Consider the following 167,440-nt stretch of genomic DNA (forward strand, 5'->3'; position numbering starts at 1 on the left):
ATGGTCTTGTTGGTCAAACCCTAGATCCCTCCACCCGCATAGCGGGTGGTTTTTTGTTTCGCACGCTTCGCGAGCTCAACTGGCTAAAGCCGTAACAAAAAAGGCAACGGAGACTCATGTTCCGTTGCCTTTTATTATTATCATAAAATAATGACAATGCATTCCGTGTTACTTCGTACCTGTATGACCAAACCCGCCGGCCCCGCGGAGCGTCTCCGAGAGCTCGTCAACCTGAAGCAGATTCACTTCTGGAACAATCTGGAACACCATCTGGGCAATCCGTTCATTGCGCTTGATCGCGAACGGCTCCTGGCCCAGGTTGATCAGCAGCACCTTGATTTCACCCCGGTAATCGGCATCGATCGTCCCCGGCGTGTTCAAGCAAGTGATGCCATGTTTGAATGCAAGGCCACTGCGAGGGCGAATCTGCGCTTCCAGCCCGCCCGGCATAGCGATGGCGATGCCGGTAGGCACCAAATTGCGCTGTCCGGGCTCCAGCACCAGATCCTCGGTTACAGCAGCATACAAATCGAACCCGGAGGCCAGCTCCGACATTTTGCGGGGAAGCTCGATATCTTCATTTCCCGCCATTCTTTTGATCTGTACATCAAATGACAAGTTCATCTCTCCTTATTCCCGACAGCACACGATCCGAAGCACCGACCATGGCGAGTGCATACGGCTCGCTGAACATTTTTTTCAGCACATCGTTCACATCGTTCATCGTAACGGCTTCAATGCGTTCTATCATTTCATCGAGCGTATAATGCCGTCCGATCATCAGCTCATTTTTGCCTAGACGGTTCATCCGGCTGCCCGTGCTTTCCAAGCTCAGGATCAAGCTGCCTTTTAGTTGCTCCTTGCCTTTGCGCAATTCGCTATCCGTAATGCCCTTTTCGGACACCTCATGCAGTAAATCCTTCGTCAAGTCGAGCACGTCTTTGGTCTGTTTAGGTGCCGTACCGGCGTAGACGGTGAACAGACCGCTATCCGCATGAGAGCTGTGGTAGGAATATACGGAATACGCCAGCCCCCTCTTTTCGCGGATCTCCTGAAACAGCCTTGAACTCATTCCGCCGCCTAGAGCATTGTTCAGCAGCACCATTGCATACTGTTTCGGATCCCCTGCCGGTAATCCCGGAAAAGAGATACAAATATGGTTTTGCTCCGTTTTCTTACGGTAAAACTTAAGGTCGCCGAGAAAATCCGGAGCAGACAAGGTATCCGCCGTCCCATGGTTTCCAAAGTCCCCAAAGTATTTTTCAAGCAGTTCGATAATAGAATCATCGATATTCCCCGCAACGGCAATGACTGTATTTTCGATCGTATATTTCTCTTTCATATATGATCGAAGATCCGCCGGCCCCATTGCCCGAAGCTTTTCTTCCGTCCCGAGAATAGGCAGCGCAAGCGCGTGGGTCCCATAGGCGGCTTCCGCCAGCAGGTCGTGGACCATATCATCGGGCGTATCCTCGTACATCGAAATTTCTTCCACGATCACGTTCTTCTCTTTACGCAACTCTTCCTCGTCAAATAAGGAACGGAAAAACATATCGGACAACACATCTACCGCAATCGGCAAATGCTCGTCTAATACTTTCGCGTAATAACACGTATATTCCTTGGAAGTGAATGCATTCACGTTACCGCCGATAGCATCGAATTGCTCTGCAATATCTTTGGCGCTGAAGCGTTCCGTGCCCTTGAACAGCATATGTTCAATAAAATGCGAAATCCCGCCCATTTCAGGCGTTTCGTTACGGGAACCCGTCTTCACCCATATGCCGAACGACACCGAGCGGCAGGTCGGTATTTTCTCCATAACCACCCGAAGGCCGTTCTTTAACTGCGTTTTGTTCACGACTGGCCCTCCTAAAAGTTTTACGAAGCATTACCAGCAAAGGAATACTTCGCAGTAAAACTTGCTTCGAAAGCATACGCTATGTTTTACGAACTAAACAAATGCATCATTATCCTACCAAAAAAACACCAATTCCTCAACTCCCCGGCACGGATACCCGATTTGGCGACAGCGTCTCTTCCACCGTGCCGAGATTCAGGCCCTTTTTACGGATGACCTGAATCATCCCCTTGAGCGCATCTCGCGACGAAGCGGTGGGATGCATCAGGATCAGCGATCCCGGTTCCACCTTGCTCGCGATCCTATTAACAATGGTATCGGCGGGCGGTTTTCTCCAATCGATCGTATCTAGCGTCCAAAGCACCGTCTTCAATCCTTGCTCAGCGGCGAGGCGCACCGTTCTGTCATCAAAATCTCCCGATGGCGGAGCAAACCAGCGATTGTCTGCGCCCAGTTTTTCCTTAAGCACATCCTTTGTTTTGGAAATCTCAAGTCTGGCCCGACTATCGTCCAGCTCGCTCATATTAGGGTGGGAGTAAGCATGGTTTTCCAACTGATGTCCCCGTTTCTGTATTTCCAACCCGAGATCGACGTTCTTTTTTAACCAGCTTCCATCAAAAAAGAACGTTGCCTTCACTTTTGACTCGTCCAGCGTATCCAGCATCGGCATGATATATTCGTTGCCCCAGGCGACATTGATCATCAAAGCAACCATCGGCTTGTTTGGGTTTCCGCGGTAAATGGGGTGCGCCCCGAGGTCGTCGAGATGCACCTTGGGTTTGATTTCTTTATACATATATTCAATTTCCAAACCTTCGGGCTGCAATCTCGCTTTTTGATACGTACTTTCGACGTCTACCTCCAGACCGTTATACCCTGGTATTGCTTGCCAGACCCGGTCCACAACGGCGTCAACAGGCTCAACCCTTCGCTTGGTTGCCTCTTCCTTAATCTTCACCAGCAATTTTGCCTCTCCGCGGCTGTCCGCAAAACGCCCGAAGGCATCCTGCCCGCGCTCGCGATTGTCTCGTCCTTCCACAAAGACACGGATTCCGGCAAACTGTCCAAGCACGAAGACCAAGAGCATGCAAAGAAACACAAGCGCGAACTTTTTCCGATTCATGACAGACTCATCCCTTCAGCGGGTTTTGTCCTCATCTTATGAATACCGGGTAGGAATTATGCGGACAGGCGAAATAAGGCTTTCCAAAAAAATAAAAAAGAGCCAGAATTAATTCATTCTGTCTCTTTTCCGCGCTAGAAGAGCAGCATACTCAGGATGGCGATTTTTCCGTTTCAGCGGTCAATACCGCTTTGCGGGAAAGATTAACCCGACCCTGCTGATCGATTTCCGTTACTTTTACAGTGACGGTATCACCGATGGCTAACACATCTTCCACTTTAGCCACGCGTTCCGTTGATATCTGGGAAATGTGTACGAGACCGTCTTTACCCGGCAAAATCTCCACGAAAGCGCCGAATTTCTCGATTCGTTTTACCGTACCCACATAGATTTCTCCAATAACAACTTCCTTCACGATGCCTTCGATAATCGTACGGGCTTTGTTGTTCATTTCTTCATTAGTAGAAGCGATGAATACGCGGCCGTCTTGCTCGATATCGATCTTCACGCCGGTTTCTTCAATAATTTTATTGATGATTTTACCGCCGGCACCGATAACGTCGCGGATTTTGTCCGGGTTGATGTTCATGATCATGATCTTAGGCGCATAAGGAGACAAATGTTCCTTCGGCTTTTGGATGCGATCGACCATCTTCGAGAGAATAAACATACGACCTTCCCGTGCCTGTGACAGCGCATCATTCAAAATCTGGCGGTCGATGCCATCGATTTTGATATCCATTTGAATCGCGGTAACGCCTTCCGACGTACCGGCCACTTTAAAGTCCATGTCTCCAAGGTGGTCTTCCATCCCTTGAATGTCCGTAAGGATCGACACATGCTCGCCGTCCTTGATCAAGCCCATCGCCACACCGGCTACCGGCGCTTTGATCGGAACACCCGCGTCCATCATTGCCAGCGTACTGGCGCAGATGCTCGCTTGCGAAGTCGAGCCGTTAGATTCCAACACTTCGGATACGAGGCGAATCGTATACGGGAACTCGGATTCAGGAGGGATGACCTTGGACAGCGCTCTTTCGCCGAGTGCTCCATGTCCGATTTCACGACGTCCCGGTGCACGCAGCGGACGAGCTTCGCCTACGCTGAACGGCGGGAAATTATAATGATGCATGAACCGTTTCGATTCTTCCGGATCGATGCCGTCCAAAATTTGCACATCGCCCAAAGCCCCTAACGTACATACGCTGAGCGCTTGGGTTTGACCGCGGGTAAACAGGCCGGAACCATGCGTACGCGGCAGCAGATTAATGTCGCATTCGATCGGGCGGATTTCATCCAGCTTCCGTCCGTCTGGACGAACCTTGTCATGCGTAATCAGGCGGCGCACTTCTTCTTTAACGATATCGTGCAGTACTTCCTTCACATCGCCGAGAAGCTCAGGAGACTCTATGTACTTCTCCACGAAATGGGCTACCGTTTCATCATTAATGTTGTCGATGGCATCCTGACGTGCATGCTTTTCGACGATTTTAACGGCTTCCACAAGACGCGCCTCGGCAAAATCACGAACCTCGCGATTGACGTCTGCGTTGACCGCATGCAGTTTCACTTCCATCTTTTCTTTACCTGCCACAGCAACCAGCTCTTCGATAGCAGCAACGATATTCTTGATTTCGTCATGGCCGAACATGATCGCTTCCAGCATGACTTCCTCAGGAACTTCGTTTGCTTCCGCTTCCACCATCATGATGGCGTCTTTGGTACCTGCCACGACGACATAGATGTCACTGGCTTCCTGCTGGGCAATATCCGGGTTAATGACGAATTTACCGTCCACGCGGCCAACAGCCACCCCACCGATCGGACCGTTAAACGGCACATCGGAAATACTCAGCGCGGCAGAAGTACCGATCATTGCAGCGATTTCAGGCTCGCAATCTTGATCCACACTCATCACGAGATTGACGATTTGCACGTCATTACGGAATCCTTCCGGAAACAAAGGACGGATCGGACGGTCGGTAAGACGGCTGGCGAGAATCGCCTTTTCGCTGGGACGTCCTTCCCGTTTAATGAACCCGCCGGGAATTTTCCCTACAGCATACAGCTTTTCTTCATAGTTGACCGTAAGCGGGAAAAAATCAAGATCCTTCGGTTCGGAAGATGCCGTAACCGTACACAAAACAGCCGTTTCTCCGTACCGTACCATGACAGCAGCATTCGCCTGCTTGGCCAAACGTCCGGTTTCCAGTATAAGAGGTCTTCCCCCCAACTGCATTTTTACATGTTTTTCCATGAAATCCCTCCTTGTCACAAATAACAGTTCGGTACAAGTCTCATTATTTCCTGCTTTTATTACATTCATAAACATAGAATACAACAATCGCAGAATATTATAGCGCTTGTCCTATTCACAACAAAAGCTCCTGACGGAGCTTGGACTAAGTGATATATAGTTTGACACAAAAACGTATACATTTCCAACTTTTTAAAAAGCAACCCGGAAGCACACCGTCCGCTTGATCAGCGAATCCGGCGGCAACCAGGCTGCTTCGGTAAAACAAAGGCAAATTAACGACGCAATCCGAGCTTTTCAATCAAAGCCGAGTAACGTCTAACGTCTTTGTTCTTCAAGTAAGCCAACAGCTTGCGGCGTTGACCAACCATCTTCAGAAGACCGCGACGGGAATGATGGTCCTTCTTGTGCGTACGCAAGTGGTCCGTCAAATTCACGATGTTCTCCGTAAGGATAGCAACTTGCACCTCTGGTGATCCTGTATCGGATTCATGAGTTTTGTGCTCTTCAATCAGTTGTTGTTTGCGTTCTTGAGTTAATGCCATCCTGTTCACCTCCTTTTATCTAATCGCCGTTAGCCTAGTAGCCGGACGGTGAGACCGGTAACCAAGCCAAGGTTATCGTATCCATGCGAAAATAATCCGCATAAACAACGTAAGTTAGTATAGCATAGATGACGTATAAAAGTAAATGCCGCCTACTCCCGGCCTAATCTTCGGAACTCAGCAATTGCTTTGCAGTCTCGGCATCCTTTGCAATTTGCGCCACCAATTCATCAATCCCGCTGAATTTACGTTCCTCGCGGATAAAATCGACTACCTCTACCAGCAAGGACTCCCCGTAAAGCTGACCGTTAAAATCAAATAAATGAACTTCAAATGATGGCCGTGTTTCGTTCTCATGAAAAGTTGGCTTGACACCGACGTTCATAACGCCCGAGAGCACGGTTCCCCCATAGCTAACTCGTACGGCGTAGACGCCTTTGGCTGGCAGAACGTAGGCTTCCTCCAACTGCAGGTTAGCGGTTGGAAATCCGAGCTTGCGACCACGTTTCTCCCCATGCATAACGGTTCCTTTGATCGCGTAAGGCCGGCCGAGCCAGCGGTCCACCTGCCGGATATTGCCTTCTTGCAATGCCTTGCGGATATCAGAGCTGCTGACCTTTTCGCCTTCGATCAGAAACGGCGGCACAATATTCACGTCCATCGAATCTTCGCTAAGTTGCCTTAGCATCCCGGCGTATCCTTCCCCGCGATATCCGAACCTGAAATCGAAACCAACCACAGCGGTATGAATTTGCAGCGGTACAAGCATGCCGCTCACGAAATTATGCGGACTGACACGTGAAAATGCGTCGTTAAACTCTACAATGTATAAGTAATCCACGCCCATGCCCCGGAGAATTCTTTCTTTCTCAGCCGGCGGAGTAAGATAGCCTTCATAGTCGCCTTTCTTCATGACCTCTTTAGGGTGCGGATGAAAAGTCATGACCGCCGAGGGCAATCCCTCTTCGCCTGCAAGCCGGACCGCGGATTCGATGACGCTAGCGTGACCGAGATGAAGGCCGTCAAACTGGCCGATCGCCAAAATTTGACGCTTTGCCAGAGCGGCTATGATGTCATCTGTTAATGGATAAGTTAAATGTATCGTTTCCAAAATCGTCTCACCTGCTATTTCACTCGGATTTGCTAGATTCATATTACTCCGGAAGGAAAACCTTAACCGGTGCAACGGCACCTGATTCCTCCACAAGAAAAATGCCTAAAAACTGTTGTTCCGGGCTATACAGCCTGATAGTCTCACCTTGAGCCGCAGGCGGCTGAACCACTGAACGCGACAATCGCTGGCCTTGCAGTGCGGGTTTGACCTTTTCCTCATTCACGATATGCGCTGGCAGGTGGCTAACGGCCTGATCGACGGGTATCAAACGTGACGGCAAGGTGCCGTTACGTACTTCCTCAGCCAACTGCTCCAAAGTCAGACATTGCTCTTCCCGGAACCCTGCAGACATCGTCCGTTTCAACCGTTCCATCACGGCCGGGACGCCAAGCGCCCGTCCAATATCGACACATAACGTTCGGATATAGGTCCCCTTGGAACACAGCGTCCGGAACGTAATTTTCGGATGGATAGGATCGGGGTTCATGGCCAGCAGTTCCAACTCGTGAATATTCACCTCACGCGGCTGACGCTCCACGACTTTCCCTTCACGCGCCAGTTCATACAGCCGTTTACCGTTCTGTTTCAACGCGGAATACATCGGAGGTACCTGAGAGATGGTTCCTATGAACCGTTCCAGCACTTCCTGAACCTCGGCTTCGGTCACAGAGACTCGCTCCAATCGTTCCAAGACGTTCCCTGTCATGTCTTCCGTATCCGTAGCGAGGCCCAGAACCAATGTAGCTTCATATTCTTTCGGGAGCTCCTGTAAATACTCGACCATACGGGTCGCTCGCCCCAAACACAAAGGAAGAACGCCCGTTACCGCAGGGTCCAGCGTCCCGGTATGTCCGATCCGCTTCATCTTCAGAATGCCTCGACTTTTCGCCACGACATCATGCGAGGTGAATCCGACAGGTTTCAAAATCGGCAGGATGCCTTCATAGGAATTCATAACCGCTGCTTCACCTGCTCGATCACGCTAGAAACGATCGTTTCCAAGCTTCCTTCGATCCGTGCTCCGGCAGCCCGGACATGCCCACCGCCGCCAAAGGTTTGTGCTACGCTCGCCACGTCGACTTTTCCGGCAGAACGCATACTGACCTTCACCGCATTTTCATTAATTACTTTAAACAACAGACCGACTTCGACCCCTTGAATATTACGGGGATAATTCACGATCCCCTCGAGATCCTCATGAATCGCTCCGGTGATCTTCATATCATCATCATTCACGGACACCCAGCTAATTTTGCCGTCCTCACTGATCTGAAGCCCGTTAAGGGCTCGGGTCAACAGCTTCAACTGCGGCAGTGTCACCTGCTCCAGTAGCAGCTCCGACAAGCCTGGACCATCAACGCCGTATTCGAGCAATTTTGATGCGATAGCCATCACTTTGGGTGAAGTGCTGGAATAGCGGAATCCGCCGGTATCCGTCAGAAGGCCCGTATAAATCGCGGTCGCCACATTTTGATTCATTTCCAGATTCATGAACCGGATCAAATCAAATAATATTTCTACCGTAGCCGCCGCATCGGGGACGATGAGATTATATGAACCATATCCGTCATTCGTCGGGTGGTGATCAATATTCAAAATTTCCGCATCCTCCGAAAAAAGAAGGCTGCTCTTGCCCGTCCGCTTGAAATCGGCGCAATCCACACAAATCACATGTTTATAGGACTCCGCATGCAGCGTTTTCGAAAGGTCGACGATCTTGTCAGATTTCCATAAATACTCCATCCGTTTCGGAATTGGCCCTTCGTTGACCATAACGTAATTTTTACCCAGACATGAGAGAAGCCAGCCCACCGCAAGGGTGGAACTGACTGCATCTCCGTCCGGCTGTACATGCGACACGACTAGGAAATGATCACGCTCCGTCAAAAACTGCTGCGCTTGCCGGAACTCCCGTTCATTGGTCTGCATTGCCGTCTCCTTTAAATTCTAATTTTCATCTTCGTGCGAAATATCTCCAAGCAGCTTCTCGATCCGGCTGCCATAAGCGATCGATTCGTCGATCTTGAAAATTAATTCCGGGGTGTGTCTGAGGCGTATCCGCTTGCCGAGCTCGGTACGCAAGAAGCCGCCGGCCTTTTCCAGGCCTTTCAACGAAGCTTGCTTGCTCTCCTCATCTCCAAACACGCTCAGATACACTTTTGCTTGCGATAAATCGCTTGTCACATCAACGCCGGTCACGGTGACAAATCCGATGCGGGGATCCTTAAGCCCGCTCTGGATTATCACACTAAGTTCTTTTTTGATCTGTTCGCCTACGCGGCCGGTACGATTTTTGGCCATGTGTGACACCTCACCTTATTTCGGTTCGACGGTTTCCATGATGAACGCTTCGATCACGTCGCCTTCTTTGAGGTCGTTGTAATTATCAAGGGTAATTCCGCATTCGTAACCTTGCGCAACATCCTTGGCGTCATCTTTATACCGTTTAAGCGAGTCGATTTTGCCTTCGAAAACGACGATGCCGTCGCGGATCAGGCGGGCTTCCGCAGCACGCGAAATTTTGCCCGAAGTAACCATACAACCCGCAATGGTTCCCACTTTACTGATCTTGAACGTATTGCGGACTTCGGCGTGTCCGATAACCGTTTCTTTGTAAACCGGATCCAACATCCCTTTCATCGCCTGTTCGATTTCCTCGATCGCGTTGTAAATGACGCGATGCAGACGGATATCGACTTTTTCTTGCTCCGCTGTCGCCTTCGTTTGGCTGTCCGGACGGACGTTAAAGCCGATAACGATGGCATTGGAGGCTGCGGCAAGGATAATATCGGATTCCGTAATGGCTCCGGCACCGCTGTGAATAATTTTCACGCGAACGCCTTCCACTTCGATTTTTTCCAAGGAGCCTTTAAGCGCTTCGACCGAACCTTGAACGTCTGCTTTAATAATCACGTTCAAATCCTTGATCTCGCCTTCTTTAATGTGGCGGAACAAATCGTCAAGCGTAACGCGGGTATTGGCACCGAGATCGGACTGACGCTGAGTAACCGCCCGCTTGTCGGCGATGGAGCGTGCTTTGCGCTCATCTTCAAATACCATGAACGGATCGCCGGCTTGCGGCACTTCCGTCAGACCGGTGACTTCCACCGGTGTAGAAGGTCCCGCTTCTTTCAGGCGGCGTCCCTTATCATTTACCATTGCCCGGACGCGGCCAAAACTATTCCCCGCCACGAACGCATCGCCGACTTTCAACGTACCGTGCTGCACCAGGATGCGGGCAACCGGTCCCCGGCTCTTATCGAGCTCGGCTTCGATAACGGCACCGCGGGCGCGTTTGTCCGGGTTCGCTTTATATTCATTGACTTCCGCAACGAGCAGAATCATTTCAAGCAGGTCTTCGAGGCCCATTTTTTGTTTGGCCGAAACATTGGCGAAGATCGTTTCTCCGCCCCATTCCTCCGGAACGAGACCGTATTCGGTTAATTCCTGCTTCACTTTATCCGGATTTGCGCCTGGTTTGTCGATTTTGTTCACAGCTACGATAATCGGAAGTCCGGCAGCCTTAGCATGGTTGACGGCTTCAACCGTTTGCGGCATAACGCCGTCATCGGCCGCAACGACGATAATCGTAATATCGGTTAATTGGGCACCGCGGGCCCGCATGGCCGTAAACGCTTCGTGGCCCGGCGTATCCAGGAACGTGATTTTCTTGCCGTTAATTTCGACTTGATAAGCCCCGATATGTTGGGTAATCCCGCCTGCTTCTCCGCCGGTCACGTTCGTCGAACGGATAGCATCGAGCAATGTCGTTTTACCATGGTCGACGTGACCCATGATCGTTACAACCGGTGGGCGTTCCATCAGATTCGCAGCCTCATCAACTTCCTCGATCGTTTCGAAGCGGTCATCCTCAACAGGAATCTTCACTTCCACTTCCACGCCGAAATCGCCGGCAAGAAGCAGAATCGAGTCGATATCAAGCTCTTGGTTGATCGTAGCCATGACGCCGAGCGAGATCAGCTTCTTAATAACCTCGGAAGCATCCTTATGGAGCAGTTTTGCGGTTTCGCCCACGGTCATTGTGCCGCGCACGATAATTTTCTTCGGCGTATTGTCGATCTTCTCGCGCGGAGGCTGCTGGTTATATCCGCCTCTTCCGCCACGACCGCCTTTTCCACCGCGATTGTTCTTATACCCGCCTTGACGATTATCGTCAAAGCCCTTGCTCGATTTATTATTGTTGAAATTGTTGTTATTTCCTTTTTTGAAGCCCTGATTTTGTCCACCTTGGCTACCTTGTCCGCCTTGGCCACGGTTGCCGCCAAAGTTCCCGCCGCCGCTGTTATTCCCCGGCGATGTGCTCCGGTTTGGCTGCGAACTGCGATTTCCGGCATTCCCAGGACGCGAAGCCTGCTGTCCGCCGCCTTGATTTTGAGCGCGGTTTGGTTGCGCATTGCGGTTACCCGCAGAACCTGAACCTTGACCTTGCTGAGGACGCGCCCCTTGCGATTGGCCCGATCCCTGGTGCGGACGAGTGCCTTGAGATTGATGATTCCCGCCGGATGGACGGTTGCTTCTTTCCTGAGTGGCTTGTGTGCTGCCTGAGGCAGACGTTGAGTTGTTTTGATTTGGTCTATTATTCATGCTTACCTGCTTTTCTTGTTGATTTTTTGGATTACCATGATTTTGACTGCCCTGTCCCTGATTTCCCTGGACATTTCTACTTTGTTCTCCACGCTGGCCGGTTCTTTCCCCGGCTGATGGTTTCGGTGTCTGGCTTCCTCCTGCGGAAGCCGGAGCCGTCGATTTAGCTGGTGCCTCAGCGCGTCCCGTGCCTTCTCTCTTGGCAGCGGCATTGCTCTTAATATCCTTGAAAAATTGTTCCACACGAGATACGGAGTCATTTTCCATGACACTCATATGGTTATTGACAGGAATATTAAGACGTTTAAGAATCGTAATAATTTCTTTACTGCTCATATTGAGCGATTTGGCGTACTCATACACCCTGAGTTTATCTTTGTTTTCTTGTTTACTCAATATACTCCACCTCCGACGTTTTCACGATTTCTTTGGTTATCATATCGGCAAACCCTTGATCCGTCAGTGCGAGCACGACCCGTTCCGGCTTACCTATGCTTGAACCGAGCCGCTCTCTGTCAAAACCGATAGCCAAGGGGACTTCGTACGTTGCGCACTTGTCACGGAATTTCTTCTGAGTATTCAATGATGCATCTCCTGCAACGATGACCAGTTTTGCTTCCGCAGAACGGATCATTTTCAGAACCAATTCGTCACCGGTCACCAGTTTGCCCGCTCTTGTAGCCAGACCGAGTTGGTTCAGCGCTTTACTCATCGCCGTCCTCCTCATCCCGATCCCGGCTGGAGATGAATTCTTCCTCCACCGCCAGAAAATCACGAGCCAATTGCTCATAAACCTCAGGCCCAACCGGCGCCTTTAGGGCACGATCCAGGGCCCGATTCTTGTGGGCAAGTTTGAAGCAGGCCACTTGTCCGCAGAGATAAGCTCCCCGCCCCGATTTCTTGCCGGTGAGATCGATTGAGACCTCACCTTCCGGCGAACGAACGACGCGGATCAGCGACTTCTTGGGCATCATCTGCTGGCAAGCTACACATTTGCGAAGCGGTATTTTTCTAGGTTTCATCTATAAGACCCCCGTTTCTTGCTCCCGAATCATCTAGAGATTAGTCGACGGAAACGGAATCTTGAGGCAGTTCATCATGATCGGTTTTTTCTCTTCCGAATTCCTCTTCCGCCTGGGTTTCGCTCTTGATATCGATTTTCCAACCGGTCAACTTGGCGGCCAGGCGGGCGTTTTGACCTTTGATGCCGATCGCAAGCGAAAGTTGATAGTCAGGCACGATAACACGGGCCATCTTCTCTGCTTCAAACACCAGAACTTCGAGCACCTTGGATGGGCTGAGCGCGTTTGCCACATATTCCTCGACGCTATCCGAATAACGGACGATATCGATCTTTTCGCCGCGCAACTCATTCACAATCGTTTGCACCCGCATACCTTTAGGGCCAACACAAGAACCTACCGGGTCCACTTCGTTGTTGCGGGAATAAACTGCAATTTTCGAACGGAATCCCGCTTCGCGGGCAACGGAACGAATCTCCACCACCCCGTCAAAAATCTCCGGAACTTCCAGTTCAAACAGGCGTTTGAGCAGGCCAGGATGAGTACGGGACAACAAAATTTGCGGACCCTTCGTCGTGTTCTCGACTTTGGTGATATAAGCCTTGATCCGGTCGCCATGCTTAAACTTTTCGTTCGGCATCAGCTCATTCAGCGGAAGATGGGCTTCCACTTTACCCAGATCGACGAAAATGTTACGCAAATCCTGGCGTTGCACAATCCCGGTGACAATATCTTCTTCCTTCTCTACAAATGCGTTGTAAATCAGGCCGCGCTCCGCCTCGCGAATGCGCTGCGTAACAACTTGCTTCGCGGTTTGGGCTGCAATGCGCCCGAAGTCGCGCGGAGTCACTTCAATTTCTGCGATATCTTCCAGCTGAAAGCTCGGATTAATCTCACGGGCAGCCGGTACCGAAATTTCCGTGCGCGGATCCAGGACTTCCTCCACTACGAGCTTACGCGCGAATACTTTGATCGCACCGGTATGGCGGTTCATATCTACCCGGACATTTTGCGCCGTATTAAAGTTACGCTTGTAACTGGAGATCAGAGCAGCTTCAATCGCTTCGAACAAAATATCTTTGCTGATCCCTTTTTCCCTTTCCAATTCATTCAAGGCTTCGATAAAATCCATACTCATTTGCCTCGAGTTCCCCCTTTCATAGTCCCTTGCATTCACTGCACCTTTTGTTAGAAAATAATGGCCAACCTAGCGCTGGCAACTTTGCTGTATGGGATGGTATGGCTCTTTTTGCCGATTTCAATGACAAGCTCCTCGCTTTCAAAAGAAAGAAGCCGGCCTTCGAATTCTTTCAAGCCGTCCAACGGTTCATATGTAGTTACAAATACATCTTTACCGACGGCCTTCAATACATCTTCCGCTTTTTTCAACGGACGTTCCGCCCCGGGGGAGGACACTTCAAGAAAATACGCGGTTGGAATCGGATCGTTCTCATCCAGCTTTTCGCTCAGAAATTCGCTGATTCGACCGCAATCATCGATATCGATGCCTCCGTCTTTGTCCACGAATACGCGAAGGAACCAATTGCTCCCTTCCTTGACGTACTCGATGTCAACCAATTCAAAGCCGTTCTCATCCAGATAAGGTTTGACCATCTCTTCCACGGCCGCTTTGATCTTCGGTGTGCTCAAGCGTACATTACCTCCATATAATTCTTTCCTATATACCAAAGAGTAAAGAGTGGGTTTCCCCACTCTTTAAGCAACGGTTCTATCTTCATGATTACCAAAAAAATTATAACATAGTCCGGTAATAGTGACAAGTAAAACGCCTTTACGCCGGGCTAAAACAGCGATAGCTGATTGCTTTCCGGCAGCCCGCGGAAACAGCCCATCGTGCCGAGCAGTTCGACGATCGTCTTGCTCGCCTTCGACTTTTGCTGAAAATCCTCGATCGAGAGGAATTCCCCTTGTTCCTTAGCAGCTGCAATGTTTCGGGCAGCGTTGTCGCCGATGCCCGCCAGCGCGGAAAACGGCGGAATAAGCGCATCGCCGTCGACGATGAATTTCGTCGCGTCGGAGCGGTACAAGTCGATTCCCTTAAAGCGGAATCCGCGGGACGTCATTTCCAGCGCCATTTCCAGAATCGGCAGCATGTTTTTCTCCTTCGGCAGCGCTTGGAAGCCCTTTTGCTCAATCTCTTCGATTTTGCGATAAATGGCTTCATAGCCCTGGCAGAACAACTCGATATCGAAATCCTCGCCCCGTACAGTGAAATAAGTTGCGTAATATTCAATCGGATGATACAGCTTGAAATACGCGGTACGCACTGCCGAAATAACATAGGCCGCGGCATGCGCTTTCGGGAACATGTACTGGATCTTCAAGCAGGAGTCGATATACCATTGCGGCACTTTGCATTTCTTCATCTCATCGATCCATTCCTGCGACAGCCCTTTCCCCTTACGGACGCTCTCCGTAATTTTGAAGGCCAGGCCGGCGTCCATACCCGCCTTATAGATCAAGAACAGCATAATATCGTCACGACAGCCGATTACGGTCTTGATGTTGCAGGTTCCGTTCTTGATCAAATCCTGAGCATTCCCCAGCCATACACCGGTGCCGTGGGACAGTCCGGAAATCTGTAGCAAATCCGCAAAGGAGGACGGTTGCGATTCCACGAGCATCTGGCGGACGAACTTCGTTCCCATTTCGGGAACGCCGTAGGTGGCTACCGGGGTCCGAATTTGCTGCGGTGAAACTCCAAGCGATTCCGTGGAATTGAACATGCTCATCACTTTCGGATCGTTCATCGGGATACTCGTCGGATCGATGCCCGTCAAATCCTGCAGCATCCGCATCATGGTCGGATCGTCATGACCCAGAATATCAAGCTTGAGCAAGTTTGCGTCAAAAGCATGATAATCAAAATGCGTCGTCATCCATTCCGCGCTTGTATCGTCGGCAGGATACTGCACCGGCGTGATATCTTCAACCTCGATATAGTCCGGAACGACCACGATCCCCCCAGGGTGCTGGCCCGTGCTCCGCTTCACGCCGGTGCAACCTGCAGCCAAACGGTTGAGCTCGGCGCCGCGCCAGCTTTTGTGATGTTCTTCTTCATATTTTTTCGTGAATCCGAACGCGGTCTTCTCCGCCACCGTACCGATCGTTCCGGCACGGAACACGCTTTTTTCTCCAAACAGTACTTTAGTGTAATTGTGCGCCTGAGGCTGATATTCGCCGGAAAAGTTAAGATCGATATCGGGTACCTTGTCGCCCTTAAAACCAAGGAACGTTTCGAACGGAATATCCTGGCCTTCTCCCTTAAGTTTGTTCCCGCATTTCGGGCAGTCCTTATCCGGAAGGTCGAAACCGCTTGGCACGCTGCCGTCGAGGAACCATTCGCTGTATTTGCAGTCAGGATTCAAGCACATATAATGCGCAGGCAACGGATTTACTTCGGAGATCCCAAGGAAGGTCGCCACGACGGACGAGCCTACAGATCCCCGCGAACCAACGAGATAACCGTCCTGGTTCGACTTTTTCACCAGTCGTTCCGAAATCAAGTAGTTCGCCGAGAACCCGTATTTGATGATCGGCTCCAACTCTTTCTCCAGTCGCTTGACGACTACGTCGGGAAGCTCTTCGCCATAAATGGATTTCGCCGTTGCATAACACGTATTACGGATTTCTTCATCCGCCCCATCGATAATCGGCGTATACAGCTTGTCCGAAAACAATTCGAGTTCCTCAAAGGAATCCGCCAGATCGGAGGTGTTTTTAACGACGACCTCAAAGGCTTTATCCTTCCCCAGAAACCCAAACTCCTCCAGCATTTCGTCCGTCGTACGCAGGTGCGCATCCGGTTTGCGGATGTCCTTAAGCGGGCTGAACCCGGTAATCCCGTGAATGGTGATATCGCGGTATAACTTGTCGCGCGGATCCAAGTAATGAACGTTCCCGGTGGCGACAACCGGCTTTCCGAGCCGCTCGCCGATCTCCACTACTTTCCGGATCGCCGTTTTCAGTTCCTCAGCGCTGCCTACGAGCCCCTTGTCCACCAAGTGCATATACATCGTAAGCGGCTGAATCTCCAGCACATCGTAAAACCCGGCAATTCCTTCGGCTTCTTCCACCGATTTGTTCAGGACCGCCTCGAAAAACTCGCCCTTTTCGCATCCCGAAATGATGAGCAGACCTTCCCGCATTTCCGCAAGCTTGGACTTCGGTATACAGGCGACACGCTTAAAATACTGGGTATGGGACATAGAGATGAGCTTGAATAAATTTTTCTTGCCGGTCATATTTAAAGCGTAAATGCCGCAATGAAACGGACGAGCATTGGACAAATCCTTACCTACCTTGTCGTTCAGACGCTCCAATGAGGTAATGCCCTCGATTTTACCCGCATCCTCAATGAGGCCGTTCAAAATTTGTCCCAACGCCAACGTATCGTCGATCGCGCGGTGATGATTTTCCAGCGAAACTTTATATTTGGCCGCCAGCGTATTCAAGCGGTGATTTTTCATGGAAGGGAACAACATTCTGGCCATCTCGAGCGTATCGAGTACCGGATTCTTCATGACAGGCAGACCGAGTTCCTTCAGCTTCGCATTCACGAAGTCCACGTCGAACCGGGCATTGTGCGCTACCAGAATCGCATCTTTGGCAAACTCGATAAATTGCTTGAGTACCGGTTCCACTTCCGGAGCATCCTGAACCATCTCATCATTGATATTGGTCAGTTGCTGGATATGATACGGGATTCGCTCATGCGGATTAACGAAGGTGGCATACCGGTCGATCTCTTTACCCTCACTCATTTTGACGGCGGCGATTTCAATGATCTTGTTCTGCGTAACCGACAGGCCCGTGGTCTCGATATCGAATACGATGAAAGTCGTCGTCTTCAAATCATCGGCACGGGGATTAAGTACGACCGCCACATTGTCGTTGACAACATTGGCTTCCACCCCGTAAATCATTTTGATTCCGTTTTTCTTCGCCGCTTTGGCCGCGTCCGGATAACATTGAATACCGCCGTGATCCGTAACGGCAATCGCTTTATGGCCCCACTTGGCCGCCATTTTGACGTAATCTCCGATCGGGGTAACCGCGTCCATCGTGCTCATCGTCGTATGCAGGTGGAATTCCACCCGCTTTTCTTCGGCGTTATCCTTCCGGGTCGGCGGCGCAGAAATTTCGCATAAATCGGAAGGGATCATCACAAGTTCAGGGATTTGCATGAACCGGTCCATCTCCACTTTACCGCGAGCCTTCACCCATTTCCCGTTAGCCAGTTGCCCCATAACTTTCAAGTCTTCCTTGTTCTTGGCAAACATCTTCATTTGCAAGGAATCGGTAAAGTCGGTCAGATAAAATGTAAACAGTGTATTTCCGTTTCGGAGTTCCTTACGATCCAATCCGAAGATCGTACCTTGAATCGTAATTTTCTTCTCTTCGTCCTGAATGTTCTGGAGCGGCACAGGCTGTTCTTTAATATCATAGCCAATCTGCAGCTTGATGGCTTCCCCATCCACTTCTTCAGGCGGAGCTTCCACGGTCATGCTCTCCATCAATTGCTGAATCACTTCACGTTCTTCTTCCACGATCCGCTGTTGAAACTCTTCAAAGGCATCGCTGCTGTTTTCGCCCGATAGCAGCTTCGCCCGGAGGCTTAAGCCGAAATAGGTTTCAAAGAAAGACGTAATGGCCCGGTCGATGCCTTTTTTACGAGCCAATTCCAGGGTCATGGCATCGGTGAAGGTCACTGACACGAGATCGCCTTCAACTTCATGGGCTGCCCGAGCCATCCAGCCATTGACCGACGGCACCTCCCGCTGCACCCATTCCAGGAACAGTTTCCAATATTCCTGTACGATTTCGCTTGCACCGATTTCTTGCTCATAACGGTATAAAAAAGAGATGCGTGCGATATGCTCCATCCGTTCCTGTACTCGCAGGCAAAACGTACGATAGACCTGCGCTGGAACGAGCGTAGTTTTGCAAAGTGTAATCTTCCATTCCTTGTTGGTTCTGCTTACTTCCACCCGATCGATATAACCATCGAGAAAATACGGATCGACAACGGTTGACGGCATCTCCGCCTGCTTCATCAGCAGTTCGAGACGCGTTCTTTTTCCCTGAGTGTCGGACATGATTTCCCCTCCCATACGACACGCTTGCTGATAAGTCCAAAGTGACGCTTCAATATTTCATTGATTCTCAAACAGCAAGGCTTCCGGCGCTGGAGGCCGACAGGTGTATGACCTGTCGGCAGTTTCCTGCCGGAAGCCTTCCAATAGATAGTATGTGACTAGTAGGCTCTGGCAAAAACAACCGTATGTTGTGCTTGTTCCCCGCACACCAGACAAGTGGTTTTTGTAACTTCGGGCTTAAATGGAATGTTCCGGCTTGTCGCTCCAGTTTCTTCCTTGACATGACGTTCGCAAGCTTCGGAACCGCACCAGCCCGCGAGAGTGAAGCCGCGCTTTTCTTCAATACTGGCTTTCATTTCATCCAGGGTGTCCACGGTATAGAAGTGTTCTTCCCGGAACGCTTTGGCGCGGTCGAACATCTCCTGGTGCACTTGATCCAACATGGCTTTGACTTCTTCCACCAGATTATCCTGGGATACCACTTTCTTCTCTCCGCTGATCCGGGAGACAAGCACGCAAACCCCGTTTTCCATATCGCGAGGACCGATTTCCAGACGAACCGGCACACCGCGCATCTCATATTCATTAAACTTCCAGCCCGGACGGACGTCCGAACGGTCGTCAATACCAACGCGAACGCCGGCTTTTTTCAATTCGGCAAACAGCTCGTCCGCCCGGCCCACAACATCATCCCGAGTTTTTGGCGGACCGATCGGAATAATCATGACTTGCTTAGGTGCCACTTTAGGCGGCAAAGCGAGACCTCGGTCATCGCCGTGAACCATGATGAGCGATCCAATCAACCGCGTGCTGACGCCCCATGATGTCGTATGCACGAACTCGCGGACATTGTCCCGGTTCAAATATTGAATATCGAAAGCCGTTGCAAAATTGGTTCCGAGATAGTGCGACGTCCCGGCCTGAACGGCACGTCCATCTTTCATCATCGCTTCGATGGAATACGTATCGACCGCACCGGCAAATTTCTCGGAAGGGGTTTTCTGGCCTACGATTACGGGAATGGCTAAATAATTTTCGACGAAATCGCGGTAAATCTCCAGCATCCGCATTGTTTCTTCACGAGCTTCCTGTTCGTTCTCATGCGCGGTGTGGCCTTCCTGCCACAGGAATTCGCTTGTACGAAGGAACGGCAAAGTCCGTTTCTCCCAACGAACTACATTGGCCCACTGATTGATCAGTACCGGCAGATCGCGATAGGATTGAATCCATTTTTCGTACATATGCCCGAACATCGTTTCGGAAGTCGGGCGGATCGCCAGACGTTCCTCTAACTTTTCGCCTGCTGCTTCGGTTACCCAAGGAAGCTCGGGATTGAAGCCCTCAACGTGCTCCTTTTCCTTTTGTAAAAAGCTTTCGGGAATAAACAGCGGGAAGTAAGCATTACGGTGTCCCGTTTCTTTAAAACGCCGGTCCAACTCGGCCTGGATATGCTCCCAAATTTCATAACCATCCGGTTTGAAAACAATGCAGCCGCGCACGGGCGAATAATCCATCAAATCTGCTTTTTTGATTACATCGATGTACCAGCGGGAAAAGTCTTCTCCCTGCGGGGTAATTTCCGTTACAAATTGTTTCTCCTCATTAGCCATTAAAACCTAATCCTCCCGTTATTAGCCTATCAATCGCAATATATCATTATAGGTGACTGCAATCATCAGCAGGAACAGCATCGCAAACCCGATGAAATGCACCAGCCCTTCCCGGTTCGGATCCACCGGTCTGCCACGCAGCACCTCCACTCCCAAGAATACGAGCCTGCTTCCGTCCAATGCCGGGATCGGCAGCAGATTGAAAATCCCCAGGTACAGGCTAAGAATAGCAGCCCAGTAGGTCAATTGGACGACGCCTTGCTTGGCGATTTTCCCCGTTACTTCAAATGTACGAACCGGTCCGCCCAGGTCGTCCATCGAAAACTTGTTGATCAGTTGCTGAAACCCGAGAAAAATCGCTTTAGTCGTGTAGACCATGTCTTTACCCGCCACGGTAAACGTCTCTCCAAATGAAGCGCTCCGCGTAGGGAAGTAAGTAATGATCGTGCTACCTACTTTACCGCCTTCCTCATTGTCCACGGACCGCGGAGTAAGGGCAATCGTCAGGTTTTGATCTCCCCGTTTAACGCTCCATTCCATCGGCTTGTCTTTGGACGCCTTGATCATATCGATCAATCCGTTAGCGTCGGTTCCGACCGGCTTGCCGTTTATGGAGACGATAATATCTCCCTCCATGACGCCGGCTTCAGCCGCGGGCATGCCTTTCATCACTTCGCCGATTTGCAGATGGCTGGGATCCGCAAGCGGAATTCCGGCCATTTGCGTATGGAGTGCAAAGAGCACGAAAGCAAGGATAAAGTTCATCAGAGGTCCGGCAAAAATAGACAGGGCACGCTGCCCTACTGTTTTGCTCCCATATTGACGATCTTTAGGAGCGATTTGCGTTTCTTTGCCTTTCGCCACCAGCATCGCTTGCGGGTGAACGCGATAGGTCAGTACCTCTCCATCTACATCGAGTTTGACCTGCAAACGCTCTTCCAGATCCACCTCATTCACTTCGCCGCGGATTACATTTTTGCGGCTGTCAAGCCGATCGAGATATATTTTCCGGACTTCATCCCCATCCAGTCTCAAGGCTACGGTTTGCCCGTTCGTGATCTGAACCAGTTCCGGATCTTCGCCGGCCATCCGGGCATAGCCGCCGAAAGGCAGCAGTCTTAGCGTAAACTGCGTCTCGTCTTTCTTATAGGAAAACAGCTTAGGACCGAAACCGATGGCGAACTCGCGAACGAGTATCCCCGCCCGTTTAGCGAAGAAATAATGTCCCCATTCATGCACCGTGACAATCACAAAGAACATGAAAACAGTCAAAAATATGATCTTAATCAATTCCAAGCGTAAGCATCCTCCTTTTGGCCACGGATCGTCCAACGTTCTTTTAGATTATCATTATTCTCCGATCAGGTACAAGAGAATACCGGGATGGAACTTTTCCGCTCTCAAAAGAAAATTTATGCTCCGGCGGTCTTACAAAGATCGCGCGGTGTCACGGGCCCACCGGTCGGCTTCTTTGATGGCTTCCAAATCCGGTTCGGCTTGAACCCGGTGTTTGGAAAGAACACTTTCGATAAGATATTCAATTTGTAGAAACGGAATCTCCCTGTTCAGAAAACGGGCGACGGCGACCTCATTGGCTGCGTTGTACACGCTCGTTGCCGTCCCACCTATTTTACCACATTCGAAGGCCAGTCTTAAACATGGGTAACGAACCATATCCATTTCCCGGAAATGAAGCTTGCCGACCTCGGCCAGAGACAGCCGTTTCGTGTCGGAAGTCCATCGCTCCGGATAAGTTAGGGCATATTGAATCGGTACCCGCATATCCGGCGTTCCCAATTGGGCGATCACACTGCCGTCACGGTACTCAACGAAAGAGTGGACAATACTCTCCGGGTGCATCAAAACGCCGATTTGTTCGAAGCTCATCCCGAACAGCCAGCGGGCCTCGATCACTTCCAATCCTTTGTTGACCATCGTGGCCGAATCAATCGTCACCTTGGCGCCCATCGACCAGTTAGGATGCTTAAGGGCATCTTCAACCGTCACGTGCCTAAGTTGCTCTCGATTTAGATCGCGGAAAGAACCTCCGGATGCAGTAAGCGTAATCCGCTCCGCATCCCCCATCCGCTCTCCGTTCAAACATTGAAAAATTGCGGAATGCTCGCTGTCCACGGGCAGGAGGGATACTCCCTTTTCTTTTGCCAATCCGGTCACCAGATGACCTGCAGTCACAAGCGTTTCCTTATTTGCCAACGCGATATGCTTGCCTTCGGAAATGGCCGCCAGCGTTGCCGGCAATCCGGCGCTTCCTACGATCGCCGTGACCACCGTCTCGGCTTCTGTTCCGGCCGCAACCTCGACGAGCCCTTCCTCCCCATAGAATAACTTCACATTGCTTGGAATCAGGTGACGGATTTGATCCGCGATCTCTTTATTCGCAACGGAAGCTTTTTTCGGTTTAAAGTCATTTACCTGCTTCACGAAGAGTTTGGCATTGGTGCCGGCCGCAAGGCCTTCAACGGCAAAATGACCGGCATGTTGCGTTACGACATCAAGGGTTTGGGTACCGATCGAACCGGTCGAACCGATGACGGCTATTTTTTTCATCATGCACACCTCGCACCTTAAAAATATCTAGAACACTGGCAACAACGACAAGATATGTACAAAAGGAAAGACTGCGATCCAACTGTCACAGCGGTCCAAAATCCCTCCGTGACCGGGCAGCAAAGTCCCGGAATCCTTAATGCCGTACACTCGTTTATAAGCAGACTGAACAAGGTCTCCCAATTGACCGACGGCAGCGGCGGATCCCCCTAACAGAAGAGCCCTCCCGATTGTAAGCAGTCCGCCGGAAGTCAAGGCAAATATAACGGCAGCGATGACCGCCAAAATAATGCCGCCAACAGCGCCTTCCACCGTTTTGTTCGGACTGATCGCCGGCCACAACTTGGTCTTGCCAAACCTGCGTCCACTAAAGTAGGCCCCTGCATCACTGCTCCAGATCGAAGCCAGCATGAGAAAGGTCCAGAACAGGCCATGACCGTCCGGAGTACTCCGGGTGTCAGCCAGATAAGCGAAGCCCAGTCCAATGTATACCATGCCAAGGAACAGCATTGCAACCTGGTTTATTGGAACCTCGTTTTTGGTCACGACGGTAACGACAAGAAACAGCAGCATCAGCAACCAGAATACCGCCACGACGCTTAAGGGCATGTCCAGTCCAAGCAATTTCCAAGGAAAAACGGCATACGAAACACCGATATACCCAATCAGGGCAGTGCCGCCAAAAGCCGGAAGCTTGGTCATGCGCACGAATTCATAAAATCCGATCAGCGCCATGACCAGCACAAGCACATGATACCATACCCCTCCAACGAGACAGAGTCCTAGAAATGCACCGCCGGCGATAATTCCTGTAATCAACCGTTGTTTCAACTTTCTACACCTTCCATCCCGCTAGGATAAACCGCCATAACGCCGGGTTCGATTTTGGTACTCGGCCACCGCCGCAAACAATTGCTCACGGCCGAATTCAGGCCAATACAGGTCCGTAAACCAGAGTTCGCTATAGGCTGTCTGCCATAACATAAAATTACTAAGTCTCAGCTCTCCCCCGGTGCGAATGAGCAAATCGGGATCCGGCAGGCCCCCGGACAGCAGTCTCGACCCGATCATTTGCTGCGTAATCTCCTCCGGCTTTATCTTGCCTTCCATGACCTCGCGGGCAATCTCTTTGACACTTTCGGTAATTTCTCGCTGGCTGCCGTAATTGAGCGCAAAATTTAAGATGAGTCCCGTATTATGTTTTGTCCGCTCAATCGCTTCTTCCATGGCGGCAATCGTATGCTCCGGAAGTTCTTCGGTATGCCCCATCATCCGGACTTGAACATTTTTCTCGATCAATTCCTCGAGTTCCATGGCCAAAAACTCTGTCGGAAGCGACATCAAAAAATCGACCTCTTCCTTCGGCCGCTTCCAGTTCTCTGTCGAAAACGCATAAAGCGTCAAAACGGAGATTCCCAGTTCATCCGCTGCGATCGTTACCCGCTTAACGGCTTTCATCCCGCTACGGTGTCCGACTATGCGCGGCATTCCGAGCTTGCGGGCCCAACGGCCGTTGCCATCCATAATAATAGCGACGTGTTTAGGGATATTTTCGCCGTCCGGATGCACAGACTCAGGGCTATTCCTTTTTTTGCGCCAGGACCCAAAAACTCTATTCATTGCTTTTCCTCCAGCCGGTGATGAAAAAGAGACAAAACCCCACCGTAAAAGGAGGGGCCGCTTTTTGTCTCTTAAACTTCCATAATCTCTTTTTCTTTCGCAGCAAGCACTTTATCCACTTCAGCGATGAATTTATCGGTTGTCTTTTGGATATCTTCCTGGTGTCTGCGCGATTCGTCTTCAGAGATATCGGTTTTCTCCAACTTCTTAATATCGTCGTTCGCGTCGCGGCGAATATTGCGGATGGCCACCTTCGCCTCTTCCCCGAACTTCTTGGTCATTTTCACAAGTTCTACGCGGCGTTCCTCTGTCAAAGCCGGAATCGAAAGCCGGATGAACATTCCGTCGTTGGCCGGGGTCAAGCCCAGGTCCGATTTTTGGATCGCGCGTTCAATTTCTGCAAGAGACGATTTGTCCCAAGGCTGAATCATGAGCGTGCGGGAATCCGGTGTATTGATGTTGGCCAGCTGATTAACCGGGGTTGGCGATCCGTAGTAATCAACATGGATCCGATCGAGCAGTGAAGGCGTGGCTCTGCCTGCCCGAAGCGTCGCAAGATCTCGTTTAAGTGCCTGAATCGCCTTATCCATGCGCTCTTCCGCATGTTTTTTGATAGTTTGCGGCATTTAATCTACACTCCCTTTGACAATCGTCCCGATTTGTTCACCGAGAACGACACGCTTGATATTCCCTTGTTCCGTGATGGCAAACACGATGAGCGGGATGTTATTGTCCATGCACAACGACGATGCCGTCGAATCCATAACGCCCAGATTTTTATTGAGTACTTCCAGATAAGTAAGCACTTCATATTTTTCGGCGGTCGGATCCACGAACGGATCTGCCGAGTAAACTCCGTCGACTTTATTCTTCGCCATTAGAATAACTTCGGCTTCAATTTCTGCGGCGCGAAGTGCGGCTGTGGTATCCGTTGAAAAGAACGGATTTCCCGTACCAGCGGCAAAGATCACAACTCTGCCTTTTTCCAGATGGCGGATGGCCCGGCGGCGAATGTACGGCTCGGCGATTTGCTGCATTGCGATGGAGGTTTGCACCCGTGTAGGCACCTCGATTTGTTCAAGCGCATCCTGCAAAGCCAACGAATTCATCACCGTGGCAAGCATCCCCATATAGTCTGCCGTAGCACGGTCTATCCCTTTGGCGCTGCCTGCAATCCCCCGCCAAATATTTCCGCCTCCGCATACGATGGCAACTTGAACTCCGAGTTCAACCACTTCCTTCACCTGCTGCGCGATCGACGAAATCGTCTCGGCATCAATACCGTACCCATTTTGTCCAGCTAACGACTCGCCGCTAACCTTCAAGACAACACGTTTAAAAACTGGCTGTTCCAAATGTATACCTCCACTTTAGACCCCGCTTGAAGAGACGTTCAAAAAGTACATTCCAAAACATCAAGCGCTAAAACTACATTTTTGAACGGCTGCGACAAGGGTGTCAGGTTAAAAAAGAAGGAACACGGCGTGTTCCAACTATTAGGACGTTCAATTATTGATAACGTTATATATATTATTGTCTAACTTGGGACATAACTTCCTCAACGAAGTTGTCCACTTTTTTCTCCATACCCTCGCCCAGTTCGTAACGGGCAAAACGGCGGATCGAGATGTTTTCCCCGATGGCGCTGATTTTTTCGTTAACCAATGCGGAGATTGTTTTATCCGGATCTTTTACGAAAGTTTGCTCAAGCAAGCAGAACTCTTCGTAGTATTTGCTGATGCGGCCTTCAACCATTTTTTCAACGATTTTCTCAGGTTTGCCTTCATTGAGGGCTTGTGCCTTCAAAATTTCCTTTTCTTTTTCCACTTCTTCTTGCGGTACTTCTTCACGGCGAACATAACGTGGGCTCATTGCCGCGATATGCATTGCGATGTCTCGTGCGAAATCCTTGAATTGATCCGTTTTCGCTACGAAGTCGGTTTCACAGTTGATTTCGACCAATACGCCGATCCGGCCGCCGGCATGAATATAAGATTCTACAACGCCTTCTGTTGCGACGCGGCCAGCTTTGTTTGCAGCAGCAGCCAGACCTTTCTCGCGGAGTAGTTCAGTCGCTTTTGTCAAATCCCCATTCGCTTCTTCAAGTGCCTTTTTGCAGTCCAACATCCCTGCACCGGTTTTTTCACGCAATTCTTTTACGGATTTTGCATCAACAGCCATGTTTATATTACCTCCACATTAAAATTGGATAGTTTTCATTTAGAATCGCTTCTTAAAAAAAGGGTAGTGAGAGGTTTGACACCTACCAACCACCCTTTTTAATTTAATTCATCTCATGCTCATTTATGTTCTTAGCGATATTAGGCAGTAGTTTGCTCGCCTTGATTCGCTTCGATTACGGCATCAGCCATTTTGCTGGTAAGCAATTTAACCGCGCGGATCGCGTCGTCGTTACCAGGAATTACGTAGTCGATTTCGTCCGGATCGCAGTTGGTATCAACGATACCTACGATTGGGATACCCAATTTGCGGGCTTCAGCAACCGCAATACGTTCTTTACGAGGATCGATAATGAACAGCGCGCTTGGCAAGCCCTTCATATTCTTGATCCCGCCGAGGAATTTCTCGAGACGATCTTTTTCTTTGCGAAGAATAATTACTTCTTTCTTAGGCAAGACAGCGAAAGTACCGTCTTCTTCCCAAGTTTCCAGTTGTTTCAAACGGTCGATCCGTTTTTGAATCGTTTGGAAGTTGGTCAGCGTACCGCCGAGCCAGCGTTGGTTAATATAGAATTGACCAGCACGTTCTGCTTCTTCCTTCACGGAGTCTTGGGCTTGTTTCTTCGTGCCGACGAACAGAATTTTACCATTCTCTTCAGCTACGCTTTTAACGAAGTTGTAAGCTTCTTCAACTTTCTTGACCGTTTTTTGCAGGTCGATAATGTAAATCCCGTTTCTTTCAGTGAAGATATAACGATCCATTTTCGGGTTCCAACGACGAGTCTGGTGTCCGAAGTGAACGCCTGCTTCAAGCAGTTGTTTCATGGAGATTACTGCCATCTTCACGCACCTCCTAAAGTTTGGTTTTTTTGATGCTTCCTCCGCAAGTTTCATCTTCCGCCAAAACTCCCGGTCGGGAGCACCATTCGCGGAATCAACTTGCGTGCGTTATAACACCGTCATTTAATATACCACAAGTAAAAACGCGATGCAACCGAAGTTTATAAGCCTGATCGGCAAAATATACGGAAATCCGCAAAAAAGAAAAGATACAAAAAAAGCTCCCTCACAGGAGCTTGCAAAAAGCAAGATATCCATCCTTATTTCCCGGAGCCAGGTGAAATCTTGGAAATAATGGAGTTGTATTCTTCTCCGACTTCAAACGTAAACGTGCCGGTGCGTACTTTTTTGTTGATGTGCTTTGCCTTAGCTTGTTTCAAGAAGGCTTCCTTATCACTGATGACGCCTGCCTGAAGTAAACCTTCCGCCACCCCCGTCAGGGTGCTGCCGTAGGCGATCTTGTATTTTACCGACCCTTTGTCGGGTTCTTTCGGTGATTCCGGAGTGGTTGTCTCAGGGACTGCAAGGGATCCGCTTGGGTCTGACTTCTCGGGATCGGCAGGAGCCGTCGGTGTATTCGGAGCTTCTGGATCCGCCGGAACCTTGGTCTCGTTCAAACCGCCTTCAGTCTCCCCTTCACCGGGTAGCGCCTCTTCGGACCTCGCTCTCCACTCTTCCTCAGTCAGCAGTTCCTGGTTCCTTTCCACTACTTTCAAATTTAAAGAAGCTGCAGCTTGTTCAACTTGTTCTTTTGTCTTTAATTTGCCAGCCTGTCCCTGGCCGATCAACATCACTTGCAGAAGCAGCGCCCCCACGATGAGTCCGATCCCCAGGCCGGTCATAAATTGACGGTTTCGGATCACAGGGATTCCTCCCTTTTCGCCAGTTGAAGAATGAGTTGGACTTCACCTCTCTGAATGCCGATCGTTTTGGCGATCGTATCCATGGACTTTCCTTTGGCGTGTAGTTCGAACAATTCCGGGTACCGATCGCGTACCGAGTCGGCGACCTCCGGTTCGGCAGGAATATCCTCAGTCAATTCTCTTGAATCGCTCTCCGGCTGAATATCCTCAACAACGGTTAGCGGAGCCGTGGCGGTTACTTCTGGCTGCGGACCGTCTTCAACCGCGGCTGTCTGGCTTGAAATCGTTACAGAAGCCTGTTCCAGCGGCTCAAGGCGGGATGCATTCTGCCTTGCTGTGTATTCCACATCGACCATACGCTGACGAAGTTCAACAATCTGTTCCTGGTGAGCCAACTGTTTGGATGTCAATTCCTGCTTCATCTGCGCCACGAGACCGATCAATTCCTCATTCTCTCTCTCAATCTCCGACATAAACTGCTCCAACGTCGCCTCGAGGTCGCCTGTCCCTGCCTGCTTTATCTCCGTGGCGGATTTACGTCCCGGAAGCAGGAGTGCATAAACAAGCGCGGCGGCTCCCAGCAGTACAATATAAAACAATGGTTCTCCAAATGACAATGTAATCCTCACCTCTTGCTGATAATAAAATACCGCCGCCCCACGCAAAACGATAGGATAAACTGAAGCTAAAAAGATAAATCAACGTGTCGCCCTTTATAAGGATGCTCAGCAGGATGTACCTTTTCCTGTTCTTCCTGCTTTTCTCCGGGGGAAGCCTGTCCCTGGCGTTGATTACCCGGGGAGTCACCCTCCCGTTTCACGGTCGTATTGTGCGCGCTTTCGTCAACTCCTGAACTCCGCTGCCGTTCAAGTTCGTGTTCCTTAACGTTTTCCATCGAAAGTAAACTTTGATCGATCATAGGTCTCTGCTGTCCTTCATGCTGAATACGCCCCAACTCATTGGTTCGAGGAATGGCGATTTGCATTTCCACGGCTTTCAAATCCATAAGATCACCCCATGATTTCATCGGCATACTAGCCGGATATCAAAGCTGAGAAACGAAAAGGCTTCGCTATCGTGATGAACTTTCTATACGTAAACCGACATGGAAATGTCGCCCTCGCTAAAATAAAACGACATGCGCGAGACCGGCTCTTTTATATACTTGGTATATCGGCCAATAACGATTTTGGAACCGCCATAAATCATTTTCAGGACATCCACCCGCGCTTTGCCGGTGTCCTCCAGCGCTTTTTCAATATTAAGCATCCGTTCCTTCAGGTCATTCATTTCCTGGACATGGGACTTTTTGGTCAGTCCCAGCTTGGAGCGCATTTCTACCTTATCCGGAGTCAATTTACCCAAAGAAGCGAGCTGATCTAACAGGGTAAGCGCTTTTTCCGATTTGTCCAAGTTTGCCATGATATCTTTGACTTGCTGACGTAAATCCATTAGTTCATTGCGGAGTTCCGGTAAAACGCCGACCTCGATCGAAGTTGTCGTTGACATCGGATTGCCGATAATTCGTGCCGTAACCCTCTCTCCGGCCTGAATGCTTCCTCCAACGATCAATCCTTTGGTGCCGCTGCAAATAACATCTCTTCCCGCACGGATATTGGAATGCATGATACTCTGTGTAACAACCACATCCTCACCGGCCAATACGTTGCCATCTTGAATGAACGAGCTTTTGACCGTATGTCCGGCTTTGATCACACCTTTGTTGTAACCGATAATTCCTCCGGTTATTTCAATAGAGCCTTCCGCATACAGTTCGGCTCCTTCCACGCCGCCAACAACACGAATATCCCCGGCTGCCGTGACTTTAAAACCAGTCAGAACATTGCCGCGGATGACGACCGTACCTACAAAGTCAATATTTCCGGTGCTGTAATCGATATCACCGTTAATTTCATAAACCGGGAAAACATTCAGCTTCCCCTTATCAGTCTGGGTGACCAGGCCGTCAATGGCCGCATACATTGCATTTTGTTCAGGATTAAGCACCACGTTTTTACCAATTTTAAATCTGGCTTCTTTACCGGCTTTATTAGGAATGGCTTCCCCCGTAACCGCCGTTCCGGGGCGTCCGGGGAGGGGAGGAACCAACTCAGCGATCAGTTGCCCTTTTCGGACATTATTCAGATGAGTAACTTCTTTGAAGTCCACTTTACCATCATCGGTTTCCAGAGGTTTGTACCTCACATCGTCATCCATTGGAACGGCATAACGGATTTTGCCGTCTTCCCCCTGCTGAGGCTCAACGCCAATTGCAATCGGGGTTTTGCTGAAAAAGTATTCCCTCGGATTGACAGCAAACCGTTTCACGATATCTTCCTGAATTCCGTATTTTATGCCTTGGACATGCAGAAATTGATGCAGGGCATCCATAGTACAGGAGAAATCTTCATCCTTCTTAATAAACTGCAAGTATGCAACTGTCTTGTCATCATTTATCGTAATACTAAGGATTTGCCCTAAATCACCCGTAAACTCCATGAGTCGTTCCTCCTTCCATCTACTTTTCAGAGACAATTCTCTGCTAATCCTCCCGCATGAGCAGATCGCGCTGCTTTTCCAGGCTGCCTCGAAGCCGAAAAATCGCCTTGGAATGCAATTGCGAGATCCGGGAAGGCGACAGAGACATTACTTCGGCGATTTCGCTTAAAGACAAATCTTCATAATAAAGCAGCGAAACGACCGTGCGTTCCTTCTCGGTCAATTTTTCTATCCCTTTAGCAAGCGATTCTCGCAAATAGAACTCCTGGACTTTATAATCCGGATTTTTTGCTTTATCGTCAATCAGCAAGGACAGGCGGGTCTCCGACTCCTCTTCGCGGATCGGGTCTTCCAATGAGCATAGCGTCATAACTGCAACTTCCTGGAGCATACCCTGGAACTCTCTTTCGCTGATGCTTAAATGCTCGCTCATTTCCGCGTCCGTGACGGACCGAAGATACTGCTGTTCCAACTGCTGATAGCCTTCTTCAATTTTTTTGGCTTTTTCTCTAACGGAACGGGGAACCCAGTCCCCCTGGCGAAGCCCATCCAAGATCGCTCCTCTAACCCTCCACGAAGCGTATGTCTCGAATTGAAGACCGCGTTTGTAGTCGAATTTTTCAACCGCGTCAATCAACCCCATAACTCCGTTACTGGCTAAATCATCTTTGGAAACATTCTTCGGCAGACCGATAGCCAGACGTCCCGAAACGTAGTCGACAATATGCAAATATTTCTCGATAAGTTGTTTCTTGGCCTCCAAATCGCCGTGTTCTTTCCAACGTTCCCAAACGTCAGCGTAATTCAGAGGGGATGTCTTCCGCTCGTTCAATTGCCTTCACCTTCCTTATTTTTCTGTCAGGTGACGAACGACCTTAGCCAGCTCTTCAGGATCTTTGTCGTCAATGGTTTTAACTAGTTTTGGCGGTTCGAGTGGCGTAAACTCCGCCTGCAACTGGTCTTCTGGAGTCTGTTTCAGTAGATCGTTCAATTCCTCGCTTTGATCCGGCGTGGTCAAGTCGAGGTTGCTTCCTTTATCCTGCTCCTGCAATGCTGCAGAAAGTTCACTAACATCCGGCAGGGACTCTTGCTCCTTCAGGAAATTAATAACCCAATTTCCCACAAAGCTAAGAAGAAACCATACCACAAATCCTATTAACCCGCGCATCAAGCTCGTCGTAAACAAGTTGTTACCGGCCGATACCGCATAGGTAATCAAAAAACCGATAAAACCAATCAAAAAATAATAGCGAATTTTTCCTGTCATGGCTACAATTCCTTTATACCCATTTGTACACTGCGTATGAATAATATACCCGTTTCACAGTCGAGTTCGATCGTTCGTCCGTAATTTCCCCCCGTATCTTCGGCAAGGAGCGGAATACCAAGTTCCGATAGCATCGCTTTGCAGGATTCCGCATTTCTAGGTCCGATTCGCATGGAGTCACCGGTTCCGGCAAAAGTAAACATCTGCGAGCCACCGGCCATTTTGGCGACCAAGCGGCCCCGAGAAGCGCCGAGTGCCGAAAGTCTGCGAACCAGCTCAGGTAACGCGGTATCCGCATACTTGGCAATGTTCAGCGCCCCTTCTCTGGCGATTTCCGATGAAGGAAGCATGACGTGAGCGAGCCCCGCCATTTTTAAAAGTGGATCAAATAATGTTACACCGACACACGATCCAAGCCCTGTGGTGCGGATCAACCCCTGCCCGCGAATCACATTCAGGTCTGCCATGCCTACTTTAACGATATACTGCTCATCAATCATGATCCAGTGGCACTCCCAGAGCGGTGAAAATTTTTGCAAAGGACTCGGGGTCTGGAATCAGGAAAAATTGTCCTTCTACCTCGTGCTGGCCTTCAATGAAAGTTGTATCGATCAGCATGGCGGAATCGCCCATTTCTCCGAATTGCAGCAGCCCATAGCTTAGTATTGCGCCCGCCATATCCAGCGCAAGCGCCGGAACGGTCGGCGTCATCGACAGGGAAGTAAAATCGGCCAGGGAAGAGATATACGATCCTGCCAAAATGTTACCGATCTCCGACAATGCAGACCATTCCATTTCCGAAAAGCTGTCTTCGCTCTCGACTTTTAAACCGGCTAGACGGTGCAGCAGCTTTTTGGCCGCTTCCGGGCTAAGTATGAAAAATAAATTGCCCGGCGTATCGCCTTCAACCCGAAAAAATACGGCAAGAACGATCTTCTCGGCACCGCCTACCCGTTCCGCGACCGCTTCGAACGGTAGCATCTGGACTTTAGGAACCGCCATGTCGATCGGCTTATCCAGCAGTCGAGAGAGCGCGGTCGCCGCGTTTCCGGCACCGATATTGCCGACCTCCTTAAGTACGTCCATCTTGAATTCCTCTAAGTCCTTAAACAGATCCACCGTTTATCCCTCTAAACTTTCCAATTGAATAATTTCGCTGCGGTTCAAAACTTCCGACAAATTCAACATGACAAGAAGACGTTCCTCGGACAAGCGCGCCACGCCATGCAGATACTTCGCTTTGACGCCGCCCACTACATCCGGAGGAGAATCGATGTTATCCGAATTCAGGTCAATGACGTCATTCGCCGAGTCAACGATAAAGCCTACTTCCAGCTCATTGGCGGCCACAATAATAATCCGAGTTTGATCGGTGTGTTCCGCTTCAGGCAAACCAAACCGACCGCGCAAATTAATGACCGGAATGACAACGCCCCGCAAATTAATGACCCCTTTGACAAATGAGAATGTCTTGGGTACGCGGGTAATCGGCATCATACGTTCGATCGTTTGTACCTTGTCCACTTCGATCCCATATTCTTCTTGACCCAATTTGAAAACGATGACTTTAATTTCTTCTCCCATGGAGATCCCTCCTTATTGTCCCGGCTTAAGCAGGCTTCCGGGTTGAATAGCTGTCTTATTTAATGAAAGCATTAGGATCTATAATTAAAGCGACTTGCCCATCCCCTAAAATAGTAGCTCCGGCTACGCCCTGAATTGCAGGCAAATATTTGCCTAAATTTTTGATTACAATTTCGTTTTGTCCGATAAAGTCTTCTACGGTCAGTGCCGCAAGCCGGTCTCCCTTACGGACGACGACGATTTCCGTTTCTTCCTCGGCCTTCTCATCAAAGTCTTTAACGTCAAACAGCTCGCCCAAGGACATCAACGGAATATGGGAATCCCGGTAAGAAATCATCGTATAACCGTGTACCTTGCGAATTTGTTCTCGTCGGATAAGTCCTGTTTCCACGATGGAGGACAATGGGATCGCATACTTTTCCGAACCGACTTTGATCAACATCGCCGAAATGATCGACAGTGTTAATGGAAGCTGAACGGAGAACTTCGTTCCCTTCCCAAGCTTGGATTCCACCGATACGACTCCGCTCAGGGATTCGATTTTGGATCTCACGACGTCAAGACCAACGCCGCGGCCGGAGATGTCGGAGATGACTTCCGCCGTACTGAAACCCGGTGCAAACAGAAGCATATATACTTGCTCATCTGTCAGCGTAGCAGCTTCACTTTCGCTCACTACCCCATTCTTCAGCGCTTTACTGAGCACTTTATCCCGATCAATGCCGAATCCGTCATCTTCAATCTCGATAAACACGTGGTTGCCGCTGTGAAACGCACGCAGTTGAACCGTACCGGTCTCAGGTTTGCCGGCGGCAATGCGCTGTGCACCTGATTCCACGCCGTGATCCACCGCATTCCGCAGCAAGTGAACCAACGGATCGCCGATTTCGTCGATGACCGTCCGATCCAGCTCGGTTTCGGCCCCTACGATAACCAGATCGATTTTTTTATCCAGCGATTTTGCAAGGTCCCGAACCATTCGCGGAAACCGGTTAAAGACGGAATCGATTTGAACCATCCGCAGCTTCAATACAATATTTTGCAAGTCACTGCTGACCCGGCTCATATGCTCCACCGTTTCGGTCAAGTCGGAGCGTTTCACTTCGTACGCCAACTGTTCCAACCGGGAACGGTCAATCAGCAGCTCGCTGAATAGATTCATAAGCACGTCAAGGCGATCGATATCGACCCTGATGGTTCTGGAAGGAGCGGCACCGCCAGTCGGACGGGCGTTTGCTTTGCCTTCTTCCGCTTTGACCAGCTTGCCTGTAGCCGATTTTCCGGTATCCTTGGCAGTTGGCTCTGCAACCGCCGAAGCCGCTGCGGTTTCTTTTAACCCTGAGTTCAACTGGCCCAACGTCTCATCATCCAGAAGCGCTACATGAGCGGAGTCGATTTCCGACAGATTCATGATCATACCTTGAAGCTCGGCAGCCTCTTTTTGTGTTATGTAATAGAGGGAGAAGCTGCGATCGAATTTTTCCTGTTCAATTTCTTGAACAGAAGGGTAGGATTTGACAACTTCCCCGTAGCGCTCCAGAAGATCGAACACTAGATAGGCCCGGGCAGCTTTTAATTGGCAATCTTCGCGGATTGCCACCTCAATGTACATTACCTTGTGCCCTTCGGCAATCGACTGTTCCAGTACGGAGTACTGATATTCATCCAACTGAATTGCCGCTCCGCCTTCCGAAGCCGCATTCTCAGCCGGTTTACCGTTATTGTTTTGTCCGGATGGTGCCATGTCGCCGCGGACGATCGCTTGCAAAGAAGATACAATTGCACTTACGTCCTCTTTCCCGTCACCGCCTTGGGTAATATCCTGGACCATCGACTGCAGGGCGTCAAGACTTTGAAACAAGGTGTCAAAAATAAAGTCCTGCATCTTCAACTTTTCGTCTCGCACCAGATCCAGCACATTTTCCATTTGATGTGTCAGTGAAGACAAATCTTCATATCCCATCGTGGCTGCCATGCCTTTCAACGTATGGGCGGACCGGAAAATCACCTGCACAATCCCGAGATCGTCAGGACGGTTCTCTAATTCCAGCATCTTTTCGTTTAATGATTGTAAGTGATCGTTCGACTCATCGATAAACATGGATAAATATTGGTTCATGTCCATGGTGAGGCACCTCCTTCAAGAGATTCCGTTTATTTCACAACTTGTGCAAGCCTGTAACCAATTTCGTGCAGCGGTAATGATTGACTCACGCAGCCCAATTCGATCGCTGACCGGGGCATTCCGTATACCACGCAGGTTTCTTCGCTTTCCGCAATCGTCGACGTCACTCCGGCTTCGTACAACCGTTTCATACTTTTGGCACCATCGCTACCCATACCGGTTAAAAGAACGACGTGCCTGTTCAGCGTTACCAAAGGCAGAAGCGAATCATACAAAACATCCACGGACGGCCTGTGTCCATTTCGCGGCTCACCGTCCGACAATGACAGTTTAAAACCGCCGTCCGGATCACAAATGACGTTTAAATGGTAACCTCCATGAGCTACGTAAGCCGTGCCTGCCTGTAGCCTCATGCCTTCCTCGGCCTCCACTACGGTTAATTCGCTCAAACTGCTTAACCGTTGGGCAAGCGATTTCGTAAAATTCGGCGGCATGTGCTGAACAATAACGATCGGGGCCGGAAAATCGGCAGGCAGTTTCTCCAAGACGGCCTTTAGCGCTTTGGGACCACCGGTTGAGGTACCAATGGCGACCAGATCTGTAAAATTCGCCCGGCCCGCCCTTGAAGGACGTCTTTCCCGTTCCCGGGCAGCATGTTCCAGCTCCGCAGTCTGCCGGGCCGGCGGCTCGTCCACCTGCTTACCCTGTCTTGCCACCGACGTTGCGCCATTCACGCTGCGCGCCTTTGAAGGCGCAATCCGATCCGCTGCTTCTTTATCGCGCCTCCTCGATTCCTCCGGCTTTGCCTCCGCCACGGCAGGCTTGCCTTTTGCAGGCAGTTCGATAGTCTTACGCTGGTCTGGAATCTCCTTGTCCAGCGGATTGCGCTTTGTACGACCAGCCATGGAACCCCGATCCAAGGAAGATTCCAATATCTTGCGGGACTTTCCTTCAGTCGGCGGCTTACCTGGATTTCCTGAACTTAAAGGCGAAGGTTTCCGGGGAGCAGGCGGAAGCCGCTCCGGCGCCTTGGACTGCAGCGCCGCGTTCCTTGCTGCCCTTCGCTCTTTAGCCAGCATCGCAACCCGGATCTGCTCCCGGAGTTCCCGTCCGACCTGCTCGATATCATGCGAACTGGTTGATGCCGAAGGCTTGCGGATAAAATCAAAAGCTCCAAGTTCGAGCGCCATGATCGTTTCGCGCATCCCCTGCTCATTGATGCCGGAAAGCATGATCACTGGCAAAGGATGTCGCTCCATAATGTGTTTTAATGCCTCAAGTCCGTTCATTTCCGGCATTTCTACATCCATCGTCACCAGGTCCGGCGCGAACGACTCAATCATTTCGATTGCTTCTCGCCCGTTCTTTGCCGTTCCATTCACCCGAAATTCCGGATCCTGTTCGATAAGATCGGATACGATTTTCCGCATGAACGCCGAATCGTCAACCACCATCACCCGATAAGGCATATTTCGTTCCACTCCTGTTCCTTTATACAGAATCATTTTGCGCGTTTAAGCCATTTATGCATAAATCCTTTGATTCCTGACAAAGTATCATTTGACCTAACATGTGGAACATCCATATACTTCATAGCCAAACGCTGTACGTCCCGTGCCGCTGCACATCCGGGGAAAGCAGCCGAAAACGGTATCTGTCTTTTAACCGCTTGCATGACATGTGCATCATCGCTCAAATGCCCCAGCGTAGGAATATTAATATCCAAAAATTGTTTCGCGACCAGGCAGATTTTATCCGCCACCTGCTTGGCTTCGGTTTCGCCGGAAACCCGGTTTATTACGAGCCGAAACGATACGTCCCTTTCCAGCCCGTGCACCACTTTGATCAGCGCATATGCATCCGTAATCGAAGTCGGTTCCGGCGTCGTAACGACCAGACATTCATCGGCAGCGGTAATGAATTTCAGCGTTTCTTTCGAGAGGCCCGCCCCGGTATCAAAAATGATGAAGTCCATCTCTTCCGAAATCCGTTCAATTTGAGAAGTAAAATAGTCCAGATCACTCTCCGACAAACTGAACAAATCCGCCATGCCCGAGCCCCCTGCTATGAAAGGAAGCCCGCCTGTACCGAGCTCGATAATCTCGAGAATGTCGCGTTCGCCTTTTAGCAAATGATACAAGCTGTATTTCGGACGAACTCCCATCAAAACGTCGATGTTGGCCATACCGATATCCGCGTCGAAAATAAGTACTTTTCGGCCGAGTGATTTTAATGCAAGAGCGAAATTCAGAGTGAAATTAGATTTCCCGACCCCGCCCTTGCCGCTACTCACAGTGATAATCCGGGCTGCACGTTTTTTGCCTGATGGTTGTTCGTCGGAATCCCTTGCCGATACCAGCTGTCTAAGTGCATGTGCCTGGTCATTCATGAGCCCTTAGCTCCCAAAATTAAGTCGAGCAGTAATTCGCGGTCTGCCGAAAGCAGATCATCAGGTACGTTTTGTCCATTGGCAATATAAGAAACCCTCAATGGATATTCGTTAATCAAATTGTACATTGGACCAACACTTTCTGTCTCATCCAGTTTCGTAAAAATCACTTTGTCCAACCCGTACCTGCTGAAATGTTCCGTAATCTTCTTCATGTCTTGACTTTTGGAAGTGAGACTGAGCACCAGATAAGTTTCGCTTTGCTCAGAAGTAGCTAGCATGCTATGCAACTCTGCAACATGTATTTCGTTCAAATAATTCCGGCCCGCCGTATCCATTAAGATCAGATCACAGTGGGAAAGCCGCTGCATCGCTCTTTGGACATCTCCCGGCGACTGCACGACTTCAAGCGGCACATTCAAAATCGAAGAGTAAGTTCGAAGCTGTTCGATCGCCGAAATTCGGTACGTATCCGCAGTTATAAACCCTACCTTTTTGTGCCCCCGGAAAATTTGGTCAGCCGCCAATTTCGCGATGGTCGTCGTTTTGCCCACTCCCGTTGGTCCTGCAATGTACACGATTCTGGTGTCATCACGAATTCCTTCACCGACGCGTTCTTGCAGGAAAGAAGTGGCTTCCGATCTGATGAACAGATCCAGTTCTTCCTCCGCCAACGATTTTCCGGAATCAATCCAGTGCCTGTATGCGCTGTCTAACCATTGCTCAATCAGGTCGGGTGATAACTCCTGGATTTCCAGCCTACTTTTGATCGCCGGCAGTGGGTCAGGCAGTTCCCGGTTTTCATTCTGATGTCTTGCCAATTGTCCGATCCAGGATTTCATCTCCCGGAGTTCCTCCAGAAGCCGTTCTTCCTTCAGTTTCATATAATCGGCTTCTTTTGGAACCGTTGATGCTACGGAGGGACTTTTCTGATTCAAATCAGCCTGGCGCAGCGCTTCGTCCCATCTGCTAGCAGCCGTCTCTTCTCTAGCTAGATCAGGTTGTCCTTTTGCAGAAGCGGTGTAGTTAAGTTCCGAAGTCGGCACCCGACTCGGCATCTGCGCCAACGGAGCCTCCCTCTCTTGCTTCACAACCGGGTGTTCCTGTAGTGCCGACTCCTGTAATGGACCGCGAGACGCTTGAGCAGTTGCCGTTACAGCTGGCTGTACGCCTGCTTGGCCGGGCTCAGTTCCTGATGATGAGGAGGCGGAGGCTACCATTTGCGAAGATTTCCGGTAAGCATCCGGAACCGCCGCTCTGGCAATCGGTGTTGCCGCGGTTCGAACCGGTTGAGGCTTCGGCTTGGCAGCAGAAATATCGCTGCTTTCCGAAGCCGCAATAACTTCGATTTTCTTTTTGCCGAACAAACCCATAAATCCGCCAACCTTCAGCTCCTTGGTGCTTAAAATAACGGCATCCGCTCCGAGTTCGCTGCGTATTTTGGACATGGCATCCGGCATCGTGTCGACGATATAACGCTTTACTCTCATATGTTCACCACTCCGACACTCTGAATTTCCACATTAGGTTCGAGCTCACTATAAGACAATACCGGAATATCCTGCATACTTCTTTCAATTACCTGACGCAAATACATCCGGATCGTCGGCGAAGTTAGAACAATCGGCTGCTGACCCGACTGTAAAAGACGGTTAATCTGCTCCGAAAGCTTCTGGAAAAGACTCTGGGTAGACACCGGATCCAGCGCCAAATAACTGCCTTGGTCACTCTGTTGGACGCTTTCCGCAATTTTCTTCTCCAGTGTTGGTCCCACCGTAATGACGCGCATCGTTTCACCTTGCTGAGTGTATTGCTGCGTGATTTGCCGGGAAAGCGACTGTCTGACATATTCCGTCAAAACATCCGGGTCCTTCGTGTAGGACGCATAATCCGCCAATGTTTCAAAAATCGTCACCATGTCGCGGATCGAAATTTTTTCACGAAGCAGCTTTGCCAACACTTTCTGAACTTCCCCAACCGAGAGCAGCGAAGGGATCAACTCGTCCACCAGCACGGCGTAATTCTCTTTGAGATTGTCGATCAGCGACTTCGTCTCTTGACGGCCCAACAGCTCATGGGCATGTTTCTTGATCAATTCCGTAAGATGCGTAGCAACGACGGACGGCGGGTCGACCACCGTATAACCGGACAACTCCGCCCGATCTTTGGTAGATTCATCAATCCAAAGCGCCGGAAGTCCGAAAGCCGGTTCCTGGGTCTCAATACCTGAAATTGATTCGTCATCCATCCCAGGACTCATCGCCAAATAGTGATTAAGTAATAATTCACCACCACCTACGACATTTCCTTTAATTTTGATGACATATTCATTCGGTTTTAGTTGAATATTGTCGCGAATCCGGATTACAGGAACGACGAGCCCCATTTCCAAAGCGCACTGACGCCGGATCATGATGATCCGGTCAAGCAGGTCGCCGCCCTGTCCCGTATCTGCAAGCGGGATAAGCCCATACCCGAACTCGAACTCGATCGGATCGACTTGCAGCAAATTGATAACGCTCTCGGGGCTCCGAACCTCTTCGATCTGTTGTTCCTCTTCCTGGATCTCCTGCTGGATTTGACGGAGATTTATATTTTTTTGCATTCTTCTTCCGGCAAAAATGAGCAGCCCGGCAAAAGGAAGGGTCGTCCACGGACCGATTGGAGTGAACAGTCCGAGCATGCCGATCGTTCCGGCAACGATATAAATCAATTTAGGGTAGGAGAATAGCTGTCCCGTAATATCGTCAGCCAGGTTTCCTTCGGAAGATGCCCGGGTAACGATTAGGCCTGACGCCGTTGAAATAAGCAGCGCCGGAATTTGGCTAACCAGACCGTCCCCGATCGTCAGGATCGAGTAAGTCGAAAGCGCCTCTCCGAACGGCATTCCGTGAATGGACATCCCGATAATAAAGCCGCCGATCAGGTTAATCAGAAGGAGAATAATACTGGCGATAGCATCGCCTTTAACGAATTTACTCGCCCCGTCCATTGCCCCGTAGAAATCAGCTTCTTTCTCGATTTTGGTCCGGCGTTCCCGGGCCTGTTGTTCATTAATCAGACCTGCGTTGAGATCTGCGTCAATACTCATCTGTTTCCCCGGCATCGCGTCGAGGGTAAAACGGGCTGCCACTTCAGCTACGCGTTCCGAACCTTTGGTGATAACGATAAACTGCACGACCACCAGAATCAGGAAGACGACAAAACCGACAACGGGCTCCCCTTGGGATACCCATGAACCAAAAGTGGCGACAACGTCGCCGGCTTCGGCCTGTCCCAGAATCAGCTTGGTAGTTGATACGTTTAGCGCCAATCGGAATAACGTTGTAATGAGCAGCATGGCTGGAAAGATGTTGAATTGCAATGCTTCCCTTGTGTTCATCGCTACCAGCAAAATCATTAACGCTATCGATATATTAATAATAAGAAGAAAATCCAGCAGCAAAGTCGGGATCGGGACAATCATTAATAGAACAATACCGATAACGCCGACTAGGACTAATATATCTTTGAACTTCTTCACCGGTTCTTCCTCCGATCCCGAACTTTATTTCACCTTTCCTTGCAACCTGTATACATAAGCCAAAACTTCGGCAACAGCCTGGAACAGATCACCGGGGATCATATCCCCGATCTCCGCTCTCTGGAACAATGCCCTTGCCAGCGGCTTGTTTTCGATGGTGACAACGCCGTGCTCCTTAGCGATCTCCTTGATGCGGAGAGCGAGAAAGTCCTGGCCTTTGGCCACGACCTGAGGAGCATCCATCTGCGATCCGTCATACTTCAGGGCTACGGCAAAATGCGTCGGGTTAGTGATGATCACATCCGCCTTCGGCACCTCCTGCATCATCCGCTGCAACGCCATACGCCGCTGTCTTTCCCGGATTTTGCCTTTAATGATCGGGTCGCCTTCCATTTTTTTGTACTCGTCTTTGATATCCTGCTTCGACATCTTCAGACTTTTTTCATGCTCGTATTTCTGATAGATGTAATCAAGAACCGCTAATACCAACAGTGCGGCCGCGATCTTTATTCCCAAATTCATCGTGACTTCTGAAGTAAAGTGGAACGCCTCTTCCACCGGGATTTGGCCAAGCTTGGCGATGTGGCTTCTTGCATCCCATATGGTCGTATAAACGAGATAACCAATAATGGTGAGCTTTAGTAGGGATTTTAAAAACTCGACGAGTGCATGCATCGAGAATATTTTTTTAAACCCTTTGATCGGATCCAGCTTGCTGAACTTCATTTTGAGCGGATCGCCGGTCAGCAAAAAACCGACTTGAGCGTAATTGGCAATCACCGCCATCACGACGATGACCAGAAATATCGGGGCAAGCAGCAGTAGAATCTCTACCGCATAATCCCCTAGCATTAACATTACGTTTTCTTGAGTCACATTCATCGTCAGCCTGTGGTAAAAAACGTCGCTAAACAGAGAGACCAGACGCTCCTTAATATAGCCGCCGAAGGCAATCAGGCACAAAAAGGCAGACAGTAAAATGACCGATCCCGATATGTCCTGGCTTTTGGCAACCTGGCCTTTCTTTCTTGCATCCTGACGTTTCTTGGGCGTCGCTTTCTCCGTCTTTTCTCCGGAAAACAGCTGTAAATCCAGTTCAAACCGAAACGTCATCAGCGATCACCCCTTCCCTACGTCGGCCGGTTCCCAAGCGTACCGAATAAATTGTGCAGCGCTTGAAACATGACTTCAAAGAGATGTTCGAACGCAAAGATGAAGCCCGGAACCAGAAGGAGCAGCACTACCAGCCCCACAATGATCTTCAATGGAATTCCAATGACGAAAACATTAAACTGGGGTGCCGTTCGGGCCAGAAAGCCAAGCGCAACGTCTGTCAAAAACAAGGCTACGACCAGCGGTGCGGCCATTTGGAAGGCTAGCGTAAATGACTGGCTGAATGTACTGACCAGAAACCCCGAAACGCTTCCCTGATAAATTCTTTGAAAAACATCATTCGATAAAGGCATCCAGTTGTAGCTGCGAATCACCGCATCCAGCAAATAATGATGTCCGTTAATGCTTAAAAAGACCAGTGTAGCGATAATATACTTAAAGTTACCGAGTACTGGAGCAGAAGCACCGGTCATCGGGTCGAGTACGTTTGCCATACCGAATCCGATTTGAATGTCGATGAAAGATCCGGCAGTCAAGATGGCGGAAAAGATTAGATAAGCCACATAGCCCATCAAAAGCCCGATCAAAACCTCCCGTATAATCAGCAAAACGTAGCCGAGATCTTGTGGCAATGCCTGGTTGGTTCCTTGAATCATCAGAATCAATAACGCGATCATGGCGGACATCCCGATTTTGAAACTAGTAGGAACAGTGCGAGATGAAAAAACGGGTGCCACAACAAAAAACGCCGTCATTCGACAAAAAATTAACAGAAAGACTGAAATTCCGTGCAGTATGATCTCCATAATTACTTCGGCCTAACCGATATAACTAGATAGATTGTTTAAAATACCGTAGGTGAAATCAACTAGAGTCGATAAAATCCACGGCCCGAACAACAATAAAGCCAGAAGCACGGCAACGATTTTTGGAACAAAGGCCAGCGTCTGTTCCTGAATCTGGGTAGTGGCTTGAAAAATACTCACGATCAAACCTACAACCAGACCAATTACCAGCATCGGGGCACTAACCTTTAAAACGGTATAAACGGCTTGTCCGGCCAAACCGATGATGAATTCCGAACTCATAACCGTCTTCCCCCTCTTTACACAAAATAGAATGTATCACTTCCAGTTCTTCCGTTCCGATGCTCTTGTCATGTACTAAAGCTGGCCAACAACGATTTGACGATCAAATACCATCCGTCTACCAGAACAAAGAGCAGAATCTTAAACGGTAGTGAAATCATGACCGGAGGTAGCATCATCATCCCCATGGCCATTAGAACACTGGAAACGACGATGTCGATGATCAAAAACGGAATAAAAATCATAAAGCCCATTTGAAACGCCGTCTTTAGTTCACTTATAGCAAACGCCGGAACCAACACCGTAATCGGAATCTCTTCATAACTATTCGGTTTTTCCGTTTTGGTATAGCTCATAAATAATTGCAAATCTTTCGGACGCGTATGCGAATACATAAACTTCTTCATCGGTACAGCCGCTTTGTTCAACGCTTCCGTTTGGGTAATCTCCCCTTTGATATACGGCTGCAGGGCTACCTCATTTATTGTCGAGAGCGTCGGGCTCATGACAAACAGCGTCAGAAAAAGAGCCAAACCGATAAGCACCTGATTGGGGGGCGACGTCGCAGTCCCGAGTGAGCTGCGAACGAAACCGAGTACAATAACGATACGGGTAAAACTGGTCATGAGCACGAGAATAGCCGGCGCTATGCTTAATACCGTAATAAGCAGAATTAAGGAAAGCGAGCTTGTGCCCCCTCCCGTGCCCGTATCTCCCCCGATCTGAATCCCGATATTCGGAATCGGATCCACAGGTTCAGCGTAAGCCATGGAAACCGCCAATGCGCTCCATAAAGTAAACAGTAATGTTATGATCAGTACTTTTTTCTTCATGAATCCCTCAACCGATCTGTAGATTGTTCTTCCTGATCCTTAAGCAGTTCCTCCATCTGGCGCTTGCGGCTGGGCATTCTGTTCAACTGCGAATGAAATACCTCGTGAAAGGACTTTCCTTCCAGTTCCTCCGCTTCTCCCGGAGTTTCTTTGCGAAAACGGGAGACGAGTCCAGATAGTGCCGAAGCAAACCCGGCAAACTCCGTCCCCTCTTGTTCAAAAGTTTGCTGCAAAAGAACCACTTCTTCCGGATCGGAAATCTTATCGACCAAGGTGATATTTTCACCCACTCCGACAAGGTAGATGCTGTTACCAATTTCGATCACCTGGAGCGACTTGTTCGGCCCGAGACCGACTGCTCCCATCGTCCGGATCGAGCGGCTTTGGGATAGAACTCTATTCTTTTTCCCTAAGAAACGAATTAATAGAATAATCAGAACAATGATTATAGCCAATACGAAGATGACCGTAATCAGGTTACCCCAAAGATTGACATCCCCGTTATATAACTCGTCGGGCGTGTCCTCAAGTGATAAAGTCATGAGTTTGGCCTACAATCCAAGCGTTTTGTTGATTGCTTCGATAACCCGGTCGGACTGGAACGGTTTTACGATAAAGTCCTTCGCGCCGGCTTGAATAGCATCGATAACCATCGCTTGTTGTCCCATCGCGGAACACATAATGACTTTGGCGTTCGCATCCATCTTCTTGATTTCTTTCAAAGCCGCAATTCCGTCCATTTCAGGCATCGTGATGTCCATAGTGATGAGATCCGGATGCAATTCTTTGAATTTCTCGATCGCTTGCGATCCGTCTTGCGCTTCACCGACAACCTCGAACCCATTTTTCGTTAAAATATCGCGGATCATCATTCTCATAAAAGCTGCATCGTCTACGATTAGAATTCGGTTTGCCATTGATTAAAAATCCTCCCTAAACTTCTACTATTGTAATTTTTGAATGCGGTCCCACTGGCTAACAATATCCGTGACGCGAACACCAAAGTTTTCATCGATGACAACGACTTCGCCTTTTGCGATCAATTTGTTGTTCACCAATATATCCACCGGTTCACCGGCAAGCTTGTCCAACTCGATGATCGAACCTTGTGACAATTCGAGGATATCCTTAATCTGTTTCTGGGTCCTTCCTAATTCTACGGTGACTTTAAGGGGAATGTCCATCAATAAGTTTAAATTATTTGCGTCAGCTTGCCCGAAAGCAGGGTTCCCCAAATTCGCGAATTGTACCGGCTGAACATTTACCCCCCGACCAGGCATGCTGCCGTAATGCTGCGGCTCGCTGTAAGGCCGTTCTTGGGGCGGATAATAGTACCCCGGAGGCTGTTGCATTGGCGCTCCCATAGGCGGCTGCATGGCCGGCGGGACTTGATGTGCGGCCATTGGAGGCTGCTGATAAGCTGGCGCGGGCGCTTCGTACGCCGGTGCAGGAGGCTCATAGTATGCTGCCGGAGCTGCTGCGGCCGCCGCTTCTTCCCGGGCCGACGGCTCGGAAGACGAACCGTTGATCAGACTGTCGACCATTTCTTTGGCGAATTTGACAGTCAACAATTGCATAATCGTCGAATCGATCAAATCCCCAATCGTCAGCCGGAACGAAATTTTAATCAAAATTTCGTCAGGAGGCAGGCTTGTTACTCCGCTTCCGTTCGTCATATTCAAAATATCGATACCCGGCGGGGAAATGTTCACGAACCGGTTAAAGATCGTCGACATCGACGTCGCCGAAGAACCCATCATTTGATTCATCGCCTCCTGAACGGCGCTGATATGAATCTCATTTAATTCTTCGTCGGCAGGGTTTCCTTCGCCGCCCAGCATCAGATCGGCAATGACCTGAGCATCCCTGGTCTTGATTACAAGTGAATTGACGCCTTCAAAACCGTCGACATACTGTACGTGAATGGCGACATGAGGCTTAGGGAATTCGGATTCAAACTGGGAACGCGTGATAATGGATACTCTAGGTGTAGTAATATCCACCTTTTTACTAAGCAGGGTCGACAATGCTGTAGCCGCGCTTCCAAAAGTGATGTTCCCGATTTCACCGAGAGCGTCCTGTTCCAGCGGTGACAAATAATCGGAAACCGTGGGTTCGGGAGCCGAGTCCGTGCTCGTTTGTTTCAGCAGGGCATCTATTTCTTCCTGGGACAAATAATCTTTACTCGTCAAGTTCCTCAACTCCTTCGGTGACAATTTCATCAATTTGAACGGCAACACGATCTTTCAGCGTACCTGGACTTCCGATATACTTCAACCGGTCGCCAACCCGGATGGACAAGCCATCCTGTACCGGTTTGTTCAGGGAAATTACATCGCCCGCGGAAAGCTCCAAGAACTCCTGTACAGTTATCTGTGACTCTCCAAGTTCGGCAATGATCGGCAGCTTGGCTTTATTCACGCGGTGCCGGAGAGCATCAACTTCTTCGGGTACGCGGGATTTTTTCTGGGATACGAACCAATGATGAACCGACAGTTTCGGCATGATTGGCTCAATTACGACATGCGGGATACAAAGGTTGATCATTCCCGACGTGTCCCCGATTTTCGTGCTCAACGAGATGAGCGCAATCGTTTCGTTTGGCGAAACGATCTGCATGAATTGGGGATTGGTTTCCAACGCTTCCATCCGCGGATTAATGTCGATTATGGTTTTCCAAGCTTCCTGAAGGCTTTCGAAGGCTCTACTGAATATGCGTTCCATAATAATCGTCTCGATTTCAGTCAAAGAACCGATTTTGGAAGGCGCTGTCCCGATTCCTCCAAGCAACCTGTCCAGCATGGCAAAGGCCACATTGGGATGCACTTCAAGCACCATTCTGCCTTCGAGCGGCTCCGCCTCGAAGATGTTGAGAATCGTCATCTTCGGAATGGACCGGATGAATTCATCGTAAGGAAGCTGTTCGACCTGAACCACATTAATTTGTACGAAGGTCCGAAGCTGCGCCGAAAAGTAAGTCGTAAGAAACCGGGCGAAATTTTCATGGATCCGGGTCAAACTACGGATATGGTCTTTTGAAAATCTTACCGCTCTCTTAAAATCGTAAGCACGGATCTTTTTCTGAGTCTCTTCCTTTTTTAGTTCCTCGGCATCCATTTCTCCGGAAGAGAGTGCGGCCAGCAAGGCGTCTATCTCATTTTGCGATAATACATCTACCAAACAATTCACCCCCTTGAAAGAAAGTCTAGATCGATATGTTCTAAATAGTTGTCATAACAAAGTATGTGATATCGATTTGAATCAATTTTCCTTCCGGAAGGGTCTTGTTGATCAGGTTGGTTAATTTGGAACTCAAATTATCTTTACCCTTGGCTCCCGTTAAATCTTCCGGCTTCGTATCGGCCAGCGTCTTGATAATAATCGGCTTCACTTTGAAGTCCTTGATTTTATCAAAAGCTTCCTTCGAAGTCTCCTTATCAAGCTGGAAAGCAAAGTTCATCACCACTACATAGTTCGGGTCGGACAAGTTCGTCTTGATATCATCAATCGTCGAAGTAACTTTAACTATTTCATCCGCTGTCAAATGTTTCAGCACCGCTTCACTATTATCGGCAGCTTGTACCTCGCCGCCTCCAGAAGGGGCCGACATTTGGTTAATCAGCAGGAAGGCGGCCAATACGATCAGCGTAATGGAAAGCATAATAGTAATCAGCCATGGCGCCATCTTTTTCATGACAATTCCTCCGTTTGTTGCACTTTAATAGTTGCTGCATGGATACCGATCTCGCTGTAGTAATCCTTAATCATCACGATCACTTCGGCCGCCTTCTCCAGCACGATTATACGCTTTCCGGTAATCAAGGTTACGTATGTATCGGGCGTTTCTTCCACGGTTTCAATCATTAATGCATTAAGACACACTTGAGTACCGTTCAGTCGTGTTACTGAAATCATGTTTCCCCTCCCAAATAGAACGGGGAAGAAGGTTATCCTCCCCCGCTATCCTTCATCCTAACGCTTCAGGTTAACAACTTCCTGCAACACTTCATCCGAGGTAGTAATTATACGGGAGTTTGCCTGAAATCCGCGCTGGGCAACGATCATCTCGGTGAATTCTCCAGTCATATCGACATTGGACATTTCCAGCTGACCGGAAACGATCGCTCCGGTTCCGACTTCGGCATTGTTTGCCGTCGTCGCAACAAGTTCACCCTCTTCGTTTGCATTCAAGGTCATCCGGTACAGATTGCCGCCGATTTTCTCCAGACCTTCCGGGTTCGTTACCTTGGTTACGCCAATTTGTCCTCCAGGCTCAGTGTCGCCGGTGTTCATTTTCTGAACAATTGTTCCGTCCGCTGAAATGGAGAATGCTGTAACATCATCCCCAATAGGTTCAAGCGGATCCCCGCCGGCGTCGCAAACGAGCAAGCCGTCGGAAGTAACGAGTTGGCGGGCGGCATCCAAGTGGAAGTCACCGGCACGAGTCAGGAAGGCAACTTCTTGATCGGCCGACAGTTTAACCAGGAAGAAACCGTCGCCGTCAATCCGCAAGTCAAGCGGATTGTTGGTCGTCATGGCGCTACCGCCCGTATGCAAGGTATCGATTGAGCCGATGGATACGCCGAGGCCGATCTGTCTTGCATTGATCCCTCCGCTTTCGTCTTCTACCGGAGCAGTAACCCCGGAAACCGTCTGGCTCATGATATCCTTGAACATCACGCGGCCGGATTTGAAACCCACTGTGTTTACGTTAGCAATATTGTTACCGATGACATCGAGTTTCGTTTGAAACCCGCGCATGCCTGAAACGCCCGAATACATGGATCTTAACATTTTTTGCATTCCTCCCTGGAATAATATCAATTTAGCCGCATCAGTCGATCAGCGGCGCTCGAGGGCTTTCCGAATCCGGGCCAGCCTTCTAACATCTAAGGAATAATTACAGCGCTATCGATTTGCGTGAATACATTGTCTTTCATACTGCTTCCGTCCATTGCCGTCACAACCGTACGGTTGTTCACATTGACGATCAAAGCCATATCCTTCATCAAGATGAGCGAATCTTTGGCCCCTTTGGCAGCTGCACTGTCAATCGCCGATTCAATCTGGTTTAGTTGCTCCGCCTTTAGTTCAATCCCGCGTTGCTCCAGCCGCTTCACAGCATGATTACTAAAATGCAAGAGTCTGTTTTCAAGCAAATCTTTAAATGAATTGCCTTGCGCATCCGCAGTTTTTATATTCTTGCTTTGCGATAAAGCGTTAGGCTGAATGCGTCCGGGGTATAAGCTTCCGATACGGATAGGATCGTTCACTGTACATCAGCTCCCAATCCTGAATCTGACGAGTTGTCGTCTTCAGTTGGTTGTTCCGGTTCCGGTTCTGGCTCAGGAGCGTTCTCCACCTGCTCAATCTTGGATATATCGACCTCTTTATCGCCGACCTTCACATAATGAAGACCGCTGCGTACGATAATGGAATCAACCAAGCCACTCTCCACGGTTTTAATTACTTCAGGCTTTTTAGTTTTGATGTCGTAATTGCCGGTCTTCGTCTCAGCAACCCAACTGACCAATTTACCGATCAGCCCCGAGCTGTTCCCCAGGGATTGGCTCATAGCTTTAAGTTGATCTGATATATTAACCAACTGTTCGACAGAAGTAAATTGTGCCATTTGGGCAACCATATCTTTATTGTCCATGGGAGACAACGGATCCTGATATTGCATCTGGGCCATCATCAGCTTCAAAAAATCGTCTTTGCCGAGCTTATTGTCCTTTTTGCTGGCCTTGGCTACGTTCTCCGCAGAATAGTTCGGCCACGTCGCTCCGGTTGATACAATCTCTGCCACTGTTCATCCTCCCTTCTCTTAAGCTCTAGCGACAAAGGAACTGCCAAGCGAAGACTCGCGTTCTCTGACTCCGGAAATCCATTCGTTCCATTCGTCGTTCAAATCATTAATTGCAAGAAGCTCTTCCTCGCGAACCACTTCACGGCGCTTCCCGTTTTGCTGCTGATTCGTGCCGTTCCCTTGCTGACGTCCATCCTGATACATATGGGAGGACAGCGCTGTATTCTGCGTTACTTCAAGTTTGCCAACCTGAAGTCCTTGGGATTGCAAGGCTGATCTAAGCTGCGCCAACTGGGCTTCAAGCGATTCCTTGGCAAAAGTATGCTCGGTCATAAACTGCGCAACCATGTGACCGTTTTGCATCGTAATCTTCACGTCAACTTGACCCAAATGCTCAGGATAAAGGGAAATTCTCGCTTCGGACACGCCACCGGCTTTCACGATATCTAATTTGCTAACCAAAAAGCGGCTCATTTCCTGACCGAAATCCTCTACCGGAACTTGCGGTGTTGCGGATTTCAATGCCGTAGCTGCACTGTCACGAAGGACAAGTTGTCCAGCTGTCACGATATTCCCCGCTTGCAGCGGATGATCACTATCGGAAGATTCGCTTCCGGTATTACCGGAATCTTCTCCAGTCAAAATGACCGGCGAGACCGTAACAGGCGAAACTTTAACGGCGGAAATGTCAGTTTTCGCGATCACCGAAACTTGGAACTGTCCTTCTTCCGATTTGGCTGCAACAGCTTGTCCGGCTTGGTTTAACGATAAAGGATTATCATTCGGCTTACTAGCTTGCAAGTTCGTTGCCTGACCGACTTGTTTGCCCGTTAACGGTTTGGCATCGCCATTCAAGCCAGCTGCAGACATCAAGCTCTGAAGCGACCCCATCAATGCTTTCGCTTGAAGAGTTTCCGTGCCGGAGACAACTGAAGCATTGGATTTGGAAGAAGCTGCAAGTTGAAGTAATGCGTCCTGAACAGCAAAGCGCACCGTCTGTGGATGCTCTGCAAGCGCCGGAAGCAAGCTTTCGGTTGCACCACTGTCAATCGACTGTCCTGTTGCATTATTCTGCAAGAACATGTGCACATTTAGCAACCAAGTCTGCAACACGGCGAGCAGTTCGGGATTTTCGGTAAGAGCTTCATCCAGTTGGTCCAACTGCTGCAGCAAGCCTTGAAGCATAGCATCGAGACCGCTGACATTTCCCTCCGGATTTACACCTTCGCCATTTTCCGTTAATCCTGCCAAAAGCGCCATTTGCGCGGCAAGTTGTCCTTCCTGTGGCTTAACGCCCCCGGTAAGCATGGATATAAGCGTTTGATCGAATGATACTCCACTTCCTTCACCGGATACGTTCTTACCGCCTGAACCGTACCACAATCCGCCTACAGCAGATCCGGTCGACACATTGGAAAGTGTTTGACTCATTTTCTTTTTCACCTCCTTTCACAATAAGTTACTCTTCAATCCTTTGGAAACGGATTAGAGATTACCTTATTTGCTTACAAGCTGATTCACGATTTTCACCGATAGTTGCTCATCTTCCTTGGTCATGGCATCCAAAATTTTGGAGCGGGTTGTATCATTCACGGCTTTCAAAATTTTCAAACCCTTTTCCGGGCTAATCTTGTAAGTTTGAATGATTAGCTTGGATGCAGCTTCCGCAGACATTGATCCAAAGGTTTGAGCCAGCTGAGTTTCGTCCAAAGCTGTCCCGGACGCCTGGGCAGGCTTCTCTTCCGTGGCTTCTTTCTTGAGCCGGGATTGCAATGCGGCAATCGCCAAATCCTCCGCCGGTTTCGTGTCCTTAAGCAGGATCGAGATATCGGCTGCTTTTTGCGGGTCCATTTTCTCCAAAATAGCTACCTTACTCTCATTACTCATCACGCTAAACATCTGCAGCGTTTCGTCGGTCGTCAGCTTATCAAAGATCGCAGCCGCTTTACTTGGACTCATTCCCGAATAAATTTGCGCCAGCTTCTTGACTTCTTTCTGATACGCCGCTTGTTCCTCAGCCTCTTTTTCATCGGTTGCTTTCTGCTGGGCAGCCTCGAGTTGGGATTCCAGATCTTTTACTTTGCCGTCTTTCTCTGCAACCTGATTGTTCACTTGCTGCAACTCCGCTTCCTGCTTGGCCACTTGCTCTTTCAACTGATCCAAGGTAGCTTTTGTGCTCTCTTCTTGTTTTTTCTCCGCTGCCTCTTTGTTCTCCGTCTTTTTCTTCTGCGCTTCCGTCAATTCCGGATCCGGAATAATCTTGTCAATAAACGGGATTTTGTTCCCGATATCTAACAGTGTGTTCTTGAAACTTGGACTGAACAACGTCAGAAGCACAGCCAGCAAAACGACAGTAAACAAAATCGGGGTCATAAAGAATAGAAACCTTGAGAAGCCTCCTCCCCTCGGCTCCTCCAATTCTTCGTCCAGTTCTGTCCGTGCCATTTTCATCCCTCCTTCGCAAACCCATTCTAGCGCCCTGACTCCTTTAACGGGCTCTCATGGCGAACCGGACTGTAGCCATCTCATCCAGTTCGTTTTGTTCCCGAAGAAGCATCACATGCTGATATTTTTCCATCGCCTTCTCTTTAGCTTTCAGCCATACCTTTTCGTCAAGCATCTTGCCGTTCAATGCCACTTTCTTGTTGTCAACATTCACTTCTGCCCGATGCACATCTCCCATTTTCCGGTCGATGCTTTGCTCGAGATAATCCATATACCGCTGCAACTCTTGCAGTTTGATCATCGAAGCCTTGTTCTCCATCTCGGTCTGAAGCGCAAAATATGTTCGGGACCGCTCCTCCAGCAACTGTTCCAGAGAATGCTGCTCTGCCTGGAGTATGCCAACCGCCTCCGAAAGCATCCATTCGGCCTGGGTCTTTTCATTGGTCTTCAAGTCCACGACTTTCTGATAGACGTAACGGAATCTCATCCTTTACCTGTCATCTCCTCGCAAATTCGGAAATTAATTGTTCCTGTGCTTCGGGCAGCGTTACTTTTTCATTCACTTTCTGTCTGGAAAAACCCCAAATGCTCTGAATGTAACTCATCGCCTCATCGATTTCGGCATTGGATCCCTGCTGATAAGCACCGATATTAATGAGATCTTCGGAGTCTTTATAAACCGCGAGCAGACGCTTTAAATTTTCGGCGGCATCATTCTGTTCATCGGTGACGATGTCCTTCATTACGCGGCTGATGCTGGCTAGAATATCGATCGCGGGAAAATGCCCCTTATTCGCGATATTCCGGTTCAGCACAATGTGTCCGTCAAGTATCCCCCGGACTGCGTCAGCAATCGGTTCATTCATATCGTCGCCGTCAACCAGCACAGTGTAAAAAGCAGTGATCGAACCGGTCGGTCCGGTTCCTGCCCGTTCCATCAGCTTCGGCAGAGCGGCAAACACGGACGGGGTATATCCGCGCATTGCGGGAGGCTCACCGACCGCGAGTCCTACTTCCCGCAGCGCCATTGCATACCGGGTAACCGAATCCATCATGAGCATGACATTAAGTCCTCTGTCCCGGAAGTACTCCGCGATCGTGGTAGCGATAAGCGCTCCTTTCATCCGGATCAGTGCAGGCTGGTCGGAAGTCGCCACAATGACAACTGAACGTTCCAACCCTTCAGGACCGAGGTCGCGTTCGATAAAGTCAAGCACCTCGCGTCCACGTTCCCCCACCAGGGCAATTACGTTGACGTCCGCAGCCGTATTGCGTGCGATCATGCCCATCAGCGTACTCTTCCCGACCCCGGAACCGGCAAAAATACCAACCCGCTGTCCTTTGCCGATCGTAAGCAGTCCATCGATCGCCCTGACGCCGATGCTGATCGGCTCGACCACGCGAGGTCTGTTTAACGGATTCATCGGCTTGTTAGTCGTGGAATAGTGTCCCATACGCGACGGAAGCACCGAGCCGTCCAGCGGCTGGCCCAAACCGTCCAGAACTTTGCCCAGCAACTCGGAGCCGACCTGCACGGTCAAAGGCTTCCCGGTCCCTACGACGTCGCAACCCGGGCCGATCGACGTCAATTCCCCGAGCGGCATCAACAGCACTTTGTTATCGCGGAAGCCAACGACCTCCGCCAGCAGCGGCTGGGATGATTTGCTCGGATAAATGTAGCAGACATCGCCGACGCTGGCGTCCGGTCCTTCGGACTCCACCATCAGGCCAATGACCTGAGTCACCTTGCCATTAATCCGAACCGGATCCAAATGCTGAAGATGATCGATATAACGGCTTGAATCAATGCTCGCCATCCGACACTCCCCGTTCTTCGGTCTGCCGTGAAATTCGCAGCAGTTCCTTTTTGATCTCCGCCAATTGGGTATCAATTCTGGCATCCACGCTTCCGAAGGAAGAACGGATCACGCAGCCGCGATCCTGTACCGACGGATCAGGAAGGATTTGCAGTTCGGCCTGAGAGTCGATTACCAGGCTGAGTTCTTCCCTCGCCGCTTGTACAAAAGCAAACTGGGACGGTGCCACGCACAGGGCCAAAATCCCCTGCTCTCTCTTCCGAGACAAGCTCTGCTTGATCAGCTCAACCGTATAATCCGGTTCGAGATCCAGCTGTTTGTCGATCACTTTCTCAGCTATGGCACAACTCAGATCCACCAGAAACGGCTCTGCTTCTTGAATAATCCGTTCTTTTTCCAGATAAGCTTGTTCGAGAACGGAACTCGCTTCTGCCATCATTTCCTCTATTTTTGCCTGAAGCGCCTGTTCAACCTGTAGCTTTCCTTCCTCATAGCCCTCATTGAACGCTTCGGATTTGACGGCTTCCACGAGATGCTCATCCTGCTCTCTGCGTTCATTCCACCAGGCTTCGATTTGCTCCCTGGCCTCTGCAAGAAGCTGTTCGGCCTGTTCCGAAGCGGCTCTTACCTGGCTCTCAGCAAATTCCTTGGCATCATACAGCATTTGTTGCCTGGCTTCTTCGGCAGCTACGTCTTGGAGAGATCGGGAATCATCCCGAACCTCCTCCGGAAATTCATCATCTGATCGCGGTTCCTCATAAGTCTCATACGTTTTGGCCAAATTGAGCTGTTTTAGAATGTCTACCGGCACGTACTGGGATACTTTGATCAAATTAGACAATAATGTCATCTCCTCCGCCGCGGGCGATTATAATCTCTCCGGCATCTTCCAATCTGCGGATGGTAGCTACGATACGGGTCTGAGCTTCTTCCACGTCACGCAGCCGCACAGGACCCATAAATTCCATTTCTTCCTTGAAGGTATCGGACATCCGCTTCGACATATTGCGGAAGACCGCTTCGCGGACTTCTTCGCTTGCCACTTTGAGGGCAAGCTGTAAATCCGCATTTTCGATATCGCGAATGATCCGTTGTATGGAACGGTTGTCGATGTTGACGATATCTTCGAACACAAACATCCGTTTCTTGATCTCTTCTGCCAGTTCCGGGTCCTGAATTTCCAACGAATCCAGGATGGTTCTTTCCGTCCCCCGGTCGACGCCGTTCAGAATTTGAACGATCGCCTCGATACCGCCGGCGCTCGTATAATCCTGAGTTACAGTAGCGGACAACTTTTGTTCCAATACCCGCTCCACCTGGGAGATGACTTCAGGCGACGTGCTGTCCATTACAGCGATTCTTCTCGCCACTTCCGCCTGTTTTTCCTGCGGAAGGGATGAAAGAATCACCGCCGCCTGCTCAAATTGAAGGTAGGACAAAACGAGCGCGATCGTTTGGGCGTTCTCGTTTTGAATAAAGTTTAGAATCTGATTCGGTTCCGCTTTGCGGGCAAAATCGAATGGCCTTACCTGCAAAGTCGCTGTCAAGCGATTAATAATATCGATCGCTTTGGATTGGCCCAGCGCCTTCTCCAAAATCTCCTTGGCGTAGGTAATACCGCCTTGCGTGATGTACTCCTGGGCAAGACAGATCTGGTGAAACTCCGCCATGATCATATCTTTTTCCGCGCTTTCCACTTTACGCACGTTGGCGATCTCAAGCGTAAGCTGCTCGATTTCCTCTTCACGCAAATGCTTGAATATTTGGGCGGAAACTTCCGGCCCCAGCGTAATCAACAAAATTGCCGCCTTTTGTCTTCCGCTTAATCCCTGGGAATTTGTTTTTGACAATGCGTTCACCTCTATTCGTCAGCCAGCCAGGTGCGAAGCAAGTTGACGAATTCGTCCGGCTTCTTCTTGGCCAGCGTCTCCAGCTGTTTGCGCACTTGGTTCTCGTTTGTGACAGATTCCAGGTTGATAGAAGGAAACTCCGGCGTAAGCGGCATCGGGATTTCTTCTTCCACCTCTTCTTGCTTGCCTTTGCGGCGAATCAGCAGGAAAATAATGCCTGCAACAGCCAGCAATGCAACGGCTCCGACTCCCCATACCAACGGGCTGGAAAGGCTCAAACCGGAAGATTTTGTCTCCGTACTATAAAAAGCTTGAGAGAAGACAGAAACTTTTTTCTCTAAATCTGCGTCTGTATAAGTAGTACCTGAATCGGCCAAATACGATCCGACAATATTGGTCAGGATATTCTCGATCGCCTTCTGAGTCGCCTGATCTAAAGTTTGTTGACCGTCAGGTGGTTCAACTGCCACATTAATGGTTAAATCCTTTATGACATAGGGACTGGCCACAATGTCCTTGGTAATTCGGTTGACATCATAATTGATAGTGGATGACGATTCCTCCGACGACGAACCGCCGCTTCCCGTGTTACTTCCCGGATAGTTGGATACGTCGGTTTCGCCGGTACCCGCTACGCCGCTGTCAGGAGTCCCTTCACCGGTATAGCTTTTCTGAATTTTTTGGGCGCTGATTTCGATACCCTTCATATTTTCGGTATCCACAGGCGTTACCAAGTTTTCTTTCTGGCTTATCTGGTCAAAATTAAGCTTGGAAGTAACCAGTACTTCAACTTTGTCCTGACCCATCAATCTCGCCAGGAACTGTCTAACGCTTTGCTTTACGTCGCTCTCGAATTTTTTCTGAAGAGCCATATTTTCCTGTACTGCAGTTGTCAGCGATCCGATTTGACCTCCCTGACCTGTAGGCAGCATCACAGTGTCATCGCTGGAAGACAACGAGATGTTTTCCACCGGCAAATTCGGTACAGAAGTCTTCACGAGATTGAAATATCCATCAATTGCTTCCTGATTCGGACGATATCCCGGTTTAAACGTCACCACGACGGAAGCGGAAGCTTTCTCCTGTTCGTCTGGACTCGCAAATACATTTTCCGCCGGAAGATTGATTAGCACCTTCGCATCATTAACCCCTTGCATTTTCTTCAGGAGCTGTTCAATCTCACCGTTTAAGGCGCTTTTGTATTTAACGTTAAATTCATTGTCGGTCATGCCGATCAGAGATGAACTTTCATTAAATGAACTCCATCCGATGGAACCGTTTTGAACGATTCCTTGGGAGCCGACATCGACTTTGACGCGGGATGCCTCTTTGCTAGGGACGGAAATGCTTGTCCCGTCCGGGCCAAGCTTGTATGGAATTTTGCTCGATTCCAGGTGATTGATAATTCCGGCAGCATCCGTAGAATCCAGATTCGTGAAGGCGACCTCATATTCGGTTTTTGAGAATTGAATCGTAAGCAGGATCACGGCCACCAAAATGATGGCTATCGTAGAAATCAGTAATGTTTTTTGTTTCTTGCTGAAATGGTTCCAGTACCCGGTCAATTTGTCCCGATACTGGGCAACTCTCTCATTCACAACGTCACCTCATCCGAAGCATGCTATTTTATTAAATTTGCGTACGCATTATCTCTTGGTAAGCTTCAATCACTTTGTTTCTTACTTGCGTAGTCAACTGCAAACTTAACATGGCTTGCTCCGAGGCGATCATCACCTGGTCCGCGCTTACTTCACCAAGCAGAAATTTTTCATTCATCGTTCCAACATTTTTTTCCTGAGCAGCCACTCCGTTTATTGCGTCCGTTAAAAAGGAACTGAATTCCTTGATAGACTCAGCAGGGGTGGGAGAAACCGGGCTTTTGGGTGTTACCGCCGAGTCTATCGACTTTAATGTGTTAAAGTTCATTGCCTGAATCAAAGATCAACACTCCTAACTCCTAATGAAATTCTATTTTCCGATTTGCAGCGCCTTCATCATCATAGCCTTTGAGGCATTCAATGCGGTTACGTTAGCTTCATAAGAACGCGAAGCCGACATGACATCCACCATCTCTTTCAACATGTCCACATTCGGCATATAAACATATCCTTCGCTATCCGCATCAGGATGAGTGGGATTGTATACCGGCTTGAACGGAGCAGTATCTTCCTTAATTTGCGTAACTTTAACTCCTTGGCTGGCCGAACTGTTGTCGAGCGCTGAATTCAGGGCTTGACCAAATTCGGTTTTCATCGGTGCCATCACAACCATTTTGCGGCGGTAAGGGACCGCTTTTCCATCTACAACCTGCGCTCTTGTCGTTTCTGCATTGGCGATGTTCGAAGAGATAACATCCATCCGGAGACGTTGAGCAGTCAATGCGGAAGCACTGATATTGAAACTGTTACTGATCTTCAAAATTATTTATCTCCCTTCCACAGCGGTGCGCTTCATTTTAATCTGATAATTGATTTGTTCTATGTAGGCATTGTAGCGAAGCTGGTTTTCAGCCAATTGCGTCATCTCGCTGTCAATATCCACATTGTTCAGGTTGTTGTTTATCACGGTGGATTGGTCCGTCAGAACCGAAGGAGTTGGGATTTGGGACGTAAGGCCTATGTGAAAATGCCTTTCATTTGTCCGTCGTCCTTCTAAAGTCAATGTGGAACCGTTCATCTCATTTTGTAAAAGGCTTTCAAAAGCTACACTCGATCGTTTGAAATAAGGGGTGTCATTATTTGCTATATTATTGACAAGAAACCCCTGCCTGAGATTGGCTGCCTGTACTGCCGATTCCAGCCGCTGGAATCCGATACCATTCAATAATTGCATTTCGCTTCCCCCCTAAAAAACGGATAAAAATTCTAATTCTACGTATTCAACAACTTCAGAAACAATTCCTCTTTTTTCGACAAAAATCTCGTTTTTCATGTCTTTCAAACGTCCTAATGTAGAATAAAAGTATAGAATGTCATATATCCTAAGTTTCGTGGAGATTGCAATTTATTACAATAAGAAAAAAGCACTATCTTTGACGAAATTAGCGATATTTTTTGCACTTTTTGCAAATTTTTCAATTTTTTCGAGTGATCTCGACAAAATTTTAATTTCTACAATTTCAGGTATATTAGTAGGAATAACGACAAAAGACCGTAAAACCCGACGATCCATGGGTCTTACGGCCTCGAAAATACATAAAGTGAAAGATTGAACAGGTCCCGATTACAAAATATACTGGCTTAAGTCTCGATCCTTGGCGATATCCCCTAGCTTTTCACGTACATATTCCGGGGTTATCGTCATTTTATCAAGAGTCAGCTCAGGGGCTTCAAAAGACAAATCTTCCAATAGCTTCTCCAAAATCGTATGAAGTCGTCTCGCGCCGATATTCTCGGTATTGGCATTCACGCTGGCCGCGATGGCTGCGATTTCCCTAATAGCTTCAGGTGAGAATTCGATTTCAATATTTTCAGTTCGCAGCAGCTCCGTGTATTGTTTGGTTAGCGCGTTTTGAGGTTCCGTCAAAATCGAGACGAAATCCTCCAATGACAAACTGCCCAGTTCCACCCGAATCGGGAATCGGCCCTGAAGTTCCGGAATAAGATCCGAAGGCTTGGCGACATGAAAAGCGCCGGCGGCAATAAAGAGAATATAGTCTGTTTTGACAGGCCCGTATTTGGTCATTACGGTAGAGCCTTCCACAATCGGCAGAATGTCGCGTTGAACGCCCTCGCGGGAAACATCCGGGCCGGAGCCTTGACTTTTGCTGGCCACCTTATCGATTTCATCGATAAAAATAATGCCGGTCTGTTCGGCACGTTCAACCGCTTCTTGAGTAAGATCGTCCTGGTCGATCAACTTGGAAGCTTCCTCTTGGGTCAGCACTTTCCTGGCTTCCTTGACGGACAGCTTTCTTCTTTTTGTCCGGCGCGGGAGCAGGCTTCCGAACATTTCCTGCATATTCATGCCCATTTGGTCGTTGCCTTGCCCGGCAAACATATCCATCATCGTCGGCGAGTTATCCTCAACATCGACCTCAACGGTCTCGGTTTCCAGTTGTCCCGCCAACAATTTAAAACGCACCTGACGCCGACGCTCGATCAAATTGACATCCTCGTCGGTAGATTCCTGCGAAGCATTGCTCTCGTTTGAATTCTGATTTCCAAACAGCATTTCGAACGGATTGCGGGAGCTTTTGGATTTGCTTTCGGAGGGAACGAGGATTTGTACCAGCCGTTCATTCGCCAGTTCCTCCGCCTTGTCCTTCACTTTCTCTGTACGTTCCAGCTTCACGGTGCGGATGGCGATCTCGACGAGATCCCTTACCATCGACTCCACGTCTCGTCCCACATAGCCAACTTCCGTAAACTTGGTTGCCTCTACTTTGATAAAAGGAGCGCCTACCAATTTGGCCAGACGGCGCGCAATTTCCGTTTTGCCTACACCTGTGGGACCGATCATCAAAATGTTTTTCGGTACGATTTCATCCTGGACCTCTTCGCTGAGCAAACTGCGGCGATAGCGGTTGCGGAGTGCCACGGCGACAGATTTCTTTGCCTGCTTCTGGCCTACGATGTACTTATCCAACTCGGCTACAATTTGTCTCGGCGTTAAATTCCCGTTTGACATGACTTCGTCCCCTCCGATCACAATTCTTCAACAATAATGTTGCTGTTGGTATAAACACAGATTTCAGAGGCAACCTGGAGCGCTTCGCGTGCAATGTCTTTGGCTTCCAGTTGTACCGCATGACGTTTGAGGGCTCTGGCGGCAGACAGCGCGAAATTCCCGCCAGAACCGATGGCCAGTACGTCGTCATCCGGCTCAATAATTTCTCCACCGCCTGATATCAGAAGCATACCGGAATGATCCATGACGATCATTAGTGCCTCCAGTTTGCGGAGTACACGGTCCGACCGCCATTCTTTAGCGAGTTCTACCGCAGCTCTCTGAAGATTGCCATGATGTTCCTCCAGCTTGCCTTCAAACTTTTCAAACAAGGTGATGGCATCCGCCACCGAACCCGCAAAACCGGCCAACACCTGGCCTCTGTATAATCTGCGGACCTTTTTCGCTGTCTGCTTCATGACGACGCTCTCGCCGAACGTAACCTGTCCATCTCCCGCGATCGCTCCCTTGCCGTTATGACGGACGGCACAAATGGTAGTGGCATGAAAACTAGGAACCATGGATACCGCTTCCTTCCTTCTGTTTCTCCTCTGAAAGAGATGATTTTTAGACTATCTTTAGTATCTTATGTCTTCGCCCCGAACTATAGCCCCTTGCTGTCTATAAAAGAACGTAAACTATCCAGCGCCCGACGGGCAAGCGCTTCATTCTTCTCGGCTTTTTTACGGTACCGCGTATCCAGCTTAGGAAACAATCCGAAGTTGGCGTTCATCGGCTGAAAATGCTCAAAATCTGCTGTGGTAATATAACGCGCCATACTGCCGAGCGTCGTGTCTTCCGGGAAAACGATACCTTCTTGGTCCGCAAAGGTGAGGGAAGCGTTGATGCCTGCGATCAATCCGGAGGCGGCCGATTCTACATAGCCTTCCACTCCCGTCATCTGCCCGGCGAAAAAGAGCGTAGGACGCTTCTTCAATTGATAGGTCGGCTGCATCAATTTCGGTGAATTAATAAAAGTATTGCGGTGCATAACGCCGTAGCGTACAAATTCCGCTTGCTCAAGCCCGGGAATCATGGAGAAGACCCGTTTCTGTTCGCCCCACTTCAAATGGGTCTGAAAACCCACCAGATTGTACAGCGTTCCCGCTGCATTATCCTGGCGCAATTGTACAACCGCATGCGGCAACGTACCCGTATGGGGATTGACCAGACCGACAGGCTTCATCGGACCGAATAGCGCCGTTTGCTTGCCCCGGCGCATCATAATTTCGATCGGCATGCAGCCCTCGAAATAAACTTCTTTTTCAAACTCTTTCAGTTGGGCAACCTCGGCCGTGATCAACGCTTCGTAGAAAGCGTCGAATTCCTGCTCCGTCATCGGACAATTGAGATAAGCAGCTTCCCCCTTGTCATAGCGAGAAGCCAGATAGACCTTGTCCATGTCGATCGAATCCCTCTCCACAATCGGAGCGGCCGCATCGTAGAAATAAAAATAATCTTCTCCGGTCAAACTGCGAATTTGCTCCGACAATGCCGGAGAAGTCAAAGGTCCGGTAGCGATGATGACGATACCTTCCTGCGGAATTTCGGTAATCTCTTCATTTACTACCTCTACAAGCGGGTGTTCATGTAGGCTCTTCGTAATCTCGCCGGAAAAGCCGTCCCTGTCGACGGCAAGTGCTCCCCCGGCTGGCACGGCGTTACGGTCGGCTGCCCCAAGAATTAGCGAATTCAGCATCCGCATTTCTTCCTTGAGCACCCCGACCGCATTAGTAAGGCCATTCGCCCGCAGCGAGTTGCTGCAAACGAGTTCGGCGAATTTGTCGGTATGATGGGCCGGTGTCTTCACCACCGGGCGCATTTCGTATAAAGTCACGGGAATCCCCCGGCTCGCGAGCTGCCAGGCAGCTTCACTGCCGGCCAGCCCCGCGCCGATGACGGTTACCCTGTTCATCTCTGTCACGCTAAATCCCCCCAGATCGTGCTGTTCATTAATACACTATTCAACTGCCGAATCGTCATCCTGTTCCTCGATCTGCTCTACAAAATCGCAGGAAGTACACTGCAGTTTGCCGCCTTGCTTATTCCGTTTCTCCACGACGAGCGATCCGCATTTCGGACACGGTTTCGGCGAAGGCTTATCCCAGGAAACGAAATCGCAATCCGGGTAACGGTCGCAACCGTAAAATATTCTGCCCTTCTTGCTACGGCGTTCCACCACATGGCCTTCCTTGCATTTAGGGCATGTAACGCCGATATCCTTGATGATCGGCTTGGTGTTACGACAGTCGGGAAATCCCGAACAAGCCAAGAATTTTCCGAATCGACCGAGTTTATACACCAACGGCTTGCCGCACTTCTCGCAAATTTCATCGGAAACCTCATCAGCGATTTCAATTTCCTTCATCTCTTCTTCAGCGACTTCCAGCCGCTTTTCGAATGTTTCATAGAAATCGCCCAATACTCGAACCCAATCCTCGGATCCTTCCTCCACATGGTCGAGGTCACCTTCCATATGAGCGGTAAACTCCACATCGAGAATTTCCGGGAAAAACTGTTCCATTTGCTCAATGATCAGCTCCCCAAGCTCGGTAGGCATGAATTTCTTCTCTTCGATCGCCACATAACCGCGCTTCTGGATCGTTTCCAGAGTCGGGGCATAGGTGCTTGGGCGTCCGATGCCAAGCTCCTCCAGCGTCTTCACCAGACGGGCCTCGGTATACCTTGGCGGAGGTTGGGTAAAATGCTGCTTCGGTTCGATTTCTTCCATTTTGAGCTGATCCCCCGTATGCAGAGGAGGCAGAAATTTATTGTCATCGGTAGTTCCGTCGTCATTGCCTTCTACATACACCTTCATAAATCCGGGAAACCGGATTTTAGAACCAACCGCACGGAAAATAGCATCCCCCGCGGCAATATCAACCGACATCGTGTCCAACACTGCCGATGCCATCTGACTGGCCATGAAACGCTCCCAAACCAGCTTGTATAAGCGATACTGATCCCGGCTCGTGAACGCCTTGACCGATTCGGGATCACGCAAAGCCGAGGTAGGACGAATCGCTTCGTGCGCATCCTGGGCTCCCGCCGCTTTTTTCGAATATTGGCGCGGTGCTTCAGGCACAAAATCCTCACCGAACTTCTCGGTGATATACTCTTTGGCTTCATCCTGAGCCGAGGAAGCAATGCGGGTGGAGTCCGTACGCATATAAGTGATTAATCCGACCGTGCCTTCTTTTCCAAGATCGACGCCCTCATAAAGCTGTTGGGCGACAGACATCGTTTTGGCTGCACGGAAATTCAGCTTACGTGCCGCTTCCTGCTGCAAAGAGCTTGTCGTAAACGGAGCGGCGGGGTGGCGAAGCCGTTCCTTCTCTTTCACGTCGGCGACTTTATAATCGGCGTTCTCAATCGCCTTTAATATTTCTTTGACCTGAGTCTCATTGCCCAGCTCGAGTTTCTCGCCTTTGAACTTATGGAACTTGGCCTCAAAAAGATTATCCCCGGTCAATAGTTTTGCCGTAATGCTCCAGTATTCCTCAGGAACGAACGCCGAAATCTCGTTTTCCCGATCCAATATGATCTTCACCGCGACCGATTGAACCCGGCCGGCGGATAAACCCTTCTTTACCTTTTTCCACAGCAGCGGACTGATTTTATAACCTACCAAACGATCCAGAATTCGTCTAGCCTGCTGGGCGTTCACCAGATCCATATTGATCTTGCGTGGGGTTTTAAAGGCGTCTTTCACAGCCTGCTTCGTAATTTCATTAAAAACCACGCGGCATGTTTCCGTCTGGTCCACGTCCAGGACGTGAGCCAAATGCCAAGCTATCGCTTCTCCTTCGCGATCGGGGTCAGCCGCCAGATATATTTTTTTAACCTTTTTACTGGCATCTTTAAGTTCTTTTAATACTGAACCTTTCCCACGGATCGTAATATACTTCGGACTGAAGTCGTTCTCTACTTCAACCCCAATTTGACTCTTGGGCAAATCGCGAACATGACCCATTGAGGCCTTCACGATGTATTTGCTCCCTAGGTATTTGCCAATCGTTTTCGCCTTGGCAGGCGACTCCACGATGACGAGTGAATCCGCCACAGGTTCATCCTCCTCTCAAACAATCCAGAACTTATTATTCATCATTAAAATCAGGGCTTCCCCTGGGTAAATAATATATAGTCTTTGTTTCATGCCACTCTCGGTTAGGAATGGACTATATAATCTTATAAACAGAACCAGGTAATTGAACTACCTCTTTTTTCATGATTAAAGATAACAGAACTGAATGTAAAAGTCCAAAATCCCATCCGGACTCATTCATTAACCCTTCAAAAGTGGAGTTCCCCTGCTCCAACATATGGTATATGCGCCGCTCCTCTATTGTCAACTCGATTCTGGATGGCTCCGGTTCATATGTAGGTGAAACACTAGGAAGGAAGTGCTCGTATTCTTCCAAGATATCACCCGGCTCCGTTACGATTTTTGCGCCTTGCTTAAGCAGTCCCAGCGTCCCCCGGCTCTTAGGCGAAGTAATCGGACCCGGAACGGCGAACACATCCCGACCTTCCTCCAACGCCTGGTCCGCCGTAATCAGCGAGCCGCTGCGGACATCCGCTTCCACCACTACCGTCCCCCGGGTCATTCCGGCAATGATGCGATTCCGTTGAGGGAACATGCCCGGGTGCCCTTTCGTGCCTATCGGATACTCGGATACGATCAGCCCGGATTCTGCAATTTTCCGGTAAAGGGTAACATGCTCTCGAGGGTAAACCTCATCAATGGCCGTACCCAGCACCGCGACTGTGGACCCGCCTGCATTTAACGCCGCTTCGTGACAAATACCGTCTATGCCCCGCGCCAGCCCGCTAACGATTGTTATTCCGCGGGAGCATAGCGCTTCGGTCAGCCATATTCCGATTTTGCGACCGTAGGCGGTTGGCACCCTAGTTCCGACCATCGCCACCGAGAGACCGACAAGCAGACTTCTGTTGCCAAGAGTGTACAATACCCAGGGAGGTTTTGCCGTTTCCTTCATTAATATAGGATACGATTCATCTAGACAGGTCACGGGAAAAATTCCCTTCCGGTGCATGAGGTCCATCCGTCCCTCAATCCAGCTTGACGTAAAGCGCTCGGACATCCGCAAAGCCAGCTCCGCTTCCAGTCCGCATTCCATCCAATCTATAGCAGAGAATTCCAGCGCATGCCCCCATTCCTTGTTCGCGGAAACAATATCCGATATTTTCTTCCAACCCAGCCCCGGACTCTCCTGAAGCCCGATTAGAATACAACGTTTGTCCATCGTCTTCCCCCATTCCCTGTTCGGCCCGCAAGCCGGAAAATCCATAAAAAAAAGCAACCTTCTCCCCACATGGGACCAGAAGGTTGCTTACCTTTATCCAAGTATATCAGAAATTGCTTAATGTGTCGTGCAGCTGTTTAAAATTCCGCGTTCCTCCAGCACACTAACGAGTGTGGAGCCCATTTCGGAAGGAGTTGGCGCCACCCGGATGCCGCATTCCTCCAGTTTCGATATTTTCTCTTTGGCGGTACCTTTCCCGCCGGAAATAATCGCACCCGCATGGCCCATCCGTTTACCCGGGGGCGCCGTTACGCCGCCTATAAAGCCTACAACCGGCTTCTTCATATGGTCGCGGATCCATTCTGCCGCTTCCTCTTCCGCCGTGCCACCGATCTCTCCGATCATGATAACCGCCTGCGTGTTGTCGTCTTCGTTAAACATCTCCAAAATATCGATAAATTCCGACCCTTTTACCGGGTCGCCGCCAATGCCAATGGCGGAAGATTGACCGATTCCGCGGGTCGTCAGTTGATGAACCGCTTCATAAGTGAGCGTTCCGCTCCGCGAAACGACGCCAACATGGCCCGGCAGATGGATATAACCCGGCATAATTCCGATCTTGCACTCTCCCGGCGTAATGACACCCGGACAGTTTGGACCGATCAGGACGGTCTTTTTCCCCTCCATATAACGCTTTACCTTCACCATATCCAGCACCGGAATGCCTTCCGTGATACAAATAACGAGTTCCATTTCCGCTTCAACCGCTTCAAGGATAGAATCGGCTGCAAACGCAGGCGGTACATAAATGACACTGGCAGTAGCTCCTGTAGCCGCTTTTGCTTCTCTCACCGTATTAAAAACCGGAAGGCTGACGGTCTCCCCATTCTCAAGCTCAATTTCGACCGAGGTCCCGCCTTTTCCGGGAGAAGTACCTCCGACCATTTGAGTTCCGTAATCCAGCGCCCCTTTGGCATGGAACAGGGCGGTTTTCCCTGTAATCCCCTGGGTAATGACTTTTGTATTTTTATCTACCAAAATACTCATACTTCGAGCCTCCCATCATGGATAAGATGTTTAGTTACGATACGAGTGCAACGATTTGCTGGGCGCCATCGGCCATGGAATCCGCTGATACGATAGCCAGTCCCGATTCGGCAAGAATCTGCTTGCCCAATTCTACATTCGTTCCTTCCAGGCGCACGACCAACGGACGGTCCAAGCCGACCTGCTTTGCCGCTTCTACAACACCGGAGGCGATAACATCGCATTTCATGATGCCCCCAAAGATATTGATGAAGATCCCCTTCACCTTCGCATCGGACAAAATGATCTTAAACGCTTCCGTAACTTTCTCGGCCGTCGCACCGCCACCCACATCCAGGAAATTGGCCGGGTCCCCGCCGTAATATTTAATAATGTCCATCGTCGCCATAGCCAGCCCGGCCCCGTTGACCATACAGCCGATGTTGCCGTCCAGGGCAATATAGCTTAGATCAAACTTGGAAGCTTCAATTTCCTTGGCGTCTTCCTCTTCCAAATCGCGGAGGGCTAAAATATCTTTGTGGCGGAACAGCGCGTTGGAATCAAAATTCAGTTTCGCATCCAGCGCCATCACATCCCCGTCTCCGGTAACAACGAGCGGGTTGATTTCCGCGATGGAACAATCCTTATCTACGAACGCTGCATACAGGGCCAACATAAACCCGGCCGCTTTGTTCACGAGCTCTTTCGGAATATGGATGGCAAACGCCAACCTGCGCGCCTGATACGGCTGTAGTCCAAGTGCCGGATCAATGACTTCCTTGAATATTTTTTCAGGCGCATTCGCCGCTACTTCCTCGATTTCCGTTCCGCCTTCTTCCGAGGCCATCATAACTACGCTTCCCGTGCCCCGGTCTACTACAACGCCGACATAATATTCCTTCTTGATGTCGCAGCCTTGCTCAATGAGCAGGCGTTTTACCTCTTTGCCCTCCGGTCCCGTCTGGTGCGTTACCAATACTTTACCAAGGATCTCCTGAGCATAGCTCCGTACTTCGTCCAAATTTTTAGCCACTTTCACGCCACCGGCTTTGCCCCGGCCCCCCGCGTGAATTTGCGCCTTTACGACCACCACCGGGCTGCCCAGCGCTACCGCAGCTTCCACGGCTTCGTCAACCGTAAATGCCACTTTTCCGGCGGGAACAGAGACACCATACTGCTTCAAAACTTCTTTTCCTTGATATTCATGGATATTCATGCTTGGAATCCTCCTATCAACAGGCGGTATTAGAAGTAGTGCTAGTTAGATTAAACCTAAATAATTGTATCATGTTTTTAAAACGCTTTCCTTAAAAAGTTCATGATTTATACACAACTTTTTTGTATCGTTTTCATCTCAATCCGAGATGGATTCAGCTATTTTTGAAACCGGATCCCTTAATATTGCCTAAGCAACTCGTTCATGAAATTTCGTGTCACACAGTAAAAAATTTGTCTTTATCTGTAATTCACATGGTGACCCTCTAGTCAACAAATAATATCAATTTGCGATAATTTTCTGCAACGCTATCCTCTCTTAACCATGTGCTTTCATTTAAATCAATGTGAACAAAACGCTTGCATTTCGCATTATGTATATGTTTCCGCTCAAAACTATTGACTTTTCCTGGGTAACCTTCTAATATACGGACCAAGAGCATGACGGAAAATTCGGAAGCACCTTTTTTCCACTTGAACGGCTGGGACATTTTCCCGCCGAAACCATCGGAAGAGAGGTGTTTTCTTATGTACGGAAAATTGTACAGCGCTTGTTTATACGGGATTGATGGCGTATTGATTGAGGTAGAGGTGGATTTATCTAGCGGCATTCCCCAAACCCATTTGGTCGGTCTTCCGGATTCCGCGGTTCGGGAGGCCGTGGACCGGGTCAGAGCTGCGCTTAAAAATTGCGGCTATACCTTTCCGCTTCAGCGGGTCACGATCAATCTCGCACCGGCCGATCTTAGAAAAGAGGGTACAGCGTTTGATTTAGCGATTGCATTAGGCCTATTAACCTCCAGCGGCCAGGTCGTTCTGCCGGAAGAAGAAAAGATTCTAATCATCGGGGAATTGTCACTCGAAGGAGCCCTGCGACCTGTGCCGGGTGTGCTGCCTATGGTAGATTTAGCCCGTCGTCAGGAATTCAATGCAGTGCTCGTACCGGAAGACAATGTTCCTGAAGCTCTGCTGCTGGATGGAATTAGAGTGTACGGACTCAGCCATTTAAGCGAGCTATCTCCGGATCGGAAATCAGCACCGGGCAAGAATGAAACGGTCGTACTAAAAGCTCTGAACCATTTGCAGCGAAAAAAAACTGCAGCCAGCGACCTCGCCTCCCCCGGTCATACCATAGCTCCACCGGAAAACTACAGCGATGTACTTGGACACCGCCATATTAAACGGGCGCTTACGATCGCAGCGGCAGGAATGCATAATATCATGCTGATCGGACCTCCCGGAACCGGAAAAACGATGCTGATCCGCAGGTTGCCGACTATTCTTCCTCCCCTGACCGCAAGCGAATCTTTGGAGGTCACCAATATCTACAGCGCAGCAGGTAAATTAAAGCAGTTCGAAAGCGGCTTGATCACGAAGCGCCCTTTTCGTTCCCCGCATCATACGATTTCAGGCGGCGGCCTGATCGGAGGGGGAAGCATTCCGAAACCGGGCGAGGTCAGCCTCGCTCATCGCGGTGTGCTGTTTCTGGACGAGCTGCCGGAATTTTCGCGCCAAGTGCTTGAAATGCTGCGTCAGCCGCTGGAAGAGCGGATCGTAACGATCAGCCGCTCGCGGGCTTCCTTCACCTTTCCGGCCCATTTTTTGCTGGCAAGCAGTCTAAACCCTTGTCCTTGCGGATTTCTGGGTTCCGAACCCCCTCAGCCAACCTGTACCTGCACCCCTTTTCGAATTGCTCAATATCGCGAAAAAATCTCCGGTCCACTGCTGGACCGGATCGACATGCATGTGGAAGTTCCGCGGCCGGAAAACTGGATGAACGACCTTCAACCCTTATCCTCAGAACGGATGAGAGCCGAGGTTGAAAAGGCTGAGCAAATCCAGCATTACCGGTTCCGCGGCCAAAGGATATCCCGTAACAGCGAGCTGTCAGGCAGCACGTTGCGACGACTCGCCAAGCTTCATCCGGATGCCGGGAAATTGTTAAAATCATCCTTCGACACCCTTGGCTTAAGCATGCGGGCTTATGATCGAATCTTAAAACTGTCGCGGACCATCGCCGATCTGGAAGCATCCACCGATATTCTCCCCGGCCATGTCGCCGAAGCGATCCAATACCGCCATCTCGACAAGCGGGGGCATAGCTTTTCACTCTAACTGCCCAAAATACATAGAAAACCCGCGAAGGCCTTACTTGCCCAGCGGGTTTATTTATGTATTGATGGAGTCCGAGTCCGATGTCCTTCCACCGTGGATAAATCATCGAATTGTCTTTTAAAAGGTGGACACTTTTCTGAAAAAGAGATAACATGTTCCCAAATGAACAAGCACAAAATACAGAGCATTCGCACTTGCATAAACCTATATATAGATTTATGAACAATTTATCCATCTACACATCTTTGTCCACTTTTAGGTGGACATTTTAAGGATTTTGTCTATCTGAAGCGCACAGTAATGAAGTAACTACGTAAATTTTACGGTTCCGGTTCTTCCGGGTTTAAACAATCTGCAACATGCCGGTTTTTTAAAATGCAGCGACTATATGTTCAAGCGACTCTGAAAAGAATTCGGAATCCCCATGAGATCGCATGACGATCCCGATCATATCGAATCGTATTTTGGCATCGAGTTTGGAAGTAAGGTGCAAATAAACTGCAGCCGTATCCCTTACTTGTTTGATCTTGCGGGGAGTGATCGATTCGGCTGGCGTGCCGAATGCAGCACTATGAGCGCTGCGGCTGCGCACCTCCACAATAACTATAATATCGCCTTGCATGGCTATAAGATCCAGTTCGCCGGTACGGCATCGCCAATTGCGCTCCACAATTTTATAGCCCTGACTCTTCAAATAATCCTCCGCGACTTGTTCCGCCCACCGTCCACGGGCTTTCCTTCCGTCCTTGGGACGCTTGTTGGACGATGCAGGGGGGTTGGCGCATGCGGGATCCTTGACGGATTCGTTAAACCGAGCGGAAGCAGCGGATTTACGCAAATCATGATCAGTCAAGCTCCATCCCTCTTTCCGCCAGTTTATCGGAACGATAAATAAAGCTTAAAATTTCCGCTACCAGGGTATACAATTCCGTCGGGATCTGGCGGTCCAGATCGAGTTTTGATAACACTTCAACCAGTGCAGCGTCTTCCTGAACCGGAATGGCATGCTCACGGGCCAGGTCCAATATTCTCTCGGCGAGATGGCCGCTGCCTTTAGCGGTCACCACCGGAGCCTCATTTTGCTTCGGATCATACTTCAAAGCGACTGCTTTTTTGTATGGGACGGGGTTCTGACTTTCTTTTTCGCTCATACCCTGTAATCCACCCCTTTATATGGACTTGGCGCATAGGATAGCGATTGCCCTAGCTCATGGCCTGCAGTCTCTTCCGATCCGGCCGTAATTAGCGGCTCCGCCTTCAAAGACAGTAGCCTGTATCCCGCGGTTTCTAAAGCAAGCTCAATTTCGGACTGCCTGGATTCCAAAAACGCCCCGGCAATTTCCTGCTCACTGAATATTTTGAGCAGCACTTTTTTATCTGCTACCTGTACGTCAACCATGATCTGACCCAGCGCTTTCATCTGCAAGTCAAACCAGAGTCTACAATTGGCTGCGTCGAGTTCGCCTTTCCGGCCGCGTCGGGATTCGATATGGACTGAAGCGGTCTGTTCGCCGTCCGGACCGATAAAGGGCAGAAACATCGTTACCTGCGCAAAAGGCGTGGTCCGGTCCGTAGTCAAAAGCAACTGTTGACCGGTCAGTTGATGAATGATTTGTCTAGCCGCCTCCTGAAGCGGGGCGGGCAGATCGTCCGCCGCTGCGATTTGTAGCAGCAGGCCTTTTAACGTTTCGCGGGCGGCATTCCCGGCCGCGACGCCGGTCTCTGGCGCGACGTTCTCCGCCAGCGCTGCTGCGGACAAGGCCGCCTGTGGCGCTGCCTTGTCCTGGTGGGCGGCATCGGCGGTGCTTAGGCCCGCCGGTCCGCCTTGAGCGGGCGCGGCTGCACCCGCTGCGTCGCCGCGAGGCGGCGGTGTCTGCAGGGCGGCCTCCAGCACGCTGCCGGGCAATGCTCCGCCGCCGGGCACCGGCGCTGGCGTGAGTGCAGGCGCCGCTGCCTGCGCGCCCCCGCCGCCTCCGGCGGGCGGCGCGGTTGGCGCGGGCTCGCCGGAGCCGCCCGCGCGCAACACCTGCTGCTCGTGCTCCGCACCGAGCAGCTTCAGCACACGCCCCACCCACGACTCCGTCATGGGGACGGGGCGTACCTGCGGCGAAGGCCCTGCGGAGCCTTCGCCCGGCAATGTCTTCGCCGCCAGCTCAGCCGCAGCCCCGGCGGCGGTTCCCTTCGCTAGCGCCTGCTCGCTGGCGGCTGGCGTCCCCGTCGTCCCGCTTGCTGCCGGGGACGACTCGGCGGTTGCCGTGCCTTCCGGCAGCACGGCCCCCTTCAGTTCGGCGATCACCTGTTGCAGCTTAATTAACAACTGATCATTCACTTTGTTGCCGGACTGGGTCAATAACTGCATAACAGACTGTCCGGCTCCCGCCGAAGAATTTCCCCCTGTAGCGGCTGCGCCGGCAGCTTTATCAGCCGTAGTCATTCCGGAAGCTTCCGCGGCCGCCTTCTCCGCAGCTCCCATGTTCCCGGCACCTCCTGAAGAGGCTGCCATACCGCTGGAAGCCGCCGTCCCATTTGAACCTGCTGAGACCGTACCGGCTTGTTCCTTGCCACCCGGTGCGGGACTTCCCGCCGCACCTTCGCGCTGAACCCACGCACCTAGCTGTTCCTCTAATGAGGACAAAAGCGTGTGCAGCGGAGGACCAAAAACCGCCTGATGCAAGCCTGTTACGGTTTCACCCGTCAAAGGCAGTCCCCGGTTCATCGCAATGCTAACCGCGTGAATCCACTCCGGCATCGGTACTGACGACGGTTTCTGTGCATTTAAGTTCAGCAGCTGCGCCACATTTTCTTTGGTCAGCGGTATGCCGTTTGTTTGCATCAATTGAAGCATTTCACGGTTTCCCGGCGTATTATCCAGCCCTAATGTTTCCAACATATTTGCTAAAGTGGCAGCCGATAAGTTTCCTGACGGAAGCGATTGAACCGGCTTGAGCTTTATCAGGCCGTCTTCACTCTGCGGCTGCACCTGGAGCAAAGTCGTTTGCCCTTCCTGAAGCGGTGTTTCCAGGGCCGCATGCAGCTTAACGCCCTGAACCTGAATTACCGCCTCCTGTCCGTCTTCCGATACGCTCAATACCGTGCCCCGGACTACCTGCCCCGCCTTTAACTCGAGCTTTTGGGGCGTCCCGGGTCGGGCATCCCCCACCACACTTCGAAGTAATGGTCCGATATTCATGATTCTCTCCCCTCCGCCCATCTATTGATATGGAAAACCCGCCTTCTTCAGGCGGGTTATTTTAAAACAACGTCTGTTCCTCTATAAACAGGTTGCGCATAAAACTTTTCCGGTGCATCGATGTCGGCCCCAGCGCCAGAATCTGCTCGCGGTGAAGCTTCGTGGCATATCCTTTATGTATCCCGATTCCATACTCCGGATAAAGCGCATCCCATTCCCCCTGGCAAAGCCGGTCCCGCGTAACTTTGGCTACGATGGAGGCAGCTGCTATAGATTGGCTTGTAGCGTCTCCCTTGATCACCGAAAGCTGGGGAATGTTCATATCTACCTTCTCTGCGTCTATCAGCAAAAATTCCGGTATAACGGCAAGCTGCTCTACAGCCTGCTTCATTGCCAGGCGAGTTGCCTGTTTAATGTTAATTCGATCTATGGTAGCCGCATCTGAAAACCCGATGCCAACTGCAACAGCCTGTTCCAGGATGATGTCATACAGCATTTCACGTTTCTTCGGACTTAATTTTTTGGAGTCATTTACATCCTCCAGCACCAAACCTTGCGGCAAAATTACAGCTGCCGCCACCACGTCGCCAAACAGACATCCCCGTCCCACTTCATCGATTCCAGCGATATTTCGGTAAGTCTGCCAGTACTCTTTTTCATGCATTAACAGATCACTCATAATGCCTCCTTCAATACCATTACCTTCTTTACAAGCTTACTTTTCTTGGTCGTTTTTATCAAGTACACCCGGATTATCCAGCCGATAATTCCTGGAATGGAAAGGACACCATGGATTCTGTTCATCGAACTACTATTATTATCGGCATTTGGGCTCCGTTTTGAAAGTATGCCGCCATAAAAAATAGCAAGCCCCACGAAAACAAAAAAGAGCATGAAATCCGTCAGGATTCCTTGCCCTTTTGGTTAACCAGAACCTTATCTTCCTGGCTTGACTGCTTGTCGAGCTCTCTGAGCACCGCTTTTAATCAATAAGGAGCCTCCAAAGTGTATCTGCCCAGTTTTCCTGCGCGAAGCTCGCGAAGGAGAATCCCTGAAGCCTTTTCAAGATCGACTCGTCCTCCGCTGACGATACACCCTCGCTTCCTGCCGATTGCTTCCATAACGGCTACAATCTCATCCGGATTTTCAAAATCCGTGGGCTGATCTTTTAGATCAAACCGCTCCCTAAAGGGCTCCCAATAATACTTCACCAAATATTTCACGCCAAAAAAGGCGATATCTTCAACGTTCAAAATTTCCTCGCGGATCGCTCCCGTCAATGCCAAACGGTACCCGACATTCTGGTCTTCAAACTTCGGCCACAATATCCCTGGGGTATCGAGCAATTCCATCTCCGTGCCGACCTTAATCCATTGCTGAGCTTTGGTCACACCAGGACGGTCGCCGGTTGCGGCGATATTTCTTCCCGCCAAGCGATTGATCAGTGTGGATTTGCCGACGTTTGGAATACCCACGATCAACGCCCGTACAGCACGTGGATTAATCCCTTTTGCCAGCTGTCTTTCGATCTTTTCTTTCATTAACTCTTTGGCCAATAAAGGAATTTCCTTAATGCCCTGGCCGGTGTACGCATCCACTTGGATTGCCAGATGGCCTTCTTGTTTAAAGAAATCAATCCACTGCCGCGTTACCGCCGGATCGGCAAGATCCGATTTGTTCAGAACAATCAGACGCGGTTTTCCTTGCAGGATCTCATCGATCATCGGATTTCGGCTAGATAAAGGCAGACGCGCATCCACCAGTTCGATTACCACGTCAATCAGCTTCAGTTTCTCCTGAATCTGGCGCCGTGCCTTCGTCATATGTCCGGGAAACCATTGAATTGTCATACTATATCCCCTCTAGCTCCCGATTAGGCATCCCAACCGGATGTCTTTTTAATGTTTAATGAATTCGATATCTTTCAACGGCCAAAATACGAGATCGGCGCGGCCAATGATATCCCCGTAAGGCACATAGCCGATTCTGCGGCTGTCCGTACTGTTCGAGCGGTTGTCACCGAGCACGAATACATAGCCTTCCGGGACCGTATCGTCCGTCACTTGCTCATTCGGAAAATTTGCTTCCGTATTATATAGTTCATTATTATTGTGCTTCTCATTCAACACGTCTTGAATGTATTTTTCTTCAATCCCTTGACCGTTCACCGTAACCGTATCGCCCTCAACTTTAACCGTATCCCCAGGAACACCAATAACACGCTTAATAAAATCGCGCCCCTCGGAAGGTACATGGAATACGACGACCTCCCCATGCTTTGGACCGCGAATATCATAGATGATCTTGTTTACGATGATTCTTTCTCCGGTATGAAAATTCGGCTGCATCGAAGGACCGTCCACAATAAACGGAGCGAAGAAAAGCCAGCGAATCAGGAGAACCAATACAACAGCGATAACGATGGCTTTTAGCCATTCAAGTGTCTCGCTTTTTTGTTTCTTGGGCGGGTCCTGCGGGGAGTCCGACTGGACCGATTGCTCGGATAGAACTTGATGCTCCATGGATCCTGACCTCTCTTTGTCAAGTAATATGTAACGAATCGCTGTTTTTAAAAATAGTAAAGGGGCTTGATCAACCAAGCCCCCCTGATCGTTAATGAATTAACGACGCACTTCTTTAATTCTCGCTGCTTTACCGCGAAGTTCACGAAGATAGTACAGCTTCGCACGACGCACTTTACCACGGCGAGCCACTTCGATTTTATCGATTTTCGGAGAATGAAGCGGGAAAGTTCTTTCCACGCCTACACCGTTCGAAATTTTACGAACTGTAAAAGTTTCGCTGATTCCTCCGCCACGACGCTTAATAACAACACCTTCGAACAACTGGATACGTTCACGAGTTCCCTCGATAACCTTTACGAACACTTTTAAAGTGTCACCAGGACGAAAGCTCGGAATATCTTTGCGAAGCTGTTCTTGCGTAATCGCTTGAACGATATTCATCTAGGACTCCCTCCTTCCACTCAGGTGTTCATGCCTCTTCCGGAAAACCTCATGTTCTCCCTCATCATCCGCAGCGGACCACCGAATTCACAACAAAAAGAATTTTATCACATTTCCCAAGGCATAGCAAGGTAATTATGCGCTTTGAAGCAGGGGGATACTTCATTTCGCGCTATGATTATGGATTGCTTTCTAACTATAATATAACCTACTTCATCAATTTATTAAGCATCCATACACAATAGACTACTGCGGTCTTCGATCACTTTCTCGTTGATCATACATTAATTTAATTTTTCTGGGCATTATACCGTCGTAATTAACTCAAAAAGGAGCGATAAAATGGGTGTTTTAAGCGGTAATCCGAAAAATGAACCTATGCACTATGGCGAAATTTTTGGTGTATGGGCATTCTCCCTAGGAGCCATTGGCGCCGTATCTTGCTACCAGACATATCTTAACCACGCTGGTGATAATGACCTAAAAAAAATACTCCATGATTTAATTGATCAAACTAAGCTAGAGATGAATGAGTGCAATGAATTGCTCTCTGACAACGGGATACCCTCTGCTCCGATTTTGCCCGATAAGCCTCCCGTAAAAATTGAAGACATTCCAGCTGGCGCAAAGTTTACCGACCCTGAAATTGCGGCTAAAATTGCGGCAGATACTTCCGCTGGGTTAGTTGCGTGCAGTCAAGCTATGGGACAATCAATTAGGGAAGATATCGGCGCCTTGTTTGCTAAATATCATCTCACAAAAGCAGCTTTAGGTCTCAAAATACTGAGGCTGAATAAGGAAAAGGGATGGCTTATCCCTCCTCCTCTTCAAGTAAAGAGACCTGAATCAGAATAAGAAGTCGATTTAAATCCTGCTCATTCGAGCAGGATTTTTTTATGGATTAGGCTTTGTTAAACAACCTTAATGTTGGTGTATGTTTGGGTTCGTTTTATTGACGGAAAACAAAAACGTATCAAAGGCGTGTACCCTATCCAAAACGTAAACAACTATCACCGCCGCTTGAAGAAATGGATGAACCGCTTTAATGGTGTTGCAACCAAATATTTGTAACAGCAAGGAATATGAGAATACCTTATCGAATAAAAATAATAGTTGGTTAAATCGTGCCTGTTTACTGTCACAGACACGAACACAAAGCTTCGGCTTTCTGCTTATTCTTGTTAAGCTAACTGGCAGTTTAATTGCATGTAGGAATATGTAAAATGACTATTTCAATTTTTATGGGGGTATAGGAATGTCAAAAAAGCCAGTAGGAGCAGCGGCTGTTATTACGGATTCAAATGGACGAGTTCTTCTAGTGAAGCATAACTACGGAAAATACAATTGGGAACTTCCTGGTGGGTTATCAGAATTAAATGAGTCGGCAGAAAATACTGCAAAGAGAGAAGTTCTTGAGGAAACAGGTCTTGAAGTTGCTGTCGAGCGATTGACCGGCGTCTATTATGAACCTACTTATGATATGCACCACTTTGTTTTTACTTGTAAGTTGGCCGAGAATCAACCACCACAGCCCGATGAGGTGGAAGTAACAGAATGTAAGTATTGGTCTTTAACTGATTTACCTAGACCTATTAGTGACTTTACAATAGCACGTATACAGGATGCACTGAACACTGACGTTAATCGACTATTCCATGTCATCGGACCTAGACAGTGGTTTGAATAATATAATATCTTCCAATAACCATTGACTGGGAACGATAGCTCTATTAACCGCCTTTTCACAAAGGCGGTTTTCTTATGGTCACAAATCAACATTAGAATTTAACATAGCCATTGATTGAATTGGCGGAGACCGTCTCTTAAGTGTTTAGTTCCATTTCTCTTCCGGTCGGGAATGTCTAAAAGTTCCCCAGCAAGCATAGGAAGAGGGTCCCCACATCTGTTTTCCCGTTGATATTTAGCGGATTGTTGCACATTTTCAAGGGAAACATGTAAAGCACGCTTTACATTCGAATGAGCGATTGTTATCCCAAATACGGAAAGTAAACTTTCCATGAAAGGAGAGGTAATTTAAAAAATCATCTGGAAGAATTGAGAAAAAGCAGAGGGATCAAGCAGGAGGATTTAGCCGCAGCATTAGAAGTATCAAGGCAGACCTTAGGTTCCTTAGAAAATGGCAGATACAGTCCATCTATTCTTTTGGCTTTTAAGATAGCACGATATTTTGAAATGAGTATTGAGGAAATTTTTATATATGAGGAGGATCATGATGGAGAAAAAAACTCTTGATCGCTTTGCTGTGATTATGGGTATATTGCTGCTAGGTGTTGGACTGTCTCTATTGAAATTGATTGTCGATCCACAGGGCATATTGCTTGTATTGCCGTATGTTTGCATAGGTTTGGGATGCGGTATGTTCGGACATGGGCTTGGAAATGTAATGAGCCGCAGAGTAGCAAAAAACAACCCGGAACTCCAAAAGCAAATGAAGATAGATAAAAATGATGAACGCAATGTCGCTATTTCAAATAAAGCGAAAGCTAAAGCATATGATATCATGCTTTACGTTTTTGGCGCTTTGATGGTTTCTTTCGCACTAATGGGCGTGGATATGATTGCTGTTCTCCTGCTGGTCTTTGCATATTTGTTTGTTGTTGGTTTCTTCATTTATTAGGACAGTGTCCTAAAGGAAGCATAAACTCATGGCGGGCGGCGGCGTTATTGAAACGGCACTCGGCCCAATATTCAGTTTTTACGCCCCTAAACCCATCAGGGAGTGGCGGTCAACCGCGCCCACGTTGTTGTAGATGATTTCTACTTTTTGGCGGCGGTCGCCCCGCGCCTGTTCCGGCTCATGGACGATAATACGGTCTATAAATTCATGGACGATTGCCGGGGTTAATTCTTCGATTACGGTGTATCTCCGCACCACGGACAAAAACCTGTCCACGTTGACCGCTTGGCTTTCCTCGGCGGCTATCTCTGTTTCCAGAGAAGCGACGGCTTGCGTCAATTCGGCCTGTTCCGCTTCAAACTTCCCGGACATTTTCTCGTACCGCTCGTCCGTGATTTTCCCCGAAACATTGTCCACATACAGCCGTTCAATCAGCGTATCCAGTTCAGCAATACGGCGGCGGTGCTTCTCGGCGGTTCGTTTCTTCGCCGCCGTATCCCGCTTTTGCTCCTGCGCGCTCCTGTCCATCACAAGCTTTGCAAACTGCTTTTCATGCTTGGGAATGTACCGCAGGAGTTGCCGCAGTTCTTCCAGAACAAGCTGTTCCAACTGGCTTTCCCGGATAAAGTGGCAGGTGCATTTCCGGTTTCCCTGATACTGAACGTCCTTGCGCTACTCGGAACAACTGTAAGAACCCTCATAGCGCGTTCCCCATTTGTTCTTTATTGACCGGGTATAGAAGTACAGCTTTGCGCCGCAATCGGAACAATAGGCCACGCCGGAGAAAAGGCCGGGATTTCCATAGCGCGGGGCGCGGCGCTTATGCTGTCGCATACTGCGGACAATATCCCATGTTTCCGGGTCGATAATGGCAGGGTGGCTGTCCTCAAACACAAGCTGTTTTTCCGGGGGATTTAAGCGGGGGCGGTTGTCCTTGTAGGATTTCGACCATGTTTTGAAATTGATGGTCAGCCCCAAGTATTCCGGCGCGTCCAGTATTTTATGTACCGTTGTGGTGTTCCAGAAATACGGGTCTTTGCAGGACCGGGCTTTCTTCACAATCCCATGCTCGTATTTGTAGCCGCTCGGATTGAGAATGTGTTCCCCGTTGAGCAATCGGGCAATCTGCGCGGGGCCGTAGCCCTCCACGGACAAGCGGAATATCCGGCGCACATTGGCGGCGCTTTCCTCGTCAATGACAAGCTGTTTCGGGTTGTCCGGGTCTTTGCGGTAGCCATAGGGCGGGATAACGGCAAGGCGTTCGCCGCTCTTGCCTTTGGACTGCCACACGGCACGGATTTTCTTACTGGTGTTTTTGACAAACCATTCATTGAACAGGTTCATCATGGGGGTAAAGCCGTTTTCCCCGCGCGCCGTGTCCACGTTGTCATTAACGGCAATCAGACGAACGTCCTTTTCTGAAAATAGGATTTCCGTGTATAATCCTACTTTCAGATAGTCGCGCCCGAAACGGCTCATGTCCTTTACAATGACGGTTGCAACTTTCCCGGCTTCCACATCCTCAATCATTTGAGAAAAGGCGGGGCGTTCAAAATCGGCCCCGGAATACCCATCGTCATAGATAAACTCGTAAGGGGTAAAGCCGTTTTCCTCGGCGTATTTGGTGAGGATTTTGCGCTGATTGATAATGGAATTGCTGTCCCCGGCAAGCTCGTCCTCATGGCTCAATCGTCCATACATTTTTCATTTGGCTGTCTAAGCATTTGTAACCTCTCTTTCCGACAGCCAACAGACGGTAATGTATACTCTAATTATACCGTTTTTACCGCCTGTTGTCATGGTTGTCGCGGTGATAAGTTGCCTGCTTCAAGCCCTGTCCGGCCTGTCGGCATCATATTGAACCAGACGGGCAAAGGTGGAAACAATATCGCCCTCCTTGCCCTCCTTGCCCTCCTTGCCCTCCTTGCCCTCCTTGCCCTCCTTGCCCTCCTTGCCCTCCTTGAAGCGGGAGGACACAAGGAAAGTGGTATTGCCGATTTTTCTTGTAGTTGTGCGTTCCGGCTTGATATTGGAAGTGGTATTGATATTTTCATTCTTGATGGTTTCCTGCATAGTAAACTCCTTTCCGGGACTTCGGGCCAACTTGGCCCGAAGTGGAATTGTACGGCTGACGCCGTTTCCGTATCGGCGAGTTTTCATGGAATGTCTATACACAATGCAATGCCGGGGCCGGAGCGGTCATATACTTCCTTGAAGTATATGACCCACTCTGACACTTTCCGCTTCGCGGCAAAGTGTCCCGTGGGCTCTCCGAGGGGGAACGCCGCCTATGGGCGGGTTCCGGCCTGCCGCAAACGGTCTTGCTCCCGCAATCCCATTTCCAACAGGCCGAGAAAAAGCGGGGCGTGGCTTGTGGCCACACTCCGCTTTTTCGTAGTGCACCGCTGATTCGCTATGAGCGAAAGCGGCAGCACAAAAGCAAGGGGGTATTCCTTAAACTGCTTTACCTCTTTCTGCTTTCCCAAATGCTTGAGCGCGGATTTAATCGAACCGCTTATACTTCCATCGGTCACTCCTTCCAGTCTTGCAATCTGGCTATACCGCATACCTTCAAAATAATACAGCTTCAATCGGCGTTGCTGTGCTTCAGTCAGAGTATTAAGGGCAGCAGTCAGCATTTCTTCCGCTTCCTTTTTGATATAGGCTTCCTCTGGCGTTTCCGGCTTGATAACGCACTCGTTTGCAATGCCGTCCTCCATATCTAACGTGTAATGCGCTTTATAGCGGTAAGTACGCCGCTTGTATGCGGATTCCTGACGGTCAGCGGCTTTCATGGCTTCCAGCATTTCTTCCGTGATTTCCACGAATATATCTTCCTTGCACCAGTAGTAAAGGTCTTTCAAATTTACAGTTATCATGATAATCCTCCATTCGATTTTTAGGTTTACGGGCTTTCAGAATCGAATGGAGCAGGGAGGTGAACGACAACCGGGGTAGTAAGGCACTTCGGGCCAAGTTGGCCCGAAGTTGCATGGGGACTTGTCCCAAAGGTCAGCAAATAAAAAGACACCTATCCGAGAAAAAACTCGAACGGTGTCGTATGGGAAATGGGCGCAGTTGCCACCCGTTTTTTGATGTGTATTATTGAAATTATATTGCCTTAGAACATCAGCTATGCCAAGCCGTCACGACAAGGTGGCGGCCCCTCCAATGCATGAAAAAGCGACTTTGGATACATGAAGCACCTCCAGTCCAAAGCCGCCTAGTCGAGGATGGGCGCACTTATTACGCCCCCTGTTTATGCTTTTTCAAAAGTAAAACAGCGGCCTTGATTTCGATTTCAAAGCCGCCGTTTAGGCATAACTATTTACTTGCTAAATGACGGCTTTTTTTATATGTCATTTATCAAGCTTAATTCTACATATCCTTCTACTTAATAACAATTTGGCTAACAACACCACGCAAAATAATATTGGTCACAGTAGATTGTATTTGTTCTCCTTGGTCGCGCAGATACATCCAACTATGATAGATAGCCTGAAAGGCATGGGATACTGTCTGAATATCACAGGAAAACCGCACACCATGATTAAGTAATGCTTGAGCGGCATCAAAATTTTGTTCACGAAAAGCAGATAACCGTTCTTTTGAAACCTTACGGGCAATGAGTTCTATAGTAGCCGTATCCATATGAATTAAAACAGGATATTGAAGTATCATTTTGCTCATAGCCTCAAATACCTGCAAAACACGCTCTTCGCTTGATGAATCTGAATTGGAATCCAAAAGAGTATTTAGTTCTGCAAAGATTGTCTGCTGTATGTTTTGAACGATGTCTAAATACAGATATTCTTTGCTTTCATAAAACGTATAAAAGGACGCTTTTGCAATTCCAGCGGCTTTTACCAAATCATCAATTGTGACTTTTTTAATTCCATGTGTTAAAAAAAGTCTTTCTCCCTCCGTGAGGAGTTTTTCATTTATCCTCTTCTTTTCGTTTTCACTAAAACGCGGCATATTCACCACCTCCTTGTATTTACTTACTGCTTAAACTGAATGTGTAGAATTTGGCTTCTGTTTTTGGTTGCAGGCAAAATATTCAGTAAGCGAAGGATCATAGGCTGACGCTCTTTTAAAAGATTTCCCGCACTCCATGACTGGATTAATTCAACAGCTGGATGTAGTTTCTCAATCTCTTTGGCGTTGTTGATCCCCCACAAAAAAGTGCTGCTTATTTTTTTATTGATAAAATAGCTGTGAACAACATCAAAAAACATATGCGCTCGCGGAAATTCACGCGCTAAAAGCGTTAGTATTTTGGACACATCATTTTCTGAAAAATACATAAGCAGACCCTCGGCTATAATAACAACCTTGCTATTTTTGTCAAAATGAATTTGTTCTGTCCATGTTGTATCCAAAACAGATTTAGGTATCGTTTGAATTCGCTCATTTTCAGAAAAAAACTGACTCCTAAATTTAATTACATCTGGAAAATCAAGATCATACCATTTTAAAAGACCGTTATCCACTCGGGTGATCCGTGTGTCTAATCCCGCACCTAGATTGACAATCGTTGCATTTTTATCTTGAGAAAGAATACGTTTCACCTCATCATCAATAACCTTTGTGCGCGATAGAATGCCTAATGTTGATATCATACCCCCATCTGTTATTTTATCGTCCAGATTTATTGTTTTAAGGATTTCCACCGATTTTTCATCTGAAATGATAGGGTTATCCCTTGCCGTTTCTGTAGCACGCGCTACCAAAGGTATAAATAATGTTTCGGATATTGGCAATAAATTATTGCTGTTTTTTGTTTCCACCATCTTCACTCCAATTCTTAAAATTTGTACCACAGACAATGCAATTTTTCTGCCCGGGTTTCACTTGATTATTTCCGCAAGTCTGACACTCGAATAAGCCGTTTTTTAGCGACAGGCGAGAGTGGGAGTTAGCTCTATAGTATTCGTCCATTTTTTTGTCTTGATAAAGCTCAATCTTCAGTAAAACAAAAAGGAATAGGAGAATTATAACGCCCATTATCAGAGAGATCTTTGTTGTTAACTGAAACTGTATTTGATTAGTCATTTTCCAAAGGAAATGACTAATAGACGGTACAATAATTAAGCAAATTATCGCACTGCGGAGTATCTTGTGACCGTAATTGATAGAGTTTATTTTTTTCATTATCAAACCTCATATATACTAAATAAATAATTTAGTATATATAGTATACTTCTTGAATTGATAGTTGTCAAGGCATTAACGCTGTGAATTATACATCTCTCCGTCTGTTGGCTGTCTATCTCGTTATTTTGGTGTTCGGTAGTTGCTTCCTTATGGACACTGCCCATTACGTCAGTAAATATAATAAGGAAATGTAAGTTATGATGCACGGTTTTCTATTGCAGGGGTGTGCGCCTATCCGGTATAATATGGATATCGCCATCAACGAGCGTCGGAACTACGCTAGGTAAAACATTGAAAAGTGCGGTTAAATGCATACGTTGATCGGGGTATGGCGCAGTTAGGTAGCGCCCACCCTTGGGGTGGGTGAGGCCGTGGGTTCGAATCCCGCTACTCCGACCATTTAACTGATATTAAGAGGTTGCCGGATCGGGCGGCCTCTTTTTTTATTTTAACGATAAGAACGAGTAATTAGATGCTTTAGTCAGCCCATTAATGATTCTATGAGATAGTAATAAAGCATCAAACATAAAAAAGATGATTCCTGAACGAATCAGAAATCATCTTATTTTTCATCATCATATACCACTGATTTTCCCAAAACTAAACTTACTCGTTCGGTAAAATCTCACTTAATAACTCCTGTTCCAATTCAAGCGGATCAATCAAATATCCGATCATGATGTTAACCTCCTTGATGAGAGTGGAGTTAATGCCGTCCGGCATAAAATTTTAAAATATCATCGACAGTCAATATAAGTTCATCATCCCGCTGCATGTCATCCTGCCGGGGCTCCAGTTGTTGTTCCGATGGTTCTAATTGTTGTTCCATTACCTTTCTTGCCTCCTACGCCAATCAAACGGATTGTTGACCTTGCTATCTTTTTATTACCCAAATTCTTATTAACTGCACCTTTTTTCAGAATAAAAATGAAGTAAAACTAGCAATATCGGGTATGTTGTAGGTTTCCCCAAACCTCAAGATATTCATTCACCGCGCCGATCCAGCGAAATTGATTCGTCCTTTTAACAAGACGGTTTCTTCTCAGATTGCTCGTTACATTTCCGAATTCGTCGAATGCCAGATGAGATATTCCATAGAAACCTCAAAAAATATCATCCTTGGTCGCTAAACTGAAAACAAGATTTCTTGCAGCCGCAAAGTCATCGATCCATATGAAATCATGCACCCGGTCCGTTTATTGAAGTGCCACTGCCTTGGTTTGATCCGAAGAACCCGTATCGACAATAATGATTTCATCCATATTATCTGCTACCGAATCCAAACACCGCTTCAATTAGGCATGATCCGTCACCTCTAACCAATTTTTATAAATGAAAAGCCATGTTAATTCCAACATATTCCCCGGATCTAAATACGTGTAATATTCGCGCTGTCTGGCCCCCCCGTCACGGCCCCGCTGAATCGGAGCCACATGGTAGGTTAGCTGCCCGGCAATCCCGACACTGGGGTCCCTTTTGAAACATACCATTAGGCCGCCAAACCTTGATTAACCCCGGCGTTTTGTCAACTCCGGCTGGTTTTTAGTCAGAATTACGATGGAAGCAAACGCCATTTTTGCTTACTCCTTTCAACAAATCATAGTGCTGTTCCTATTGGCCTGAAGTATCCAAAATATAAGTCAGTATTCCCCTCAGAGGTTCCGAAGAAGGAATAATGACGCCTAACCCGTTATTCGAAGACAGTTCGTAATAACTGAGAGGTTGTTGTGCTTCCTGCAAAAAATCCTCGATCGCCGTTAATACCCCATTACGCGGGCCATGCTCCCGAACGGCATTGTGAACCATATTATTTAGACCGCCTTGTTCCAATAAACCCTCAAAGCCCGGTTCCAGTCCTTTTTTCTCGCAAGGCTGCCGGTAAGCTTCCGGAATGGTTTCGGGAGCGTAGTACATATCCCTTCTTGCATAGGGCCAACCCGTATCATGAAGAACCGTTACCGGAAAAGGTTTGCCTTTCTCCCTCGCCATTCGCTCTACAAGTTTTAGTTCATGATAAACCGTGTACCAATTGTGATCGCCATCGATGAGTATCATGTCATAAGCGCCAATCTGAGGTAGGGCTTCAATACTTAACAACCTCCTTAGACTTAAGGTTTCTCCGTAATAGCTTTTCATCAGCTCGGTATCGTATAACGGAGCAGGATCGATAACGACACATTTTGCTCCGGTATAACGGCAATAATCCAGCAGTTTAAAGGTATTTAAACCTGTAAAAGAACCAACTTCCACTATGACTCTAGGCTGAAGCGCTAATACCAAAGGCTTGATCACCTTTTCCCAAAATCGATGCATCCGCCACCTCCATCTGCATATCTTAAACGCCACTGATCCGCCCGTGAAAAACAGGAAATATCATTATCGTATGTGACGTTAACTACGTCCTATTCCCCAAAAACGCAAAAAGAACCGCAGCCATACGCCGCGATTCTTCCAATGATCCAACTGACTAATTCAATTGTTTCGCTCTGTTTCAAACTCTTTCAACCATTTGGCATCCTGGGAAGTTAACTCCAAAGAATTCAGCAAGTCGGGCCGACGAAGCCAGGTGCGGCGTAATGCCTCCTTGCGACGCCAATCCGCCACGTTAGCATGATGGCCGCTCAATAATATGTCCGGCACTTTCCACCCGCGGAATTCCACGGGCCGGGTATAATGCGGATATTCCAGCAGTCCCGTGCTGAAGGAATCGGTTACCGCACTCATCTCATTGCCTAGCACGCCGGGCAGAAGCCGGGTAACGCTATCGATCATGACCATCGCGGGGAGTTCTCCCCCGGTCAGTACGTAATCGCCGATCGACAATTCGTCGGTCACCAGATGTTCCCGGATTCGCTCATCGTAACCTTCATAGTGGCCGCAGATGAATATAAGATGCTCTTCGCCTGCAAGTTCTTCTGCTTTGCGTTGAGAAAAGGGTTCCCCTTGGGGGCACATAAGTATGATGCGAGGTGCACGCTGGGTCGGCTCAATCACCGATTCGCCGCTACCGGACGAAACCGTGGGGAGCTCTTCTGAACTTTCTTCCGTTTTGCCAAGCAAGTCCTCGACTGCCCTGAAAATCGGTTCCGCCTTCAACACCATACCGCCTCCTCCGCCATAAGGCGTATCATCGACGGTACTATGCTTGTTCCCCGCGTAATCCCGGAAATTAACGGCGTTTAATGAAACAATGCCTTTCTCTTGGGCTTTTCCGAGAATGCTGCTATGGAATACGCCGTCAAACATTTCCGGAAACAGGGTTAATACATCTACGCGCATGTTACAACAGCCCTTCCATCAAATGAACCTTGACGAGCTTGGCTTTTACATCCACATCCAGCACGACGTCATCGATGACAGGCAGCAGCAGTTCTTTGCGCGTCGGGAGTTTAACTACCCACACATCATTAGCACCGGGACGTAGAATTTCTTCGATAACCCCGATTTCGTCGCCTTCTTCATTCACTACGCGACAACCGATAATTTCGTGAAAATAATACTCATTTTCCGGCAACTCAACACTGTTTTCCTTGGATACCTTTAATTCGAAACCTTTAAACTTTTCAACTTCATTTATATTTTCATACTCATCAAATTTAACAATGTACATCTGCTTATATGGACGTGCAGTAGTAACAGTTACCGCGATCTGATCGCCTCGTTCCGGATGTATCATCATCAGCTTTGCCTTCGGCGCAAAACGCACCTCCGGAAAGTCGGTTTGAAGCAACACTTTCAATTCACCACGAATTCCGTGTGTATTCACGATTTTTCCCACAGACAATAATGACTCCGACATAACAACCTCCCGACACTTGTTAGGCTTCCTCTACGAAACGTCGTTACCTGTCTCCGCATCAAAGCCGTATTTATATTTCATCCGATTATACAATTCAAGCTGGTCATTACGCAGCACGATTTTTTGAACGGCTTCCTTCCATTCCTGTTGAAGGTGGGAAGGTTTACTTTTAGAAAGCTCATCTGCCTTGAATTGCTGATGTAATTCGGCAAGATCCACTCTCATGATCTCCAGGCTCCTGATGATCTCGTTGCGCCCCTGATTTTCATCCAGGATCCGATTTAGTACCTGGTCGGCAATATCCTTTTGGATAAAGTTATAATAATCCGCCATTACATTGTACATTAAATAAGTCGATGCACCCTGTTTTTTAAAAAGGAGATCCAAGGATCGGAAGGTCGTTTCCGAGGACTTCAGCGCCCCTGATAAACTGCCCAACTGATGCATGATTAATGCATCCGAAGAACGGTCTCTCACACTCTCGATCACAAGATCCGTTTCCGTCAACGATGCTTCCATCCAGTAATTGAAAGACTGATCCAGCATCGCCGAATAACTTTGTTGTTGTACTTCTTTGTACGGCAACCATTTGAAATTATAATAAAGACTGGCCAGCAAGCAAACAAGCAAAATGAGACAGGTCATCTGCCATGTTCCAAATTTTCGCTTCATCCCGCTTCCTCCTGCTTCAGCATGTACGAAAAAGGGTTAGGACAAACATCCTAACCCTCTTTCGTATATCATTAAGACATGATGTCCACGGTAACCCGCTTATCCATCTTGACGGCTGCCGATGCTACAACCGTGCGGAGCGCCTTGGCGATTCTTCCCTGCTTGCCGATCACTTTACCTACATCATCGGGATGTACGGAAAGTTCATACACAATCAGATGTTCCTTCTCCACAACCTCCACACGGACATCGTCCGGATGATCAACAAGAGCCTTCGCAATAACGCCGACTAATTGTTCCATAAAAGACCCTCCGAATCAGCAATTATTTCTGCTGCTTAAGCTCATGAAATTTCTTCATTACGCCGGCTTTGCTGAGCAGGTTGCGAACGGTATCAGATGCTTGCGCACCGTCCTGCAGCCATTTCAATGCTTTCTCTTCGTCGATGTTCACTACTGCCGGTTCAGCAACCGGGTTGTAGAAACCAATCTCCTCGATAAAACGGCCGTCACGCGGGGAACGGGAATTCGACACCACGATACGATAGAAAGGAGCTTTATGAGCACCCATGCGTTTCAAACGAATACGAACTGCCACGAAATTCACCTCCTTTAAAAAATCAACAATATAAATCTATTTCATCCGGCGAGGTAAGTTCCTTTTACCGGAATGGAAATCTCATGCCTTTACCACCTTTGCCGAGCTGCTTCATCATTTTCGAACCTTTGCCTTTAGGGCCCATCATGTCCGAGAACTGCTTCATCATTCTGCGCATCTCGTCAAATTGCTTGATCAGACGGTTCACATCCGTAAGCGTAGTTCCGCTTCCCGCAGCGATCCGCTTGCGCCGGCTGTGATTGATCATATCCGGGTTTTGCTTCTCCTGCTTGGTCATGGAATGAACGATCGCTTCCACCCGGCCCATCTGCTTCTCATCGACCTTGACGTCCTTCATCTGTTTCATCTTACCCATGCCGGGAATCATATCCATGATCTGATCCAGCGGACCCAGCTTTTTGACCTGATCCATCTGCTCCAGGAAATCGTCGAACGTAAATTCCGCATTGCGCATTTTCCGTTCCATTTCCTTCGCTTTATCCGCATCAATGTTGGACTGTGCCTTCTCAATCAGTGAGAGCATATCCCCCATGCCTAAAATCCGCGAAGCCATCCGTTCCGGATGAAAAGGCTCCAGCGCATCGATCTTCTCGCCGAGCGCCGCAAACTTGATCGGGCAACCCGTGACTGCTTTAACCGACAAGGCTGCGCCGCCGCGGGTATCCCCGTCCAGCTTCGTGAGTACAACCCCGGTCAGTGTCAGCTGCTGATTGAAGCTCTCGGCCACATTGACCGCATCCTGACCTGTCATAGCGTCTACGACAAGGAGCACTTCATCCGGCTTGGTCACTTCGTGAATTTGACGAAGCTCCTCCATCAATTCTTCATCGACATGAAGCCGACCCGCGGTATCGATCAGCAAATAGTCATTGCCGTTGTCCTTTGCATGCTGCAAAGCCTGACGTGCAATTTCAACCGGGTTGTTGCCTTCCGGAAGCGTGAACACCGGTACCTTGATCTGTTCGCCGAGCACCTGCAGCTGCTTGATCGCGGCCGGGCGGTAAATATCCCCGGCTACGAGAAGTGGGCGATGGTTGCCCTTCAGGAGCAGCTTGGCCAACTTCGCCGAAGTCGTTGTCTTACCGGCACCTTGCAGACCCGCCATCATGACTACGGTCGGCGGACGGTTGCTCTTCGCCAGCTTCGCCTGGCTGCCGCCCATCAAATCGGTCAATTCCTTGTTGACGATATCGATGATGACCATGCCCGGCGTAAAGCTATCCATGACCTCACTGCCGACGGCCTTCTCTTTCACTTTGGCGATAAAATCCTTGACCACTTTAAAGTTGACATCCGCTTCCAGCAAAGCCAGACGAACTTCGCGCATCGCTTCGTTCACGTCGTCTTCCGATACTTTCCCTTTGCCGCGAAGCTTGCTGAATACGCTCTGCAATCGATTTGTCAATCCTTCAAAAGCCATTCTTCGGTCACCTCCGTTCCATTTTCCAAGCTCCAGCCGCCGATGTTACAACTGTTCAGCCAAGCGCATCAGCTGTTTTGCCGTCTCTTTATGTAACGCAGACATTTCACTGTCTTCTAGCACTGACTCAAGTTTTGAAAGCAATTCGCTGCGTTCTTCGTCCTTACGGAGCAGTCCAAGCTTTGATTCATATACCTCTAACATCTCTTCCGCCCGCTTGATATGTTCATACACCGCCTGGCGGCTAATTTCAAATTCCGTGGCGATTTCACCCAAGGAAAAATCATCGAGAAAATAATATTTGAGAAATCTTTGCTGCTTTTCCGTCAGCAAGGCTTCGTAAAAATCAAACAACAGGTTGATCCGGTTTGTCTTCTCAAGCCTATTCTCTTGACTCATATGGGCACTCCCTCCGTCAAGGAAAAACACTTTACAGCGTATCAACGATCCTTATCATACCGAATGAAGAACCTATTGTCAAGTAATTCCCCTTAACATCGACAAGCATCTGCTAGGGTGAGTAGAAGGGTCTCATTGGAAATCATCCAATGGTGTACCGGAACTCGAGCCCTACAATAGCAAAAACCACCGGAGCAATGCCCCAGTGGTTTTCTACTCCTCGGCTCACCGGCTCTTCTTTCGGTCTGTCGCACAGCTTAACGCCTCACCAATTAGGCAGCAAATACAGCAGGATCGCAAAGAAATGCGTAACGCTGCCGGCAAGAACGAACAAGTGCCAGATAGCGTGATGATAAGGAAAGCCCCGCCATACGTAAAATATGGTGCCAAGCGAATACAGAATGCCTCCGGTGACCAGCAACACCATGCCCGTATTAGGGACAGCGGCTACCAACGGACCCCAGGCGATAACGATCAACCATCCCATAATGAGATAAAAGATCGTTGACATGAACAAAAATCGTTTGACGAAAAACGCCTTAAACACTACGCCTAGCAGCGCGATCCCCCAGACGACCCCGAACAGACTCCAGCCGAGCGGTCCGCGGATGGCCACTAGCATAAACGGAGTATAGGTCCCGGCTATAAAAATATAGATGGAGGAATGGTCAAAAAATTCAAACAGATCTTTTACCTTTCCCTCTTTGAAGCTGTGTACCAATGTCGAGCACGAATACAGGAGCAACATGCTCACTCCATACACCGTGAAGCTGACGACATGCCATGCCGTTCCCTTCAAACTGGAGTAGACGATCAACAATACCAGTCCCGCCAGGCTGAGCAGCGCGCCGATCCCGTGGGTAATCGCATTGGCGATCTCCTCCCGGCGCGGATAAGTATGCGTATTGGCCATGACTTCAGCCTCCTATTTTTCAACTTAAGATTTATTAACCATATGGCCGCTTGCCCAAAACGGTTACTCCCGACCGGTTTCCGGCTCCTCTTCCTCGCGAATCAAACCGGCGAAGAGGCCGTGTACAAATTGCTCGGAATCGAACTTTTGCAAGTCATCCATCTTCTCCCCAAGCCCGACAAGCTTCACCGGCAGGCTCAGCTCTTGACGGATCGCAATCACGATCCCGCCCTTGGCCGTCCCATCCAGTTTGGTCAGCACCAGACCGGTTACACCGCTCTTCTCGCCGAACAGCTTCGCCTGGCTAAGCGCGTTTTGGCCGGTGGTCGCATCGAGCACCATCAACACTTCATGAGGTGCTCCCGGGATTTCGCGCTGTATTACGCGGAATATTTTATTCAGTTCTTCCATGAGATTGGATTTGTTCTGAAGTCGGCCAGCCGTATCGCAAAGCAAAATATCCGCGCCCCGCTGTTTTGCAGCCTGCACCGCATCGAACATGACCGCGGCCGGATCGGATCCGGCCTGCTGTTTGATCACATCAACGCCGACCCGCTTGCCCCATACTTCCAACTGCTCGATTGCACCGGCACGGAACGTATCTCCCGCTGCCATAATCACTTTTTTCCCTTGTTGCTTATAGTGGTGAGCAAGCTTCCCGATTGTCGTTGTCTTGCCGACGCCATTGACGCCGACGAACAAGATGACCGTAATTCCGTCCGGATTCAACTTCAACTCATTGTCTTCATCGCCGCGCAGCAATTCAATCAGCTTCTCGGACAAAATCGGCTGGAGCTCGGCGGCCTCCTCGATCTTGCGCTTTTTCACCTCGGAGCGCAATTCCTCGATCAGATTCATTACCGTATTTACGCCGACATCGGCACCAATCAGAATTTCTTCAAGCTCCTCAAAAAAATCCTCGTCTATTTTTTTGCGCCGGGTTATCAGCTCCGTTACTTTCTCCACGAAACCTTTGCGGCTTTTTTCCAACCCGTCCTTGAACTGTTTCGTCACCGACTCGGTCTTGGAGGCGATGCTCTCTTTCAGTTTTTTAAAGAAACTCATAGGTTCCCTCCTAGTTTATTCACGTCAGGCAATTTCCATCGTTTCCTCGTCCTCCAGCTTGACCGATACCAGCTTGGAAACGCCGCCTTCTTCCATCGTGACCCCGTACAGCACATCCGCTTCTTCCATAGTTCCTTTGCGGTGAGTCACGACGATAAATTGGGTCTGCTCGGAGAACTCGCGCAAGTACTGGGCAAATCGAACCACGTTTGCCTCGTCAAGAGCGGCTTCCACTTCATCCAGTACGCAGAACGGGACCGGCTTCACCTGCAGGATCGCGAACAGCAATGCCATAGCGGTCAAAGCACGTTCCCCGCCTGAAAGCAGCTGCAGGTTTTGAAGTTTCTTGCCCGGCGGCTGAGCAACGACGTCGATTCCGGTTTCCAGCATGTTTTCCGGATCGATCAAAATCAGATCGGCACGTCCGCCGCCGAACAATTTCGAGAAGACGATAACAAACTCGCGGCGGATTGCATCAAACGTATGTTTGAACCGTTTAGACATTTCCTCGTCCATTTCTTTTATGACCTGATACAGCGTCGTTTTCGCCTCCACCAGATCATCTTTTTGCTCGCTGAGGAACTGGTAGCGCTCGTATACACGCTGGTATTCCTCAATGGCCCCTAAGTTCACCTCGCCCAGCAGCGTAATCTGCCGTTTCAGTTCTTTTACGTCTGCCTGGGTTTGCGGCACATCTTCAGGTACCGAGTAACGCAGCTTGGCTCGTTCATAACTCAGCTCGTAATCATCGGCCAGCTTGCGTAGAATATTGTCCAGCTCCACGTCGAGACGGTTAGCCTGGATTTCCGTCTGCCTTAGCTGCTCTTCCACCGTTTTCAGGCCTAGTCGCTGCTCTTTCGTTTCGCTTTCGCCTTCCTCCAGTTTTCTTACCAACACGGCGCGGGAGGCACGTTCCAGCTCCAACTGTTCACTTGCGCGTTCCTTCTTCAGCTTGTAATCATTTAAGTCCTCGCGCTGGCTAACGCTTTGCAGCTCATTTTGCTTCAAATCGGCTTCGATGGACTGCAGGATACTGCGGTTCTGATCCAGTTCCCGCTTCAAGATGCTGCAGTCTTCTTCGGCACGCCGCAATTGTTCCCGAAGCGAGTAACCTTCCTGATCCAACTTGCCTTCACGGACTTTCAGTCCGGTAAGCAGATCCTGCAGTTCCTCTTTGGCCGATTCGTTCGCTTTACGGGCAAACTCGGCCGCCTGAATGGACTGTTGGACGGATTGCTCCTCCTTCTCCAGTTCCACCAGCTTCGCCTCAGCCTCCGCCTTGCTTTTATCGAGATCTTCCAATTCCTTGATGTAATGGCCTTTCTCCTGACCATACAATTGGAATTGTTCCGAGACATGTTTCCATTCGTGATCAACCTGCTTCAGATCGCCCGCAACAGATTGCTCTTCCGAACGCTTACGGTCGCCGGCTTCACGCAGTTTCTCCAATTCCTGTTCCGCCGATTCCATCTGTTCGCGGAGATCCTTAAGACCTTTACGGAGTTTATCCAGCATATTTTCACTTTCAGTAATGTCCGTGGCCAATTGGTCAAGCTGACGTTTCCGGCCCAGCAGATTGCTGTTCTTTCGGTGTTGGCTCCCCCCGGTCATCGAACCGCCGGCATTGACCACATCGCCATCCAGCGTAACGATCCGGAACCGGTACTGACAGCGGGCCGCCATTTTGTTTGCTCTTTCCAGATCGCTGGCAAACACCACATTGCCCAGCAGGCTGCCGACGATGTCCGCATACCGTGGCTCAAAACCGACCAGCTCCGCACCAATGCCTACAAAGCCCTCGGCTTCCTCCATTTGCCGCTTGTCTGCGGCAGATATTTGCCGTGGCCGGATGACGTCGAGCGGCAAAAATGTCGCCCGACCCAACTGGCGCTGCTTCAGGAAGGCAATCGCCTGCCGGGACACGGCCTCATTTTCCATGACAATGTGCTGCATCGCAGCGCCGAGCGCCGTCTCTACGGCGATTTCCAGCTTCTCCGGTACGCGGATCAGCTCGGCAACGGCACCATGAACACCGGTGAGCGCCGACTTCCGGGATGCTTTCAGCACTTCCTTGACGCCAAGCGCAAAACCATCGAAGTCCTCTTCCATCTCCTTCATCGTATCGCGGCGGGACACCAGCCCTTCCCGCTTTTGTTCCCATTTCCGGATCCCGTTTTGGCTCTCCTCCGCCAGCTTCTGCAACGACTGAACCCGTTCGCTTTCCGAAATGTACTTGCCCCGCAGATCAGCGATTTCTTTCCCGAGCTGCTGCAGCGTACGCTCAATCTCACTTTTTTTGCCCTTCAGCCGTTCCAGTTCGTCCCGCCATTTGGCGCCTTCCTCTTCCGAACGGGCCATTCGGCGCTGCACGCCTTCTTTTTGCTGATCCGCCGAACGGATTTCGCCTCTCGCTTGAGCCATCAGGTTCATGATCTCAAGCAGTTGCCCTTTGAGACCCTCCTCCTGCGCCTGACTGATCCCGCCGGTAACGCCGACAAGCTTCGCTTCCTCGGCCGACAGTTCCGTCCGCAGCTCGCTGAGTTGCTTCTCCGCAGCCGCGAAATTGGACGCCAATTTCTCCATTTCCGCAGCCCGCTGAGCATATCGCTCCTCGCTGACAGAAAGCGATTGCCGAAGCTGCTCCCGGTTTTGCGTAAGGTTCTTGGATCGTTCCTTAAGCACCTCGCCGAAGCCCTCGCTCTTCTCGAAGCTCTCGCTGTATTCCAGCAACTGCCCCTGAAGTACTTCAATCTGATCTTCAACCTGACGGAGTGCAAGCCGGTCGCTTTCCAGCTTCGCATCGTGGGCCGATACGACCGTTGACAGAGCCGTTTGCTCATCCTGCAGCTTGGTCAGCCTGGCGTTGGCCTCGCTCCACGTTTCATGGATTTGCTCAATTTGATGCACATACAACGAAATTTCTTTATTTTTCAACTGCTCGCGCAGTTCCTTGAATTTTTGCGCCTTATCCGACTGCTCTTTGAGCGGGCCGACTTGATCCTCCAGTTCACTGACCAGATCGTGAATACGCAGCAGATTTTGTTCCGTGTCGTCGAGCTTGCGCCGGGCATCGCGCTTCCTGCTCTTATATTTGACAATGCCTGAAGCTTCCTCGAAAATACCCCTGCGATCTTCCGAACGGGTACTCAAAATCTCCTCGATCCGCCCCTGCCCGATAATCGAATAGGCTTCCTTTCCGATCCCCGTATCCATAAACAGCTCTGTAATATCTTTTAACCGGCAAGACTGTTTATTGATCAAATACTCGCTGTCCCCACTGCGGTGAACACGGCGGGTCACCGTCACCTCGCTGAAATCCAGCGGCAGGGCATGATCCGTATTGTCCAGGGTTAAAGAAACCTCCGCGTAATTCACTGCTTTCCGCGCATCGCTACCGGCAAAAATAATGTCTTCCATTTTCCCGCCGCGAAGCGATTTGGCGCTCTGCTCACCTAAGACCCAGCGGATTCCGTCGGAAATGTTGCTCTTACCGCTACCGTTCGGTCCCACTACAGCAGTGATTCCCCGGACGAATTCCATTTCCGTCTTGTCGGCAAAAGATTTAAAACCTGCTAACTCGATCCGTTTCAAAAACATACGTTCAAGATCACCTCTGACGACTATTGTACCATACCGGCAGCTCCATAGGACAGGCGTATAAAACAGAAACAGAGGTGCCGTTATGGACCGAACATTCCAAGTCGGATCCATCAAAATGCTATAGATCATACGATATTGTACTGAAAACGAAAAAAAGCCTTAGCCGGTCAAAGCCCGACTAAGGCTGCATATCCATCCGCTTGCACCTGCCTGAGTTCCATGGAAACCGAACCGGTTATGAGGGATTCTGTTCCGTTTGCTTGAGCCGCTCCAAGGCAACGGCCGCCGCTTGCTGCTCGGCTTCTTTCTTCGATCTGCCGTTCCCCCGACCCAGGCCGCGTCCGTCCATGAACACTTCGGACACGAATTCCCGTTCATGCGCCGGTCCTCGTTCCTCAACGATCCGGTACTCCAGTACGCCCATATTGTGATGCTGGGTCAGCTCCTGCAGTTCCGTTTTATAATCGGTCGTCTGCAGCTTGCCATCCAGCGTGATCTGGGTGAACACGTAACGGTGAAGAAAGGTCGTCACCGCCTCCAGTCCCTGATCCAGGTAGAGTGCACCGACAAAAGATTCAAACACGTCTGCGAGCAAGGCAGGACGGGTTCTTCCGCCTGTCAGTTCCTCTCCTTTACCCAGGAGGACGTATTGTCCGAACTCCAGACTTTCCGCAAATTTCACCAGTGAGGGCTCGCAGACAATCGCCGCGCGCAGCTTGGTCAATTCGCCTTCAGGCCGGTCCGGAAAAATCCGGTATAAATGTTCCGATACCGTCAATTCAAGAACCGCATCTCCAAGAAACTCCAGCCGTTCATTGTCCTCATGCTGGCTGAACCGGTGTTCATTCACATAGGACGCATGCGTAAAAGCCTGTTTCAAGAGCTGTTTATTTTGGAATGCCAGTTGAAGTTTTTGTTGTAACTGCTTCAGATCTCCACTCAACAGACTGTCCCCTTATGCTTCGAATTTCTTCAGAATAATCGTGGCATTATGCCCGCCAAATCCAAAGGAGTTTGACATGGCAATCCGTACATCCGCTTCTCGGGCAACGTTCGGGACATAATCCAGATCGCATTCCGGATCCGGGTGATCCAGATTGATGGTCGGTGCGATGATGCCGGTTTGCAGTGTCATACCGCAAATGACGGCTTCCACGCCTCCGGCTGCGCCAAGCAGATGGCCTGTCATCGATTTGGTGGAACTGATCGCCACTTTAGACGCATGATCGCCTAAAGCTCGCTTGATCGCGATCGTCTCCGACTTGTCGCCGACCGGCGTGGACGTCCCGTGCGCGTTGATGTAATCCACCTCGCTAGGGTCGATGCCCGCGTCGCGAATCGCCATTTTCATGCAACGTTCCGGTCCGTTCGGATCCGGTTCCGTCATATGATGGGCGTCCCCGCTAAGACCGTAGCCGATGACCTCGGCATAGATTTTGGCGCCGCGTTTCTGCGCATGCTCCAACGATTCCAGAATGAGAATGCCTGAGCCTTCGCCCATCACGAATCCGTCGCGTTCCGAATCAAAAGGCCGGCTGGCCTTTTCCGGCTCGTCGTTGCGGGTCGACATCGCCCGCATCGCACAGAAGCCCGCCAGACCGGTAGGACGGATCGTTGCTTCCGCGCCGCCGCAAATCATCACATCGGCATCGCCGCGCTGAATCAGCTTGTACGAATCGCCGATGGAATGAGTTCCGGTCGCGCACGCAGTCACCGCCGTGCTGTTTGGCCCTTTAGCCCCGAACAGAATCGATACATGCCCGGAGGCCATGTTTGCAATCATCATGGGAATGAAGAACGGGCTAACCCGTTTTGGACCTTTTTGCAGCAAAATATTGTGCTGATCCTCCCACGTACCCAAACCACCGATTCCCGAGCCGATCATAACGCCTACCCGCTCCGGGTCGGTCTGCTCGGCTATATTCAGTCCGCTGTGCTTCAATGCGCTGGTTGCAGCAGCAACCGCAAATTGAACGAACCGGTCCATTTTTCTTGCTTCCTTGCGATCAACGTAATCTTCAGGATTAAAATCCTTCACCGAAGCGGCAATTTGAGTCGGATATTCGCTGACGTCAAACGACTCGATCACGGATACGCCGGATTTCCCCTGCTTCAGGTTGTTCCAGAATGTATCCAGGTCATAACCGAGTGCCGTCACGGCTCCCATGCCGGTTACTACTACTCTATGTTTCAAACACATTCACCTCGTATAGACTTCATGTGTAAAATTGATTTCGTGATTAAAAAGTGAAGATTGGACAACCTCTCAAGATGAGGAGAAGTCCCGCCTGCTTGATAAGGAGGTACGGGACTTTTTAAGATGACTTTAGGTATGAGATTGTATGTAGTTTACAACTTCACCTACGGTCGTAATCTTCTCTGCATCTTCGTCTGAAATTTCCAGGTCGAATTCATCTTCGAGTTCCATTACTAATTCTACAACATCGAGCGAATCAGCACCCAAATCATCTTTGAAAGACGCTTCAAGCGTCACTTCGGCTTCATCTGCGCCGAGGCGATCCACAACAATGCGTTTTACGCGATCCAATACATCGGACATCCGGTTCACCTCCTCCTTGGTATTATACGAGAATTAAAAGTAAAATGCCATAGAAGCGAGATTGTAAATCACATATACATCCCGCCATCGACATGCAGCGTCTGACCCGTCATATAGGATGCGCTATTCGAGGCCAGAAAAACAACAACCTGCGCAATTTCTTCAGGCTGCCCGAGCCGGGCAAGCGGGATATTGCCCAGCATGCCTTGCCGCAGTTCATCCGAAAGCTGGTCGGTCATATCCGTCTCGATAAAGCCGGGAGCGATACAGTTCACCGTAATCCCACGAGAACCCAGCTCGCGCGCGGACGATTTCGTCAGCCCGATGACTCCGGCTTTGGCGGCCACATAATTGGCCTGACCCACATTGCCGAGAACACCGAGCACCGAGGAAATATTGATGATCCGTCCCGAGCGCTGCTTCAACATGGGACGGGTTACGGCCTTAATTCCGTTAAATACGCCCTTCAGATTCGTTTCAATGACATCATCGAACTCTTCTTCTTTCATCCGCATGATCAGATTATCTCTAGTAATCCCGGCATTATTTACCAGAATATCGAGACGCCCCCATGCATCAAGCGCGCCTTTGACCATCTCGTCAAATTGTCCGCTATTCCCGACATGTGCCTTTACCGCATAGGCTTTGACACCCAGGGCCTCGATTTCGGACACAACCTGAGCCGCCGCGGCTTCATTACCGGCATAGTTCACGGCGACATTCGCTCCGGCCTCGGCAAGCGCCAGGGCGATGCTACGACCGATGCCTCTTGATGCACCTGTAACCAGGGCATTTTGACCTACAAGAATTTTTGACATACATTCTTCATCTCCTTCCCGAGAAAAGCTAAAAATTATAGCAGGGCATTCAAACTATAAAATACCAGAAAAGGTTGGTTTTGTCAGTCTTTATACGGTTTGATTCAAAGCTCCCACAGTTTGCTCCAGACTTTCAAGTCCGCTCACATTGAAGGTACGAACACTTTTGTCGATTTTCTTGATCAACCCGGTCAGTACGCTGCCTGGTCCAAATTCGACGAACGTATCAACCCCTTGAGCGATCAGCCAAGCTACGCTGTCTTCCCATAATACAGGGCTATACACCTGCCGGACGAGCAGTCCGGAAATATCCTCTGCGTTTTCGACGGGCCGCGCCGTCACATTCGCAACGACTGGAATATCGGCATTCTTGAACGGAACGTGCGACAGCTTCCCCTTTAATCGTTCGGCAGCGGAAGTCATCAAGGACGAATGGAACGGTCCGCTGACCTCAAGCGGGATCCCCCGTTTTGCGCCAATCTCCTTGACGCGCTCAACCACTTTGGCTACGCCCTCTTTGCTGCCGGATACGACAATTTGTCCGGGACAATTGATGTTTGCGAGTTCTACCACGTCGCCGGCTTGCGTAATCTCGGCGCACAAACCTGCCAGCGCTTGACGTTCGCCTCCAAGCACGGCCGCCATTGCTCCCTGCCCGCCGGGTACGGCTTGCTCCATGAATTCACCACGGGCGCGCACGGTTGCAACGGCGTCCTCAAACGAAAGCGCTCCCGCAACCGTCAAGGCGCTATATTCGCCCAGGCTGTGACCTGCAACAAAATCGGGCTTAATCCCTTTACCCGCAAAAGCTTCGCAAAGCGCTACGCTTGTCGTCAAAAGTGCCGGCTGCGTATTGGCCGTTTGTCTCAATTCCGCTTCCGGACCTTCAAAAATCAGCTTCGTGAGCGTGAAACCAAGCACGTCATCGGCTTTATCGAACATTCGCCGAGTTTCAGGCAGGTTGTCATACATATCCTTGCCCATTCCTACGCTCTGGGAACCCTGTCCCGGGAAAACAAAAGCGATTTTACCCATACTGTAAAGCACCCCTTATTGTAACGCTGAAGTAAATACTGTTATCTATTACCAGACCAGCACGGAGGCGCCCCACGTGAGACCGCCACCGAAGCCCACGAGCAGGATCGTGTCGCCTTCCTTCATCCGCCCCTCTTCTGCCGCTTCAACAAGCGCTAGCGGAATCGAAGCCGCGGACGTATTTGCATATTTATCTACGTTGATTACGCATTTTTCCTCCGGCAGATCAAGCCGCTGCATCGCGGACTGGATAATACGGATATTGGCCTGATGAGGTACGAAAAGATCGATGTCTTCTTTACTCTTGCCGGCTTTGCGCAATACTTCCTCCGTTGCCGTGCCCATGACCCGCACGGCAAACTTAAATACTTCCCGGCCGTTCATGTAAATGAAGTGCTTTCCGCCCTGAACGGTATCTTGCGAAGCGGGCAGTCGGGAGCCTCCGCCTTCCAGTTTCAAAAGCGCCCCTCCGGCGCCTTCCGCGCCGAGATCGAAGGAAAGGAAGCCGCGACCTTGCGGTACTTCGCCCAGTACTACCGCACCGGCTCCATCCCCAAACAGGACGCATGTATTCCGGTCGCTATAATCCGTAATACGGGAAAGGGTGTCCGCACCGATAATCAGGGCATTATTATACATACCTGTCTGAAGAAAACCGTTCGCCGTAGCCATGCTGTACACAAAGCCCGAACAGGCGGCGGACAAGTCGAAGGCTGCCGCTTTTTTGGCTCCAAGTTTGTCCTGCAAAATGCAGGCTGTCGAAGGAAACGTCGTATCCGGCGTTACCGTCGCGACGATAATCAACTCCAGATCTTCCGCTGCCAAACCGGCGGATTTCAGCGCCCGCACGGCCGCTTCATATGCCAGGTCGGAGGTTGCCTGTTCCGGTGCAGCGATATGACGCTCGCGGATTCCCGTCCGCGAAACGATCCACTCGTCATTCGTCTCCACCATTTTTTCCAAATCTGCGTTGGTCAACACTTTTTCAGGAACATATTTACCGAACCCGACAATACCTATTGAACGAAAACTCATCATTCTGCCACCCGCTTCCCGCTGATTTCCTCAGATAAGCTCTCCGTCAGACGGCTTTGAACCGCTACGCGCGCTTGACGAACCGCATTTTTAATCGCTTCCCCGTCTGAGGAGCCATGTCCCTTGACGACGAGTCCGCTAAGACCAAGCAACGGCGCGCCGCCGTGCTCCTTGTAGTCCAGCGTCTGCTTAAGCCCCCGCATCGAAGGCATCAGGACTGCCGCGGCCAGCTTGTTCTTTAACGACTTCGTGAATTCCTGCTTCAACAGTGAGAACATCGCACCGGCTGTTCCTTCCAGCGTTTTGAGCAGGATATTGCCGGCAAAACCGTCGCACACCAGAACGTCGCAGGCCCCGGTCAAAACATCGCGGGCCTCCACATTGCCTACGAACTCGATTGGCATTTCTTCCAGCAGCGGATAAGCCGCCTTGGTCAGCTCATTGCCCTTTTTCGCCTCAGTCCCGACATTGAGCAACCCTACGCGGGGCTTGGCAATGCCGTGCACTTTTTGGCGGTAAATGCTGCCCATCAAGCCATATTGGGCCAGATGCTCGGGCTTGGCATCCATGTTCGCGCCCAAATCCAGCGCCAGTACGCCGCGGCCATCCAGGGTTGGAATCATCGGCGCCAGAGCGGGCCGTTCGATTCCTTCCATCCGGCCGACCACGAGCAATCCCGTCGTCATCAGGGCGCCCGTATTGCCCGCCGAAATCATCGCATCGGCCTCGCCCTCCCGCACCATACGGCCGGCAACGACCATCGAAGCATCCTTCTTACGGCGAACCGCCTTTACCGGCTCATCCTCCGCATCGATGACCTCTTCCGCATGGTGGATGCTCAGGTTGGACGGGGCATTGATCATCAGCGGCTCCAGGTCTTGCTTGCGGCCGACCAAAATGATATTTGCGTCGCTCCATTCCCTTGCCGCTGCTAAAGCGCCCTCCACGGAACTTTTCGGCGCATGGTCTCCCCCCATCGCATCAATCGCGATTCGCATGCCTACCTTCTCCCTTCCTCATTGGGATTGTCATCGCCGGTCGAACGATAGATGACAAAGTTCCCTTGAAACACCATTTCTTCACCTACATAAGTGAAAACTTCAACCTTAGCTTTGCCCTTGTTGCCGGATACCGGGCGAACATAGGCCTTGGCGATGCATTTCTCCCCTAGATGAACCGACCTGATGAACCGGATATCCGCGGAAAAGGTTAATGCAATCTCGTCATTGATCACGGCGACAGCCAGAGAATTCGCCTGGGCAAACACGTGATGTCCCCGCGCTATGCCTGTCCGCGAAAAAACGTGCTCCTCGCGAATTTCAAAAATGGAGATCCCGCTTTTATCCAGCTGCAGATCGACGATATCCCCGATCACCTCGTGCAGCGGCAGGGAGCGTACCTGATCATAGGAACGCTCGGCCATCAGCTTCATCCGTTCGCGGAGCTCAGGAATGCCGAGCTCCAGCCGGTCCAGCCGAATAGTCTGAATGCTGACCTTCAGTTGCCGGGTCAATTCCTGATCCGTTACGAACGGATTGTCTTCAATCAATTTCATAAGCTGCTGCTGCCTCGCTCTTTTAGGCAAACGATCGATGGATATCCCCCCCTTTGAAAAACAGATTTATATATTTCATATCATTATCTTCTAATTTTAGAACCAGGTACTAAATTTAAGTATAAAACATCTCCTTGAAAAAAGAAAGGGGCAAAGCATTCGTTCAATTTTCTCAGGAGCGGCCGAAAAAAAATAGCATCTCACCGAAATGAGATACTATTTGAGTCCTTGAGGAAATTCAAACCAAGATTATTGGTTGATAATTTCTCTCGATTTGTATGTTCCGCATACTTTGCATACGTGGTGAGCAAGCTTCAATTCTCCGCATTGTTCACATTTTACCATGCCCGGCACAGCCAATTTAAAATGCGTGCGGCGTTTGTCGCGGCGCGTTTTGGACGTTCTCCGTTGAGGTACTGCCATGGTTCCCACCTCCTTATTCAAGTCAACCCGGGTTCCGGTTTGTTTACAATCCCATTTACTTTTTGAAAAAATCGCTGAGCGAGGCCAGACGAGGATCAATCCGCTCCGTATTGCAGCCGCAATCCCGCTCGTTCCGATCGGTTCCGCAGTTCGGGCAAAGCCCCTTGCAGTCTTCCTTGCACAAGGCCGCAAACGGCAGATTCAGAAGAAAAGATTCTTCGATATACGGCGTCAGATCCACTTTATCCTCGGCCACAACCTGAATTTCTTCATCTTCATCCTGCGATTCTGCCTCGGGATGATCGCTTTGCTTGAAGCTTTCTTCAAATTTGATATCGACTTTGTGACTCAAGGGTTTCAGACAACGGGAACAGGTCATGTCCAGTTCGCCCGTAAGCGTACCTGTCACCTTTACCACGCCGCCTCCTGCGGGCTCAGCACGCAAGTCGGCTTGCAGAGGTCCTGCACCGGTGATATCTTTACGTCCCTTGATTACCCGGCTTACATCCAGCCCTTGATGCAACTCAAGCGGCTGTTCGGAAGAAGCCAACTGACGAAAATGTAAAATCATGAATATCACTCCAAACAAACAAAAATTATTATACCGATTTTAAGTAAGTTTTGTCAACAGTCCAGCCGCATTTCCCTGTACATGCTCCATGTCGTTCGGTCAAAACGGCTTGTTGTGATATATTCATATAAAATATACCCAAAGGTGAGAGAACAGTGAACATAGTCGGACTGATCGTCGAATATAACCCGCTCCATAACGGACATGCCTACCACTTTGCGGAGGCGAAGTCGCTGGCCGAAGCCGATGCCGTCGTCGCCGTGATGAGCGGCGACTTCCTGCAACGCGGCGAGCCCGCTATTGTGAGCAAGTGGGCCAGAACCGAGATGGCGCTGCATTTGGGCGTCGATCTCGTCCTGGAGCTGCCGGTGGCGTATGCGGTGCAGCCGGCCGAATGGTTCGCTCACGGGGCCGTCGCCACGCTAGAGGCGACCGGCGTCGTGAGCCATCTTTGCTTCGGCAGCGAGGCCGGGGCGCTCGAAGACCTGCAGCCGCTCGCAGCGCGGCTCGCGGACGAGAGCGCCGCGCTCAAGGCGGCGGTGGCCGAGGAGCTCGCCACAGGGGCGAGCTACCCCGCCGCTTACGCCGCGGCCGCCGCGCGCGCCTGCGCCGGCCCGGGCGGCGATGCCGCCGCAGCGCGAGCGCTGCTGATGCAGCCCAACAACAGTTTGGGGCTGCACTACCTGATCGCGCTGCGGCGGCTGCATAGCGGCATCGCGCCGCTCACGGTGCGGCGGCGGGCCGCGGGTTACCACGACGCGGCGCCGCAGGACGCCGCGATCGCCAGCGCCACCGCCGTGCGGGCGCTGTTGGCCGGGGCCGGCGGGCTGGAAGCCGCCGCGCCTTACCTGCCGCCGTCCACGACGGCTATCCTGGCCCGCGAATTCGCCGCGGGCCGCGGGCCCGTCACGTGGGACAGCTTTGCGCAGCAGCTGTTTCACCGGCTTCTGCTCTGTTCGCCCGCGGAGCTCGCGACGCACCACGAAATGAACGAGGGTCTGGAATACCGGATCAAAAAACTGCTGCCTCAGCTGGAAGAAGCCACGGTTACGCAATTGCTAAAACAGCTAAAAACAAAACGCTACACACATACCAAGCTTCAGCGTACCTTGCTCCACGTACTATTGCAACATGCCCGTTCCGCCCTATCTCCGGCCGTTTTAGCCGGAGGTCCTGGATATTTGCGGGTGCTGGGGTTCAACAAAACCGGACGGGAGCTGTTGAAGCAGATGAAGAAAACCGCTACCCTTCCCATCGTGACTCGGACAGCCGGACTAAACAATCGTCATCTGGAACTCGACTTGCAAGCTTCAGCCGTTTATGCGAACGCCATGCCGGGACACGACACCAACGATCTATTCCGGGATTACCGGCAACCGCCAATCACGATATGATAATCAGGATTTAGGGGCCAGCTCCTCCAGATAATCCAGGGCATCGTCCATTTGCTCGACAGGAATCAGCTTCATGTCGCTGTCGATCTCGTCCGCTTTAGCCTTGGCTTCTTTATAATTGTCTTCCGGTACAAAAAATATATCCGCATCCTCCCGCTCCGAGGCCACGATTTTAAATTGCACGCCGCCAATCGGTCCGACGGTGCCGTCTTCGGACATTGTCCCGGTTCCGGCAATACGGTAGCCCTTGCTAAGGTCTCCAGGCGTCAATTGGTTAAAAATTTCAAGCGTAAACATCAAGCCTGCTGACGGCCCGCCGATCCGGGTATCTTCAAAATGAACCTCTTTGTCGGCCTGTTTCGGTTGTACTTTACTTACTTCGCCCACGCTCACGCCGAGGCCGGCCTTGAGCGTTCCATTCTCATCGCCAATTTCCACCAGCTCGACCTGCTGCTCGACGGCTTTACCTCCGCGTTCCAATTCTACGGCGACCTTATCCCCGGCGGATTTCCCTTTCAGGGTAGCCGCTAACATCTCAAATTTGCCAATCGGCTCGCCGTTCACTTTTTTTATAATATCCCCGGGATGAAAATCCCCTTTGGGTGTAACGGTTTTGGAAAACCCGACCACAAACACGTATTCCGGGACGACCGCATATTCGACCTTAGCATGGGCGTACGCGGCCATGATCGCATTGGACTGCGAACTGTTCATGTAATAACGCTGCTGGGTCTCATACTCTTCATCATTACGGTCAGGCTCCTTGCGGATGATTTCCGCATGCTTCTTGAACTGTGTCGTAATAAGCATCGCTATATTGGCATAGCTAACGGATACCGTCGTCAGCATGAACGTTCCCTTTTCCTCCTTATCCCCCGCAGCCACGCTAACCATAGGCTTGATCTCTTCGGCCGACCCCGGTGCGTGAATCATATAGGGCGTAGGCATATATACAACTACATAAACTAGGATAGCCAGCGAGATCACATACAACCCCGCTTTGATGCCAACCGATTTTGATCTGGGCATCACTTCATTCCCCCTTATAAGAGCAAGCAGCCCGCACATCCGTACCCAAAAAAGGCATGTACTCCGCATCCATTGCATATCTTGTACTATTCGTTCATTACCTATCGAAGAGGGTGAAGCTTTTGCAAAGCGAACGCCGCGCCGGCGGCAGTCTGCCGTCGACCCTTCTGTTCGGCCTTTCCGCCGTTCTGCTCGTGGTTTGCATCTTCTACGCACCAGGCGAAGCTTTTCAAGCTTCTGGACAAGGACTCGCCATCTGGTGGAGAATTGTGTTTCCGGCGTTGCTGCCCTTCCTTGTACTGTCAGAAATTTTATTGGCCAGCGGTTTTGCCCAAGGAATTGGCGTACTGCTGGAGCCATTGACGCGAAAAGTGCTTGGTTTGCCCGGCTCCTTCGGGTGGGTGTTCCCGCTCGGAATTACAGCCGGGTTTCCTGCCTCCGCCACTGCGGCGGCCAATTTGTACAAGCAAGGCAAAATATCTTCCCTAGAGGCGGAGAAGATGGCCAGCGTCGCGCACTTCAGTAGTCCGATGCTCCTCGTCATCGTCATCGGAACCGGATATATGGGCCTTCAAGAATTGGGATTCTTGCTGCTTGCCGTCCACTGGATTTCAGGGCTCGCCGCTGGGATGACGCTCCACCTGCTAACCTCGGGAATCCGTTCACGGCACAAACTCGAAACACAACAAAGAAATCCACTGCCTGCACGCTCCCTCTCCCGTCTTCGCCTGGCGGCTAACCAGATGGAAGAGGCCCGTGCAGCCGACGGCCGCGGGTTCGGAAAATTACTCGGCGATGCCGTCGGCTCAAGCGTACAAACCCTAATGACGGTCGGCGGATATATGCTCATTTTTGCGGTAGTGATCCATGTTCTGATTTCCGCGCTACCCGGGTTTATCCCATCCTTCTCCATAGCCGGGCTGCTGGAAGTGCATCTGGGAACTTATGCGGTAGCCCAACTGAGTATGCCTCCCGCCATCGTTAGCGCCCTTCTTGGAGCCGTTCTTGGCTGGAGCGGATTTTGCGCGTTTCTGCAAGTTCGGTCCATTCTGAAACCAGCCGGAATCGGGAGTCGCTTTTTTGTCGTCAACCGTCTGATTCATGGAGCTTATGCCTATGTAATTACGCTCTTGTTGTGGCGCCCTCTCTCACGCTGGCTGCCTGAAGCACTTCCCGTTTCCGCAAATTCTGACATCACCGTCACTGCCATCGACGCTACAACCCGTGGCTTCACTTTCCTTCCGCTTCCGGATTGGAAACAGATCGCAAATCAGTTCCAATTCCAAATGGTGCTTCTCTTACTGCTTATAGCCGGACTATTCGTCCTGACTAGATTCAGAAAAAAAGGCTCGCGATAGCACTCCGGACTCCATACAACCTCACACTTCAAACTTTGCCTTCATCGCCTTTTCCACCTGGACCGGAACCAAATCCCCGACATCCCCGTGAAAACTGGCTATTTCCTTTACTACGCTGGAGCTAAGGTAAGAATACTTCGGGTTTGTCATCATGAAAATGGTTTCTACTTCACTGTTTAATTTATGATTGGTCGAAGCCAGTTGAAGTTCATATTCAAAATCCGTGACGGACCGGATGCCTCTCACGATAACGTGGGCTTGCTTGTAATCCATATAATTCACCAATAAGTCTCGGAAGCTGTCCACTTCTACATTCGGCAAATGACTTGTGACCGATCTAAGCAAATCTTTGCGCTCTTCCACAGTAAACAACGGATTTTTGCTTAAGTTGTTCAGCACCGCCACAATCAGTTTGTCAAACTGGCGGGAGGCCCGCTGAATGATGTCCATATGTCCTTTAGTCACCGGATCAAAGCTGCCCGGATATACCGCGATTCGCGGCGTTTTTAGCTGGTGTTCCATGTTACTCCTCCTTGCCCGGTTCCTTTGCCGGACTTGTCTCGTGAAGATCATAGCTGTAAATAGAGAGGGTAGTTTCGCCATACTGCGCTTTGCGTATCTCTGTAAATCGGTCAAAACTGGCGGGATACGCAAAAGTAGATTCATACTCCAGTACTAGCGCTGCCCCCGGGTTCAATAAATGCAGTTGATCCATCGCTTGCATCAGCTTGTCTCCGTGTTTTAACCTGTATGGCGGATCGAGAAAAACCAGGTCAAACACACTTTCGCGTTTAGCCAATGCTTTTAAGGCCCTTTCCGCATCATTCTTATATACCTCGGCCTTATTCTCTAGTCCGGTCGTTTTTAAATTGGATCGAACAACTTCTATACTCTTATATTCCAGATCTACGAAAACCGCCCTGTCCATTCCGCGGCTAAGCGCCTCGATGCCCAAACCGCCGGTGCCCGCAAACAAATCAAGCACGGTTCCCCCGTCAAAATAGGGCCCGATCATACTAAACAGCGCTTCCTTCACCTTGTCCGTAGTCGGTCTGGTCCCCATGCCGGGGACCGCCTTCAGCGTTCTCCCCCGGGCGTTACCCGAAATAACTCTCATGCCAGTCCCATCCTTTATGCTAAAATGCCTGTCGATATCGTACCATAATCGCGCTAAGATTGAAAAATCGAATTCGCACAAGATTTTGGGCTGCGGATGTATAAACCTGAAAGGAACGGACAACACTTGAACTATCGACATCACAAATGTCGTAGACAACCGCGGAGAAGACTTACGTTTCCCCATAAGCTCTTCGTCCGGTTTCTCCTCTCCCATGATGGGCGTCCCGCGAGGGGCACCCGGACAAAAGCTCTTGTAGCGCATTATTCTACGAGAGTTTTTGTCCTTTTTTTGTTTGGTTCCTTGTACCGTATTCTATTTCATTTCTGTCCTGATTTGCTGTACCTCAGTAAGGAGAAAATAAAGTTCTAGACTGAAAAATAAAGTATTTAGACTGACGATGCTTCATTAAGCTCCCTCGAAATGATTCAGTATCCTCACGCTAGCTCATGAATTCGCAGGATTTCAACTTTTGTTAAGTGAGCCCTTTTGCGTAATGTCTCCCGATACTCCATGCTTCTTGTCTGTCCTGCGAATACATCAACTGGTGAAATAACGCGCTTAAGCTGCCTGTAGAAACAATTTAGCTGAGCTGTAATCCTCGCTGCTTTTGGCAAGACTGACGAGCATACGGGCCACTTTACCACATAATTTCATAATGGATTTCATTTTCTTTAACTTTTTTACGTCAACATTGTGGTGGTGTAAGGCCCTAATATCCGGATTGGTCATAACCATGCACATGATAAGGAGATAAAGGAAACGCCGGAGACGAGGGTGGCCTCGCTTACTGAGAACCATCTTTCCACGCCATTTCCCGGAGCTGGCCTCAGCCAAATTTAGATCCGCATGGCGACGCAAAGCATTTCCGTGTGCATAACCGCTTAGATCACCGGTTTCCCTAATACACTAGCCAAGCTTGTCGTATTTACTCCTCGAATGGAAAGCATCTTCTTGGCATAAGGAATGCGCTCCAATACGAGATGTACTTCATGTTCATTCTGCTCAAGCTGGCGCTGTGCCAAGTCGTATTCTTCGAGCAGTTGACCCAAGTGCAACTTGTAGGCATGACGTTTTACGTATTTCTTCCAGCCGGCAATGACTTGCTCTGTCGTTAGTAGGCTAATCTCTTTCGGTAGAGGAAACAGCCATAAGGTGGCAATGCTACTCGTACAGGTGAGGATTTTAAAGACATGCCGAAGTTCTGGGAACGCAATATTACCCAGCGATGAATCTGGTTAACGGCACTGTTAAGGCGTTTGGAGACCGTGTCCCGATTGGCCATGAGAATCCGCAGTTCCTCGTAAGCTTCCGGGGTGAATCGTACGGGGGAATAATAGCCATTTTTAACCATATCCGCGATAACAAGCGCATCTTTGCGGTCGCTCAATTCCTTGGTCTAGAAGCCAACGAGCCAGGCTCAGCCAGTAATGTCCTGTGGGTTCCATACCCACAATGATTTTGTTCAGCTTGAAAGACTTGAGCAGATCTTGAATCCAGCGTTTGAACAGACGAAAGCCCTCGTCATGGTTGCCGAACTCAAGTGGTGATCCCAAGCAATTCCCCGGTAGCTCACTAGGTAATCGTTGTCGAACATCAACACCATTTTGTACGCCCTTGGCAGTCACCCATGTCCAGCGTTTCGAAGTATTCAGGGTAACTTCCCAGAAGTCCGCCACTCTCATCGGCAAGTCCGGCGCTCTTAAGATCCCGGACGTTGTCGCCCATTTCAAGCAAAACGATGAAGCCGTTCTCGCTAAAGTTGAATTGATTTTCAGCTTCGTCTTCCAGTTCAGTTCTAAGTTGGTTGAAGTAGTCCTCAACATGGATGAGGAACGCCGAAGGGGGCACTTCAGCGCGAAGCAAATTGACAATGTCTTTCTTCGTTTCGATGATTCTCAATCTACATACCTCCTGAAAATGAAAATAACCCCTCAAAAAGGGATGTGGTACTGGGTCACGAATATGATATATGTCTGAAAGTTTGCTTGAAGCGGTTAACGGGCAGAAATGCTCAATAAGATTACGCACTTTAAGGAGGAATGGGAACGGAATGAAGTTCGACCTTCGAGAATTAGCGGTGTTTGCAGAAGAGGCTGTAACAAAAGCGGGTGACAGAATTTCCGAATTGCGCAGTCGGGAAAAAATTGAAGTGAATTACAAGGATTCGGGTGAACTTGTGACATCCGCTGATTTGTTATCGGAAAGAATCATTCAAGAAGCCATAATGGGTAAATTTCAAGGTCATCGAATTCTTTCGGAGGAACATGGAGTACATAACTGGGATAATTTCAAGTTTGACGGTCCAGTGTGGGTGATTGATCCCTTAGATGGAACAGTTAATTTTTCTCGGAACCTGCCGCATTACGGCGTTTCATTGGCTTTTGCCCTTGATGGCGTAGTGCTGGTAGGAGCAGTATATGCGCCAGATTTGAACTGTACTTATGTTGGGATTAAAGGGGAAGGCTCCTATTGCAATGGTGAGCGTTTACGAATTCGTAAATGTACTTCGCTACAGGATGCTGTCATTGGCACAGGTTTTCCGCATGATTCAGCAAAAGTGCAACCAGCAATCGAAAGAGTGAATCGACTCAGAAGAAACTGTCGTGACATTAGGCGTTTTGCCGCACCAACAGTAGACATTTGTTATGTGGCGTCCGGAAAATTAGATGCGCATACGGAAAGTCTTGCACCGTGGGATGTAGCCGCCGCAGGCTTGATTGCACGGGAGGCGGGATCATTGAGTTGCCATGTGCAAGTGGTGCCTGATGGCATCCCTAATGAACTCTATGGTGAAGAGGTCGTATTCACAACACCTGGAATTTTCGATGATCTCTTGACATTATTGCGGATGGAATCAGAATAAAAGGTGCAGTCTCTTTTCAACATTGTTGTACGTGCGAAAACGTTAGCTTAGTAAGGCATGTTCTTCAGAAAAGGCCATCCTTTGTTGGGATGGCCTTAGAACTTGTCGTTACAGACGGCGCGGTGAGCAGTACCATAAGTAGTAGCAAGTTTTCAATGAAAAGCTTACAGAGATTTCAAAAGCTTATTCGGAAGATAAAATATGCGCTGCCTAGAGGAATAAGGAGACTGAAACATGAGGATTCAGGTGTCTGAGATTCAACATGTGTTCCTTAACGATTTGGCTAATTTAATTGATATGGTACAGACGAAATAGTGGTACCTTCATGATGAGAATCCGAAAAAGTAGGACCAAAACGTTTGAATTGTCATTGAATGATAACGTTGATATTATCCAAAGGCGAGTTAAGGAAAAAAATATCCTCTCTTTTCCGCAAGTAGAATCAAGCAATGAAATTTCCATTACTTTACAATGACTATAGAGTGGTTGAAACGAGGTGAACAGTCGAATGTACGAGTGGCACAAGCAAATCCAAATAATCGTTAATGAAATTGACGAGTGTATTAAGAATCGTAACAGTGAAGCAATAACGCTACGATTTCTTTCTCGCAAGTTAGGTTATTCCGAATTTCATACTACGAGAAAATTTAAGGAAATATCGGGTATGCAATTTAGGGATTATCTGCGGCATAGAAAATTAGCCTTTGCACTAAAAGAGGTTCGGGATAGTGAAAGATGCATTTTGGATATTGCTTTTGATTATGGTTTTTCATCACATGAAGCTTTTACCAGGGCTTTCAAGGGAACATATGGTGTAACTCCAAGTGAATACCGAAAAAAGCCTATGCCTGTCGCCCTTCGTACAAAAATAAACTCTTTCGACCGCTACTTTTTCGGATTTGGAGAAATGGGTATGATCAAATCTGCAGATGATGTTAACATTTATTTTGTAACCATTCCCGCACACAAATTTTTGCACATTAAAAATTATGAGAGTAATGGGTATTGGGATTTTTGGCAAAAGCAAAGTCTTATTCCCGGACAGGACTGCGAAACAATTTGCGGCTTACTCGATAGTATCAAGGGCAAATTGGATGACGATGGCGGGAGTGAGTCTAACGGCGGCAGCGGTCAGATTATGGCTTACATTAATGACCGGGATGGCAGACTCTGCGATTGGGGTATTCCACGTACAGAGTGTTTTGGTGTACGTCTTCCTTTTGATTATAAAGGTGAAGTACCACCACAAATGCTTATGATTGATGTTCCCGAAGTTGAGTATATTGTTTTTGAACATGGGCCATTCAATTATGAGCAGGAAAATCGTAGAGTAGAGGAAAAGATGGAAAGGGCAATGGCAACTTTTGATTTTGCAGACACTGGTTACTGCTTTGATACTTCCTCTGGGAGAATCATTTACGTTTATCACGATCCAGAGCGGTTTTTGAAGTATATCAGGCCAGTACGGAAGTTATAATCAATAAAAACCACCTGCCCCATGCTTTAGGTGCTTTACTACATCTGATAACATCCTGACACCGCTCCTTCACAGATAATGACCTCCAAGCCAGTCAAAACAGATTAAGCAGGTAAGCAAAAGGTTGGTGCTATGTGCTGATGAAGAAAATAAGCAAACTGTAGTGTTATCTCCGCAACCATATAGCCGCATGATTAGTTGGATTATCTGCTTTAGAAAGCAATATATTTAAAGGGCACCTATTGGAGGTGCCCTTTAAACTAGCCGTTATAGTCAGCGCGGTGAAGCGTATCACAAGTAGGGTGAGATTTATTTTTTGGGGCACTCCGAAACGTGGAGTTGTATATACCAGTCTGTAGCAATTGTAATTTTTGGGGCAACTGCCCAAGCGCCCTTTCCGCTTATTAACATTAACATAATGCTCTCTAATTTATTGATTAATACAGTTGCTACGGTAACGTTAATCATTTTTCCTTACTCTTTCCTAATTTAAAATACGGGAGACAAGCTAACTAGCTCGTCTCCCAACATTTGAGAACTATTCTAAAACACTTGGCAACCCGGTTAATTTACCAACTACTTGGAAACAATATAATAACCGCCCCAAGTGCTATAATTAGCATAAGAATAAGTTCCGGTCACACGTCTGTGGATCAGAGATAAAATTGCCAGATGCATCTCGATAGTCAATACCAGTTAATCCGGGTTTATGTGACCAACCGCCATCAGAATCCTGTCTATACCAGTGATAATCAGTGCCTAGCGCTATAACAAGTGCATTCATTTGAACCTGGCGTTTCGCTATAACTTGAACTCACCCTGGTTGAAACATATAACCAGCTAACGGATCACTTGTGTCATTTGCAATTCTGTTCAAAATATACCCATAACAGTTTGCTCTAAAGACATTAGCTGAATCATTCCAATAGGTAGGGTTATAAGGATATTCACCACCGCCTGTAGGCATCGAAGCAAGCAGAGATTTATACTTAGTAGTTTTAGTGTCTGCCGCAGGAGCTTGACCAACAGCCTGATCAGCAGTTTTATCTAAGCCTATGCTTTTACGGGCTTGATAATTATCCGGTGCTACATTTCTTCTAATATCAAATTCTTTGCCGTCAATGTTGTGAATAAATCACTCTTTGCGGTAGCCTCAGGTTCTACCACTGCAGCTCCATCTGAAGTTATACTTCTGCTGTAGCTAAAATTATCCGGAGCTACATCATCATATTGCATTTCAAGTTGTATCATCGAGGCGTAACAATCCACATTCTTACCTATGACGATTCCTTATTAGTATTCAGCATCCCCTCCTTTAGATAATCCTGCATCTTTAAACAAAATGCATCATTCTGTGGAGACGCCGCTCTCATATTCCAAAATACCAAAATCACTACAGTATTTTGGATACTTTGAGGGTTCCTCCTATTTACGGGTTTCAAAGAAATTCTGTAAATAAATTACAAAACAGAGTATACATTCAATTAAATCAAATAAAAATAGCAGGCTCAAGTTCTTGATGAGCCTGCTAACAGATAGTTTTTGATAATTCATAATTGTACGTGAATCATAAATTATTTACTTTGAAATAAACTCCTCTACATTATTTTCTCTGATGTCTATATACTTTTCTGAATTATCGGCTTTTACCAATCTAATATATGCAGGCTTTTTCCTTGGATTGTTTCCTCCAATAAGAAGGTAATAGCTTTCATCTATCTCATACCGCAAGATATAGAGTCCACTGCCTATTTCCGTACTATCATAACTTTTAAAATCATTCCATGAAAGTTCTTGTCCTTTATGAGATAATTCTAGCACTTTTTCTAGAGTTAATTTTTCTTTACGAAATAATCTCCATTCATTATCGATCATAACAACGATTCCCCTCTCATGAGAAGCATATTGGGCCCCAACATGCCCAAAATTACTTTGATTATTTTTTACTGGAATTTCAGAATCAGATACTTCTGATGTGATTGTGCCAATTAAAGAGGTATCATCTATATCAATGGACAAATGCTCACCGGTATCAAGATAAAGGTAATTTTCAATCATTACCATCGGTATCCGATCCGATTGTATACTACTTTCTAGTTGTTTATTACTACAAGATATCATTGTAATCATTAAAATAAATATACAAAACCAAAGTAATTTCTTATTTATAGACATCTCCAAATTTCCCCCAGCTCTAAAATATACTTCCTAACAAGCTTATGCGCGCTTTTTAGTTAAACAACATATGGATTTGGTTTGAATGACAGACTCATTTTTTAAAATAGGGCGTAATCCCTCTTGAATATAGGTTCTCCACTAACTTGAAAAATTCTTCTGACGATAAATCCTTTTGACGCTGGAGCCAAAGACGAAATAAAGAAAGGGAAGTTGTCAGGTAAAACTCAATTAAGTATGGCGTTAAGGAATGGTTTTGCGGAACGTTTAATTCTAATTGATCCAAAGTGATTTCTTTTTTTAAGCGTTTTAAAAAACGGGTACTTCCATAATCACCCAAAAGGGCATTAAGAACCAGGAGATGTTCTCTTTTGTCCAGACAATAGAGCGTATCTTGAACCGTATGCATCGACAGCTCTTTATTCGCCAATTCTTTTTTTATGTCATTCAATAAGTCATTTTCAACAGCGTCTAACAATTCGTAAATGTCAGTAAAGTATTGATAAAAGGTGCTGCGGTTATATCCTGACTTATTCGCAATTTCCTGAACCGAAATTTTCTCAATCGGCTTTTGGCTATATAACTCACAAAAAACTTCTACAAACTTTTGTCTTGTTTTCTCCGTTATTTGGGGTTGCTTTTTCATGTTTCCCTCCTACTAGCGAATAAGAATATCATCCGACAAATAATAAAAAACTGATGGTTGATCAAGGAATAATCAAGATTTATAATCACATCATACAACATGTTGTCTGATAGTCAAAAGGAAATGTTAATAAGTAGGGGTGGTTTTAATGTCAGCAAAACAAGATAGAATTTTAATTTTTGGTGCAGGTGTCATCGGGAGCATGTACGCAATTAAGCTTATTGAAGCAGGGTTTGACGTTAGCCTGTTTGCACATTCTAATAGATTTAAATCATTAAGAGAAAATGGCCTGCAATATAAAGAAAAAGGTACAGTTAGATCGATACAAGTAAATGTCATTGATACGCTCGAAAATGACGATGTATACGATTTTATTTTCGTTACCGTTCGTTATGATCGGTCCGAATCAGCGTTGTTAGCGCTAAAAGAGAATCAAAGCAAAAATATAGTTACGATGACTAGTAATTCAATTGGATTTTCTTCGTGGCTGGATATCGTAGGGGATAGACTTTTACCAGCTTTTCCCGGCTTCGGCGGACAGATTAAAGAGGGAGTATTGCATGCTCGATTTCTACCAAAGATTTTAGTCGCAACTGCATTTGGAGAAATTAATGGTGTAGTGACAGAACGCATAGAAAACCTCGCAAAATTATTTAAAACAGCAAAGCTTCCCTACGTTATTAAAAAGGATATGCAAGCGTATCTAATCACACATTCCGTATCAGACATTGCCATGATGAGCTTTTTGCATGCTGAGAATAAGATAATTGACAAAAAAACAGCCAGAACCAGAAAGACGGCACGCAAAATAACAGTTACTTTAAAAGCGTATCTAAGGGCAATACAAAAAGCTGGCGTTTCAATTGATCCACCATTGCTTAAAATGGTGCTTAAATTTCCAAACTTATTTTTGGATCTTTTCTTTATGACATGGTTACGAACTAAAATGGTTAGGGATATGATGTTGCCGGATTATGCGAATAATGCTAACAATGAGATTGTGCAGCTGAGTAATGATTTAATGAAATTTTTAAGTCAAAATGATATCAAATCGGAAATACATGTTCAGTAATTTTTTTTGTTAAAATATCTACCCTTTGTCCCTGATTAATGTATTTTCTACAGCTAATTTGTCCAATAATTTACTTTTCAAATTATTAACTGGAAAACCCACAGCTAATTGGACGGTTTTCCTCGAATGAGCGTTGACAGCCCGAAATTTAATGGAGATTTTCCAGTTAGTTTGCTATATATGCCGACTGGACGAAAAATAACTGCAGATTTTCCAGTTAATCTCGTTTTATGGGCGCGGCTCCACAGAGCAGAAGCCTCCCTATGCCTAGCGGCCCATTAAAACATCGATAAAAAACCGCCAATCCTGGATTGGCGGTTGTAGTTTGCTACTTTGCGGTTTTAGTGGTTTGCGGCAATATGGTGTTGCTTGCGGATCGAGGGTTGGAAGCGATCAGATTGTGCTGTTTTCAACTGCTTTCGGCTTTTCGTTGTTCGAGATGTGCAATTTCGATGCTTAAAATTAGCTTACTATTCAACCTGTTGGCCGCCCTTAAATTAAAACCGGCTGGGCGATCAAGCCGCGTTGGAGGTCGAGTTCCTTTTTCACGTTGTTAAATATGTCCTGGAGGCATGGCCCCCATAAAAGATTATCCTGTTTTAAATAGGATTTTACTTCAGAACAACTGCGTTCAAAAGTATCCAAATAGGAACTGCCTATCTTTTTCAGATGCTTCTTGGCTTGCTTGATCAGAGACATATATTCGTGATAAAGTTCGGATTGGATGCATTTGGATTCAGCGGAAAGCTCGGTCCATGCGAAGGCTCCGCCCTCAACACATTCCGATGATCCCTGGACGTATTCAATGTCGGAATGAACGAGAATAAACAGGCGGATTCGCTCTTCCAGCGCTTTGTATCGTTCTTTAATAAGCTCCATCGGCTCCATCAAACACACTCCTTTCTAAAGCATCGTTTGAGTCAGAAAGAGGGAGTTTTTTTGGCTTTTTACATTATCAGGATACTTCCAGTATAAGCTCTTTCCAAAAAAATGTATATAAATAATTTACAAAAACGTAACCTTTAAATTAAAAAATCGTCATTTCACAACAAAACCCCGATATTACAAGCGGGGTTTAATAACTTTCAAATTCAAATTTAATTTTTATATTTACATCCGTACGTCATTGTTTCATCCTGCACTCTTCTTATCGAAAAGTCCGCGACGGTACATAATTGTGATCAGCCTGTAAAAATCGAAACTCCCCGTTTCGGGATTCTTGATCAGCGGATTCTTCTTGTCGTAATTCACCGCTGCTTCGACGGCTTCTTTTGCCCAATCGGGCAACCGGGTGCTTGCCCTTTGCTCCAGTCCGGCAATCCTCTCAGCCTGTTTATGGACGGTCTCCTGCAATGCTTCGAGCTGCTTTTTCTCCTCGGCGGTCATTGGCTCATCCCCTTCCTTGATATCGTATTCGTACAAATTATACTTATCCATCAATGAGATCAGCTTGGCAGGATAATCGGGGTCCGTTGCATATCCCGCCGCCGAAACGGCATAGGCCGCTTGCCTGCCTGTCCGATTAAGCACGTTGGCATAGCGCTTGTTTTGCAGCAGGCGAGTGTGATCCGCAACGGATTCTCCCCAAGAGCGGTATTTCCGGAAGGCTGCATTGATTTTTATCGGTTTTCCGTTCCTGTATTCTGTCGTCGGCATCATTGCGCTTCCCGCCGGGCCGCTGCCTTTTATTCCGAACAAATTATTGGCCTGCTGTGCGAGCCCGCTGGCTCCCCAATTGGATTCCAAAGCGGCCTGGGCGATGGTCAAGGAAGCCGGAACACCGGTCCGGAGCCAATCTCTGATTGCGTCAGGGGCTATTTTAGCGATAAATTCAGTCCTGTTCATCTCATCACCTCCGTTTCAATATATGAAAATAAATTCAGAACGGCCTGGACATCCTGCCCTTAATCCGCCCTCACTCCATAATTTTGTCCGGGTCAGCAACTTTTTCAATCTTATGTTCGATCCTTCTTTCGCTTCCAAGATAATATTTTTCCAACGGCTTCAACTGATCGTCCAGCGTATAAACGAGCGGCGTACCGGTTGGAATGTTGAGATCGATAATCTCTTCGGCGCTTAAATTGTCCAAATATTTTATCAATGCTCTTAAACTGTTACCATGCGCCGCAATGATCACTTTCTTTCCGCCAAGAATTTGCGGCTTTATTTCCCGTTCCCAATAATCCTCCACTCTGACGATGGTTTCCTTCAGGCTTTCCGTCAAGGGAATGAACCGATCCGGCACATCCCTGTATTTCGCATCATTCCGGGGATAACGCTCATCATCCTTGGTTAGGGCCGGCGGAAGAACATCATAACTTCTGCGCCATAAGTGGACCTGCTCTTCCCCATATTTTTGTGCTGTGGTCAGTTTACTCAATCCTTGCAGAGCTCCGTAATGCCGCTCGTTGAGTTGCCAGGTTTTATGACACGGTATCCATAGCAGGTTCATCGCATCAAGGATGTAATAAAGCGTTTTGATGGCCCGCTTCAGGTAAGAAGTATAAGCCACGTCGAAGACAAACTTCTCCTCTTTAAGCAAAATGCCGGCCTCTTTAGCCTCATGCACCCCTTTCTCGGACAAATCGACATCACTCCAGCCGGTAAACAAATTGGATTTATTCCACTCGCTCTCTCCATGTCTCACTAATACCAATTTATACATCTTTGGCTCACCATCTTTTCCTTAGTTTTAAATGCATATCCTTATCAGGTCCGGGCACGCTAAACGTGGTTTCCAATACCCAAAATATCGCAACGAGGAGGATCATATTCCATGTATACCCCTATTTCATCACAAATCCGGGAGATCGAGCAACAAATTAGGCACCTGGAACAACAAACCCGTCAGGCTACAACGATGTATCAGCAAATGCTTGAGCAAGAACAGCAAAACGCAGTCCAACTTGAGCAGTTGGCCGAAAAAGAACGTAAGGCTGCCCAGACGATCCAAATGGCCTTACAAGGTCATCAAACAGCAATGCAGGCTTACCAGCATATTATTCAACTGGCTGGACAAATTGAACAAAATGCCGGATCCAACAGCTTTGGAAACGCAGATTTCAGAACCTCCGCAGGAATCGGCCTCCGCTCGGCAGGCGGCCAAAGCTTCGGCCAGTCAGGTTTTGGCCAAGGCAGCATGGGCCAAGGAAATTTCGGCCAGTCCGGCGGCTATTCGACAAGCACCATGAACGCCTCGGGATCGCAATTGTCACAAAATCAACCGGGAGTTCCTATTCGGGGCTTTCAATAATGCAAGAATACTGAAAATATGCGGAAGCCGCCCGATCCATGTGGCGGCTTTCTTCTTTCCCGAGCAGTTATACTCCTTAATTAATACCCAAAATGAACTAGAACTATTATTCCTGAACAAGTACTCCATCTGTGGTATAATTGGAAATCATTAAATGGGTGGAGGAACACAGGAAACTATGAGCAAGCTGATGTTTTTCATTTTTTTGTCATGGCTGACCGGGAACCCGTTAATTGCCATTCTTATTCTGCTTATTATCGTTTATTTCATCGATCGGCGCTTTGTCGGTGTTTTCCCCAGCATTTCCAAACCTTTTAAACGATACCGTGCCATCTCGAAACTTCGCCAGCAGTTGAACCTAAACCATTTTGACGTTTCTTCCAAACGAGAACTCGCCAGATTGCTTCTGGAGAAGAAGCGATTCAAGGAGGCTTACGATCTTCTGGAACAGGTGAAACCTTACTCCGAGTCTTCGGCGGAATTTTGGGACGATCTCGGCACCGCGTTAATCGGCTTGGGCCGTCTGGAAGAAGGCGAACAGCAAATTTTGCATGCCTTAAGTCTGAATGAACGCGTTAAATACGGTCAGCCCTATTTGCATCTGGCGATGGCTTTCCGGGAGAATAATCCGGAAAAAGCGCTCACCTATGCTGCTAAATTCGGGGAAATTCAGTCTTCTTCCAGTGAAGCGTGTTACCTCCTCGGCAGTCTTTATCATTCGTTAGGCCGAAAGGAAGAGGCGAAGCAAGCCTTGGATGAATCGAAAACCATTTATCGCAGCTTGCCAAAATATAAAAAACGACATGAACGGAAATGGGCACTGCGAAGCTATTTGAAGTCCCTTACGTTGTAGGAAAGCATAAAGAGAACCGCTGGGCTCCTATCCTAGAGAGAAGGAGCCCGCGGTTCTTTTAATATTGTCTTTACTCGGCACTCCGACGGTGGAAAGGCCACCAATTAAACTGTCCGAATATTTTTACCATGACAGGAATCAGGAACGGGAGCACGACCACGGCGTAAAGCGCCAGCCCGGTCAAAACTACCGTAGCGATCTGCAGCATGGAAAGCACGCCCGAAGGATACATGGAGGCCATTGTTCCACCCAGAATCACTGCGGCAGACAGGATAACCGTCCCCATGTTCCGCATCGAATGCAGAATCGCTTCACCAATATTCCATTCTTTATTTTCATTAAACCGGTCCATAAGGAAGATGCTGTAATCGACACCTAGCGCTACAAGGATGACAAACCCGAAGAACGGCGTCGCCCAACTGACTCCGGAATAATGGAAGATGTCGACAAACACCCATTCGGTAAAGCCCATCGAGGCATAAAAGGTCAGTACCAGGGAACCGATCAGATAGATCGGCATCACCAATGAACGCAACAACAGGACGAGAATAATGAAAATGCCCGCCAGCATAAGTACTACGGTCCGCGTATAGTCTTCACCGGAGATGGTCTTCAGGTCGTTAAAGGTACTGGTAACGCCGCCGACTGCGATTTTTGCATTCTCCAGGTCCGTACCTTTTACTGCTTTTCCCACCGCAGTACTGATCGGTTCAATGCGGTCAATCGCTTCTTTGCCGTAAGGATTGCTGGAGAATACCACGTCCAGGGTCATCACCTTGCGGTCCGGTGACAGGTACATATCGAATACCTGAGTCATCTGTTCGTTCTCCATCGCTTCTTCAGGTACATACCATCCCCCAAGGCCGCCCTCGCTAGCTCCGACCTCATTCAAGTAATCCTTGGCCGTATCCAACCCCCCGGAAACTTGTTCCAATCCGTCCACACTTTGATTCAGGCCGTCCGTCAATTGGGAAATTTGCCCCGAGAATTGACTGAAGCCGCTCTGGATTTGCTCCTGACCGCTTTGAATTTGTGCCAATCCGGTCACCACTTCCGGGATCTTGCCGACGATTTGGCCCTGGCCTGCCGCCGCTTGATCAAGACCGGTTTCAAGCCGGGTCAACCCGCCGATGAATTGATCCAGTCCGTCCGCCAGCTGCTTGCTTCCGTTTGCGGCCGCTTCGTAACCCTGGTTAGCCTGGCCCAAACCCGCAGATAGTCGTCCGAACTCGCTTTTCATCTGTTCCAGACCGGCAGACATTTGCGGCAGCCCTTTGGCCGTCTCGGTAACCGTACCGACAATCGTCAAGTAATCCGGGTCCGTGGCCAATTCGGGGTATTTGCTCTCCAAAGTCGCAAACCGCGAGGAGAGACTCGACAGTCCTTGGGACGCCGCATCCAGTTGCGTACTGATTTGACTGATGCCATCGCTGAATTGACCCAATCCGCTACCGATTTGCTGATAGGATTTCAGCAATTGCGCATGCGCATCGGCCAACTCGTTAGCGCTCTTCTTCACTTGCCGGAGTCCTTGTTTCAAATCGCCCACGCCGGCGGAGCCGTCTTGGATCCCTTTTTCGATCGCGGACAAGCCCGTTTCCAGTTGGACAATTCCGTCCTTCAGCTTCCCCGTGCCTTCGGCCAGTTGGCCTGTGCTTGCAGCTGCCTCCTTCAGTTTCGGTTCATTTTCGGTCAACGACGCGCTAGCTTCCGCAAGTCCGTCCTGTATTTTGGCCAACCCTTCATTTCCTTGGCCCAACCCTTCGCCAACCGTTTTCACCTGGCTGTTCAGTTCAAAATCTTTAACCTCATCGCCTGTCGGCCGGCTCATGCTTCGTACGCTGGCTACTCCGTCCACACCGACTACCTCGCGGCTGATTTTCTCGGCCAGTGCCATGTATCCGGCATTATCCATGGGCTCGTCATTTTGAAGGACGATTTGCGTCGGCAGGGATTCTCCAGGCTCAAAACTTTCCGAGATCAGATTGTATGCCTTTACGGATTCGTACTCATCACCGATTTCTTCCATGCTGTTAAATGATACGTTCCCGCTGTAACTGATCAGGAACGGTACCGTCACTGCCGCCACGATAAGCAGCGCAGCCCACGGCCGTTTCAGCGAGAAGGTCCCGATAGCTCCCCAGAACCGGTTTTCCTTATGTTCCAAAGAGCCTTTTAAAGGCCAGAACAGCTTCGTCCCCAATACCGCCATGAAGAACGGTACGATGGTCACGAGCGCAATCAGCATGACTGCAATCCCGACGGCGACCGCCACCGCGGAGCGGTAGAGAACGAATTGCGAAAACCCGATCGCCGAAAAACCTACCAGTACGGCGAGACCGGAGAAAAACACGGTTTTTCCGGCCTTCCGGTACGTCAGGATGATCGCTTCCCATTTATCCGCACCATGCTGCAGTTCTTCCTTAAACCGGCTGATCAGCAAGATGCAATAGTCCGTTCCTATCCCGAACATGACCGCAACCATAAAGATCTGCGTATAGGTCGAGATCGGGAAATCGATACGATCCACCAGGAAAGATACGATTGATTGCGATACGATGTAACTAATTCCTACGGTCAAAAGCGGGATAAACGGTGCAATGACCGAACGGAACACGACAAACAAGATTAATAAAATAAAAATGACCGTAAAATATTCCGATTTTTTCAGTCCTTGTTCCGAACTGACGACCATGTCTTCATTGATTTGTTCTTGTCCGGTTAAATAATGTTCCACTTTCAATTGGTCTAACGCACCGTGGATATCCTTCTCAATGTCTAGCAGAGGACGGTCTCCTATTTTTACGGACAACGATGTCAAGATGGTCTTGCCATCTTTCGATATCATCTTATCCGCCGCCTCCGGCGTAGTGAAAGGATCCGTGATCGAGACGATGCCGATTTGCACCTCCTGGTCCCGAAGGGCCTTCAGTGCCTGTTCGACCTCATTTTTATCTTCACCGATTAAACCTTTAGAGGAATGAAACACCAATGCGATTTGACTTTCTTTCTCTCCGCCTTTCGCATCCGATATATCCGCCAAAATGGCCGCTGCCGTAGAAGACGAATAACCTTCGGGTACGACGATATCTCCCTTTTCGCGGACCAGATCCGACATCGATGGGGCCGTGAGGAACAACAGCACCGCTGCGGCGATCCACACCGCAACGACAGCCCATCTTGCCTTCAGTATAAATTTCATGATTCCCCGCTCTCCTCTTCCAGCAAATATGCCAGTTTTTCAAAAACGCCGAGAAAACCTTCCACTTCTTCTGCATTAAAATGCACTAAATATGTAGACAACGTCTCCATAATCTTGGCCTGTGCCTTTTTGTAATGGCCTATTCCCCGTTCGGTCAAAGACAAATAAACGACTCTTCGGTCGTCATTGTCACGGGTTCGCTCAAGTATCCCCTTGTCCGCCAGTCTCGTAATGATCGCGGTAATCGAGCTCTTCCCTACGGCAAACGTGTCAGCAAGTTCGGTGGAAGTAACTTTACCTTGCATCACAATGTAATCGATAATCTGAAACTGGTCCATCGTCATGTCATCCTGCAACACTTCGCGAAGTTCTCCATTCATCCTTTTCGTGACCGTAAAATAGGCTGCCATATAGCGCTCAATCAACACTTTGGATTCCTGTTCCAATTCCATCCTCCCATCTTTCTCTCTTGTCCAATTAGTTCTACAATAAAACAGTTTGACAATAAAACTATATAAATTCCAAAGGAAATTGTCAATTGCACAGAATGAAAAATAATAACCCCTGCCGTCTAGGCAAGGGGTTATTATGCGTTAATTTAAATTATGCTCGTGTTTCATGAATTATTATCACGCTGTTGCGAAATGTTCCGATTCCTTAGTTTTCGTTATCTTCTCCAGCATTATAAACGCACCGGAATTGCTCCGCACCGCCTGAGGAAGGGATAAAGCCGTTTACCGTAAATCCGATATTCCGGAAAAAGTCGGCCCCTTCTTCGTCCGTTACCGCAGTTACGAGCCGCGGCCTTTTGAGGAGCAAAGCTTCCACAATCAAGCCCCGGCCATAGCCTTTGAATCGGTCTTCAGGATCGATGGCAAGGTGCAAAACATTCATCTGTTCCGAATTAGCGAAACTAAGGCCGATCAACCCCACCACTTGCTCCTCTTCTTTATAGACGAACAATTCCGCATCTTTGGAGGATTCATACAACTTCCATGCCTCTTTTTCCCGCTCGGGATCGAAGCCGACTGCATATTCCATTAATTCGCGTACTTTCGAATCGGCGGGAAAAGATGTTACTTGAATAAGCAAAGCACAGCCCCCTTAGCCTTTTTTCTCGATGACTTCAGTGGCTCCGTCATCATACCCGACAATGACCATGTCCGCGATGTCAACAAACAAACCGTGGTCGACCACGCCGGTTATCATCTTTAATTCATGGCTTAATTGAGCCGGAGATTCAATTTTGCCGAAGGCGGCGTCAACGATATAATTTCCGTTATCCGTCACGTACAGTTCGCCGTCCCGGGTACGCATTTCAAAGTCGACGTCGTACCTTCTTTGCAGTTGTCCGAGCGTCCACTCATAGGAGAAAGGAACGACTTCGATCGGCAGCTTAAACTGGCCCAATTGAGAAACCATCTTCCCGCTGTCCGCAATGACAATAAAACGGTCGCTATGCATTGCCACCAGCTTTTCCCGCAGAAGGGCACCGCCGCCGCCTTTAATTAGAGCCATCCCCGGATCGACTTCGTCCGCTCCGTCAATCGCCAGATCCAGACGATGAATTTCCGATGCCGGAACTAACGGAATCCCGTAACTCTCCGCAAGTTCTTCGGAAGCGTTTGAAGTGGCAATCGCACGGATCTGCAGACCTTCAGCCACCCGTTGTCCAATCTTCTCAATCGCGTAATAAGCCGTGGAGCCTGTCCCGAGACCAACAATCATGCCGTCCCGGACCAATTCGGCTGCGCGGTAACCCGCCGCTTGTTTTGCATTCATACGTATACGCCTCCTAAAAATAGTTGCATATTTCTCTACAAGTTAAATGGCGCGGCTGCTTGCCGGATGTCTTTTTGTCGTCCAATACACCAGTTGTTATAATCATAAATACAGCGTTTCCTCCGCTGCCACTTTGTTCAAGAGGTGATTCATGAGAACCGTAAATCAAATCAAGTCAAAACTAAATTATCCGGTCCCGGATGGAACGAACGGATGACATGCTTATGATGCTGGAGTGAGTACTGAACGAACCGGCCGGCAAGTACCTTATGTAACAAAGAAAGTCCGTTTGACTACATAATCAGCTAATATCATACCAAAAATACAATAAAAAAAGAACAGCGCATCCTGGCTGAACCCTTCCCGGGCTGCATGAATGCGCTGTTCCTTTTTTATAGATTATCGATCGCCGCTTTGATGCCTTCGAAAGATATATCCTCCACGTTTTGTCCGTTGACAAAAACAGTCGGTGTCCCGTCAACTTTGTGATTTTCCGCGATCAAAAAATCCCTTTTCACATTTGCGATATAAATCTCCTCATCCAATTCCCGTTCAAAGCGTTTCAAGTCAACGTCAGGAATGTTGTCTTTTACCAGCTTCATGATGAAGCCCTTGTTTGCCCATGCATCGTCTTTCTTGCCCTGCTGCTCCATCATTAGATCGAAATAAGGCCAAAAGAAATCGTGATTCTGCTGATACAGCGTTTCTCCCGCAAGTGCGGCAAGCGTGGAATCCGGGGCCAGGAAAGGCATGTCAACATAGTAGAACGCCGCTTTCCCCGCATCCAGATATTCTCTTTTCAATTCGGTCAGCACCTGATCTTTCCATTGTTTGCACGCCGGACATTTGTAATCCGAGAACTCCACAATCTTCACCGGGGCTTCAGGATTCCCCAAGTAAGGCTGATTTTCTTCGTCAAACCCGTCGGGGACCGCTCCGGCATCCACCTTTTCCAAATCGGGATAACTTTCCGCTTTATTCCCCTGACCACTCAAGTTAATGACGAGCAAAATGCCGATCAGAACTACGGCTATACCGCATAGCCACCATATTCCAAAATGCTTTTTCTTCACTCGCGGATTTCCTCCCCAATACAAAAGAGTAATAATTTGGTCTATTATAGAAGGGAATCCAGCGTACAAGCTAGGATAAAAATCACTACCTGATGAAGAAGCATTAGCTTTGGTGGACCGGCCGCGGCATCTTGGATTTGTCGTTCTTCCCTTCACCCGATTCAGGTTTAACCATCACCAAAATCAGGATTACAGCCACAAGCGACACAGCGCCGATGACTATAAACATCCACATATGTCCTCCCCCTACCAGCAGAGAAATTACCGGCGGGCCGAGTGATACTCCGATGAACCTCATGCTGCTGTAAATGGATGTAATCGTACCGCGCAGTTCTTTCTCGATACCTTCGGTGATCAGGGCGTCCGAGCTGGGCAGAACGATACCGATTCCGACCCCGCAAATGATCAGACATCCGATCACAAAATAAATATTGTTAAATAAACTGATGCCGAATAGAGCTCCGGTGGCGAGAACCAAGCCGATCACCCCGCACCATTTCATCAGCTTTTTATTTTTACCGATTTTCTTCCCGGTTAAATAAGACGCAAGACAGAGCGCAGCCAAGGGAATAGCCAGCACCAGCCCTTTCAGCACACCGTCGAGTCCATGCTTTTCCTCCAACTGATTCGACAAATAAAACAGCACGCTAAACAGCAAAAACATGCAAATACCGCCGATGGCAAAAATCGCGTACAACCAGCGTCCTTTTTCCGCAAACACTTGCTTTATGGACTGCATGAACTCCTTCAAGGGCTTAGCTTCGATTTTTCGCTCCGGCTCTTTGACCAAAAAAACGACGAGCACCAGCGAAATCAAGCATAACACAGGGATTGCAAGAAACGGTACATACCAGATCCACGCTCCAAGTAGAGCGCCTAAAATCGGACTCAGCACTTTGCCGAACGTATTTGAGGTTTCGATAATTCCCAGACTGTGGCTCACTTCATCGTCATCATCAAACATATCCCCCACCAGCGGAAGAACGATCGGAAATGCTCCAGCAGCCCCAATCCCCTGCAGCAGCCTCCCGGCGATAATGATCCAATAGACGGTCAGACCGTCGGCAAACCAGGAAGCCGCACCGGATATGCCGCCTCCGGCGGCGGCGATGATCAAGCTGGGGATAATAATTTTTTTCCGGCCCCACTTGTCCGAGAGATAGCCGGCGACCGGAATTAGCAAAATAGCGACGACCGCGTAAACCGTAATGAGCATGCTTACCTGAAGAGAGGATACGCCCAGTTCACGTGAAATCTGCGGCAATATCGGAATCAGCATGGAATTGCCCAGCGTCATGATGAGCGGGATAGATGCAAGCGCAGCCAAATCCCCCTTTTTGTTGTCCATCTTGCAGCCACCCTTCGGAGTCGATAAATGATTCCATAAAGGGTAGTTTGGTTAATTAGCAATAATTTATACCGTGCGTATGCCCGGTCATATTTGGACGTATGCCGCTTTGCCCGCCTCACGGATAAACCTGCTCGGTTCGCCAATGGAATACAGGTGGAGCAAATGCATAGCTCTTGTACATGCCGTATAAAAGAGTTTCCGCTCCGTCTCGCGCGTATACTTGCGGTCCGATCCGTCGTAAATCAGAACGGCATCGAACTCCACCCCTTTGGCGAGATAAGCCGGGATGATATGGATTCCTTTTTCAAAAGACAGCGTCGTCTTCTTGATTAGCTTCACTGGCAGATCGGAAGATAACGCTTCGTAAGCCTCGAGGCTCTCGGCGGCGGTTTTGCAAATGACGGCGATCATGTCGTACCCTTCCTTCCGCAAAGCCGAGATGTGCTGACGAATCCGGCGATGCAGGTCATCGCGATCATCAATGATTTGAACCTCCGGCTTCTCGCCTTCCCGGTTGAACGGAACGATGGCTTCCCCGCCCGGAACCATGCCCCGCGTAAACTCGACGATTTCACGGGTCGAGCGGTAGCTTTGCACCAGCGTGATCAATTCGCTCTCGGATTCCCCATACAGATCGCTCAGGGTCGTCGACTGTTGCAACACCGAAGCATGCGCGTAGATCGCCTGGTTCAGGTCGCCGAGCGCAGTCATGCGGGCGCGCGGAAACAGGAGTTTGAGGAAATACAGCTGAAACGGCGAATAATCCTGAGCCTCGTCGATAATGACGTGACGGATGGCGGTATTGGATCGGAAGCCCAAAATAAGTTCTTTTAAATACAGGAACGGGGTGGCATCTTCATAAAACAATTCCCCGTCCCTGATTTTTTGCAAAGTCTGGCTGCAAATGGCATCCCAATCCTCCGGCAGTTCTCCCCCGCCGACTTCCTTCATCAGTTCCCTCTGCTGAAAGAGTTGGCTGTACAGTTTCGTCACATCCACAAAGCGCAACGATTTGATCCAGCGTCGAAGCGGTTTAAGCCGATCACTAACGACCTTTTTGGCAAGGATGATCTTTTCTTCTTCATAGTCGCTGAACAGTTCACTCCGGCCCTTCTGGTTCCGGCGCATGCGTTGATAAGCCCGCTGATAATCCTCGGTATCCAGCAATTGAATCTGCTCCTCCACCCAAGGTTCATGAATCTCGTTCTTGCCAAAGGCCGCAAGTTCCTTCAGCAGCCATTCCTTCAGCAATTCACAGCGGTTGGCCAAAGTAATGGCGGGATCGTAGGCGTAAAACGCCCGCTTGATCTCATCCGCCCCGATAATTTCCTTTCCCTGAAAGCGGATCGGCTTGAACTTCATTTCTTTTCGTTCAAGAAGTAACTTATAGCGATTAAAAGCATCCAGAAACTCGGACGAAGATTTGTAACGAATTCCGTTGATCCTTGCGGCATAGGCCTCGTCCTCTTCGCCGGATAGTACGTATTCTATCTGAATGAACGGGTCCTCCAGTTGGTATTCCCGGCCCAAGCGGTGTTCCAAATATTCCTGGAACGTCGTTTGCAGCATATTCTCTTCTCCGAGTTCCGGAAGAACCGTTGAGACATAGCTATTGAACATCGGATTGGGTGAAAAAAGAATCATCTGGTCGGCCTGAAGCGTGTCGCGGTGCTTGTAGAGCAGATAAGCGACCCGTTGCAGTGCGGCGGATGTTTTGCCGCTTCCCGCCGCTCCCTGCACGATCAGCATACGGCTTTTGTCATTGCGAATAATCCGGTTTTGTTCACGCTGGATGGTGGCTACGATGCTTTTCATCTGGGCGTCCGAGCTCCGGCTAAGCACCTGCTGAAGCAGTTCGTCGCCGATCGTAACACCGGTATCGAACATCACCTTGATCTCGCGCCCACGAATAACAAACTGTCGTTTCAGCGACATTTCGCCCTCAATCGTCCCCGAAGGCGTCTCGTATGCGGCAGGGCCGGGGACACTGTCGTAATACAGATTCGAAATCGGTGCCCGCCAGTCATACACGAGAAAGGAGTCTTCCCCTTCATTCAGAAGCGAGGCAATCCCGAGATAAATCGATTCCTCGCCATACCCTTTCTCGGCAAAGTCGATCCGCCCGAAGTACGGCGACTGCTTCAGCCGTTTCATTTTGCCTAATGCGGCCGATGCATGCTGATGGCTCTTCTCCCTTTCCGAGAGCACTTGAGATTGCTGACGCAAGCTGGTTGATGTTTCTCCAAGGTCATCCGCTTCAGCGAAGTTGACGGTAACCTCATCCCAAAATTCCTTCCGCATCGTCACGACATCTTCGCGAATATGACCAACCTCGATCTCCAACCGCGTGATATTGTCGTCAATCCGGTCTGCCACAACTTCCACACGTTGCTGTTCTTCCTGCCATGCATTGTCCGTACCGCTCACATTGATCGCTCCTCTTGATATGCTGACTTTTTACGTTCATCCTTCTATATGAATAACCTATTGACATTCGTAATTATTCGTGATATAATCCCATTAGGATATTCATGTTCTATGAAAATATTTTGACAGTCCATGTTTTATTGTATCCATTTTATGCGATAATTTCAACCACTTGCTCATCTTTTTTCTCTGCATGTCAATATAGAATATAACCATCTAATACGAAAGTCCCGCCGTTAGGCAGGACTTTTTTTAATGTCTAAGCTTCCCCGGATGCCTGGCTATGATCTGCCAAACGGTTTAAACGCTCCAATTGATGTCCGTATTCATACATCTCCGCAGATACGATCGACAGACGAAGAACCCCTTCCCGTTGCGCAGCATACCGGTCCAGCATTCCGCGCAGAAACTCGTCATTGTCATGTTCAAATTGCTCGGCTTCCAGAAAGTTCGGCTTTAATTTGTCGTCAAACTTCAGCATGATATGTTCGTGAAATTTGATAAGCTTCTCCAATTGCTGATCAAATTCGTGATTCAATTCCGGCGTACGCACCGCCTGAAAATAATGCTGCTCCACCGCATCCAGTACCTCGTAGCCTTTCCTTAACGTTTTTAGCATCTGTTTATATACTACGAGTTGCCGACTCTCGCTGAACTTTGGCGTCTTGAGTTTTTTCTGGTCTTCTTCCATCAGCTTGTATTTATCGACCAGCGAGTTGATCGTATCTTCAAGCTTGCGCTTTTCGCTCCGGAACACCGCCTCCTTGATCTCGTCCGAGATGGCGGTCCTCATCAGCAGGGACAACTGGTCAAAAGTCTGCCGGATTTGGTGAATATACTGCACTCTCGGCTTCGGCGGGAACACCAAAATATTGATCACGAACGCCGAGACGATCCCCACCAAACTGAGCGAGAACCGATTCAGCGCAAATTCCCATTGCCCGGACGCTTCCATGACGGAAACGACCGTAACGAGCGTAATTCCGATCGTATCGCCCATTTTCAATTTAAGACAAATCATAATTACAAGAATACATACCAGTCCGACGGCGATGGGTTCATTAGAAAACAGCATTCCGCCCAACATGGCTAAAATGGCGCCCAGCGTGTTGGTTTGCAGTTGGTCCAGTAAATATCTCCAGGACCTGTAGATGGAAGGCTGCATGGCAAAGATCGATGCTACCGCCGCGATGACCGGTGGGGATAGGTCAAACCAACTTACCACGTATAATGCCAAAGTAACAGCCAGTCCTGTCTTCAACATTCTAGCGCCAAACGTCACAACAAATTCCTCCTGTTACTTCTCTCTCATGTCATTTTTACCCGAATTGAAATGATTTCGCTCATTTTGTCAACAATATATCATTGTAAGGCCCAAATTATTCTAAACGAAGAGGTGGAAAAAGTCTATGAATCAACTGAAAGGTCTTGCCGCAGTAACCGGGCTGGTCTTGATCCTAACTTTGGTCCCTGCAGCAGTAGGACACGTCTACGCGGATACTCCGCATGCCGTGCAAAAAACGGCGACTCCGGAATCCAAAAACCCGCATCCCCGGCATCCGCATCCTCCCTTTCGCCATCTTCATGGCGGACATATCGTAAAAGATACGGCAGACCTGCTCGGAATGGAGCCTAAAGACATCATGGAGCAGTTAAAACAAGGCAAAACGTTGCTGCAAATCGCACAGGTCCGCAAAGGCTGGAGCGAAGAAGAATATCTCAAAAAGCTGACTGATACCGCTTCGCGCAACATCGACAAAGCTGTCGCGGAGAACAAAATAGATGCTGAAAAAGCATCCAGGCTGAAAGCTATTTTGCCGGAAAAATTCAAAAGGGTCATTCACCGCACCTGGAAAGATAACCATTCCGGTCATCCGGCCCTGGATTACCAGAACAACCAGATCCATTGGGTTAAGCCCTCGGCTAACCCCTGAGCAAACCATTGCCCCGGAAGCAAAAAGACGGAGGAATCCCCAATTGCGGCGGTTCCTCCGTTTTAGCCAATCCTATGAAATCTATGCTGTATAAGGCGATGATTTAACTATCGCTTGCAGGCGGCGGAAGCCGCTTCCCGGTTCCGGTAGGGACCTCCAGGATATCGAGCAGAAACATGAAGATAGGCACACCTACGATCAACCCCCACACTCCAAAGAAATGCTCCGATACGAGCAAGATCATAAACGTATAGAAGATCGGCAAATGAGTCTTGTTAGACATGAATTTCGGATTCAGGAAATACGTTTCAACCGCATGAACCACGGCGATCATAATTAAAACGTAGACGATTTTGATGAACCCGCCGATTTTGAAGGCGATCGCGCAAAGCGGGATCAGGGAAAAAATAACGCCCATGACCGGAATGAGGCCCAGTAAAAAGATCATGATACCCAGCGCGATCAAATTCGGAAAACCGAAGATCCACAAGAAAATCGTAGAAAGCACGGCATTAACCAAGGCGATCAAAAATTGGACTTCGATTACTTTTCCGAACGATTGAACGAACTTTTTGCCGAAGTACTCCAATTCAAGAAACAGGATGGACGCCCGGCTGGCTTTGAATTTCGAAGTGAAATTGGTGACCTTCTCTTTTTCAAGCAAAAAGAAAAGGCTAAGTATAATGGCTACGAACAAATTGAGGCTCCATTTGCCGATATCTGAGATCGTACTGATCAAGAAGTTAAACCCGCTGTCTATGTAAGCGGAAAGATCGATATCTTTGAGAGACTCCACAAGGAAATTCAATATCAGATTGTCGGGCAGATCGCTCGGCGGATTGTCATAGAATGATATGACCTGGTTTACCAAATCCGTCAATTCGGCAATAAATACGGGCAGGTAGTAATAAATTGCGGCTACCAGCAGCGTAATCATCGCGACGTAAATCAGTAGAATCGTAATTTTTCGGTTAATGCGGACGACCTTATCCACATTCCGGGTGATGAAATTGTGCAGACGATTGATGAGATAAGTAAGGATGAAAGTTATAAGTATCATATTGAGCATACTTCGCGAATAATAAAGCACCAAAACAACAAATAACAGAGCAAGCACCCTGCGGAAACCCGGAATTTGAAACAGTTCTTTAAAAAACGTCATTATACGCAACCTGCTCCCTCATAAATAGACTTCGATAAAACCTATGAATTCATCTTAAGCGAGCCGGAGTAAGAAAAGCAAGTCAGCAGGCATGGTCTCTTTTTTTGCAATACCGCACCCGCACATCAGGCCGCTCCCAATCACTTTACCGCATCAACGCTTTAAGGTTTCTTCACTGGTGTGTAAGTTCTTGCCAATTTAAATTTCCAGGCATATAATCTCGAATAAATTACGTAATAATCATTCCGAAGGACTATGACGGAGAAAAGTAAGCGAATGCGTCCAAACAGGGACGGTGGTGCCGGAGACTGAGAGCACCCCGCTGGAGCCGCGCCGCCGAAGTTCGCTCCCGAGTCGATTCCTGAACAGCCGTTTGCCGGCTAGTAGGGAACTCCGGCCGCACACCGTTATCCGTGTCTAAGCTGAGAAACCAGAAGGTTGTCTAACAAGGGTGGTACCGCGGTAACCCCGTCCCTTGATAGGCAGCCTTTTCTGCGTTTACGGTTGGCAAACACGTTTTTTGATCCAGTTGAGTACATCATCGGTCAGCATTTAAATCAAAAAATAAAAGGAGTGAAAGTAACATGAGTCAACCTTTGGAGGAATTAAGAGAACAATTGGACGGCATCAATCATGAACTTCTAAAGCTGTTAAACAAACGCGCCGAAATCGTACGGAGTATCGGAGAAATCAAAGACAAACAAGGAGTGCCGAAATTCGATCCCGTACGGGAAAGAGCGATGCTCGAAGAATTGACCCGGCAAAATCCTGGACCTTTCAAGGACGCAGAGGTCAAGCACATTTTCAAGGAGATCTTCAAAGCTTCTTTGAATCTTCAAGAGGAAGATCATAAACAGCAACTGCTTGTCAGCCGAAAAAAACAGCCCGAAAATACCGTAATCGATGTGCTTGGCACTCCGGTCGGCGGAGGTTCCCAAGTCATGATCGCGGGACCTTGCTCCGTGGAATCTTATGAGCAGCTGCGGACCGTCGCTTCCGCCTTAAAGGATGCAGGAGTCAAGGTGATGCGCGGCGGCGCCTTTAAACCGAGAACATCGCCTTACGATTTTCAGGGTCTTGGCATTGAAGGCTTGAAAATGCTCAAGGAAGTTGCGGCCGAATTCGGGCTGGCCACGATTAGCGAAATTGTTCATCCCGCACATATCGAACTCGCGGAGCAATATATCGACGTCATTCAAATCGGTGCCCGCAACATGCAAAATTTCGAACTGTTAAAAGCCGCAGGGGAAGCAAACATCCCCGTGCTGTTGAAGCGAGGGATCGCCGCTACGCTGGAGGAGTTCGTTCACGCTGCTGAATATATTGCCGTAAACGGAAATTCAAGAGTCATGCTGATCGAACGCGGCATCCGCACTTATGAAAAATGGACGCGCAACACGCTGGACATTTCAGCAGTACCGCTGCTGAAACAGGAGACCCATCTCCCGGTGCTCGTGGATGTCAGTCACTCGACGGGCCGGAAGGACATCTTGCTCCCTTGCGCCAAAGCGGCTCTGGCCGCCGGTGCCGACGGGATCATGGTGGAAGTTCACCCCGAACCGCAAGTAGCCTTGTCCGACGCCGCCCAGCAGCTCAACATTCCCCAGTTCCAGGAACTTTGGGAAGGAATCCGCCTTTCCGGTCTATTCAAGGAAGCTTAATTTTAATAAAAACTGCCTACTTAAAACCTACACAATACCGGTTTCACGCAAACCGGCTTGGAGACGGTAGCTGTTTGGCCGGTGGACTGCAATCTGCCGTTTTCGCGATCTACCCGGAACAAAACCAGATTGTTCGAATCTCGATTAGCGACAATTAAATGATTTCCGGACGGAGTAAGGGCGAAATGTCGAGGGTGGCCGCCTTCGGTCGACACATGCTCCACATAAGACAATCTCCCGGATTCCGGATGAATGCCGAATTGAACGATGCTGTCATGGCCGCGGTTTGACCCGTAAAGAAACATCCCGTCCCGGGAAATCGCTATTTCCGCAGTCGTATTTTCTCCTTCAAAGTCATCCGGCAAAGTCGACAGCGTCTCCATCGGGGTCAATCGGCCGCTCTCCACATCGTACTGGAAGGACGTTATTGAATTTCCGACTTCGTTAATCGAATATATAAATTTCCCTCCGGGATGAAAGGCCAGATGACGCGGGCCCGATCCGGGCGGTGTCATGGCATCGCCCACCGGCTGTAATGTACCGTTTTCCGTATCCACGGCATAGGTGCGCACCAGATCCAGCCCCAGATCGGCGACCAGCATATGCCGATTATCCGGACTGAACAGAGCAGAGTGAGGGTGCGGACGATCCTGTCTTACAGGGTCTGCTCCATGTCCCTCATGCTGCTGTTCATCCGATAGTTCAAGCAGCACTCCGTCGGCTGCGAGTTTGATCAGCCCCACGTTCCCTCCATGGTAACCGGATACTGCCAAAAACTTAAATTCATGATCAATTTGAATATGCGACGTTGAAGGCCGGATCGTTCTGATCCGGTTAATTTCCGTCAGACTTCCTGCAGCAGCATCGATGGAAAAAGACACCGCTTCTCCGGATCTTCCCCCATCTTCACTTTTCGCTTCCGAGATGGCATAAAGTTTACCACTACGTGCATTTACGCTTACAAACGTCGGATTTTTCAAACCCGATGCGGCATCCAGAGAGGCGAATTCACCCGTGCTTTCATCCAATTCATATACATAAACTCCGGTGTCCGCCGGTTCGGCGTAGGAACCGATAAACAGCAGCAAACGCTCTTTTGCTTCTGACAAGAATAATTGCCTCCTTTTTGTTTTAATTATATAAGATGAACTTTTGAATAGGATGCCTGCAAGGGAGTAAAATGATTCCGAAGGTACTTGCTCACATCTATTTCAATAGTTCAACTTAAATAAAAAACATTACTTTTCTTTATTTTTCCCTAATCCCGCCCAAAAGTCCAGTCCGCCCATCCCATCTTTCTTAAAAATTTAAATAGATCCCCTACACAAAACGGTAAAAATATGGTATACTGCAAGCGCTTCCACAACATCTTCTAAAGGGGGAATTTGGAATGATGAATGTCGGACCGGAGAAAAAGGACGTGTACGATCTCAATCCGCACGATGCCTATTTCTTTAAAATCGGAGCCCACGAACTAGTTTGCTTCCACGGTAGAAATTACAGCATAAAACAGAGATTCTCTGCGGAACAAACCTCCAAACTGATATCGGACTCTTCTTTTTACCGTATCAGCACCAATTGCTACGTCAATCTGTTCAAAATTTCGGAAATCCGCAACAATGTGGTCATGTTCCGTGATGAAATCCACGGGATCAAGACGATCAACGTTCCGAGAAGAAACCTGGAACAGATTAAACGCCTGCTTCCTGCAAGCCGCCGCGGGGCAGAGGAGGTCAATCAGGTCGTCTAGCGTCATCCGCTTAGAAAGAGAAAGCAGCCGGTTCCTCAATAAGGGAACAGGCTGCTTTTTCAGTTAATCGGTATTACTATTTCAAATAAAAGCGGGCCGTTTCTTCCCAGATTTCGCCGGGGGCCAGGCCGAACAGGCCGATTTCATCTTCAGGCAGGTTCACTTTCGGAGCGTTCACGAGATTGATTTGCGGCTCGGGACAAAAGAATCCTTCCGTCGCTCCATTGTTCCAGATCATCCATTGCTTGTAGGAAGTTCCCACGTCATAAACCAAGGTTGCGCCAAGCTTCTCATCGGTCAGTTCCATCCGGTTTCTGCCGTTTTGCGGTACCGCCGTATAGTGATTATCCATAGACGCATAGAACGGATATAGCCCTTCTCCCTTCAATTGCAACTCCTCTTTGGTCAACGGCTGATAGGATCCGGTTGGCAGCATGCGGTCGCTCAATTGCCAGCGCTCACCGATCGTGAGCTTTACCTTATAATCCCTAGCTTCGCTCTCAGGCGCGAACGGAGCATTGACAGCGGTATGGAACGCCAGCAGGCAAGGCATTTCCTTATCGCCGTCGTTACGAACGAACAAGTGCTGGGATAGTCCATTTTCACTCAGCGTATATTTCAGTCTCACTGTGAAGCGGAAAGGAAGATATTGATAAGCTTCATGATGTTCATCGACTACGGCTTTAACCGTGACGTAGCTCTCCAGCTTACTTTGTCCATAATCCTCTACCTGCCAATTCGCCTTATGCAGAAATCCGTGCAAGTGATTGCCGGTCGCTTCTTCATTCACCGGAAAACGGTAGACCTCCCCTTTCCAAGGGAACAGCCCGTCCTCATAACGGTTAGGCGGGAACAGTACCGGAATCCCGTATACTCCAGGGTTATTCCTGAAGGCTTCCATTTCTCCCTCCGCCGGCTCGCGGAGAATGCGGTAACCGCTTTCGGTATCGCGGAAAGAAATCAGGTTGCCTCCGACGCCTGGAAGCATGACAGCCTCATATTTTCCAGCTTGCAGAAAGACTGCTGGTTCTCCTTGAAACATGCCTTCATAGGCTTTGATTTGTGTCATCTCTCATATCTCCCTTCAAACCTTTTCTTGCTTGAACAACCTGGTATGGATTATACAAAATGCAGGTTCAAAAGTCACCCTTTCCAGTCACAGGACGAAAGCCCGATTACTCGTCCCTCAATATTTTCCGGCCCAGGGTCATCGCCAGAAGGATCATCAATACGCCGACGGCCAACTGCATGCCGAACACCTGCATCCATTCCGGCCAATCACTTATCCATTCATACATTTTCCCTCCGATCAGCGGACCGAAAAAGGAAGCTACTCCCGTGATGGCAGAATACATCGCCATGTACATCGGCCTTTCCGCCTTCGGGGTATCCCCGATCATGAAATTGAAGGCAAGTTGATTAAATCCGCCTAACCCGATCCCAAAAGCCGCATGTGCAAAAAACAAAACGGGAAGCACCGGAAATGCCGAAAGCAGACCCCACGACAGTATCGCCAACGCAATGAGCGGCATCGTCCACCACAGCAAACGCCGATTGCTGTACCTTGCGTTCAAGTTGCCCCATACATAGAAGCTACCCATCATGAACAAGGTTTGCGTTACGTTCAGCAGCGAAATCGTCTTATAATTAATATCAAGCAATTCGAGCATTACGTAGGAATACAGCGGTACGACAAGATTTTGCAAAAAAAGGAATCCGGCGATAAACCCTGTGGATTTTATAAAGGAACCGTCTTTCAACGGCTTCTGAAGCATCGGAATAAATTTGCTCTCCCCCGAACGTTCGAAAGGCAGGTCCGGATAAAAGAAAAACGTTACGATATTGGCCCCGATGCAAATCCAGACCACGATGTATAAATACAAGAAGCCCTGTCCGCCGGGAAACTGGTCGAGCAACATCCCCCCTAAAAACAAAAATAAGGTTCCCAGGCCGTTTACCAATGTATTGCGGATTCCAAAATATCTTCCCCTGACCCTTGATGGTACTATATCGCTGATTAGCGAACTCCATAGCATCGCCACTACCGTATTAAACATAAATGCGGCTACATAGAACCCGAGATACGCAGCCACCCAATAGCGCTCGGGAAACAATAACGGCGCCAACCCGGTTGCACCCCATAATAACCTCTGAATTGTGCCGAAGATCACGAAGGCCCATTTTCGGCTGCGGATTTTTTGAATGAAAAAGGCTACGAAAAGCTGCCCGATATTGACAAATGTCGTAATCGCAAGCACAAAACCCAGTTGGCCGGAAGTTGCGCCCAAATACAGCAAAAATCCCGTTAAAAACTGTCCTCCGATCAACGTTTGGAAAATTACGGACGGGATTCCTTCCACTGTAGCTATCGTCAAATTTCTGCGATGTACGGATTCTTTACGGTGCGTACTCTGTTTCAGATTTAAGCTGCCCCACACGATGATGACACACTCCTCATGACTCTACTATGTTCCATTCTACTTCATACCTGTCTTTGACCTGCGGCAAAACGTAGATTTCAGGGAATTCCGGGAAAAGACCACCGGCATACATAAAAAGTCCGTACTTTTACATACTCAAAATATGCAGTTCCCAAGCCACTGAATTTCTTGAGCCAAGAACCTGTAACCTACATGAATGGAGTGCGATTAAACATGCGCAATACGATTTGGAAAAGGGCCACGCTCCCGATATTGTCGGGGCTTTTGCTGGTCACCTTCGCAGCCTGCGGAAACGGGCAGTCCGGGCAGTCGGGACCTTCCGTCAAGTCCGCCCCGCCTTCGGAAAATCCGCTGATCCAAACCGGGCCGGGCGGAGACCATGCGCAAACCTCCTGGATTCCGCTAGCCCAAGTTGCCGACTCGCTTGGTCTGCGTCTGCAGGAAACCGGCAATATGGCCAGAATGGGATTTACCGATGTCATGTTTCAAGTCGAGCCTAGTCAAAGAGGCGCCGTCTCCTTCGGAAAACAAATCTCGTTATCCCAAGCTCCGATCCGCCAAAACGGACAAACTTGCTTGACTGAAGATGCCCTTGGCGATCTCCTGCAGACTGATGTTAAGCTTGATCGCAGAACCGGCAATCTGCAAATCGCTCCGCTTGGCAATGACGAAGGCCAGGCGGAGAACAACCCGCAGCAAGCCGCTGGCGTGAAACGGATGAGCATCCTCAGCCTTTCGGGGAACCGGGACGAACTGATCTCTTTCGCGAAACAGTTTCTCGGCACCCCTTACGATTTCGGAGCATCGACTTACGAACAGTCCAAAAAGTTCGACTGCTCTTCCTTTACCCGCCATGTATTCAAACGCTTCGGGATCAGTCTTCCCCGTTTGGCCAAGGATCAGGCAAAGGTGGGTACAACGGTTGAAAGATCCAACCTGCAAACCGGCGATTTGATCTTCTTCACGGTTCCCGGCCGATTCGAAAACGACAAAATTCCAGGACATGTCGGCATCTATATCGGCGATGGGAAGTTCATTCACACTTGGGGAGAACCCGGCGTGCAAATCAGTCCCCTGGACACCGGATACTGGCATAACGTGATCCTGTTCATGCGGCGGGTACAATAATTTCTCCATGCCTTTAACATCCTTCATTGCCAAGGGACCGACGTCTCTTGGCACACTGCTCTCTTCTCTCGTGTCTGCATTATTCGACTCTATTTCCTTTCGTTACAAATACAAAGTATAATAAATGAAAGAGTCACTTTCCATATCATTTATAGAACAAAAATGGAGTAATTGCACACATAATTAGAGGAGATTAGCGATGGACGATTTGAAAAGAGCTTATGAACTGTTGGGTCTTCCCGAGAACGCTTCCAGAGAGGAAGTGGAGAAAGCTTTCGATCTGCTGCTTAGAAGATCCCGTTCGCGGCGACCGAATGAACAGGGTGATGGTGAATCGGAAGAAAGTCAGTACGATCTTCAACTTAAAGCCTACAAAACGATCGTTGAGTTTGAAGAACGCAGCAAAATCGATGAAATGAGCCGGGAACGTTACGGCAAATGGGGAAAATTGGCCGGAAACGCCGAGAAAGTCGACGATTTTTTCCGGCTTCACAAAACGAAGGTCATTATCGGAATTATTGCCGTCATTGCGTTGGTGGTTGGAATCACCTCCTTTATCAATCACCGTGAAGAACAGAAACGCCTGGCTGCCTTGCCTCCGATCGATTTATCGATTATGTTTGTAGGCAATTATATGTCGGATCAAAATCAAGGCGGAGACGAAGGCCTTGAAAAAGCCATGACTGCCCAGTTTCCGGAATGGAAGCGACTGAAAGTCATTCTTACATATTTGCCGTCTCAAGGTGAAGGTGTCGGCACAGCTGATCTAGCCTATCAGCAAAAGGCTATGGCAATGGTTGCCACCGAAAAGCCGGATGTGTATATTTTGGATGAGAATTCTTTTGATTGGCTTGGTGGAGGCGGAGTTTTGGAAAAGCTGGACTCGGAAGCAAACGGTGTACTGAAGCCGCTGCTTGGCGAGAATTCCATCAAAGAGGGACGAGCCGAGGAAGAGACCGAGGATCATGTCTACGGCATCCGGGTGACCGACAGCCCACTTGCGAAGCAATTGCCTCTCGCCATGCAGGATATGATCATCACGGTACGCATCGGTTCGGATAACAAGGATAAAGCGATCCATTTGATCGAGCGATATTTGGAGCCGGACAACACTGCAAAATGACATCTGGTTCATGGATCCCGGCGCCCTAGCGGCTCCGGGATTTTTTATTTTCGGGGAGACTGCCCCGAATCACGGTTGAACGTACTCCTATCACATAAGTCAAAATTTAAGAATTGATTTACGTAAGCGCATCTACTACAATAAGGGTATAAACGCGCGTTTATAGAAAGTAGGGAGCCACATGCGCAGTGAAGATATTGCCAAGTTGGCCGGAGTGTCCCGCAGTACCGTGTCTCGCGTCATCAACAATTATTCCAACGTTCCCGAAGCGACCCGGGCCAAAGTGCTGCAAGTGATCGAGCAGTACCAGTACGAGCCCAACAGCTTCGCCAGAGCGCTGGCCGGCAAACGGACCGATACGATCGGACTGTTCGCCATCAGTATGAACGAGAAGGAAAACGCGACCCGCATTTACCAGAACAGCTACTTTGCCCCGATCGTCGATCTTGTCGTCGACACGGCGAACGCCCGCGGATTTTATGTGCTTATTCATACCGTATACTCGCCCGGGGATTTCCAAAAGATTAAGCAAGCTTTTCTGCAAAAGCGGATTGACGGAGGCATTCTCGTCGGCACGCAAAAGGATATCGAGCTCGTGCGTGAACTGGTCAGTCAGGAGGCTCCGCTCGTTCTCATCGACTACGACATCTCTGAGATTATGGCCGAGCGGCTCAACAAAAACCATCTGGCCGTCATCAACTCGATGGACTATGAGGGAACGGTTGAAGCCATTGAGTACCTGATCCAACTCGGTCACCGCGAAATCGGAATCATCAAGGGTAGAATGAACACCTTTTCGGGCCGCGAACGAAACATGGCCTACGAGAACACGCTGCAGAAACACGGTTTGCCCCTGGTGGAAGATTTTATTCTGGAAGGCGACTTTCTTAAGGAAACCGCCTACCGTGAGGCGGCGAGATTAGCATTGGGAGGCAAGTTGCCTACCGCTCTGTTCAGTTCGAACGATGACATGGCGATATCCGCAATGGAAGCGTTCTCCGAACATGGAATCAGCGTACCCGATCAGCTTTCGATCATCGGATTCGATGATGTGCAACTTGCCGCCCGAATCAGTCCCAAGCTGACTTCGGTCAAGCTGCCGATCGACGATATGGCCAAAGCGGCTGTGGAAAAAGTGATCGGCCTCTGCAATGCCGAAGAACCGACATTCAGCACGGTAAGTTTTCCCGCCCGGCTTGTGATCCGGGATTCGTGCAAGCCAGCCGGGAATTAGCGGCAACTGCTCCGGCAAAAAGACACGCCTCTTCCCTATGAAGGGTGATGCGCTGTCTTTTCACCACAATAAACGCGCGTTCATAATCGAAGGGAGAGACATGATTCATGAAATTCGGACATTTTGACGACGTTCGCAAAGAATATGTGATCAACACGCCACAAACCCCTTATCCGTGGATTAACTATCTGGGTAACGAACAATTTTTCGGACTGATTTCCAACACGGCCGGAGGCTACACCTTTTACCGGGATGCACGCTTGCGCCGTTTGACCCGCTATCGGTACAACAACATTCCGCTGGATACGGGCGGACGTTACTACTACCTTCGTGATCACGACAATCAGGATTTCTGGACACCAGGCTGGATGCCTGTGAAGCGCGATCTCGACTTCTATGAGTGTCGCCATGGTCTGGGCTATACTTCGATCACCGGCGAACGCGGCGGAATTTCCGTTAACCAGCTCGCCTTCATTCCGCTGGGCTACAACGGCGAAGTACACCGCTTGACGGTTAAAAATACCAGCTCGGCTACGAAGACGGTTTCCCTCTTCTCTTTTGCCGAGTTCTGCCTCTGGAATGCCCAGGACGACATGACGAATTTTCAACGCAATCTCAGCACCGGTGAAGTGGAAGTTAAGGATTCCGTCATCTACCATAAAACGGAATTCCGCGAACGCAGAAACCATTATGCCTTCTATTCCGTCAACCGGAACATCGACGGCTTCGATACGGATCGCGAATCTTTCGTCGGACTTTACAACGGTTTGCATGAACCGCAAGTCGTCGTAGCCGGTAAAGCAACCAACTCCGTGGCCAGCGGCTGGTCCCCGATCGGATCGCATGAAGTCAAGCTGACCCTTGCGCCGGGCGAAGAACAAAGCCTCGTATTCATCCTTGGTTATGTTGAAGTGGCCGAAGAAGACAAATGGGAAGCTCCAAGCGTAATCAACAAGAAACCGGCTCAAGCAATGATCGAGAAGTTCGCTACCGACGCCGATGTGGACCGGGCTATGGAAGAACTCGCTTCCTACTGGGAAGGCCTGCTGTCCAAATATCAAATCCAAAGCGGCGATGACAAGCTGAACCGGATGGTCAACATCTGGAATCCGTACCAATGTATGGTTACGTTTAACATGTCCCGTTCCGCTTCCTATTTCGAGTCCGGCATCGGCCGCGGCATGGGCTTCCGCGATTCGAACCAGGATTTGCTCGGATTCGTGCATCAAATTCCGGAACGCGCCAAAGAACGGATTCTCGATATCGCAGCTACGCAATTTGAGGACGGCAGCGCGTATCACCAGTATCAACCGCTGACCAAAAAGGGCAATAACGAAGTCGGCAGCGGATTCAACGATGATCCGTTGTGGCTGATCCTCGGAACGGCTGCTTATATCAAAGAAACCGGGGATGTAAGCATTCTGGACGAACAAGTTCCGTTCGACAGCAATCCGGACAATACGGCTACCCTGTTCGAGCATTTGAAACGTTCCTACTACCATGTCATTCACAATCTCGGACCTCATGGTTTGCCGTTGATCGGCCGGGCGGACTGGAACGACTGCCTCAACCTGAACTGCTTCTCCAAGGAGCCGGGCGAATCTTTCCAAACAACCGAGAACATTGCTGGCGGCACGGCGGAATCCGTTTTCATCGCAGGTCTGTTCGTCTACGTGAGCCCGGATTTTGCAGAAATTTGCCGGATGCGCGGCCTGGACGACGAAGCTGCCGAAGCCGTATCCCAAGCGGATAAAATGAGTGCCATCACGCTCGAGCACGGCTTTGACGGCGACTGGTTCCTGCGCGCTTACGACCACTACGGCGAAAAGATCGGCAGCAAGGAAAACGAAGAAGGCCAAATCTTCATCGAGCCGCAAGGCATGTGCGTCATGGCCGGCATCGGCGTCGAAGAAGGTCTTGCCGATAAAGCGATGACTTCCGTGAAGGAAAGACTCGACACCAAATACGGTATCGTGCTGCAGCAGCCTCCATATTCCAAGTATTATCTGAACTTGGGCGAAATTTCGACGTATCCGCCCGGATACAAAGAAAATGCCGGTATTTTCTGCCACAATAACCCGTGGATCATGATCGGGGAAACCGTACTCGGCCATGGCGACAGAGCGTTCGAAATCTACTCGAAGATTGCTCCTGCTTACCTGGAGGACATCAGTGAAGTTCACCGCATGGAACCTTACGTTTATTCGCAAATGATTGCGGGTAAAGACGCGGTTCGTCACGGGGAAGCGAAAAATTCCTGGCTGACGGGTACGGCCGCCTGGAACTATGTAGCGATCACGCAAGCGATCCTTGGAATTCAAGCGGACTTTACCGGCCTGAAGGTTGAACCTTGTATTCCTGCGGCATGGGACGGCTTTGAAATCACCCGCGTATTCCGCGGCGACACGTACGTGATCCAAATCAACAATCCGGATCATGTATCCAAAGGCGTGAGAAACATGACTGTTGACGGCAAAGCTGTCGAAGGTAACATTATTGCACCGTTCGGCGACGGCGGCGTTCATAAAGTTGTCGTAACCCTGGGCTAATTCACCATTAAGATAGAAATACCAAATCGACCGGGATTCATTGGATTTATTCCAATGAATCTCGGCCTTTCTTTTTAGCGGAACGCCTTGAATCCAATGAAGATGCCGCGCTTGACCGTCCTCCATCTATGTAAACCTCAAAAACAAGCTGAAGCAACAATATTCCCTTCCGCTGCGTTAGCTTGTTTTTTTTTTCCCGCTGTACTTAAGCCTTCGCAGGCTTAATTTCCACTTCTTCGCCCTATCCTTCCCGATTGATCTTTACTTTCTTGATGAAAAAAGAGAGGACGAAAGCGACTGCCGTAATGCCCGTGGCGATAACAAAGGCATAATCGATTCCATGAATTGTCGCATCCTTCGTTATTTGAGCCATCACATCGATGTTCGCGGGATCCTGCGGATTAATCCCGGCTAAAGTGACCCTTTCCGTAACCCGGCTCTTGGTCTGGGATGACATGATCGACACCAGCAGGGCTGTACCGAGCGCTCCGGCGATCGTCCGCAGCGTATTGGACATGGCCGTGCCGTGGGCATTCAGCCTTGACGGAAGCTGATTCAGACCGGCTGTCTGAATCGGCATCATCAGCATGGACATCCCGAACATCCGGGCGGTGTATATTAAGATCAGATGATTATAAGTCGTACTGTTCGTAAGCATGCTGAACTCCCAAGTCGTTACGATCGTGATGGCAAGTCCGATGACGGCCAACCATCGGGCTCCGATTTTGTCGAAGATGATCCCCGTAATCGGCGACATGATCCCCATCAGAATTGCGCCCGGCATAAGAAGAAGCCCCGATTCAAGCGGAGAAAAGCCGCGGATGGTCTGCAAGTAGATCGGAAGTAAAATCATGGCGGCATACATCGCCATCGTTACGACAACATTAATGATCGTTGTCAGGGAAAACATGTTGTACTTAAACACCCGAAACTCCAGCATCGGATGCTTGCTCGTCAACTGACGCAAGAGGAACAAGGCTAGTGCGGCCACGCCGACGATCAGGCTGACGACAACCTCTGTCGCGCCCCATCCTTCGCTCCCCGCCTCACTAAATCCGTAGAGAACCCCGCCAAAGCCGAGAGTCGACATAACTATAGACAAATAATCAAGTTTGGGACGGGCTACTTCCGTTACATTTTTCATAAATATAAAACCCAAAATAATAGAAAGAACGGAAAAAGGCAAAACAATCCAGAAAAGCATATTCCAAGGATAATGTTCAATAATCCAACCGGATAATGTAGGACCCACCGCCGGAGCAAAGATCATTGCGATCCCCATCGTCCCCATCGCCTGGCCGCGTTTTTCAATCGGGAAGATGGTCAGGAACACTACGGTCATAAGCGGCATGAGCACGCCCGCTCCCGCTGCCTGTATCAGGCGTCCGATCAAAACTATTCCGAAATTGGAACCGATACCACATACGAGCGTACCTATGGCAAACAATGTGGTAGCTGCAATAAACAATTTTCGGGTCGAGAAACGCTCCATGAGATAGGCACTCACCGGAATTAGAACCCCGTTTACGAGCATAAATCCGGTAACCAGCCATTGAATGGTCGTTTCTGTAACATCTAAGTCCATCATCATGTGTGGCAAAGCCACGTTCATTAGGGTTTGATTCAAAATCGAGACGAACGCCCCGATCAGAAGCGCCATAACGATAGGCCACCTTTTGAAAGAGACCGTCCTGGTATTTGATCTATTGTTGTTCACTTTGGTTTCCTTCTCTCACTTTGATGAATATATTTATAATTTTTTTATAAGTCTTCAGCATTTGAAAGTTGTTTATTAGGGATCAGTAGGTAATCTCACCAATCCTGATCGGGCATATTCATTTTTTTACATTGCATGCATTATTCGGCATTATTCTTGTTACTCCGTATTATTTGACCTATCCCCTTTGCCTTGCCGATGTTATAATGATGGTATAAATATCCTATTTACAAGGAGGGCATCATACCTATGTCATGGTTCAACAGGCTTCCTTTGTCCAAGAAGATCACTGCTGCTTGCTATCTTGTGGCCGCGCTTTTTGCAATTCCCGCACTCGTTGTATTCACGATTGTCGGTAAATTGCTTGTGGGCATTGTTCTGATCGTAGTTCTGGCAGCGCTTACTTACCCTCTTACAAGGTATTTGCAAGGCGCCTTGACAGGGTCATTCGACGACATCACCAACGCTTCAGCAAAAATTGCCAAAGGGGATTTTACCAGCCGAATCATGGAGTCCGGGGGCATGGAGGATTTAAATCGGTCCTTCAATAGCATGGTTGACAAGCTTCGTAAAATCTTGCAGGAAACATCGGAAATCACCCGTAAAGTTATGGATTCCAGCCGAAGCATTGCCGACCGGAACCAGGAACTCATCAACGTCATGACCCAGGTAGCCCACTCCTCCAATGAGCTTGCACTTGGTGCCAATGAAATTTCCGAAGACGTTAGCGGCATGAAGGACTCGATCGGCGAGATTGAGAACAAAGTAAGCAACTATACCGATTCCACCCGAGAGATGAACAATCGTTCGCTCGAAATGCTTAGTCTGGTTGAAAAGGGCCGGGACTCCGTATCCATGCAGGCAGACGGAATGCGCCGGAATATTGAAGCTACCGGAAAAGTTGCCGAATCGATCGAAGCTCTCGCAAAAAATGCACGCGGCATCACCAAGATTACGGCAACGATTTCCGAAATTGCCGAACAAACCAATTTATTGTCGTTAAACGCTTCGATCGAAGCGGCCCGCGCCGGTGAACATGGCGCCGGATTTGCCGTAGTCGCCCAGGAAGTACGCAAACTGGCCGAAGAATCGACTTCATCGACGAAGGAAGTTTTCAATCTTGTCCGTGGCATTGAACAAGACGTCAAGCTCGCTGGACAAAATATAAAAATTAATGAGGAAGTCGTTCACCAGCAAAATGCGATGATTCGCGAAGCGGAACATATTTTCGAGCAAATTGTGCAGAGCGTTCAGTATATTTCCGAACAGATTTCCGCCTTTTCCGAAGAGAGCGAGTCCATGCTGGAAAGCGCCCATAACATCTCTTCGTCCATCCAGAACATTTCGGCGATTACCCAACAATCCGCGGCCGGTACCGAACAGGTTTCTGCTTCCATGAATGAACAAATTATATCGATTCAAGCTATGGCCGATGAAACCGAAGCCATGAAAAACGCGGTGTTCCAACTACATAAAACGATACATATTTTTAAGTTTTAAATACGCCGAAAGAGCCTTGTCCTGATTCCGCAGGACAAGGCTCTTTTTCATTTAATATATTAAATAACAGACTCGATTCGATTTTTTGTAATTTGCGAAACCTATAGAGGAGGTACATCGGAGTGACGACCGATTTGGAACAATATTAGCATGAAAACAAGCTGAACCTGACTGCCCTGTCCTACCGGTTGACAGGATCCTGGGCTGAAGCCGAGGATAGCGTACAGGAGACGTTTTTGGCACTGTTCGAAAACGCTCCCGGGCTCTTTCTTTTGTGATTGTCATCCATAGAACAATGATCCGCTTTAAACAGCCTTCAGTCGCACCCACATGCTTGCAAAATCGCCGCGGAGCCAGGAAACCGGCAGTCCCAGGGTCATTAAACGATCCCCGCCATAGATCTCGCCGCTCGCTTCCAGAGTGTAGTCTTTCTCGGGATCGAGTCCCGCCAGCTTCACATTGCGGAGCGGCGCATTTGGTTCCGCCAGCACCTTGAAGTAAAACAACAGCGCTTCATTCTGGTCCGGACTGACAAACATCCATGAGGTTTCATTGCCTTCAAATGGACTCAGAAGCCGGAACAGCTCACCCTGCTGAACCAAACCGCGATTCTCCTTGTAAGCCTGGATTTGCTGTTTGACGATCTCTCGTTCACTTTCGGTAAATTTGGTCAAATCCAGTTCGTACCCGAAATTCCCGGACATGGCGACATCGCCCCGGAACGCAAGCGGGGTCGTCCGTTCCACTTGGTGGTTCGGCACCGCCGACACATGCGCACCCATCGTAGAAACAGGATAAACAAGACTGGTTCCATACTGGATCTTCAGCCGTTCCACCGCATCGGTATCATCGCTCGTCCAGGTTTGCGGCATGTAATACAACATGCCCGGATCAAACCGGCCGCCGCCGCCCGAACAGCTCTCGAACAAAATGTGGGGAAACTCGCCCGTAAGGCATTCCAACAGTTCGTACAGTCCGAGTATATACCGGTGCGCGATTTCCTTCTGCCGTTCCCCAGGGATCAGTGCCGAACCGATTTCCGTCATGTTCCGGTTCATGTCCCATTTTACATAGGAGATCGGAACCGTTCTGAAAATGTCGCTCAAACGCTCATATAGATATCTCCGCACATCCGCTCTCGACATATCCAGCACCAGTTGATCCCTCGCCTCCGTCCGGCGGCGATCCGGGACATGCAGACACCAGTCCGGATGACTGCGGTACAGATCGCTGTCCGGCGATACCATCTCCGGCTCGACCCAGAGACCGAACTGCAGCCCGGTTGCCTTCACCCGGCGCGCCAGATCCTCCAGTCCCCCCGGCAGCTTGCGGCGGTCCTCAAACCAATCCCCCAATGAGCTGTCATCGCGGTCGCGCCGGCCGAACCAGCCGTCATCCAGCACAAACAGCTCAATGCCCAGTTCACTGCCCGCTTTCGCAATAGCTTCGATTTTGTCCGCATTGAAATCGAAATAAGTAGCTTCCCAATTGTTGACTAAAATCGGACGCTCCCGGTCCCGATGCTGTCCCCTGCACAACCGTGTCCGGTATAAGCGATGATAAGTCCGGGACATGCCTCCAAGGCCTTCATTCGAGTAAACCAGCACCGCTTCCGGCGTTTGGAAAACCTCTCCCGGCTCCAGATGCCATGTGAAATCGAAGGGATTCAAGCCGATCTGAAGCCGGGTCATGCCGAACTGCTCGACCTCCGCTTCAGCGGTAAAATTGCCGCTATACACCAGGCTCAAACCGTAAACTTCGCCTTGGCGCTCATTAGCATCCGGGCGAAGCAATGCAATGAAAGGATTTTGCTGGTGCGAGCTGGAGCCTCTGCGGCTGCCGATCCCCGTAACGCCGGGAGCAAGCCTTCTTCTCTGAATATGACGTTCCCGGGCCCAAGCCCCCGATAAATATAAGACATCGTAATTGGAATCGGCAAAATCCAGGGAAGCGCTCAAAGCGCGTTCCAGCTCCAAAGGTTCCTTACCTCCGTTCAGGAATCGAGTCGATCTGGCGATGGCGTCGAAATCCGCAAACACCGTATACCTCAATATGACTGTCATTCCGGACAACTCATCGGCCAGTTCCAACTCAAGCGTTTCGGCTTCGTCTTCCCGTTCCGCGTATACGGACGGCAGACCGCTAAGTTCGGGCTTTCCGGTCATGATTTTATGAGATTTATATACAAGTTCGGTTGCCCGCGTACCGTTGGCCAGCTTCACCTGATAGGCAGGGCTGCGAAAATCGCTCGTTCCATATTGCGGATATTCCTGAGGCAGCGTGTCAAGCGAGATGGTTTTGTCATCAGGGAGCGGGTTTGGGCAAAATGAAGAACGCTCCTGCAAAGTCAGCATTCCGTCCAAATTGCTGCCTTGTCTGAGTTTGGGTCCGTAATATACATGGGCAGCATACCCGCGTACCAATTGAATAATGTAGCTGGAGTTTTGCGATTGCAGGTGGAACCGGTGATTGTTTTCATCAAAAAAGATAGGCATGGGAATCCTCCTGAAGTGATCTGAATTCTGGAATGATATCCTTCATTCTACTATGTTATCCAAAAGGAGTAACGATAATAAAGTGATTTTCTATATGGACTTTTGTGTGGTTATCTTACAGAGTATTCAGATCACGGAATCACGTTTCCGGAATACGTGGTACCCGTTTTTGCCCAACCGCTTGGCATGATACATCGCGCTGTCTGCCTCCTCCAGCAGGCGCGCCCGGTCCGCTTCGGAGTATTCGCACATGCTGATGCCGATGCTGCCGGTAATGGATATGTCCCGGTCCTGGATATAATAGGGTCTGCTAATCTTTTTCAAGATTAACCCGGCCAAAATTTCGACCTGGCTCGGATCGTAATTTTTCATGATAAACAAAAATTCATCGCCACCCATGCGAAAGGCGAGCTGGTTTTTGTTCGTAATCTGCTTCAAATCCCGGCTTACTTCCTTAAGCAGCTCGTCGCCAGCCGCATGGCCGTAAGTGTCGTTGATTTCCTTGAACCCGTCCAGATCCAAACTAAGCAAGGCTAGACGCTCCTTGGCCCGGTATTGCGACCAGAATGTGTCAAACCCGCTCCGGTTCAGCAATCCGGTCACGGGATCCCGGTACACCAATTCCCTTAAAGTGTTTCTTTCCGCGCGCAAAGCACGTACATAGAGTCCCCCGGACAGGAATATTGCCAAACAGATGCCATAAATAAAGTAGTGCAGAATAGGTTCTGACATATTCATTTCCATCACCAACCATTATTATGTTGTTTATCTTGCGGCTCTTTCCGGCCGGTTTGTTTGGGAATTTTAAAAGACACTGTCGTTCCTTTGCCCAGAATGCTGGTAATCTTCAATCCTTGACCGTAAATCTGTTTTAGTCTCCGATCCGTATTAACCAGACCTATGCCACGGGAAATAGGTTCCGCAGATGAGATCAGCCGGTCCAGCTTCTCCTTCCCAATGCCCACGCCGTCATCTTGGACCGTGACGATGATCCACTCTTCCGTTCTATCGGAAATGATAATCTTAACCGTGCCGCCGCTGGCTCTTGGAAAAATACCGTGCCTTACCGCATTTTCGACCAGGGGCTGGAGCGAAAGCGGAGGAACTTCAGCGGTAACCGAGTCGGGGATCTCCCAGGAAATGCCCAATCTGTCGCCGAATCTTTCCTTTTCAATATACAGGTAGGAACGCGTCAACTCCAACTCTTGTTCCAACGGAATCAGGCGCTGTAAATTTCTTGGATTGAAGCTCATCCGCAAGTAGGTCCCGAACTCCTCCAACAGGCCCGTCATTCGAACAGGATCGCTGTCGCTTAAGGATGCGATCGAATTCAGCGTATTGAATAAGAAATGAGGCCGGATTTGTGCCTGAAGCCAAGCCGCTTCCAAGCGTAAGCGTTCGCTGACCGTATGCCGAAGATGAATCAGCGCATGCACCCTGGCCTTCAGGTCAAGCGATCCTACCGGTTTGGTCACATAATCGTTAGCCCCGGCCGCGAAGCCGGCATACACGTCCTCCGGACGGCTTCTGGCCGTCAACAGCAATATCGGGAGATCCGTAATCCCATACTGGATCCGAATGGTTCGGGTCAATTCGTAGCCGGACATTTGCGGCATCATGACGTCCGCAATGACCAAATCCCATTCCCCCCCGTCCAGCAATTCCATAGCTTCTTTTCCACTGAAAACACAAACGATGTCGTAATTATCCGTGGACAGAATATTGCTTAGGATTTTCAAGTTAATAGGATCGTCGTCAACGGCCAATATCCGAGGTTTATCGGAATAGCTTGTGTTGATATCTTCCTTCCACGCTGCATTTTTAGCGTTTGAGATTTTGTATTCTCCGTCGGCTCCGGATGCGTTATGCGGCATTGCGACAAGTTCGAAGGCTTCACGCTCTTTACTCTGCTGTTCCGGACGGTCGTCGACTTCAAGGGTAAACGTGAATTCCGACCCTTGCCCCGGCGAAGAAACTACCTCCAACGTTCCGCCATGAAGCTCTACCAATTGCTTGCAAATGCTGAGCCCGAGCCCGATGCCTCCCGCTCCCGCCAACCCGCCTTCTCCCTGTTCATAAGGCAGGAAAATCCGCCGCCGGGTTTCCTCGTCCATCCCTATTCCGGAATCCTTGACACGGATCAGCGCCTTACCATCCCGAATTTCGGCTTCGACAGCGATGATTCCATTTTCCGTGTATTTTATCGCGTTATGCAGTAGATTGAATATAATTTGGACAAGTCTATTTTCGTCGGCGATCACCCTGGGGAAGGATTTTGGCACATTCTGAACGAGTTCCACCGATTTTCCTTCCGTTAAATAAGCAAGCATATCGAACACCCCTGTGACCACGCCCCCCAGGTCTACGCTCTGCTTGTTTAACACGATGTCCCGTTCGCGGAGCAGCGTGATGTCCAGCAGATCATTCAGCAGCAACGACATCCTTTGTCCCACGGTTACGATAAGTTGCAAATTCCCGCGGCTGGAATCCTGCAGTCCGTTTTTCTCCTTTTCCAATACGGTTTGGGCCATATTGATCATGCCGTGCAACGGATTTCTGAGCTCATGGGAAGTGTTCGCCAAAAAATCGTCCTTCAGCTTGTCTGCCTTCCGAAGCTGATCCGCCATCTTTTGGGAAGAGATCGTGATTTGCGAAAACCGGATAAACCAGAAAGAAGCAAGTCCAAGAAACGTTACAATAAGATCAAAAGGATAATAAGGCATATCCGGCCAAAAATTAGCTTTAATCCCGCCGCTTATCAACATATTGTTCGAGAGGGCAACCGCCGACAAAAGAATAAATATAGCGGCTTTTTCTCCCCGGCGAATAATTTCGAGCACAAGGACCGGAACGATTACAGCAGCACTCAACATGATCAATAAAAGCAGATAGCGGCAGATGATGATGAGCTGTATAGGCAAGCAGATAGCCAGCAGGACGTTCACCGAGCATAAAGCTAGGAACGCGGTGATGACCCTGCTTAAGCCCCGGCTGCCAAGCAACGATTTCATGCATAAGATGAGAAATGCCGGAATCGCGGAATATATAGCTATTTTAATTTTAATCGTCCAGTCAAAATCAAAGGGAAACCAAACCAACAACAGTTTATCGTCGTCGATCAGAATCGATATGATCGCAAAAAATACGGTTGCGGAAAAATAGGCCAGTTCCTTGCCCCGATTACCCAAAAAGAACAGAATGCAAGCATATAGGACGTGCAGCAGCAGAACCACGCAGACGATGATCTGCATCGTTTCGGAAAACGACGTCTCACGGGTCACGGCTTCAGCCGTGCCGAATTTAACCGATTGCGTAATTCCTCCTGTGCTGTGCATCTGGTAGTTGGAGACATGGATGACGATATCCATTACCCCCGAATCGGACTTGAACAGGACGGTGTATGGGATATTCAGGGCCCGATTCAACTCCGGCGTAATGGATGGATCGCCGGTAGACTCCTTCATTTCGCCATTCAGATAGATTCTGGAAGAAGTTTGAACATTCTGAACGCGCAGCCCAAACAGAGACTCACTCTTTCCGGTAAGTACCCGAATCCGGTAGGTTCCGTAACCGTATCCCGAATCCTTGCCCAACACCTGATTCCACTTCCCAGGAACCTTTATCCACTTCCTTGCAGCCTCTGGCGACCGAAGCAAGCCGTCTTCTTCTCCCGGCTCCAAAAAAAGATTAGGATAAAACTCCCATTCCCCGTTCAAATCGATCACTTGCCTGTCGCTGAACTTCCAATACCGCAAATCGATGACCCCATGTTGTGCTTCCGGATGGACAGGCACCACGCGGAAATGATACCAGAGCATTCGCAGGCTCAGGAGAAGAATCAGAAACAGGCCCAAATAGAGCAGCAGTTTTCTTTTCGATATAACGTACGTTGAGTTGGTCAACCGGTTCTATCCTCTCTTGGCTGAAATATTCAAGAGTCGAGCTTCGCTTGAATAATGAGCCGATGGGTGGATTTATTCAACGGATGGCAGGTGATCAAAGTGAGTATTTTGTCGCTGCCGTTTCCGTCCAGGACAGACACATCGGTTGGTTCGACAATGAACTTTTTATACACCTTATATGTGTAATCCCCCGATATGGTCCTTATTGTGATCTTATCGTCAATCTCCACTTCGTTCAAGCGGTTAAACAGCCGGCCTGCGGTACGAGCCCTATGGGCTGCGATCGCCGCGTTGCCGGAAGCGCCTAATGTCGCCGTTTCCGACATATGCACGGCCGCATGCTTCATGTTAGTCTTGGTTGCTCCCTCCAGCACGGGGAGCTTCAAATCGATCGCATCCACTTCGATCGTGGCGATCGCCGCATCCTCCTCGCCGGATTCCGGTGCAAGCAAGTTCGGAGCCTCTTCTGCGGAGGCAGCTTCATCTTCAAGCAAACGGGATACTTTGGCATACCCGTCATTGATTTCGACGTTCGCCTTGCCCGAACTCCCGGCGGTTAACTCGCGGTCGGCTTCCCTCAGCAGCCTGACTTCTTCCCGGTCGGCCCGCCACTCCTGCCAAACCGGCGCAAACAGGATGACCAGACCCGTTATGATGAACAAAAACGAAAATTTACGCATCTCTCGCAACCTCCTCCGGTTGACGAATCAACATCGATTCTAATTCGAAAAAGTATACCCGATCCAACTCTACAATTTCTCGACTGTTCAAACCGCCAAAAAAAAGAACGTTTCTCCGAGGATTTTTTTCCCGGAGAAACGCCTTATTTCAACTTTAATTCCTTCTAATGCGCTTTATTCTTAACAACAGCCCCAGTGCGATCAGTGCCGCTCCGGACAGTTGTATCGGCAGAGCGCTTGCTTCGCCGGTCTTCGGGAGTACCTTTACTCCGTGACCGTTCTCTTCATCCTTAGCGGACGGCTTGTCACCGCGGGTTCCACCCAACGGATTGCCGTCCTCGTCCAGGTTGAAATCCTCCGGTTGGTCTTTGTCTGGAGCCGGTTGTTCTCCCTCAGTCCCATCTCCAGGAAGAGGATCATCCGGGCTTTCAAGCTCCTCGTCATCCTTTGGTGTATCCGGAGTACCCGGAGTACTAGGAGTACTAGGAGTTCCTGGAGTTCCTGGAGTTCCCGGAGTTCCTGGGTTACCCGGATTGCCTGGGTTACCAGGAATTTCAGGTTTTTTCTCATTCTCCACAGTGACGGTGAGTGTATCCCCACTTTGAACTATACTTGAATTCAGGGTAACGCGAATTTCCGACAGAGCCGCGGCATAACCTTCAGGCGCCTGAGTTTCTTGCAAGATGTAATCCCCGTACGGCAATCCTGCAAATAGGGCAATTCCCGACTCATCCGTCGTCAGCGTCAAAGGCGCCTTCAGTTTGTCCGCATCCTGCAGAACAAACGTTGCTCCCTTTAAAACTTTGGCGTGATCGGCTTTGTCGACCTTCACGACTTTCAATTGGCCTACCGGTAATACCGGATCGGTTTCTTTTGCGTTCTCTACCGTAACCCGCAGTACTCCGCCGCTTTGTTGAACATCGCTGTCTATGTTGATCTGGCGTGCAGCCGGATCCAGCACATAACCTTCAGGCGCTTCGGTTTCCGACAAGGTATAGGTATCGTAAAGCAATTTGGTAAAGACAATTTTCCCGTCGGCACCCGTTACTTTTTCCCCGATTGTCTCGCCCTTGCCATTAACAAGCTTAAACTTGGCCCCGGACAGTTTGAAATCATGATTTTCTTTGTCCAGTTTCATAACTTCAAGCGATCCGCGTACTCCGGAGCCCGTACCCGAACCCGAAGAAATACGGATTTCGATCGACTTCTCGGTTTCCCGGGACCCAACCGATACTCCTTCACCCTCGAAGCTCACTTCATTGGTGATTTTTTCCCGATCGACGGATACCGCGATCTCCGAATCATATTGGAGAATATAGGCGGTGTCGATGACCGGAGGAAGCTCCACTTCAAAGCTCTCGTTTCCCGTCTCCGCATCGGTGAGAATCGTTAACTTATAATCCTTGCCTTGTTCCAGAAGCTCATCCGCCGAAACATTGCCGGAAGCATCGACCTTCGCTCGGAAAAGTTTAAAAGAATCCGGTATCAGAATCTGGTTAGGGCTAGGCGTGTCTACGATTTTACTTCGTTCCACATAAGACTGGCCTTCGTTGATTTTAATACTCCAGTGAATCTTGTCCCCGTCCCGGAATCCGTCTTTGCTGACATAAACCTCTCCCCGCGGAACGGTTACATTTTTCGCCCAATTCCACTCTTTGCCGTCCGACCCGGTTAGGGTCGCCTTATTCGCAATAACATCGGAGACCAGGGTTCTATCCAGTTTTGTCTTGAAGGTAATCCCGTATGGAGAAGTGATGTCTCCCAGGTCAATGCTCAACTCGTTGCCGACGTAACTGATTTTACCTTCATCAAGAGTCTGTTCCGTGCCCGGTTCCGGAGTACCGTCAGGCTTGACGGTCATAGGGTAAACTTTCACCGTCCCGTCAATTAAAGTTTGACCATCTTGGAGCATATCCGTAATCACTGCGCCTTTTACCGAATTGCTATTGTAATTGGCTACGATTTCCCAGGTCAACTCTTTCACACGCGGGTCATATTTTCCGTTTTTGGCTCCATTATTGTTGGTATAACCGTTCGGTTTAAACTCAGCCTCGAGTTCCACCCGACTGCCGGCAACTTTTTCATCCCAATCCAGCTTCGCTACATTTTTGTAAAGCGATTTCTCCGGCGTGAATTTTGTCGTGTAAGTAATGGTATAGACATCGTCAAAATTGCCGATAAAACTAAGCTTAAATCCTTTGTCGGGCTCGGTATCATCCAAATTATAGGGCAGAACCGGATCCCCCGACGAAACCACTTTCAAACTTGTCGGAATCAATGTCAAGCCGCCGCCGGAAAAAACATCCTCGATCACCAGATTGCTCATGGACCATTGATCCTTGTTGACGACGATTTTCCAACTGACTTCCTTGGAGCTGTAATCGATGGCTTCCCTTGTTTTAACCCCGATGCCGCTTTTGAAGGTATGGGTTGCCAAACCTCTGTTTTCTTTGCCGTTCAGCACCGAATATACCGCATTGGTCACCGATGTATCTCTATATACGCGCGCGGTAACCTTGGTTTTATATTCGATATTGTAGGCGGATTGGATGTCGGATTTAAACCGCAAATCGAACCCGTTTTTGCCGCCAACCGCAGCATCCGAAACCGGGATAACCTCATAGGCGTTCGTGTCCAACTCCGTACCGTCCAAGTTGAATACTTTTACAGGCCCGTCCAAGACTAAAAAGTTACCGAAACGGTCTTCCATCTTGGCATCGGCTTCGGCGATGTTCTTTTCCCCGTAATTGTATTTGATGCGCCACGATACCGACTGATTAACCGCGTCGTAAGAACCGCCGATCGTTTCCTTCGTCAATAACGGTTCGCGGTGAACGGTAACCGTTTTGCTAGCCTCGGCGTTCTGCTGATTGCCGCTCTTCAATTCGGCCTGGTTGGTGAACGCGGTCGCCTCTTCGTCCGTTACCAGCGTAGAGTATTGAATGCGGTAAGCCGACTTCATGTCGGAAGCGTTGAACTGGATGCGGAAAGCCGAGCCATCGCTCTCGGAGTCGATTTGATAGTTCCCCTCGGCCGGAGACACTTCGGCTCCCTGATCCGGTCCCCGGTCCACATTGACATTCAACTTGTAGACCTTAATGGAAGAAGGATCCAGTTTTAGACCCTCCGGAATCCGGTCCGACACGACCGGATGGTCGAGTTTGACCAGAGCCGTATTCATGTCCAGCGTCCAGTCGATTTTTCGGGCTTTGTCCGCGATACCCTGCTTTGTCAGCAGTTGCCCGTCTTTCGGCGTGAAAAATACCTTTGCTACTTGAGTTCCGCCACGGACAGGGAAATAAATCGGCACTTCCACGCTACCCTTGATCGTGTCCTTACTGAACTCCGTATGAATCTCCATCATTCCCCGGACTTCGGAGTTATCCACGTTGCCATTGAACTCCACGATGACATGGCCATCCGTTTCCACCGTAAAGTTCCCGATGGAAGTGCCGTCATCGATGATTAACGGACTTGAAAATTTGTTGTAAATGACGAATTCTTGGGGAATGTCAAATTCAAAAATATCCCCCGCCTGATATCCGTGCCCGTTTTCCAAAGCCCATTCGTATTCGATGCTGACCGCATCGCCGAGTTTGGACATTTCATTCCGGTCCGGATTGTACACCGCGTCGATGACGGTGGCGTTTTGATCCCGGAGGGTTACCTTGGTCAGAATACTATCCTGATTCAGCGCCTTTAGCGCAAAAGGACCGTAAGTATCGTCGGTAACGCTCGCGGCTTGCCCAGCCGCTTCGGAGGATGGCTCCGGTTCAGCACCTGCCGCGGCCGTTCCGGCTCCAATAACGCTTTGGAGAATAAGGACCCAGACCAGTGCTACTGTGATCAATTTTGTCTTCATTGCTAAAAAGTTTCACCCTCTTCTCTATTTTTTAGCTCCTGATGGCTGTTTTTTTCTATAAGTAAATCCTTTCAACCCCTCTCCAACATTTTTTGCATTCCTGCTTATTTATAATAATTCTTAAATCTCGACAAAATCTCTACAACGTCGCGGTTGAAAATAAAAAAGGCACCTCTCAAGGCGCCCTTTATAGTGCGATCTTATGTAATTCAGAATGAGCCAGGCTGTGCCTGCTTTTCCGCTGTGACCTCACTCTTTTTCCAGGCTTCGTACCAATCTAAAATAGGACTGGACGGTCGTAGATTCAGTTCTTCTCTTAAAGCGGTTTCCAGTGCGTTATACTGTATCTCCACCATGGCGGAATTATTCAGCGACGCGTAAATCTTCATCAACGCAAAATGGGATTCTTCTTCCAGCGGATAAAGCGCGCACACATGCTGATAGCCAGAGATAGCCTTGTCCCAAAGGGCTTGATCGCGATACCATCCAGCAATGACATACGACGCTTCAAGCCAAAGGTTTTTGAGGCGCTGGCGTTCGCTCTCAGCCCACCAGTAGTCGTATTCCTGCAAATAATCACCGGCGTACATTTTCATGACATCTATGTAATCGTCGATAGAGTCCCCCGAGGCGTGCGGGAGCACGGCCAGTTTCGCCTCCCATTCTTCGGTATCCAGCGATATTTGATCCAGGCTCATCATATATCCTTCGGTCGTGTTTACGATTTGAATGCGACTGCCGAAGGGCTTCAACGTTTTCCGGATATGATATACAGTGGTATACAACTGCGAATACACTTTGTCGTGTTCGTATTCGGGCCAGAACATTTCCGCTAAAGTCGACTTGCGAACCAATTGACCACGGTGTTGCAAGAGATACAAAAACAGCTCCTGAGCCCTCGTTGTCCGCCACTGCAACAGGCTCTGGCGTCCCTCTTTCATTTCGACGCTGACCTGCCTGAACATATTGATGCGCGTATACTCCGGATCGCTTCCGGCTGCTTCGTCCGACCGGGTATCCAGGCTTGCTTTGATCCGGGCCATCGTTTTTGCCAGCCGTTCCGCCTGGATCGGCTTTACAATATAATCAAGCGCATTCAGTTCGAACGCCTTGACTGCATATTCATCATACGCTGTCACGAACACGACCTGGGTATCCAGCTTTTGCTCCAAAATTTGTTCGGCTAATTCGATACCGTTCAACTCGGGCAAGTTAATGTCCAAAAACACAATATCGGCTTGCCGCGCAATGATCTCCCGTCTTCCCTCCAGCGGGTCGGTATATTTACCGATGATATTTATATCCATGGCGAGCTTCGCCAGTTGTCGCTCCAAATAGTCCAAAGCCAGCCGTTCATCATCCACAAGGATTACTTTCATAGACTAGACTCCCCAATAAACGTATTTCCAAAAATAGTCCTACCTGATTAGAAGAATAGCATATTTGGACAAAACAAAGAAGCCTTGGGCTAATTAGTCCAAGGCTTCCGGAAAGCTAAGCAATTAATAGTATCTATCAGTTTTATATTTGGCCGCTTCCTTCAACATTTGAAAAGAAGTCGTGGTCCCATTCCAACCGGCATCCACCGTGGTATCTATCGTCACCCATTTGCCGCCGATAAGCACTTCGTTCCAGGCGTGATAGGTGTCCACATAGTCCGTAGTCCCCATTACCAGCTTGGCCGGAATATCCACGCTACGCAGCATGGCAGCAAACAAGGCCGAATAACCGTAACAGATGTCTTTTTTTGCGGTCAAGGTACGATCAATTTGCGGCAAATATTCCGATGAAGCACTGAAAGCCAGCCCATTGTCGTATTGGATATGATCGATTACAAATTCATAGATGGCTTGAACTTTATCCTCGTCGGTTGTTGCGTCTTTGATCAATTCTTTGGCCTGGACCACAGCAAGGCTCGAAGGACTCCACTTCACATTTTGAACGGAATTCAAATAGACCTGATCTGGATTTGGCATATTCAGGGTAAGAACAGTCTTGTGGATGGCTCTGTAGGTAGTTCCCTTGACTTGCTCCAATAGACTGACGATGTAATCCCCATTTCCCATTTGCAAAGGAAAGGCCTCATTCCTTACCCCGGATTGCAAATTGTAGGAGTACTTTCCTTCTCCCTTAACGATCAGCAATTTCGTCTTGACTCCGGATTTCACCTCATAATCAAGAACAATGATCCCTTTAGCCAACTGATCGGTTTTGATCCACTCCTTCTTTTCCGCGGCAAACGCCCCGGAACTTCCCGGCCATACAAACAGTACGCTTAAAACCAAGGCACAAAGCAGTACCTTTCTCATCATATAAAACTCCTTTCGGTAGCTGGCTGCCATCCTCGTGGAAGGCCCTGTAGCTTTGCGTCCCTGCCTTTCGACAGGTTTGCCGTTATCGTATAAAGTTTTATAGGACTTGACGCCCCTGCAAAACTATAAATCTAGCTGTATAGTATCACATTTTCTCACAAACGCAACAGTCCCTTTCAAATCATCTTAAAACGCGACATACTTCGCAAAACAACGCTTGACTAACTAGTCTATTAGACTTATTCTAGTGGTAACTAGATTCATATATTTACTAATAAAATACTTCTTGATTTGATAAAGGCAAACCCTTCGAAAGATGGGGACGCAAAACTACAGGGGTTAAGGCGGAAGCTTCCGCTAAACCAGCCAGTTACCGATTTAAGAGGCTCAACATTTATGTTGACTGCGACCTTCTTATCGGTAAGAAGGTTTTTTGTTTTCGTAAACCAACTTCATATTTTCATATTGATAAAGGCAAATCCATCGAAAGATGGGGACGCAAAGCTATAGGGGCTACCACGGAAATATTCCGTAACGCCAGCCAGTTGCCGATATGGAAGCCAAACGGAAATACGCGTTATTTCGTTTCTTCCTGATTCGGTTAGCATGCATCAATCGTTGATGCAATTGGGAGGAACCGAAATGAAACGTATTTTTTATTTGGCCATCGCTATCATTTTTACTATGAATCTCGCGGTAATGCCGGCCTTTGCCGAATCAAATAACAGTCTGGTGAACGATATTGTAGTGTTGCCGCAAGGCGATTACAGCAAAGCTGAAGCAGACAAAATGATGGATCGATTGGCGTTAATTCCTTCTTCTTTGTTGCAAGGCTTGAAAGACAACGGCGTTAAGATCAAACTGGTCAACGGCAAGATTACCGATGAACCGGAATTCGCCCAATACAAAGGCGTTACACCTAGAGGCTGGGAGAACACAGGTCTTACTTGGGACGATGTTCCTGGCGTCAGCTCCAATGTTGTTATCGCAAGAATCGGGTTCAGCAACAAAGGCAAAGGACATAACGGTCAAAACCTGGAGCTCCATGAAACATTCCATGCGATCGACCGGATCGTTCTGAACAACGTAAGCTCCTCTTCCGATTTCACCGAGGTCTGGAAGAAAGAAGCGAACAACGATTACGAAGGCGACGGCTATGTATCGGTTTACTCGACCGAGTATTTTGCGGAAACCGCAACACTGTACTTCTACAATGACAAAACCCGAAACCACCTCAAAGAGGACATGCCTTTAACCTATGAATTTTTGGACAAGCTGTTCTCGAATGCCCAATAAATAAAAGGCTCCCTTCCGGTTCAGGTTTCTAACCGAAAGGGAGCCTTTTGGGTTGTTAAGGATAGACACGGTTGGGAAGTACTTCTTCCCAAACTTCTACTTCAGCATTTTCTTCTCTGGAATAATCATGATGATTCGTGGCTTCAAGGATGTCGTAGTAATACCATTTACCGTAGACATTGTCCGGCCACATCTTGGCATCCTCATGAATTCCGTCCTTATCGACTTTTCTGTTCAGCACGCTGTTGATGAACGCGGCGGCTTCAGCCCGAGTAATATACTGATTCGGTTTGAAGGTTCCGTCCGTGTAGCCTTTGATCCAGCCTTTGTTGGCTGCGGAGGCAATATACTTTTCTGCCCAGTGTCCGGAAATGTCCGTGAAACTATCGTTTGCCCGCTCGTCAAGCTTGTCAAAACGGGAAGCGATCGCCGCAAACTCGGCTCTGGTAATATATTGTCCCGGTTTAAAGGTCCCGTCCGGATATCCGGTAATGACTCCGGCATTCTCCATCGTGGAAATATGCTTGTTGGACCAACGCGTAGCCCCTACGTCGGAGAAGGAATTGCCGGTCTTCAGGTATTCGGAACGGCTTTCATCATCCAGCAACCGGTAGAAAATCGCTGCTACTTCTTCGCGGGTAATGTTGTTGAGCGGCTTCACCGAGCCGTCAGGATACCCGTTAATGTAGTCGTAGTGATTTTCCGTTTCAAGGGTTGGCGGTACGGCTGGCAGCGGCGGCAAGGCCGGCAGCGGAGTTACGGTCGATCCGCTCGAGGTGTACGAGCCTCCGGATCCACCCGAGTTCGACGAATTTCTAGTGTAGTAGAAAACATACTCTTGGCCTGCCTGCGTCGTAAACGTATAGGCATCGGTCGATTTCACCGGAGTGTAGCCGGAGATCGATACGGCCGTCAGAGTTTTCGTCTCGCCTGGTTTGCCTGTAACGACGCTTGGACTTGCAAGCTGCTCGTTCGTTCCGTTCAACAAATACTTGACGGTGAGCTGCTGATCAACTGGTGCGTTTTTCGAGTAGTAGAACACGTAATGCTGGTTTGGTTCATCACTATAATGGTAGTCGTAGCTTGGAACTTCGGGAGTATAACCCGGAACATTTTTCGCATTTAGCGTAAATTGGATTCCTGCTTTTCCTTCGATCACTTCCTGTGAAGCAACCTCCGTATTCGTAGCTCTGTCGAGATACGAAATAGTGAGTTGAACCACTTCACCCGATGGTTCGCCAAGGTTATAGTAGAACGTATATTCCTGCTCCATATCAAGGGTTACCGTATAGTTATACGAGAAATCCTCTGGCATGTATACCGCATCCGCAACGGAAATCGGTCCTGCTTTCAGCAGAATCGTTTCGCCGACTTTGCCCGTTACCGGTGTAGATGGTGCAAGAGGTTCGTTAGATTCCCGGTCCACATAATGGACGAGAACCGTCCGGTCCAAACCTGTAACGTCTTGACTGTAATTAAAAGTGAACACGTCGTGAAGCGGCTCGTTTTTGAAGGTATACGGAACATTGTAAGTGTGTGGTTTATACACCGCACCAGTTACTGTATCCGTATAATCATTCGCGGTGAGCGCGATCTCTTCACCCACTTTACCCGAACGCTCCGTTGGTTCCAACAGATCTTTACCCGTAATGGAATCCACATATCTTACAGTCAAGGTTCTGTTGTTATCCGGCTCGTTAGCATTGTAGTAGAACACATGCGGTACATTTTCAACGTCCAGCGTGTAGCTGTAAGTCGGTTCCACCGCTGTATAACCCGCGATATCCTTCGCTTTCAGCTCGATCGTCTGACCGGTTACACCGTTAGCCGTTGTCGGATCGGCAAGAATTTTATTCGTGCCTTGCTCCAGGTACTGCACTTCTACGCTTTGCGCGTCAGCCGTGTAGTAGAAGATGTACTCGTTGCCTTCGGCTTTGATCGTATAGCTATCGGTCGCTTTTTCCGGGGTGTAGCCCGGTACGTCCTTCGCCTCGAGAGTTACCGTTTCACCGGTGACTCCGTCCACGCTCGTCGCTTCGGCAATATCCTCACCTGTGGCGCGGTCTACATACTTCACGTTCACGCTTTGCTCGCTCGCGGTGTAGTAGAACACATGCGCTGCATTTTCAACGTCCAGCGTGTAGCTGTAAGTCGGTTCCACCGCTGTATAACCCGCGATATCCTTCGCTTTCAGCTCGATCGTCTGACCGGTTACGCCATTAGCC

Annotated in this window: 155 protein-coding genes, 1 tRNA gene, 3 pseudogenes and 3 riboswitches; of the genes and pseudogenes, 24 read left to right on the forward strand and 135 right to left on the reverse strand. The window is 49.0% G+C overall.

Annotated features, from left to right (window positions below; all coding sequences use genetic code 11):
• Positions 1-168 precede the first annotated feature (168 nt).
• The 68 genes from dut to sucC all read right to left on the reverse strand — a co-directional run bounded on the left by dut (position 169) and on the right by sucC (position 68,846).
• Entirely contained in the window at positions 169-591 is a 423-nt protein-coding gene (gene dut / locus DFP94_RS07325; protein ID WP_425459246.1) for a dUTP diphosphatase, read from the reverse strand.
• Positions 592-607: 16 nt separating this feature from the next.
• Complete coding sequence (locus DFP94_RS07330; protein WP_114495832.1) at positions 608-1,861, reverse strand: M16 family metallopeptidase; 1,254 nt, start codon at positions 1,859-1,861, stop codon at positions 608-610.
• Between the two features lie 136 nt (positions 1,862-1,997).
• Positions 1,998-2,984, reverse strand: coding sequence for a polysaccharide deacetylase family protein (locus tag DFP94_RS07335; protein WP_114495833.1), 987 nt, complete (start codon positions 2,982-2,984; stop codon positions 1,998-2,000).
• Between the two features lie 151 nt (positions 2,985-3,135).
• Positions 3,136-5,241: a polyribonucleotide nucleotidyltransferase gene (gene pnp, locus DFP94_RS07340; RefSeq protein WP_114495834.1), complete on the reverse strand. Its 2,106-nt coding sequence runs from the start codon at positions 5,239-5,241 to the stop codon at positions 3,136-3,138.
• A 275-nt stretch (positions 5,242-5,516) separates the two neighbouring features.
• Positions 5,517-5,786, reverse strand: coding sequence for a 30S ribosomal protein S15 (rpsO, locus tag DFP94_RS07345; protein ID WP_114495835.1), 270 nt, complete (start codon positions 5,784-5,786; stop codon positions 5,517-5,519).
• Positions 5,787-5,949: 163 nt separating this feature from the next.
• Positions 5,950-6,897, reverse strand: a complete 948-nt coding sequence (locus tag DFP94_RS07350; RefSeq protein ID WP_114495836.1) for a bifunctional riboflavin kinase/FAD synthetase — start codon at positions 6,895-6,897, stop codon at positions 5,950-5,952.
• Between the two features lie 43 nt (positions 6,898-6,940).
• On the reverse strand, positions 6,941-7,855 hold the full coding sequence (truB, locus tag DFP94_RS07355; protein WP_114495837.1) for a tRNA pseudouridine(55) synthase TruB: 915 nt from the start codon (positions 7,853-7,855) through the stop codon (positions 6,941-6,943).
• The gene (locus tag DFP94_RS07360; RefSeq protein ID WP_114495838.1) at positions 7,852-8,829 is read right to left on the reverse strand and encodes a DHH family phosphoesterase; all 978 of its coding nucleotides are present in this window, start codon (positions 8,827-8,829) and stop codon (positions 7,852-7,854) included. Before DFP94_RS07360 ends, truB begins: the two co-directional genes overlap by 4 nt.
• A gap of 18 nt (positions 8,830-8,847) precedes the next feature.
• Positions 8,848-9,201, reverse strand: a complete 354-nt coding sequence (gene rbfA, locus DFP94_RS07365; protein ID WP_114495839.1) for a 30S ribosome-binding factor RbfA — start codon at positions 9,199-9,201, stop codon at positions 8,848-8,850.
• Positions 9,202-9,216: 15 nt separating this feature from the next.
• Positions 9,217-11,901 (reverse strand): translation initiation factor IF-2, encoded by a 2,685-nt coding sequence (infB, locus tag DFP94_RS07370; RefSeq protein ID WP_114495840.1) that lies wholly within the window; start codon positions 11,899-11,901, stop codon positions 9,217-9,219.
• Complete coding sequence (locus tag DFP94_RS07375) at positions 11,894-12,217, reverse strand: L7Ae/L30e/S12e/Gadd45 family ribosomal protein (RefSeq protein ID WP_114495841.1); 324 nt, start codon at positions 12,215-12,217, stop codon at positions 11,894-11,896. Before DFP94_RS07375 ends, infB begins: the two co-directional genes overlap by 8 nt.
• Entirely contained in the window at positions 12,210-12,527 is a 318-nt protein-coding gene (gene rnpM, locus DFP94_RS07380; protein WP_114495842.1) for an RNase P modulator RnpM, read from the reverse strand. Before rnpM ends, DFP94_RS07375 begins: the two co-directional genes overlap by 8 nt.
• A gap of 40 nt (positions 12,528-12,567) precedes the next feature.
• Positions 12,568-13,665, reverse strand: a complete 1,098-nt coding sequence (nusA, locus tag DFP94_RS07385; protein ID WP_114495843.1) for a transcription termination factor NusA — start codon at positions 13,663-13,665, stop codon at positions 12,568-12,570.
• Positions 13,666-13,715: 50 nt separating this feature from the next.
• Positions 13,716-14,177, reverse strand: coding sequence for a ribosome maturation factor RimP (rimP, locus tag DFP94_RS07390; RefSeq protein WP_114495844.1), 462 nt, complete (start codon positions 14,175-14,177; stop codon positions 13,716-13,718).
• Positions 14,178-14,329: 152 nt separating this feature from the next.
• On the reverse strand, positions 14,330-18,646 hold the full coding sequence (locus DFP94_RS07395; protein ID WP_114495845.1) for a PolC-type DNA polymerase III: 4,317 nt from the start codon (positions 18,644-18,646) through the stop codon (positions 14,330-14,332).
• Positions 18,647-18,804: 158 nt separating this feature from the next.
• On the reverse strand, positions 18,805-20,256 hold the full coding sequence (proS, locus tag DFP94_RS07400; RefSeq protein WP_114495846.1) for a proline--tRNA ligase: 1,452 nt from the start codon (positions 20,254-20,256) through the stop codon (positions 18,805-18,807).
• Positions 20,257-20,277: 21 nt separating this feature from the next.
• Positions 20,278-21,552 carry an RIP metalloprotease RseP gene (gene rseP, locus DFP94_RS07405; protein ID WP_114495847.1) on the reverse strand — a complete coding sequence of 425 codons (1,275 nt, stop codon included), beginning with the start codon at positions 21,550-21,552 and terminating at the stop codon, positions 20,278-20,280.
• Positions 21,553-21,684: 132 nt separating this feature from the next.
• Positions 21,685-22,824 carry a 1-deoxy-D-xylulose-5-phosphate reductoisomerase gene (locus DFP94_RS07410; protein WP_114496349.1) on the reverse strand — a complete coding sequence of 380 codons (1,140 nt, stop codon included), beginning with the start codon at positions 22,822-22,824 and terminating at the stop codon, positions 21,685-21,687.
• Positions 22,825-22,851: 27 nt separating this feature from the next.
• Positions 22,852-23,655 carry a phosphatidate cytidylyltransferase gene (locus tag DFP94_RS07415; RefSeq protein ID WP_114495848.1) on the reverse strand — a complete coding sequence of 268 codons (804 nt, stop codon included), beginning with the start codon at positions 23,653-23,655 and terminating at the stop codon, positions 22,852-22,854.
• A gap of 21 nt (positions 23,656-23,676) precedes the next feature.
• Positions 23,677-24,444, reverse strand: a complete 768-nt coding sequence (locus DFP94_RS07420) for an undecaprenyl pyrophosphate synthase (protein ID WP_114495849.1) — start codon at positions 24,442-24,444, stop codon at positions 23,677-23,679.
• Positions 24,445-24,515: 71 nt separating this feature from the next.
• Entirely contained in the window at positions 24,516-25,070 is a 555-nt protein-coding gene (gene frr, locus DFP94_RS07425; RefSeq protein WP_114495850.1) for a ribosome recycling factor, read from the reverse strand.
• Positions 25,071-25,799 carry a UMP kinase gene (gene pyrH / locus DFP94_RS07430; protein ID WP_114495851.1) on the reverse strand — a complete coding sequence of 243 codons (729 nt, stop codon included), beginning with the start codon at positions 25,797-25,799 and terminating at the stop codon, positions 25,071-25,073.
• A gap of 175 nt (positions 25,800-25,974) precedes the next feature.
• Positions 25,975-26,625, reverse strand: coding sequence for a translation elongation factor Ts (gene tsf / locus DFP94_RS07435; RefSeq protein WP_114495852.1), 651 nt, complete (start codon positions 26,623-26,625; stop codon positions 25,975-25,977).
• A 140-nt stretch (positions 26,626-26,765) separates the two neighbouring features.
• Complete coding sequence (rpsB, locus tag DFP94_RS07440) at positions 26,766-27,464, reverse strand: 30S ribosomal protein S2 (protein ID WP_114495853.1); 699 nt, start codon at positions 27,462-27,464, stop codon at positions 26,766-26,768.
• 260 nt (positions 27,465-27,724) lie between these two features.
• On the reverse strand, positions 27,725-28,327 hold the full coding sequence (locus tag DFP94_RS07445) for a hypothetical protein (protein WP_114495854.1): 603 nt from the start codon (positions 28,325-28,327) through the stop codon (positions 27,725-27,727).
• Positions 28,324-28,944: a hypothetical protein gene (locus DFP94_RS07450; RefSeq protein WP_114495855.1), complete on the reverse strand. Its 621-nt coding sequence runs from the start codon at positions 28,942-28,944 to the stop codon at positions 28,324-28,326. The genes DFP94_RS07445 and DFP94_RS07450 overlap by 4 nt, the downstream gene beginning before the upstream one ends.
• A 68-nt stretch (positions 28,945-29,012) precedes the next feature.
• Positions 29,013-29,333 (reverse strand): hypothetical protein, encoded by a 321-nt coding sequence (locus tag DFP94_RS07455; RefSeq protein WP_114495856.1) that lies wholly within the window; start codon positions 29,331-29,333, stop codon positions 29,013-29,015.
• Between the two features lie 83 nt (positions 29,334-29,416).
• Entirely contained in the window at positions 29,417-30,826 is a 1,410-nt protein-coding gene (locus DFP94_RS07460; RefSeq protein ID WP_114495857.1) for a flagellar assembly protein A, read from the reverse strand.
• Between the two features lie 43 nt (positions 30,827-30,869).
• A complete protein-coding gene (locus DFP94_RS07465) occupies positions 30,870-31,658 on the reverse strand; it encodes a FliA/WhiG family RNA polymerase sigma factor (RefSeq protein WP_114495858.1) in 789 nt (262 codons plus the stop codon).
• A gap of 15 nt (positions 31,659-31,673) precedes the next feature.
• Positions 31,674-32,093: a hypothetical protein gene (locus DFP94_RS07470; RefSeq protein WP_114495859.1), complete on the reverse strand. Its 420-nt coding sequence runs from the start codon at positions 32,091-32,093 to the stop codon at positions 31,674-31,676.
• A gap of 2 nt (positions 32,094-32,095) precedes the next feature.
• Positions 32,096-32,593 carry a chemotaxis protein CheD gene (locus DFP94_RS07475; protein WP_114495860.1) on the reverse strand — a complete coding sequence of 166 codons (498 nt, stop codon included), beginning with the start codon at positions 32,591-32,593 and terminating at the stop codon, positions 32,096-32,098.
• Positions 32,586-33,179, reverse strand: a complete 594-nt coding sequence (locus DFP94_RS07480) for a chemotaxis protein CheC (protein WP_425459241.1) — start codon at positions 33,177-33,179, stop codon at positions 32,586-32,588. The genes DFP94_RS07475 and DFP94_RS07480 overlap by 8 nt, the downstream gene beginning before the upstream one ends.
• Before the next feature lie 36 nt (positions 33,180-33,215).
• Positions 33,216-33,677 carry a chemotaxis protein CheW gene (locus DFP94_RS07485; RefSeq protein ID WP_114495862.1) on the reverse strand — a complete coding sequence of 154 codons (462 nt, stop codon included), beginning with the start codon at positions 33,675-33,677 and terminating at the stop codon, positions 33,216-33,218.
• A 55-nt stretch (positions 33,678-33,732) separates the two neighbouring features.
• A complete protein-coding gene (locus DFP94_RS07490; protein ID WP_114495863.1) occupies positions 33,733-35,802 on the reverse strand; it encodes a chemotaxis protein CheA in 2,070 nt (689 codons plus the stop codon).
• A 29-nt stretch (positions 35,803-35,831) separates the two neighbouring features.
• Entirely contained in the window at positions 35,832-37,271 is a 1,440-nt protein-coding gene (locus tag DFP94_RS07495; RefSeq protein ID WP_114495864.1) for a protein-glutamate methylesterase/protein-glutamine glutaminase, read from the reverse strand.
• 32 nt (positions 37,272-37,303) lie between these two features.
• Positions 37,304-38,191: a MinD/ParA family protein gene (locus tag DFP94_RS07500; protein WP_114495865.1), complete on the reverse strand. Its 888-nt coding sequence runs from the start codon at positions 38,189-38,191 to the stop codon at positions 37,304-37,306.
• On the reverse strand, positions 38,188-39,681 hold the full coding sequence (gene flhF / locus DFP94_RS07505) for a flagellar biosynthesis GTPase FlhF (RefSeq protein WP_114495866.1): 1,494 nt from the start codon (positions 39,679-39,681) through the stop codon (positions 38,188-38,190). The genes DFP94_RS07500 and flhF overlap by 4 nt, the downstream gene beginning before the upstream one ends.
• On the reverse strand, positions 39,678-41,714 hold the full coding sequence (flhA, locus tag DFP94_RS07510; protein WP_114495867.1) for a flagellar biosynthesis protein FlhA: 2,037 nt from the start codon (positions 41,712-41,714) through the stop codon (positions 39,678-39,680). The genes flhF and flhA overlap by 4 nt, the downstream gene beginning before the upstream one ends.
• A gap of 24 nt (positions 41,715-41,738) precedes the next feature.
• Complete coding sequence (flhB, locus tag DFP94_RS07515; RefSeq protein WP_114495868.1) at positions 41,739-42,827, reverse strand: flagellar biosynthesis protein FlhB; 1,089 nt, start codon at positions 42,825-42,827, stop codon at positions 41,739-41,741.
• A 17-nt stretch (positions 42,828-42,844) separates the two neighbouring features.
• The gene (gene fliR / locus DFP94_RS07520; RefSeq protein ID WP_114495869.1) at positions 42,845-43,633 is read right to left on the reverse strand and encodes a flagellar biosynthetic protein FliR; all 789 of its coding nucleotides are present in this window, start codon (positions 43,631-43,633) and stop codon (positions 42,845-42,847) included.
• 12 nt (positions 43,634-43,645) lie between these two features.
• Positions 43,646-43,915, reverse strand: a complete 270-nt coding sequence (fliQ, locus tag DFP94_RS07525) for a flagellar biosynthesis protein FliQ (protein WP_114495870.1) — start codon at positions 43,913-43,915, stop codon at positions 43,646-43,648.
• A 68-nt stretch (positions 43,916-43,983) separates the two neighbouring features.
• Positions 43,984-44,748: a flagellar type III secretion system pore protein FliP gene (gene fliP / locus DFP94_RS07530; RefSeq protein WP_114495871.1), complete on the reverse strand. Its 765-nt coding sequence runs from the start codon at positions 44,746-44,748 to the stop codon at positions 43,984-43,986.
• Positions 44,745-45,290, reverse strand: coding sequence for a flagellar biosynthetic protein FliO (locus DFP94_RS07535; protein ID WP_114495872.1), 546 nt, complete (start codon positions 45,288-45,290; stop codon positions 44,745-44,747). Before DFP94_RS07535 ends, fliP begins: the two co-directional genes overlap by 4 nt.
• Positions 45,291-45,299: 9 nt before the next feature.
• Complete coding sequence (locus tag DFP94_RS07540) at positions 45,300-45,665, reverse strand: response regulator (RefSeq protein ID WP_114495873.1); 366 nt, start codon at positions 45,663-45,665, stop codon at positions 45,300-45,302.
• A gap of 27 nt (positions 45,666-45,692) precedes the next feature.
• The gene (gene fliY, locus DFP94_RS07545) at positions 45,693-46,940 is read right to left on the reverse strand and encodes a flagellar motor switch phosphatase FliY (RefSeq protein ID WP_114495874.1); all 1,248 of its coding nucleotides are present in this window, start codon (positions 46,938-46,940) and stop codon (positions 45,693-45,695) included.
• Complete coding sequence (gene fliM / locus DFP94_RS07550) at positions 46,930-47,928, reverse strand: flagellar motor switch protein FliM (RefSeq protein WP_114495875.1); 999 nt, start codon at positions 47,926-47,928, stop codon at positions 46,930-46,932. Before fliM ends, fliY begins: the two co-directional genes overlap by 11 nt.
• Positions 47,929-47,968: 40 nt before the next feature.
• Positions 47,969-48,442, reverse strand: a complete 474-nt coding sequence (locus tag DFP94_RS07555) for a flagellar basal body-associated FliL family protein (protein ID WP_114495876.1) — start codon at positions 48,440-48,442, stop codon at positions 47,969-47,971.
• The gene (locus DFP94_RS07560) at positions 48,439-48,663 is read right to left on the reverse strand and encodes a flagellar FlbD family protein (protein WP_114495877.1); all 225 of its coding nucleotides are present in this window, start codon (positions 48,661-48,663) and stop codon (positions 48,439-48,441) included. The genes DFP94_RS07555 and DFP94_RS07560 overlap by 4 nt, the downstream gene beginning before the upstream one ends.
• Before the next feature lie 57 nt (positions 48,664-48,720).
• Positions 48,721-49,542, reverse strand: coding sequence for a flagellar basal body rod protein FlgG (flgG, locus tag DFP94_RS07565; RefSeq protein WP_114495878.1), 822 nt, complete (start codon positions 49,540-49,542; stop codon positions 48,721-48,723).
• 95 nt (positions 49,543-49,637) lie between these two features.
• Positions 49,638-50,021 carry a TIGR02530 family flagellar biosynthesis protein gene (locus tag DFP94_RS07570; protein ID WP_114495879.1) on the reverse strand — a complete coding sequence of 128 codons (384 nt, stop codon included), beginning with the start codon at positions 50,019-50,021 and terminating at the stop codon, positions 49,638-49,640.
• A complete protein-coding gene (locus DFP94_RS07575) occupies positions 50,018-50,557 on the reverse strand; it encodes a flagellar hook assembly protein FlgD (protein WP_114495880.1) in 540 nt (179 codons plus the stop codon). The genes DFP94_RS07570 and DFP94_RS07575 overlap by 4 nt, the downstream gene beginning before the upstream one ends.
• An 18-nt stretch (positions 50,558-50,575) precedes the next feature.
• Positions 50,576-51,988 (reverse strand): flagellar hook-length control protein FliK, encoded by a 1,413-nt coding sequence (locus DFP94_RS07580; protein WP_114495881.1) that lies wholly within the window; start codon positions 51,986-51,988, stop codon positions 50,576-50,578.
• A 66-nt stretch (positions 51,989-52,054) separates the two neighbouring features.
• Positions 52,055-53,002, reverse strand: coding sequence for a MotE family protein (locus tag DFP94_RS07585; RefSeq protein WP_114495882.1), 948 nt, complete (start codon positions 53,000-53,002; stop codon positions 52,055-52,057).
• A 43-nt stretch (positions 53,003-53,045) separates the two neighbouring features.
• A complete protein-coding gene (gene fliJ / locus DFP94_RS07590; protein ID WP_114495883.1) occupies positions 53,046-53,489 on the reverse strand; it encodes a flagellar export protein FliJ in 444 nt (147 codons plus the stop codon).
• Positions 53,490-53,499: 10 nt separating this feature from the next.
• Complete coding sequence (gene fliI / locus DFP94_RS07595; protein WP_114495884.1) at positions 53,500-54,819, reverse strand: flagellar protein export ATPase FliI; 1,320 nt, start codon at positions 54,817-54,819, stop codon at positions 53,500-53,502.
• Positions 54,806-55,660, reverse strand: a complete 855-nt coding sequence (locus DFP94_RS07600; protein WP_114495885.1) for a FliH/SctL family protein — start codon at positions 55,658-55,660, stop codon at positions 54,806-54,808. The genes fliI and DFP94_RS07600 overlap by 14 nt, the downstream gene beginning before the upstream one ends.
• Entirely contained in the window at positions 55,653-56,669 is a 1,017-nt protein-coding gene (gene fliG, locus DFP94_RS07605; protein ID WP_114495886.1) for a flagellar motor switch protein FliG, read from the reverse strand. The genes DFP94_RS07600 and fliG overlap by 8 nt, the downstream gene beginning before the upstream one ends.
• Positions 56,670-56,680: 11 nt before the next feature.
• On the reverse strand, positions 56,681-58,267 hold the full coding sequence (gene fliF / locus DFP94_RS07610; RefSeq protein ID WP_114495887.1) for a flagellar basal-body MS-ring/collar protein FliF: 1,587 nt from the start codon (positions 58,265-58,267) through the stop codon (positions 56,681-56,683).
• A gap of 31 nt (positions 58,268-58,298) precedes the next feature.
• Positions 58,299-58,595, reverse strand: coding sequence for a flagellar hook-basal body complex protein FliE (fliE, locus tag DFP94_RS07615; protein ID WP_114496350.1), 297 nt, complete (start codon positions 58,593-58,595; stop codon positions 58,299-58,301).
• Between the two features lie 42 nt (positions 58,596-58,637).
• A complete protein-coding gene (flgC, locus tag DFP94_RS07620; RefSeq protein ID WP_114495888.1) occupies positions 58,638-59,087 on the reverse strand; it encodes a flagellar basal body rod protein FlgC in 450 nt (149 codons plus the stop codon).
• A 6-nt stretch (positions 59,088-59,093) separates the two neighbouring features.
• Positions 59,094-59,501 carry a flagellar basal body rod protein FlgB gene (gene flgB / locus DFP94_RS07625; RefSeq protein ID WP_114495889.1) on the reverse strand — a complete coding sequence of 136 codons (408 nt, stop codon included), beginning with the start codon at positions 59,499-59,501 and terminating at the stop codon, positions 59,094-59,096.
• Positions 59,502-59,891: 390 nt separating this feature from the next.
• Positions 59,892-61,298: an ATP-dependent protease ATPase subunit HslU gene (hslU, locus tag DFP94_RS07630; protein WP_114495890.1), complete on the reverse strand. Its 1,407-nt coding sequence runs from the start codon at positions 61,296-61,298 to the stop codon at positions 59,892-59,894.
• Positions 61,299-61,315: 17 nt separating this feature from the next.
• Positions 61,316-61,858 (reverse strand): ATP-dependent protease subunit HslV, encoded by a 543-nt coding sequence (hslV, locus tag DFP94_RS07635; RefSeq protein WP_114495891.1) that lies wholly within the window; start codon positions 61,856-61,858, stop codon positions 61,316-61,318.
• Between the two features lie 83 nt (positions 61,859-61,941).
• On the reverse strand, positions 61,942-63,252 hold the full coding sequence (gene trmFO / locus DFP94_RS07640; protein WP_425459247.1) for a methylenetetrahydrofolate--tRNA-(uracil(54)-C(5))-methyltransferase (FADH(2)-oxidizing) TrmFO: 1,311 nt from the start codon (positions 63,250-63,252) through the stop codon (positions 61,942-61,944).
• Positions 63,253-63,297: 45 nt separating this feature from the next.
• Entirely contained in the window at positions 63,298-65,400 is a 2,103-nt protein-coding gene (gene topA / locus DFP94_RS07645; protein ID WP_114495893.1) for a type I DNA topoisomerase, read from the reverse strand.
• A 115-nt stretch (positions 65,401-65,515) separates the two neighbouring features.
• Positions 65,516-66,604, reverse strand: a complete 1,089-nt coding sequence (gene dprA / locus DFP94_RS07650) for a DNA-processing protein DprA (RefSeq protein WP_114496351.1) — start codon at positions 66,602-66,604, stop codon at positions 65,516-65,518.
• 117 nt (positions 66,605-66,721) lie between these two features.
• Positions 66,722-67,651 carry a succinate--CoA ligase subunit alpha gene (gene sucD, locus DFP94_RS07655; RefSeq protein WP_114495894.1) on the reverse strand — a complete coding sequence of 310 codons (930 nt, stop codon included), beginning with the start codon at positions 67,649-67,651 and terminating at the stop codon, positions 66,722-66,724.
• Positions 67,652-67,685: 34 nt separating this feature from the next.
• On the reverse strand, positions 67,686-68,846 hold the full coding sequence (gene sucC / locus DFP94_RS07660) for an ADP-forming succinate--CoA ligase subunit beta (RefSeq protein WP_114495895.1): 1,161 nt from the start codon (positions 68,844-68,846) through the stop codon (positions 67,686-67,688).
• A 527-nt stretch (positions 68,847-69,373) separates the two neighbouring features.
• On the opposite strand from sucC, the gene DFP94_RS07665 reads away from it, so the two are divergent.
• Entirely contained in the window at positions 69,374-70,960 is a 1,587-nt protein-coding gene (locus DFP94_RS07665; RefSeq protein ID WP_114495896.1) for a YifB family Mg chelatase-like AAA ATPase, read from the forward strand.
• A gap of 370 nt (positions 70,961-71,330) precedes the next feature.
• On the opposite strand, the gene DFP94_RS07670 is transcribed toward DFP94_RS07665, so the two are convergent.
• The 7 genes from DFP94_RS07670 to rplS all read right to left on the reverse strand — a co-directional run bounded on the left by DFP94_RS07670 (position 71,331) and on the right by rplS (position 77,116).
• The gene (locus DFP94_RS07670) at positions 71,331-71,813 is read right to left on the reverse strand and encodes a YraN family protein (protein WP_281269472.1); all 483 of its coding nucleotides are present in this window, start codon (positions 71,811-71,813) and stop codon (positions 71,331-71,333) included.
• Positions 71,806-72,111 (reverse strand): EscU/YscU/HrcU family type III secretion system export apparatus switch protein, encoded by a 306-nt coding sequence (locus tag DFP94_RS07675; RefSeq protein ID WP_114495897.1) that lies wholly within the window; start codon positions 72,109-72,111, stop codon positions 71,806-71,808. The genes DFP94_RS07670 and DFP94_RS07675 overlap by 8 nt, the downstream gene beginning before the upstream one ends.
• Positions 72,108-74,150, reverse strand: coding sequence for a flagellar hook-length control protein FliK (locus DFP94_RS07680; protein WP_114495898.1), 2,043 nt, complete (start codon positions 74,148-74,150; stop codon positions 72,108-72,110). The genes DFP94_RS07675 and DFP94_RS07680 overlap by 4 nt, the downstream gene beginning before the upstream one ends.
• A gap of 61 nt (positions 74,151-74,211) precedes the next feature.
• The gene (locus tag DFP94_RS07685) at positions 74,212-74,829 is read right to left on the reverse strand and encodes a ribonuclease HII (protein ID WP_114495899.1); all 618 of its coding nucleotides are present in this window, start codon (positions 74,827-74,829) and stop codon (positions 74,212-74,214) included.
• 307 nt (positions 74,830-75,136) lie between these two features.
• Positions 75,137-76,000, reverse strand: coding sequence for a ribosome biogenesis GTPase YlqF (gene ylqF, locus DFP94_RS07695; protein WP_114495901.1), 864 nt, complete (start codon positions 75,998-76,000; stop codon positions 75,137-75,139).
• 48 nt (positions 76,001-76,048) lie between these two features.
• Positions 76,049-76,672 (reverse strand): signal peptidase I, encoded by a 624-nt coding sequence (lepB, locus tag DFP94_RS07700; protein ID WP_114495902.1) that lies wholly within the window; start codon positions 76,670-76,672, stop codon positions 76,049-76,051.
• A gap of 99 nt (positions 76,673-76,771) precedes the next feature.
• Entirely contained in the window at positions 76,772-77,116 is a 345-nt protein-coding gene (rplS, locus tag DFP94_RS07705; protein WP_114495903.1) for a 50S ribosomal protein L19, read from the reverse strand.
• Positions 77,117-77,458: 342 nt separating this feature from the next.
• Between rplS and DFP94_RS07710 the strand changes: the two genes are divergently transcribed.
• The 5 genes and pseudogenes from DFP94_RS07710 to DFP94_RS07730 all read left to right on the forward strand — a co-directional run bounded on the left by DFP94_RS07710 (position 77,459) and on the right by DFP94_RS07730 (position 79,754).
• A complete protein-coding gene (locus DFP94_RS07710; protein WP_114495904.1) occupies positions 77,459-77,971 on the forward strand; it encodes a DUF3231 family protein in 513 nt (170 codons plus the stop codon).
• A 105-nt stretch (positions 77,972-78,076) separates the two neighbouring features.
• Positions 78,077-78,338, forward strand: a pseudogene (locus tag DFP94_RS25940) (hypothetical protein); the annotation flags it as partial.
• A 33-nt stretch (positions 78,339-78,371) separates the two neighbouring features.
• Entirely contained in the window at positions 78,372-78,803 is a 432-nt protein-coding gene (locus tag DFP94_RS07720; RefSeq protein ID WP_114495905.1) for an NUDIX hydrolase, read from the forward strand.
• A gap of 368 nt (positions 78,804-79,171) precedes the next feature.
• Positions 79,172-79,369 (forward strand): helix-turn-helix transcriptional regulator, encoded by a 198-nt coding sequence (locus tag DFP94_RS07725; RefSeq protein ID WP_425459243.1) that lies wholly within the window; start codon positions 79,172-79,174, stop codon positions 79,367-79,369.
• Complete coding sequence (locus tag DFP94_RS07730) at positions 79,347-79,754, forward strand: DUF6442 family protein (protein WP_245954606.1); 408 nt, start codon at positions 79,347-79,349, stop codon at positions 79,752-79,754. The genes DFP94_RS07725 and DFP94_RS07730 overlap by 23 nt, the downstream gene beginning before the upstream one ends.
• 78 nt (positions 79,755-79,832) lie before the next feature.
• On the opposite strand, the gene DFP94_RS07735 is transcribed toward DFP94_RS07730, so the two are convergent.
• The 6 genes from DFP94_RS07735 to DFP94_RS07760 form a co-directional block, all read right to left on the reverse strand.
• Entirely contained in the window at positions 79,833-80,363 is a 531-nt protein-coding gene (locus DFP94_RS07735; RefSeq protein WP_114495908.1) for a DUF4368 domain-containing protein, read from the reverse strand.
• Between the two features lie 63 nt (positions 80,364-80,426).
• Positions 80,427-81,455 carry a recombinase family protein gene (locus tag DFP94_RS07740; protein ID WP_114495909.1) on the reverse strand — a complete coding sequence of 343 codons (1,029 nt, stop codon included), beginning with the start codon at positions 81,453-81,455 and terminating at the stop codon, positions 80,427-80,429.
• 126 nt (positions 81,456-81,581) lie between these two features.
• Positions 81,582-81,827 (reverse strand): hypothetical protein, encoded by a 246-nt coding sequence (locus DFP94_RS25435; RefSeq protein WP_114495910.1) that lies wholly within the window; start codon positions 81,825-81,827, stop codon positions 81,582-81,584.
• A gap of 215 nt (positions 81,828-82,042) precedes the next feature.
• On the reverse strand, positions 82,043-82,633 hold the full coding sequence (locus DFP94_RS07750) for an RNA polymerase sigma factor (protein WP_114495911.1): 591 nt from the start codon (positions 82,631-82,633) through the stop codon (positions 82,043-82,045).
• A gap of 511 nt (positions 82,634-83,144) precedes the next feature.
• Positions 83,145-83,732 carry a TetR/AcrR family transcriptional regulator gene (locus DFP94_RS07755; RefSeq protein ID WP_114495912.1) on the reverse strand — a complete coding sequence of 196 codons (588 nt, stop codon included), beginning with the start codon at positions 83,730-83,732 and terminating at the stop codon, positions 83,145-83,147.
• 23 nt (positions 83,733-83,755) lie between these two features.
• Entirely contained in the window at positions 83,756-84,577 is an 822-nt protein-coding gene (locus DFP94_RS07760; RefSeq protein ID WP_245954672.1) for a class I SAM-dependent methyltransferase, read from the reverse strand.
• A gap of 656 nt (positions 84,578-85,233) precedes the next feature.
• On the opposite strand from DFP94_RS07760, the gene DFP94_RS07770 reads away from it, so the two are divergent.
• A tRNA-Pro gene (locus tag DFP94_RS07770) sits at positions 85,234-85,310 on the forward strand.
• Positions 85,311-85,617: 307 nt separating this feature from the next.
• Here the strand turns inward: DFP94_RS07770 and DFP94_RS26270 are convergent.
• From DFP94_RS26270 to DFP94_RS07885, 23 genes and pseudogenes are all read right to left on the reverse strand, one after another.
• Positions 85,618-85,740, reverse strand: a complete 123-nt coding sequence (locus DFP94_RS26270) for a hypothetical protein (protein WP_281269473.1) — start codon at positions 85,738-85,740, stop codon at positions 85,618-85,620.
• Between the two features lie 121 nt (positions 85,741-85,861).
• Positions 85,862-86,206, reverse strand: a pseudogene (locus tag DFP94_RS26470) (glycosyltransferase); the annotation flags it as partial.
• 316 nt (positions 86,207-86,522) lie between these two features.
• A complete protein-coding gene (locus tag DFP94_RS07785; protein WP_114495916.1) occupies positions 86,523-87,224 on the reverse strand; it encodes a class I SAM-dependent methyltransferase in 702 nt (233 codons plus the stop codon).
• Positions 87,225-87,383: 159 nt separating this feature from the next.
• Positions 87,384-88,190 (reverse strand): tRNA (guanosine(37)-N1)-methyltransferase TrmD, encoded by an 807-nt coding sequence (gene trmD, locus DFP94_RS07790; protein WP_114495917.1) that lies wholly within the window; start codon positions 88,188-88,190, stop codon positions 87,384-87,386.
• Position 88,191: 1 nt separating this feature from the next.
• Positions 88,192-88,710 carry a ribosome maturation factor RimM gene (rimM, locus tag DFP94_RS07795; protein WP_114495918.1) on the reverse strand — a complete coding sequence of 173 codons (519 nt, stop codon included), beginning with the start codon at positions 88,708-88,710 and terminating at the stop codon, positions 88,192-88,194.
• Positions 88,711-88,740: 30 nt separating this feature from the next.
• Positions 88,741-89,382 carry a hypothetical protein gene (locus DFP94_RS07800; RefSeq protein ID WP_114495919.1) on the reverse strand — a complete coding sequence of 214 codons (642 nt, stop codon included), beginning with the start codon at positions 89,380-89,382 and terminating at the stop codon, positions 88,741-88,743.
• 71 nt (positions 89,383-89,453) lie between these two features.
• Entirely contained in the window at positions 89,454-89,684 is a 231-nt protein-coding gene (locus DFP94_RS07805; protein ID WP_068780674.1) for a KH domain-containing protein, read from the reverse strand.
• A gap of 22 nt (positions 89,685-89,706) precedes the next feature.
• Positions 89,707-89,979, reverse strand: a complete 273-nt coding sequence (gene rpsP, locus DFP94_RS07810; protein ID WP_114495920.1) for a 30S ribosomal protein S16 — start codon at positions 89,977-89,979, stop codon at positions 89,707-89,709.
• Positions 89,980-90,043: 64 nt separating this feature from the next.
• The gene (gene ffh / locus DFP94_RS07815; RefSeq protein ID WP_114495921.1) at positions 90,044-91,420 is read right to left on the reverse strand and encodes a signal recognition particle protein; all 1,377 of its coding nucleotides are present in this window, start codon (positions 91,418-91,420) and stop codon (positions 90,044-90,046) included.
• A gap of 45 nt (positions 91,421-91,465) precedes the next feature.
• Positions 91,466-91,819, reverse strand: a complete 354-nt coding sequence (locus tag DFP94_RS07820) for a putative DNA-binding protein (protein ID WP_114495922.1) — start codon at positions 91,817-91,819, stop codon at positions 91,466-91,468.
• A gap of 265 nt (positions 91,820-92,084) precedes the next feature.
• Positions 92,085-92,732, reverse strand: a complete 648-nt coding sequence (gene trhA / locus DFP94_RS07825; RefSeq protein ID WP_114495923.1) for a PAQR family membrane homeostasis protein TrhA — start codon at positions 92,730-92,732, stop codon at positions 92,085-92,087.
• A 63-nt stretch (positions 92,733-92,795) separates the two neighbouring features.
• Positions 92,796-93,797, reverse strand: coding sequence for a signal recognition particle-docking protein FtsY (gene ftsY / locus DFP94_RS07830; protein ID WP_114495924.1), 1,002 nt, complete (start codon positions 93,795-93,797; stop codon positions 92,796-92,798).
• A gap of 24 nt (positions 93,798-93,821) precedes the next feature.
• Positions 93,822-97,394, reverse strand: a complete 3,573-nt coding sequence (smc, locus tag DFP94_RS07835; RefSeq protein WP_114495925.1) for a chromosome segregation protein SMC — start codon at positions 97,392-97,394, stop codon at positions 93,822-93,824.
• 238 nt (positions 97,395-97,632) lie between these two features.
• Positions 97,633-98,340, reverse strand: coding sequence for a ribonuclease III (rnc, locus tag DFP94_RS07840; protein ID WP_114495926.1), 708 nt, complete (start codon positions 98,338-98,340; stop codon positions 97,633-97,635).
• A gap of 12 nt (positions 98,341-98,352) precedes the next feature.
• Positions 98,353-99,591: a beta-ketoacyl-ACP synthase II gene (gene fabF, locus DFP94_RS07845; protein WP_181873062.1), complete on the reverse strand. Its 1,239-nt coding sequence runs from the start codon at positions 99,589-99,591 to the stop codon at positions 98,353-98,355.
• Between the two features lie 132 nt (positions 99,592-99,723).
• The gene (gene acpP / locus DFP94_RS07850; RefSeq protein WP_018750834.1) at positions 99,724-99,957 is read right to left on the reverse strand and encodes an acyl carrier protein; all 234 of its coding nucleotides are present in this window, start codon (positions 99,955-99,957) and stop codon (positions 99,724-99,726) included.
• A gap of 68 nt (positions 99,958-100,025) precedes the next feature.
• Positions 100,026-100,775 (reverse strand): 3-oxoacyl-[acyl-carrier-protein] reductase, encoded by a 750-nt coding sequence (fabG, locus tag DFP94_RS07855; protein ID WP_114495928.1) that lies wholly within the window; start codon positions 100,773-100,775, stop codon positions 100,026-100,028.
• A 90-nt stretch (positions 100,776-100,865) separates the two neighbouring features.
• A complete protein-coding gene (fabD, locus tag DFP94_RS07860) occupies positions 100,866-101,810 on the reverse strand; it encodes an ACP S-malonyltransferase (RefSeq protein ID WP_114495929.1) in 945 nt (314 codons plus the stop codon).
• A 48-nt stretch (positions 101,811-101,858) separates the two neighbouring features.
• A complete protein-coding gene (locus tag DFP94_RS07865) occupies positions 101,859-102,845 on the reverse strand; it encodes a beta-ketoacyl-ACP synthase III (RefSeq protein ID WP_425459244.1) in 987 nt (328 codons plus the stop codon).
• Complete coding sequence (gene plsX, locus DFP94_RS07870; protein WP_114495931.1) at positions 102,845-103,843, reverse strand: phosphate acyltransferase PlsX; 999 nt, start codon at positions 103,841-103,843, stop codon at positions 102,845-102,847. Before plsX ends, DFP94_RS07865 begins: the two co-directional genes overlap by 1 nt.
• A gap of 2 nt (positions 103,844-103,845) precedes the next feature.
• A complete protein-coding gene (fapR, locus tag DFP94_RS07875; RefSeq protein WP_114495932.1) occupies positions 103,846-104,430 on the reverse strand; it encodes a transcription factor FapR in 585 nt (194 codons plus the stop codon).
• 219 nt (positions 104,431-104,649) lie between these two features.
• A complete protein-coding gene (gene rpmF / locus DFP94_RS07880) occupies positions 104,650-104,823 on the reverse strand; it encodes a 50S ribosomal protein L32 (RefSeq protein ID WP_018750828.1) in 174 nt (57 codons plus the stop codon).
• A 55-nt stretch (positions 104,824-104,878) separates the two neighbouring features.
• On the reverse strand, positions 104,879-105,394 hold the full coding sequence (locus DFP94_RS07885; RefSeq protein WP_114495933.1) for a YceD family protein: 516 nt from the start codon (positions 105,392-105,394) through the stop codon (positions 104,879-104,881).
• Between the two features lie 155 nt (positions 105,395-105,549).
• Here DFP94_RS07885 and DFP94_RS07890 point away from each other — a divergent pair, with 155 nt between their 5' ends.
• Positions 105,550-106,788, forward strand: coding sequence for a nucleotidyltransferase (locus tag DFP94_RS07890; RefSeq protein ID WP_114495934.1), 1,239 nt, complete (start codon positions 105,550-105,552; stop codon positions 106,786-106,788).
• Positions 106,789-106,791: 3 nt separating this feature from the next.
• Here the strand turns inward: DFP94_RS07890 and DFP94_RS07895 are convergent, their stop codons facing one another.
• Positions 106,792-107,817: a SepM family pheromone-processing serine protease gene (locus DFP94_RS07895; RefSeq protein ID WP_114495935.1), complete on the reverse strand. Its 1,026-nt coding sequence runs from the start codon at positions 107,815-107,817 to the stop codon at positions 106,792-106,794.
• A 122-nt stretch (positions 107,818-107,939) separates the two neighbouring features.
• Between DFP94_RS07895 and DFP94_RS07900 the strand changes: the two genes are divergently transcribed.
• A complete protein-coding gene (locus DFP94_RS07900; RefSeq protein ID WP_114495936.1) occupies positions 107,940-109,175 on the forward strand; it encodes a nucleoside recognition domain-containing protein in 1,236 nt (411 codons plus the stop codon).
• 21 nt (positions 109,176-109,196) lie between these two features.
• Here DFP94_RS07900 and coaD read toward each other — a convergent pair whose 3' ends face one another.
• The 4 genes and pseudogenes from coaD to DFP94_RS25265 all read right to left on the reverse strand — a co-directional run bounded on the left by coaD (position 109,197) and on the right by DFP94_RS25265 (position 112,194).
• On the reverse strand, positions 109,197-109,697 hold the full coding sequence (gene coaD / locus DFP94_RS07905) for a pantetheine-phosphate adenylyltransferase (RefSeq protein ID WP_114495937.1): 501 nt from the start codon (positions 109,695-109,697) through the stop codon (positions 109,197-109,199).
• 1 nt (position 109,698) lies between these two features.
• Positions 109,699-110,292 carry a 16S rRNA (guanine(966)-N(2))-methyltransferase RsmD gene (gene rsmD / locus DFP94_RS07910; protein WP_114496353.1) on the reverse strand — a complete coding sequence of 198 codons (594 nt, stop codon included), beginning with the start codon at positions 110,290-110,292 and terminating at the stop codon, positions 109,699-109,701.
• A 561-nt stretch (positions 110,293-110,853) separates the two neighbouring features.
• Positions 110,854-111,977: pseudogene (locus DFP94_RS26475) on the reverse strand (IS110 family transposase).
• Positions 111,889-112,194 (reverse strand): hypothetical protein, encoded by a 306-nt coding sequence (locus DFP94_RS25265; protein ID WP_147273842.1) that lies wholly within the window; start codon positions 112,192-112,194, stop codon positions 111,889-111,891. Before DFP94_RS25265 ends, DFP94_RS26475 begins: the two are co-directional and overlap by 89 nt.
• A gap of 151 nt (positions 112,195-112,345) precedes the next feature.
• On the opposite strand from DFP94_RS25265, the gene DFP94_RS07920 reads away from it, so the two are divergent.
• Positions 112,346-113,158 carry an inositol monophosphatase family protein gene (locus tag DFP94_RS07920; protein WP_181873063.1) on the forward strand — a complete coding sequence of 271 codons (813 nt, stop codon included), beginning with the start codon at positions 112,346-112,348 and terminating at the stop codon, positions 113,156-113,158.
• Positions 113,159-113,666: 508 nt separating this feature from the next.
• A complete protein-coding gene (locus DFP94_RS07925; RefSeq protein WP_114495939.1) occupies positions 113,667-114,635 on the forward strand; it encodes a helix-turn-helix transcriptional regulator in 969 nt (322 codons plus the stop codon).
• 1,578 nt (positions 114,636-116,213) lie between these two features.
• On the opposite strand, the gene DFP94_RS07930 is transcribed toward DFP94_RS07925, so the two are convergent.
• Together DFP94_RS07930 and DFP94_RS07935 are read right to left on the reverse strand one after the other, a co-directional pair.
• A complete protein-coding gene (locus DFP94_RS07930) occupies positions 116,214-116,810 on the reverse strand; it encodes a hypothetical protein (protein ID WP_114495940.1) in 597 nt (198 codons plus the stop codon).
• A 94-nt stretch (positions 116,811-116,904) separates the two neighbouring features.
• Entirely contained in the window at positions 116,905-117,456 is a 552-nt protein-coding gene (locus DFP94_RS07935; RefSeq protein WP_114495941.1) for a TetR/AcrR family transcriptional regulator, read from the reverse strand.
• A 148-nt stretch (positions 117,457-117,604) separates the two neighbouring features.
• Between DFP94_RS07935 and DFP94_RS07940 the strand changes: the two genes are divergently transcribed.
• On the forward strand, positions 117,605-118,528 hold the full coding sequence (locus DFP94_RS07940) for a ketopantoate reductase family protein (RefSeq protein ID WP_114495942.1): 924 nt from the start codon (positions 117,605-117,607) through the stop codon (positions 118,526-118,528).
• A 492-nt stretch (positions 118,529-119,020) separates the two neighbouring features.
• Here the strand turns inward: DFP94_RS07940 and DFP94_RS07945 are convergent, their stop codons facing one another.
• From DFP94_RS07945 to gpmA, 3 genes are all read right to left on the reverse strand, one after another.
• The gene (locus DFP94_RS07945; protein WP_114495943.1) at positions 119,021-119,416 is read right to left on the reverse strand and encodes a hypothetical protein; all 396 of its coding nucleotides are present in this window, start codon (positions 119,414-119,416) and stop codon (positions 119,021-119,023) included.
• Between the two features lie 243 nt (positions 119,417-119,659).
• Entirely contained in the window at positions 119,660-120,373 is a 714-nt protein-coding gene (locus tag DFP94_RS07950; RefSeq protein ID WP_114495944.1) for a glycoside hydrolase family 73 protein, read from the reverse strand.
• 70 nt (positions 120,374-120,443) lie between these two features.
• Positions 120,444-121,193 carry a 2,3-diphosphoglycerate-dependent phosphoglycerate mutase gene (gpmA, locus tag DFP94_RS07955; protein ID WP_114495945.1) on the reverse strand — a complete coding sequence of 250 codons (750 nt, stop codon included), beginning with the start codon at positions 121,191-121,193 and terminating at the stop codon, positions 120,444-120,446.
• A 111-nt stretch (positions 121,194-121,304) separates the two neighbouring features.
• Here gpmA and DFP94_RS25440 point away from each other — a divergent pair, with 111 nt between their 5' ends.
• Together DFP94_RS25440 and DFP94_RS07965 are read left to right on the forward strand one after the other, a co-directional pair.
• A complete protein-coding gene (locus DFP94_RS25440; protein WP_181873064.1) occupies positions 121,305-121,781 on the forward strand; it encodes a hypothetical protein in 477 nt (158 codons plus the stop codon).
• A 178-nt stretch (positions 121,782-121,959) separates the two neighbouring features.
• Positions 121,960-122,634 carry a hypothetical protein gene (locus DFP94_RS07965; RefSeq protein WP_114495946.1) on the forward strand — a complete coding sequence of 225 codons (675 nt, stop codon included), beginning with the start codon at positions 121,960-121,962 and terminating at the stop codon, positions 122,632-122,634.
• A 70-nt stretch (positions 122,635-122,704) separates the two neighbouring features.
• Here DFP94_RS07965 and DFP94_RS07970 read toward each other — a convergent pair whose 3' ends face one another.
• From DFP94_RS07970 to DFP94_RS08005, 8 genes are all read right to left on the reverse strand, one after another.
• A complete protein-coding gene (locus DFP94_RS07970) occupies positions 122,705-125,836 on the reverse strand; it encodes an MMPL family transporter (protein WP_114495947.1) in 3,132 nt (1,043 codons plus the stop codon).
• Entirely contained in the window at positions 125,833-126,288 is a 456-nt protein-coding gene (locus DFP94_RS07975) for a MarR family winged helix-turn-helix transcriptional regulator (protein WP_114495948.1), read from the reverse strand. The genes DFP94_RS07970 and DFP94_RS07975 overlap by 4 nt, the downstream gene beginning before the upstream one ends.
• A gap of 205 nt (positions 126,289-126,493) precedes the next feature.
• The gene (locus DFP94_RS07980) at positions 126,494-126,928 is read right to left on the reverse strand and encodes a GNAT family N-acetyltransferase (protein ID WP_114495949.1); all 435 of its coding nucleotides are present in this window, start codon (positions 126,926-126,928) and stop codon (positions 126,494-126,496) included.
• A gap of 12 nt (positions 126,929-126,940) precedes the next feature.
• Complete coding sequence (gene rpiA, locus DFP94_RS07985) at positions 126,941-127,618, reverse strand: ribose-5-phosphate isomerase RpiA (protein ID WP_114495950.1); 678 nt, start codon at positions 127,616-127,618, stop codon at positions 126,941-126,943.
• 392 nt (positions 127,619-128,010) lie between these two features.
• Positions 128,011-128,691, reverse strand: coding sequence for a thioredoxin domain-containing protein (locus DFP94_RS07990; RefSeq protein WP_181873065.1), 681 nt, complete (start codon positions 128,689-128,691; stop codon positions 128,011-128,013).
• Between the two features lie 103 nt (positions 128,692-128,794).
• Entirely contained in the window at positions 128,795-130,039 is a 1,245-nt protein-coding gene (gene bcbE / locus DFP94_RS07995; protein ID WP_114495952.1) for a bacillibactin exporter BcbE, read from the reverse strand.
• Positions 130,040-130,126: 87 nt separating this feature from the next.
• Positions 130,127-132,469 carry an RNA polymerase recycling motor HelD gene (gene helD / locus DFP94_RS08000; RefSeq protein WP_114495953.1) on the reverse strand — a complete coding sequence of 781 codons (2,343 nt, stop codon included), beginning with the start codon at positions 132,467-132,469 and terminating at the stop codon, positions 130,127-130,129.
• Positions 132,470-132,728: 259 nt separating this feature from the next.
• Positions 132,729-133,751 (reverse strand): FUSC family protein, encoded by a 1,023-nt coding sequence (locus DFP94_RS08005; protein WP_114495954.1) that lies wholly within the window; start codon positions 133,749-133,751, stop codon positions 132,729-132,731.
• Between the two features lie 127 nt (positions 133,752-133,878).
• Here DFP94_RS08005 and DFP94_RS08010 point away from each other — a divergent pair, with 127 nt between their 5' ends.
• On the forward strand, positions 133,879-134,403 hold the full coding sequence (locus DFP94_RS08010) for a hypothetical protein (RefSeq protein WP_114495955.1): 525 nt from the start codon (positions 133,879-133,881) through the stop codon (positions 134,401-134,403).
• 103 nt (positions 134,404-134,506) lie between these two features.
• Here the strand turns inward: DFP94_RS08010 and DFP94_RS08015 are convergent, their stop codons facing one another.
• Positions 134,507-135,565, reverse strand: coding sequence for an AI-2E family transporter (locus DFP94_RS08015; protein WP_114495956.1), 1,059 nt, complete (start codon positions 135,563-135,565; stop codon positions 134,507-134,509).
• Between the two features lie 584 nt (positions 135,566-136,149).
• On the opposite strand from DFP94_RS08015, the gene DFP94_RS08020 reads away from it, so the two are divergent.
• The gene (locus tag DFP94_RS08020) at positions 136,150-137,226 is read left to right on the forward strand and encodes a bifunctional 3-deoxy-7-phosphoheptulonate synthase/chorismate mutase (protein ID WP_114495957.1); all 1,077 of its coding nucleotides are present in this window, start codon (positions 136,150-136,152) and stop codon (positions 137,224-137,226) included.
• A gap of 20 nt (positions 137,227-137,246) precedes the next feature.
• On the opposite strand, the gene DFP94_RS08025 is transcribed toward DFP94_RS08020, so the two are convergent.
• Positions 137,247-138,335 carry a lactonase family protein gene (locus DFP94_RS08025; RefSeq protein ID WP_114495958.1) on the reverse strand — a complete coding sequence of 363 codons (1,089 nt, stop codon included), beginning with the start codon at positions 138,333-138,335 and terminating at the stop codon, positions 137,247-137,249.
• A 281-nt stretch (positions 138,336-138,616) separates the two neighbouring features.
• Here DFP94_RS08025 and DFP94_RS08030 point away from each other — a divergent pair, with 281 nt between their 5' ends.
• Positions 138,617-138,976, forward strand: coding sequence for a LytTR family transcriptional regulator DNA-binding domain-containing protein (locus DFP94_RS08030; RefSeq protein WP_114495959.1), 360 nt, complete (start codon positions 138,617-138,619; stop codon positions 138,974-138,976).
• A gap of 76 nt (positions 138,977-139,052) precedes the next feature.
• On the opposite strand, the gene DFP94_RS08035 is transcribed toward DFP94_RS08030, so the two are convergent.
• Together DFP94_RS08035 and DFP94_RS08040 are read right to left on the reverse strand one after the other, a co-directional pair.
• Positions 139,053-140,045: an aldose 1-epimerase gene (locus tag DFP94_RS08035; RefSeq protein WP_114495960.1), complete on the reverse strand. Its 993-nt coding sequence runs from the start codon at positions 140,043-140,045 to the stop codon at positions 139,053-139,055.
• A 106-nt stretch (positions 140,046-140,151) separates the two neighbouring features.
• The gene (locus tag DFP94_RS08040; protein WP_114495961.1) at positions 140,152-141,414 is read right to left on the reverse strand and encodes an MFS transporter; all 1,263 of its coding nucleotides are present in this window, start codon (positions 141,412-141,414) and stop codon (positions 140,152-140,154) included.
• 216 nt (positions 141,415-141,630) lie between these two features.
• Here DFP94_RS08040 and DFP94_RS08045 point away from each other — a divergent pair, with 216 nt between their 5' ends.
• The 4 genes from DFP94_RS08045 to DFP94_RS08060 all read left to right on the forward strand — a co-directional run bounded on the left by DFP94_RS08045 (position 141,631) and on the right by DFP94_RS08060 (position 147,451).
• Positions 141,631-142,545 (forward strand): C40 family peptidase, encoded by a 915-nt coding sequence (locus tag DFP94_RS08045; RefSeq protein WP_114495962.1) that lies wholly within the window; start codon positions 141,631-141,633, stop codon positions 142,543-142,545.
• 199 nt (positions 142,546-142,744) lie between these two features.
• On the forward strand, positions 142,745-143,668 hold the full coding sequence (locus tag DFP94_RS08050; RefSeq protein WP_114495963.1) for a molecular chaperone DnaJ: 924 nt from the start codon (positions 142,745-142,747) through the stop codon (positions 143,666-143,668).
• A 181-nt stretch (positions 143,669-143,849) separates the two neighbouring features.
• A complete protein-coding gene (locus DFP94_RS08055) occupies positions 143,850-144,902 on the forward strand; it encodes a LacI family DNA-binding transcriptional regulator (RefSeq protein WP_114495964.1) in 1,053 nt (350 codons plus the stop codon).
• A 107-nt stretch (positions 144,903-145,009) separates the two neighbouring features.
• Complete coding sequence (locus DFP94_RS08060; protein WP_114495965.1) at positions 145,010-147,451, forward strand: glycoside hydrolase family 94 protein; 2,442 nt, start codon at positions 145,010-145,012, stop codon at positions 147,449-147,451.
• 241 nt (positions 147,452-147,692) lie between these two features.
• On the opposite strand, the gene DFP94_RS08065 is transcribed toward DFP94_RS08060, so the two are convergent.
• Complete coding sequence (locus DFP94_RS08065) at positions 147,693-149,111, reverse strand: DHA2 family efflux MFS transporter permease subunit (protein WP_245954610.1); 1,419 nt, start codon at positions 149,109-149,111, stop codon at positions 147,693-147,695.
• A gap of 306 nt (positions 149,112-149,417) precedes the next feature.
• Here DFP94_RS08065 and DFP94_RS08070 point away from each other — a divergent pair, with 306 nt between their 5' ends.
• On the forward strand, positions 149,418-150,668 hold the full coding sequence (locus DFP94_RS08070) for a methyl-accepting chemotaxis protein (RefSeq protein WP_114495967.1): 1,251 nt from the start codon (positions 149,418-149,420) through the stop codon (positions 150,666-150,668).
• A gap of 176 nt (positions 150,669-150,844) precedes the next feature.
• Entirely contained in the window at positions 150,845-150,946 is a 102-nt protein-coding gene (locus DFP94_RS08075; RefSeq protein WP_281269478.1) for a sigma factor, read from the forward strand.
• Positions 150,947-150,973: 27 nt separating this feature from the next.
• Here DFP94_RS08075 and DFP94_RS08080 read toward each other — a convergent pair whose 3' ends face one another.
• The 7 genes from DFP94_RS08080 to DFP94_RS08110 form a co-directional block, all read right to left on the reverse strand.
• A complete protein-coding gene (locus DFP94_RS08080; protein ID WP_114495969.1) occupies positions 150,974-153,163 on the reverse strand; it encodes an alpha-galactosidase in 2,190 nt (729 codons plus the stop codon).
• Positions 153,164-153,289: 126 nt separating this feature from the next.
• Positions 153,290-153,895: a GGDEF domain-containing protein gene (locus DFP94_RS08085; protein WP_245954616.1), complete on the reverse strand. Its 606-nt coding sequence runs from the start codon at positions 153,893-153,895 to the stop codon at positions 153,290-153,292.
• An 11-nt stretch (positions 153,896-153,906) separates the two neighbouring features.
• The gene (locus tag DFP94_RS08090) at positions 153,907-157,065 is read right to left on the reverse strand and encodes a hybrid sensor histidine kinase/response regulator (protein ID WP_245954617.1); all 3,159 of its coding nucleotides are present in this window, start codon (positions 157,063-157,065) and stop codon (positions 153,907-153,909) included.
• Positions 157,066-157,094: 29 nt separating this feature from the next.
• The gene (locus DFP94_RS08095) at positions 157,095-157,745 is read right to left on the reverse strand and encodes a class D sortase (protein WP_181873066.1); all 651 of its coding nucleotides are present in this window, start codon (positions 157,743-157,745) and stop codon (positions 157,095-157,097) included.
• Positions 157,746-157,899: 154 nt separating this feature from the next.
• Positions 157,900-161,607 carry a collagen binding domain-containing protein gene (locus DFP94_RS08100; protein WP_114495971.1) on the reverse strand — a complete coding sequence of 1,236 codons (3,708 nt, stop codon included), beginning with the start codon at positions 161,605-161,607 and terminating at the stop codon, positions 157,900-157,902.
• Between the two features lie 209 nt (positions 161,608-161,816).
• Positions 161,817-162,986: a response regulator gene (locus DFP94_RS08105; protein WP_114495972.1), complete on the reverse strand. Its 1,170-nt coding sequence runs from the start codon at positions 162,984-162,986 to the stop codon at positions 161,817-161,819.
• Between the two features lie 123 nt (positions 162,987-163,109).
• Positions 163,110-163,919, reverse strand: a complete 810-nt coding sequence (locus DFP94_RS08110) for a transglutaminase-like domain-containing protein (RefSeq protein ID WP_245954619.1) — start codon at positions 163,917-163,919, stop codon at positions 163,110-163,112.
• Between the two features lie 11 nt (positions 163,920-163,930).
• Positions 163,931-164,010: riboswitch (cyclic di-GMP riboswitch) on the reverse strand.
• 198 nt (positions 164,011-164,208) lie between these two features.
• Positions 164,209-164,297: riboswitch (cyclic di-GMP riboswitch) on the forward strand.
• A gap of 85 nt (positions 164,298-164,382) precedes the next feature.
• Positions 164,383-164,472, forward strand: a riboswitch (cyclic di-GMP riboswitch).
• Between the two features lie 89 nt (positions 164,473-164,561).
• Between DFP94_RS08110 and DFP94_RS08115 the strand changes: the two genes are divergently transcribed.
• On the forward strand, positions 164,562-165,215 hold the full coding sequence (locus DFP94_RS08115; RefSeq protein WP_114495974.1) for an anthrax toxin lethal factor-related metalloendopeptidase: 654 nt from the start codon (positions 164,562-164,564) through the stop codon (positions 165,213-165,215).
• A 55-nt stretch (positions 165,216-165,270) separates the two neighbouring features.
• On the opposite strand, the gene DFP94_RS25445 is transcribed toward DFP94_RS08115, so the two are convergent.
• On the reverse strand, positions 165,271-167,440 hold a 2,170-nt coding region (locus DFP94_RS25445), incomplete at its 5' end, for an S-layer homology domain-containing protein (protein WP_181873067.1).

Source organism: Fontibacillus phaseoli (assembly GCF_003337355.1).
Classification (GTDB): Bacteria; Bacillota; Bacilli; order Paenibacillales; family Paenibacillaceae; genus Fontibacillus; species Fontibacillus phaseoli.

Bases quoted from the DNA above. Each gene is read 5' to 3' on its own strand.
- acpP (WP_018750834.1), bottom strand. From the start codon at position 99,957: ATGTCCGATGTATTGGATCGCGTAAAACGCATTGTTGTGGATCGCCTC.
- fliE (WP_114496350.1), bottom strand. From the start codon at position 58,595: ATGAACTTTAACACATTAAAGTCGATAGACTCGGCGGTAACACCCAAA.
- DFP94_RS07375 (WP_114495841.1), bottom strand. From the start codon at position 12,217: ATGAGTAAAGCGCTGAACCAACTCGGTCTGGCTACAAGAGCGGGCAAA.
- gpmA (WP_114495945.1), bottom strand. From the start codon at position 121,193: ATGTATAAATTGGTATTAGTGAGACATGGAGAGAGCGAGTGGAATAAA.
- DFP94_RS07540 (WP_114495873.1), bottom strand. From the start codon at position 45,665: ATGGCAAACCGAATTCTAATCGTAGACGATGCAGCTTTTATGAGAATG.
- flgB (WP_114495889.1), bottom strand. From the start codon at position 59,501: ATGCAATTATTGAATGGTATCGGATTCCAGCGGCTGGAATCGGCAGTA.
- rnpM (WP_114495842.1), bottom strand. From the start codon at position 12,527: ATGAAACCTAGAAAAATACCGCTTCGCAAATGTGTAGCTTGCCAGCAG.
- DFP94_RS07470 (WP_114495859.1), bottom strand. From the start codon at position 32,093: ATGACAGGAAAAATTCGCTATTATTTTTTGATTGGTTTTATCGGTTTT.
- DFP94_RS07585 (WP_114495882.1), bottom strand. From the start codon at position 53,002: ATGGCACGGACAGAACTGGACGAAGAATTGGAGGAGCCGAGGGGAGGA.
- DFP94_RS08030 (WP_114495959.1), top strand. From the start codon at position 138,617: ATGATGAATGTCGGACCGGAGAAAAAGGACGTGTACGATCTCAATCCG.
- smc (WP_114495925.1), bottom strand. From the start codon at position 97,394: ATGTTTTTGAAACGGATCGAGTTAGCAGGTTTTAAATCTTTTGCCGAC.
- DFP94_RS07555 (WP_114495876.1), bottom strand. From the start codon at position 48,442: ATGAAAAAGATGGCGCCATGGCTGATTACTATTATGCTTTCCATTACG.
- DFP94_RS08105 (WP_114495972.1), bottom strand. From the start codon at position 162,986: ATGAAAGTAATCCTTGTGGATGATGAACGGCTGGCTTTGGACTATTTG.
- DFP94_RS07755 (WP_114495912.1), bottom strand. From the start codon at position 83,732: ATGCCGCGTTTTAGTGAAAACGAAAAGAAGAGGATAAATGAAAAACTC.
- trmD (WP_114495917.1), bottom strand. From the start codon at position 88,190: ATGCGCGTAGATGTATTAACCCTGTTTCCGGAAATGTTTGACGGCGTA.
- rpmF (WP_018750828.1), bottom strand. From the start codon at position 104,823: ATGGCAGTACCTCAACGGAGAACGTCCAAAACGCGCCGCGACAAACGC.
- DFP94_RS07925 (WP_114495939.1), top strand. From the start codon at position 113,667: ATGTACGAGTGGCACAAGCAAATCCAAATAATCGTTAATGAAATTGAC.
- DFP94_RS07560 (WP_114495877.1), bottom strand. From the start codon at position 48,663: ATGATTTCAGTAACACGACTGAACGGTACTCAAGTGTGTCTTAATGCA.
- DFP94_RS08020 (WP_114495957.1), top strand. From the start codon at position 136,150: ATGAGTCAACCTTTGGAGGAATTAAGAGAACAATTGGACGGCATCAAT.
- DFP94_RS07865 (WP_425459244.1), bottom strand. From the start codon at position 102,845: ATGAGTTTTCGTTCAATAGGTATTGTCGGGTTCGGTAAATATGTTCCT.
- DFP94_RS07475 (WP_114495860.1), bottom strand. From the start codon at position 32,593: ATGATTGATGAGCAGTATATCGTTAAAGTAGGCATGGCAGACCTGAAT.
- DFP94_RS07480 (WP_425459241.1), bottom strand. From the start codon at position 33,179: ATGGACGTACTTAAGGAGGTCGGCAATATCGGTGCCGGAAACGCGGCG.
- DFP94_RS07665 (WP_114495896.1), top strand. From the start codon at position 69,374: ATGTACGGAAAATTGTACAGCGCTTGTTTATACGGGATTGATGGCGTA.
- trhA (WP_114495923.1), bottom strand. From the start codon at position 92,732: ATGGCCAATACGCATACTTATCCGCGCCGGGAGGAGATCGCCAATGCG.
- DFP94_RS07420 (WP_114495849.1), bottom strand. From the start codon at position 24,444: ATGAATAGAGTTTTTGGGTCCTGGCGCAAAAAAAGGAATAGCCCTGAG.
- trmFO (WP_425459247.1), bottom strand. From the start codon at position 63,252: ATGAACAGGGTAACCGTCATCGGCGCGGGGCTGGCCGGCAGTGAAGCT.
- DFP94_RS07935 (WP_114495941.1), bottom strand. From the start codon at position 117,456: ATGAAAAAGCAACCCCAAATAACGGAGAAAACAAGACAAAAGTTTGTA.
- DFP94_RS07490 (WP_114495863.1), bottom strand. From the start codon at position 35,802: ATGGACATGAACCAATATTTATCCATGTTTATCGATGAGTCGAACGAT.
- DFP94_RS07920 (WP_181873063.1), top strand. From the start codon at position 112,346: ATGAAGTTCGACCTTCGAGAATTAGCGGTGTTTGCAGAAGAGGCTGTA.
- flhF (WP_114495866.1), bottom strand. From the start codon at position 39,681: ATGAGAGTAAAGCGTTATATCGTCGACACGATGCCGGATGCCATGTCC.
- DFP94_RS07685 (WP_114495899.1), bottom strand. From the start codon at position 74,829: ATGAGTGATCTGTTAATGCATGAAAAAGAGTACTGGCAGACTTACCGA.
- rbfA (WP_114495839.1), bottom strand. From the start codon at position 9,201: ATGGCCAAAAATCGTACCGGCCGCGTAGGCGAACAGATCAAAAAAGAA.
- DFP94_RS07535 (WP_114495872.1), bottom strand. From the start codon at position 45,290: ATGACTTTATCACTTGAGGACACGCCCGACGAGTTATATAACGGGGAT.
- rpsB (WP_114495853.1), bottom strand. From the start codon at position 27,464: ATGGCAGTAATCTCCATGAAACAACTGCTTGAAGCAGGCGTTCACTTC.
- DFP94_RS07895 (WP_114495935.1), bottom strand. From the start codon at position 107,817: ATGCCCAGATCAAAATCGGTTGGCATCAAAGCGGGGTTGTATGTGATC.
- DFP94_RS08115 (WP_114495974.1), top strand. From the start codon at position 164,562: ATGAAACGTATTTTTTATTTGGCCATCGCTATCATTTTTACTATGAAT.
- DFP94_RS08065 (WP_245954610.1), bottom strand. From the start codon at position 149,111: ATGGCGCTTCTGATCGGGGCGTTCGTCTCGATTTTGAATCAAACCCTA.
- frr (WP_114495850.1), bottom strand. From the start codon at position 25,070: ATGCCGCAAACTATCAAAAAACATGCGGAAGAGCGCATGGATAAGGCG.
- DFP94_RS07360 (WP_114495838.1), bottom strand. From the start codon at position 8,829: ATGCAGACCAATGAACGGGAGTTCCGGCAAGCGCAGCAGTTTTTGACG.
- bcbE (WP_114495952.1), bottom strand. From the start codon at position 130,039: ATGGACAACAAAAAGGGGGATTTGGCTGCGCTTGCATCTATCCCGCTC.
- rplS (WP_114495903.1), bottom strand. From the start codon at position 77,116: ATGAATATCGTTCAAGCGATTACGCAAGAACAGCTTCGCAAAGATATT.
- ylqF (WP_114495901.1), bottom strand. From the start codon at position 76,000: ATGACAATTCAATGGTTTCCCGGACATATGACGAAGGCACGGCGCCAG.
- DFP94_RS07750 (WP_114495911.1), bottom strand. From the start codon at position 82,633: ATGATAACTGTAAATTTGAAAGACCTTTACTACTGGTGCAAGGAAGAT.
- DFP94_RS07945 (WP_114495943.1), bottom strand. From the start codon at position 119,416: ATGGAGCCGATGGAGCTTATTAAAGAACGATACAAAGCGCTGGAAGAG.
- DFP94_RS25440 (WP_181873064.1), top strand. From the start codon at position 121,305: ATGTATACCCCTATTTCATCACAAATCCGGGAGATCGAGCAACAAATT.
- DFP94_RS07675 (WP_114495897.1), bottom strand. From the start codon at position 72,111: ATGAGCGAAAAAGAAAGTCAGAACCCCGTCCCATACAAAAAAGCAGTC.
- DFP94_RS08055 (WP_114495964.1), top strand. From the start codon at position 143,850: ATGCGCAGTGAAGATATTGCCAAGTTGGCCGGAGTGTCCCGCAGTACC.
- DFP94_RS08015 (WP_114495956.1), bottom strand. From the start codon at position 135,565: ATGACGTTTTTTAAAGAACTGTTTCAAATTCCGGGTTTCCGCAGGGTG.
- pnp (WP_114495834.1), bottom strand. From the start codon at position 5,241: ATGGAAAAACATGTAAAAATGCAGTTGGGGGGAAGACCTCTTATACTG.
- DFP94_RS07710 (WP_114495904.1), top strand. From the start codon at position 77,459: ATGGGTGTTTTAAGCGGTAATCCGAAAAATGAACCTATGCACTATGGC.
- DFP94_RS25435 (WP_114495910.1), bottom strand. From the start codon at position 81,827: ATGCAGGAAACCATCAAGAATGAAAATATCAATACCACTTCCAATATC.
- DFP94_RS07785 (WP_114495916.1), bottom strand. From the start codon at position 87,224: ATGCATCGATTTTGGGAAAAGGTGATCAAGCCTTTGGTATTAGCGCTT.
- rimM (WP_114495918.1), bottom strand. From the start codon at position 88,710: ATGTCGGAGTCATTATTGTCTGTGGGAAAAATCGTGAATACACACGGA.
- rpiA (WP_114495950.1), bottom strand. From the start codon at position 127,618: ATGAATGCAAAACAAGCGGCGGGTTACCGCGCAGCCGAATTGGTCCGG.
- fliR (WP_114495869.1), bottom strand. From the start codon at position 43,633: ATGGAGATCATACTGCACGGAATTTCAGTCTTTCTGTTAATTTTTTGT.
- ffh (WP_114495921.1), bottom strand. From the start codon at position 91,420: ATGGCTTTTGAAGGATTGACAAATCGATTGCAGAGCGTATTCAGCAAG.
- sucC (WP_114495895.1), bottom strand. From the start codon at position 68,846: ATGAATATCCATGAATATCAAGGAAAAGAAGTTTTGAAGCAGTATGGT.
- flhB (WP_114495868.1), bottom strand. From the start codon at position 42,827: ATGACGTTTCGGTTTGAACTGGATTTACAGCTGTTTTCCGGAGAAAAG.
- DFP94_RS07485 (WP_114495862.1), bottom strand. From the start codon at position 33,677: ATGGGAGAAGAAATTAAAGTCATCGTTTTCAAATTGGGTCAAGAAGAA.
- DFP94_RS08085 (WP_245954616.1), bottom strand. From the start codon at position 153,895: ATGTCAGAACCTATTCTGCACTACTTTATTTATGGCATCTGTTTGGCA.
- dut (WP_425459246.1), bottom strand. From the start codon at position 591: ATGGCGGGAAATGAAGATATCGAGCTTCCCCGCAAAATGTCGGAGCTG.
- DFP94_RS07930 (WP_114495940.1), bottom strand. From the start codon at position 116,810: ATGTCTATAAATAAGAAATTACTTTGGTTTTGTATATTTATTTTAATG.
- DFP94_RS07730 (WP_245954606.1), top strand. From the start codon at position 79,347: ATGATGGAGAAAAAAACTCTTGATCGCTTTGCTGTGATTATGGGTATA.
- DFP94_RS07460 (WP_114495857.1), bottom strand. From the start codon at position 30,826: ATGGAGTTTACGGGTGATTTAGGGCAAATCCTTAGTATTACGATAAAT.
- DFP94_RS07800 (WP_114495919.1), bottom strand. From the start codon at position 89,382: ATGAAGCGAAAATTTGGAACATGGCAGATGACCTGTCTCATTTTGCTT.
- tsf (WP_114495852.1), bottom strand. From the start codon at position 26,625: ATGGCTGTTGATGCAAAATCCGTAAAAGAATTGCGTGAAAAAACCGGT.
- DFP94_RS07805 (WP_068780674.1), bottom strand. From the start codon at position 89,684: ATGGAACAATTAGTCGGCGTTATTGCGAAGGCTCTTGTTGATCATCCG.
- rsmD (WP_114496353.1), bottom strand. From the start codon at position 110,292: ATGAGAGTTATTTCGGGTAACGCCCGGGGGAGAACGCTGAAGGCGGTC.
- DFP94_RS07495 (WP_114495864.1), bottom strand. From the start codon at position 37,271: ATGCCTTATCGGGTGATGGTGGTTGACGATTCGGCGTTCATGCGGAAA.
- fliJ (WP_114495883.1), bottom strand. From the start codon at position 53,489: ATGAGATTCCGTTACGTCTATCAGAAAGTCGTGGACTTGAAGACCAAT.
- DFP94_RS08010 (WP_114495955.1), top strand. From the start codon at position 133,879: ATGAATCAACTGAAAGGTCTTGCCGCAGTAACCGGGCTGGTCTTGATC.
- rpsO (WP_114495835.1), bottom strand. From the start codon at position 5,786: ATGGCATTAACTCAAGAACGCAAACAACAACTGATTGAAGAGCACAAA.
- DFP94_RS07975 (WP_114495948.1), bottom strand. From the start codon at position 126,288: ATGGAATTGGAACAGGAATCCAAAGTGTTGATTGAGCGCTATATGGCA.
- truB (WP_114495837.1), bottom strand. From the start codon at position 7,855: ATGAATTCCTATGAAGGCATCCTGCCGATTTTGAAACCTGTCGGATTC.
- DFP94_RS08100 (WP_114495971.1), bottom strand. From the start codon at position 161,607: ATGAAGACAAAATTGATCACAGTAGCACTGGTCTGGGTCCTTATTCTC.
- DFP94_RS08045 (WP_114495962.1), top strand. From the start codon at position 141,631: ATGCGCAATACGATTTGGAAAAGGGCCACGCTCCCGATATTGTCGGGG.
- lepB (WP_114495902.1), bottom strand. From the start codon at position 76,672: ATGGAGCATCAAGTTCTATCCGAGCAATCGGTCCAGTCGGACTCCCCG.
- DFP94_RS07455 (WP_114495856.1), bottom strand. From the start codon at position 29,333: ATGGATTTGAAAGCCGTGGAAATGCAAATCGCCATTCCTCGAACCAAT.
- DFP94_RS07410 (WP_114496349.1), bottom strand. From the start codon at position 22,824: ATGAAAAAAATAGCCGTCATCGGTTCGACCGGTTCGATCGGTACCCAA.
- ftsY (WP_114495924.1), bottom strand. From the start codon at position 93,797: ATGAGTTTCTTTAAAAAACTGAAAGAGAGCATCGCCTCCAAGACCGAG.
- nusA (WP_114495843.1), bottom strand. From the start codon at position 13,665: ATGAGTATGGATTTTATCGAAGCCTTGAATGAATTGGAAAGGGAAAAA.
- DFP94_RS08060 (WP_114495965.1), top strand. From the start codon at position 145,010: ATGAAATTCGGACATTTTGACGACGTTCGCAAAGAATATGTGATCAAC.
- DFP94_RS07820 (WP_114495922.1), bottom strand. From the start codon at position 91,819: ATGAGTCAAGAGAATAGGCTTGAGAAGACAAACCGGATCAACCTGTTG.
- DFP94_RS07740 (WP_114495909.1), bottom strand. From the start codon at position 81,455: ATGTATGGACGATTGAGCCATGAGGACGAGCTTGCCGGGGACAGCAAT.
- proS (WP_114495846.1), bottom strand. From the start codon at position 20,256: ATGGCTAATGAGGAGAAACAATTTGTAACGGAAATTACCCCGCAGGGA.
- plsX (WP_114495931.1), bottom strand. From the start codon at position 103,843: ATGCGAATCGCGATTGATGCGATGGGGGGAGACCATGCGCCGAAAAGT.
- DFP94_RS08095 (WP_181873066.1), bottom strand. From the start codon at position 157,745: ATGCGTAAATTTTCGTTTTTGTTCATCATAACGGGTCTGGTCATCCTG.
- DFP94_RS08110 (WP_245954619.1), bottom strand. From the start codon at position 163,919: ATGATGAGAAAGGTACTGCTTTGTGCCTTGGTTTTAAGCGTACTGTTT.
- sucD (WP_114495894.1), bottom strand. From the start codon at position 67,651: ATGAGTATTTTGGTAGATAAAAATACAAAAGTCATTACCCAGGGGATT.
- DFP94_RS26270 (WP_281269473.1), bottom strand. From the start codon at position 85,740: ATGGAACAACAATTAGAACCATCGGAACAACAACTGGAGCCCCGGCAG.
- fliI (WP_114495884.1), bottom strand. From the start codon at position 54,819: ATGGCGAGCATTGATTCAAGCCGTTATATCGATCATCTTCAGCATTTG.
- DFP94_RS07580 (WP_114495881.1), bottom strand. From the start codon at position 51,988: ATGAGTCAAACACTTTCCAATGTGTCGACCGGATCTGCTGTAGGCGGA.
- fliP (WP_114495871.1), bottom strand. From the start codon at position 44,748: ATGAAGAAAAAAGTACTGATCATAACATTACTGTTTACTTTATGGAGC.
- DFP94_RS07965 (WP_114495946.1), top strand. From the start codon at position 121,960: ATGAGCAAGCTGATGTTTTTCATTTTTTTGTCATGGCTGACCGGGAAC.
- hslU (WP_114495890.1), bottom strand. From the start codon at position 61,298: ATGTCAAACGGGAATTTAACGCCGAGACAAATTGTAGCCGAGTTGGAT.
- fabG (WP_114495928.1), bottom strand. From the start codon at position 100,775: ATGTCAAAAATTCTTGTAGGTCAAAATGCCCTGGTTACAGGTGCATCA.
- DFP94_RS07950 (WP_114495944.1), bottom strand. From the start codon at position 120,373: ATGAACAGGACTGAATTTATCGCTAAAATAGCCCCTGACGCAATCAGA.
- DFP94_RS08070 (WP_114495967.1), top strand. From the start codon at position 149,418: ATGTCATGGTTCAACAGGCTTCCTTTGTCCAAGAAGATCACTGCTGCT.
- DFP94_RS07940 (WP_114495942.1), top strand. From the start codon at position 117,605: ATGTCAGCAAAACAAGATAGAATTTTAATTTTTGGTGCAGGTGTCATC.
- dprA (WP_114496351.1), bottom strand. From the start codon at position 66,604: ATGGACAAACGTTGTATTCTAATCGGGCTTCAGGAGAGTCCGGGGCTG.
- coaD (WP_114495937.1), bottom strand. From the start codon at position 109,697: ATGGAACACCAGCTAAAAACGCCGCGAATCGCGGTATATCCGGGCAGC.
- DFP94_RS07680 (WP_114495898.1), bottom strand. From the start codon at position 74,150: ATGAATATCGGACCATTACTTCGAAGTGTGGTGGGGGATGCCCGACCC.
- fliQ (WP_114495870.1), bottom strand. From the start codon at position 43,915: ATGAGTTCGGAATTCATCATCGGTTTGGCCGGACAAGCCGTTTATACC.
- hslV (WP_114495891.1), bottom strand. From the start codon at position 61,858: ATGGTTCCTAGTTTTCATGCCACTACCATTTGTGCCGTCCGTCATAAC.
- fabD (WP_114495929.1), bottom strand. From the start codon at position 101,810: ATGGGTAAAATCGCTTTTGTTTTCCCGGGACAGGGTTCCCAGAGCGTA.
- DFP94_RS07970 (WP_114495947.1), bottom strand. From the start codon at position 125,836: ATGAAATTTATACTGAAGGCAAGATGGGCTGTCGTTGCGGTGTGGATC.
- flgG (WP_114495878.1), bottom strand. From the start codon at position 49,542: ATGTTAAGATCCATGTATTCGGGCGTTTCAGGCATGCGCGGGTTTCAA.
- DFP94_RS07500 (WP_114495865.1), bottom strand. From the start codon at position 38,191: ATGAATGACCAGGCACATGCACTTAGACAGCTGGTATCGGCAAGGGAT.
- DFP94_RS08080 (WP_114495969.1), bottom strand. From the start codon at position 153,163: ATGCCTATCTTTTTTGATGAAAACAATCACCGGTTCCACCTGCAATCG.
- DFP94_RS07335 (WP_114495833.1), bottom strand. From the start codon at position 2,984: ATGAATCGGAAAAAGTTCGCGCTTGTGTTTCTTTGCATGCTCTTGGTC.
- DFP94_RS07720 (WP_114495905.1), top strand. From the start codon at position 78,372: ATGTCAAAAAAGCCAGTAGGAGCAGCGGCTGTTATTACGGATTCAAAT.
- DFP94_RS08035 (WP_114495960.1), bottom strand. From the start codon at position 140,045: ATGACACAAATCAAAGCCTATGAAGGCATGTTTCAAGGAGAACCAGCA.
- DFP94_RS08050 (WP_114495963.1), top strand. From the start codon at position 142,745: ATGGACGATTTGAAAAGAGCTTATGAACTGTTGGGTCTTCCCGAGAAC.
- DFP94_RS07395 (WP_114495845.1), bottom strand. From the start codon at position 18,646: ATGTCCGACACTCAGGGAAAAAGAACGCGTCTCGAACTGCTGATGAAG.
- DFP94_RS07885 (WP_114495933.1), bottom strand. From the start codon at position 105,394: ATGATTTTACATTTTCGTCAGTTGGCTTCTTCCGAACAGCCGCTTGAG.